Origin of the sequence: Streptomyces sp. NPDC093064 (assembly GCF_044754605.1) — a bacterium.
GTDB lineage: Bacteria > Actinomycetota > Actinomycetes > Streptomycetales > Streptomycetaceae > Streptomyces.
Genome location: NZ_JBIVPK010000006.1, coordinates 1 through 223,025, shown reverse-complemented (window position 1 = coordinate 223,025; position 223,025 = coordinate 1). Strand labels below are relative to the sequence as shown.

Below are 223,025 nucleotides of genomic sequence, written 5' to 3'. Positions count from 1 at the left end.
GCCGCCGTCCCGTGGACCTCGGAGGCGGTGTCCGCCCCGTCCGTCGTGCCGTCCGGACCGAACCGCGCCGGCTGGCGCAGGTACGGCGTGCGGCCCAGTACGGGGTGGTCGAACTCGCCGACGAGCCCCCGCCCGCGGATCTGCTCGCTGTTCACCGCATCGGTCAGGTCCCAGATCGGGGCGGCCGGGACTCCCGCGGCCTGCGCCGACTTCAGGGCCTGCTCCGTGGTCAGGCCGGCGGACCACCGCTCGGTGATCTCCCGCACCTGCTCGATGTGGTGCGCCCGGGCGGTGTCGTCGCGGAACCGCGGGTCCGACGGCATGTCGGGCCGTCCGACCAGCCGGGCGAACCGGGCGAACACCGCCTCGCCGGCGACCGCGATCGCCACCAGGCCGTCGGCGGTCCGATAGGTGTCGAACGGCGTGGAGACCGGATGCCGGTTGCCGACCCGGCCGGGCAGGTCTCCGGTCGCCGTGAGCAGGCTCATCGCGGTCACCTGGAGCGAGACCAGGGAGTCGAGCATGGCCACGTCGATGTACCGGCCCCGGCCGCTGCGCTCCCGGTCGAACAGCGCGGCGTTGACGGCCCACGAGGCGAACAGCCCGGCCACCAGGTCGCCGACCGACTCGCCGACCCTGGTGGGCGGCCCGTCGGGCGTGCCGGTGCCGGCCATCAGACCGGACATGGCCTGGACGATCAGGTCGTAGGCGGGGTGCTCCCGCATCGGGCCGCTCTGCCCGAAGCCCGAGATGCTCGCGTAGACCAGTCGCGGGTTGGCCGCGCGGAGGGTGGCGTGGTCGATGCCGAGCCGCCGGGCGACCCCGGGACGGTAGTTCTCGACGAAGACGTCGGCCCGCTCGGCCAGCCGCAGCAGCAGCGCGTGGTCGCCGGGGTCCTTCAGATCGAGGGCGATGCTGCGCTTGCCGCGGTTGAGCTGGGCGAAGTACACGCTCTCGCCCTCCCGGAACGGCCCGAGGTGCCGGGCGTCGTCACCGCCGGGCGGCTCGACCTTGACCACGTCGGCGCCGAGGTCCGCCAGCAGGGCCGTGCAGTACGGGCCGGCCAGCACCCGGCTCAGGTCGAGCACGCGCAGGCCGTGCAGAACAGTCATGGCTTCACGCCTTTCGGTCGGGGGCGGCCGGATCACACCGCGGCATGCGGAACGTAAGCCGGGGGCCTTCGGGGCGTCGATGTGCGGCTGCACGAAGATCCGTCGGATCGTCGTGCGCACGCACATTGGCGCGGCGGGCGGGCTTGCGTCGCAATGGAGCCGGGCCCGCACCCGAGCCGCACTCCGCCACTCCGGCACTTCGCCACCCGGCTCTCCGACACTTCGCCACCCGACTCTCCGACCGAGGAGCACTCCATGACGACGCCGTACCTGCTGCCCCCGATGTACGACGAGTTCCGCGCCGCGGCCCGTGCCGTCGCCGAGAAGGAACTGGGGCCCCGGGCCGCGGAGGTCGACGCGCGGGGCGGGTTCCCGCACGAGAACTACGACACGCTGGTGGCCGCCGGGCTGCACGCACCCGGCATCCCGGAGGAGTACGGCGGCGACGGTGTCGACGCCCTCGCCGCGGCCATCGCCGTCGAGGAGGTCGCCCGGGTGTGCGCCTCCTCGTCCACCATCCAGACGTCCAACAAGCTCGGCGTGGTCCCGCTGCTGCTGGCCGGCACGGAGGAGCAGCGCCGGCGCTACCTGCCCGAAGTGGCCTCCGGGGAGGCGCTGATGGCCTACGCCATCAGTGAGCGGGAGGCGGGCAGCGACGTCGCCGCGATGCGCTGCCGTGCGACGGCCGACGGGGACGGCTGGGTCCTGGACGGCGTGAAGACCTGGATCACCTCGGCCGGTGTGGCCAGGTACCTCATCGTCTTCGCGGTCACCGACCCCGACGCGGGCTCCCGCGGCATCTCGGCGTTCGTCGTCCACGCGGACGACGACGGCATCGACTACGGGGAGCCCGAACGGAAGATGGGGCTGAAGGGCTCCGTCACCCGAGAGGTGTACTTCGACGGCTGCCGGATCCCCGGCGACCGCCTGCTCGGCGAGCGCGGCAGAGGGCTCCGGCTGGCGCTGGCGACCCTGGACCACACCAGGGTCTCGGTCGGCGCCCAGGCGCTCGGCATCGCGCAGGGCGCCCTCGACCACGCGGTCGGCCATGTGCGGGAACGCCGGCAGTTCGGCAAGGCCGTCGCCGACTTCCAGGGCGTCCAGTTCATGCTCGCCGACATGGCGATGAAGGTGGAGTCGGCACGGCAGATGGTCTACGCCGCCGCGGCCCGCAGCTCGGCCGGCTCATCCGACCTCACGTACTTCGGCGCGGCCGCCAAGTGCCTCGCCTCCGACACGGCGATGGCCGTGACGACCGACGCGGTGCAACTGCTCGGCGGCTACGGCTACACCAAGGACTTCCCCGTCGAGCGCATGATGCGCGATGCGAAGATCACCCAGATCTACGAGGGGACCAACCAGATCCAGCGGATCGTGGTGGCCCGCAACCTGCCGTAGCCACCGACCCGCAGGACCAGCGGTCGGCTCATGTGCGGGTGAAGACGGGCTGGGCCAGGTCGGCCACGCGCGTCGGCAGGCCCAGCAGCGCGACCTCGCGGAACTGCCAGAGCAGCGCGCCGGTGGGCGGGTGGACCACCATCCCGCGGCGCAGCGGCAGTTGGAGGAGCGGTCGTCCGTCGTCGGCGGTGCGCCAGCGGGGGATGTCCGGGTCGGTGAGCCTGTGCAGGGGGATGGGGTGCAGGGAGTGGACCTCGCGCCGGTCGCGTGCCGGAGTCACCGGTGCTCGGGGGATCACGACGACCGGGGTGATGACGAAGCCCGAGTCGGTGACGAAGTCGTCGAGCAGCCCGGCCACGTCGCCGGGTTGCGCCGAGATCCCCGTCTCCTCGGCGAGTTCCCGCAGGGCTGCGGCCACCGGGGTCTCTCCGTCGTCCAACCGGCCTCCGGGCAGGGCCCACTGGCCGGCATTGCGGCCCCGGGGCGCCCTCTTGATCAGCAGGACGTGGGCCTGGCCACGGTGGCCGAAGACGGTGAGGCACACGCCGGCGCGCCGGGTGGCCTGCGGCGCGGTGGCCTCGCGTCGTTCGAACGCGGCCAGATTGGCCCGTATCCGGTCGGCGGCCTCGCCCAGGTGGGTGACCGGCGCGGTGGCCGCGGATCCGTCAGGCGTCGGCAGGTTCATGCGATCCTCCTGTAGGCGCGAGGAGTTCGCGCTCGATGAAGTCCAGCAGAACTCCGCGCATCCGCTCGGCGCTGACCTGCGGTGCCCCGGTGAGCACCTGGATGGCCAGGCCGTCGGTGAGCGCGGTGATGCCCAGGGCCAGTTGCTCGGCGTCGGCGTCGGCGCGGAACTGCCCCTGGCGCTGCCCTCGCCGGATGATCCGGACCACGGCCTCCCGCCAGCGGGCGTAGAAGTCGTTGTGGATCGGGCGCAGTTCGGGACGCAGTGCCGTCTCGGCCCAGAACTGCAGCCACACCAGCCACTCGTTGCGGACCCGGCCCGGTGCGGGCAGCTGCATGTCGATGAGCTTCAGCAGGCGTTCGTGGGCGCTGTCCACGGCCCTCAGCTCGACACTCTGCCGGTCGAAGGCGCTGTGGACGCAGTGCAGCAGCGCCGCGCTGAGCAGGTCCTGCTTGGTGGGGAAGTAGTAGTGCACGGCGCCACTGCTGGTCCCGCAGGCGCGGGCGATGTCCGCGATCCGGACGGCGTGGTACCCCTGTTCCGAGATGAGCTTCCAGGCCGCGTCCAGGAACTCGTTGCGCCGGCGCTCGTCGCCCGCCCGCTCGGCTTCGCCGGTCTCCCGCGCCGGTTCCGCGGTCTGTTGCCCGGCCGCCGGAGCCGGTCCCGTGCCCCTGCCGTGCACCAGCCAGTCGACGCTGACCCCGCCCGTCGCGGCGACGGCCGCCAACTCCTCCGGTGTGAAGCGGCGGTTGCCCCGGAGCGACTTGGAGAGCTTGGTCGGCTCCAGACCGATGCGCACCGCGAAATCCCGGTGCGTGTCCGCGACCGCCTCGATCACCTGACGCACGCGTTGCGCTGTTTCTCCCATGCCGCCGAACCCTAACCGCGTGATTGCTCAAATCGCAACACCCCAGGTATGTGCGGGTGCTGGCCCCGAGCTGCTCCAGTTGATGAAAACCGCAGGCAGTGCACCTATTGACAGTGCCTTTCGGTGCGTCTCAGAGTGAGGGGCAATCGCCAACCGGCGCATCAGTCAGTCGATGTCCCAACGCCAGGGTTCCGGCCGCGATCCGGACACCAGGCCCGGCACGAAAGAGAGCACTGTGGGGACGACACCACTGCGCCCTGATGTACACGACGGCAAAGTCGTGCTGATCACGGGCGGCGGCACCGGAATCGGCCGGGCCGTAGCCGCCGACTTCGCCGCCTGCGGGGCGCGCATCGTGATCTGCGGCCGCCGCAGCGGCCCGCTGGAGGACGTACGCGCCCGGATCGAGGCCGCCGGCGGCACCTGCCTGGCCGAGGCCTGGACATCACCATGATCATCGGCCTGGTCGTCTCGGCCGGCCTGTATCTGCTGGTCTGCCGATCGCTGGACGTGGAGGGCGAGCGCGCCGTCGTCGACCACGCCGACGACGGCCTGGACCCGGACGTCCCGCCGGGTACGTCGCTGACGGCACACACCGCGTGACCACGGCCGCCCCCGTCCCGTCCGGTACGCCCGTGCCGTTCGGAACCCCCACCGCGCAGGCGGAGCCCTTCCGGGTGCCCCTGCGCGACGGAGTCCGCCTCCACACCCAGGTGTACCTGCCGCCGTCCCCCGCCAGGGTGCCCGCGGTGCTGATCCGCACGCCGTACGACACGACACATCCGGACACGCTTCTGCCGGACATCGCGGCCCGGTTGACCGAAGCCGGAATGGCCGTGGTGACGCAGGACGTGCGGGGAAAGATCCGCTCCGAGGGCGTCCCCGTGCCCTTCACCGCGGAGACCTCCGACGCCTGGGACACACTGGAGTGGATCACCGGGCAGCCCTGGTCGGACGGCACGGTGGGCTGCTGGGGCAACTCCTACTACGGCTGCACCGCCTGGGCGGCCGCCACCTGCGGCCACCCGGCCGTGCGGGCGCTCGCGGCCCGGCTGACCACGACCGACATCGGCGGCGAACTGGCCCACCGCAGCGGAGTTTTCAGACTGGGACCGATGGCGGAGTGGCTGACCTCCACCTGGGCCGGCCGCGCCAACCTGGTGCCCCGCCTCGACTGGTCCGTCCGGCCGCTCGCGCGGCTGCTCGACCATCTGCCCACCGGGTCCTGGGAGTTGCCGCCGGCCGCAATGGGCCCTCACACCGCCCGCCGGCGGACGCTGGCGCCGGATGGCGTTCGGCGGCCGGGCTCCCGGGCACGGGCGGGTGCCGACGCTGCACTGGACGGGCTGGTACGACCCGTTCTCCACCGGGCAGTTGCGCGACTGGCGGCGGGCGCGGGACAGCGCCCCGGCCCGCTGCGCAGGGCACCGCAGTATCTGATCGCCACCGCCACCGACCACCACGACGACGTGCTCACCGCGCACGGACGGAGCCCGGACCACCTCACCGACCCCCTCGCCCGGGAGGCCATGCTGGACCGCACACTCGGCCCGGTGATCGACTTCTTCCGCCACCACCTCTGCGGCGGGGGAGGCCAGTTGGTGCCGCCACCCGTCCGCTGGCAGGGCGCGGGGACCCGGCTGCGGGCGGCCGCGAGCTGGCCACCGCCCGACGCGGAGGTCCTGCGGCTCCATCTCACCGGAGCCCGGGCCGCCGCGACGGCCGGCCCGGAAGGCGGAGCACTGTCCCCTCGGCCCGGCACCAGGCATGCCCCGGCGCTCTGGGACCACGACCCCGCCGACCTGGTGCCGGCCACCGACGGCGACTGGTGGCGACCGCTGCTCGCCCTGCCCGACGAACGCACCGTCGAACGGCGCCCGGACGTCCTGACCTTCACCGCGACCGCGGCTCACCGACCGCTTCAACTGGCGGGCCCCGCCCGCCTGGTGCTGCCCGTCACCTCCACCGCGGCCGTGAGCCACCTCGTCGTCAAACTCTGCGACGTGGCCCCCGACGGCACCAGCCGCCGGATTCTGGAGGCGCCTTACCGGATGGACACCGGAGGCCCCTCCTGGCACCGGGCACCGGTCCACCTCGGGGACACCGGACACCGCCTCGAAACGGGACACCGGCTCCGCGTCCAGGTGGCATCCAGCTGCTTCCCGCTCTACCTTCCGCACACCGCGGGCCCCGAGCACCCGTGGCGTGTGCGGCACGCCGCCGGCAGCAGCCAGCGGCTGCTGACCGGCGGACCGGACGGCGCCTGCCTGGAACTCACCGTGCTTCCGGGCACGCACACTCGGCCGTCATAGGGGGCCACCGGGCTCCGCCCCGTTCACCAGCGAAGGGACAGATGACTCGTGGACATTCAGGGTGCTGCGGACCTCCCGCAGCGGATCGGCGTCGTCGGCGCCGGACAGATGGGCTCGGGCATCGCCGAGGTCTGCGCACGGGCCGGCCTGGACGTCCTCGTCGCCGAGAGCGGACCCGACGCGCTCGCCGCCGGGCGGCGGCGCATCGAACAGTCACTGGCCCATGGCGTGCGCAGGGGAAAGATGTCGGAGACCGACCGCGAACAGGTCCTCGCCGGGATCCGACTGACCACCGATCTCGGGGACTTCGCGGACCGCGACCTGGTCGTCGAGGCCGTCGCCGAGACCCAGCGGGCCAAGGTCGACGTCTTCGCCGTCCTGGACAAGGTCGTCGCACGCGAGGACGCCGTCCTCGCCTCCAACACCTCGTCGATCCCGATCGTCCGACTCGGCATGGCCACCACCCGGCCCGAGCACGTCATCGGCATCCACTTCTTCAACCCGGTCCCGGTTCTGCCCCTGGTGGAGCTGGTGCCCTCCCTGGTGACGGGCGAGCGGACCCGGGCACGCGCGGAGCGCTTCGCCACCGCCGTGCTCGGCAAGCGGGTCATCCGCTCCACGGACCGTGCCGGGTTCGTGGTGAACGCGCTCCTCGTGCCATATCTGCTGTCCGCGATCAGGATGCTCGAATCCGGTGTCGCCTCCGCCACCGACATCGACCAGGGCATGGTCCTGGGCTGCGCGCACCCGATGGGCCCGCTGGCGCTCGCGGACCTGATCGGGCTCGACACCGCGCAGGCGATCGCCGAATCGCTGTACGCCGAGTTCAAGGAGCCGTTGTACTCTCCGCCCCCGCTGCTGCAGCGCATGGTGGAGGCCGGCCACCTCGGCAAGAAGACCGGCCGCGGCTTTCACTCCTACCCGGCCGCCTGAGCCCGGCGTCCGACCGGTGTGACGGCCGGACGCGCGAGCGCAAATTCGATGACGTCGAATTCGCCGGCCGGCTCCAACAACCGCCCCGGCAGAGGCGGTCAGGGTGCTCCTTCGGGGTGCACGGCCCGCACGGCCTCGACGACGGCGCCGCTGTGCACCAGGTCGACGGCCGCGCGGACCCGGGGGTACAGGACGACGTCCCGCGTGATGTGGTCGATGGCCCGCCCGTCGGCGGACCGGGTGGTGCGTACGAGATCGAGGACAGCCCGGCTCGCGCTGGACAGCACCGAGGCGTCGGCGCCCTGTTCGGCCAGGCGCAGTTCGAGTGCCTGCGCGGCCATCAGCAGCTCGATGCCGATGACGGCCTCGATGTTGGCGACCACCTGCCGGGCGTGCCGGCCGGCGTTGTTCGCCATCGAGACGTGGTCCTCCTGGTTCGCGCAGGTCGGGATCGAGTCGACGCTGTCGGGATGGGCCAGCGTCTTGCAGTCCGACACCAGCGCGGCCGCGAGGTACTGCGGCAGCATGTAGCCGCAGTCCATGCCCACCTTCTCGCTGGCGACGAGCATGTCCGGCAGCCCGCGGTTGAGGGAGCCGTCGTCGAGTCGGAACAGCCGGCGCTCGGCGATGCTGCCGATCTCGGTGACGGCGATGGCGAGGAAGTCCGCGGCGAAGGCGAGGTACTGGGCATGGAAGTTGCCGCCGGAGACCGCCTTGAGGCCACGGGTCGCCGGCAGGTCCGGGAACACGAGCGGGTTGTCGGTGGCCGCGTTGATCTCGGTCTCCACGATGCCGTGCACGAAACGCAGTGTGTCGCGGACCGGCCCGAGGACCTGCGGTGTGCAGCGCAGCGAGTACGCGTCCTGCGGAGGCCGCCGCACCGGGTCGCGGTCCACGTCGCCGTCGATCAGGCCGCTGTCGCCGAGCAACTGCCGGATGCGGGCCGCGGACTCGATCTGGCCGCGGTGCCCGCGGGCCTGGTGGATCTGCGGGAGGAACGCGTCCCCGAAGCCCATCAGCGCCTCGATGGACATCGCCGCGGTGATCTCGGCGGTGGCGAGCAGGTTCCGCGCGTCCGCGAGGGCGAGGGCCACCTGCGCCGTGGAGAACGAGGTGCCGTTGGTGAGGGCGAGGCCCTCCTTCGCGCGCAGCGCGATCCGCTCGATCCCGGCGTGGCGCATGGCCTCGAGACCGCTCACGATCTCGCCGTCCCGGAAGGCCTCGCCGCTGTCGAGTTCGACGTCCTCGCCGGCCGGACGCGACAGCACGATCGCCAGATGGGCCAACGGGATCAGGTCGCCGCTGGCGCCCAGGGAGCCGTATTCGGGGACCGCCGGGTGCACCCCGGCGGCGAGCATCCGCGCGAGGGCCTCGGGCAGCTCGGGCCGGACGGCCGAGTGGCCGCGGGTCAGGCTCGCGGCCCGGATCAGCATGGCGGCGCGCACCACCTCCTCATCCAGATAGCGGCCCACTCCGCTGGCGTTGGAGACGATCAGCCGGCGGGACAGCTCGGCGGCGTCCTCGGCGGTGGCGAAGGCCTGGCGTCCAGCCAGCGAACCGAAGCCGGTGTTGATGCTGTAGATCGGCTCCACCGGCTCGCCGGCCCGCATGCCCTCGACGATCGAGTCGACCCACTGCTCGCTCGCACGCATGGCTTTCACGGCGCTCTCGCCGACGACGACCCGACGACCACCGCGTGCGACGGCGAGGAGATCATCGAGGGAAACGGGCGCTTCGCCCAAGGTCACTGGCTCGGTCATGGGTTCCTCCTGCGCAGAGGCTACGTGTCGTCTCAGGGGCTGCAATCGGCTGTTCTCAGGGGGTGAGAACAGCGCCGGGCCGCGGCGACCACGGCGGCGTTGGCGTCCTCGTCGCCGACGGTGATCCGCACGCCCTCATCGGGGAACACGCGCACGCCGATGCGGGCGAGCGTGCACTGCCGCAGGAACTCCCGGCTCCCGTTCCCGAACGGCAGCCAGACGAAGTTGGTCCCGGACGCCGGCACCTCCAGGCCCGCCGCGCGCAGCTCCGCGACGAGCCGGTCTCGCGAGGCGGTGAGCCGCCGTACCCGACGCACTGTCAGCTCCGGCTCGTCCAGGGTCGCCAGCGCGGCGGCGAGCGCGGGCGCGCTCAGCGTGAACGGCAGCGCCACGCGCCGGGCGGCGTCGAGCACCGCGGGGTCGGCCACGCAGTAGCCGGCCCGCAGACCGGCGAGGGCATAAGCCTTGGAGAAGGTCCGCAGTACGGCGACGTTCGGATACGACCGCTGAAGCCGCACCCCGTCGTCGGTTCCGCCCGCCGGCACGAACTCGCGGTACGCCTCGTCCACGACGATCAGCACGTCCTTCGGAACGGCCGCGACGAAGGCGGCCAGGGCGCCCGGCGGCAGCACGGTCGAGGTCGGGTTGTTGGGATTGCACACGAGGACCACGCGCACGTCGGGCGTCAGCGCCGCCGCGACCGCGGACAGGTCGGGCGCCGCGTCGCGCAGCGGCACTTCCAGCGGGGTCGCGCCCGCGGCGGCGACCAGGATCGGGTAGGCCTCGTAGGAGCGCCACGCGTAGGCGACCCGGTCCCCGGGGCCGGCGAACGCGCGCACCAGCTGTTCCAGTACGGCGATGGAGCCGCCGCCGGCGAGTACCTGTTCCGGGCGGACCCCCAGGTGGCCGGCGAGGCGCGTCTCGAGTTCGGCGGGCCGCAGCGGCGGGTAGCGGTGGGCGGCACCGGCACTGGCCGCGATCGCGGCCCGCACCGCGGCCGACGGCGGAAACGGCGACTCGTTGGAACCCAGCCGGTGCGTCGGTTCGTCCCCGACCCGGCCACCGCCATAGACGGGCAGACGCAGAACTCCCGCACGGGGGCGCGGCGTCATACGGCCACCACCCCACCGGGGTGCAGGCCGCCACAGGCGAACGCCCCGTCGGGGGGCAGGCTGTGGCCGGCAGGCGCCTCGTCGGGTGCGGGTACCTCGCCGGGGAGCGGGCGGTCGCAGGCGCTTACCTCGTCGGGGAGCATGCCGTGACGGGAGGGCATCTCGTCGGGGAGCATGCCGTGGCGGGCGAGGGCCCCACCGGGGAGCATGCCGTCGGAGGTGCGTACCTCGTCGGGGAGCATGCCATGGCGGGCGGGTACCTCGTCGGGGTGCAGGCCGTGGCGGGCGGGCGCATCGTCGGGTGCGGGTACCTTGCCGGGGAGCGGGCCGTCGGAGGTGCGTACCTCGCCGGGGAGCAGGCCATGACGGGAGGGCATCTCGTCGGGGAGCAGGCCATGGCGGGCGAGCACCCCACCGGGAAGCAGGCCATGGCGGGCGGGCTCCTCGTCGGGTGCAGGTACCTCGTCGGGGAGCATGCCGTGGCGGGCGACGGCCCCACCGGGGAGCAGGCCGTCGCGGGCAGGCACCGCGACTGGTCGGCTGCGGGGGACGTCCGTTCCGGTCGTCGCGCCGGGGTCCGCGCACCGGGGGCGCGGACCCCGGCCGCGGCCGGACGGGTTCTGGCCGCGGCGGCGGGCACGCCGCTCCCCGGCGGCCCGGACCGTCCGCGCGCGTCCGTCGGACGCCTCCCGCAGCCGGACGGCGACTCCGCGTCCACTCCCGAGCGCGCTCACGCCAGGACCTTCGACAGGAAGGTACGGGTGCGCTCGTGGCGCGGATCGCCCAGCACCGCGGCGGGTGGACCGCTCTCCACGAGCACGCCGTCGGACATGAAGTGCGCGACGTCGGCGACCTCGCGCGCGAAGGCCATCTCATGGGTCACGACGATCATGGTCATGCCGCCCTCCGCCAGGCCGCGCATCACGTCCAGCACCTCGCCGACGAGCTCCGGGTCCAGCGCCGAGGTGGGCTCGTCGAACAGCATCAGCGCCGGACGCATGGCCAGGGCACGGGCTATCGCCACGCGCTGCTGCTGCCCGCCCGACAACTGGCCCGGATAGTGCCGCGCCTTGTCGGCCAGACCCACCCGTTCCAGCAGATGATGCGCCTCGTCCAGCACGTCCCGCCGGCGCGCGCCCTTGACGGTGACCGGGCCTTCCAGCACGTTCTCCAGCGCGGTGCGGTGCGGGAAGAGGTTGAACTGCTGGAACACCATGCCGATCCGCGCCCGGCGGCGCGCCACCTCACGATCGTTCAGTTCGTGCAGCCGATGACCGACGCGGCGGTATCCGACGAGGTCCCCGTCGACCCACATGCGCCCGGCGTCGAGCTTCTCCAGGTGGTTGATGCAGCGCAGGAACGTGCTCTTGCCCGAGCCGGAGGGACCGAGCAGGCAGGCGACCTCCCCTCGGGCGACCCGCATGCTCACCCCGCGCAGCACTTCGACATGACCGAACGACTTGTGCACGTCACTGGCTTCGAACATCGGCTCACTCATGACGCGCTCCGCAGTGACGTGGTGGCTTCGACGGGGGCGGCGGGCCGAGCGCGCAGCAGCCGCGACGGCCGGGTCCGGCGCGAGGCGGTGACCCGGAAGCCGCGCCCGAAGTGCCGTTCGACGTAGTACTGCGCGACGGAGAGCACCGCGGTGATCGTCAGGTACCACAACGCCGCGACGATCAGCAGGGGAATGGTCTGGAAGGTGCGGGAGTAGATCAGCGACGCGGAGGTGAGCAGTTCGGCGTAGCCGATCACCAGCACCAGCGAGGTGTACTTCAGCATGCCGATCGTCTCGTTGCCGGTCGGAGGGATGATCACCCGCATGGCCTGGGGCAGCACGACGCGGCGCATCACCTGGCCCCGGCTCATGCCGATCGCCTGCCCCGCCTCGGTCTGGCCGCGCGGCACGGCGAGGATGCCGGAGCGGACGATCTCGCTCATGTACGCGCCCTCGTTGAGGCCGAGGCCCAGGGTGGCCGCGAGGAACGGCGTGATCAGGCTGTTGGTGCCGGCCGAGGCCAGCTCCGGCCCGAACGGGATCCCGATCGAGATCCGGGGCAGCAGCGCGGAGAGGTAGAACCAGAACAGCAGTTGCACCAGCAGCGGTGTCCCGCGGAAGAACCACGAGTACAGCCAGGCCACCTTGGACAGGACGGGGTTGGGGGAGAGCCGCCCGATCGCGACCACGATCCCGATCACCAGCCCCATCACCATGGCGATGCCGGTGAGTTCGAGCGTGCGGGCGACGCCGGTGAGGATCGGCTCGGAGAACAGGTACTGCCACACCACCGGCCACTCGAGCCGCTCGTTCGTGACGAGCAGGTGCAGGGCCATCGCGGCGAGCACGGCGAGGGTCAGCAGGGCGAGCCAGCGCCCCGGATGGCGGGCCGGTACGACCGGGTCGCTCTCCTGCCCGGCCGGCTTGGCCTCGACGGTGGGGGCGGGGCTGCTCATGACGTCACCCCGTTGATGGGGAAGCTGTCCAGAGTGCCCGTCTCCTGGCCGTACTTGGCCAGGATCTTCCGGTAGGTGCCGTCCCGCGCCAGCCGCTCCAGTGCCTTGGCGAAGGCCTGCTCGAGTGCCGTGTCGCCCTTGCGGAAGACGATGCCGAAGCTGCCGCTCTCGTACGGCGGGAGCATCGTGAACGCGCTGGTCTGCCGGGCCACGTAGCCGCCCGCGGTCGAGTCGATCAGGGCCGCGTCGGCCCGTCCGCTCTGGAGGGCGAGCACCATCTGGTTCTGCCCGGGGAAGATGGAGATCTCCGGCGCGGGCCTGCCGTTCGCCCGGCACTTCTTGATCTGGTCCTGACCGTCCTGGACCTCGGTCGTCCCCTTGTCGATGGCCACCTTCAGACCGCACAGGTCGTCGAGGGCGGCCACCTTGTGGGGGTTGTCCTTGGGCAGCATGATGCCGCCGCCGGCCTTGAGGTAGTCGACGAAGTCGACCTGCTTCTGCCGCTCGACGGTGTCGGACATCGCCGACATCGCCAGGTCGTAGCGCTCGGCGGTCAGGCCGGGGATGATCGCGTCGAACGCGGTGTTGTGGAAGACCAGCTTGACGCCCAGCAACTTCTCGAATTCGTCCGCGAGTTCACGGTCGACGCCCTGCACCGTGGTGTTGTCGGCCGCGTAGGACTCGAACGGCGGGTATTCGATGTTGCTGGCGACGTCGAGGGTCGTCTTTCCGGCCGCCGCGTTCCGCATGAGCGCGTGCAGCGGCGCGTTCGTGGCGGCGGCGTGGTCCGGTGGTGCTTTCGTGGCGGAGCCGCAGGCGGCCAGCAGGCAGGCGCCGGCGGTGGCCAGGACGAGCGCGGTACAGGACGCGCCCCGACGGCGGGAAAGAGGCATGGACGGCTCCTGTCGAAGTCCTCGGCGCGCAGTCCCGTGCCGCGGTGAAGCGGCTGGGACGGCGCGGGCCCTGTCGGCCGGCCACCGGTTTGCGCTCCGATGCGCGGGGTGCGCGGGACGGCGGCTCGGTGCCTGGAAGCTAGGGCGGCGACCGGCAGGCGCCAACGAGCCGTTCTCAGCGGGCGAGAATCCGCCATCGGCCGAAACGGATGACCACGTGGGGGACGAGGGACTTTCGGGATCCTGGCAGGGACTGTTCGGCCTCAGCGGCACGGCGGCGCGTGCGGTGGACTGGAGGCGACAGGAAGGGCGCCGAGTGATGAGACGACGCAGCGTGGGCGAGCTGATGAGCCCCACCGCCGTGAGTGTGCGACCGGGTACGGCGTTCAAGGAGATCGCACGCGTTCTCGACGAGTACGACATCACCGCCGTCCCGGTGGTCGATGACGAGGACCGGCCGATCGGAGTGGTGTCCGAGGCGGACCTGCTCCGCAAGCAGACCCGCGGAGGCGTCGGGAGGAACGCGGGGGAGCTGATGACGAGCCCCGCCGTCGTCGCGGAGCCCGGCTGGCACGCCGTGCGTGCCGCGCGGACGATGGAGCGGCACAAGGTCAAGCGCCTGCCGGTGGTGGACGGCGACGGCCGGCTGATCGGCGTGGTCAGCCGCAGCGACCTGGTGCGGCTGTTCCTGCGCCGGGACCGCGAGATCCAGCAGGAGATCCTGGAGGACGTCATCGTACGGACGCTGGGCCTGCGGCCTTCGGCGCTCGCGGTCGAGGTCGCCGAGGGCCGGGTCGTACTCAGCGGCACGGTGGAGCACAGGAGTCTGATCCCGGTCACCGTGCGGCTGTGCGACAGCGTCGACGGCGTGGTGGAGGTGGTGAACCGGCTCGGCTTCGACCGGGACGACACCGTGGACCCTCCCGCCGTACGCGGCGGTTCGGCTCGTGCGGAGGCGCGCGTGCGCGCGGCGCCGGGCGGTGGGCACGGCCTGTCGTCGGTGCTGTCACCGCCCCGGCTCCGCTTCGGACGCCGCTGGTGAGCCGCCGGTAGTCACACGTCCAGGATCAGGCGTTCACCCAGGCACCGCGAAACGCAGATCATCATGGTCTCGCCCGCGGCGCGCTCCCCTTCGCCGAGCACTCGGTCACGGTGGTCCGGCTCGCCCCCGAGAACCGCCGTCTCGCAGGTCCCGCAGACGCCTTCCCGGCAGGAGCTGAGGGTCCGCACGCCCGCCTGCGACAGCGCGTCGAGGATCGACTGGCGGGCACCCACGGTGATCTCGCGGCCGTCGCGGGTTTGCACCGTGAACGGCCGGTCGCCCTCGCGGCGCGCGCCGCCGGGATCGGCGGTGAAGTGCTCCACGGTGAGCCGGGTCCCGGGTCGGGTCCTGGCGTAGTCCTCGACGGCAGTGAGCAGTCCGGGCGGACCGCACGCGTACACGCCGGCGTCCGCCGCTCCCAGTTTGTCGAGCTCCGCCGTGATGTCGGCGACGCCCGACGCGTCGTCGCGGTGGAGCCGCACCCTGTCCCCGTACCGGGCGAGCTCCGCGGTGAACGCCATGGAGGCGGCGGCCCGCCCCAGATACAGCAGCGTCCAGTCCTTGCCCGCCGCGTCGAGCGCGGCCGCCATCGGCAGCAGCGGCGTGATCCCGATTCCTCCCGCGACGAGCACGCAGCGGTCTGCTCCGAGGTCCAGCGGGAAGGTGTTGCGGGGGGTGCTCACCAGCAGGGTGTCCCCGGCACGGACACGGTCGTGCAGGTGGACCGAGCCGCCGCGCCCGCCGGGTTCGCGCAGCACCGCGATCCGCCAGCGTGCCTCGTCCGGAGCCGACGACAGGGAGTACTGCCGGATCAGATCGCGGGAGAGCACGACGTCGATATGGGCCCCCGGCGTCCACCGAGGCAGGGCCCGGCCGTCGCGCGCCCCCAGGACGAGGGAGACGACTCCCGCCGCTTCCGTCGTCACCTCCTCGACCGTGACGGTCACGAACTGCTGCGCCGACATGGCTCCTCCGTCTCCGACTCGGCCTGTGCGGGGCGCGTTTCGAGGCGCCCCGATCGCCGCATCGTGCGGAGCGCGGCCGGTACGCGGCAACGGCCTTTCTCAGCAGGCGATAACAGCCGTGTCCCGGACGCCCGCCGCCGAACTACCGTTCCTGCGCGGCGCCCGGCACGAGGCGGCGCGGCCCGGCGCCCGTCGCCCGGCACGCCCGCTCACACCTCCGGCCCGCAACTTGACCACCACCCGCGCCCACCCGAGGGGGCCTGATGACCAGCATCGCCGCCGACGGAGTCGTCGCATCCATCCCGGACGACCCCTACGACGACGCCAACCTGACCGACCCCTACCCGCTGTTCGACCGCATGCGCGAGGCGGGACCGGCGGTCTGGCTGGAGCGGTACGGCGTCCACGCCTTCACCCGCTTCGAGCAGTGCCGGCAGATCCTCGCCGACCACGAGACGTTCATCTCCGGCGCCGGGGTCGGTCCGCGCAACTATCACCAGGAGCCGCCGTGGCGCCCCGCGGGCATCCTCGACTCCGACCCGCCCGCGCACACCCCGCTGCGCACCACGATGGCCGGAGTGATCTCCCCCCGCAACATCCGGGTGCTGCGCGCCGCGTTCCAGGAGTTCGCCGTGCACCTCGTGGACCGGGTCCTGGAACAGCGCGAGTTCGACGCCATCACCGAACTGGCCGAGCTGTTCCCGATCGAGGTGTTCGGCAACGCGGTCGGCATACCCCGCGCAGGGCGAGCGGAGAACCTGTTGCCGCACGGTGCCATGAACTTCTCCGCGTTCGGCCCCGAAGACGCCCGCTACGCACGGTACTTCGCCGCCGGCGAGGGGACCGTCGAGTGGGTGATGAGCAACTGCGCCCGCGAGAACCTGACCCCGGACGGCCTCGGCGCCAAGATCTGGGAGTACGCCGACCAGGGCGTGATCACCCCGGACGAGGCGACCCGGCTGGTGCGCGCCCTGTTGTCGGCGGGCCTGGACACGACCGTACTGGCCATCGGCAACACCATGAAATGCCTGGCCACCCACCCCTCTGAGTGGGCGGCCCTGCACGAGAGCCCCGCGCTGGCCCGGTTCGCCGTCGACGAGGCGCTGCGCTTCGAGTCGCCCTTCCAGTCCTTCTTCCGCACCACCTCCCGCGAGGCGGCGTTCCACGGGGTGCCCCTTGCCGAGGACACGAAGATCGCGCTGTTCATGGGCGCGGCCAACCGCGATCCGCGCCGGTTCGGGGACGACGCGGGCGAGTACCGGATCGAGCGGGACGCCTCCGGGCACCTGGCGTTCGGCATCGGCATCCACCAGTGCGTGGGCCAGCCGATCTCCCGGCTGGAGATGGACGTCCTGTTCAGCGAACTGGCCCGGCGGGTGCGGACGGTGGAACTCGTGGGTGAGCCGGTGCCGTTCCTGCACAACACACTGCGGGGCTGGACGCACCTGCCGGTCCGGGTCACCCCGGCCTGAGGAGCCGCGGGGGACCGTCCGGCGGGTGCCCGCGGCCGGCGTTCACCCGATGGGCAGCGGCGCGGCCCGGTGCTCCAGCAGCTCGCCGAGTTGTCGGCCGGCCGCCCGCAGCCGGTTTTGGGCGTGCCGGCGCCACGCCGAGCCGCACCGGTTCTCGGGCCCGGCCACGGTCAGCGCGCACAGCACCTCGCCCCCCGCCACGACGGGCACCGCCACCGCCACCGCGCCCTCGCTCAACTCGCCCCTGGTGACCAGGAAACCGCTCTGGCGGACCCGGTCGATCTCGGTGGCCAGCTGGGCGCGTCCCAGGGTGCGGGCGGTGATGCCGCGCAGCGGCTGCTCCAGCACGTGGTCGATCACGGCACGCGGCGCATGGGCCAGCAGCAGGCGCTGGCCCGCTCCCGCGTAGAGCGGCAGCAACTGGTTGATCCGGAACGCCATCCGGATCGGGTGGGGCGACTGGGTCTGCCGCAGGCACATGGCCCGTGTGCCGACCCGCACGGTCAGCACGGCCGTCTCGCCCGTCGCGTCCGTCAGTTCCTGGAGCAGCCCGTGGCCCAGCTCGACCAGGCGGGTGTGGGTCAGGTGCTGACCGGAGATCTCCAGCAGCCGCCAGCCGGGAGCGTAGGTGCCCGCGCGCTCCTCCACCAGGTCCAGCTCGCGCAGGGTGCGCAGATACCGGTAGACGGTGCTCACCGGGATCCCGGCGTCGGCGGCGATCTTCTCGACCCGGGCCTCACCCGACTCGGCCACGCTGATCAGCACGTTGAGGCCGCGCTGGAACGAGACGCCCGGGGACACCCCGGACCGGCCCGCACCACCCGCGTCGCCCGCACCGCAAGGGACCACTCTTGTCATGAAGCCCTCCTCGGCCTGCCCATGGGGCGTCAGCGGTCGCCGTGCGGAGCGACGGGGGCGTCAGCGTAAACGATCGTCCCCGCCTCGCACGAGACCTCGACCGTGCCGTATCGCGGGCTCTCGCGCACACCTCGTTCTCGCCCCGTGAGAACGCCTCTCGCCGTGCCGCGAACCCCGTGCCCGCACTGCGCCGACCGCTCCCGCAGGGGCCGCGGCCGACGCTTCGGCGGCCACCCCGCCGGCCGGACCGCCGTGGACACCGGAGCCGTGGACACCGGAAGGTGAGCGTGCCGTTCGGGCGATCCCGTCCCGGTCAGCGAGCGAGGCCGCCCAACGCGGCCAGCAGCCGGTCGACGTCGTCGGCGCAGCTGTACGGCGCGAGCCCGACCCGTACGCCGCCCTCGTCGCCCAGACCGAGGAGGCTCACGGCCTCCACCGCGTAGAAGGAACCGGCGGGGGCGTCGACCGCGCACTCGGCCAGGTGCCGGGAGACGTCGGCCGGGCGCAGTCCCGCCACGGTGAACAGCAGGGTCGGGGTGCGCCGCGCGGCACGTGAGTGCACGGTGATCCCGCCGAGGCCCGCCAGCCCCTGCTCGATCCGCGTACGCAGGGCGTCCTCGTGGGACTCCAGCGCCGCGAAGGAGGCGACCAGCCGGTCCCGGCGGCTGCCCCGCGCGTCCGGAACCAGGTCCGCGAGGAAGTCCACCGCGGCGCGGGCGCCGGCCAGCAGCTCGTACGGCAGGGTGCCCAGCTCGAAACGCTCGGGGACGTCGTCGCTGGAGGGCAGCAGCTTGTCCGGGCGCAGGGTCCGGAGGAACTCGGGCCGGGCGGCCAGCACTCCCAGGTGCGGGCCGAGGAACTTGTACGGCGAGCACACCAGCGTGTCCGCGCCCAGCCGCGCCAGGTCCACGGTCGCGTGCGCGGCGTAGTGCACCGCGTCCACGTGCAGCAGCGCGCCGACGCCGTGCGCCAGCGCCGCGACGGCCGCGACGTCGGGACGGGTGCCGATCAGGTTGGACGCCGCGGTGACCGCGACCAGCCGGGTGCGCGGGGAGAGCACCGCCTGGACGTGCTCGGGACGCAGTTCCCCGGTGGCCGGGTCGAAGTCCGCCCAGCGCACGGTCGCGCCGGCCGCCCGGGCCGCCTGGACCCAGGGCCGGATGTTGGAGTCGTGGTCCAGACGGGTGACGACCACCTCGTCGCCCGGTCCCCAGGTCTTGGCGAGCGTCCGGGACAGGTCGTACGCCAACTGGGTGGCGCTGCGGCCGAACACGACGCCCCGCGGGTCGGCGCCGAGCAGGTCGGCCAGCGCGCCGCGGGCCTGGCTGACGAGGTCGTCCGCGTTGCGTTCGCCCTCGGTGGTCCGGCCCCGGTTGGCCAGCGGGCGGGCGAGTGCTTCCCCGATGGCGTCGATGACCGGCTGGGGTGTCTGGGTGCCGCCGGGTGAGTCGAAGCGTGCGGAGCCGGATTTCAGGGCGGGTATCCGCGCGCGGATCGCGGCGACGTCGAGGGCCATGTGAACTCCTGGTGGGCTCGGGTGACTTCGGGCGGGCGTCAGACGACGCGATCCTTGGGCCGGGGCCGCATGTACGTGGTGCGGCTGGGCCGCACCCCGAGCCGCACCTGCGACTGCAGCCACATGATCGCGGCTCCCGTGGGATCGACGACGGGGACGAAGACGCCGTCCCGGGCCAGCCGTTCCTGCAGTGCGGCGGCGACGCCCAGCATGCCGGTGCAGCCGAGCACGATGACGTCCGCCTCCCGGGCGGCCACGGCGGCCCGCGCCTGTCCGGTCAGGGCGTCCAGCAGGGCGTCCCCGGTGTCCAGGTCGAGCACCGGGATGTCCACCGCGCGGATGGACCCGACCCGCTGCGTCAGGCCGTAGCGGCGCACCAGGCCGTGCAGCATGGGCAGCACGTTCGGCAGGACGGTGATCACGCCCTTGCGCTCGCCGAGGGCCAGCGAGGTGAGGACGGCGGGCTCGACCGCGCGGCGTGCACGCCCGGGTCGCCGAAGCAGCTGACGAACACCGCGTCGGCCCCGTCCTCGGCGGCCTCACGCACGGCGTCGAGGATGCCGGGGCCTGCCAGCGCCTCGTCGTACTCGGACTCGATGGAGGCCGTTCCGCGTGCGATGCGCCGCACCTCGACCTCCGTGCCGGGCGCGATCCAGGCGCCCACCTCCTTGCGGACCTCCTCGGTGAAGGCGTCGGTGATGACGGGGAGTACGACCGTGAGCTTCACAGCACCTCCAGGGGCGGCAGGACGGCGTGCCGCTCAGCCTCCCGAGACACGGACGGCGGCGACAAGGTGCCACCTGCCCGGTCGAGTGCGCGGGACTGTGCAGGACGCACGGTCGCTGGGGCGCCGGATCCCATGGCCGGAAAGCGCGCTGTGCAGAGCGCACCGTCCGGCCACGTGGACGGTGCCACTTGCACGATGACCGGCCCCGGCGGGCCCCCTAGCCTCCTCCCAACCGCTTGCTCGTTCGCTCTCCCCCTTCCCAGCGGCCCCGCTCCTCCGCCCTCCTGGAGTCCCCATGGCGTCCTCCGCAGATCACGACGATCACGCGCTCGCCCGCGTTCCCCAGGCGTCCCGTTTCCACTGGTTCTCGGTGGCCACGCAGCGATTCGGCCAGCTCAGCACCCTCGCCAGCTTCCTCATCGGCGCCGCCCTGGGCTTCGGCATGACCTTCTGGAACGCCGTACTCGCCATCACCCTCGGCGCCGTGATCCTCGAGGTCCTGACCATCTTCACCGGCATCGCCGGCCAGCGTGAGGGACTGTCCACCTCGCTGCTGGCCCGGTGGACCGGCTTCGGCGCGACGGGCTCCTCGCTCATCGGGCTGGCCATCAGCGTCAGCGCCGTCGGCTGGTTCGGCATCCAGAACGCCGTCTCCGCCGACGGCCTGGTGAGACTCGTCGGCGGACTGCCCTCCTGGGCATGGGCCCTCATCGTGGGCCTGGTGATCACCGCCGTCGTCGTCCGCGGTGTCGGCTCGATGGCCTGGGCCGCCTACGTCACCGTCCCCGCGTTCCTGGTGATGTCCGGCTGGTCCATCGCGGTGGAGCTGTCCCGGCACGACCTGGGCGCGCTGACCTCCGCGCAGCCGGCCGGGCCGCCCCTGTCGCTGCTGCAGGGCACCACGCTCGTGGCGGGTGGCTTCATCGTGGGCGCGGTGATCACCCCGGACATGAGCCGGTTCAACCGCAGCTCCGGCGACGTCATCAAGCAGACCGTCGTCGGCATCACGCTGGGCGAGTACGTGATCGGCCTGATCGGCGTACTGCTCGCGCTCGCGCTGCGCACCAACGACGTGATAGCCATCGTGACCTCGACGTCCGGCTTCCTGGGCACCCTGATCATCGTCGCGGCCACCATCAAGGTGAACGACTGGAACCTGTACGCCGCCTCGCTCGGCGTGGTCAACTTCGCCGACCGCGCCTTCGGACGGCGCCTGAACCGCGCCGTCGTCACCGTGGTCGTCGGCGTCGCCGGCTCCGTGCTCGGCGCCGCCGGCGTACTCGACGGATTCACCGGCTTCCTGAACCTGCTGGGTGTGCTCTTCCCACCGGTCGCCGGGATCATGGTCGCCGAGTACTTCGTCGCCCGCACCTGGCGGCCCCTGCTGGACGAGACCCGCCCGGCCGGCACCCTGCCGGACAGCGCGCCCGCCTGGGTGCCCGCCGGACTCATCGCCTGGGTGGTGGCCGCGGTCGTGGGGAAGTACGTCGACTGGGGACTGCCCTCGATCAACTCGGTGGTCGTCGCCTTCGCCCTCTACCTCGGCGCCGCGCGGCTCGGCCTCGTCCGGGGCGTGGGGACCGCGCCCACGCACCAAGGCGGCCCGTCGGCCGCGCCCGCGGTCCAGGCCGCCCCGGCCACGGAACAGCCGTCCGCCTGACGACACAGGGCCCGGCGACGATCCGGGCCCGGCAGGCCGCGCGAAAGCCGACGGCAGGCCGTACGAAAGCGTCAGGCCACCAGACACAAGAAAGGACACCCCACATGCTCCGACTGGGCATCGACGTGGGCGGCACCAACACGGACGCCGTCCTCATCGACGGCGATCGGGTGCTGGGCGCCGTGAAGGCGTCCACGACGGCCGACGTCACCGGCGGCATCGTCGCCGCCATCGGCGACCTGCGGCAGGCGACGGGCTTCGACCCGGGAGCCGTCGACGCGGTGATGATCGGCACCACCCACTTCATCAACGCGCTGGTGGAGGGCGAGCGCCTGGCACCGGTGGCCGCCATCCGGTTCGGCCTTCCGGCCACCCGCGCCCTGCCGCCCCTCGTCGACTGGCCCGAGCGGCTGGTGACGGCGATCGGTGGACACAGCCACCTGTGCCAGGGCGGCCACGAGTACGACGGCAGCCCGATCGCGCCGTTCGACGAGGCCGAGTTCCGCGCCGTCCTGGACAAGGCCGTCGAGGCCGGAGCCACCTCCTTCGCCCTGTCGTCGGTGTTCTCACCGGTCAACGCCGAGTTCGAGACGCGCGCCGCGCAGATCATCGCCGAGCAGCTGCCCGGCGCTCCGGTCAGCCTCTCGCACGAGATCGGGCGCATGGGCCTGCTCGGCCGCGAGAACGCCACCGTCGTCAACGCCGCGCTGCGCGATCTCGCCGACCAGGTGGCGACCGGGCTGAGCCGCACCGTCGCCGACGCCGGCATCAGCGCTCCGGTGTTCCTCAGCCAGAACGACGGCACCCTCATGGACGTCGACTACGCCCGCCGCTATCCGGTGGCGACCTTCGCCTCAGGCCCCACCAACTCCATGCGCGGCGCCGCGTTCCTGTCCCGGCTGCCCTCCTGCGCCGTCGTCGACATCGGCGGCACCACCAGCGACGTCGGCGTGCTCCAGCACGGGTTCCCGCGCGAGGCGTCCACCGACGTGACCGTGGCGGGCGTGCAGACCAACTTCCGCATGCCGGACGTGCTGTCCATCGGCATCGGCGGCGGCAGCCACGTCGTGGACCGGGCCGACGCGGTGACCGTCGGCCCCGCCAGTGTCGGCTACCGGCTCACCGAGCAGGCTCTCGTCTTCGGCGGCACCCGCCTGACCGCCACCGACATCGCCGTGGCCGGCGGACGCGCCGAGGTCGGTGACGCCTCCCTGGTGGCCCATCTGGACCGGTCGCTGGTGGACGCCGCGCTGGCGGTGATCGACGACCGGCTCGCCGAGGTCGTCGACCGGATGCGGGCCTCCGCCGATCCGGTGCCCGTGGTCGCCGTCGGCGGCGGCAGCATCCTGGTGCCCGAAGACCTGGCGGGCGCCTCCCGGGTGGTCCGGCCGGACCACTTCGCCGTCGCCAACGCCATCGGCGCGGCGATCGCCCAGGTCGGCGGCGAGGTCGACCGCGTCTACTCCGTCGTACCGCAGCAGCGCGACGCGGTGCTCGACGAGGCCCGCCAGGAGGCCGTCGACCGCGCCGTCGCGGCGGGCGCCCGACCGGGATCCGTCGAGATCGTCGACATCGAGGAAGTACCACTGGCCTACCTGCCGGGCAACGCGACCCGCATCCGGGTCAAGGCCGTCGGAGAGCTGAGCCTGGGAGGCCACGATGCGTGAGATCACCGCCGACAACCTGTCCGATCTGGCCCGCGGCGCGGCCGTCCTCGGCACCGGCGGAGGAGGAGACCCGTTCGTCGGCCGGCTGCTCGCCCAGCAGGCGCTGAAGCGGCACGGACCGGTGACCCTGCTCGACGTCGACGAGATCGACGACGACGCCCTGGTGATCCCCACCGCCTTCATGGGCGCGCCCACCGTCATGCTGGAGAAGCTGCCCGCCGGGGACGAGATCCTCGGTGCGATGCGCGCCGTCGAGGAACTCCTCGGCCGGCCCGCGACCCACACGGTGTCCATCGAGGCCGGCGGACTGAACTCGATGACCCCGTTCGTGGCCGCGGCCGAGGCCGGCATACCGCTGATCGACGCCGACGGCATGGGCCGTGCCTTCCCCGAACTCCAGATGTTGCTGCCGACCCTCGGCGGGGTGCAGGCCTCCCCGATGGCCCTGTCCGACGAGCGCGGCAACGCGATCACCATGCGGACCAGCGACAACGCCTGGGCCGAACGGCTGGCCCGCGCCGCCACCGTCGAGATGGGATGCAGCGCGGCCGTCAGCCTCTACGTGCTCACCGGACGACAGGTGAAGGACCACATGGTGCCCGGCACCCTGACCCTGTGCGAGAAGGTCGGCCGGGCCATCCGGCAGGCCCGCGAGGGGCACGACGACCCGGTGGCGGCCGCCGCCACCGCCCTGGGCGGGCACCTGGTGTTCACCGGAAAGGTCACCGACGTCCGGCGTGGCACCAGCGGCGGCTTCGCCCGGGGCGCCGCACGGCTCGCCGGGCTCGCCGAGGACGGCGGGTCGACGATGGAGCTGTCCTTCCAGAACGAGAACCTGGTCGCCACCCGCGACGGCGACGTCGTGGTGAGCGTCCCCGACCTGATCTGCGTCCTGGACACCGACACGGGGGAGCCGGTGACCACCGAGACCCTCCGCTACGGGTTGCGGGTCAGCGTGCTCGGCGTGCCGTGCGACCCGCGCTGGCGCACTCCCGCGGGACTCGCGCTGGCAGGCCCCGCCTACTTCGGCTACGAGCACGCCTACGAGCCGCTGCCGGCCGCCGAAGTGTGATGATCGAGGCGTGACATACCGGGCTGTCGACTCCGCTGCCCCCGCCGCGACGCTGTCGGCGGGGCGAGTGGCCGCCCTGGCCGCCGGGGCCACCCTGCTCGGCTCCGGCGGCGGCGGCGAGGTGGCCATGGGCGCGCTGCTGCTGCGCCGGCGGCTGGCCGAGGCGCCGGTCGCGCTGGTGCCGGCGGCACAGCTGCCGCCGAGGACCCTGGTGGTGCACGTGGGGCTGGCAGGTGCGCCGGACGTGGTCGCCGAACGGCTCGTCAACCCCGACGACTTCGCCCCCGCCGTGCGTGCCGCGGCCGGCGAGGCGGGGGCGCCGGCCGGCGCGGTGGGCGTCATCGAGGTCGGCGGCGCGTTGGGGCGGGTGAGACCGGCCCGCGCGTCGTGGACGCCGGCGCGCCCGTGAATGTTCAGCGGCCGCGCCGGTGGAGCTCCAGGTCCGCCACCACGGGGCGGTGGTCGGACGCCTCCGTGGCGATCTCTCGGGCGCCGGTCACGGTGATGTCGGGGGAGACGGTCACGAAGTCGATGCGCTTTTCCGGACGGACGGCCGGGTACGTCCCGCCGCCGCCCGGGTCGGCGTCCCTGAGCCGCTGCCACAGCGGTGCCAACTCCGGAGCGTTCGCCTCGGTGTTGAAGTCCCCGACCAGGATCTTCGGGCCGCGGTCGGCGGCGAGTACGTCGAGCATGTCCGCGACCTGGGCCCTGCGGACGGACGGATCGGCCCGGTAGTCCAGGTGGGTGTCGTAGACGTGCACGTGCGATCCCCTGACGTTGAGCGTCACCTCGGCGAAGCCGGGCGCCGGGGCCGGCACCGGATCGGGCGTCTGGGTGGAGAGCCGGGTGATCTCGTGGTTCTCGGCCTCGAGCACCGGGTGGCGACTCAGCACGGCGACGCCGAACCGGCGGCGGTCCGCGCCCGGGGTGGCCGGGTCCATGTCGTAGATCGGTGCGAAGAACACCCGCATGCCCAGCTTCTCCGCCAGCGCCCGGGCCTCGTCGGCGAAGTCGCTGCGGGCGCCCCAGTGGACGTCGACCTCCTGGAGGCCGACCACGTCGGCGTGCAGATCACGTATCGCCCGTGCGGTGCGGTCGAGGTCGAAGACCTCGTCCTCGCCGGCCCCGGCGTGGATGTTGTAGGTCGCCACCCGCAGCGGCACCGCGGGTGCGCGGGACCCGGCGGTGCCGGCGTCCGCGGCCGTCGCCGGTGCCGCCATGGCGAGCGCGGCGGTGGCGGCGAGTACGGCGGCGAGGCCGCGCCGGACAGGACGTCGGAACCTGGGCTTCATGCCGTCGATCCCTTCACCGTCTTCTTGGAGAGTCACACAACAGCCGTTGTGATGAGTGCGGTTGACGATGCCGCCCACGTCGAGCCCGTCTCCGGCGTGTCCCTGACGGGGATTCAGCGCCGCGGCGGGCCGTGTTCCGTCGTGGCACAGCACGGAGAACTGAAGGGGTTCACGTCAGACGTCAGACGTCATATGATCCGCGTCGACGGCAGACGCCCTGCCGTTTCGAGCGATAGGACAGCGATGTCTCACTTCCGGCGAAGGCTCCGATGGGGAGCAGGTCTGGTGGGGCTCTCCACCGTCGTGGCACTGGCGGGCGGCGTGCCCGCGACCGCGGCCACCAAGCAGGCACCGGACTTCGATGCCACGCCCCCTCAGGCCGGCAAGCCCTTCTACGCGGAGCAGCAACTCGCGGCCAATGGCGAGGGCTTCCCGAACTACCGCATCCCGGCGCTGGCCGTCACCAACCGCGGTGACATCCTCGCCGCCTACGACGGCCGGCCCACCGCGATCGACGCCCCCGGCCCCAACTCCATCCTGCAGCGTCGCTCCACCGACGACGGCGCCACGTGGGGGGAGCAGACGATCGTCCACGGGGGCAAGCGGGTGGCGCCCATCGAGGGCTACTCAGACCCCAGTTACCTCGTCGACCGCTCCACCGGCGACATCTTCAACTTCCACGTGAAGTCGTTCGACCAGGGCTTCGGCGGGTCCCGGCCCGGCGTCGACCCCCAGGACCGCAACGTGCTCCACGCCGAGGTCAGCGTCTCCCACGACGACGGCCGCACCTGGCAGCACGAGGTCATCACCTCGGACGTCACCGCCGACCTCGGCTGGCGCTCCCGGTTCGCCGCGTCGGGCCAGGGCATCCAGCTGAAGTACGGCAAGTACGCCGGGCGGCTGCTCCAGCAGTACACGATCATCAACGGCGCCGGTGTCTTCCAGGCCGTGTCCGTGTACTCCGACGACCAAGGAAAGACCTGGAAGGCCGGCGAACCGGTCGGCTCGGGCATGGACGAGAACAAGACCGTGGAGCTCTCCGACGGCCGCGTCATGCTCAACTCCCGCGACTCCGGCCGCTCCGGCTACCGCAAGGTCGCGATCTCCGACGACGGCGGCGTCACCTACGGCAAGGTGACCGTCGACCGGGAGCTGCCCGACCCGGCGAACAACGCCTCCATCGTCCGCGCCTTCCCCAACGCGCCGCAGGGGTCGGACCGCGCCAAGGTGCTGCTGTTCTCCAACGCGGGCTCCAGCAGCCAACGGGCCAACGGCACCGTCCGGATGAGCTTCGACGACGGCGAGACGTGGCCGGTCGCCCGGGTCTTCCAGCCGGACGGCATGGCCTACTCGACCCTGGCGACCCTGCCCGACGGCAACGTCGGCCTGCTCTACGAGCCCGACGGCGGAAACGGCGGCATCCGCTTCGCCCGGTTCAACCTCGCCTGGCTCCAAGGCGTCGCCGCGCCGCTCACGGCCGAGAACCTCACGGTCGAACGCGGCGGCACAGCGGCCTTCGCGCTCACGGTGGCGAACCAGAGCGGGTCGGCCCTCCAGGTGAAGGACCTCACCCTCGGGGTGCCGGCGGGCTGGACGTACGAACTGACGCCGCCGGACCAGCTCCTCCCCGGCTCCTCCAAGACCGTCACCGTCGACCTGACCGTTCCCGAGGACGCGACCGGGGGCACCTACCCCGTGACCGCCACGCTCACGGACGCCAAGGGGCGCACCTCCCGGGGTTCCTTCACCGTCGCGGTGCCGAAGACGGCCGACGAGAACACACCGGGCCGCATCCAGGTGACCGGCGGCACGCTCACCAACCCGCGGAACGACGGCTACCAGGCCGGTGACAGGCTGGTCTTCACCTACACCGTCACCAACCTGTCCGACGCGGCCACCACGGTGGTGCCGAGCGGGAACCTCAAGGACCTCGACCCGGCGGCCGACTCACGCAACTGCCGGTGGCGCGGCCTCGCGGCGCACGCCTCCTACACGTGCGCCTTCCCGTACCACGTCGTCTCACAGGAGGACCTGGACGCCGGGCACTTCACACCGGTGACCGAGTGGACCTCGACCTCGGACGACACCGTCACCGTGGTCGGGCACACCGGCGAGCGCGTGGAACTGGGCTGACCCGCCCCCTCGTCGAACCGCCTCGCGGGAGAACTCCCGCGAGGCGGTGGGTCATTCCTGTCCGGGGACGGCCATCTCGCCCAGCAGCGACCAGTCGTCCTGCGCCAGGGTCGTGTTGACGATCCGCGGCGTCTCGGCGAGGTGGGGCGGCAGGGTCCGCTGCGCGGCCCTGAAGTGTTCCGACTGCACGTGGGCCGCCCCCGCCTCGTCGTCGCGGAAGGCCTCGACCAGGACGTACTCCGTCGGGTCCTCGACGCTGCGGGACCAGTCGAACCACAGGCAGCCCGGCTCGGCGCGGGTGGCCGCGGTGAACTCGGCGGCGATCTGCGACCACTGGTCGGCGTACTCGGGGCGGACACGGAACTTGGCGGTGATGAAGATCATCGGTCTCCCTCATTGGTTCTCTGCGCGCAGCCGCGCCGCCCGCTGCCCGGTCCCGCGCGCGAACGGCGCCACAGGGGTGCGGTGGATCGGCTGAACACGGCCGTAGCCGTGACAGGTCGGACACGGCAGGCTGTGAAGATCGTAGCCGACGGGGAACACACCGCCCGGGGGTGCGGCGGTGCGCCGCCGCAAGGGGGAGGGGACGGAACCGGATGGGGATCGCACTGCTGGTGGCGTTGGCCGCCGTCGTGGCCGCGGCCGTCGTCACGGGCCTGGTAGGGGCCGGGCGACGCGAGGCACAGGCGGAGAGGACCCGACTCGCCGAGGAGGCGCGGCGGCAGGCGCGCCGGTCGCTGGACGCGGTGTGGGCGATGGACGACCGGCAGTTCGAGGAGTACGTCGCCGAACTGTGCCGCCGGGACGGCTGCACCGACGTCCGGCGGGTCGGCGGCGCCGGCGATCTGGGCGCGGACGTGACCGGCCGGCTGCCCGACGGCCGCCGCCTCGTCGTCCAGTGCAAGCGGTACGCCAAGCACCGCACCGTCGGCAGCCGTGACCTCCAGACCTTCAACGGCACCGCACGAGCCGAGCACCGAGCCGACGTCCCGGTCTTCGTCGCCTCCTGCGTCTTCACCCGGCCGGCCCGCGAGTTCGCGGCCCGGCACCGACTGTGCCTCGTCGACGTCGATCTGCTCGGCTTCTGGAACGGCGGCACCGCGTTGACCTCGTTCCTGGACCTGGACATCGGCCGGTCCGGAACCAACCGCCGGCTGCGCCCGGACCACGACTGACGGGATCCGCGTGCGCCGTGCGTGGACGGGACACCGGCGGGATGCCCCGTCCGCGCGCGGCACACGGGGCATCCCCCGTCCGGTCAGGCGGCGGAGTCGGTGCCTTCTCCGCCCTCCCCGCGCGGGAGCCGGCGAAGCCGCAGCACGGCCACCGCCGCCGTACCGGCGCCGGCCAGGGCCACCACCAGCAGGAGAACCCGGTCCGAGACGGCCTCGCCGAGCCGCCTCGCGCCGCTCTCCCAGGCCGCCTCGGTGTCGATGTCGAGGAGGGAGGGCAGCGCCGAGGTGCCGTCGAAGAGCAGGAACACGACGCCCAGCAGGACGAAGAGGATCCCGCCGGCCAGCGAGGTGGTGTGCACGGTCAGCGGTCCCCACCGCAGCGCGCGCCCCCGCAGCCAGCGCCGGCGCCCGAGGTCCCAGCGGTCCCACAGCAACGCCAGGACGAACAGCGGAACGGCCATGCCCAGCGCGTAGACGGCCAGCAGGAGCCCGCCGTGCAGCGGGCTGCCGTCGAGCGCCGCGACGGTGAGGATGCCGCCGAGGATGGGACCGGCGCAGAAGCCCGCCAGCCCGTAGACGGCGCCCAGGGCGAAGACGGAGACGGCGGACCCGGTCCTGCGGGTGCCCGCCGCCTGCTGAAGCCGGTGGGAGCCGAAGCCGAGGCCCAGGATCTGCGCCAGTCCCAGTGCGATCATCGTCCAGCCGCCGAGCAGGACCAGCAGCTCGCGGTGCCCGTAGAACAGGCGGCTGGCGAAGGAGCCGGCCACGCCGAGCGGCACCAGCGTGGTGCACAGCCCTGTGTAGAAGACGGCGGTACGCAGCGACAGTCGGGTGCGGCCGGTGAAGGAGTAGGCGAAGAACGCCGGCAGCAGCAGCGCACTGCACGGGCTGAGCAGTGCCAGCAGGCCGCCGAGGAAGGCGGTCGCGGCGGTGATCCCGCTCATCGCCCGGCTTCCTTCGCGGCCTTCTCGACGGCGGCGGTGAACGTGCTCAGCGGCTGCGCGCCGAGGATGGGTGTGGAGTTGACGAGGAAGGCGGGCGTGCTGGACACCCCCAGCGCGTATCCCTCCTCCTGGTCCCTGCTCACCGACACCTCGGCGGCCTGGGACTTCAGGTCGGCCTCGAAGCGGTCGAGGTCGGCGACGCCCGCCTCGCGGGCCATCTCGCGAAGCCGGGAGGAGGAGAAGGCGCCCTTGTTACGCGGGCGCTCCTTGGCATAGGCGACGTCGTGGAACTGCCAGAACCGCCCCTGCTGTCCAGCGGCCCAGGAGGCGCGGGCGACGCGTTCCGATTCGGCGCCGAACACGGGGAAGTTCCGCCACTCGATGCGCAGCAGGCCCTTGTCCACGTACGACCGGACGAGTTCCGGCTTGGTCTCCCGCGCGAACTTGCCGCAGAAGGGGCACTGGAAGTCCTCGTAGGCGATCAGTACGACGGGTGCGTCGGCGCGGCCCAGGGCCAGCGGGTCCTTCTGGTCCCTGCGGGCCAGGGCGAGCAGCGACTTCTGCTGTTCGTCGGGGGTGGCTCCGGCTTCGGACGGCGAGACGGCGGCGGACGGCGAGACGGCGGCGGCCGGCCGGTCCCGGGACACGGAGTCCCCGGAACCGCCGCCGAGAGCGGCGGCCGCGGCGACGGCGGCCGCCGCACCGCCGCCCACGGCGATCCAGGTCAGACGGCGACGGTGGGCACGAGGGGAGGAAGGCATGGGGCACCTCCGAAAGTGAAGTGTGCGAAGAAGAGGGGCGTAAAGGGGAAGGACAGGGCTCAGGCGACGGGCCGCACGGGGCAGGCCGCCTCGGTGGCCAGGCGCCGCAGCGCGGCCTCGGCCAGCAGGACGAGGGCGAGCACCGCGACCGCGGGTTGCAGGGGCGCCCAGTAACTCAGCGCGCCGGAGGCCCCCAGCAGAAGCAGGGCCGCCTTGTTGCAGACGGGGCAGCCGACCGCGAGGAAGGACAGCACCGCACCGGCCGACCCGAGTGAACGCCCGGTCGCGTCGTCACGGCCCGCGACGGGCCCGGTGCGCACGTAGGTGGCGAGTACCACGGCCGACAGCACGGCGGTGAGGAGCAGCATCGGGTAGTTCCACCACACCGGCGGCACCGAGCGGGAGAACAGCGGGGTCGGGACGAGGGCGGTGGGCACGCCCAGGACGAGGACCGCCAACGGCGTGGCCGCCGCGACAGCGGCCCAGCGGCGTCGGGGCCAGCAGCGCAGGGCGGCCCACGCCGCACGGGGGGAGCGGGACATGGACAACGGATGACTCTCCGCTCGTACGGGGTGACAGGGACGCGCGGACACGGCGCGCGGGCCTACACCCGTCGTACGGAGAGTTCGGTGAGGTCGGGAGGAGACGGTTCCGGTCCGTGGCGCCGGACGTCCCGGTGCGCGGACGTCCACGCCGGTGCCGTGTCGTCGGCGTGCGACGGCAGGGCACGGGCGAGCAGCGCACCGAACCGCGGGTGCTGTTGCTCCGGCTGCGCCTTCTTCAGGCAAGGTCCGTTTCCCGCGGCGGCGGGCGCGCCGAGACCGGCGTCGTCCAGCGTCTCGGGACACGGTGCCACGTGCGGGCCGGCCGCGGTGGAGGAGGACGCCGCCCGGAACGCGGGCGGGGAGGCGGTCGTGGCGCAGAACAGCGCGGCCAGCAGGACGAGCAGCGCGAGGCCGGCGCCCATGGCACCGTGCCGCCTGCGACGCATCGCCGTTCCTCCACTTCGTCGGTCCCGACACCATAGCCCAGGTACCCCCGGGCGTATCGAAGCCGGGGCCGGGCGCGTCATCACAGCGGGACCAGGGCCCACCCCTCGTGCTGACGGAGCGCCAGGTGCCACACGGCGGCCGGTACGACGCCCACGCCGGCCACGAGGGTGTCGGCGGTCAGGCCGCGCCCCGAGAGGCTGTTGGCGCAGGCGAGGACCCGCGCCCCGGTCTCCAGCAGCCGGGTGACCTGTTCGCCCGCCTCGTCCCCCAGCACGAGGTCCAGTCCGGCGCCGTGGACGACGACCTCGACCTCGACGGGTCGATCCGCCGCCGCCACCAGGTTCGTCACCGCGCGCACCACGCGGTCCGGTTGAGGAGCCGCCACGACGACACGTACGGGAGCGGGGAAACCGGCCTCGGCGTTCTCGGCTTTCACGGGGTCACCCTCGCACACCGGACGGCGCCTCGACCGGGGGCCCGCGCGGCGCGGCCCGATCCCACCGGGAGCGGGAACCCGCGGCCCGTGCACAGGCCTGACCGCGGGCGGGCCGTGCCGCCGTCGTGCCCGCTGGTGTCAGCGGTCCTGGGACAGGCGCAGCAGGTCCGCGAAGACCCCGTTCGCCTGCACGAGTTCGTCGTACGCGCCCTGCTCGGTGATGCGGCCCTCCTCCATGACCACGACGTGGTCGGCGATCCTGGTGTTCTCCAGGCGGTGCGTGACGACGATGGTGATGCGTTCGCCGGCGATCGCCTTGATCTTCCCGAAGATGCCGTGCTCGCCCCGCGCGTCCATCTGCGAGGTCGGCTCGTCCAGGATCAGCAGCGGCGTCTGCCGGTACAGCGCCCGTCCGCAGACCAGGCGCTGCCACTGGCCGCCGGACAGTTCGGCACCGCCCCACAGCTCCTTGGCGAGGAGGGTGTCGAGCTGCTGGGGCAGCTTTTCGACCGCCTCCCGCATGCCGACGGCCTCGACCGCCTCCCAGACCGGTCCGTCGTCGTGGGTGCGGGGCTGGCCGAGGGTGTTGTTCTCGCGGGTGCGCAGGGGCCAGCAGGCGAAGTTCTGGGGGACGAGGGCGGTGCGCCGCCATACGGCGTCGGGGTCGGCGTCGGCGAGGTCGGTGCCGTCCCACAGGACGCGTCCCTTGTCCGCGAGGAGGATGCCGGTGATGAGCTTGGCCAGGGTGGACTTGCCGGAGCCGTTCTCGCCGACGACGGCGAGGATCTGGCCGCGGCGCAGGGTGAGCGACACACCGTTGACGGCCGGTTCGACCTTGTCCGGGTACCGGTAGACGACTTCGTCGAGCCGGATCTCGTCCACGCGTTCGGGGATGGCCAGTTCACCGCGTCTGGGGGCGCGTTCGCGGGCCACGTCGAGGAAGGACCGCATGTCGGCGAGGTAGAGCGAGGTGTGGAACATGGCGGCGCCGTTGACGACGAACTGCGAGAGCGCGGCCAGCGTGGTCTGCACGGCGACCACGGCGGTGGCGGCGACCGGGAGGGCGACACGGCCGGTGGTGGCCAGCCAGGCGAGGGTGGCCCAGGTGCCGAGCAGGAACACACCCCCCAGGGCGCTGGTCGCCGGCACGATGCGCAGCATGCGGGGCGCGGCGGTGAGGGTGCGCTGGTCGATACGGTCGGACAGGGCGCGGTACCAGTAGACCAGGTAGCCGGTCATGCCGTTGGCGCGGACCTCGTCCCCGAAGCGCGAGTAGGTGGCCCACCAGCGCGTCATGGAGCGCACGTTGCGGTCGCCGACGTTGAGGTAGTGGGTCTCGTAGTCGACGCGCGCCGACAGTACGGCGCCGACGCCGGCCGGGACGACGGCCAGCAGGAGCAGCGGCAGCATCAGCGGGTGCAGGGCGGTGATGACACCGCTCGCCGCGATCATGCGGATCAGGGCGGCCGTGAACCGCTGGCTGTCCTGCACCATGAACCGGGTCCGGGTGACACCGACCTCGGCGGCCTCTGCCGGTCGGCGAAGCCGTTCTCGCCGTACGCCGACGCCTCGACCCGGCACACGGCGGCGACGAGCGCGATGTCCGCCTCGGTCATCAGCAGCGGTGTGATCCGCCCGTCGGCGTAGGAGGACAGGGCGCTGCTGATCCGGCCGAGGCCCGCGGCGGCCATCACCACGATCAGCGCGGGCAGCGCGCCGTGCAGGCGTTCGGACACGGTGCCCGTGCCGAGGATGTGGGTCATGGCCCGCGCGGTGAACGCGAGGACGAGCCCGGCCGTGGCGCCCGTGAGGAGCTGGCAGGCCAGGAGGAGCACGACGCCGGTCCTGTCGACGGACCAGGCCATGCGCGCGGTGTGCCCGAGCACGGCGGGAAGCCGGCGGCACATGGCGCCGAAACCGGCCTCCGCCAGCGGATTCCTGCCGTGCTTGCCCTCGAAGGTGATCGTGGCCGGCGGTGGCGGGGGAGGCGTCTTCCCGTTCGCGGTCGAGGTGTCAGTCACCGTCACCTGCATCCCGTTCGCGGTCGAGGTGTCAGTCACCGTCACCTGCATCCCGTTCGCGGTCGAGGTGTCAGTCACCGTCACCTGCATCCCTCCTTGGGGCTCGCACCGCGCCTGGATGGCTCGGCAGTGCCCGGTACAACGAGGTGCCGGGAGATTCGAACACGCTCGATTCCGGACGCAGTGGACCCCTTGTGGAGCAAGGGCCCGCTCGCGCGGTCGCCGCACCTGAGCCGCCGCCGAGCGGTGGCAGGGTGGCCGAAACGCCGCTGCCCGAGTCGCCTGGGGCACGTGGGTTTTCCCAGGGCACGGCCCCGGCTCTCACCGCCGGCCGACCCGCACACCCACGGCTGAGCGCGTCCCCTGCCGAAGGACGTACCGACCCGTTACCTTTCTCCGCGCCGGCCGCCCCGCGCTGACCGAGGCGTGCCCGGGCCGGCCCCTGACATGCCGTCGACCAGCGCTGGAGAGAGCCATATGGGACGCAGCACTCGACCCCGGCCGCCCGCCCGACGCCGGCTGCCCGCCGCCGCGGCCGGTACGACGGCGGCCCTGGTCCTGGCCCTGATGCCCTCGGCGGCCTCGTGTGCCGAACCGGCGCGGCAGGCCGCGCCGCACACGCTGCCCGGCGGCTACAAGCACCTGGTGGTGATCTACGAGGAGAACCACTCCTTCGACAACCTCTACGGCACCTGGGGGCCGGTCGGCGGCCGGCAGGTCGAGGGCCTGGCCCAGGCGACCGCCCGGCAGCGCACACAACGCGCCCAGGACGGCACGCCGTATCGCTGCCTGCTCCAGAACGACGTGAACCTGACCAGCCCGCCCCTGCCGTCGACCTGCCGCGACGCCGCCCACGGGGTCGCGGCGAGCGCGTTCGCCAACGGGCCGTTCACCGTCGACGACCACATCGGGCCGCAGGACCGCACTTGCCCCGCGCCCGGAGTCCGCGCGGACGACGGGGTGGTCAAGGACTCCTCGGGTGCCCTGCCCGGCGGCTGCACCCGGGACCTGGTGCACCGCTTCTACCAGAACCGGTACGCCATCGACGGCGGTCGGCAGGACCGCTACGTCACCGCCTCCGACGCGGTCGGCCTCACGATGGGCCACTACGACACCACGTCACTGCCGATCCACCGCTACCTGCACGCCCCCGGCGCCCCGCGCTACGTCCTGACCGACCACTTCTTCCAGGGCGCGTTCGGCGGTTCCTTCCTCAACCACCAGTACCTGATCGCCGCGCGGGCGCCGCAGGACACCAGCGGCGGTGCGTCCGGCGCGAAGAACACGGTCCTCGACGCCGACGGCATGCCGACTTCTTACCCGCTGTACAAGGCGACCGGCCCGGTGACGGACGGCGCCCTGACCACCGCCTGCCCGGACGGCGACCCGGCCGACTACGCGCACGCCTGCGGCAACCTGGCCGTCAACACGGTGCAGCCGTCCAGCGCACCGCACGGCAGCGGCCCCCGGATCCCGCTGATCGACGACGCGAAGTACCCCAACATCGGCGACCGGCTCACCACCGCCGGCATCCCCTGGAACTGGTACTCCGGAGGCTGGAACGACGCGGAGGCCGGGCACCCCGGACCGCTCTTCCAGTACCACCACCAGCCGTTCGCCTACTTCGCCGACTACGCCCCCGGCACCCCGGGCCGCGGCCACCTGCGCGACGAGACGGAGTTCCTGCGCGCGGCCAGGACCGGCACGCTGCCGGCCGTCAGCTTCGTCAAGCCCTACGGCGCCGAGAACGAGCACCCCGGCTACGCCAGCGAGGCGGACGGCAGCGACCACCTCGTCGACCTGCTCAAGACGGTGACGGAGGGCCCGCAGGCCGGCAACACGCTCGTGGTCGTCACCTACGACGAGTTCGGCGGCCAGTGGGACCATCTGCCGCCCCCCGGACCGGGCTCGCCCACGCGCGGCGCCCATGACGCCTGGGGCCCGGGCACCCGCATCCCCGCACTGATCATCTCCCGCTCGCTGCCGCGCTCGGCGGTCGACCACACCGTCTACGACACCACCTCCATCATCGCCACCATCGAACGCAGCTACGGACTCAAGCCCGTCGCCACCCGCGACGCGGTCGTCAACGACCTGTCCCCGGCCGTGGCCGCAGGTGGCCGCGGAAACCCGTAGCCGCAGCCTGCCAGGCGGCGAGGAGTAGCTGGGTGCCGGTTTCGGCCAGCTGCGCCGGGCGGTTCGGTGTCCGAGCACCTTTGTGGGCTTCTCTGTGCCCGGCTGTGGGGCCTCTCCGTGACCGGCTGGGGGACTTCTCAGTGACCGGCGGCGGCCTGCCGGGTGCGGCACGACAAAAGGGTGTATCTGCGCGATGATCGGCATATGCCATGGACTCACCGAAAACGTGGTCCAACGGCCGATCCGGATCGCTCCGCGCACCGTGTCCCTGGTATGGGGACCGCTTCGACCACGGACGAGGAACTGCTCCGCACTCTGTACGCCGAGCATGCGGGCCCCCTGTTCCACTACGCGTTGCGACTGACCTCAGGAGACCGGCAGTGGGCCGAGGACGTCGTGCAGGAGACGCTGCTGCGCGCGTGGCAGCATCCCGCCGCGTTCGAACCGGCTCGCGGTCCGGCGCGCGCATGGCTGTGCACGGTCGCCCGGCACGTGGTCATCGACGGCCACCGCGCCCGCAAGGCCAGGCCGCCCGAGGTGGACGGCGAGGCCCTGGAGCAGGTCGCCGAGCAGACACGGGGCGAGGACCAGATCGAGCAGGCACTGCAGAGCTGGGCGGTGGCCGACGCCCTGCGGACGCTGTCCCCGGACCATCGCGCCGTACTGCTGGAGACGTACTACCGGGGGCGGACCATGGCGGAAGCCGCGGAGGTCCTGGGCATCCCGCTGGGCACCGTGAAGTCGCGAACCTACTACGCCCTGCACGCCCTCAGGCTCGCGCTCCGGGAACGGGGGATCGAGCCATGACGGCGGCGTGGAGGAGGTGTCGACCATGAGCGCGGACCATGACGCCCTCCGGCCGGCGCTGGGCGGATACGTCCTCGGCGCGCTGTCCCCGGCGGAGAGCGAGGAGGTGCGGGCCCACCTCGCGGTGTGCGACGACTGCCGGCACGAGCACGCGGAGCTGGCGGGACTGCCGGCCCTGCTCGCGACGGTCACCGAAGCCGAAGCCGGAGCTGCTGCCGCCGACGTCGAAGCCGGAGCCGCGGGTCGGGGGATGCCCGCCGTCAGCGGGGACCTCGCCGACCGGCTGGTGCGGCGGGCAGCCGAGACCGCGCCGGACGCCCCTCCGGCACGCTCCGACGTGCCTGCCGCCCCTCAGGCGGCCGAAGCGGGCCTGCTCGACCGGATGCTCCACCAGGCCGCGGCCAGGCGCCGCAGGACCTGGCGGCTCCAGTGGGCCGGAGCCGCCGCCTCCCTGGCGCTCATCGCGGCGTCGATCGGCGGCACATGGCTCGCGACCAGCGCATCCGTGGTCAGTGAGGCGACGCCGCCCGGACCGACCGTGCAGGCGCCGTCACGCACCTTCTCCGGACGCGATCCCGTCACCGGTGTCACCGCCTCGGTGAAGGTCTCGCCCTCGGCGTGGGGCAGTGTCCTCCAGGTCTCCGCCGGAGGGGCGCCCGCGGGCGTCATCTGCCGGTTGCAGGCGATCGGGCCCGGCGGGGCCAGGGCGGACGCCGCCACCTGGCGGGCGGGCCAGTACCCTCCCGGCACCACGATTCCAGGAGCGGTCCCGCTCTCACCGGGAGCCATCCAGCACTTCGAGATCGTCACGGGCGACGGTCAGAAACTGGTCACGATGCGAGCGTAGGCGCGCGAAAGCCCGCACCGCAGAAATATGGCAAAAGGTGCAATCAGTTCCGAACCGTGTGGTACCCGCTCTCCGTGCAACTGGATGAGGGGCCAACTCGGGTATCGCCGAAGCGATTCCACCCGATTCCCGGGCCACCCCTCGGATTCCGGCCTCCGCACCCCACAGAAGAGCCACAAGACCATGTTTGTGACCGATCCTGCCTGTCCGAGCCCACCACTGCTCTCGCACTGCCGTCACCAGGCCATGCTCACTCTCCCCGCCCAGGAGGCGCACGTCTCGGCCGCCCGCCACTTCGCGGCGGATCTGCTGGACTGCTGGCGCGTCCCCCAGTGCGAGCGGGACTCCGCCGTCCTCATCGTCGACGAACTCGCCGCGAACGCCGCCCAGTACGGCCGCGAGCACATGACGCTGCTGCTCCTCCTCGACCACGGCACCCTGCACATCGTCGTCAGCGACTCCGGAACCGCCGTGGAGCACCACCACCGCGAGACGGCCCCGGACGAACACGGCCGCGGCACCGGCATCGTCCGCTACCTCGCGGAGTCGACCGAGGTCCACCAGACACGCGGCGGCCGTGAGGTCCGCGCCTGCCTGCGATGCCGGGCGTGACGGAATCCCACGGTTCCGACCAGAGGGGCAACCAACGGGCCGCCGCGCTGTGTCCCGGGTCGCCCCGTCGCGAGCGATAGCGTTGCGCCCGGATGGCAATTCCCGCGGCGTATGGGGTGATTGATGAAGCAGCAGTTGAACCTGGTGACCTTGGGCGTGGAGGACTTGGCGGTCAGCCGCCGGTTCTACAGCGAAGGCCTGGGCTGGACGCCTCTGCTCGATCTGGACGAGATCGTCTTCTACCAGGTCGGCTGGGGGCTGGCCCTGGGGCTCTTCTCCCTGGCCGACCTGGGCGCCGACACCGGGCAGGCGGCAGTGGCCGGCACCCCCTTCACCCTCGCGCGGAACCTCGATTCGCCCACCGACGTGGACGCGGCCGTGGAGCGGGCCCGTGCGGCGGGGGCGACGGTCCTCAAGGAGCCGCAACGCGCGGCGTTCGGCGGCTACCACGCCTACTTCGCCGACCCCGACGGTCACCGCTGGGAGGTGTGCCACAACCCCGGCTGGTCGGTCGCGGACGACGGCACCGTGACACTGACGCCTGTCGAGGTGCCCGATGCAGAGGACTGACGCGGCCGGGTGCCGTTCGGCCCGGGAGGACGTCGGGAACCAGAGCGACGGCGACGGAGAATCCACCCGGCCGGGTCAACAAGTGGCACGTCTCTGTTGCGGGATGGGCCAGGCAGGTGTTCGGTGGGGCGTGGCCCCTTTCGTTTCGCCTTTCATTCCGCGTGCAGTCGATGGGCCCTGACCGTCGGATCCAGGAGATTCGCCGATGGACATACCCGAAGGTGCCCACCGCAGTCGTCGCCACTTCATCGGCGCCGCGGCGGCTGCCGTCGTCGCGGCCGAACTCGGCATGACCGCCCCCGCGCAGGGCCGGTCCGGGGAAGAAAAGCCGGAGGTTCCTCCCACGGTCAAGCCGGGAGCGAACAAGTCTTTCAGCTCGCTGAAACAGAAAGCCGCCGGTGTTCTGAACGTCGGATATGCCGAGGCCGGCCCCGCGAGTGGTCGCCCGGTCATTCTGCTGCACGGCTGGCCCTACGACATCCACAGCTACGTCGACGTGGCGCCTCTGCTGGCGGCGGAGGGATACAGGGTGATCGTCCCCTATCTCCGGGGCCACGGCACGACACGTTTCCTGTCGAGCAACACGCCCCGCAACGCCCAGCAGTCGGTGTTCGCTCTCGACATCCTTGCCCTGATGGATGCCCTCAAGATCGAGAAGGCGATCCTCGCCGGTTTCGACTGGGGCTCGCGGACGGCCGACATCATCGCCGCTCTCTGGCCGGAGCGCTGCACGGCCCTGGTCTCCGTGACCGGCTACCTGATCACCGACCCCCAGGCGAACAAGCAGCCGTCGCCGCCCGAGTCCGAGTGGGCATGGTGGTACCAGTACTACTTCGCGACGGAGAGGGGCGTGCTCGGCCTCACGAAGTACCGGCACGATTTGGGCAAACTCATCTGGAAGTTCAACTCCCCGACCTGGAAATTCGACGAGGCCACCTTCGATCGCACCGCAGCGGCCTTCCAGAATCCGGACTACGTCAGCATCGTGATCGACAACTACCGGTGGCGGCTGGGACTGGCCAAGGGAGAGTCGCAGTACGACGCCCTGGAAAAGCGGCTCGCCCAAGGACCCGTCATCAAGGTTCCCACGATCACCATCGACGGTGCGGACGATCCCTTCACACCCCCGGGAAACGGTTCGGCCTACCGCAAGAAGTTCTCCGGGAAGTACGCGCACAAAACCCTGAAGGCCGGCCACAACGTGCCGCAGGAAGCACCCCTCGATTTCACCAGGGCCGTCATCGAGGTCGACGGCTTCGCGCAGCCCCTCTCGAAATGAGTTCGAGCACTGTGCCGCCCTATGCCCGGCCGGAGTGGAGGGCGACCGCACGCAGGAGGGCGTCGCGGCACGCGAGGACGGCGGGGTGACGGCTGCGGCCGAGGCGCACGACGGTGGAGATGCGGCGCGCGCGCTGACCGCGGGGGAGCTGCCGCAGAGCGACCGTAGGGGAGTGCCCGTACCAGACCAGGTCCGGAAGGAAGGCGGCCGCGTGCTTCTGCTCGACGAGGCGTAGGTGGAGCAGCAGATCGGTGGTCTCGAACCGTACGTCGGGTTCGAAGCCGGCGTTGCGGCACAGGGTCATGGCCCAGTGCCGTGCGGCCGTGCCTTCGGGTTCCATCACCCAGGGGTGCCCATGGAGCGAGCGCAGCGCCGCCATCGGACTGTCGGTGTCCGGGCTGTCGGCCGGCTCGGGAAGCGCGAGGTGCAGAGGGTCGTCGAGCAGGTCCTCCTGTTCGAGTTCGGACGGCCGCGGATTGGGGTTGCCCGGGTATTCCTCGGCGAGGACCAGGTCGAAGTCTCGGGCCAGCAGGGCGGGTAGGGCCCTTTCGGGCTCCATGTGCGTGACGTGGACGCGCAGTTGCGGGTGGAGGTCGCGCAACAGGCCGAGCGCCGTGGGGATCAGAGCCAGGGCAGCCGTCTGGAACGATGCGATGCGCAGGGTTCCGGTCAGATCGGACAGCGAGGTGGCGATCTCCGCCTCGGCGCGCTCCAGGCGTTCGAGGACCGCTTCGGTATGGGCGACGAGGATCTCGGCCTGCGCGGTCAGCCGCACCCGCCGACCGGCCGGTTCCAGCAGGGGAACGCCGACTTCGGCCTCCAGCTGCGAGAGCTGCTGAGAGACGGAGGAGGGGGCGTAGGACAGGGCGGAGGCGACAGCGGCCAGCGTGCCGCGGTGCTTGAGTTCACGCAGCAGCCGCAGCCGGTGCAGATCGAACATCGCCGGGGCTCTCCTCGCCGTTGCGGAGCGATCCGCTGAATCATCGGTTTCTCCGACGACTATAGGTCGAAAACATTCGCTGGACCGATCATAGGAGGGCATCGGACCCTGAACGTGTGTCTGACAACGCCTCCCGCCGCCGTACGCCGCCGTGGTCCGTGCGACCCCGGGCCCGCACCTGGCGGTGTGGACCCGCACCCGCCGAGGTGCGGGACTTCCATACCGCGATGCCCGGCTACTCACCCACTCCACTGACCGAACTCCCCTCACTCGCATCCGAGTCGGGCGTCGGTCGGGTCTTCGTCAAGGACGAGTCGTGTCGTCTGGGGCTGCCCGCGTTCAAGGCGCTGGGCGCGACCTGGGCGGTCCACCGGACCCTTGCCGAGCGGGCCGCGAGCAGCGGGGAGGCGGGACCGGTCGTGCTGGTGACCGCCACCGACGGCAACCACGGCCGGGCGGTGGCCCGCACGGCACGCCTGCTCGGACAGCACGCCCACGTCTTCGTGCCGCGGGGAGTGCATCCGCAGGCCGTGGCGGCCATAACCGCCGAGAAGGCGGAGGTGACCGAGGTCCCGGGGTCCTACGACGAGGCCGTGCGCCGCGCCGCCGAGGCGGCCGCCGCGCCGGACGCGGTCCTGGTCCAGGACACCGCCTGGCCCGGCTACGAACGGATCCCCGGGTGGATCGTCGAGGGCTACTCGACCCTCTGCGCGGAGATCGACGAGCAACTGGCGGCCGAAGGGGCCGCCGACGGCCCCGACCTCGTCTCCATACCGGTCGGCGTGGGCTCCCTGGCCCAGGCCGTGGTCACCCACTACCGCAGCCGCCCCTCCGGGCGCGCTCCGGCGCTGCTGTCGGTGGAGCCGCAGGCAGCGGCCTGCGTGCTCGAAAGCCTCACCCGCGGCGAACCCGTCACCGTCACCGGCGGCGACACCACCATGGCGGGGCTGAACTGCGGCACCCCCTCCAGCATCGCCTGGCCCTACCTGCACGGTGGGCTGGACGCCGCTGTGGCCGTCCCCGACGCCGACAGCGCCCGCGCGGCCGTCCGCCTCGCGGCCCTCGGGGTCTCCTCGGGCCCCTGCGGGGCCGCCGCGCTCGCCGGTCTGAGCACGGTGCTGACCGGCGTGGGCGGCGAGGAGCGCCGTACGGCCCTGGGGCTCGACGCGACCTCGGTGGTCGTGCTGCTGAGCACCGAGGGCCGGGACGCCAACCCGCACTCCCTCGCCGACCACTGAATGCGCCCCACCGGAAGGACCCCCGTGTTACCCACCCCCGTCAGTCCGATCAGGAGGAGGCCGGCGTGCTGACCCACTTCGCAGCCGCGCTCGGTGTCCTCGGCCTGCTGACCGTCGTGCCCGGCCCGGACATGGCGGTGGTCACCCGACGCGCCCTGATGGCCGGGCCCGGGGACGCGCTGCGCACCGTGGGCGGGATCGTGACCGGGCTGCTGCTCTGGGGCGCGCTGAGCGTGGCCGGACTCGCGGCCGTGCTCGCCGCCTCACCCACGGCCTACCTGGTCGTCAAGCTCCTCGGCGCCGGGTACCTGGTCTTCCTGGGTGCGCAGGCGCTGTGGCAGAACCGCCGCAGTGCCTCGCGGACCGCCCTCCAGGGCACCGGCTCCCCCGCCGTCGGGAGCCCGTGGCGGACCGGCCTGGTCAGCAACGCCCTCAATCCGAAGGTCGCCGTCTTCTACTCCGGACTGCTCCCCACGCTGGCCCCGCCGCAGCTGCCCGCCGCCTGGGCCATGACGCTGCTGGTCCTCCTCCATGCCACCCTGAGCCTCACCTGGCTGGGCGGCTATGCTCTTCTGCTGTCCAGGGCCGGGCGCGTCCTCGAAAGGCCGGGGACCCGCCGCATGCTGGGGCGGACCACGGGCGTCGTACTGATCGGTCTCGGTCTCGTGGTCGCGACCACGGCCGGCTGACCCCGCGCCCCCGGCCCGAGGCGCAATCGAAAGTTAAACCCGCGGTCACCTGCGGTCGGTTCGCGCGACGTCGCGGTACCGGACAAAGGTAAGTGACCCAAACATGCACAAGAAGGGCGGCACCCCCGTGCCACACCTGTTGACCTCGCTCCTCACGCAGGTGGCGGTCGCCGTGATCGAGGCGCTCGTCATCCGTCTGCTCGTCCAGCTCTGGAACGCCTTCGCCCGCAGCGGCCGCCCGATGGCAGCCGCTGCTTGAGGAATCGCAGGCGTATCCCGAGTACCTGACCCGAGCACCCCGAGCACCTGATCGCGCACCCTGAGTACCTGACCTGAGCACCTGATCTCAGGCAGGACCTCAGTGGCACTCCCAGGCAGGACCCTCAGTGGCAGTCGAGCAGTCCCGCGGACTGCTTGGCGGCCAGGATCCGACGCACGCTGTCGTCGACCTTGGCTCGGAAGGACGCGTCCTGCCGCATCCGGGCCTCGATGGCCTGCGTCATCGCGGGCACGGTGCTCGGCCGCACCGTGAGGATCATGTTTCCGCCCGCCGCGATGAAGTTCACGGCCCGCTGGGCGGGGCTGAAGGACCGCACCGCGACCGCGTTCCCGATGTCGTCCGAGATCACCACGCCCTTGAAGCCGAGCTTGCCGCGCAGCAGCTCACCGATGACCGTCGGTGAGAAGGCCGCCAGGTGCTTGGGGTCGATCTTGGTGTAGGTGGCCGACGAGACCATCACGAAGGGGGAGCCGGCCCGTATCCCGGCCTGGAAGGGCTGAAGGCTGGAGCTGCTCGCGGTCGTCACCGAGTCCACCACGTTGGCCGTGGTGTCGGTGTTGCCGATCACCTGGCCCAGCCCGGGAAAGTGCTTGAGCGTGGTCATCACGCCCGACTGCGCGAAGCCCGCGGCGAAGGCGCCGGAGTGGGAGGTCACGGTCTCCGGGGTGTGGCCGTACTCCCGCTTGAAGGACCCGATGGGCATGTTGCGGGTGCCCAGGGCGGCCGGCACCACGTCGGCGATCGGCGCCAGGTTGAGGTCGACCCCGGCGGCCTTCATCTGCTTGGCCCATCCGGCGGCCTGGCTGCGCAGTGTCGCGGTCGGCCAGCTGCCCTGGGTCAGGCCGTTGGGTATGGCCGAGAAGCCGGGGCCGTTCAGTACCTGTACCTGGCCGCCCTCCTGGTCGGTGGAGACCAGCAGGCCGACGCGGCGGCCGCCGACCTGGTCCGCTTGGGCCCGGAAGCCGTCGACCGTCTTCCTGGTCGCCGCCGTGCCGGCGGTGCTGCGGCCGGTCAGCATGATGGCGCCCACGTGGTTGTCGCGCAGGGTGCGCAGCTGGGCCTGGTCGGGGTGGGCCGCGGAGATCCCGCCCATGAGGAGCTGCCCGACCCGCTGAGCGGTGGTCATTCCGGAGAAGTAGCGGTCGGTGCAGGTGGCGGCCTGTGTCGGCGAGGGCGTGCTCGCCGCGGCGGGGGGTGCGTCGCTGGTGGTGGGGGAGCGGGGTGAGTCGCCTATTCGCCCGGGCGTGACCGACGCACCGCAGCCGGTGGCGGCCAGCGCCAGGGTGACCAGCGGTGCCGCGCAGCGCAGGGCTGTGGAACGGCGGCTCCTGATCTGCCGGACACGTGATGTCATGGGTTCGTCTCCTGGCCTGTGCGGGTGCGGTGGCCTCCCCCCCAGCCGCCTGTCTCGCGGCTGTTTCCTCGTGGCGAGCCGCGCTCGCCACGACCATCTCACGGTACTTTATTGGGCATTTGTCCGCCCCTTCGGTGACTACACAGGGTGCCGAAGCCTCCAGTGACGGAAAGGGCCGGTGCCGGCAGCGGTTGTCGCTGCCGGCACCGGCCCTTTCGTGCGCGTGTGCGTGCGCTGGATCAGTACCGCGTGGGCGGGATCAGTACGCGGAGTTGACCCTGTCGATGGAACCGTACCGGTGGGCCGCGTAGTTGGCCGCCGCGGTGATGTTGGCCACCGGGTCGGTGAGGCTGTGGGCCGTGCCGGCGACGTGGTAGGCGTTGAACGTGGGGGAGATGACCTGGAGGAGACCCTTGGAGGGGGTGCCCTTGCGGGCGTTGATGTCCCAGTTGTTCTGGGCGTTGGGGTTGCCCCCGGACTCGCGCATGATGTTGCGGTGCAGGCCCTCGTAGCTACCGGGGATGCCCTTGGCCTTCATGATGGCCAGGGACTGCTTGATCCAGCCGTCGAGGTTGTTGCCGTAGCCGGTCTTGCCGCTGTAGGCGGTGTGGCTTTCGCTGGAGCGGGCCGCGGCCACGGAGCCGTGCACCTGGGTCGCTTCGGCTGCCTGTGCGGGCGACGGCATCAGGGTCAGGGCGGCGGCAGCGGCGCCGGTCGTGGCGATGCCAGTGAGGGTGAGGGTGCGCAGGCGGGCGAAGCGGTTGGTGCGAGTGGCCGTGGTCATACGGAAGTAACCCTCCAGTGGGGGACGTCGTCAGGGGTGCCACCGCAATCGATTGCGGCGGCGTGGGGGCGGAGCCCCGCGCTGCACTGGCCGCGGGTGGAGCCGGCGGAGTTCGCCGGGTCGTCCGTCCCGTGGCTCGGAGCAACGACAGCAATGTTTAGCCGTCGGCCGGACGGGGCGCAATGATGTGACGTACTACCCGACTACGTAGTAAATGCCCGAAATGTTCTACAGTGGGGCTTTCTTCGCTGCTTGGGGCGACATGCTCGCTACGACCGGGCTTAGGACGTGATCTGGCTCCTATGGGTGGCATCACATCCGCGGGCCTCTTGAGGCCGTTGTTCGGGCCCCAGTGGCGCAGAAAACAGGCCGGATGTCGGCGCTTCAGCGGAAGGGCATCCCTGCGGGAGCCGGCGCCCCGGAGGGAGGGGGTCCCCGCAAGGCAGGAAAAGGGCACCCTCGATCCAAAGGGTCCCTTTGAGGTTCTCAAAGTAGAAGTGTTAACGTTTTACCGTGAAGACAGCAGCCGCGTACCGCGCAGACGCCTCCTATGGCGTCTGCCGTGCCGTCATGGGCGTATCGCTCGTGGCGCGCCTGCATGTCGATCTCTGCCGCTGCGTGTCCGCGGCTTGTCGCGCCTGACCGCGAACTCATCGATGCAGCGGCGCTGTTGACGTCTCTTCTGCGCGCCGCTCCTGTAAGTCCCCGCTCGAACTCATCTTTCCGCGCGTCCCTACTGGAGTGTGTCCGTGTCCGCGAACACCGCTGATCCGAAGCCCGCGAACTCCGGCTTCCGGATACCCGTCCCCTTCTGGGCCCAAGTCCTGCTCGGTCTCGTCGTCGGCCTGGTCCTCGGCTTCGTCGCCCGCACCTACGACGTGTCCTGGCTCGCCACCACCCTCGACAAGGTGGGCGGCATCTTCGTGCAGCTTCTGAAGCTGGCCGTGGCACCGCTGGTCTTCTTCGCGATCATGGTGTCGATCACCAATCTGCGGAAGGTCAACAACGCGGCCCGCCTGGCCGGCCGCACCCTCCTCTGGTTCATGATCACCTCGTTGATCGCGGTCGTCATCGGCCTCGTCATCGGGCTGGTCTCCAACCCGGGTTCCGGCTCCGCCCTCACCCCGGCCGACGGTGGCAAGCCGGACCACGCCGGCAGCTGGCTCGACTTCCTCACCGGCATCATCCCGACCGACGTCATCACGCCGTTCACCGAGCTCAACGTGCTTCAGATCGTCTTCATGGCGGTCGTCGCCGGTATCGCGATCCTCAAGATCGGCCCTAAGGCCCAGCCGGTCCTCACGCTCTCCGAGTCCATCCTGGAGCTGCTCCAGAAGGCCCTGTGGTGGGTGATCCTGCTCGCCCCGATCGGCTCCGCGGGCCTCATCGGCCGCGCCATCGTGCAGTACGGCTGGAACCTGCTCGGCAACTACGCGACCTTCACCGCCGACATCTACATCGGCTGCGCCCTGGTCCTGTTCGGCGTCTACCCGCTGCTGCTCGCCGTCGTCGGGAAGCTGAACCCGATCCAGTTCTTCAAGGGCGCCTGGCCCGCCATCCAGTTGGCGTTCGTCTCGCGCTCCTCGGTCGGCACCATGCCGGTCACCCAGCAGTCGGCGATCCGCCTCGGCGTCCCGAAGGACTACGCCTCCTTCGCCGTGCCGTTCGGCGCGACGACCAAGATGGACGGCTGCGCGGCCATCTACCCGGCCATTTCCGCGATTTTCGTGGCCCAGATCTTCGATGTGCAGCTCGGCATCAAGGAGTACCTGCTCATCGCCTTCGTCTCGGTGATCGGCTCGGCGGCCACCGCCGGTCTGACGGGCGCGACCGTCATGCTGACGCTCACCCTGTCCACCCTCGGCCTGCCGATGGAGGGCGTGGGCCTGCTCCTCGCCATCGACCCGATCCTGGACATGATGCGCACGGCGACCAACGTCGCGGGGCAGGCGCTCGTCCCGGTGCTCGTCTCGGCCCGTGAGAAGATCCTGGACCACTCGAAGTACGACAACGCCTCGGCCTCCCCGGCCGACCACGCGGAGAGCCTCTACGACGACCCGAAGCAGGCCGAGAGCCTTTACGACGACCCGAAGCTGGCCGCCCCGGTGTCCGTCTGACGCCCCGCCTCATTCCGGGTTCACAACCTCCTCCGCCCTGACGGCTGTTGGCCGGCAGGGCGGAGGTGCGTTCCGAGGGCGGGAACCGCGCGTGACGACAGGCGCCGGGGAGTGGCGCAGTCGGCACGGATGTCGGCCGAATGTCCCCGGCGTCCGGCACGGCGGCTACTTCTTGTGGCAGCCCCACTTGCCGTGGACCTTCGTGTAGTGCTTACCCTTCGGGCACCTCTTGTGGCGCGGCGTCTTGGTGGGGTCCGATGCGGACGCGTGGTGGCTGTCGGACACCTTGGCGTTCGCCGGCACCGCGAAGGCGGTTCCTGTAGAGGCCACGGCTGCTCCGCTGGCGAGCATGCCTGCGGCGACGCTGGCGGTCAGAGCGCGTATGATCCTGCTTCGCATGATCGACTGCCTTTCTGTAGTCGGCGTCACTGCCTCTCAGATCGATTCTTGGCACCGCCCCCCGCAGCCCGCATGTCGATCACGTGCAGGCTCGCGCCCGCGATCGCAACTATCGGCCCGCACATCGGCCTTGGGGCGCCGCGAGAATGCGAACACACCGCGCGTGGCCGACTCCCGTAAAGTTCCCGGTCATGACCGAGCTGCGCGGCGCCTTTGTGGTCCTCCGCCCCACGGCCCGCGAGGACATCCCCGCCCTGGCCGAGATACGGGCCACACCGGAAGTACGTGCACGGTGGAGGGGCGGGGACGACCTCGCGGCGGACATCGCGGCCGATCTGGAGGACCCTCACACCCGGTGCCTGACCGTCGACTTCCGGGAGCGGCCCATCGGCGTGATCCAGTGGCATGCCGAGGAGGAGCCGGACTACCGGCACGCGGGCATCGACATCTTCCTCGATCCCGCGGTGCACGGCAGGGGCCTGGGCACCGACGCCGTACGGACCCTGGCCTGTCATCTCGTCGACACCCACGGCTACCACCGCCTGGTCATCGACCCGGCGGCCGACAACACGGCGGCGATCCGCTGCTACACCAAGGCCGGTTTCCGGCCCGTGGGCATCATGCGGCAGTACGAGCGCGGCACGGACGGCACCTGGCACGACGGCCTTCTGATGGACCTCCTGGCCGACGAACTGGTGCGCTGAAGCCCGTGACGCAGCGTGCCGGAGTCATGGTCTGACGCTCAGGCACCAACGGCGCTCGCCTTCGTGCCATGCGTCGGTGGGCGCGAGCCCGGCGGCGGTGGCGACGGCAGCGGATGCCCGATGGTCGGGGTGAATGTGGGCGACGACGGTCCGCACCGGCCGGCGGCCCAGCCAGTCGACGAGTGCCCGTGCGGCCTCGCCGGCGATGCCTCGTCCCTGCCACGGGGTCCCCACCACCCAGGCGATCTCGGCGACGGGCCCGTGGCCGGAGGGGCTGACCGTCGCCTGAACCGTGCCCGTCAGGCAGGACTCCTCCCGGAGCCGGATCACCCAGTTCAGCCAGGAGACGGCCGGATCGGGAGAGCCGGCCGTCATGCGCTCGTAGCGCGAGCGCAGGGCTCGCGGGGTGTCCGGCGTGCCGCCGATGAAGGCGTGCAGGGCCGGATCGGACAGCACCGCGGCCATCTCCTCGGCGTGCTCGACGTGCAGCGGCAGCAGGTCCAGCCGCCTGGTGCTGATGGGGTGGGCCGCGAGGGTGCTCATGCCCGCAACTCAACCATGCGGGCGTCGGCTGCGGCTGCCGGGGAGGCGGTCGGCGGGGACGCGTACCTTTCCGGGACGCGGTGTGCGGAGGGTCAGTGGGCGGGGCGGTCGGTGATCCAGCGGGCGGCGAGCAGGCCGGAGGCGGCGGTGAGGGCCGCGGCCGCGATGACGGTGGCGTTCAGGCCGAGGGCGTCGGAGAGGACACCGGCGACGAGGGCTCCGGCGGCGTAGCCGACGTCGCGCCAGAACCGGTAGGTACCCAGCGCGTTGGCCCGCCAGGTGGGGTGGGCGTGGTCGGAGACGGAGGCGATCAGGGCGGGGTAGACCATGGCGGTGCCGATGCCGAGGAAGACGGCGGAGACGATGCCGGCGAGCAGGGGGCGCGGGAGCAGGGCGAGGGCGAGGACGAAGCCGGCGGCCTGGACCAGCATGCCGGTGACGATGAGGGGTTTGCGGCCGACGCGGTCGGCGTAGTGGCCGGTGGCGATCTGCCCGAAGCCCCACAGCAGCGGATACAGGCCCTTGATCAGGCCGACGGCGGCGAGACCGAGGCCGTGGTCGGTGAACAGCAGGGGGAAGACGCCCCAGGTGAGGCCGTCGTTGAGATTGTTGATCAGGCCTGCCTGGCTGGCGCCGCGCAGGGAGCGGTGGCGCCAGGAGGTGCGGGCGAAAGCCTGTGCGAGGCCGGTGTTCCGCTCCGCGGGCACAAGCGCGGGGTGTTGGGAGAGTTCGAGGGCGACATGCGCGGCGGTGTCGCGGACGACGACGGACAGGGCCAGTCCGGCCACGACGAAGACGACGCCGATCAGCTCGGGCGCGGGGCGCAGGCCGTAGGACGTGGTGAGGTAGCCGGTGAGCAGGGCGGTGGCGCCCACGGCGGCGTACCCGGCGGCTTCGTTCAGACCGGTGGCGAGGCCCCGGCGGGCGGGGCCCACGAGGTCGATCTTCATGTTCACGGTCATCGACCAGGTCAGGCCCTGGTTGACGCCGAGCAGGACGTTCGCGGCGACGATCCAGCCCCACGAGGGTGCCCAGGCGAGGACGAAGGGCACGGGGATCCCGATGAGCCAGCCCGCCATCAGCAGTTGCTTGCGGCGGAAACGCGCGGTGAGCGCCCCGGCGGCGAGGTTCGTGAACGCCTTGGTCATGCCGAAGGCGACGATGAAGGAGAACACGGCCAGGTCGCTGGTGAGATGGAAGACCCCGGTGCCGATGAGCGGCACCGTCGTGCGCTCCAGCCCGACCAGGCCGCCCACACAGGTGTTGACGACGACGAGCAGGGTGAACTGAAGCCAGTTCTCCCGCAGGCCCAGCCGTACCGGCGCGGGGGCCGCCGAGGCCTCGACGGTGGGAGGGGTGGTCATCGGTCGCTCTCCTGTGTCTTGCGTGAGGTGCCCGCCGGTGGTGGCGCCGTGGTCGGCGGGCCCGCCGTCGAGGACGGCCAGGCCGGTGCGGCCGTCCAGGACGAGATACGAGGGGAGTGCATGTGGTGGCACGCACCGCCGCCACCTACGATATTCCATGGATTTATGGAAGAGTGTCGTCGGGGTCCTCGCTGAGGGGCACACATCCGTCTTCGGACGGTATAAAGCCTGATCGGAGGGGTGCCGTGGAGACGTGCGACCGTCCCGTCCGCCGCCACAAGGAGAAACATGACCGAGAACCATGCCCGGGGTCCGTCGACGGCCTGGACCCTGCCGACCTGATGGGCCGACCGCGCCCAGGCACTCGACGCCTGACCACGCCTGGGCGCCCGGCCCGCACCCCTTCCCACCGGGTGGCGGGAACTGTCCGCCATCGAAAGGAGACCCACCCGTGACGAGCACCGCAGCTTCGTCCACTCTTGCCGCCGGCCCCGACGTGCAGCGCCGCATCCTGAAAGTCCTCGTCGCCTCCCAGATCCTCAGCGGGGCGGGGCTCGCGGCGGGCATCACCGTCGGAGCCCTGCTGGCTCAGGACATGCTCGGCACCACGGGTCTGGCCGGACTGCCCAGCGCCCTGTTCACCGCGGGCAGCGCGCTCGCCGCGATAGGCGTCGGCCGTATATCCCAGGCCCGGGGTCGCCGCCCCGGCCTGGCCGCCGGATACCTCACCGGCGCGGTCGGCAGTGCCGGTGTCCTCGCCGCCGTGGGCCTCGGCAGCCCCGTCCTGCTGTTCATCGCGCTGTTCGTCTACGGTGCCGGGACCGCCACCAACCTCCAGGCCCGCTACGCCGGAGCCGACCTCGCCGCTCCCACCCACCGTGCCCGCGCCGTGTCCACCGTCCTGGTCGCCACCACCCTCGGCGGCGTCGTCGGCCCCAACCTCGCCGCCCCCACCGGCGACCTCGCCGCCGCCCTCGGCATCCCCCGTCTGGCCGGGCCCTTCCTTCTCGCCGGGGCCGCGTACGCGGCGGCCGCCGTCGTCCTGGCCCTCTGGCTGCGCCCCGACCCCCTCCTGCTGGCCCGCACCCTCGCCGAAGCGGAGCAGGCCCCCGCCGCGCGGCCGGCGCAGGCCGGCCCGGCCGCCGAGGAGGCGTCGGCGAAGCCGCGCGGCGGCGTCGTGCTCGGGGCCCTGGTCATGATCCTCACTCAACTCGTCATGGTCGCGGTGATGACCATGACCCCGGTCCACATGCACGACCACGGTCACGGCACCGCCGCCTCCGGCCTGGTCATCGCCATCCACGTCGGCGCGATGTACCTGCCCTCGCCGCTGACCGGCCGCCTCGTCGACCGCTACGGCCGCATCGCGCTCGCCGCCGCCTCCGGGGTCACCCTCCTCGTCGCGGGCCTGGTCGCCGCCGTCGTCCCCGGCGACTCCGTCGCCCTGCTGGCGCTCGCCCTGGCGCTGCTCGGTCTCGGCTGGAACTTCGGCCTGGTCTCGGGAACCGCGATCATCACCGACGCGGTGCCGCTGGCGACCCGCGCCAAGACCCAGGGCATGGTCGACGTCTCCATCGCCATCGCGGGCGCCACCGGAGGACTGGCCTCCGGCATCGTCGTCGACCTCGCCGGCTATCCCGTCCTCGCCCTGACCGGTGGTGTCCTCGCCCTGGCCGTCCTCCCGGCGATCGCCGTCACCGCCCACAGCCGGTGAACCGGTGAAGAGGACGGCACGGCCGCCCGTGCGGCGAACGCCACGACCCCCAGCTGTCCGGCGGCAGCTCGGGTACCATATTCCATAGAATTTTGGAGGAAAGGGAGCAGATCATGGCGGAGACGGCCACGAAGGCGCGGCTCTACGACGCGTTCGCGGCCAGCGGGAAGGCGCTGGCCAGCGGGAAGCGGCTGGAACTGCTCGACCTCCTCGCCCAGGGCGAGCGCACGGTCGACGCGCTCGCGAAGGCGGCGGGACTGAACCTGACGACCGCCTCCGCGCACCTCCAGACCCTCAAGCAGGCCGGGTTCGTCAGCACCCGGCGTGAGGGCGTACGCATCCACTACCGGCTCGCCGGCGACGATGTCGCCGAGTTGTTCGCCCTGCTGCGCAAGGTCGCCGAGACCCATCAGGCCGGCGTTCCGGCCGCCCGCGACGCCTACCTCGGCGACAGTGGCGGTCGCACGGTCACCCGGGACGAGCTGCGGACCCGCGCGGAATCCGGGCAGGTGGTGCTCCTGGATGTGCGCCCGGTCGAGGAGTACCGGGCCGGGCACATTCCCGGCGCCGTCTCCATCCCCGTCGAGGAACTGGCCGACCGCGTCGGTGAACTGCCCGAGGACGCCGAGGTCGTCGTCTACTGCCGCGGCGAATACTGCGTCCTCGCCCACGACGCGGTCCGCCTCCTCAGCGAGAACGGACGCCGAGCCATCCGCCTCAACGACGGCATGCTCGAATGGCGCCTGGCGGAGCTGCCCGTGGACGCGGGAGCCGGCGCATGACCCACCGTCCGCCGCCGCCCCCGGGCCTGACCGGCGGACCGGTCTACCTCGACTACAACGCCACCACACCCGTCGACCCGCGCGTCGTGGAAGCGATGCTGCCCCACCTGACCGGCCACTTCGGCAACCCCTCCAGCACCCACCCCTACGGCAGCGAACCCCGCCGCGCCCTCACGGCGGCGCGCACCCGGGTCGCCGAGCTGATCGGTGCCCGACCGGGCGAGATCGTCTTCACCGCCTCCGGCTCCGAGGCCGACCTGCTCGCCCTGCGCGGAGCCACCCTGGCCGCCACCCGGACCCGCCCCCACGTCATCACCCAGGCCACCGAACATCCGGCGATCCTCGCCACCTGCCAGGCCCTCGAACGCCTCCACGACGCACGGATCACGGTGCTGCCTGTCGACCGCGAGGGCGTTGTCGACCCGGCCGCGCTGACCGCCGCGCTCGACGAGGGCACCGTGCTGGTCTCGGTCATGGTCGCCAACAACGAGACCGGCGCCCTCCAGCCGGTGAGGGAACTGGCCGACGCCGCCCACCGGGCCGGAGCGCTGTTCCACTGCGACGCCGCTCAGGCCGCCGGGAAAATTCCGCTGGACGTACGGGAGTTGGGCGCCGACCTGCTCACGGTCGTCGGGCACAAGATGTACGCGCCCAAGGGTGCGGCCGCCCTGTTCGTGCGCGACGGCGTGCGACTGGAGCCGGTCGTCTACGGCGGAGGCCAGGAACGCGGGCTGCGCGCCGGCACCGAGAACGTCGCCCTCGCCGTAGCCCTGGGCGCGGCCGCGCAGCTCGCCGCCGACGACCTCGCCGACGGTGCGCACGAGCGGATCAGGGACCTCCGCGACGAACTGCACCAGCGACTCGTGGACGCCCTGCCCGGACGGGTCCGTCTCAACGGGCCCGTCGAACAGCGGCTGCCGAACACGCTGAACATCAGCATCGACGGCGTACCGGGACACCGCGTCCTGGACGGCGCACCCCGGATCGCCGCGTCCACCGGCTCGGCGTGCCACAGTGGCACCCACACCCCCTCGCCGGTCCTCACCGCCATGGGCACCGATCCCGTGCGGGCCCTGGAAGCCGTCCGGCTCTCCCTCGGCCGCTGGACCACCCGGGACGAGATCACGGCAGCCGCGACCGCGATCGCCGCCGCGGTCACCGACGCGACGAACGCCTCCGTGGCAGGCACCCGGTGACCGCCGCCGCCGGCGAGGCGGACATCACGGTCGACGGCACCGGACTCCTGTGCGTCACGCTCCTGCTCAGACTCCGCGCCGCCATCGACGGCGCCGCCCCCGGCACCCACGTACACGTCATCGCCACCGACCCCGCCGCCCCGCTCGACCTCCCCGCCTGGTGCCACATGACCGGCCACCACTACCTCGGCCCCGTCCCCCACACCACCGAACCCCCGGTCTACGCCCTCCGCCTGACCACCAACGCCCGCCCCACCCACCCCAACGCCCCCTGGCACACCACCGAACCGACCCCCTAACAGCGGGAGTTCATGTGAACCCGACCTGCGTCATGCTCGACATCGGCGGCGTGCTGGAGTTCACGCCCGCCACGGGATGGGTGCAACGGTGGGAAGAACGGCTGGAGTTGCCACTGGGTACGGTGACAGAGCGGATGCGCGACGTGTGGGCCGCCGGAAGCGTGGGGAGTGTCGGCGAACGAGAGGTGCGCGAGGAAGTGGCAGCGCGCTTGCGTCTCGACGCACCCCAGGTCGAAGCCTTCATGGCCGACCTCTGGCACGAGTACCTGGCGACACCGAACGAGGAACTCATCTCTTACGTGCGGGCGCTGCGTGGGCGATGCAGGCTCGGCATCCTGAGCAACAGTTTCGTCGGTGCCCGGGAGCGAGAGACGGAGATGTACCGCTTCGACGAACTGGTCGAGCAGATCGTCTACTCGCACGAGATCGGTGTCGGCAAACCCGACGCGCGGGCCTTTGAGGCTGCATGCGAGAGCCTGGATGTATCGCCGCGGAACTGTCTCTTCGTCGACGATGCGGCGGCCAACGTCGAGGCCGCCCGGGCGGCGGGCATGAAGGCGCATCTGTTCGAGGACAACGCCCGGACGATCGCACGCATCGCGGCTCATCTGGACGCCGGGCCCTCGGTTCCAGGGCGTTCCTCCCGCGGATGACGTCGGCCCGGCCGGCACTGCGAGGTTGCCGGCCGGGCCGACGTCGCCCATGCCGTCTCGAGGCGGTCACATCTGGACGCCCGGGCGGTGTTGGGGGCCGCGTGGGCCGTAGTCGATGTCCGCCATGCGGTGTCCGGACTCGATGGCGGTCGGCGGGGCGTCGTACTTGTCCATGACGGCTTCGATGAACAGCATGCTGTCGTGCGGTGCGGCCAGCGCCTCCTTCAGCTCGGCCGGGGTCCGTACGACGGCTGTCCGGGCGTTCGTCCCCGGATGGAGGACCTTCGGCAGGTCGGCGTACGCCCAGTTGGCGATGTCGTTGAAGCGCCCGTCCTTTCCGCAGATGGTGCGCTCGATGGTGTAACCGCCGTTGTTGATCAGGAAGATGACGGGCTTCAGGTCGTGCCTGAGCATGGTCGACACCTCCTGCGCCGTGAGCTGGAAGGATCCGTCGCCCACGAACAGCAGGTGGCGGCGCTCCGGTGCGGCCAGGAGTGTGCCCAGGACCGATCCCACGCTGTAACCGATCGAACCCCAGACGGCCTGGGTGACGATGGAGCACCGCGGCGGCAGGTCCAGGCCCCAGCAGCCGGCCTCGGAGGTGCCGTCCTCGGTGATGAGCACGTCGCCCTCGCGGACGAAGTCCTGGACGATGCTCCAGTACGCCGCCTGGGCCAGCGGATCGGATCCCGCCACAGCACTGGGTTCCCGCGGCGTGCCGGCCGGCCGTGCGTATCCGGATTCCTTGGCCGGGGCGCCGTCGGCGACCCGGCGGAGCAGCTCCTTCAGGTACACGCCCTGGTAGCTGTCCGGGCCGATGTCCACGCTGTCACCGCGGGCGTCGATCCGCCCCGTGGGAAGCGCGTCGCTGAAGCCGCCGCAGGTGGTGTCCACCCGCCGCACTCCGATCGCCAGCAGCCCGTCGCTGTTCTCCACCGCCTCGCGGATCTCGGGCTTGCTGCCCGAGCCCGCGTAAAGGCCTAGGAAATACGGGTTGTTCTCGTCGACGAGACCCTTGCAGGTGTTCATGGCCGCGACCGGGGCCTTCAGCTTGGCGGCCAGCTCCAGCAGTTCACCGGTCACCTGGAAGCGGTCGGCGTCGAGGTCGAGCAGGATCGCGGGCGAACGGGCGTTGGCGAGACGCGCGACGATCGCGTCGGCACACGCCGTCAGCCGCTCCGGGTCGCTCCTCGACATCGCGAGCACCAGCGGTTCCGCCGGAACCTCGACGTCCAGGTGCGCGATGTCGGAGGGCAGCTCCATGTAGACCGGGAGCTTGCGCTGCCAGGCGGTCAGGATGAGCCGGTCGATCTCCCGCACGGCGTTCTGCGGCGTCAGCCGGGCCTGTGCCGCGGTGACCTGCGCGTAACCGCGCATCACGTCGTCGTATTCGGGCTCCCCGGAGGTGTGGTGCATCCGCAGCCTGCGGTCCAGCGCCTTCAGCGGAACCGATCCGCAGACGCAGACGACGGGTACGTGCTCGCTGTAGGCGCCCGCGACACCGTTGATGGCGCTCCACGCCCCGACGCCGTGCGTCACGACGAGTCCGGAGATCCCGTTCATCCGCGCGTACCCGTCGGCGGCGTAGGCGGCGTTCAACTCGTTGCAGTTGCCGACCCACATGAAGTCGTGGCCGTCCTCCATCTGAAGGAGGAACTCGAGGTTGTAATCACCCGCGACACCGAACAGGTGCCCGATACCCACCTCCCGCAAGCGCCGCAGGAGGAAGTCACCGATGCTCGTCGTCGAAGGCGCGCTCCTGGATGATGCGGTCGTAGTCGTCATGGTGTCCGTCCCTGTCAGGCCGTTCGTCGGGAACCCCCGGCTCAAGTCGCCCCCACGGCAATGGCCCGCTCGGCCGCTTCGCGCAGCACCCGGGCGCTCTCCTCCAGGGCCCCTCGCTCCTCGGACGTCATGGCGGGCTCGTGCATCTGCTGCACGCCGCCCGCTCCGAGAACGCTGGACAGGGAGAGCGTGACCTTGTGAGCGGAGGAGTACGCGGCCACCGGCAGCACGGCGCGCTCGTTGCGCAGGACGGCCTCGACGAGCCGGGCGGAGACGGCGCCGATGCCGTACTGGCTCGCGCCGGTGCCCTCGATGATGGTGATGTTGGCGTACCGGATGTCGTTCTCGACCTCTTCGCGTATGTCCTCGACCGACCGGCCGTCCTGGGCGAGCAGTTCGGCGACGGGGATGCCGCCGACACCCGCCGAGGACCACAACAGCACCTCGGAGGTGCCGTGTTCGCCCACCACAAGGGCCTGCACGTCACGGGGCCGCACCCGCAGGCGGTCGGCGAGCTGCACACGGAACCGGAGACTGTCGATGAGGGTGCCGGTCGAGAACACCCGGTCGTGCCCGGCGAGATGACGGGTGAGGTCGGCCAGCGGGTCCGGTGGGTCGGTGACCACCATCAGCACCGCATCCGGCGCGACCGCGACCACCTGGGGGACGACGTCGGCGAAGACCCTGGCATTGGTCTCCAGCAGCCGCAGGCGCCCCTGCGGCTCGGACCGGTCGGTGGCGCCGCCGGCCTTCTCGTTGACCCCCGCGGTGATGGCGACGACGGCGGCCCCGGCCAGGTCACCGTAGCCGCCGGAGCGTACGTCGACCGTGGGGGACAGCGGAGCGGCGTAGCGCAGGTCGGCGGCCACGCCGTCGGCCCGGGCGGTGTCGCGGTCGATCAGCACGATCTCCCGGCAGGTTCCCCCGCGTTCGACCAGGGACAGCGCCGTGGCCGATCCGACCGCGCCGGCCCCCACGATGGCGGCCTTCATGCCCGCCCCTCAGCGGGTGCGGTGGACGAAGGAGTCAACTCCCTTGCGGTCACTATGGCTTCGCCGGTGTACACAAGGAAGGTCAGTGTCTCCTGGAAGTACAGCCGGATGCTGGTGTCGTCGTGCGACAGGTAACCGATGGACAGGTCCTGGCCGAGGCGCAGTTCGAAGTCCCCGCCCCGCGTCGACAGCAGGAAGGCCCCCTCGATGGCGGGCGCCCAGACGATGTCGCCGTCCAGCACCCGGGCGATGTGTTTGATGATCGGGTAGCCGTAGTCGGACGTCTCGCTGACCGCGGTGTACGCCGCGGCGCTCAGCGCCACTGCGTACGGGCCGCCGACACCGGCGAGCCGCAGCGCGGTCAGGGCCTTGCTGACGATGTCCGGGTACTGGCGCGCCTCGGCCGGCAGGGTCAGGGCGGAGTTGGACGAACTCTCCCGCAGACCGGCGATGTCCGCGGACGGGTAGCCCTCGAACACGGCGCGGTCCTCGGCGAAGGCGATCTGCCGGGCCGCGTCCTTGACCGGCTGCCAGTCCGCGTCCTTGGCGCCGCGCGCGACGTCGTCGACCTGCTGCCGGTCCACGGTGAACGGCACCCGCAGCTCGACCAGCGGCTGGAACCGCCGCACCCGCGCCTCGACCCCTTCGGCCGGCGCCGCCACGGTCCGCAGGTGCCCGGTCCCCACACCCGCCAGCTCCGGGCCGCACGGCTCGGGCACGTCGACGATGCGGCGGGCCGCGACGTGCCGCTTGAACGTACGCCGTGCCTCCTCCTCCAGATCGGCCCACGCGGCGGCGGAGATGGGTGCCAGTTCACGATGCAGATTGTCCATCGCGAGTGCTCGCCTCCTGTCACATCCTCAGATCGCCGATCCCCAGCGAGCCGTCCACGGCCGGCGGCTGGACCGCCGCCGGCACGGGCTCGGCCTCCTCGACACCGCCGCCCTCCTCGCCCTCCTCACCCTCGCGACCCTCGCGCGCGGCCGGCGCATCGGGGAGGTCGTCGAGGAAGTCACTGGTGGGCACGGAGAACAGCGACCCGGTCACCGCGGTGGAGAAGTCCAGGATCCGGTCGTGGGCGGCCGGCGGGTCGCCCAGGAACATGCGCTCCAGCATCCGCTCGATCACGGCCGGAGTACGGGCGTAACCGATGAAGTACGTACCGAACTCGCCCTGCCCCACGGTCCCGAAGGGCATGTTGTCGCGCAGGATCTCGTGCTTCGCCCCGTCCGGGTCCTCGATGGTGGTCAGCGCCACGTGCGAGTCGGCCGGCTTGATCGCGTCGTCCAGTTCGACGTCGGACAGCTTCCTGCGCCCGATCACCATCTCCTGCGCCTCCACCGGCAGGGCGTTCCACGCCTCCAGATCGTGCACGTACTTCTGCACGATCACGTAGCTGCCCCCGGCGAACTCCGGGTCCTCGTCGCCGATCAGGACCGCCGTGTTCGCCGCCCGGCCCGTCGGGTTCTCCGTGCCGTCCACGAAACCGAGCAGGTCACGCACGTCGAAGTACTTGAACCCATGCACCTCGTCACGCACGGTGACGACGCTGCGGATCCGTTCCATGATCTCGGCGGCCAACGCGAAGCAGAGGTCCGGGCGGGCCGCGCGGATGTGGAACAGCAGGTCGCCGGGGGTCGAGACCGCCCGGTGCCGGGCTCCGTCCAGCTCGCGGAAACGATGGAGCTCCGCCGGACGCGGGCCCGCGAACAGGCGGTCCCATGCCTCCGAACCGATGCCCACGACCACGCTCAGTTTCCCGTCCGGCGTCGCCCGGAAACCGACCGCCCGCTGGAGCCCGTTCAGTTCGGACAGCATGTCCCGTACGACCGGCTCGCCGCCCCGGTCGATGGTCACGACCAGGAAGATCGCCGCACCCGTCAGCGGGGACAGCACGGGTTGGGGCTCCGGGTCCTGGGAGTGTGCGCACATGCAGCGCGCCCCTTCCTGACGGTCACGGGCGGGCACCTGTTCACCGTATGGCGCAAGCCCGGCACCCGCCACCGCGCCCTCGGCGGGCCGCCGGCCGCATACGTACGAGCGGCGAGGCGAGCCTCTCCAGGGGACGCCCGACGACCGGTTTGACTTGCCGCGTGCTCGTGGGAGTCTGGAGAAACGGGAGCCGGCGGGGCGGACGGCCAGGTGAGGACCAGTGGGCGTTCCTTCTGTGAGAAGACATGCCATGAACGACACAGCCGACTTCACACGGTGGCTCAAGAGTCACATCGACGAGCTGAACCGTCTGGGGTCCTTCGCCCGCGCCGTCGCGAACGACCCCCACTGGCCCGCGGCGGCCACCGTCGAGACGTACCGGGAGTATCTGGAGAGCCGCGGGGCCGCTCCGGAGGTGATCGACACCTTGCGCCACGCCTGGAACGAGTTCCAGCGCCAGCCTCACTCCCACTGAGGGCACGGGCTTGCGCTCCTCAGACGTGCGCTCCTCAGACGTGCGCCACGGGTTCCGGGCGCTCGTGCTCGCAGGTGTCGTCGATGCCGTAGGTGTCCCAGGCGGGGAACGGGTCGACGGACGGCAGGCCTTCACCGTCGGCCATGAGGCAGTCGCCCAGCGCCGCGTGCAGCGCGTCCGCGCGAAGATGCGTGCCGATGAAGACCAGTTCCTGGCCTTCCGGGCTGTCGGTGTCGCGGGCGCCGGAAGGCTCGAAGCGTGCGACGGAGCCGGCCTGTGACCACAGGCCCGTCACCTGCCGGCGCCCAGCCAGCGTGAAGAACCCCTTGGAGCGCAGAACCTCGCCGAACGCGCCGCTGTCGAGCTTCTCGGTCACGAACGTCCACAGCCGGCCGGGGTGGAACGGCAGTTCGGCGCGGAAGACGGTCGAGGAGATCCCGTACTCCTCCGTCTCGGGGACGTGGTCGCCGTTGAGCTCCCGCACCCAGCCGGGGGCCTGTTGGGCGCGTTCCAGGTCGAACAGCCCGGTGCCCAGTACGTCTGCGGTCCGCACGCGGCCGTGGACGGCGGGGACGACGCGCGCCACGGGATTGAGGCGGGTGAGCGCCGCCCGCAGCCGGTCCGCCGACTCCTCGTCGACGAGGTCGAGTTTGTTGAGCACGATGACATCCGCGAACTCGACCTGGTCCATCAGCAGGTCGCTGACGGTGCGTTCGTCGTCCTCGTACTGGTCCAGGCCGCGCTCGACGAGTTCGTCGCCGCTGGTCAGCTCGGGCAGGAAGCCGGCGGCGTCGACGACCGTGACCATGGTGTCCAGGCGGGCGATCTCCGCCAGGGTGGCGCCGTCGTCGCGGGCGAAGGCGAACGTCGCCGCCACGGGCAGGGGTTCGGAGATGCCGGACGACTCGATGAGCAGGTAGTCGAAGCGCCCCTCGCGGGCCAGCCGGTCGACCTCCTCGAGCAGGTCGTCGCGCAGGGTGCAGCAGATGCAGCCGTTGGTCAACTCGACCAGGCGTTCCTCGGTGCGTGACAGGGCCGCCTCGCCGCCGCGCACCAGGGCGGCGTCGATGTTGACCTCGCTCATGTCGTTGACGATGACCGCGACGCGCAGTCCCTCGCGGTTGCCCAGGACATGGTTGAGGAGGGTTGTCTTGCCCGCGCCGAGGAAGCCGGACAGGACGGTGACGGGGAGTCGGTCGGAAGGCATGGACGATCAGCCCTCGGGGCGCAGCAGCCCGCGCTCGTAGGCCTTCACCAGCCGTTGGGGCACGAGGTGCGCGACGCCGTCGACGGTGATCGGGACGAGCGCCGGCGTGGCCGCCTTCCACTGGGCGCGGCGGTGGCGGGTGTTGCTGCGGGACATCTTCCGCTTGGGAACGGCCATGGAGTCCTCCTGGTTCGGTGGTCACCTTCGGTGAGCAACCAGGAGGCTACATGAAAACGAATCTCATTACTATTTCGCTGTGGGGTGCGATGCCCGAGGCCGGGTGCCCTCGGAAGGCCGCCCGGCCGCTTGAGGTCTGCCGGCTGCGTCAGTGGTCGTCCCAGTGCCCCTCATGGGCGGCGTGGCGATGGCCGTCGTGCACGTAGTCGACGTGGTCCTCGTGGGGCACGGCCGTATGCCCGCAGCCCTCGCCGTGCTGGTGGTCGTGGTGGGCGTGCGTGGTGTGGCCGGCGGTCACGCACTCGTCGACGTGGCCGTCGTGGGCCTTGTGGAGGTGTCCGTCGTGCACGTAGTCGACGTGGTCGCCGTGCGGGAAGGCGACGTGTCCGCAGCCCTCGCCGTGCGTGTGGGCGTGGCTGTCGTGGGTGCGGTGTTCGGCGGTGGTGCTCATGCGCTGCTCCTGGGGGGTGCCGTTCGGTGGCCGGCGGGTGGTGCTGTCGCGGGCCGTGCGTCGTGAAGTCTTGAAGTCAATATAGGGCGGTTCGTTCACATCTGAGCGGAATGTCACGGCGGCTGGGGTGTGCGGTCGGCCCGGTCGAGGGGCTGCGGCAGCTCTTGCCAGGTCAGCACTTCGGCGCCTTATTGCTGCTATCGTGCACTTGCAACCCATGCGCAATAACTCGAAGGATGATGTTGGACATGGCGGTCTACACGCTCCCGGAGCTCCCGTACGACTATTCGGCGCTCGCCCCGGTCATCAGCCCCGAGATCATCGAGCTGCACCACGACAAGCACCACGCGGCCTACGTCAAGGGCGCCAACGACACGCTGGAGCAGCTGGCCGAGGCGCGGGACAAGGAGTCGTGGGGCTCGGTCAACGGTCTGGAGAAGAATCTGGCCTTCCATCTCTCCGGGCACATCCTGCACAGCATCTACTGGCACAACATGACCGGCGACGGCGGTGGTGAGCCGCTGGAGAGGGACGGCGTGGGGGAACTGGCCGGCGCCATCACCGAGTCGTTCGGCTCCTTCGCCGGCTTCAAGGCGCAGCTGTCCAAGGCCGCGGCCACGACCCAGGGTTCGGGCTGGGGTGTGCTGGCGTACGAGCCGCTGAGCGGCCGTCTGATCGTGGAGCAGGTCTACGACCACCAGGGCAACGTCGGACAGGGCTCCACCCCGATCCTCGTGTTCGACGCCTGGGAGCACGCCTTCTACCTGCAGTACAAGAACCAGAAGGTGGACTTCATCGAGGCGATGTGGCGGGTCGTCAACTGGCAGGACGTGGCGAGGCGCTACGCGGCCGCCAAGGAGCGCGGCGACAGCCTGCTGCTCGCGCCGTGACGACCGCCGTGACGCCGTAGTCCCGCGGATGTCCTGCTTGTGATCGTCTTCTCACCCTTCACCGGCAGGCGCACAGCGAAGTGCTCCCCCTGGCCCGCTGCCCGGGGGAGCACTTCCGCGTCCCCTCAACCGTCGCGTGATCCTGTGGCCGCGCTCCGGATCGCGCTACGGGGATGGTCCCTCCCCTGAAGCAATCGCCGCAGAGTACGGAACACGGTGCTGTCAACGGGACTCGGAGAGCAGCGCGTTGAGTTCCGGGAAGGTGATGCCGCCGGACAGGGAGTCGTAGCCACCGGTGTCGAGGAGCTCCCGCGCGGCGCGGCGGGCCGCAGCGTACGCCGCCTGCGCCACCCCCGGGCCGAGGCTGACGCGGGCCACGCCGAGGGCGCCCAGCTCGGCGACGCTCGGGGCGCCGGGGCCGGCCATGACGTTCAACGGTACGGAGATGTCCTCGGCCAGCGCCGCGATCGTGGCGGTGTCGGTGACGCCGGGAACGAAGATGCCGTCCGCGCCGGCGTCCACGTACCGGCGCGCCCGGGCCAGGGTCTCCTCCAGTCGGGTGTCCGGGTCCCCGAGCCCCAACAGGTACGTGTCGACACGGGCGTTGAGGAAGAGCTCCACGCCCGCGCGGTCGGCGGTCCGTCGGGCGACGGCCAGCCGCGTCGCGAGTTCGTCCGGGGCTCGGGTGCCGTCCTCGATGTTGACGCCGACAGCACCCGCCGCGAGCACCCCGGTGATGGTCTCGGCGACCTCGGCCGCGTCCTGCCCGTACCCGCCCTCGATGTCGGCGGTGACCGGAACCGCGACCGCGGCGGCGACGCGGGAAATCAACCCCAGCGCTTGATCGCGGGCGAGGACGTCACCGTCCGGCGAGCCCAGCGACCAGGCGACGCCCGCACTCGTAGTCGCGATCGCGGAGGCCCCCGCGGACTCGATGACTCGGGCACTGGCGACGTCCCAGGCATTGGCGAGCGCGAGCGGCGCGCCGGGCGTGTGCAGAGAACGGAAGAGCTGGACTTTGGCCGACTGCGTGGTGGTCATGCACGGAGTCAAACACGCCGGCCGGCCGTTCTCCGGCAGGAAACCGACACCGACGTCGACAGCTCCACCGCTTCTCCGGCCTACGCCGCTCCTCCGGCCTGTGCCGCTTGTGCGCCAGGACGCTTGAAGACCTGCTGCTCGTGCCAGTCGAGGTACTGGGAAGCGATCGTGGGCCGGCCAGGCCGGGGTGCTGCGGCCTGCTGACCGTGGAGGACGTCCATGGCCCGCCCCGCCGCGCTGCGGGCGACGTACAACAGCCTCCCGAACGGCCAGAGCATCAGCAGGGGTTGGTGTGGGGCCCGGCGGTTGCCTATCTGCGCCTGCCGCAGTCCGGACAGGGCACTCAGCAGCTCAACGTGGGTCATCACCAGGCAATCCTGACACTCAGTGGAGTCCGCGAGGCCGATTCGCAGTTGGATACCGTCGGGGCATGACGACCGACTCGGCCGAAGAGATATCCGTATGCGCTGGACAGGGGCGGCCGGAGCAGCGGATCGGCAACCTGCTTGCTTGGTTGACCACGCCCGTTCTGGTGGTGGTCCCGGCGATGCTCGTGAGGGCCGGTCTGGTCGGCGACGGGCTGTGCCTGCTTGGGATGTTCTCGCTCCCGCTCGGTGCCATGGCGGTGTACGGCGTCAGTGGGGGCTGGCACGCACGACTGCACGCGGGCGGCCTGCTCTCCGCCCGCACGCTCACCGGCCGACGTACGGTCGATCTCACCCGGCTCAAGAAGGTCGGCCGCCTGGAGATCGCCGGACGCGGTACTACCGCTGACTGGCTCGTCCTCACGGACGTGCACGGCACCCGAATCATCGTCGACAAGCTCGCGGGTGGAAAAGGAACGCCTGATGTCGCAGCGCGCGAGGTTCTGAAGAAGCACTCGGGCCCACCCGTTCTCGTCTCCGGCCGGGCGGCCGAGCGGTTGCGTGTGGAAGTCGGGCGAGGGTGGGGCAACCGGCTGCAGCCCACAGGCTCCGCATCCCCCGCGCTCGCCGCGTTCCTCCCGCTGCTCCTGGCCCTGGTGGGCACGCCGGTAAGCCTTGGTCTGGTGCTTGTGAGCCTGGCGCTCGGCGGCGTTCTGTGACTGGTCCAGGTGGGCGAAGAGGGTCTTGATGTCCCGGGAGCGAGTTTGATGCGGCCGTTGGACTTGTGGTCGCATCCACCGGCCGCGGCTACGGAGTTCTCGCCAGGGCATGATGACCACCGTGAGTGAGGAACATGAGGAGGAACTTCATCGGGGACGGGCCCGGTACACGCTGACGGATTCGGAGCACGGCCGGGTCTGGGGTGTCTGCGCCGAGATGGAGGGACTGTTCGGGGAGCCCCGGCGCGGGATGTACGAACTCTTCGGCTGGGTTCCGGAAGGAGACGAGGTACGCGGCTGGGCCGGCAGCCGGGTATGGCTGGTGCCAGAGGACGAGGACCTCGAGCCCTGGCTTCTCGAAGACGTCGAGAGCCTCGGTCAACACCCCGGGGCGGACGGTCTCGTGCTCACCGGTCTCGATGACTACGAGGGTCCGCCCGTCGGGCACCGGGGTTCCGTCCGGCTGCACGACCAGCACCGGTGGCTTGGCACCTGCCGGGAGTTCGCCCGTGTCCTGCCGCCCGAACGGGTCGAACCCTCGCTCGTCCTGCGGGACCTCGTCCCGGGTGAGGCACTGCGGCGAGCACTGACGGCGGGGACCCGGCGGGTGTTGGACCTGGAGGAGGCCGCCCTGGAGATACGGGACGACAGGGGCGAGCCGCTCGCCCAGCGGCTGCTGCGGACCAAGGTCGACGCGTTCTACCCGTCCGCATCCGAGGCGGACTTGATCGACTTGGAGCTGGACGGCCGGTTCTTCACGCCCGTACCCGAACACGCCCGGCCGGTCTGGGTGCAATGGCTCGCCGGGCCGCCGGAGACACCCGGTGCGTGGACCGGCCTCGACACCCGGCGGCGCGTGGCCTGGCTGGACGTCGTCCAGGAGCGGGCCTGCCGACGCCCGCGCCGGGATCAGCCGGCCGGTCGCGCGTACGAGCTCGACGGCCGGCACATCACCGACGTTCCAGGGCTCTACCTGGCCCTGGGGGAGGCCGTGAACGGGTCGGGCGGCTACTTCGGCGGCTGCCTGGCCGCCCTCGACGACTGCCTGCGCGGCATGTTCGGCTACACCGCTCCGGGAACGCTGCTCTGGCGGGATGCGGGGATCGCGCGCGAGCACCTGTCCCGCGCCCTGACGCCGGACGGACAGCCGTACGACCTGTTCGCCGCAGTGCTCGACAGCCTGACCAGGGGCGGGATGCGCGTCGACTTGGTCTGATCGCCGATGGTGAGGGCGCGGGTCAGGTGCAGTGCAGCAGGGTCATGAAGCCGTAGTCCATGTGGAGTTGCTGGTGGCAGTGGAAGAGGGACAGGCCCGGCTGGTCGGCGGTGAAGTCGAAGTCGAGGGTCTGGTAGCCGCCGAGCATGACGACGTCCTTGTGCAGGCCGTGGGTCGGGGTGCCGGCGATGTGGGTGACTTCGAAGGTGTGGCGGTGCAGGTGGAGGGGGTGGATGTCGTCGGTGGCGTTGCGGAACCGCATCCGGTAGCGGCCGCCGCGGTCGATGTCCAGCACCGGCTTGTCGGTGTCCATGGAGAAGGGCACGCCGTCGAGGGTCCAGATGTTGAAGCCCTTGTCGGCGGCGTTGCGTTTCTCCACCAGCAGGTCGAAGGCGTGGTCGGGCCGCCGGGCGGTGGCACCCGCGCGGGCGAAGGCGCGGTAGTCCCAGGTGGGTTTGCGCGGTGCGGTCCATTGCGGGGAGCCGCCGCGGCCGGCGTACTCCACCACAGTGCCCATGCCGTTCTCCCGGTCGTCGTCGGCCAGATCCCCCAGGACCCACACACCGGGATGGTTCATCTCCACCAGGGCCGAGACACGTTCGGCGGTGCCGATCCACAGCACCGGCACGTCGGCGGGGCGGGGTACCGGGTTGCCGTCGAGAGCGACCACGTTGAAGGTGTGGCCGGGCAGGGCCAGGCTGCGGATCTCGGTGGCGCTGGCGTTGAGGACGTGGAACAGCACGCGCTGCCCGGACCTGACCTTGATCGGCGGGCCGTGGCCCAGTTTCCGGCCGTTGACACTGAACGCGGTGTAGCCGACCTCGTAGCCGTGCGGCATCCCCCGTGCCAGTGAGCCGGCCATCGCCTTCTCACCCCTGCGCTTCAGGTTCGGCACCTCGGAGCCGGCCAGGAAGTTCTGGGCCATGTCCCCGCCCTGGCTGAAGACGGGTCCGAACTCCTTCAGCACCAGGAAGACCTCCTGGTCGTAGGCGCCGGGGTGGGCCTTCGGCTCGATGTGGACCGGGCCTGCCTGACCGGTGTACGTACCCAGGTTCAGGTCGTCATGCGCTGCCACATGGGTGTGGTAGAAGCGGAAACCGGCCGGTCCGGGCGTGAACGACAGGCGCCGCATCCCGTGCGCGGGGAGGTACGGGGTGCCCTCCTCCGCCGCCCCGTCCACCTCGGCGGGAACCCGCTGGCCGTGCCAGTGGAGCAGTTCGGGAGTGCCGGTGTCGTTGTGGACGTCGACCACGACCGGGCGGCCTTCGGTGAACCGCAGCAGCGGGCCGGGGAACTGCCCGTTGTACGTCGTGGTGGACACGATCGTGTCCGGCGCGAGCTCGACGAGCCCGGTGGCGATCCGCACCGTGTAATCCGCCTTGCCCGGAGCAACGGGCCAGGCGGACGGCGCCGTGGAGGCGGAGGCCGGTTTTGCGGCGCCACCGGCCAGCAGAGCCAGGCCACCGAGCTTGAGGGCGTCGCGACGGGTGATCTGCACGGCCTGCTCCCTTCCTGGTCAGGACCCGAGTAAGCCCATAGCAGGTGTGGGGTTCGAATCCTCCCCGTTCATGGCCAGTGTCCGCCTTCGTGGAAGCGCCGAGCGAGATCGAGGATCCGGCCCCCCTCGCCCAGTCTCGCCTTCTATGTCGTACGAGCCCCCGCTCTCGGCCGGGGGTGGGGGACTGCCCGGAGTGTCACCGCACCGTCGGGCTTCGGCGTTCGACGAGGACGACGTCGCGCCAGCGGCCGTGGTGGCGGCCGATGCGCTCGCGGGTGCCGACGACTCTGAACCCGGCACGCAGGTGAAGGGCGAGGCTGGCCGTGTTCTCCGGGAAGATGCCCGACTGCACGGTCCAGATCCCGGCGGTCTCGGTGGAGGCGAGGAGGGCGTCGAGCAGCGCGGATCCGACGCCTCGGTGGCGCGCCGCGGGGTGGACGTAGACGGAGTGCTCGACCACGCCCGCGTACGCGCACCGGTCGGACACCGGCACGACCGCGGTCCAGCCCAGCACCCGGCCGTCCGCGTCCAGGGCCACCAGACGGTGGTCGGGCAGTTTCGCCGCGTCGAACGCCTCCCAGGTCGGCGCCTCGGTCTCGAAGGTCGCGTCGCCCTCCTCGATGCCCAGCCGGTGGATCGCCAGGACCTGTTCGGCGTGCTCCGGCCGCATCGGTGCGACGTGGACGGGCATGGGCGCGCCGGTCATGCCGCGGCCGCGATGCCGAGTTCGCCGAGCAGTTCACGCACCCGCTGCTCGATGGCGGCCCGGATCGGCCGGACCGCCTCGACACCCTGCCCGGCGGGATCGTCCAGTTGCCAGTCCAGGTACCGCTTGCCCGGGAAGACGGGGCAGGCGTCCCCGCAGCCCATCGTGATCACCACGTCCGAGGACCGCACGGCCTCGGTGGTGAGGACCTTCGGCTTCTGGGCGGAGATGTCGACGCCGACTTCCTTCATCGCCTCGACCACGGCCGGATTGACGGCGTCGGCGGGCGCGGAGCCGGCCGAGCGGACCTCGACCCGGTCGCCCGCGAGATGGGTGAGGAAGGCGGCGCCCATCTGGGAGCGGCCGGCGTTGTGGACGCAGACGAACAGCACCGAGGGACGCGGGGCGGGAGTGCTCATGGCCGGTGACTTTCTCGAGGGTGGGAACGGTCGGGAAGAGGTGCGCTCGATGGGGGAGTGGTCAGGAGGACGCGAGTCCGGGTTCGCCGTGCGGGACGGCGGCGTGGTCCGCGGCAGGTGCCCGGCGGCCGTACACCGCCGCCACGACGACGAGTCCGAGCCCGGCTCCGAGCAACTGGGCCGCGATGAACGGGGCGACGGAGGCGGGCGCGATCCCGGCGAAGGTGTCGGTGAAGGCCCGGCCCACGGTCACGGCCGGGTTCGCGAACGAGGTCGAGGAGGTGAACCAGTAGGCGGCTCCGATGTACGAGGCCACCGCGGCCGGAGCCAGTGCCGAGCGGCCGACGCGCTCCAGACCGAAGATCAGGGCGATCAGCCCGGCGGTCGCCACGACCTCGCCCAGCCACAGATGACCGGCGAACCGGTCGTGGGTGGAGAACTTCACCAGCGGCCTGGCGAACATCGCGTCGGCCAGCACCGCCCCGCCGATCGCGCCCACCACCTGGGCCGGGACGTACGCGGCGACATCCCGCAGAGCGAGGCCACCCGGCCTGCGGCGGCCCGTGAACCACGCCGCGATCGTGACCGCGGGGTTGAAGTGCGCGCCGGAGACCGGACCGAACAAGGCGATCAGTACGGCCAGGCCGAAGAAGGTGGCGAGGGAGTTGGCGAGCAACTGCACGCCCACGTCGGGGGAGAGGGCGGCGGCCTGGATGCCGGAGCCGACGACGACCGCGACGAGCAGCCCGGTGCCGATGGCCTCGGCGGCGACGCGCCGGCCGAGCAGCGCGCTCACGCGCCGGCCTCCGCGGTCCGGGGAGCGTTCAGGAAGGCGGCGAGCTGGTCCAGCGCGCCCGGCAGCACCCAGTAGTAGACCCAGGTCCCGCGGCGTTCGCAGTCGATGAGTCCGGCCTGGCGCAGCTGCTTGAGGTGGTGGGAGATCGTCGGCTGGGACAGCTCGAAGGCGGGCGTCATCTCGCACACGCACACCTCTCCGCCCTCGCGCGAGGCGATCATCGACAGCAACCGCAGCCGGACCGGGTCTCCGAGGGCCTTGAACACCTTCGCCAGCTCCGCGGCCCGCTCCTCGTCCAGTGGCGCGGCGGCCAGGCCCCGGCAGCAGCCGGCGTCCTGGCCGATCACCTCAAGCCCTTGTTTCGACATGCCTCTATGTTGACGTTTTTCGATTCAGGGCGCAACCTTGCATCAATAAACGTCAATGCAAGGCGCTCCGGGGCATCGTCATGCCCCGTCACCCGGGAGTGAAGTCATGAGCGAGCAGCCCGCCACCCTGCACGGAACCACCCCCCTGCACGAGCCCACCCACCTGCGCGAAACCGTCCGTCTGCGCTACGCCGCGGCGGCCGCGAAGGTCACCGAGGGCGCCACCGCCTGCTGCGGACCGCAGCCCGTCGAGGTCGACGAGAACTTCGGCGCCGCCCTCTACGCCGCCGACGAACGCGACGCCCTGCCTACCGAGGCCGTCGCCGCCTCCCTCGGCTGCGGCAACCCCACCGCCGTCGCCGAGTTGCGCGAGGGCGAGCGCGTTCTCGACCTCGGCTCCGGAGGCGGCATCGACGTCCTGCTCTCCGCCCGCCGAGTCGGCCCCACCGGCAAGGCGTACGGCCTCGACATGACCGAGGAGATGCTCGCCCTGGCCCTCGCCAACGCGGAGAGGGCCGGCGCGACCAACGTCGAGTTCCTCAAGGGCACCATCGAGGCGATCCCGCTGCCCGCGCACACCATCGACGTCGTGATCTCCAACTGCGTCATCAACCTGTCCGTCGACAAGCCGGCCGTCTTCGCCGAGACCTTCCGCGTCCTGAAGCGGGGCGGCCGCATCGGCGTCTTCGACGTCGTCGCCGACGACGCCCTCACACCCGAGCAGCGCGCCGAACGCGGCGACTACGCCGGCTGCATCGCCGGCGCACTGTCCTTCGCCGAATACCGAGCGGGCCTGGAGGCCGCCGGCTTCACCGGCATCGAGATCACCCCGACCCACCCGGTCGCGGACGGCATGCACTCCGCGACCATCCGCGCCACCAAGCCGACGCTGACCGACACCTCCGCCTGAGCGGCGCCCCGGGTCGACAGGTGACGACCGGGGTGGAGGCGACTCGGACCGGCACCGCGCCGCCCCGGGACCTCAGTGGGCCCGGCCCCGGATCGGATGATCCCGGGCCGGGCCCCATGGGGCCGCAGCTCAGTCGAACGCGGCGGCGAACATGCCGGGCTCGTAGGAACCGCCCTGCTGGTGCACGATCACGGCGAGCCGGTTGGCCGCGTTGATCAGGGCGACCAGGGAGACCAGCGCGGCGATCTGGTCGTCGTCGTAATGCTTGCGCACCTGGGCCCAGGTCTCGTCGGACGCGCCCTGGTGGGCGTCGGCGAGCCGGGTTCCCTCTTCGGCGAGCGCCAGGGCGGCCCGCTCGGCTTCGGTGAACACGGTGGACTCGCGCCAGGCGGCGACCAGGTGGAGCCGTACGGCGGTCTCACCGGCGGCCGCCGCCTCCTTGGTGTGCATGTCGATGCACCAACCGCAGCCGTTGATCTGGCTGGCGCGCAGCGCCACCAGCTCCTGTGTGGACCTCGGCAGCGGAGACTGCTGGACCACCAGGCCGGCGCCTGCGAACCGCTTGGCGAACTTGGCGCCGATCTCGTTCTCGAACAGGTTGAACCGAGCGTTCATGATGTCGTCCTCACTCGTCACTCATCACTCGTCGTGTTGCGCTGGACGAACACGAGATGCCGGCGACCCGCTCTTTGTGACGGAGCGTCGGTGTGACGTGTGCCACCACTCATGGGTGTCACAAAGCCGCGCGGGCCGGTGTCTTGTGCGCCTGGCGTCGTCGGAAGCGAACAGACGGGAGCAGCCGGTGAAGAGCGAGCGCAGCGATGCACGGCGCTGCGGCCGGCACAGGTCAAGGTGCGCGGGGTGCGATGAGTTCTGGACGTCGCGGGGGTCCAACGTTCATGACGACTCAGATCCTCCGGACTCCCGAAGCCGACCTCGCCTACGACGTCCACGGCCCGCTGCCGACCGCCGACGGACGCCCGCCGCTGGTCATGATCGGCCAGCCCATGGACGCCGGCGGCTTTCGTGCCCTGGCGTCGCACTTCCCCGACCGCACCGTGGTCACCTACGACCCGCGCGGTCTCGGCCGCAGCACCCGCAAGGACGGCCGGGTCGACCACGCGCCCGAGCATCAGGCCGCCGACGTGCACGCCGTGATCGAGGCGCTCGGAACGGGCCCGGTCGAGATGTTCGCGAGCAGCGGCGGCGCCGTGACCGCGCTCGCCCTCGTGGCGGCGTACCCCGACGACGTGACCACCCTGGTGGCGCACGAGCCGCCGCTCATCCCGGTGCTTCCCGACGCCGTGGCCGCCGAGCGCGCCCGGGCCGCCGTCCGGCAGGCGTACGAGGACAAGGGCTGGGGTGCCGGTATGGCGGCGTTCATCGCGATGACCTCGTGGCGGGGCGAGTTCACCGACGACTACTTCGCCCAACCCGCCCCGGATCCCGCCGCGTTCGGGATGCCGACCGAGGACGACGGCTCCCGTGACGACCCGCTGCTCTCCGACCGGTCGTGGGCGGTCAGCGGTTACCGACCCTGCATCGACGCCCTGAACTCGGCGCCGACGCGGGTCCTGATCGCCGTCGGTGAGGAGACCCTCGACACCTTCACCGGACGTACCTCGGAGGCGGCGGCCGAACTGCTCGGTCAGCAGGCGACGGTGTTCCCCAGCCACCACGGTGGCTTCCTCGGCGGCGAGTCCGGCTACGCCGGTAAGCCCGAGGACTTCGCGCGCAGGTTGCGCGAGGTCCTCGACGCCGCTCGCTGACGATCGTCCTCCCTGCGCCCCGGTGCGACCGCCAACGGGTCGGAGGGAGGCAACGGGTGTGGCCGGCGCGAAGAGTTCGGGGGTCGTTTCAGAACTTGCCCATCTGCTCCGCCGTTCGGTGCCCCAGCCGCCGGCCGAACTCCGCGCAGAAGCCGGCGGAGAGCGGCGGCCACCCCCAGAAGTCGAAGGCGAGGGCGCCCACCGCGAAATTGGACTCCCACCGCCACTCGGTGACCGGGACCGAAGTACCGCAGGCGGAGCAGGGGGCACTGCCCTCACCCGTGTCCTTCCAGGCGGCGATGCCGTCCCTGAACGGCCGCCAGACCTCCTCGTCCGCCTCGAACTCCTCGGGATAGCGGATGATCACGGTCTTGGTCTCGCACCGGGGGCAGACGGCGTACTCCGCGTCGTCCACCCCCTGACCCCCGCAGTGGTGGTCGCGTCCGACGATCACGGCCACCGGGCCCGGTGGCCAGTCCGGGTCCGAGGAGTCGGCGACGGCCCGCGCCCAGTTCGGGCCCGGCACATAGCCCTCATCCACGTTCAGGCTGTACACCCCGTCGCCGGACGTCTCACGCGTGATCAGACCCTCGGTGACCATCCAATCGACCATCCGATCCGCGAGCGGCCCGGCCTCCTCGCCGGTCACCTCGACATCGACGATCCGCTCGAAGAAATCCCCCATCGCCCCTCCACGCCTCTCGATCGTTGTCCGTCACTGTGCCACCACCCTCTGACAACGCCGCGGCACCGGCTCGGGCACCGAAACCACCCCCGAGCGACCGGGGGACGGCGCCAAGCCGGGTGGCGCGGTCGGCGACGTCGAGGAGCTGTCGCTCCTCGTGGTGGCGGGCGACGAGGTGGAGACCGACGGGCGCCCCCTGGGGCGTGATCCCTGCCGGAAGGCTGAGCGCCGGATGACCGCTGAGGTTGAACGCCCAGGTCAGGGCGACGCTCATCCGCGTTCCTGGCCCGTCGTGGCCGTGCGGGGGGTGGGGCGTGGTGGGTGTGAGGACGAGGTCGGCTCGCCGGAAGCAGTCGCGCAGTCGCTCCTCGTTGGTGGTGACGACCCTGCTGACATCCTCGGTCGAGGAAGGCGCCCCCGCGCGGAGGGCCGTCCAGGCGGGGGCGGGGTCGACGAGTTTCAGGTCGGAGTCTTCGGCCAGGGTGATCAGTCCGGCCTCGGCGAGGCTTTCCGCCGAGCGGCGGGCGACGGCGGCGACCGCCGGATCGGTGTCCGCGTATCCCAAAGTGGCCGACCAGACCGCTGGGAGCGGGTACGTGGAGCGGACGGCCGGCACCGGCGACTCGGTCATCGCGTCGAGATGGGCGAGGGCGTCGCGAGGGTCGCCCACCAGCACGCCGGGCGAGTTCAAACCCGCCCGATCACGGGCCGGGAGCAGGCCATTGGTGGGCTTGAAGCCGACGATGCCGCACCACGCGGCGGGAATGCGCACCGATCCGGCACCGTCGGATCCACTGGCGAGAGGGACGAGTCCGGCGGCGACCGCGGCCGCCGAACCCGCGGACGAGCCGCCGGGCGACCACCCCGGATCGAGCGGGTTGAGGGTGGGACCCCGGTCCGTGTGCCCGTAGGTCTGCCAGCCACGGCTGGTACGCGGCACCGAGGTCGCACCCACCGGCACGCATCCGGCGGCCACCAGCCGGGTGTTCTGGTAGGAGCCGGGGCCCTCGCTCGCCTTGACGCCGATCGGCACACCCGCGAGAGGCAGTACGGCGCCGCGGGCGAGCCGCGCGTCGACATCGGCCGCGTGAGCGAGCGCCTGCTCGGCCCAGACCTCGGTGAACGCCCTTATGTCATCGTCGACTTCGGTGATCCGGGCCAAGGCGGCCTCGACGACGTCGACGGCCGTCATGTCGCCGTGCCGCACATGACGGGCGATGTCCAGGGCGGACAGATCCGCGTACTCGCTGGTGCCGATCACCTGCGTCCTTTCTTGCTCAGGCTTGCTCAGAACCTCCACCGCGTATGGGTGTACACCCCGCCGTCCCGGCCGAAGCCGTACGCCGTGCCCGGAGCCACCGCGAACACCACTGCGTCGCCCTTCCGGAACGCGTCCCCGATCCCGTGGAAGGTGCCCTCGGGGGAGGTGATGTGCGGCCCGTACTTGGCCTCGTACGCGGCGATCACCTCCTCCAGCAGCGCCGGATCGGCAACCTGTTCCGCCGTGCCCTCGACCACGAGGTCGAGCCCTTCGGTGAGCGAGTTTCCCCCGGTCGTCAGAGCGCAGTGCGCGTCATGAGCGAGATTCCTCGCCTTCTGTTCCCCCGGGCCGGTGGAGAAGTACAGCACCCCGTCGTGCCAGGCGGCGATCACGGGAGTGACGTGCAGCCGGCCGTCGGGCCGCACCGTGGACACCCAGAAGATCTCGGCGGACTTCAGCAGCCGCTGGGCCTCGGCCCATTCGGTGGCGGTGACCTCCGTGGCGCCCGGGCGGGGATTGAGTGCGGAGCTGTAGCGGGCGTCGAACTCGGTCGTGGGTTGCTTTGAGGTTCCCTGTGTCGGCATGGCGGAACTCCTTTCCCTCACCCATAACGACCGGCGGCCCGCGCCGAAATCATCGCTCCTCGGCGTGCGGGTGCCGCGCGATCGGGTGAACGTGCGGGTGGCCGACATCCGCCGCTTCTACGACGCGGCGGTCGCGAAGGGAGCGGAGTTCCTCACCCCGCCCGTCGACCGTCGCGCCGAGTTGCGCTGCTACCTGCGCGATCCGGACGGCTACCTCATCGAGGTGGGCCAGGCGACGGGTCTGCTCAAGGGCGAGCGGGCGCGCACCGACGACTGACACGGGCGGTGGCCGGGTGGACCCGCCGACATGCGGTGCGCGGCTGCCACTGAGCCTCAGCCGGAGGCGGGGTGGGGTGTGGGGGACCACAGTTGCGGGTCCGTCACCCCGCCCGGGCACGCGAGCGGGTCGATCGGCCATCCGGCGCGCCGGGCACCGGCCTGGTACGCGCTCTCGTAGAAGGCGAGCACGGCGGCACGCGGGTCGGCCTCGGCGCGGACCTCGTCGTACGGCAGCACGGCCAGGTGGCTGTCGATGCGGGCGACCCAGTGCGCTGCCGCGGGCAGGAGCGGCTCCTCGGCCAGGTGTGCCGGCTCGGGAGCGGTGTACGAGTAGAAGGCGGGCGCGGGGAAGGCGTCGTCGCCGAACCAGAAGCCGAAGCTGATCACCTCCCGGGAGTACGCCTCCCGGGTGACCGGGTCCACCTGCTGGGGCTGTTCGATGCGACGGTCGGAGAACCGGGTGTGCGCGATGTCGAAGGTGTGCCAGAAGTGGTGCACCGGGCTCACCTTCCCCGAATACCCCGCGGCGAATTCCTCCAGCACCGACGCCACCTGGCTGAGGACCCGCCAGTAGCGGTTGGCCTGCGCGGGGTTGTACGTCGCGTGCTCGGCGTCCTCGGCGAACGGCCGGCCGGAGTCGGGCAGGTCGAAGGGCCTGGGCACGTCGAGCCGCACCCGGATGCCCAGTGCGGCCAGCGAGTCCATGACCGCGGCGTGGAAGGACTTCACGGACTGGCCGACGAGCGGGAAGGAGATCTCCCGGCCGTCCAGCGTCGAGACGACCAGCCGATGCCCTACGAAGTCGAAGTCCATGGTGAAGATCGGGTTGCCGTCGACCTGTCCCATCGGACGCGTCGTGGTACCGCGCCCCGTGAGGTGGAACGGGACGTTCCACCAGTGGTTGCGCCGGGTGCTGGCGGCGAGGCGGACCTTCCCGATGATCTGCGCGAAGCGATGGAGCGTCTCTTTGGTGTCGTGCCACTCGGCGAGTGGGATCGGCGGGAACAGCTCCATGGTCATCATCCTTCCCATGCGGCCGACGCTCCTGACGGCCGGACCGGGGCCTGGATGACCATGATGGCCGCGTGGGGCAGGTGTGGCATCTCGTGCGAGACGGCTCTCGACGTCGAACGTCATCGCTTGGCGGGCGCGAGATCGTCGAGGAAGTCCGAGAGCAGGGTGTGCAGAGTGTCGGGCTGCTCCAGGTGCAGGTCGTGACCGGTTCCGGGGATGCTGACGGCCCGGGTGACGGGGCCTTGACGGAGCATGCCGTCGACTTCGTGCGGCGGGATGATGCTGGACCGGGCCAGCACCGCCAGGGTCGGGCACACGATCTGCTCCCACTCGTCCCAGAAGGATCGCCGGGCGTTCTCCGCCAGCGAGTCGACCATCACGTCCCGGTCGAAACGCGGCCACCAGCCACCGTCGCGTTCCTCCAGACCGGCTGCCCAGCCTTCGCCGACCGGGCCGCCGCCGAGGAACCGGACAGCCGCCTCCCGGGAGGTGAACGGCAGCGGCCACGAGCCCAGCCACCCGCCGATCTCGGCGGGAGCGTTCGGGTTCCCGGAACCCGGCCCGGCCTCGACGAGTACGAGCGCGCGGACCCGGTCGGGATGTGCGGCGGCGGTGAGCATGGCCGTGTGCCCGCCCAGGGACTGGCCGGCCAGTACCGGCTGTCGCAACCCCAGCTGGTCGGCAACGGCGATGACATCGGCGACGTACGCGGCACGGGAGACCTCCCGCGGGTGGCGTTCGGCGGCGCCGTGCCCTCGCTGGTCGACCGCGACCACCTGGTACCGGGAGCTCAGGCGCCGGGCTGTCGCGTCCCACTCGCCCGAATGGCCGGCCAGACCGTGCAACAGCACGACGGGCGGGCCAAGCCCGCCCCAGTCCCTGCAGACGAGTCGCACACCGTCTCGCGTCACGATGCGCTCGGACCACGTCATGTCGATCTCCCGTCGATCGTCGATCGCCTCAGTGGGTGGAACGGCCATGCAGGACCAGGGCCCAGGCCAGGCAGCCGAACGCACCCGTGGAGGTCACGGCGCGGACGATGTTCCAGGCGACCCAACCGGACTCGAAGCGCTCCCGCACGGCGGCGAGGTCGCCGATGCGGTCCGGTTGGCCGGCGGCGGCCAACTCGTCATTGAGCGGGACGTTGACCGCAGCGGTGATGACGAACATCGCCAGATACAGCACCAGCGCGGCGATGACGAACACGAAGACCCTGCGATCGCCGCCGGACCACTGCGCGACGGCGGCGAGCGCCAGCGCCAGGATCGCCCCCAGGAAGCACGTCATGAACCAACCGTTGAGGATCGCCTTGTTGATCTGCTGCATCGCGGTGACGAACGTGCGGTCGTCACCGCGGCGCAGACCGGGCATGACGGCGTAGGCGAAGGCCGCGAACAGACCGGCCATCAGGCCTGTGGCCAGGGTGGCCGCCAGCAGGGAAGGGGTGGCGAGTGCTTTCACGTCGTTTCCTCGTGTAGGTGACGATGCCGACGCCGGGGTCGAAGCCGCGGCGCGCGGCCGGCAGGAACCCGGTGGGGGCGAACGGGCCGTAGAACAGCGACGCCTTGGTGAAGCGCCTGGTGCCGGGAGAAGCCGCCCGACCATTCGGGACAGCCGCGGCTGGGAGCCGTCGTGTGCGGCCTCCGCGTCAGGACTCGGTGCCGATCGCTCCGATCGGGATGCAGTTGGTGCGCGTGACGTGCGTCTTGCCGCAGAGGGTGGCGCCGCTCAGGTTCTTGCCCGGCGCGGGGGGTTGCGGCATTCCCGCTGCCCCGTCCGCTCCGGGAACGACCGCGTCATGCCCGCCACAACCCGCCAGTGCGCCGACGGCCACGACCGTTGCGCACGCCCACCGCTTGGACGCTCCGATCCGCAGGTTCCTGCTCACTCTTCCCCCGTTTCAGCACACCATCAGATCAATAGGCGGATCACTCTAGGGGGTGCTTCTGACACGCGTCAGCAGGTCACTTGTGTGGTGTGCTGGGCCGGAGCACATGCTCGCGATGACCACCAGGCACCGCCCCTCACACGAATCCGGTGATCCGCCATGGCCCCACAGGTCCGCCACCCAGTCTTCGCCCGCTTCTACGCCCGTGTCGCCGGCCCCGGCCTGGAGAGGGCCGGCATCACGCGGTACCGAAAGCGCCTGGTGGCCGGTCTGTCCGGCCGGGTCATCGAGATCGGCGCGGGCAATGGACTGAACTTCCCGCACTACCCAGCCGAGGTGAGACGCGTCCTGGCCGTCGAGCCGGAGCCCCGACTGCGTGCCCTGGCCGCGCAAGCGGCCCGCGCCGTGCCCGCGGAGGTGGAGGTCGTGGACGGCCGGGCCGAGCAACTGCCGGTGCCCGACGCCTCATTCGACGCGGCCGTCGTGTGCCTCACGCTGTGCTCGGTGGCAGACCCGGCGGCGGCTTTGACCGAGATCCACCGCGTCCTGCGGCCCGGAGGCCGCATGCGGTTCTTCGAGCACGTCCAGGCGGACACGCCGGGCATGCGCCGCGTCCAGCGTGCCGTGGACGCGACCTTCTGGCCACTGCTGTGCGGAGGCTGCCACACCGGCCGCGACACCCAGTCCGCCATCACCGCGGCCGGGTTCACTCTCACGGAGGCGGAGAGGTTCGCCTTCCCCGAAACCCGCCTCCCCCTGCCGGCCGCCACCCACATCCTCGGCACGGCCGAGCGCCCCCGCGAGGCCGAGCACTGAACGTGCGCTGCCGCTCATCCGGTGTCGGGCAGGCACTCGGGACAGCCTGCGGCATCGGCCTTCTCCCGGGCCCGTCGCGCGTTCCCTTCGCGGACCGAGGCCAGCCACCGCCACGGTTCGATCTCGTCCGGGGTCAGGCCTGGGCACGCCAGTTGATGGGAGATGCGGCAGGTGGTGCCGGGTGAGGGTTCCTCCAGGTCGCCGTTCCACGCGGTGCCGTCGTTGTCGACGTGCCGGCGGTGGCCGCCGGGAACCGGCGGCGTGGGACCCCGGGCCCGCTCGGGCCGGAAGACATCCCGACGGGGATGGACCAGCCATACGGGGGGCGTAGCCCGGCCGTGCACCGCGGGCACCCGGAGCCGGAGGCGGCGTGATTTCGTCAGCGTTCCGCCGGTTGGTGACCGGCCCGGTAGACGAACGCCGGCGGCAGATTGGGCCACACCACCGCGGTGCGCTCCACCGTGGCGAAATGGCTGCGTAGTTCCGAGGCGAAGCGGCGGGCGGGCGGGGTCCAGGCCGCGTGGCAGTAGGCGAAGGTGGTGAAGCGGCCGCGCGGCCTCAGCACCTGGGCGACGGCTTCGAGAGTGCGGTGTCGCTGCCGTTCCGGCATGACGGTCCACGGCAGTCCGGAGACCACCGCGTGCACCGGCTCCCGGGTCACGGTGGCGACCTCGGATGCCGCGCCCCGGACGACGGTGAGCCGGTCGTCCCGGTGAGCGGCTTCGAGGCGGGCGGCGAACCCGGGATTGATCTCGATGGCGACCAGGCGCGTGCCCGGCGCCATCAGACGCAGGATCGACCGGGTGATCGCGCCCGTGCCGGGGCCGAGTTCGACGACGAGGGAGGCGGTCTCCAGCCCGATCCCACGGGTCATGGCGCGGGCCAGCCCCGGTGAGCTGGCGGCGATCGCCCCCGTCGTCAGCGGGTGTTCGAGGAATTGCGTGGTGATCGACACGCCGCTCATGCTCGGTACCCGCGGCGTAGCCGTACGTCGTGTCCGAGGGCCGGGTGTGTAGTCCTCGGGGAGGATCCCACTGCCCTCCACGGGACGACGTGCCGGGCTGCGGGGGCGGCATAGCTTGAGGCGGTGCTTCGTCTCATGGAGAGCCTGTCGCGCTGGCGGCGGCGTCATCCCTGGCTGCCGGACGCGGTGTTGGTGGTCCTGGTGGGCGTACCGCCCGTGATCCGCGAACAGGCCGGCTGGCGGCCGGTGTGGGTGCAGGCGGTGGTCCACGCCGCACTCGTCCTGCCGCTGCTGTGGCGGCGCCGGCACCCCCACGCCGTCGCCGTGGTGGTCACGGCAGCGTTCTGGGCGCAGTATCTGGGCCAGGTGTGGGGGCAGGAAGTGGGCCGGGGCGCCCTCGCCATGGCGGCGCTGCTCTACACGCTCGTGGTCGGCGGTCTGCGCCGCCCCGCCGCCGCGGCGGCCGTGTGCGCGGCCGGGTGCGTGCTGCTGTGGGTTCCGGACTGGCTGCGGTCCTACGAACAGGGGGCTCAAGGGGGGCGCGGCGCCTGGTGGACGCCCGCCTCCGTGATGTTCTGGCTGGCCGGGTCGTGGGTGTGGGGCGAGTACGTCCGGGCCCGGCGCGCCCATCTCGCCGAGTTCGCGCGCCGCACCGAACTGGCGGAGTCCCAGCGTGCCGTTCTGGCCCGCGCCGCCGTCGCCGACGAACGCGCACGGATCGCTCGTGAGATCCACGACATCCTCGCCCACGGCGTGAGCGTCATGGTCGTCAACGCCGAGGGCGGCAGGCTGGCCGGACATGCCGACCCGGAGGCCGCGCACCGGGCGCTCGAGACGATCAGCGCCACCGGCCGCGACGCGCTTGTCGAACTGCGCCGCCTGCTGGACGTGCTGCGCCCTCAGGAGGACGAGGAGGACGAGGAGGACGGGCACCCGCGCACCGGGCCGGACGGGCCGCAGCCGGGCCTGGGCGAGCTGCGCTCCCTCGTCGCCCGCTTCCCCGGTGCGGCCACCCTCGAACTGCGTGGGGACCGGCGCGGCCTGCCCCCGGGCGCCGCTCTGCAGACCTACCGGATCGTGCAGGAGGCGCTGACCAACGTCGTCAAACACGCCGCACCGAACGCCGCGGTCCGGGTCCTGGTCGAGGTCGGCTCTCCGGGGCCGGAGCGCCGCATCCGCATCCGCGTCGACAACTCGCCGGGCGTGGGAACCGCACCCAAGGTCGCCCTGCCCTCGGCCGGGCGGGGCGTCGAGGGGATGAGGCAGCGCTCGGCCCTCTACGGCGGCACCGTCTGCGCCGGTCCCACCCCTGAGGGCGGCTACCGCGTGGACGCGACGCTGCGGCCGGGGCCGCCCGCACCTGCCGGGGCGGTGCGGTGAGCGGGGCCGCGGCGCCGCGCCCTCCGTACCGTGTGCTGCTCTGCGACGACCAGGAGCTGATCCGGATGGGGCTGCGCATGGTGATCGGCAGCCAGCCCGACCTCACCGTCGTCGGGGAGGCCGCGGACGGGCACGCCGCCGTCGCCCTCAGCGCCGAACTGGAACCCGACCTCGTCCTCATGGACGTACGCATGCCGGACCTGGACGGCCTGGCCGCCACCCGGCACATCTGCGCCCGGCCGTCCGCTCCGAAGGTCCTCGTGGTGACCACCTTCGACCTCGACGAGTACGCCTACGGAGCGCTGCGCGCGGGCGCCAGCGGGTTCGTGGTCAAGGACGCGCTGGGGGAGGAGATCCTGGTCACCGTGCGGGCCGTGCTGCGAGGCGAGGTGATGATGGCGCCCTCCGTCATCCGCCGCCTCGTGGAGCGCTTCGTCCTGCCCGAGGCCCGCCCCGCCGAGCGTGAGCGGCTGTCGCGGCTGACCGAGCGCGAGCGTGAGGTGCTGGCCCTGGTCGCCCGGGGACTGAGCAACGCGGACATCGCCGCGCGCCTCTTCCTCGGCGAGACCACCGTCAAGACCCACCTCGGCCGCCTGCTGTCCAAGCTGGGCCTGCGGGACCGCGTCCACGCGGTCGTCTTCGCCTACGAGAGCGGCCTGGTCCGGGTGGGCGCCTGACTCCCGGCCGCCTGCTCCGGGCCCCGGCCCGACGGGGCGGGGCGCACACTGGAGGCAGAAGGACGTGCGACGTGAGCCGAGCCGTGGAGGTCGCCATGAGCACCCTCGAAGAACACATCGACGTCGGAGTCCCCATCGACAGCGCCTGGGACAGCCTTCACCGGGTGGAGAAATATCCCCGCTTCATGGACGGCGTGCGGGACGCCCGTGCGGAGGCCGATGGCCGCGCCCAGTTGGACATCGAGGCGGGCGGAAAGTCCCGGCAGATGGAAGCCGAGGTCTCCGACCGCCCCGGGGACCGCGTGATGGAATGGCACACCACGGGAGCACCGGAACTGAAGTGCTCCCTCACCCTGCACCCCATCGACCAGGGAAACACCCGGGTCCAGGCACGACTGGAGTACGACCCCGACACCGTCCGGGAGGCATTCGGCGGCCCCAGGGGATTCGCCCAGGCCAACGCGATCGAACGGCTCGTCCGCGGCGATCTGGAACACTTCCGCGAGTACGCCGAACACAGTCGGTGAGTGACGGGAAGACCCAAGCAAGACCCGCGAGCGAGCCGGCCGTGCTCGTCAGGGCAGTAGGCGCTGTTCCTTGGCGACGGCCACGGCGCCGGCGCGGGTGTCGACGCCGAGCTTGTCGTAGATGCGCCCCAGGTGCGTCTTGACGGTGGCCTCGCTCAGGAAGAGGGCCTTGGCGATGTCCCGGTTGGTCAGCCCGCGGGCCAGCTGGCCGAGGATGTCGCGCTCGCGGTCGGTGAGTGTGGGGCGCGGGCTGCGCATGCGGGTCATGACCCGTTGGGCGACGGGAGCGGACAGGGCGGTGCGGCCGGCGGCGGCGCTGTGGATGGCCGTGAACAGCTCGTCGGGGCGCTCGGCCTTGAGCAGGTAGCCGGTGGCGCCCGCCTCGATGGCACGGGTGATGTCGGCGTCGGTGTCGTAGGTCGTCAGGACCAGCACATGGACCGAGCCGCCGGAGTCGGCGGTGATGCGACGCGTGGCCTCCACACCGTCCATCCCGTCGCCGAGTTGCAGGTCCATGAGGACCACGTCGGGGACGAGCTTCGAGGCGAGCGCGACGGCCTCCGCGCCGCTGTCCGCCTCGCCCACCACGTCGATTCCCGGGGCGCTGCCGAGCAGGGCGCGCAGCCCGGCGCGGACCACGGCGTGGTCGTCGCACAGAACGAGCCGTACGGTCGTCGGTTCGGCGCCTTCGGTGGGTTCGGTCCGGTTCATGGAGTGGGGACCTCCGCGGTAGTGGGACGGTGCGGGACGGCCGCGGAGACGACGGTGCCGTCACCGGGCGCGGACTCGATGGTGAGGGTGCCACCCAGCTGGCCGACCCTGGCCCGGATCGCGGGCAGGCCGTGCCCGCGGACCCCGACGGCGCGCTCCTGCAGCGCGGCGGTGTCGAAGCCGCGGCCGTTGTCGGCGATGTCCAGCCGGACCTGGTCCTCCAGGTGGGTGAGGGTGAGGGCGGCCCGGGTGGCACCGGAGTGCTCCCGGACGTTGGCGAGGGCGCCCTGGGCGATGCGCAGCAGCGCGGACTGCACCCGGTCCGGCAGCCCGGACGGTCCCGGCGTGCCGTCGACGAGGCAGGTCACGGTGAGTTCGGGCGTGGTCTCGCGGGTGGCCAGGACCCGCAGGGCCGACTCCAGGCCACCGCCCTCGGCGAGGTCGGCGGGTGCCAGGTCGTGCACGAATCGGCGGGCCTCGGCCAGGCTGCTCTCGGCGATCGACCCGGCGGTGCGCAGATGGGCGCGGGCCCGCTCCGGTTCGGTTTCCCACAGCCGGTCGGCGGCCTGGAGGAGCATCCGTTGGCTCGACAGGCTCTGGGCGAGCGTGTCGTGGATCTCCATGGCCAGCCGCTGGCGCTCGGCGAGAGTGCCCTCGCGGCGCTCGGTGGCGGCGAGTTCGCGGCGGGTGCGCACCAGGTCGCGGATCAGGGCGGCCTGCCGGCTCGCCTGCCGGTCCATGTAGGTGAAGACCGCGGTCGCCAGGGCGGCGACGGCCGGGGGACCGATCACCAGGTCCACGTCGAGACGGTCGGCCAGCCGCAGTTGCGCGACGACGACGAAGGCGGTGAAGAACGTCACCAGGGTGAACGCGGCGGGCGTCGGCAGGGTGCGCAGCGCGGTGTAGAACAGCGGCACCGCGCACCAGGCGAAGCTGGGCGCCAGGGCGACCAGCACGGCCCACACGGCGACGAGCGCGCCCAGCCACAGCAGCCCGGTGAGGGGAGGCCGCCCGCGCCCCGCGGAGGCCGAGCCCAGGGAGGAGGGCGAATCCGTCCCGGGGACGGCCGCCGTGCCCGCGCCGGCCGCGGCGACCGCCGTGCGGTGGCCGACGACGTACAGCAGGGCGAGGACCCCGGTCAGGGCCAGGACAGCCGGTACCTGGGGCTGGGCGTTGTGCCGCTGGACGTACCGGAACAGGGCGGAGCCGAGCAGCAGGAAGAACGCCAGATGGATGACGAACGCCAGCCTGCGGGACTCGCTGTCGGCGGTGCTCGGGCCGGCCGGGGAGGGCCGGTTCCTGGACGGCATGGGCTGTTCCTCCCCGGCCGGGACGTACGGACATGGCGGTGGCTCGGCGGCGCGCAGGCCTCGGCGCGGCCTTGGCGGAAGGGCCCCGAGCTCGGCAAACACTGCCATTGTCGCCCGGCCGGCACGGCAGGGGGTCAACCGATCGGATGACCCTGACGTCCACCGTTCCACGCGCCGGAAGCAGCCGGTACGTCGACGGTCGGGCGCGCTGAGCGGGTCGAGGGTTGAGGCACGGCGCAGCAAGCGCCGAGTTCTCCGACACCCGCTCAGGTACGGCCGATCCGGCGGTCCGGGTGCCGGGGAACGTGACACGACTGGAGAGGTACCCGTGATGCAGCACAAGGCCAAGAAGCTCTCCGCCCGCGCCAAGGCCATCACCTCCGTGGCGGCCGTGGCAGCGGTCGGTGCCGGTGTGGTCGGAGCGGTGTCCGCCTCCGCCGACACCCCGGCCACCGCTCCGGTCGCGGCCGTGGCCGCGGTGAAGAGCAAGGCCACGACCACCAGCACCCACCTGACGGCCGACGCCGCCGCCGACGCCGCGCTGGCGGCGCTGAAGGCCGCCCAGAAGGAGGGCCAGCGGGTGACCGTCGCGGTGGTGGACCGCAACGGCAACACGATCGTCACCCTGCGCGGCGACGGTGCCGGCCCCCAGTCCTACGACTCGGCGATCAAGAAGGCGTACACCGCCGTCTCCTGGAACGCGCCCACCTCCGAGCTGGTCAAGCGCCTGGACTCGGCACCGACCCTGAAGGACATCCCGGGCACGCTGTTCCTGGCGGGCGGCGCCCCGGTCGCGTACAACAACGGCCCGATCGCGGGCATCGGTGTCGCTGGCGCCCCCTCCGGCGACCTGGACGAGAAGTTCGCCCAGGCCGGTGTCGCGGCGATCAGCAACGCGGGCTGACCCCGTCCTGTAGCACCACCCGAGTGACCGGCGTCCCAAAGTGAGCGACGTCCCCGAACCGGCGGGCACTCGGTCACCGCGGCGCGCGGGGGCATTCGCCCCGCGCGCCGCGGGTTCCGGCTTCTCCCGCCCTCCCGGCCCCTCGCCGACCACCCTTTTCCGCTCTTCTGCTTTGCTTGTCGTCCTTGCCGCCGACGCCGTTGTCGTCCCGTTGTCCGTTGCCACCCTGTGGAGGAGTTCCGTCGTGGCCAAGAAGTCGCTTTCCCCGACCGACCGCGCCCTGCTGGACGCCGCACACCACGGCGACGTCGCCGCCGTCCGCGAGGCGCTCGCAGCCGGCGCCGACCGAGAGGCACATGACGAGCAGGGCCGTACGCCCCTGTTGCGAGCGGCCCTCGCCGACGAGGTGGAGGCGGCCCGGGTACTGGTCGACGCGGGCGCGGACGTGAACGCGCAGGACGACCGCCTGGACAGCGCCTGGCTGGTGACCGGCGTCACCGGAAGCGTGCCGATGATGCGCGCACTGCTGCCCGGTGGGCCCGATCTGAGGCTGACCAACCGGTTCGGCGGGGTGTCGGTGATCCCGGCGAGCGAGCGCGGTCATGTGGCCTACGTACGGGCCGTACTGGCCGAGACCGGCATCGACGTCGACCACGTCAACCGGCTCGGCTGGACGGCGCTGCTGGAGGCGGTGATCCTCGGTGACGGCGGGCGCACGCATCAGGAGATCGTGGAGGTGCTGCTCGGGGCGGGCGCCGACCCGCTGCTGCCGGACGCCGACGGGACGACGGCCCGCGCCCACGCCGAACGCCGCGGCTTCCGCGGGATCGCGGCCCTGCTGCGCGAGGCCGAAGCGCAGACGGACTCGGAACGCGGCACGGCCGAGCGGCGATGAGCGGGCACACTAGTGCCGCGACAGGCAACGTTCGCCCCGTCGCGACGCCCGGCACGCTCCCCCGAGCTCTTCGAGCAGGGGGCCCCACTCGCCGCACCGGCCGAAAGCCCAAGTACGTCCAGTACGAGGACTTCCGGCCGACACTCCCCCAAGCTCTTCGAGCAGGGGGGACCCCCAGAGCACGCACCGGACGCCGCTCCTTCACGGGCAAACGTCGCCTGCCGCGGCACTGGTCATCGCGCCCGCACCGCGGTCGTCGCGGTGCGGGCGCGGTGACCGGACGCGCGCCGGGCGTTGACACGCCGGCCGCGCCCTCCCATCCCGCTGTCAGGAGGCGGCCGTGCCCGGCCGGCCGACGCGGAAGTCGCGGTGCAGTTCGCGCAGGCGGTCGGTCAGGGCCGGGACGGGGCCCTGCACCGTCAGACCGGGTACGACGTCCTGGATCGGCAGGCAGCGCACCGGGGAGGGCGGCACGTCCAGTTCGGACAGCCAGTCGGTCAACTGGGCGGCCGAGTGGGCGTAGACGATCCGGCCGAGGCCGGCCCAGCCGTGGGCGGCCGCGCACATGGGGCAGTGCTCCCCGGAGGTGAAGACGGTGGCCTCCGCCCGCTGTCGCTCGGTGAGATGGGCGGTGGCCCAGCGGACCAGCTCGAACTCCGGGTGCCGGGTGTTGTCGTCCAGACTGTTCACCCGGTTGCGGTCCTCCGCCAGGACCTGCCCGTCGGCACCGACCAGGACCGAGCCGAACGGCTCGTCCCCGGCCCGCACCGCCTCGGCAGCCAGCTCGACCGCGCGCTCCAGATGCCGCAGCTCGGCGGCGTTCGGTTCGATGAGGGTCATGACTGCTCCCTCAGGCGGCGGTGGGGGCGCCGGGGACACGGCGCTCGCCGCCGTTGTGCTTCTGCCAGAGCTGGTAGACCTCGACCGCGGCATCGCGCGGCTCGTAACGCATCGGCAGCCGGCGCTCGTCCCAGTTCTTGGCGAACTCCTCGTAGAAGTTGTCCAGTTCGAAGTACTTGCGGTCGTCCACGTAGTGCGGCTCATAGGCGTCCCGGGTGGTGAGGAAGACCACTTCGTCCGGTGAGCAGTAGTACAGGGACCCCAGGCACATCGGGCACGGCTGGGCGAGCACGTAGATCGTGGCGCCGACGAGGTGCTCGGTGCCCAGCTTGGTGCACGCCTCGCGGATGGCGAGGATCTCGGCGTGCGCCGTGGGGTCGTTGGTCTGGGCGACCCGGTTCGGGCTCTCGGCCAGGATCTCGCCGTCCTTGACGATGACGGTCGCGAACGGGCGGCCGCCCTCGGCGACGTTGCGGCGGGCGATGTCGATGGTGCGCTGTGCGAAGTCCATGAGGGGTGTCCTTCCGTAAGAGGAGGAAGCCGGGGCGGCCGGGCGAGCCCGCACCGCCCCGGAGCCGGTCCGATCGGGGCGGATCAGAAGGGCTTGGTGGGCAGGTACTTGCCGTCCAGGGTGATCACCGCGCGCTCGCCGCCCTCGGGGTCGGCGACCTTCTTCACGTCCAGCTTGAAGTTGATCGCGGAGATGATGCCGTCACCGAACTGCTCGTGCACCAGGGCCTTGAGCGTGGTGCCGTACACCTGGAGCATCTCGTAGAAGCGGTAGATGGTCGGGTCGGTCGGGATGCCACCGGGGATCGACCCCCGGGTCGGGATCGTCTGGAGCAGCGCGACCGCGTCGGAGTCCAGGCCGAGCAGCTCGCCGACGGCCTGGGCGGCCGGCTCGGGCAGGGCGTGCTGGCCGAGCACGGCGGCGGTGGTGAAGGCCACCGACAGGCCGGCCGCGTCCGCGATCTGCTGCCAGGTGAGGTCCTTGCGGATCTTGGCCTCGACGGCGGTGATGGCGAGGGCCTGCCGGGCGGTGGGGCCGAACTGGGCGTGCGGCATGGGGGGTTCCTTTCAGGGTTCAGGATCGGGGTTCATGGGGGTGGGGGGACACCCGGTCCCCTGCGAGGTGGCAGGGCCGGGACGATGGGGGGCCGTGGGCCGTGGGGCCGGACCGTGGTCAGGCCGCGGACGCGGTCGCCCGCGCTTCGGCGCCGACGTTCTCGACGCCTCCGGTGGCGATGTCGTAGACCCAGCCGTGCAGGGTGAGGGCGCCTTCGGCCAGACCGCGGGCGACCGAGGGGTGGGTGACCAGGTTCGCCAGCTGGGCGAGCACGTTCTGGCGCACCAGAGCGGCGACGTCCCCGCAGGCGGCGGTACGGGCGCGGGAGGCGTCCGCGTGCCGCAGCCACTGGGCGACCGCCGGCACCCCGCGCAGGTCGTGGGCCTCGGCCAGGGCCGTCATGGCGCCGCAGCCGGAGTGCCCGCACACCACGATGTCGGACACGCCGAGGACCGCCACGGCGTACTCGATGGTCGCCGCCACAGCGTCGGGGCCCGGCGCGTGGGACGGGACGAGGTTGCCCGCGGTGCGGACGACGAACAGCTCGCCCGGTTCGCTGGCCGTGATCAGCTCCGGGACGACGCGGGCGTCGGAGCAGCCGATGAACAGCGTGTGCGGCGTGTGGTTCTCGGCGAGGTGGGCGAACAGGTCCGCCTTGGCGGGGTGGACGTCCCGCTGGAAACGCGTGACGCCCTGGGCGAGGTCGCGCATGAGTCACTCCCTTCGATGGGTTCCGGCCTGCCGGACTCGGTGAATCCACCATGCATGACCTGGGTCTATAGAGTCCAAGACGCAGTACCCATGTCTGCCATTGGTCGCATCTATAATCGTTCCCATGGCTCTGGAACTGCGTCATCTGCGCTACCTGCTCGCCGTGGCCGAGCACGGCAGCTTCACCCGCGCTGCCGAAGACCTGCGCATCTCCCAGCCCACGCTCTCCCAGCAGGTCCGGCAACTGGAGCGGACCGTGGGGGTGCCGCTCCTCGACCGCACCGGCCGCAGCGTGCGGCTCACCGACGCGGGCGAGACGTACGCGCGCCACGCCCGCCGCGCCCTGCGGGACCTGGAGGCCGCCCAGCGCGCCGTCCAGGACGTCCAGGACCTGACCCGCGGCCACCTGCGCCTGGCCGCGACGCCGACGTTCACCTCCTATCTGGTGGGGCCCCTGGTCGCCGAAATGCACGCCCGTCATCCCGGCATCACCCTGGACGTCAAGGAGATGACCCAGGACCGCATCGAGTCGGTCCTGCTCGCCGACGACCTCGACCTCGGCATCGCCTTCTCCGGCTCCCACCTTCCCGGCGTCGTGGCGCAGACCCTGTTCACCGAGACCCTGAGCCTCGTCACCGGCGCCCCCGACCCCGAGGCGGGCCCGTCCCGGCCGCTACCGGTGGACGAACTGAGCAATCGGCAACTCGCGCTGCTGAACGGCGACTTCGCCACCCGGAGCCATATCGACGCCCACTTCGCGACCCACAAGGTGCAGCCCCGCATCGCGGTGGAGGCCAACTCCGTCCAGGCCCTCGTCGAGATCGTGCGACGCACCCCGATCGCCACCGTGCTTCCCGACGCCATCACCCACGGCCACCCGTACCTGCGCCCCGTCCCCCTCGAACCGGCCCTGCCCGCACGCACCGTCACGCTGCTGCGGCGCGGCAGCAGCTACCAGAGCGCCGCCGCCCGCGCCTTCATCCGCCTCACCCAGGACTTCGTCCGGGCCCGCGGCTACACCGACGCCCCGGAGTGACGTCCGGGGCCGGCCGTCCCAAGGACGTACCTGCTGCTCCTGACGGCAGGGGGCCTCGGCCAGGCCTGGGTGCTGTGGAGGGTGCTACGGGGGAAACAAGTGAGGTGAGTCGAGGGGCGGTTGCACGCTACAGTCGAACCCCCCACCACGAGGGTGGGGGACCGCGACAGCGAAAGGAGGGACAAGCCCATGATCGCCATGATCACCGCGCTTGAGTCCTCCCGGGGTGACGGCCATCTCTGACCCCGGAGCGGACGGGCGCTTTCACCGGAGCGTGCTTTGACCGTGATTCAGAACGACCTGACCATGCGTCCGATCACCGGACGCGAAGAACTCGACCTCTTCCGCCGACTGCCCTACAGCCTCAACGAGGAACTGGCGGACGACCTCGCCGCCGGCCGCCGACGGCCGGAATGGATGTGGGTCGCCATGCACGGCGACCGCCTGCTGGCCAGAGCGGCCTGGTGGAGCCGGCCAGGCGGCGACGCACCACTCATCCTGGACGTCCTCGACCTCGACGACGACATCCCGGGCCCCGATCGTGTGGACACCGGGGTGCGACTGCTGCGCACCGCGATGGCGGCCACCCTCCCGAACGGGTCGCGTCCCCCCGGGTACAGCCGCTTCATCCCGCCGGACTGGCGTGAGAACGCGGTGACCAGGCAAGTCGTCGAGGAGCGCATGACGGTGCTGGAACGCACCGGCGCGCGGCTCTTCGTCGAACGCCTGCGTCTGGAATGGCGTCCCGAATCGCCCGTTCCCGAGCCCGGCGGGCGCCTCGCGTTCCGACCCGTCCACGACGCCGGGGAACTCGTCACCCTGATGACGTCGGTCCTGGACGGGACGCTGGACGCACACGGCAGGGACGACCTGACCCGGATGTCCACTCACGAAGCGGCCGTCAAGCACTACGAGAGCGAACTCGCCCGCTACACCAGCCCGCGGGACTGGTGGCGCGTCGCGACCCTGCCCCACGGAGAGCCGGTGGGATTCGTCATCCCGGCCCACAACGGCTACAACCCCATCATCGCCTACATCGCGGTCCTGCCCGCCCATCGCGGCAAGGGGTACATCGACGACATCCTCGCCGAGGGCACCCGTGTGCTCGCCGAGCAGGACGTCCCCCGCATCCGAGCGTCCACGGACCTCGGCAACACCCCCATGGCGCACGCCTTCCACCGCGGCGGCTACGTCAATTTCGAACGCGAGATCAACATGACCTGGAGCTGACCGAGGCGGGGGCACCTACGAGGGTGCCCCCACCCGACTCGTCCCGCTCGCTCAGCCGATGGTGACGACGTGCGCCCAACGCGGCGGGGTGTCCGGGACGTAGGCGGGACTCTCTTCGTCCACGGCGCGGGCGGGGCGGGGGAAGAGACCTACGACGGTGCGGCAGGGCGGCTGCTCGGAGGGCCACGGCGTCTGGCCGTCCGTCAGGGCGACGATCACGTCCGGGCGGGGCCGGGAGCGCAGCGCCCGGGCGAAACCCGAGCGCAGATCCGTTCCCCCGCCGCCGATCAGTTCCATGTTCTCGGCGCGGCAGAGCGGGACGGCGACCCCCGCCGCCGCGTCGCAGGAGATCACCGAGACCAGATCGCGGCGTCCGCCCACCGCCCGTGAGATCGCCGCCACCTCCAGCAGCGCGCTGCCCAACTCGGCGTCGCTCACCGACCCGGAGGTGTCGATCACGACGCAGACCCGGGGCGGCGTACGGCGCAGGCTCGGCAGCAGCACCCCGGGGACAGCGGCGGAGCGCCGGGACGGGCGCCGGTAGCTGTGGTTCTCGCCCACCCCCGGCGCACCCGCCGCCGAGCGGACCGCCGCCCCCAGCAACTGCCGCCACGGCTGCGGCGGATGGAACGCCTCGTCCGCCCACCGGCGCCACCCGTCCGGCGCGCTGCCGGGCCGGCCCTTGATCCCCTCCGCGACCCGGAAGCGGACCGCGTCCCGCTGCTGCCTGCTCAGTCCGTGCGCCCCGTCGGGTCCCAGCTCCCACGGCCTGTCCTGCCCGTCGGCGCCGCCGCCGCAGTCCAGCCAGGCGAGGTCCGCGGTGAGCCCTGACATCGACGCCGTCCGCAGGTACTCCTCCATCAGCAGTCCGTCGGGCAGCCGCAGCAGCGACGGCAGCACCGCACCGGTGGGCAGGGGCAGACCTTCACCGTAGATGTCGTCGTTGATCTCGAAGTCGGCGGCGATGTTCCGCCGTAGCCTTCCCCAGCCTTCGGCCGCGGGGACCCCCCTCCCGCTTCGCTCGCCCGGCCCGTGCTCCTCGTGCTCCCGCGCATACCGCTCGCCCCGCCCGTGGTGGTCCCGCAGCAGATGGGAGACCTCGTGCACCCAGACGCCCGCCAGCTCCTCCACCGGGGTGCGCGCCACGAAGCCGGGGGAGACGTAGCAGCGCCAGTGCGCGTCCACCGCCATCGTCGGCACCGCCCGGTCCTCCACCACGTGCAGGGCGAAGAGCGCGGCGGCCAGGTAGGGGCGGACTTTCACCGCGTGCAGCCGGGCGGCCAGCAACTTCTCCATGTCCAGCGGGAGTCCTGGCCGGCCGGCCCGACCGCCGGGGCCGGCCGGTGGCTCCGGCACGGTGGCGTGTACGGGGCGCGGCGGCGCGGGCCGGGACACCGGGCGCGGCAGTGGGCGCGGCGCCGGGCGCTTCGCGGCCCCCGTCATCGGCTCGCCCCCGCAGCACGCCCGGCGCCGGCCGACGCCGCGGCCCGTCCCACCGACCGGTCCGCCCGCCGGGCGAGACCGATCACCCCGGCCAGCCGCTCCACGGCCTCCGGTACCTCCCAGTCGTCGCGCCGCAGCGCGGCCAGCGCCGTCGCCGGGGCGACCAGCAGGTCCGGGGCGCCGGTCTCCAGCGCTCGTACCAGCACAGCCCAGCCCGCCTCCCACCGCTCCCGCTCCGGCCGCGCCCCGACGGCGGCCACCACCGCCTCCAGCGCCGCCTGACGCAGATCGCCCCGCACCGGCAGCTCGGCGGAGGGCGGATCAGCCAGCAGCGACTCCGGGTCCGGCAGGTCCATCCGGTCCAGATGGGCGAGGAGTTCGAGCCCGGGTCCGTCGCCCACCGCGCCCCGCACCAGCAGCGCCAGCACCTCCCGGGAGACGGAGGCCGCTGTACCGAAAGCCAGGAGGGTCAACGCGGCCTCCCAGCTCCGGGGCGAGGGCCAGGCACCGCCGCGCCGTGTCTCGGTGCTCGGCAGCCGGTGGATCAGCGTCGGCCGGGCTTCCAGGAAGCCGCAGACCGCATGCCGGGCGAAGGCCACCGCCTCCGGCAGCCGCTGCGGCACCAGCCGGGGCAGCTCTGCCCGGGGCCAGACGCCGCCCAGCCCGCGCACCACCACGTCCCGGTCGTGCACCCAGTGCAGATGCACGAACCGGTTGGCCAGCGGCGGGCTCAGCTCCCACCCGTCCGCCGCCGACGCGCGCGGATTGGCGGCGGCCACGATCCGTACGCCCGGCGGCAGTTGCAGCGCACCGACCCTCCGCTCCAGGACGACCCGGAGCAGTGCGGCCTGGACCGCCGGGGTGGCGGTGGAGAGTTCGTCCAGGAAGAGCAACCCCCGCCCGGCCCGTACGAGTTCTACGGCCCACTGCGGCGGTGCCATCGGCACCCCCTGCACCGCCGGATCGTCGCCCACGATGGGCAGCCCGGAGAAGTCGGACGGCTCGTGGACGCTGGCGATCACGGTGGTCAGCGGCAGGTCGAGGGAGGTGGCGAGTTGGGTCAGGGCCGCGGTCTTGCCGATGCCCGGTTCGCCCCAGAGCAGCACGGGCAGGTCGGCCGCGACGGCCAGGGTGAGCGCTTCGAGCTGCTCGTCGGGGCGCGGTTCGGTGGTGGTCGACCGCAGGAGAGCCAAGAGGTCATCGGCGAGGGTGAGTTGGGTGACGACTTCGGTAGTGCCGGCGAGGGCGGGTGCGGATATGGGCAGAAGCGTGCTGGACGTCATGGGCATCACCTGGGGTGGGATAGGGGAACGGGACGGCCCGTCCCCGGAGATGTCGTGGTGTCGTGGCGCGTGCGCGAGCAACGCGCTGTTGAGGAAAGGGGCTTCGCCGGTGCAGGCGGTGGGGCTGGTGCGGTGGGTCAGCGGGCCAGGCTTGTGCGGGGCCGGGCCCGGCTGGTCCGCTTGCGGCGCACGGCAGGAGGCGTACGACGGTCGAGCCGGGGGCGGTGGCCTGCCTCCGTGCGACCCGCGCCCGAGGCGTTCTCGTCCCCCATCGCGCCGGCACCGGGGTGCGCGGTGAAGAGCCCCGAGCGGAAGAGCCCGTGGTCGATGCGGCGGGCCGCGGCCGACTCCAGTTCCTCCCGGAGCGGCCCGTCGCGCAGGACCGCGGCGGGACCGAGCAGCCCCTCGACCACGGCCAGCGCTCCGGCGATGTCACCGTGGCCGAGCCGTTCCCGGACCGCCGGCAGTGCCTCCGGACTGCGGTGCACCGCGTCGATCGCCCGCAGGCACGGCAGCGCAGGCCCACCGAGCGCCACCAGCAGCTCCTCCCGGCGCAATTGGGCCGGGTCGTGGTCGATCGCCGTCAGCACCCCGTCCCGCAGTGCGATCCGGTGGACCTCACCGCGGCATTCCACCCGGTGCGGATCGGCGGGCTCGGGGCCAGGACCGGCCACCGGAGCCGAGCCGTACGCCGCCAGTGCCGCGGCGACGAGCGGATGCAGTCGCTCGGGCGCGACCAGCCCGGCGCGCAGCAGCTCCAGATCCGGAAGGACCCGGGCCGCCGCCTCCGGCAGCACCGGAAGCGCCGCGATCTCCTGCGCCGGCAGCGCCTCCCGCAGCGGCCGGAACGTCGGGGCATGGCTGTCGTCGGGGGCGGCGAGTTCGAGCACGGAGCGGCTGCGCGCACCGAGCCGCACGGTGAAGGCCCCGCGAGGACGCCTTTCGGCCCGCAACAGCAACTCCGCCTCGGCAGCCCAACTCGCCTCCGCCCACGGGGAATCATGGACGGTGGGCAGGTCGGGCGGCGCCATGGAGGATGCGCCGCACCGCCGTGCCAGTTCCCCGCTCCGCCCGGAGTCCCAGAGATGCCGGTGCAGGTCGAGCCGGAAACGCCGGTCGGGATGCGGGTGCGGGTGCGCAAGGTGCTGCCCGGGGGCTTCGTTCCCGGACCCCTCCCACAGGGCCAGGGACATCCACTGTCCGGCGTCCGCCCAGGCCGGCGGTGTCCGCACCACCAGTCGCAGTGGCGTGGGGCCGGAACTCCGGTAATGCGCGAGGGAGATGGTGAGGCCGGGCCGCAGCCGCCCGTCGGGGGCGATCCGGGGCATGTGCCAGCGGAGCAGATCAGGCGCCAGCCGACGCAGATCCGCGCGGAGACGGGTGACGAGATCGGTGCCGTGGCGGTCGCGCACGGCGCGCAGATCGAAATCGACGTCGACTCGGGCGGCGGCGCAGGCCCCCGCCCAGTCACCGACCGCACGCCGTGCGGTCGCGGTCTCGATCATGGACGATGGCACGGCGTACTCACGCACGCGCTGCCACATCAACAGGCGGCTCGGAATCTCGTTCGCGAGGTGATGTGCCATCAGCACTCACCTTGCGCGAACGATTCCCCCATTCCGTACGAGGAGAGGTTCATCACCCGAGCATCATAGGACACTGTTTCTCTCGGTGGCGGCGCCGTGGAACTCTAGGTTCGATAGGCCGTGGAGATCTGGCCGACCAGGACGGCGAAGGGCATGTCGAGGACGGCGTAGAGGGCGCCTGCCTCGGGGGAGGCGTTGTCGGCCAGGGCCTCGACCATGAGGGTGGCGTAGTCGCTGACGACGACGCCGGCCTGGTGCATACGCAGCAGGCCGGTCTCCCTCTTGGCCTGGCTGAAGGTGCCGGAGGCGTCCACGGCGACGTACGCGTCGTGCCCGGCCGCTGTCGCGGAGATCGCGGGCAGCGCCGCACACACCTCGAGCGACACCCCGGCGAAGATCAGCTTCTGCCGCCCGGTGGCCTCGATGGCGCCGCGCACGTGCTCGTCGTGCCAGGCGTTGACCGTGCTGCGGTCGATGATCTTCTGCCCGGCGGGCAGTGCCCGGACCAGTTCGGGGGTGGTCGGCCCCCACATGCTGTCGGCCGCGGTGGTGGTGACGACCAGCGGCATGTCCAGCACGGTCGCCGCCCGTGCCAGCGCCACCACGTTGTGCTTCAGCTCTCCGACGGGGATGTCCCGGACGCCCGACAGGAGACCCACCTGGTGGTCGACCAGGACCACGGCGGCGTTCTCTCGGGTGATCGGCTCCAGGAACGTGCTGTGCTCGCTCATCTTCCGCTCCTTCGGGGGTTGAGCCACAGCCTTTTGGTCACTAAATTGGATAGTCAATTTTCATGACCATCTGCCAGTGTATACCTCGCTGGTGCACAGCACGGCGGCGTACGGCCGCCGAGGCGGGAGAGACCTTGACCGGGCACCAGGTTGCGGAACCGGACCTCGGCGTGCTCGCCGCCCGGATCCTCTTCTCCGTGCAGCGCGAGCTGTTCGCCGCGCTCGCCGAGCAGGGCTTCGACGACATCCAGCCCCGCGCTGGCGCCGTCCTCGCGTACCTGCGCGCCGATGGCGTCCGCGCCAGCGAACTCGCCCGCGCCTCCGGACGGCACAAGCAGGTCATCGGCTCCCTCGTCGACGACCTGGAACGCCTGGGCTACGTCGAACGCAGACCCGACCCCGCGGACCGCCGGGCCAAGCTGATCTGCCCCACCGAACGCGGCCTGCTCCAGATGGAGGCCGCCGCCTCCATCATGCGCACGATCGAGGAACGCCACGCGAAGGCTCTGGGCAGACGGGAGTACGCCGCTTTCAAGGCGGCCCTCCAACGCGTGGCCGACGTGCAAGCCGAAGCCCAGCACGACGATCAGGCGCCGGGACGAAGTCAGGGCGACTGAGGCGGCCTGCGCCGTCCGAGGCCGCTGGGTGCCGAGGGCGAGGAGCAGCCGCAACGGGCTGTTGTGGGCGGAACTCGTCGTGGAGAGACACGACGCCCCCTAGAGGTCGAGGACGACTTCGTCGGCCGGTCGGCTGCAGCAGACGAGGACGGTGCCGGCTTCCGGGAGTTCGAGGGGTGGGGTGGTGTAGGTGACGTCGCCCGCCATGAGGTGGGTGACGCAGGTGTGGCAGACACCGGTGCGGCAGGACCAGCGGGTGGGGATGTCGCAGGCTTCGGCGAGGTCGAGCAGTGAGGCGTGGGCCGGTGACCACGGGGTGCTGATGCCGCTGCGGGCGAAGGTGATGAGGGGTCCGGTGCCCCTGGGGCCCGGCGGCTGGTGCGGCCGGACGGCGGCGGTCGGCGTGACGCCGGGGTTGATGGCGGGAAGGGCGCTGAACTGTTCCGTGTGGACCCGCTCGGCGCGCAGACCGTGATCGCGCAGGTAACCGCCGAGGTCCTCCATGAAGGCGGTGGGCCCGCAGAGGTAGGCGTCCGCCTCGGCGGGGATGCCCAGGGCCGTGAGCGCCGGGGCGGTCGGGCGGCCCCGGGTGATGTGGTGCTCGCCCGGGGGCGGGGCTTCGGAGGTGTAGTAGATGTGCTCGTGGGCGTCGGGGAGTTGTGCCAGGAGGGCGTGGGACTCGTCCGCGAACGCATGGTGGGCGCGGTCGTGCGCGGTGTGGATCCACCAGACGGGGCGCGGGTCTCGTGCGTCGGCCAGCCGGTGGAGCATGGCGAGCACGGGAGTGGCGCCGATCCCCGCGGAGATGAGGGCGATCGGGCGGGTTCCTGCTTCGAGTACGAACGTTCCTCGGGGGCTTGCGATGTCCACGAGGTCCCCGGGGCGCAGCGTGGCATGGATGTAGCCGCTGACCTTCCCACAGGATTCGTGCTTGACGCTGATGCGGTAGGTCTGGGCGGTTGACGCGGAGGACAGGGAGTAGCTGCGCACCGTGGGGACGGTGTCGCCGACGGCGAGCCGGATGGAGAGGTACTGGCCCGGGCGGGCCTCGGGCAGGGGCGTGCCGTCGGCGCTGTCGAGGTAGACCGACAAGACGTCGGGGGTCTCGGGGACGATGCGGGCGACGCGCATGGCCCTGAAGCCCGGCCACCCCGGCTCCTCCCTGGACTGCCGGGTGCTCGCGCGTTCGCCCGGCCATCCGGGTTCCTGTGTGGGCTGCTGGGCGGCGGCGAGTTCGCGGAAGGACTGCTGCCATCCGGGGCTGAGGGCGGGGATGTTCAGCGCTTTGCGCAGCTTCGCGGGGTCGCGGTCGGGGAGGTAGAGCAGCGCGTCGGTGTCGGCGACGCTGAGTTCCTCGGGCCCCTTGCGGGTGAGGGTGATCCCGTCGCCGGCCTGGACACACCCCTCGGTGAGCACGCGCAGGTAGAAGCCGGGGCGGTGGTGGGCGACCAGCAGGGACGCCATGGTGGGTTCGCCGAGGCGCATACCGACGCGGTAGCAGGTGACGCGGGGCTGGGTGACCTCGAATTCGGCCTCGCCGATGCGGTACCGGTCGCCGATGCGCACTTCGTCGTCGGGCAGTCCGTCGACGGTGAAGTTCTCCCCGAACATCCCGAAGACCAGGTCGTCGCGGCCGAGCTGCTTTCGCCAGTACCGGTAGGACTCAGACTGGTAGACGAGGACGGCGCGAATCTCGCCGCCGTGCCCGGCCAGATCTCCTTGGCCGTCTCCGTCGACGTTGAGCCGCCGGACCATGCGGGGACCCTGGACGGGGGTCTTCCAGGCTCCGGTGTGGACGGTCCTTCCCTGCCATGAGACGTCGGTGGGCATCCCCACGTTGACGGACAGCAGCGTCGCCATCGCGGACCTCCTGCGGGGTGGTCGGCCGGGGCAGCCGGAGCGGCCCCTCATGGCGCTGTGATCTGTGCGCTGGGATCGATCCTAGTTCTTGGGCCGGCAGGAGGCGCGTTCGTCCGCGGTGGACGGCAAGGGGCACAGCCAAAGACAAAGGCAAGGAGCACCCACTCCTTGCCACTTTCAACCTATAGCGCACCAGGGGCCTTGCGGCAAGACCCGGGTCGTGCCGCAGAATCTCCACTCGAAGCCGGAACCTGCGGAAACAGGTAATTCGCGAAGTATGTGCGCTTTGTCGGCGTACGGGTGTTGCGTGCCGCCGGACCGCGCGGGGCGGCCGACTGGCGGAATCCCATCTCCTTGAACGGGCGTATTGATGATTGACGTGATCGTGGTCGGCGGCGGACCCACCGGCTTGATGCTGGCCGGCGAGCTGCGACTGCACGGCGTGCACGTAGTCGTGCTGGAGAAGTTGACCGAGCCGACCGGGCAGTCCCGTGGGCGCGGCCTGCACACGCGCAGCGTCGAGATGATGGACCAGCGCGGTCTGCTGGACCGGTTCCTCGCGGTCAGTGAGAAGTTCCAGGTCGGCGGTTTCTTCGGCGGCATCCACAAGCCGTGGCCGGACCGGCTGGACACGGCACACCCGTACGGCCTCGCCATCCCGCAGCCGGTCACCGAGCGGCTGCTCAACGAGCACGCCCTCGAACTCGGTGCCGAGATCCGGCGCGGACGCGAAGTGGTCGGGCTGAGCCAGGACGAGGACGCGGTGACCGTCGAACTGGCCGATGGCACGCACCTGCGCTCGCGCTACCTCGTCGGCTGCGACGGCGGCCGCAGCACCGTGCGCAAACTGCTCGGTGTCGGATTCCCCGGCGAGCCCGCCACGGTCGAGACCCTGCTGGGCGACATGGAGGTGACCGAGGATCCGGCGACGGTCGCCGCCGTCGTCGCGGAGGTCCGCAGGACACAACTGCGGTTCGGTGCCATTCCCGACGTGGACGGGCACGCGGGGCTGTACCGCATCGGCGTGCCCGCGGACGGCGTGGCCGAGGACCGTGCGACCGCGCCGACCCTCGAGGAGTTCAAGAAGCGGCTACGGGCCGTCGCGGGCACCGACTTCGGGGCGCACTCGCCGCGCTGGCTGTCCCGGTTCGGCGACGCCACCCGGCAGGCCGAGCGCTACCGGGTGGGCCGGGTACTGCTGGCCGGCGACGCGGCGCACATCCATCCGCCGACCGGCGGGCAGGGGCTCAACCTCGGCGTGCAGGACGCGTTCAACCTGGGCTGGAAGCTGGCAGCCGAGGTCAACGGCTGGGCACCGGAGGGGCTGTTGGACAGCTACCACGCCGAACGGCACCCGGTGGGCGCCCGGGTGCTGGACAACACCCGCGCGCAGATGACGCTGCTGGGGACCGATCCGGGTGCGACCGCGCTGCGGGAGCTGTTCTCGAAGCTGATAGACTTCGAGGAGGTGAACCGGTACGTGACCGGGATCATCACCGCGGTCGAGGTCCGCTACGACTTCGGCGAGGGCCACGAACTGCTCGGCCGGCGGCTGCGGGACGTGCGGCTGAAGCGGGGGCGCCTCTACGAGTTGATGCACGGTGGACGCGGGTTGCTGCTCGACCCAACCGGCCGCCTATTGATGGACGGTTGGGCGGACCGGGTCGATCACGTCGTGGACGTCAGCGAGGAGTTGGACGCGCCCGCGGTACTGCTGCGGCCGGACGGCCATGTGGCGTGGGTCGGTGAGGATCAGCAGGATCTGCTCAGCCGGCTGCCCAAGTGGTTCGGGGCGGCCGCCAGTTGAGCGGCGCGCGCCGACACGATCGCACTGATCCTGGCGGCGGGGGGACGACGCCCGGGCCGTCGTCCCCCCTCCCCGCCCGATGCCACCTGGCCGGGCGTGGCCGTCGCGCCACCGGTCTTCAGCGCAGAGTGAGCGGGGTCTCGGACTCGACGCGGGACAGCTTCTCCGGGTTGCGGACGTAGTAGAGGCCGGTGATGCGGGCGTCCTCGACACGGGCCGCCATGATGCCGTCGATCTCGCCGTCCAGGCGCACGAAGAGCGCCGGGCCGCCGTTGACCAGCGTGGGGTCGATGGTGAGTTTGCCCCGGACCTTGCCGGCGCCGCCGACGAACATGCGGACCACCTTCTCGGCGCCGACGACCGGCCGCAGCGCGGCCTGCTTGACGCCGCCGCCGTCGCTCATCAGGACGACCTCGGGCGCGAGCACGTCGAGGAGGCCCTGCAGGTCCCCGGTCTCGAACGCGCGCTGGAACGACTCCAGGGCCGCACGGGTCTCGCTGGGGGAGACCACCTTGCGCGGGCGGCGGGCGTCGACGTGCCGGCGCGCGCGGTGCGCGATCTGGCGGACGGCCGCGGGGCTCTTGTCGACGGCCGCCGAGATCTCGTCGTAGCCGACCTCGAAGACCTCGCGCAGTACGAAGACGGCGCGCTCCGTCGGCGACAGCGTCTCGAGGACGAGCATCAGCGCCATCGACACGCTCTCGGCCAGCTCGACGTCCTGGGCCACGTCCGGCGCGGTGAGCAGCGGCTCGGGCAGCCAGGGACCGACGTACGCCTCCTTGCGGCGCTTCATCGCGCGCAGCCGGTTGAGCGACTGCCGGGTGGTGATCCGTACCAGGTAGGCACGTTGGTCGCGCACCTGCGCCAAGTCGACCTCGACCCACCGCAGCCAGGTCTCCTGGAGGACGTCCTCGGCGTCGGCAGCCGATCCGAGCATCTCGTAGGCGACGGTGAAGAGCAGGTTGCGGTGGGCGATGAACGCCTCGGTCGCCGGATCAGTGGTGCGGTCGTTCATGTCTCGACCCCTCTCCTTCGCGGACGGCCCTGTCGCCGAGGGCATTCAAGCGTGCATGCACAGCACGGTCCTTCTCGTCGGTGGCCGTTCGATCCGAGCGGCTTGTTCGGTGTCCACGCGTGCCTGTCTAGGCTGCCCGTGCGCCGGCGGCCGGTGTCTTGCCGCGCCGGGTCTCCAGCAGTTCCTGGCGCTTGGCACCTCCCGAGACGCGGTGCAGGCCGTACGAACCGGGCTTGCGTGCCTCGCCGGCCAGGTGCTTGACGATGCCCCTGCACACGAACTCCTTGACCTTCGCGCCGGCGCGACCGCCGATGTGGAACCACAACGCGACGTCGTACCGGTGGGCGAACTGGAAGATGCCGGCGCGTCGGCCCAGGCTGATGCACTGGCCGGCGAACACCTGGTTGAGGGCCGAGGGCCGCTCGCCCGTGATCCGGCTGAGCACCGTGTCGGCGGCCCGCGCGCCCAGAGGGATCGCGGCCTGGCAACTCATCCGCAACGGCAGGTCCGACGGTGCCGCCGAGTCCCCGGCCGCGACGACGCGCTCGTCGTCCACGCTCGTCAGCGTCTCGTCCGTGAGCAGGCGGCCCAGGGCGTCGGTGCTCAGCCCGCTGCGCGCGGCCAGGTCCGGCACGCCGAAGCCGGCGGTCCAGACGGTCACCCGGCTCGGCAGCTCGCGGCCGTCACCGAGCCGTACGGCATCGCGGGTCACCGCCGTCACCTCCGTGCCGGGGCCGTCGAGCACGGTCACCCCCAGCGCCGCCAGCCGCCCGGCCACCGAGCGTCGGCCCCGAGGGTGCAGGTACGGGCCGAGCACCCCACCGCAGACCAGGGTCACGGTGCGTCCGGCCTCCGCGAGCTCAGCGGCGGTCTCGATGCCGGTGGGACCCGCTCCGACGACCGTCACGGCGGCCGTCGCGGGAGCGGCGTCGACGATCGGCTGCAGCCGCTGTGCCTCCTCCAGGGTGGCGATCGGGTGGGCGAACTCGGCGGCGCCGGGCACGCGCGGGTCGGCGCTGCCACTGCCCACCGCGTAGACCAGGTAGTCGTAGCCGACCGTGCCGCCGGTGGCCAGTGTCACGCGGCGCGCGGGCGCGTCGATCCGTGTCGCGGAGTCGACCACCAGCCGGACGCCGTCGGCCAGGACGTCCCGGTAGTCGACGACGGCGTCGTCGGTCCCGCCCACCAGTTGGTGCAGGCGGATCCGGTGGACGAAAGCCGGGCGCGGGTTGATCAGCGTCACCGTCACGTCGTCGCGCCGCGTCAGGCGGTTGGCGGCCATGACGCCGGCGTATCCGCCACCGATCACGACGACGTCCGTGTTCTCCACCATGGTGTCTCCTCCGTTTTCAGGGGTTCGGCCTCAAGACACCGCGTGGTCGGCCGCTGTGACAGCGTGTGAGGCGGATCACTGTCGCGGACGTGGGTCCGCTCCGAAACACGCGAGGGAAGCCGCGGCCGGGCGGCCAAGGGCAGGCGTCGGGATCCGAGCCGCTCGGCACGGTGGCGAGCAGGTGTTACTCGGCTGAGGCGTCGCGCGTGCGCTGGTAGTGGCGCCGTGCCTTCATCCGGTTGCCGCAGACGGCCATCGAGCACCAGCGGGCCTTGTCGGTCTTGCTGCGGTCGACGAGGAAGCGCCGGCACTCGGGATTGGCGCACGGCCGCAGCCGGCCGGGGATCGTCCGCTGAACCGCGCTCCACGCCAGCACCGCTTCCACCGCCATGCGGCGCTCCGCAGGGGTGTCCAGCTCCCACGACACCCCCTCGGGCGACATGTGCGGGCGGGAGGTGACGTCTTTCAGGAGCGGGGTCAGCGATGTGGCGGGCCGGGTACCGCGCACCACTTCCTGTAGGGCATCCCGCGCCTCTACGAGGCTGCGCCGCTCGTCCTCGGTTCCGCTGCCGCCGTGGGCCCGCTGCCAGGACCCGGCCGCTTCCGGATCCGCCAGCTGGTCCTGGACGACACCGTTGACCACCGGCGTGCTGTTGAGGAGTTCCAGCAGCGCGTCCTGCCGCTCCCGCTCGGTCGCCATGGCGCCCCCTAACCGAATTGGCTCGCTTGACAGGTTACACGCCGCGCCACGTCGACCAGCCAGCGTCGGTAGACACTGTCTACGCCCACTGGTAGACAGTGTCCATGGGTGAGGAGAGCTCCCTTCGGGAGCGGTTGATCGATGCCGGGGTGGACCTTGTGCTGACCGAGGGGTCCGCATCCGTGGGCCTGCGGGAAACGGCCCGTCGAGCGGGGGTGTCGCACGGGGCGCCGCGCCGGTACTTCCCCACGCACCACGCGCTGCTGTCCGCCATCGCCCGTCGCGGTTTCGAGGACCTCGGCGCCCGGTTCGAGGCCGCGGTCGCCGGCGCGACCGCACCGCGCGCCCAGTTGGAGGCCATCGCGCGGGTGTACGTCGGGTACGCGCTGGAGCGCCGCGGCATGTTCGAGCTGATGTTCCGGCACGACCTGCTCGACAGCGGGCCGCAGGCACCGGACCAGTCGCAACTGCGCCGGACGGCCCTCCCGCTGTTCGGGCATATCACCCAACTCGTCGCCCGATGCCGATCGGAGCGGGATGCCGCGCAAGGCGGCGACGGGCCGGGCGAGGCCGCACCGCCGCCTGCCATGACCGCCGCCGCCCTGTGGTCGAACCTGCACGGAATAGCCCAGTTGTGGGCCTGGGGAAGCCTGCAACTGGCCCTCGACACCCTGCCGTTGGACGACGACCCCGATGACGGCCAGTGCGACCGGCTCATCGCGGCCGTTCTGGCCGCCCACCTCGGCCCGGTGGCCTCGTGACCGCGCCCGCCCAGCGGCAGCTCGCGCTTCTGGCCAGCGTGGCCGGTGCGGTGATCGTCGCGCTGGACGGCACCATCCTGCTCGTGGCGCAGCCCAGCCTCCGGCGCGATCTCGGCGCGAGCATGGCGCAGATCCAGTGGACGAGCACCGGCTATCTGGTCGCGGTGGCCGCGTTACTCGTGATCGCCGGGCGCCTCGGGGACCGGTACGGACATCCGCGCCTGCTGCTCGTCGGCGTCCTCGGTTTCGGGGCTGCCTCGGCCGGGATCGCGCTCGCGCCGACCGTCGGCTGGGTGGTGGTCCTGCGTGTGGTGCAGGGCGGGTTCGGAGCGCTCCTGCAACCCGCGACGCTCGCGCTGCTGCGGCTGACGCATCCCTCGGAACGGCTCGGCACGGCGATCGCCGTCCGCACCAGTGCGATCGCGGTCGCCGCGGGGTCCGGTCCGATCCTCGGCGGTGTTCTCGTGGTGCACGGGGGCTGGCGTGCCGTGTTCTGGGTCAACGTGCCCGTCGCGTGCGTCCTCGCCGCCCTCGTCCTCGCCGTGCGGACGCCGGCACCCGGACGTGTCGACTCCTCGCGGCTCAACCTCCCCGGTGCGGGCCTGCTCGCGATCGCGCTCGCGGTGCTCGTGCACGCTCTGGCCGGCGTACCCGCGCGGGGGTGGACCGCGGCGCCGACGCTGCTCGAACTCCTCGCGGTCGCAGGCGCCATGGCGCTGCTCGTCCGGCACGAGCGGCGGGCCGCACATCCGATCGTCCCGCCTGCCGTGGCGCGGTCCGCGCCCGTGACGGCCTCGATGGCCATCCTGCTGGTCACGTCCGCCGGCCTGTTCGGCGCACTGTTCAGAGCCACGTTCCAGCTCCAGGACACCCTTGGCCTCGACCCGCTCACCTGCGGTCTGCGCGTCCTTCCGCTGACCGTGTTCATGGTCCTCGGCTCACCCGTCGCGGGCGCCGCGCTGCGCCGGTACGGAGCGCGGCGCACCGCGATCGCGGGCACGGGCCTCGTCGTGGCCGGGATCGCCGGGCTGTCCCGGCTCGATGCGGCCGGTCCGTGGATCGTCATGGGCGCGGCCTTCGCCGTCATCGGTGCCGGTTTCGCCACGGTGATGGTCACCGCCACCGGGACCGTCGTCGGCGACGCGCCGCCGGGGTACGCGGGGGTTGTCGGTGGGCTCAAGCAGACCGCCATGAACATCGGACCGACCCTCGGCATCGCCGTCGCGGCCGGCGCGACCGGGTCCGCCGTTTCGACGACGAGCTCCGCCCTGCCGGCCCTGGCCGCACTCACTGCCCTCGGCCTGCTGCCGGCCTGGCGGCTCACAACCTAACCGGTGAAAGTGTCTTGACTGGTTAGGATGGAAAGTGCTCGACTGGATACATCACGACGGAAGCTCGAGAGATGGGTGAGAGGCATGGTCCACGCAGTCCACCACCGCACGGCCACCGTCAACGGTCTTGAGGTCTTCTACCGGGAGGCCGGCGATCCCCAGGCGCCCGTGGTCGTGCTCCTGCACGGCTTTCCGACCAGCTCGCACATGTTCCGCCACCTGATCCCGGCGCTCGCGGACCGGTACCGCGTGATCGCCCCCGACCACATCGGGTTCGGCCAGTCGGCGATGCCCTCCCCGCAGGACTTCCCGTACACCTTCGACGCCCTCACCGAGATCACCTCCGGACTGCTCCAGCGGCTGGGCGTCGACCGGTTCGCGATGTACGTGCAGGACTACGGCGCCCCCATCGGATGGCGTCTCGCCCTCCAGGCCCCGGACCGCGTCACCGCGATCATCACCCAGAACGGCAACGCCTACGAGGAGGGCTTCGTCAAGCCCTTCTGGGACGGCGTCTTCGCCTACGCCAAGGCACCCGGGCCGGCCACCGAAGCCCCCGTGCGGGGCGCCCTGACCCCCGATGTCACACGCTGGCAGTACGTCAACGGGGTCGCCGACCCCAGCCTGGTCAGCCCCGACAACTGGGTCCACGACCAGGCCCTGCTGGACCGGCCGGGCAACGACGAGATCCAGCTCCGGCTCTTCCGCGACTACCCCTCCAACGTGGACCTTTACCCCGAGGTCCACCGGTACTTCCGCGACTCCCGGGTCCCGCTGCTGGCGGTCTGGGGAGCCAACGACGAGATCTTCGGCCCCGACGGCGCCACGGCGTTCGGCCAGGACCTGCCCGATGCCGAGATCCACCTGATCGAGTCCGGGCACTTCGCCCTGGAAAGCCACCTCGGCACCATCGCCGAGCACATCCGCGACTTCCTCGCCCGCGTCCTCGCCTGACGCGGACTACCGCTGTTCGCGGGTGGTGGCGAAGCGTCTGCGGTAGTGGGTCGGCGTGGTGCCCAGATGGCGGGCGAAGGCGCGGCGGAGGGTCTCGTCCGTGCCGAGCCCGCTGTGCTGCGCGGCCGAGGTCACGCTGTGGCCTTCGAGCAGCAACTGCTGGGCGCGGTCGAGACGGACCCGCTCCACCCAGCGTGCGGGCGTGGTGCCCAGTTCGGCGCGGAACAGCCGGGCCAGATGCCGAGGGCTGACGGCGACGGACGCGGCCATGGCGGGCAGGCTGTGGTCGGCGGCCGGATCGGCGAGCACGGACGCGATCAGCGGGCGGAGCAGGTCACCGCGGGGAGGCGGGGTCGTGATGGCCGTGGAGAACTGCGACTGCCCGCCCGGACGCTGCATGAAGACGACCAGTTCACGCGCGACGTTCCTCGCCACGTCGGCGCCGTGGTCGTCCTCCACCAGGGCGAGCGTCAGGTCGATGCCCGCGCTGATGCCCGCGGAGGTGACGTACCGCCCGTCGCGGATGTGCATGGCGTCCGGCTCGACGTACACACGGGGGTAGCGGCGGGCGAACACGGCCGCGTGCCGCCAGTGCGTCGTCGCACGGCGGCCGTCCAGCAGGCCCAGTTCGGCCAGGACGAAGGCGCCGGTGCACACCGAGGCGACCCGTGGCGCCCGCGCGGTGACGGCGCGGGTCGCGGCCAGCAGCTCGTCCTCGATCGGCTGCTGGGCCAGCCGGTCGCCTCCGGCGACCACGACCGTGTCGACCGGGCCCGCGTCGGCCGCCCGGACCGTACCGGTCAGGGCCAGTCCGGCGGAGGTGGTGACCGTCCCGCCCCGCGGGGAGACCAGCACCAGCTCATAGCCGGGAGCGAGCCGACCCGCCTGATGCAGAACCTCCGACGGACCGCTGACATCGAGCATGGTCACCCCCTCGAAGACGACGAAGCCAACCCGATGCGTCATGTCCGAATCCGTGGTTCTCCTGGCAGCAAAGACATGGCCCAGCGTACGTCGTCCGGTGAACCCTGGAGGCGGATCACCGATCCAGGCAAGGCCAGGCGAGAAAGGCGGACGAACGATGAACGATGTGATCGCAGGAGTGCGGATCCCTGACACCACCCTGGTACGGGAGGCGACCGAACTGGTCAGCGACGTCGCCTCGCCGCTGCTCTTCCACCACTCCCGGCGGGTCTTCCTGTGGGGATCGCTGCGCGGCCGGGAGCAGGGGCTCGACTTCGACCCCGAACTGTTCTACGTGGGCGCGATGTTCCACGACCTCGGGCTCACGAAGCGTATGCGCCGCACCGACCAGCGCTTCGAGATCGACGGCGCCGACGAGGCCCGCCGCTTTCTGCACGCCCACGGCATCACCGGCGAGCCGGCCGACCGTGTCTGGACGAGCATCGCCCTGTACACCACCCCGGAGATCCCGCTGCACATGGCACCCGAGATCGCCCTGGTGACCCGCGGAGTCGAACTGGACGTGCTGGGGATCGGCTATCACGCGGTCTCCGACGAGGAGCGCGCTGCGGTCGTCGCCGCGCACCCGCGCCCGGATTTCAAGAACCGGATCCTCGCCGCGTTCACCGAAGGCATCGAGGAACGCCCCGATACGACCTTCGGGAACATCAAGGCCGACGTCCTGGCCCACTACGTCCCCGGCTTCCGGCGCACCGACTTCGTCGAAGTCATCAAGAACTCCGACTGGCCCGAATGACCGGCTTCACCCCCGCCGGATTCCCTCTTCGACGCTCCGGATTGAGACGGAGCTGACACCGTCCGCAATTCCATGTACGCGACACAACTCGATAGGGTGGCGTTAAAGGTTGCCTAAAGAAACCACCAAGTCGGACAGGGAGAACAACCGTGGGCGCTGCGCGCATGAGTGGTACGCCGTTGCCGGGAATCGGGGTCCGCTACGACCTCAGCACACGAGAACAGCGCCGTCTGTCCGTGGTCGCGCACCGGGACGGAACGCGGACCCTGAGCGCGTACCGCGAGGACGATCCCGACGCCTGCGCTCTGTCCGTGCGTCTGACCGCCGGGGAGGCGGCGGCCGTCATCGACGCGCTGATGCCGGCGCATCACAGCCCCAACCTGCTGTCGACGACCGAGTTGGGGCTGGTGGCGGAGCGCGTCGAACTGTCGGCGACCTCGTACTGGAACGGGCGGCTGCTGGGTGAGACCCGGATGCGTACCGAGACCGGTGTGTCGATCGTGGCGGTGCTGCGGCGGGCCGAGGCGATCCCGTCCCCCGGGCCGGACCTCCGGCTCGCGGGCGGGGACACGCTGATCGTGATCGGCACACGCGAGGGCGTCGACGGCGCCGCGACGATTCTCGGGCGGGAGTGATACGCATGCATTCGTCTGCGGTCTTCCTGATCGAGTTCGGCGCGATCATCCTTGGTCTGGGGTTGCTGGGCCGGTTCGCCGGGCGCTTCCAGTTCTCACCCATCCCCCTGTATCTGCTGGCCGGGCTCGCCTTCGGCCAGGGCGGACTGCTCCCGCTGGACACCAGTGAGGAGTTCGTCGCCATCGGCGCCGAGATCGGCGTCATTCTGCTGCTGCTCATGCTGGGGCTGGAGTACACCGCCAGTGACCTGGTCTCCAACCTCAAGACCCAGTACCCGGCCGGGCTCGTCGACGCCACGCTCAACGCCCTGCCCGGCGCCGCCATGGCGCTGCTGCTGGGCTGGGGGCCGGTGGCGGCGGTCGTCCTGGCGGGGGTGACCTGGATCTCCTCGTCCGGTGTGATCGCCAAGGTCCTGGGCGATCTGGGACGGCTGGGCAACCGGGAGACCCCGGTGATCCTCAGCATCCTGGTCCTCGAGGACCTGTCCATGGCCGTGTACCTGCCGATCATCACCGCCCTGCTGGCCGGCGCGGGCCTGGCGGCGGGCAGCGTCACGCTGGCCATCGCCCTCGGGGTCGCCGCTCTGGTGCTGCTGGTGGCGGTGCGGTACGGCCGGCACATATCGCGCTTCGTCTCCAACGACGACCCCGAGAAGCTGCTGCTGGTCGTGCTGGGCCTGACCCTGCTGGTCGCGGGGCTCGCACAGCAGCTGCAGGTCTCGGCGGCCGTGGGCGCGTTCCTGGTCGGCATCGCCCTGTCCGGCGAGGTGGCGGAGGGCGCGCACAATCTCCTGGCTCCGCTGCGTGACCTGTTCGCCGCGGTGTTCTTCGTGTTCTTCGGACTGCACACCGACCCGCAGAGCATTCCGCCGGTGCTGGTCCCGGCGCTGGCCCTGGCCGTCGTCACCGCGATGACCAAGATCGCCACCGGGTACTGGGCCGCCAAGCGGGCCGGTGTCTCCGTCAAGGGACGCTGGCGCGCGGGCGGCACGCTGGTCGCCCGGGGCGAGTTCTCCATCGTCATCGCCGGGCTCGCCGTCACCGCCGGGATCGAACCCGACCTGGGCCCGCTGGCCACGGCGTACGTGCTGATCCTCGTCATCCTCGGCCCGCTCACCGCCCGCTACACCGAACCGGTGGCCCGGCGCCTGACCGTCCTGTTCGGCAAGACCGCGCCGGCCGGCGGCGCACCGGCCGAGGGCTGGGCACCGGAATCCGGGCCGCAGGAGACGGCGGCCGGTCAGGAGGCGGCGACCGACCAGGGCACGGTCGGCCGGTCGTGATCGGGACGGTCTGCCGATCAGGGCACGGGCGGCCGGTCATGAGCGAGACGGTCCGCCGGTCATGAGTGACACAGCCGGCGGATCATGACTGAGGACGGCCGGTGGCACTGACGGAGCACCGCACGGTCCCGCTCCTCGCCGTCCCGGCCGTCCACCGCGGTGCGGCCGTCCGGCGAGTCGTCGCAGTCAGGGCCGGGGCGGGGGGACCCGCTGTCTGCGCGCGGTGCGCTGGGGGTCGCACAGTTCCGCGGCCATTCCGGCCAGGACCATGCCGGTGACGATCAGCAGTCCGTGGGCCAGCGTGATACCGGTGCCCAGCGCCACCAGGGCGAGGGCGAACAGCGGCCAGGCCCGGGTGCGCCGGTATTCGCGTGGCGGGCAGGGGCGTCCGGCCCGGAGGGCGCGGGCGAACCGGGGATCGTCCCGGTACACGCGAGCCGCGATCTCGCCGAGCAGCTTGTCATCGGTTCCGGGCATGACGCGCTCCTCTCGGCACGCGGCGGCGGGCAGGCGCCACAGCCGGCGGTCGGGCCGTGCGGACGGAAACCCGCGCGCGACCAGGCCGCCGGGGCACTGCCGCCATCGGTGCCGGGCTCCTCTCGTGACTCGACGGACTCGCGGCTTCTCTCCCCAGTCGGGGGCGCCGCGGCCCGCACCCGTGCCCGGGCAGGCGGCAACGTCAGGCCACACGCCGGTACGACCGTCGAAAGGGGGTTTGACTCCACCCTCACCCGGCGCCGAGGGCTGCCGCCATCGGGTCCAACACCCATTTACGGGCGGCTCGGACCCCCAGAGACGGCACCGAATGGGTGCCGGACCCGATGGACCCGGCCCGGCGGCCGCCCGCATCAGGCCCTGCATCACGCCCTGACCCACCGCCTGACCAGGGAAATGAACGCCGTCTCGTGCGCCTTGACCTCGGAGAGGTCCTTGAAGGTCACCAGGGCCCGGTCGCCGGAACGCCACCGCATCAGACCGCTGTCGTCGTCGAACGTGAACGAGGCGGCGTCGTCCTTCACCTTCGCGCCCCGATGGAAGACGAGTTGGACGTCCCTGGACCTCAACTGGAAAGTCACCCGGTCGACTCCGCCGTAACAGAAACTCGGAGCCTTCCACTTCACCTGCTCGGTGATCAGCGGATCCGCCCGCAGGATCGCGGCGCGCAGGTACTCGACCGCTTCCCTCTGCGGATGATCGACCGCCTCCATCAGCTGGTCGACCTCACCACTGCGGCCAGTCGTCATCCGGCGTACCCCTCCTGGCGGTCGGCCGCGGGGCACCCCCGCGCTTCACCAGAGTGGCATGCGGCGGTCGCTCGCAGGGCTGCCGCGGCTCAAGCCGCGGCCAGGGGCTCGGCGACACGCGCATCGCGGAGCACGCGGCAGACCTCGCCGACGACCCTGCCGTGCAGCGGCAGCGAGACGTGGCCGACGGCCCGCACGGGGACGTTGCGTATCCGCAGGTCGGGGTGGACCAGCCGGGCGTTGGCGGCGGGGACGATCAGTTCGTCGAGGTCACTGTGGAACGCCACGAAACGGGTCTCGCAGCCGGGAGCGGGCCCGGCGAGCTCCGTGAGCACGTCGCTGCCCGGCCGGAGCTGCCGGATCGCCCGAAGCGGCAGAGGCACCGCCGCGGCCAGCGTGCCGTGGTGCGGGGCGCCCAGGGTGACCAGGGTGTGCACGCGGGCGTCGCCGCCCAAGCGCTGCGCGTAGTAGCGGGCGACCATGCCGCCGAGACTGTGGCCGATCACGTGGACACGCTCATGCCCGCTGCCCTCGCAGATCCGCTCCACCTGCTCCGCCAGCAACCGCGCGGCGCTGCGGACGTCGTTGCTCAGCCAGTTGTAGTTCAGCACGGCGACCCGGCGAAAACCCGCCTGCCGCAGGCCGCGTCTCATCACGTGGAAGATCGCCCGGTTGCTGAACAGGCCGTGGACCAGCAGGACCGGGCTGTCGGCGGAGACGGCCGGAAGGGCCACAGCGCCGTCCGACGGCGCCGCCCGATGGGATCCGGGCCCGCGGCGCTCCCCGCCCTCGCCAAGGCCGGACGGGTACAGGGCCAGTGCCGCGACGATCGCGGCCACCTCCACGGCGGCGCCGAACACGGCTCCGGGCAGTGAACGGACCGGGAGCAGACTCCCTCGGGAACCCGGCGGCTCGGCCGGGCCAGGAGGAGTTACTCCCGTGCTGCGACATACGGAAAGATCCCGTCCGGAAAGAATCATGGCTCGACTCCTCACGCCGCCAGGGGCGCGCGCTGCTGGGAAACCACGCGGCGGAGCACGCCCCGCCGCACGGAGAAGGCTCCGGTCCGAGCCCGCGCCCGAGGGCTGCCGCCGAACGGAAACCGGCTGGTGATGCCCGTCCGCTCCAACGGATTGCGGGGACGTTATGCCGAAGTTTCCGCTGGTAGCAATGGTTTGGTGGCCGACCTCACACGCGGATCACGAGCGGCGACCGGACGATTTCGGCGAGACATCATTTTGGCGGGATCATGTCATGTCGCACATCCGCCAATGAATGCCGCTTGTCGAGAACATGACGATGATACTTAGTTGTTCGTCGGCGGATGCATCTCATCCGCTGTCGACCTTGAACCAGCGCACGGGTCGACCCCAGCTCATCAGCATGGGAGTCACACAATGCGCACTTCGAGGCATTCCAGACCAGCCGCACGGAGGATCTCTGCGCGGCTGGCCGCCTTCACCGCGGCGGCCGTCGCCGTCATGGCCGCGGGCTTACCCGTCGCCCAGGCCGCCACCGACGCCGCGCAAGCCACTCGGGGCGCCGCCGCCGCCGCGACACACCCCGGCGTGGAACAGGTCTGCAGCACGCCCGAGAAGGGCGATTTCGGCTGCATGGCGCTGCGCCGCACCGACATCAAGGCCGCCAAGGGCGTCCAGCCGATGGCCACTACCCCGAGCGGCTTCGGAGCGGCCGACCTGCAGAGCGCGTACAACCTGCCGGCCAACGGCGGAGCGGGCCAGACGATCGCCATCGTCGACGCCTACGACGACCCCACCGCCGAGGCCGACCTGGCCGTCTACCGCCAGCAGTACGGCCTGCCGCCCTGTACCACCGCCAACGGCTGCTTCAAGAAGATCGACCAGCGCGGTGGCACCAACTACCCGGCCCCGGACAGCGGTTGGGCAGGTGAGATATCGCTCGACCTCGACATGGTCTCCGCGGCCGCCCCCAACGCCAACATCCTGTTGGTCGAGGCCGACAGCGCCAGCTTCGCGAACATCGCCGCCGCCGTCGACCAGGCCGTCGCGCAGGGCGCCAAGTATGTGTCCAACTCCTACGGCACCGGCTACACCTCCACGCCGGGCAGCGGTGAGGACCCGTCCGAGACCACGGACTTGGACCCCCACTACAACCACCCGGGTGTAGCGATGGTCGCCTCCTCCGGCGACGACGACTACGGCGTCTCCTACCCGGCCGTCTCGCAGTTCGTGACCGCGGTCGGCGGCACCGCCCTGAAGCAGGACACCACCACCGCCCGCGGCTGGTCCGAGTCGGTGTGGCACAACAGCTACGGCGGCCCGGGCTCGGGCTGTTCGCTGTACGAGCCCAAGCCGGCCTTCCAGAAGGACACCGGCTGTGCCATGCGCACCGTCGCCGACGTCTCCGCGGTCGCCGACCCGGTCACCGGCGTCTCGGTGTACCAGACCTACGGCGGCTCCGGATGGGCCGTGTACGGCGGCACCAGCGCCTCCGCGCCGATCATCGCCGGCGTGTACGCCGTGGCCGGCACCCCCGCCGCGGGCAGCTACCCGAACTCGTACCCGTACGAGAACCCGTCCGCGCTCAACGACGTGACGGCGGGAGCCAACGGCAGCTGCAACCCGGCGTACCTGTGCACCGCCGGGCCCGGCTACGACGGGCCGACCGGCCTGGGAACGCCCAACGGCACCGCGGCCTTCCGCAGCGGCCCGCACGGCGAGGTCTCCGGCAGCGTCACCGACTCCTCCGGCAAGGCACTCGCGGGCGCTTCCGTCGTGGCCGGTGACTACCGGGCGACGACCGACGCCCAGGGCCACTACAGCCTGACCGTGCCGCCCGGCACCTACGACGTGACCGCGGCTGCCTACGGGTACAGGACCAAGACGACCACCGGGGTCACCGTCGTCGAGGACGGGACCGTCAAGGCCGACTTCGCGCTGGCCGCGGTGGCCCGGCAGACCGTCAGCGGCAAGGTGACCGACGGCTCCGGCCACGGCTGGCCGCTCTACGCGAAGATCGCCGTCGAAGGTATGCCCGGCGCCCCGGTCTTCACCGACCCGTACACCGGCGCGTACAGCGTCGACCTGCCGCAGGGGGAGAGCTACACCCTGCACTTCACCGCCGTGTACCCCGGCTACAAGGAGGTCACCAAGCAGGTGACCGTGGGTGACTCGGCACAGTCCCTGAACCTCGCGGTCCCGGTCGATGCCCAGGCGGCCACGGCCGCCGGATACGCCGTCAAGCTGACCGGCCCGACCGAGCCCTTCGACTCCACCACCGCGGCCCCGGACGGCTGGAGCGTGGTCAACGCCGACGGCACCACCGGCGGCTGGGACTTCGGCGACCCCGGCAAGCGCGGCAACCACACCGGTGGCTCCGGCGGCTTCGCCATGGCCGACAGCGACCACTACGGCAGCGGCAAGAAGCAGGACAGCTCGCTGATCTCCCCGGTCTTCGACCTGACCGGCAACTCCAGCCCCCAGCTCTCCTTCGACACCGACTACAAGAGCTACAGCGGCCAGACCGGCACCGTCGACGTCACCACCGACGGCGGCGCCACCTGGACCAACGTCTGGACCCGCACCACCACGCTCACCGGCCCGTCCCACGTCGAGGTCCCGCTGGCCGCCTACGCCGGCAAGTCCGGTGTGCAGTTGCGGTTCCACTTCACGGCCACCTGGGGCTACTGGTGGGCGCTCGACAACGTGTTCGTCGGCAAGCGTGCCTACGAGCCCGTCACCGGTGGTCTGGTCGCCGGTACCGTGACCGACGCCAACACCGGCGAGGGCATCGTCGGCGCCACCGTCGTCAACGCGGACGCCGCGCAGGACAAGGCCGTCACGGCGGCCACTCCGGACGACCCGACGCTCGGCGGCGGCTTCTACTGGATGTTCACCACCAAGACCGGCAGCCACGCCTTCACCGCCTCCAAGTCGCGCTACACCGACCTGGCCAAGACGGTGGACGTGGCAGCGGACAGCACCACCCGGGCGGCCTTCAACCTGAAGGCCGGCAAGCTGGTGGTCACCCCCGGTTCGGTCGACAAGACGCTCGACTGGGGCGCGAAGGCCACCCAGAACCTGACGGTGAAGAACACCGGCGGGGCGCCTGCCACCCTCGCCCTGGACGAGCAGCCCGGCGGCTTCACGATGAAGTCCACCGGCGGTGCGCCGCTCAACCTGGTGAAGGGCAGCTACTCACCGCTCTCCGCGGCCAAGACGGACGGCAGCGGGAAGAAGGAGCCCGCCGCAGTGGCAAACGCGGCCGGAGATGCCTGGCAGCCGGTGGCCAACCTGCCGACCACCGTGCAGGACAACGCGGTCGCCGCCGACGGCGGCAAGGTCTACTCCGCCTTCGGTTACACCGGCAGCGCGGACACCAACGCGCTGTACGCGTACGACCCCGTCAGCGGCTCCTGGTCCAAGCTGGCCTCCGCCACCGACACCCGTGAGGCCCCGGCCCGCGGCTTCATCGGCGGCAAGCTGTACGCGGTCGGCGGCTGGGGCGCCAGCGGCGACCCCGACGCCAAGCTGGAGGTCTACGACCCGGCCTCCAACACCTGGACCACCAAGGCGTCCTCGCCCAAGCCGTACGCGGGCTCGGGCAGCGCGGTGCTCGGCGGCAAGCTGTACGTCGTCGGCGGCTGCACCGCCAACGCCTGCGGCACCAAGGACGTCACGGTCTACGACCCGTCGTCCGACAGCTGGTCGCAGATCGCCTCGTACCCGGAGTCGATCTCCTGGGAGGCCTGCGGCGGCATCGCCGGCAAGCTCTACTGCGCGGGCGGCACCACCGACGCCGGCTCGGTGAAGCACGCCTACGTCTACGACCCGGGCGCCGACAGCTGGTCCGCCGTCGCCGACCTGCCGATCGACCTGTGGGGTTCGGCATCCAGCGTGGGCAACGGCCAACTGCTGGTCGCGGCCGGCGTCACCAGCAACAGCACCGCCATCACCAACCAGGGCTTCGCCTTCGACCCGGGCACCGGCGGCTGGACCGCCCTGCCCAACGCCAACAACTCCGTCTACCGCAGCGGCGGCGCCACCGGCTTCTACAAGGTCGGCGGCAACCCCGGCGGCAGCTTCACGCCGCCGGTGGCCACCGTGGAGGTGCTGCCCGGCTACGAGCAGGGCGGCGGCTCCACGGACGTCAGCTGGCTGTCCACCTCCCAGCAGAAGGTGACGCTCCAGCCCGGTGCGAGCACCACGATCACGGTCAGCCTGGACGCCTCGGTGGACGAGGTCACCCAGCCCGGCGCCTACACCGCCGCGCTGACCGTCCAGACCGACACCCCGTACGCCGGGGTCCCGGTCGACGTGAAGATGCGCGTCAGCCCGCCGAAGGACTGGGGCAAGTACACCGGCACCGTGCTGGGCGCCGACGGCAAGGGCGGCACCGCGCCGCTGGCCGGAGCGACCGTCCAGATCAACGCCGCGACGGTGAGCTACACCCTGCGGACAGGTAAGGACGGAACCTACGCCCTGTGGTTCGACAGCCGCCTCAACCCGGTCACCGTGATCGTGTCCAAGGACGGCTACCAGCCGGTGACCACCACTGTGAAGATCAAGAAGGGAGAGACGACGACGGGCGACTTCACGCTGAAGAAGTCCTCGTGACCTCATCCCCGTGAAACAGCCGCGGGCCGGCCCTTCGGGGCCGGCCCGTGCCGCACCCGGACCGCCCCGCGCGCCCGGGGCTCCAGCTGTGCGCCTCGCTGTGCGTAGTGCGAAAGAGTCCGTCGATCGCCCTGCGACCGGCACCGCGCGTGGGTGAGGATTGCGGCCATGGGATTGTCGACGGCGTTCACGGAACTGTTCGGTGTGGAGCATCCAATTGCCCTGGCGCCGATGGGCGGTTCGGCCGGAGGTGCCCTGGCGGCGGCGGTCTCGCGCGGCGGCGGGCTCGGGCTGCTGGGCAGCGGGAACGGGGACCGTGAGTGGCTGGCCCGCGAACTGCCCGTCCTGGCCGGCGCGTGCGACGGGAAACCCTGGGGCATCGGCTTTCAGACGTGGGCGATCGACGACGCCGCGATCGCGCGGGCACTGGAGCAGAGGCCGACGGCGGTGATGCTGTCGTTCGGCGACCCCGGTCCGTTCGCGGAGCGCGTCCGCAGCGCGGGTACGGCGCTGATCCTTCAGGTCACCGACCTGGAGGAGGCCCGCAGGGCGGTGGATCTGGGCGCGGACGTGATCGTGGCACAGGGCACCGAGGCCGGCGGACACGGCGCCCGGCACGGGCGGTCCACGCTGCCGTTCGTGCCCGTCGTGGCGGACCTGGCGGCGCCGGCACCGGTGCTGGCGGCCGGCGGGATCGCCGACGGGCGCGGCGTGGCGGCCGCCCTGGCGCTGGGGGCCGCCGGAGCACTGCTCGGCACCCGCTTCCAGGCCACCACCGAAGCCCTGGTCGCCCCCGCGACCGCCCGGGCGATCGTCGAGGGTCGTGGGGAGGACACCGAGCGCAGCAGGGTGCTGGACCTCGCCCGTGGTTCGCGGTGGCCGGCGCAGTACACCGCGCGCACCCTCGGCCACCCTTTCCTCGACGCATGGCGGGGCCGGGAGGACGAACTCGCGGCTGCCCCGCATGCCCGGCAGGCGTACCGGGAGGCCGTGACACGAGGCGAGGTCCCCCCACTGCCGCAGTGGGCCGGCGAGGGCATCGACCTCATCGACGACCTGCCGTCCGCGGCCGATCTGGTCGGCACCCTGGCCGCCCAGGCGGAGGAAGCGCTGGCCCGAGCCGGCAGGCGCTGACCGCGCGATCAGCGGGGAGCGGCGATCACGGCCGCTGCTCGGCACGTCGTGCGCCGACGGTTGACGGCCGAAGGGCCGAAGACCGCACGTGCGGTCTTCGGCCCTTCGGCGCAGCGGTCATACCGGCTGTGACGGCGGTGTCAGAGGGTGGCGGTCGGCCTCCGCGTCACAGCACGACTTCCGAGGAGGACTAGCGGCGGCCGGGGAAGTGGTTACGGTCGCCGTACCAGCCGTGGTAACGGTCGTTGTACCAGCCGTGGTGCCGGTCCCAGTGCCGGCGGTTGTTGTACCAGCCGTGGTGCCAGCCCCGGTAGCGGTAACGGTCGTCGAAGTGACCGCGGCGCCCGTCGTAGTCGTGGCCGAACCCGACGCCCTCCACGGGGCGGCTGTGCGAGAAGCTCCTTCCGTTGTCGCGGTCGTGGTCTCCGTCGGCCAGTGCCGGCAGAGCGGCCGCGCCGACGAGGGCGCCCGAAGCCACACAGGTGGCAAGCAGGCGGAGCGCCGTACGAGAAACAGACATGAATCCCCTCACGGTCATGCACGCCCGCCCTGGTCGGGCGGGGCGTGCGATCCGATTCCCGGCTCTGTGCCGAGGCGCCACACTGTGGCCCTCCACGACGACAGCAGATGACCAAAAGGATTCGTGTTACGAAACACGGATATATCCGTAACTCTCCCTTGTATGGACCATCGATCCGGGGAGAGCGCGGGCCGCCGACCCGGTCCCTGCCCCGAACCACCCCGCGATCAGGAGGAAAACGGCTGACGATTCGTGGCTCTCCCGGCGATCTCGCCGCCTCGACTCCCACGAATGGCCGAACGGCTTTCGTAACAGCGGGGGCGCCTCCTAACGGGGGACCCGTTTCGCACGGCGGCGATCCGGTCAGTCGGTGACGAGGTGCCGGCCGACGGGATCTGCCTGTCGGACGTGCACATGATCGACGGCAGCATCGACTGCCCCCTGGAGGAGGTCACCCCGGGCCATGAGTCGGCGGGCACCATCGCCGAGGTGGGCGCCCGTGTTCCGTACTGGCAGCCGGACCGGCGCGTGGTCATCGCACCGGGGAGGGCCTGCGGCTCCTGCCCGCACTACGGGGATGCCCAGGGCTGCCTGGCCCCCGGACGATGGGGCAGAACTGGGACGGGGCCTGGGCGGAGTGTGTCGCCACCTCGTTCCAGACGCTGGTGGAGGTGCCCCCGACGGCGTACCGATCGAGCGGCGCGACCTCGACGCCGGGCGCGTCGGCGCGACGGGCGAACCGTCCGGAGCGGGACGTGTGCTGTCGCGGCTGCCCGCACGATGGTCGGCCTCAGGACTGCTGGCGGGGCTGTGCGTGGCCGTCGTCGCCACCGGCGGGTTGTGGCTGCTCGGGGTACTGGGGCTGCCCGGTCTTCCGCTGGGGGGATTCGTGGCGTTCATGGCCGTGTACACCGGCCTGCTCGGGTACGCCATGACGCGCTGGGTGAGACCACCCCCGACACCCTGGAACTCCTGGCCGAGCACGCCGCCGAAGCGCTCGGCCCCGCCGTCCTCACCGCCCTCCCGGGGGACTGGTCGGCTGCTGGTCGAGGCCGATGTCGACATGGTCGCGTTCACCGGCAGTGCGGCAGCCGGGGCCGATGTGGCCGCGCGTGCCGCGGGGCGCCGGGTCAGTCTCGAACTCGGCGGCAACGCCCCCGCGCTCGTCCTGCCCGACGCGCCTGGCGACACCTGTGCACAACTGGCCCGCGCCTGCGTCTACAACGTCGGGCAGAGCTGCGCGGCCCCCGCCCGGGTCATCACCCTGCGCGAGAACTACGAGCGGGTGGTGGAGGAACTGACCGCCGCGGCACGGGAATGCCTCGCGGGACGGGACTTCGGTCCGCTCGACAACGCGGGTCAGGCGGCCCGTTACGACGGCATCGTCACGGCCAGCGCCGCGGGGCGGAACTTCGCTGCCGACATCGCCCCTCGGCCCGGTGAGGAGAGCGGCTTCTGGCGGCCGACCCGGATCCTGGCCGACCTGCCCGACGACGATCCTGCGGTGGTGGAGGAGGTCTTCGGCCCGCTGCTCACCGTGCAGCACGCCGAAGACCTGGACGCCGCCGTCGCGCTGGCCGACGGAGTCCCACAGGCGCTGGCGGCGAGCGTGTGGACCCGTGATCTGACCACGGGGCTGGAACTCGCCGGCCGGCTGAACGCGGGGGAGGCCTGGCTCAACTGCCATCTGGTGCAGACCGCGGAACTCCCGCACGGCGGCCGGGGCGCCTCGGGCCACGGCACGGACCTGAGCACCCTGGCCCTGCACGAGTATCAGCGCCCCAAGACCGTGACCGCACGCCTGCTCCGCGACATCTGACGGCGGCCACGCGCCGCAGGGCTCCCGAGAACCTTCGTGCCGGTCCCGTGTGCCGGTCAGACGCCGTGCGGACTCGCCGTGGTGGCCGAGGGGGTGGGGGAGGGGGGCTGGGGGTGCTTGCTGGCGTACTGGTCCGCGGTGACGCTCAGGGACTGCGCGATCTGCCGCAGGTACGCGATGAGCCGCTCGGTCTCCTCCTGGTCGCCGCCGGCCGCCTGCGTCTCCTGCTCCCACATCTTCTGGAGGATCGCCTCGGCCTGCGCCCTGGCGGCCCGCACCATGGTGCGCGCCTGTTCGCGGGCCGCGAAGACGGTCTGCTCGGCCGCCTGCTGGGCGCGGGCCTGCTGAAGTACGGCGTCCACGGTCGGCACCCCGGTGGGGGTGCTGCCGTCGCCGATGTTGTTCGCGCGGATCCAGTCCCGGTGGCGCTGCATGTCCGTGCGCAGCCGGTCGTTCTCCTCCGTCAGCGCTATCAGAGTCGACGCGCAGCGGCGCAGGGCTTCGTGCACCGACTCCTCGCTGTAGCCGCGACGGGTCAGGGGAGCCCGGGGGAAGGTCATCGACCGTAGTGTCTCGGGCGTCACCAGGTGCTCCTCCGGATGCGGTGCTCCTGTCTCGTTCACGTTTCTCCGATCAACGTGCTTCTTCGAAGTGCAGCAGGTCGTGCGGAATGCCCGCGTCCGCCAGATCGCGCACTGTCGCCGAGACCATGGCCGGCGAGCCGCAGACGTAGAAGGAGCATCCGCTCCACGCGGCGGCGCGCAGCACCGGGCCGGCGAGGCTGCGGTTGTCGACGGTGCCGGCGTCCGCGCCGACCAGGGGCGTGACGCGAAGCCATGGGTGTGCCTGCGCCAGATGCCTCAACGCGGGCAGGTCGTACAGTCCGTGGTTGTCGCGCGCTCCGACGAACAGGTCCACCCGGCGCGGGGGACCGTGCTGGGCTATCTCCTCGACCAGGGCGCGCAGCGGGGCCAGACCGGTGCCCCCGCCGATCAGCACCAGATCCCGGCCGCCGGACGGCTGGAGCGTGAGCCTGTTGCCGACCGGGGCGCCGAGGCGCAGCACGTCGCCCTGCCGCAGCCCGTACACCAAGGCCGGGCTGACCAGACCGCCGTCGATGGCTCGAACGTGCAGCTCGACGGTTCCGTCGGCGCGCGGTGAGTTGGCCGGGGTGAACGACCGCCAGGTGCTCGGCAGCGACGGGGTTTCCACCATCACGGACTGCCCGGCCAGGTACGCCATCGGGTGGTCCAGGCGCAGGGTGAGGACCGCGATGTCGAAGCCGCGCTGCTCGTGCCGTACCACCTCGGCGTTCCACCACGGCGGATTCACCGTGCCGTCGGCATCGGCGGCCTGCACCATGGTGCGGGCCACCAGGGCGTAGGCCTCGGTCCAGCCGCGTTGCAGCTGCGGGGTCCACGCCTCGCCCAGGAAGTACGCCAGCGTGGCCAGCAGCGCCTGCCCCACCGCCTCGTAGTGCTGCGCCACCACCTGGAACTTGCGGTGGTCCCGGCCCAGCTGCCGCAAGTACGGAACCAGCCGGTCCGGATCGTCGGCCTCCGCGACGATCCGGCCCAGGGCGGCGACGAGCCGATCGCGCTGTGCCCCCATGGCCACCGGGAACATCGGCCGGACCTCCGGCGCGATGATGAACAGGTAGGAGTAGAAGTACCGGGGCACTTCGTCCCCCGACTTGCCGACCAGGGCGAAGGAATCTCTCAGCGCCTGTGCATCGCTCACGTCCGCCCTCCGGTGGCTGACATCAGGGTTGACTTCCGGACAATGGGGCCGGCCGGCGGCTCGTTGCGAGGAGCCGCCGGCGGCGGCTCACTTCGAGGCGGCCGCGCCGGCGTCGAGCATGGTGTTGCTGATCAACCCGTAGACGGCCGCCCAGGACTCCTCGACGGCCGGCGTCCACGCATCGCCCGCGTAGTGGCTCAGGGTGGCGATCAGGCTGGCCCCCACGGCCGGGTAGTGCTCGGGCAGCACGCCGTATCCCGCGTGGCGGCGTCCCAGGTTCTCCAGCATGCCTATGAGGGTGTCGGTGTTCTCCAGGTTGGCGACCAGGGCACCCAGCGCGGCCCACAGGCGGTCGCGCTGCTCGTCGATGTGAGCCGCGAACAGGGGGCGCACATCGGGATGGTGGGCGAACAGGTGGTCGTAGAAGTACGCGGTCACCTGCGTGCCATGGGGCTGAACAGCCGCGAAGCTGCTCCGGATCAGTGAAAGGTCTGCAGTCATGGCGGCCGACTGTAGCCAGAGGCGCGTGGACCGAACAAGTGGAGGGCTTTCTGTAATGAGTTCGTCAAGTAGTTGTCCACAGGGGTACACAAGCGCGGCCCCCGGCGGGCGTCCCGGTTCGGGGGAGTGCCCGGCCGGCCCCTGGCCAGTGGCGTCACGTATGCCCTGCCCGCGACCCGGAAGCTGAAGTTCCCGTCTTCATAAGTTCGTTTCTGACATGCATTCACCTGGCCGATCCACCGTGTCCGTCGCCCTGCAGGCACGATGGAAGGAACTGCGTCAGATGCAGCCGGCAAGAAGTCGCGGACGGCTCATGGCCGTCGGCGCGACTGCCATGCTTCTCGTCACCAGTCTTGTGACATCCGCTCATGCGACCCCAGACTCGGGCAAGGGCCAGGACCCCAAGCCCTCCACCCCCGTCTCCCAGGTCGCGCCCGCCCTCACCCCGGCCGACGGGGAATACCTCGAAGGCACGAGGAAGGTCGCCGCGGAACCCGTCGCGGCCGGTGACAGCGTCACCGAACTCTCCGTGGACGACCAGCGGATCGACGCCACCAGGACGCTGGGCGTCTCCGAGCTGCGCTTCGACGTCGGGTCCAACTCGACCGAGGCCCGGTACCACAACTACGTGCTCGTCAACGGCTCCTACAAGGCCGAGATCGGCGACTTCGTCAACGAGCGGGCGACCCTCGAGGTGCCCAACGAGTACCTGGTCACCGGTGAGAACACCGTCGAGATCCACGCCGGTGCCATCGAGACCTCGTGCGGCATGAACTACGACGACTTCGTCCTCTCCGACGTCAGCCTGGAGCTGCTGGGCGAAGTCGCCGACGGCGAGGACAACCCGTACACCCTGTCCTTCGGCGACGGCAGCTGCGGCACCAACGAGACGCTGCTGAAGAAGGCGACCCTGAAGTTCTACGTCCACGGAAACCCCAAGGGCACCACGGGCCTGACCGCCGACCTGGACACCACCAAGTTGGCCAACGGCAAGCACACCATCGCCGCGAAGAACGCCTCCGGCGCCACGGTCAAGCACACCGTGACGGTGAACAACGCCCCGGCCGGCGCACCCACCCTGCTGCCCAAGGACGGCACTCTGGTACGGGGCGCCCAGACCGTCACCGCCACGTCACCGGCCTCCGGTGGGGCCGGCACAGCCTCCCTCACCGTCGACGGCAAGGAGCCCAAGGCCCGCGCCACGCTCGGCACCGGCGCCGCGACCTTCTCCTTCGACGTCGGCACCAACTCGATCGACGCCAAGTACCACAACTACCTGCTGGTCAACGGCAAGCGCATCGAGATCGGCGGCACCTACGTCAGCGAGCGCGTGAAGATCGCGGTCCCGGCCCGGTTCCTGAAGCCCGGCGACAACACGATCAAGGTCGTGACCGGTGTCTACGCCGACAGCTGCGGCGCCAACCGCGACGACTTCGTGATGTCCGACCTCGACCTCGAACTCGCGGGCGCCACCGTGACCGGCCGTGACATCGAGCAGACATACAACATGGGTGACGGCAGCTGCGGCAGCAGCCAGACCATGCTGCGCGACGTCGAACTGCACTACACGATCGACGCCTCGGCCGTGCACGTCGTCCCGACCCTCGGCTCGGGCACCGCTACCCTCGGCTTCAACGTGGGCAGCAACTCGATCGAGGCCCGCTACCAGAACTACCTGCTGGTCAACGGCCAGAAGGTGGTGCTCGACAGCGACTACGTCAGCGAGCGCGTCGACTTCACCTTCCCCAATGAGTACCTGGTGCCCGGCTGGAACACGATCGACTTCGTGACCGGCACGTACCAGACCTCGTGCGGTGCCAACCGGGACGACTTCACGATCAGCAACGTCGTCCTGACCGCGGCCAAGGGCAAGGCCGCCGGCCAGATGCTCAAGAGCTCCTACGGCATGGGCGACGGCAACTGCGGCAGCAACGTCAACCTGCTGACCGAGATCGACCTCGAGTTCCTGGTGGATGCGCCCGCCCAGGGCCTGCGCGCCGACCTCGACACCACCGCGCTCGCGGACGGCGAGCACAAGCTGGCCGCCGCGTCCACCACCGGAGAGGCCGCCACCCGCGCCCTGTTCACCGACAACTCCGGCCCGGCGGTCACGAGCAGCGTCCCGGCCGCGGGCCAGAAGATCAACGCAGCGGTCGTGCTGGACGTCAAGCTGGAGGACGCCTCCGCCGTGGTCTCCGGCCCGGACGTCAAGCTGGACGGCAAGCCGATCGCGCTCGGCGCCGAGGTCGGACCCGGCCTCAAGGCCGGTGCCCACACCCTCACGGTGACCGGCACCGACGGGCTCGGCAACACCGCCACCCGGGAGATCGCCTTCACGTCCGCGGGCATCCCGGACGCCCCGGCCGGGCTCTCCCCGGCGATGGGCGACACCGGCGTGCGGGGCTCCGCGACCCTCTCCGCCAAGGTCGGCGTGCCCGACGGCGGCAAGGTGGAGGCGACCTTCTCCGAGGCCGAGATCCTGACGCCCAACCAGGCGTACCAGGGCACCTCGCGGGAACTGCCCACCACCCTTCAGGTGAAGGGCGAGAAGCAGGTCAGGACCGACGGGCTCCTGCCCTTCGACGGCAGGACGCTCGACGCGCCGGCCGGCCCGGACATCACCTACCAGCGGTTCGACGTCCAGGTGAAGGGCCATGTGGACACCCCGGTGCTCCGCTGGGAGGGCGTCATCGACCCCGAGCGCCTCGCCGGACTGCGGGCCTGGAACACCAGGACCCAGGCGTGGGACCTGCTCACCAGCTCCCGTGGCGCGGCCAAGGGCACGACCCGGCTCGGCGCGGTCGTCGACGACCGGTACATCGACCACCAGCAGGTCCACGTCATGGTGACCGGTGAGGACCCGTTCGCCGACGACATCGAGCCCGGCGACCCCGACGCCTTCGCCGACCCGTCCACCTACGACTTCTCGATCGCCCACTTCACCGACACCCAGTACCTCTCCGAGGGCTCGGTGAAGCCGGAGACCGCCGAGGAGCGCAAGGTCTGGGAGTCCGGCTACGCCAAGATCGTCGACTGGATCAAGGCCAACCAGAAGCAGCGGAAGATCGCGTACGCGGCGCACACGGGCGACATCATCGAGGACAACATCCGCAAGCCCGCCACCGACGCCCAACAGCAGACCGTAGTCAAGGAGTTCGAGGTCACCTCCAAGCTCCAGCGTGGCCTGGACGAGGCCGGCATCCCCAACGGGGTGATCGCCGGCAACCACGACAACCAGTCGGGCACCGAGACCGGGCCGGAGTCGATCTACAACAAGTACTACGGTCCCGACCGCTACCACACGGCCGCCCAGGGCTGGCAGCACGCCGCATACGGCGGCCCGTGGAAGCCGGGCGACAACCAGAACCACTACGACCTGTTCTCGGCCGGCGGGCTGGACTTCGTGGTCGTGGGCCTGTCGTACGGGGTGACGCGGGAGGAGGCCGAGTGGGCCGACTCCGTCTTCAAGAAGTACCCGGACCGCAACGGCATCCTGCTCTCCCACGACTACCTGGTGCCCAGCGAGAACCCCGACGGCCGCGGCGCAGGATTCTCCGCCCCCGACGGCTCGATGCTCTACAAGACGGTGGTGGAGAAGAACCCCAACGTCTTCCTCATCCTCGCCGGACACGAACACGGCGTCGGCACCAACGTCAAGCCGAAGGTGGGCCAGGTCGGCAAGGGCGTCGTCGAACTGCTGGCCGACTACCAGTTCTACACGGTCCGCGCCGACCGCCTCGGCCTCACCGGCATCGGCGGCCACAAGCCGGACGACGAGCTCCAGTTCGGCGCGAGCTTCCTGCGGCTGCTCCAGTTCAACGTGGCGCGGTCCGAGATGACGGTCAACACGTACTCCCCGCTGCTGGACGACTTCGGCGCCACCGAGTTCGACCCGCGGCACCGGTACGACGGCAGGGAGGACAACATGATCCTCCCCGTCGACCTCACCACCCGCACGACCAGCTTCAAGACGGACTCGCTGGCGCTCTACAAGCCGAAGCAGATCATCGGCAGGAGCACCGTGGCGTCGGGTCAGGTCGCCTCGGTGAAGTGGGACGACCTCAAGGACAGCTCGGCCTATGCCTGGTTCGTGACGGCGCGCTCCTCCGGCGGCGGCGTGACCGCCTCCGAGCCGAGCGTCTTCGTCACCAGGGACAGCAACGGCCGTCCCGGCAAGCTGAGCGACAGCTCACCGCTGTCGGCCTGGTTCGACCGCCGGTGACGTACCACCGCCGGTGACGTCCGACCGTATGTGACACCCGGCCGCCCCGGACCCCGGTCCGGGGCGGCCCTCCTTCCGCATTGGAGACACCAGACCATGCGCCGGCTGTTCGCCCTCCCCCTGCTCCTTCTTTTCCTCCTCCTGGGAAGCACCCCGGCCTCGGCGCACGACGCCACCACCAAGGCCCACGCCCGGCTGACCGGCGACGGCACGGACGTCACGGCCGAACTCGAACTCGAATACGACCTCCTCATGAAGTCGGCCTGGCTCTACGCCGAGGCCTACGAGGCCAAGGAACGCACCGAGCAGCTCCACCAGCTCCGGATCAACCACGACGCGGTGACCGAGTACGTCACCGAGCGGTTCGCCGTGGCCTACGACGACAAGCCCTGCGCACCGTCCACGGCGGGCGACGGAGACATCCGCATGCGAGGCGGAAAGGCCTTCGCGGTGCTGACCCTCGTCTACGACTGCGCGGGCGGGAGCGGAGGCGAGCACGCCGTCTCCAGCGCGCTCTTCCCCGACCAGGAGACCTTCGTCCACAGCACGGAGACCCTGGTCACCTATGACCTCGACGGCACGGAGGGCTCGGCGGTCCTCTCCGCCGGCGACCCGACGCTGCGCACCGCCCAGCGGCAGGCAGCCCACCAGGTGGGGGAGTTCTTCCTGCTCGGCACCGAGCATCTGCTGTTCGGTCTCGACCACGTCCTCTTCCTGACCGCCCTGCTCATGGGCGCACGCCGGCTACGCGACGTCGTCGTCACCGCCACCGCCTTCACCGCCGCCCACAGCGTCACGTTCCTGCTGGCGACGCTCGGAGTGGTGGAGGTGCCCGGCGCCCTCGTCGAGCCGGTCATCGCGGCGACGATCATCGTCGTGGCGGCCGCCAACTTCCTCGGAAAGGGCGAGGACAGGTTCGGCAAGTGGCGGCTTCCGGTGGTCTTCGCCTTCGGTCTGATCCACGGGCTGGGCTTCGCCGGCGCGCTCGACATCCGCGAGCCGGGATCGTGGGGGCTGCTGCTGTCGCTGCTGAGCTTCAACCTCGGCATCGAGGCCGCCCAACTGGTCCTCATCGCCGTCCTCTTCCCCTTGCTGACCCTGGCCCGCCGGACGCCAGCGGCCCGCTGGGTGGCGGTCACGCTGACGACAGCCATCGTGACGATCAGCCTGTACTGGTTCCTGGACCGCGTCTGGGGCGTCGTCGGTCCGATGGGCTCCGCCTGAAGTCTTGGAGAACCCTTCGGGTCGGCCTGGTGAGCATCGTGGCAACTTCGGCTTACCTACCTGCACTTTTGTGGCGGGAGTCGGTCGCGAGGGCCGTAACGTGAGGCGTCCGTGATCGTCCAGCAGTGCTTCTTCGTAAGGAGGGTCGGGTGCCGATGCGTGACGCGCAGGGCACGTTGTCCATACCTGTACCGGAGGTTGCGGTCGGGACCGGCCGACCGCCACGGCCCACCCGGCCGCGCGGGCCCGCCACCTCGGTACGGACCGGCCCCCGCCTGTACGCCATCGACGCCATCCGCCTGCTCGCCGCCCTGATGGTCGCCGTGCACCACTACGCGGGCACGCGCCGGGTCAACCAGCCGGACAACGCGATATGGGACCGCCCGGTCTCCGAGATCATGCCGACGGTGTTCCACTTCGCGACGTACGGCTGGATCGGCGTCGAGATCTTCTTCGTGATCAGCGGCTTCGTGATCTGCATGTCGTGCTGGGGCCGCACCCCTCGACAGTTCTTCGTCTCGCGCGTGATCCGGCTCTACCCGGCGTACTGGTTCGCGATCGTGTTCACGACGGCCGTGCTGGCGGCCCTGCCGGGCGTCTGGGAACGCTTGCGGCCGCGCGACGTCCTGCTCAACCTCACGATGCTCCAGTCCGGTTCGGGCGTGCAGAACGTCGACGGCGTGTACTGGACCCTGTGGGCGGAACTCCGCTTCTACCTGCTCTTCCTGCTGGTGGTGGTCACCGGCCTGACCTATCGCAAGGTCGTCGTCTTCTGCTGTGTGTGGGGTGCCGCCGCGATGCTGGCCCCGGTGGCTTCGTTCCCACTCCTCGATCTGCTCGCCGGCCCCGACGCCGCCTGGTACTTCATCGCCGGCCTCGCGCTCTACCTCATGCACCGCTTCGGTCAGGACCTGCTCCTGTGGGGCATCCTCGCCATGTCGTGGCTCATGGGCCAGCGGGAGCTGGGGCAGCGCATCGACGAGGTCGAGCATGTCTCCAACTGGCGGGGCGCAGTGCTCCTCTACACCGTGTTCCTGCTCGTCATGATCGCCATCGCCCTCGGTCTGACCGACCGCATCCGCTGGAAGTGGCTGGTCACGGCCGGGAGCCTGACCTACCCGCTCTACCTGATGCACTACGCGGCCGGTACGACGCTGATCAACCGCCTGCGGGACACGATGGACGCCCGGCTGCTGGTCGCCTCGCTGCTCGCCTGCTTCCTGGTGCTGAGCTACCTGGTCCACTGCTGCGTGGAACGGCCCCTGGCAGGAGCGCTGAAGAGGGGCCTGGACACCTCGTTCGCCCGGATGCGGAATGCGGGACGCGCCGACCGGGAGTGACACCAGCGGAAGCCGGTCACGCTCGAAAGCCGGCGGGGGCTGGTACGGGGGACCGTGAGTGTCAGGTTCCAGACATGCCGGTTTCTGACAGTAAACAGCCGTTCAAAAACTGGTAGTTGACCTTACAGACTGGGCGGCGCCCGCGGATGCCCCACCGGGCACCCTCGAAAGGAGCCCCCGTGAAAAAGGCCCTCTCCGTGGCGGCGAGCATGGCAGTCGCCGCGACCTGTGCTTTTGGCATGGCGCTTCCCGCGCACGCCGCCGATACGACAGGGACCACGACCGTCGCGAGCCGGTCGCTGCAGTCGGCCGTCGACACCTCGGCCATGGCCCCGCAGACCAAGGCCCTTGTTGACCGGATTCTGGCCAAGCTGCCCGCCGACTGGGAGTCCCGCGTCGATGCGGCCCGTGCCAAGTACGGCCTGAACGAGTCGCAGTGGAGCGAGATCCGCGACAGTGCGATCAACCCCGGCGACTACCAGTGCCAGCGCACCGAACTGACGACGTACGCCAACACCCTCCTCAACGGCGTCCAGGACCCGTTCACCCTCTTGATTCTCCAGCTCTTCGGCGGCTTCGACTTCCCGACCTACGACGCGCTGGTCTTCGGGTCCGAGTCGAAGGCGAACACCTTCGGCGTCAACGGCGAGTACACCCAGAAGCTCACCGCCGAGATGAAGAACCTCAAGCGCTTCTGGGACATCGACTCGGCGGGCATCGAGCTGATTCCCATGCACGGGGCCGACGTCTACTCCAGCCCCGAGCGGCTCGCGCGCACGCTCTCCGTGCTGTACGGCGGGACGGCCGAGGACAACCTCGACCTGGCCGAGCTGTTCATCGAGCTCGTCGACTCGGAACCCGTACTCCAGGGCGGCGCGAACCCGATCTTCACGTTCAACGCCTTCGCCTACAGCGAGGTGGACGATCCGGATCCCCTCGGCATCTCCGACCGGATCATCATGGGTGACGGCATCATCCAGGGCATGACCGAGGTGGGCCTGGGCGACGTCGCGCCTCGGGCCATCGTGGGCCACGAGTTCGGCCACCACGTGCAGTACCAGAACAACCTCTTCGAGAGCGACCTGGCAGGCCCGGAGGCCACCCGCCGTACCGAGCTCATGGCCGACGCGTTCGGGACGTACTACCTGACCCACGCCCGCGGCGAGGCGCTGAACGCCGCCCGGCTCCTCAAGTCCGAGAAGTCGTTCTACCAGGTCGGCGACTGCAGCTTCAGCAGCTCGGGCCACCACGGCACGCCGAACCAGCGCCTTGCCTCGTCCAGTTGGGCGGCGGGCGTGGCCAACGACGCGGCGAACCAGGGGCACGTCCTGCCCGCGCTCAAGCTGGACGAGCTGTTCGAGGCCAAGCTCCCCGACCTGATCAAGGCGGACGCCCGCTGACGACCGCGGTCCCACGGAGGGGCGTTGACCGCCTGAGCGGCTGAAGACCCGCGCGGGGCGGGCCGGATCAGACACCGGCCCGCCCCGCGCGCCCATCGCACGGGTCCGACCGGGGCCGTGGTTCAGAGCCAGTCGCGGCGGCTGGCCTGGACACCGAGCTGGAACCGGGTCTTGGCGCCGAGCATCTCCTGGAGGCGGGCGATGCGCCGGGCGACGGTCCGCTCACTCACTCCCAGCTCACGGGCGATCGACTCGTCGGTCAGCCCGGTGCTGAGGTAACTCAGGAGCTGGCGGCTCTCGTTCATCGGGCTGGCCTCGCTCCCGACGACCTCACCGGCCGGCGGCAGCGGAACGGCCACCCGCCAGTACGACTCGAAGACGCCGATCAACCCGTCCAGCAGCCCCGACGGCTGGACGACGACGCTGTGGTGTCCGGTGCGGTCCGGCGCGGTGACGGACACCACGGCGAAGCGGTCGTCGCAGACGAGGAGGTTCAGCGCGACGTCGGGGAAGACCCGTGCCTGCTCCCCGTGGTCGACACACGTGTGCGCCACCTCCAGCGCCTTGGGGGCCTGGAGGATGTTGGCGCTGTACACCACGCGGTAGGCGATTCCGCGGCCCAGCGCGTTCAACGTTCCGGGCCCGACCTCCGGTACCCGATCGCCCCCGCCCACCGGCCCTATCGACAGTGCGCGCACCTCCGCCAACGCCTCGCTGTGGATCCGCTGTTGAACTGCCTCGGGTCTGCCGGAGGTGTCGACGACCTCGACATAGCTCGAACCCGCGGTGTGGTCGAGCCAGAACCGCGACAGCACCGTCGCGCTCTCGTAGGCGATCCGGGCCTCGCGCGCGCGTCGCTCGGCGACGGCCTCCAGCATCGCGCGAGGCGGCTGGGCGATCAGCCTGTCGTCCGCGCGCGACACCAGACCGATCTCGCCGAGTTCGGTCACCGCGTACTGGATGCTTTCGAGAGGCGACCCGACCAACGTCGGCCGCCCGGTGAGCTCGAGCAAGGTCTGCGGACCCTGTTGCACGAGCACGAGATAGACGGCCTCCGCCGTCGCGGAGAGCCCGAGAGCCTGCAACGGGCGCAGTTCGCGCATGTGTCCCCCCAACCCCGGCGGCGCTGAACGCACCACCGCCACTGACTCCATTCGTACGGTGACTGTCCGATTACAGAAGAGCGCCAGACTAGCAGCACGTGATCATGCGGATGCCGGTGTCCTGTCCGTCATTCCGACCCCGCACCGCCGCCGGTCGCGCCGGCCGAACGCGCTGACTCGAGCCTGGGGGCGGTAGGCATGGAGATGTCGTCTGTATGGTCGGGGGCATGGCCACCGATGACGATGCTCTTCTCGCGGAACAGATGGCCTATTACAGGGCCGGTGCGACCCAGTACGACAGGCCGTATGCGGAACGCGAGGAACTGCGGGAGTTGCTGTCCGCCGCCGATGGGCTCCCGATCGCCGGAGACGTGCTGGAACTGGCTTGCGGAACGGGCCAATGGACCTCGGTGCTCGCAGCGCGGGCGCTGTCGGTGACGGCTGTCGACGCGGCAGCCGAGGTATTGGACATCGCACGGACGCGAGCCACGTCCGACAACGTGCGGTTCGTTCGGGCCGATCTGTTCGAATGGCAGCCGCCGCGAGGCTACGACACGGTGTTCTTCGCCTTCTGGTTGTCCCATGTCCCGCCGGCGCGATTGCCCGACTTCTGGAACTTCGTCGCGGCGGCGCTCGCGCCGGGCGGCAGAGCGATCTTCATCGACGACGGCCCGGCCGGGGCTGCGGAGGAAGAGGTCCTCGCGGATCACCCGGCCCCGGCGGCGATGCGCCGGCTCGACGACGGCAGCCGGTACCGCATCGTGAAGGTGTTCCACGACGCCCGATCCCTCACGGACGACCTCACCGCGCTGGGATGGTCGGTTCGCATCCGGACCGTCGGCGCGAATTTCATCGGGATCGCGGAACCGCCGGCCGCCACGTCGTGATGCGACCGGGCTGATGGCCTTGCGGTGACGTGGGACTCGTGAACCAAGTCGCGTTCACCCACGCTGCGTTCTCTCGCTCGGTGCGCTGTTCACAGGGCAGACCGCCCCGATGATGTTACTCCCAAGTATTTGAGGACGTCGGCTGTGTCCGGATGCTCAGAGCCTCGATGGACCAGTCGAACAGCGGCGCCAGGCTCTCCGGGGGCGGCCAGCCGTTGACCACCGCGAGCAACTGGAGGTAGCGATCTCTGCGAGGGTCGTTGATGTTCTCCAGCCGAATCGCCAGTCGGCGGCGCAACTCGATGTCGTCCGGGTGGTCGAGTACGCGTGCGTAGTGGGCCATGAGTGCCGCGACGATCGGATCGGCCTGGGGCGAGGCCGGATCGATATGGGTGGCCAGGGCCGGGCCGACCAGGTCGCGGACGGTTGCGGCAATGTCGCGGCGTGGGCCCGTCGTATCGCCTCGGGCCTGCTCGGTTGCGTGGTCCTCGGCCATCCGCCGCACTCCGGTGCGGAAATCCGGATCCCGGGACAGCTCGGCCAGCTCCATCCACGCCTGGACCTGCTCGGCATCGGGGTCGATGGGCAACTCGGGGGTCATCGAGCGCATGACGCCCGCGAATGCGGGGGTGGCATCGAGACCGCCGAAGACGGCCTCGAGGAAGTCATCGATCAGACGCCGGCGCTCGTCCTCTGAATGCTGGGCCAGTTGGTGCATGAGTTCCGTCTCCTCGGGGGTGGACCCACGCTCGGCCACCGCTGTCAGCACCGCGCGCCGCAGGCTCAGTACACGGATCTGCACCGCCAGCGCTTCGGCGTGCGCCGCGGCGACCTCGCGAAGTGAGAGCTCCCGGTCCACGACCTTGCGGATCGTGGGAAGATCCAGTCCCAGCTCGCGCAGGGTCCGTACGAGGTCCAGGCGTGCCATGGCATCGGCGTCGTAGCGGCGGTAGCCGGCCGGGCTGCGGTCCGTCGGCGCCACGATTCCGCGATCGGAGTAGAACCGAATGGTTTTGACCGTGAGACCGGTCCGCCGAGCGAGCTCGCCGATCGTGTAGAGCGTGTCGCCGTTCATGCCTCCACCTTTGACTCTCCCCCTACGGGAGACTCAAGCCCTGTGACGGCACCACACGCAAGCAACCGTCCAAGGCCCGCACCGTGACCAAGAGGGTCCCCCGCGGGCCTTTCCTGGCACGCTCGGCCAACTGGCCCCGCAGGACGGGACCTTCAGCCCAACGATCGTAGCCATTCGGCATCCGGCGGTGCGCGGCGTCCGCGACGAGAGTGAGGAGCGTAAGGGCAAGGACCGGACACTCGCGAAGGGATCACTGCCATGGCCGTGGACGAGCACCCGCACCGGAGCCCGGGCATCCATCTGCCGGCCTTCCGCCGCAACCGGACCGCCTCCGCGTCCGCCGCGTCGGCACAGCTCGACACGCACACCGCCGCACAGGCGTACGCCCTCGCATCCCTGCGCATCGTGACCGGTTTCGTCTTCCTGTGGGCGTTCCTGGACAAGGTCTTCGGCCTCGGTTACGCGACCGCGTCCGGCAAGGGCTGGATCGACGGCGGATCGCCGACGAAGGGCTTCCTCAGCTCCGTCGCCGTCGGGCCGATGGAGTCGACGTTCCACTCGTGGGCCGGTCAGACGTGGGCGGACTGGCTGTTCATGCTGGGCCTGCTCGCCATCGGCGTGGCCGTCATGACCGGTGTGGCGCTGCGGCCGGCCGCCGTGGCGGGCACGGCGATGATGGCGCTGATGTGGATGGCCGAGTGGCCACCGGCCAAGCATCTGTCGAACGGAGACCCAAGCATGTCGACGAATCCGTTCGCCGACTACCACCTGATCTACGCCCTCGTCCTGGTCGCCGTGGCGGCAGCGGGCGCGGGCGCCACCTGGGGCCTGGGCCGTCCGTGGGCGCGGCTGCCGATCGTCCGCGACCACACCTGGCTGCGCTGAAGCACCCACAGCGCGACCGCACCAGAGCCCGACCGCCCCACTGCGCGACGGCCCGGCAACACGCGGGCCGTCGCGCCAACCCCCGCCACGGATCTTCGGCTCAGCTGAAGGACTACGGCCTCTGCCTGGCAGAACTCCCTGAACACGACACTGGAAGGTGGAGATCATGTCCCGCACCATCACGGTGGGTCTCGACGGCTCGCCCGAGAGCCGCGCCGCCGCCGAGTGGGCGACCCGCGAGGCGCAACTGCGCGGACTGCCGGTGAAGCTCCTCCAGGTGTGGGAGCCGGTACCGGAACCCATGGCCCTGGCGCAACTGCTGGGCGCCGACACTCACCAGCACTGGACCGAGAGGGTGCTGCGCGAGGCCGCCGAAGAACTCCGGTCGCGTCATCCCGACGTCGAGGTGACCACCGAACACGTCACAGGAAAGCCCGCCGAGGCCCTCGCCCGTGCGGCGCGGGACGCCGAACTGCTCGTCCTCGGCTCGCGCGGCCTGGGCGGGATCCGCGGCTTCCTGGTCGGCTCGGTCGGGCTCGCGGCGGTGGCGTCCACCGAGCGGCCCGTCGTCCTGGTCCGCGCCGACGAGCAGACCACCGGCGAGCAGGCCACCGGCGAGCCCGAGACGGACGAGGCCGGCACGCCGTCCACCGCGGCCGCCGTCCGCCCCGTCGTTCTCGGGCTCGACGTCGCCGGTCCCGACGAGGCGCTGCTCGCGTTCGCCTTCGACGCCGCCGCGCGCCGGAACGTGCCCCTGCGCGTCGTGCACGGCTGGAACCCGCCGCCCTACTACGCCTACGGCATGGGCCTGGAACCCGCGGTCGAGCGGGAGATGGCGAAGGCCGACGCCGCCGCCGTGACCGAGTTGCTGCGCCCCTGGCGGCAGAAGTTCCCCGGTGTGGAGGTCGTCGAGCAGCCCCACTTCGGCAGCCCCTCGCTCCTCCTGATCGAGGCATCCCGCGAGGCCTCATTGGTCGTCGTCGGCCGGCGTATCCGCCGGGCCACCTTCGGCGCCCGCCTCGGCTCCGTGATCCACGCGGTCCTGCACCATGCCGCCGCCCCCGTGGCCGTAGTCGCCCACGACTGACGCTCACCTCGACCGGCGTGGTCACACGCTTCCGGGTGCTTCCGGCACGCGGAGCACGCCCCGGGCGGCAATGGCCGCCCGGAGGCGCGCGGCCGTTTCGGCCGCCTCCTTCGGGGACACGGACAGGACCCCGTTCTCGGTCATCAGGGCGTGGAACTGCTGCTGCTCGTACGGGACGCCGGCCGGCAGGGCGGCGATGTGCCAGTGGAGGTGGGCGTTGCCCCGTTGACTGCCCAGGGAGTAGAGGTACGTCCGCTCGGACCGGCAGACGCTTTCGACGGCCAGGGCGACCTCGCGGACGACCCGCATGAGCCGAAGGTAGGCCGCTTCATCCAGGTCCTGGACGACGTGCTCGATGTGTGCCTTCGGCGCGACGAGCACCTTCCCCGGCACGGTGGGCCACCGGTCGAGAAACGCCACATGGTCCTGGTCCTCGAAGACCGTCTCGTGCCCGTAGTCCGGATCCCCGGCCAGGAACGAGCACACGAAGCACGGCCCGTTTCGCGTGCGGGCCGTGTAGGCCTCAAGGTCCATGGACTGCCGGTCGGTTGACACCTGCACCCCTCTCTGTCGCGATATTCGTTCGCGGTGGATCGCGGTCATGGCTAGCGTCTCGCGCGTGGACTTCACAGATCCCAAGGACGTGGTCCGGCGTGGGTACGACGCTGTGTCCCTGCGCTACGACGAGGTGTACGGCGCCGAGACGAAGTACGACTCACTGCTCGTCGACCTCTGCCGACGGGTGCCGGCCGGTGGGACGGTGCTGGACGTGGGCTGCGGAAGCGGGGTGCCGGTCGCACGCACACTGGCTGCCGCCGGCTGCCGGGTTACCGGAATCGACATCAGCGAGGTGCAGATCCGCCGGGCCCGGGAGCAGGTGCCCCAGGCGGAGTTCATCCGTGCCGATGCCACGGCTGCGTCCTTTGATGCCGCGTCCTTCGATGCCGTCGTCTCCTTCTTCGCCCTGATCCACGTTCCGCTGGCCGAGCAGCCGCCCCTGCTTCGGAATATCGCCGGGTGGCTGCGCCCGGGAGGTTGCTTCGTGGCCACCACGGGACACGACGAGTGGACCGGAACCGAGGAGAACTGGCTCAGGGGTGGTGCTCCGATGTGGTGGAGCCATGCGGATGCCGCCACCAACCGTGAGTGGATCACTCAGGCCGGTCTGGTGATCGAGCAGGAGGAGTTCATCCCGGAGGGCGGTGGGGGACACGCGTTGTTCTGGGCGCACCGCCCCGGCAGTTCAGGGTGGCCGAGGCCGGCTCGGTGAGTGGGTCTGAAGGTGCTCGTGCAGTGCGAGGAGCGATTCGGTGCATCGGTAGCCTGTGTCATCATGACGCGCGCGTGGATTCTGCCGATGTTGTTCGTGCTCTGCGGCTCGGTTCTTGCGACTGAGATGATCTTCCAGGGGCGTTTTGCCGCAGCCGCAGCACTCCTGGTGGTGTTCGTGCTGCTCGCAGGCTTGAACTCGCCTCTGGTCTTCCCACGTTCGATCGGTGCTCTGGAGGCACAGCACCGCAGCGCGGTCGACGGTCGGCCGATCGTCTTCTGGCGGTCGGGCTGTCAGTACTGTCTGCGACTGCGCATCCGGCTGGGCCGTAGCGCGCACCGGATGTATTGGGTCGACATCTGGCGTGACCCGGCTGGAGCGGCAGCGGTGCGAGCGGCCAACGACGGCAATGAGACCGTGCCGACCGTTGTCGTGGCGGGCCGGCCGTACACCAACCCCGATCCTGCATGGGTGCGCGAACAGCTTTCTGCTTCCGCGTGATCAGGCGCGGCAATCTCACGACACGATGGCGACCGGGCACCGGGCCTCGCGCAGCAGGGCCTGTACGGCGTCCGGGCCCATACCGGCGCCGCGTCCCACGACCATCAGTGCGGCGCCCTCGGCGTGGTGGACCAAGGCCTCGGTGGGACTGAGGAGCAGGACGTCCTCGAGTACCGGTACCCCCGGGTCCTTCACCCGCCACGGCCGCAGCGTGTCAGCCAGGAGCTGCACCTCGTGGTCCTCCCAGGTGGCGCGGTCCTCCTCGGGAACGGCGAAGGGCAACTCGGCGGCGCAGGAGGGTAGTTCCCAGGAGTGCACGGCGTGCAGCCGCACATCCCTCACCCGGGCGGCGTCGAATGCGAAGTCGACGGCCTGCTCCATCGGGTGACGGGCGTTCACTCCAAGGGCGACGTGCGAGGGGCGGCGCACCGGGACCGCGAGGGCGGTGAGGTCGTCCGGTACCAGCACCACCGGGCAGGCGGAGGCAGCAACAAGGGCGAGCTGTGCTGGGCCGGCGGTGTCGTCCTCCGCCGTGGACAGGCCCAGCACGAGCATCGCCGCGGTGCTCAGGTCGTCGGGCGGTGAGCCGGACACCACCTCGAGTGGCAGACCGCGCAGCGACGCCTCGCGCGTCGCCCAGTCGACGGCCGTACGACCGCGGCCCGTCCCGTTGGCGCAGGCGATGATGACACGGTTCACGACGAGCCGCCTCTCGGGCACAGGGGCAACTTGGCCTCACGCTTCCTATCGTGCCGCCCCCCTCAGGGCCGGCTTAGGGGCCGAATGGGCCTGGGGGAGTCCTTGCGGCCCATATCCACCGAGTGATCGTGGGAAGACACTGACAGTAACGAGCAGATCGAGCGCCGGAGGTGCGCACCATGCTGTCGCCTGTCATCGTCGGAGTGGACGGATCTGCCGAGAGTCTCGCCGCCGTCGAGTGGGCCGCCCGTGAGGCGGTGCGCCGCGACCGACCGCTGCGACTGGTGCATGCCAGGAACTGGACCCGTAGTCACACGGAGAGCGAATCCGCGAACGCCGCGCAGCGGCATGTGGCGCGTCGCACCTTGCGGCAGGCCGAGGAGCACATCCGTGGCTCGGTACCCGACGTGCGCCTCACCGACGAGCAGGTCGAGGGCCCGGCGACCGCGGCCTTGCTGAAGGCTACCGAGCAGGCCGAACTGCTGGTGCTGGGCTCACGAGGTCTCAGCGGCTTCACGGGAGTCCTCGTCGGCTCGGTCGCCCAAGGGGTGGTTGCCACGGCCCCGCGCCCCGTGGTGCTCGTACGGGCGGGGGAGGAGGCCGAGGACGAGCACTTCCCGGCCGACGACGGCAGCCCGTCCACCCGCACCGGCTTCCGCGACGTGGTGCTCGGCATCGACCTCGCCGATGCCTGCGACGATGTGATCGAGTTCGCGTTCGAGGCGGCCCGCCTGCGGCACGCCCGGCTGCGTGTCGTGTACGCCTGGCAGCCGCCTTCCGCGATCAGCCTCGGCCCTGGGGACATCGGTCTGATCAACGATCCCGCGCAGGCCGAGGAGTGGCGGAACTTCCTGTCCACCCTGCTGAGGGTGTGGCGTGACAAGTACCCCGGCACCGAGGTCCTGGAGACCGTTGTGGAGGGCAAGGCCTCCATCGTGCTGGTGCGGGCCGCTTCCGCGGCGAGCCTCCTCGTCGTCGGCCGCCGCCTGTCCGAGCGGCCGACAGTTCCGCGCATCGGCCCCGTCACCCATGCCGCCGTCCATCACGTCCGTTGCCCGCTGGCCGTCGTACCCCACGAGTGAGAACAGGCAGTAGCCGATCACGATCGGCGTCCTGCCGGCCACTCTGGAAGGCGCCCGCCCGGCCCTTCCCGGCGCGCTTTGGCGTCCCACCGTCACACTGTTACTGTGCGTACCCGTGATAGGAGCCAACAGCGCAGACGCCGCTGAGGAGTTGTACGACCGCATCGAATCCGCCGCAGCGGGGACGCCGTACCGGATGTGCCGTACGGAACGGGGATTCGACCTGACTGTGGACGTCGACGTCCCGCAGTGGCAGGCGCTGCTGACCCGCCGTCGGATCACCCAGGTGCACACCTACCGCGTCGCGCTGCGGCCGGAGAAGAAGGTCTTCACGCTGACGGATGTCGTCCGCACCGTCGAGTACGAGGCGGGCCTGGGCGGGGTGCGGCTGGGAAAGACGGTGTCCGTCGGTCGGAGCGTGTACGTCACCTCGCACCGGACCTTGGACGGCTCCGACCCCGACTCCCAGCAGTACACCTTCTCGTCCGCCGAGGGACACCGGCTGATCCGGGGTGCGGCCGGGAAGCTGGGCTGGCGGGAGGCGCAGCCCGCCAGCGTGAAGATCGCCGCAGGTGCCGCAATCCTCGGCGGACTCGGCGCCATCGCCGCGTTGATCGCCGTCGCCGTCGTCAAGTGGCTCTGACCGGCCGACGGGCCGCCAGGCCCCGCGGGCGACGCCACCGACCAGCCGGATAGCAAGACGCTTTCGACCAGCCGAGTAGCAAATGGCGGCCGCACACCTGCCGCCCCCGGAATCCCGGCTTTCCTCTGCAAGCCGGTCGTACCTCCTCCGGCACTCCGCCCTCGGGGCCCTGCCCTGCACCCTCGACACCCACGACCGGCGCCGTCACGACGTCGACGCGCTCCGTGACCACGGGTGGCCTCCAGAGGCCTTGCCGTCCCCTCGTCGTCTACAGTGCGGTAGACCGTCTACGAGAAAGGGCACCGGAGAACGGAGGAGCATGCGCCGCAAGATCCTGATCGTCGAAGACGACCACGCCCTGCGTGACGTCCTGCGCCGCAGCCTGTCCGACGAGGACTTCGACCCCGTCTGCGCCGCCGACGGCGCCATGGCCCTGCGTCTGGTCTCGGAGGACGTCTCCGCCGCCGTCCTCGACATCGGGCTGCCCGACGCGGACGGCCGGGACGTGTGCCAGGCGATGCGCGCCAACGGGTTCCGTGCCCCGATCGTCTTCCTCACCGCCCGGCACCAGCTCACCGACCGGCTGGCCGGGTTCTCCGCCGGAGGCGACGACTACCTGCCCAAACCGTTCCACCTCGCCGAGCTCGTCGCCCGGCTGCGAGCGGCGCTCAAGCGTGCCGGGCCGCCGCCCGCCGCCACGGCCGGAGAGCTGGTCCTGGACGCGGTCGAGCACAGCGTGACCGTGCACGGCGCCGACGTCGCCATGTCCCCGACCGAGTTCCGCCTGCTGGCCGCCCTGGCCGCCGCGGGCGGAAGCATCGTCCGCCGTCGTGACCTGGTCCGGGCGGCCTGGCCGGCGGGCGCACAGGTCAGCGACAACACCCTGGACCAGTACCTGACCCGGTTGCGGCGCAAGCTGCGGACGGCAGGCAGCGGCCTGACCATCGGAACGGCCCGCGGGATCGGACACCGGCTGTCATGACACGGCTGCTGCACCGTCTGGCTCCGCGCACGCTGCGCGGCCGGCTCTCGCTCGTGGCCCTGACCACCGCCGCGCTCCTGATGACCGTCCTGACCGTGGCCTTCAACGCGGCGACGAGCCGGCACCTGCAGCACCAAGTGGACGACGAGCTGCGGACCCGGGCCGCCGCCGTCGCCACGACCGTCGACACCAGCGGCCCCCGGGTACGCGTCGTGGAAACCGCCAACGACCAACTGCTCGACACGAACGTCTGGATCTACGCCGGAACACGGCTGCTCGAACAGCCGCCCGCGACCACGGCCCACAGCACCCTGACCAGAGCCGCCGTACACCTCGCCGCCGTGGGAAGGCGCGCCTGCGAGACCGTCGCCGCCGAGAACGTCCGGCTGTGCTCCCAGCCCGTACCCGGCCGCCACGCCGCCGCCATGGTGGTCACCGCGCTGAACCTCGCCCCCTACCGGAGTTCGGCCGACACCCTGCTGCTGGCGTCACTGACCCTGGACGCCCTCATGCTGGCGTGCACCTACGCGCTGACACGCCTGGCCGTCGGCAGAGCGCTGCGTCCGGTGCGCACGATGACCGACCAGGCCACCCAGTGGAGCGCCGTCGCCTCCGACGACCGCTTCGGCGTCATGGAACGGCCCGCCGAGCTCGCCCGGCTCGGTGCCTCGCTGGACGCGCTGCTGGACCGCATACGCGCGGTGCTGCGCCACGAGCGACAGCTCACCGCTGAGCTGTCCCACGAACTGCGCACCCCGCTGAGCCGCATCATCATCGAGCTCGACTGGTGGCGGTCCCGGCCACGCTCGGCCGCCGAGACCCGAGCCACCCATGAGGTGATAGACGAGGCTGCGCAGTCCATGCGCACCATCTGCGACACCCTGCTGAACGAGGCCCGCGAAAACGCCGTGCATCCCTCGGAGGTCCCCGGCACCGTGGAGGTCGTGCCCGTTCTGCGCGGCCTGATCCAGCACCTCGCAGCGCCGGCAGGCGTGAGGGCCACCGTCGAGGCGGCTGATCCGGACCTCAAGGCGGGGATCGCGCCCGCCCTGCTGGAGCGGATCGTCAGTCCGCTGCTGGCCAATGCCGCTCGGTACGCGCACGCCGGCGTAACCGTCGTCGTGCGCCGCGGACCCGCGGCCGTACGCATCGACGTCGTCGACGACGGCCCCGGCGTACCCGTGGCCTTCGCGGCCGAGCTCTTCCAGCCCGGACGGCGCGCCGACCGTGCCGACGGACACGACGGCGCGGGACTGGGACTGCCGCTGGCCCGGCGCCTCGCCCGTGCCGTCGGCGGTGAGGTGTCCCACGATCCCGAATACGCGCCCGGGGCGCGGTTCACCGTCAGCGTGCCGGCCGGCTGACCGCTTCCGCCTCGGTCGCCGAGGCGGTGGTCCTGCGCTCGCGCACCTGGGCGTAGGCCATCAGGCCGAACAGGATCGCCAGCAGCACCGCCGACGAACCCGCCGTGCCCAGGTCCAGGCCGCCCTTGGCGACCGGCTTGGTGAGGAAGTCCCCAGCGGTCGCGCCCAGCGGGCGGGTGAGGACGAACGCGATCCAGAACAGAAGCACGTTCGGCACCACGGGCACCTTCATCAGCGCCACCAGGACGGCCAGGGCACCGGTGACGAGCAGCGCGCCACCGGCGTAGCCGAGTCCGGAGCTGTCCGAGAGGAAGTCGCCCATCGAGGTGCCGAGCGTGTTGGAGACGAGGATCGCCGACCAGAACAACGCCTCACCGCGAAAGGTGACGATGTCGCGGATCTGGAACGTCATCCCGGACAGCTTCCAGACGGCGAAGATGACCAGCAGGATCGAGATGAGGATCGCGGCGCCCGCCGGGTATCCGAGCCCGAGACCCTGCGGCCCCCAGCCGAGCGACGTGGCACCGTCCGAAAGGTACTTCGCGCTGGCGTCGCGGTTCATGAAGTCGGACATCGTGGTGCCGGCCATGCTGGTCGACAGGATCACGGTCCAGTAGAAGAACGGGTTGTAGCGGCGTGATCCCAGCTGGACGACCAGGGTTACCACGAAGACCAGGAACAGGGCGATCGTGGTGAGGAAGTAGCCCAGCTTCAGGGTCTGCGCGAAGAGGTCCCCGGCCGTCTCTCCCAGGGTGGTCGCCGCGATCTTCATGATCCAGAACGCGAGGGTGACCTCGGGCAGTTTCTTCATCACCGACTTCGCCGTACCGGCCGCCGGGCGGTGCGTGCCCGCGACGTCGAGGTCGGTGAGGACTTCGGGTCGCTCCATGGTCCCACGCTCCTGTCGGTCCAACAGAGGGGCGCCCGTGCCGCAGGGACGAGCGCCTTGTCAGGGTGAGCCGACCGCGAGGAAACGACCGGCGCCCCCACAATGGCAGGAACATCCTGAAAACAACCTGAACACCCCGCTATGTCGCTTTCAGGCGGTCATCTGTCGCTCATTCCGCTCCGGCTCGATCACGTCCCCGCGCGTCGCCGACAGGTGGACCACCAGACCGAGGATGACCAACAGGAAGAGCGCACTGGTCACGACGGTGCCGAGTCCGAGACCGCCGTCCGCGCTCGGCTGGGAGAGGTAGTCGCCGATCGAGGCACCCAGCGGACGGGTCAGGATGTAAGCGATCCAGAAACTCCACACGGCGTTCAGGCCGAGCGCGAAGTGGGCCACGGCGACCGCGGCGATCGCGAGGGCGAACAGCGTGGCGGAGAGCCAGTAGCCGAGGTCCATCCGCTCCGAGACGAGGTCGCCGGCGGAGGTGCCGAGGGCGAAGGTGAAGAGCACGGCCAGCCAGTAGAAGGACTCACGGCTCAGGGTGTCGACGTGGTGGATGGACAGGGTCCGCTCACGTCGGTACCAGACGGCGAACACGACCGCGAGCGCGACGGCGAACACCGCGGTGCTCGTCTCGAGCGGCACTCCCATGTTGTCGGTGAGGTTGTCGCTTATCAGCGTGCCGACGACGCTGATCAGGGCCACGGCGAGCCAGTACACGCCCGCGCGGTAGGCGCGGGTGCGGAACTGCACCACCAGCACCACGGCCAGCAGGGCGCTCATCAGAACCGACACACCGGTCAGACCGAGGCCGGCCTTCTCGTTCAGCAGGTCCGCCGCGGTCTCGCCGACCGTCGTGCACAGCACCTTGATGATCCAGAAGTAGACGGTGACTTCGGGCACCTTGTTCCAGCGCATCCGGTGGCCGAGGCCGACCGCCGGTGCCGCAGTGGTTTCGGAGGCTTCGTAGGGCATGAGGCCAGACCGTGCCACCGAGTCCCTGAACGCTTCCTTTACGGGCCGTGCCGGGGCTTTCGGCCGTGGCCTTGTTCACAACCGGGGCGCGAGTGCCGAGGCGGTCGCGGTTGCCGAGGCCTCACCGCCGGCCAGGCACGGACTCGCTATTGAGCGTCCTCGTCGCCGGACCCCAACGATCCTGCCGTGTGGCCGAATCGGCGCAGGCAGCGGACCGCGAGGTCGGCGGGCGAGCCGGGTCCCTCGATTCCGGCCTCCGTGCCCGCCCATGTCTCCAGGGCGATCCGGATCGCGTCGGTGGCGGCGGCCGCGGTGAGCCGTACGTCCAAGTCCTCGGCATGCCCGCCCGAGAGCCGGGCGATCACCGGGACGAGCCGCTCCTCGGATTCCTGGTTGACCCGGTACCAGACCGCCCGCAGCGCGGGGTCCTCGGCCGCGGCCCGCAGGAGCCCGCGCGTGCGCAGCATCGACCGGGCGGCCTCCTCGTCCGGCGGGAGCAGCACCTGCTCGACGGCGGACTTCAGCGCCCGGGGGAGTGGCGTCCCCGGCTCCGTGGCCTCCAGGAGCGCCCGCCAGCGGTCGCCGCCGATCGCGAGCAGCGGGGTCACGGCGTCCTCCTTGGAGCGGAAATACCGGTAGAAGGTCCGCAGCGCGATCCCCGCGCGCCGAGCGATCTCCTCGGCAGTGGTGCCCTGCGGGCCTCGCGTGGCGAACAGCTCCATCGCCGCGTGCGCGATCTCGAGCTGCGTGGCGGCCTTGCGGCGCTCGGTCAAGGAGGGGGAGGCATGAGTGCTCACCGCACAAGGATACGGCCCACGGCATGTTTTTGGCATGTATTGACGTGGTGGCAAAACGTGCCACCCAGGCGTAACGTGTAGGTCGATCGAGGACGCCGAAGGCGAGAGAGAGCCGGCGTCACAGGGCCCTGGACGGACACCCGCGGGGCCGGTTTGGAGAACAGATGAACCGCTACGAAGGCCGTCGAGTCCTGATCACCGGTGGTGGCTCGGGCATCGGCCAGGCCACGGTGCTGCGCATCCTCGCGGAGGGCGGCTCCGTCGTGGCCGCGGACGTCAGCGAGCGGGGTCTGAAGGACACCGCCGAGAAGGCCGGCGCCCACGCGGACCGCCTCACGACGCTCGTCATCGACATATCCGACGAGGCCTCGGTGCGCGCCGGGGTCGCCGCCGCCGTCACCGCGCTCGGCGGTCTGGACGTGCTGGTCAACGCGGCCGGGATCCTGCGCTCCTCGCACACCCACGAGACGAGCCTCGAGGACTTCACCCGCATCCTCCAGGTCAACCTCGTCGGCACCTTCCTCATGATCCGCGAGTCCATCCCGGCGCTGCTGGAGGGCCGGGGTGCGGCGGTCGTCAACTTCAGTTCGACCTCCGCGATGTTCGCGCACCCCTACATGGCCGCGTATGCGGCGAGCAAGGGCGGCATCCAGTCCATGACGCACGCGCTGGCCAGCGAGTACGCGAAGCAGGGCATCCGCTTCACCGCCGTCCAGCCCGGTTCCATCTCCTCCGGCATGACCGACGGCAGCGGCGCCAGCAAGCAGAGCGCGGGACCGGGGCTGCCCGAGGATGCCGACATGAGCCTGTTCATGAAGCTTTCCCCTGCGCTCGGTCAAGGTTTCGCCGGTCCGGAGACGGTGGCGTCCGTGGTCGCGATGCTCGGTTCCGACGACGGCAGCTTCATCACCGGCGCCGAGGTCCGCATCGACGGCGGCACCCACTTCTGAGACAGGCCCGGCGGCGGCTCGGGCCGCGACTGAGGACGTACGGTCGCGGCACCCGAGGACGGCGCCGTCCGCCGCCGATCTCACGGAGGCCGCGGCGCCTTCCGCCGCGGCCCCTTTCACCGCCGCCCACACCGCATGGATGACAACGACGAAGGAGCGCACCATGAACGACCTGACCGGCAAGAGCGTGATCATCACCGGCGGAGCCCGCGGCCTCGGGGCCGAGGCGGCCCGTCAGGCGATCGCGGCCGGAGCCAATGTGGTGATCACCGATGTGCTGGACGACGAAGGCAAGGCGACCGCCGCGGAACTCGGCGCCAACGCCCGCTTCCTGCACCACGACGTCACCTCTGAGGAGGACTGGCAGCGGGTCGCCGACTTCACGGCCGCCGAGTTCGGCGGGATACACGGCCTCGTCAACAACGCCGGAATCTCGACCGGCCAGCTTCTCGAGGCCGAGTCCGTGGAGCACTTCCGCAAGGTGCTCGACATCAACCTCACCGGTGTCTTCATCGGCATGAAGACCGTGATCCCCGCGATGAAGGAGAGCGGTAGCGGCTCGATCGTCAACATCTCCTCCGCCGCGGGTCTGATGGGCCTCGCGCTGACAGCCGGTTACGGCGCCTCCAAGTGGGGCGTGCGGGGACTGACGAAGATCGGCGCGGTGGAACTCGGCACGGCCCGAATCCGGGTGAACTCGGTGCACCCCGGCATGACCTACACCCCGATGACCGCATCCGTCGGCATCGAGCTGGGTGAGGGCAAGTACCCGAACACGCCCATGGGCCGGGTCGGCGAGCCGTCCGAGATCGCGGGCGCCGTGGTGTTCCTCCTCTCGGACGCCGCGTCCTACGTCACGGGCGCGGAGCTGGCGGTGGACGGCGGCTGGACCACCGGACCGACCGTCAAGTACGTCATGGGGCAGTGAGGACCACTGCCGGCTGGACGTACCACTCCATGGTGCGGCCGCCGCCCGTAGCGCGGGAGCTCCGTCACCCCGGTTCGACGGGCAGCCACAGTTCGCAGGTCGCCATGCTGAAATCGTCCGCGCGCTCCAGGACCGTGACGATCGAGGGACCTGGCCGCAGACGCCACGGGTTGGACGGAAACCAGTCGGTCGCGGTCGCGGCCCAGGTCGTCTGGAGCGTCTGCGGATAGGGTCCGGAGCTGCGGAAGACCGCCCACATGCCGGCCGGTACCTCGATGGCGTCGAGATCGTCGGGGGCCGGCGTGTCCCGGGAGACGGCGACCCCGTGCAGGTAGGTCAGTTCGCTGCCCTCCGCGCTGTCGGGGGCGAGGTCGTCGCAGACTTGGAGCAGGCCCCCCGGTTCGGTCTCGCTGAGGGCCTTCAGCCGGAGATGCTCCTGCGGCGGCAGTGCGGTGATGTGCTGCTGGATGTGCGGGTTGACGCCCTGGTGGATGAGCGGAACGCGGGCGGCGTGTCCGACCAGCCGGAACGCGGGGTGGTCGACGAGTCGGGTGTCCATGGGGATGGTCCCTTCGACGGTCAGGCGGAACCTGAGTTGCGGTTGAGTGCGCAGGGGGCCTCCTTCGCGGCGCACGTCACGGGGGGCGGCGCCGTGGACCGCCCGGAACGCACGTCCGAACGCCTCGGTCGAGCCGTATCCGTGCCGGACGGCGATGCTCAGCAGATCGTCCTCGCCCCGGACGACGTCGGCGGCGGCGACGGTCATACGGCGCCGGCGCACGTACTCCGACAGCGGCATGCCGGCCAACGACGAGAACATCCGGCGCAGGTGGTACTCGGTCGTGCCGAGTGTCCTGGCCAGCCCGTCCACGTCGAGCTCCTCGGCGAGGTGCTCCTCCACAAGATCGACAAGCTGGTTCAGTGCCGAGATCACGAGGCCTCCTTTCGACGTCAACCCTGGCAGAGGCACTCCGGCCGCACCCGACCGCTGCGATCCGATCCGATCAGGCGCCCGGACGGGAGCGGAGCTGACGCACGCTCATGCCGCCGGGCGAGCGCGGCCGTCCCGGGCACGTCACAGTTTCGGGTCCTCGGACGTCACATGGGTGGGCTCCGGCCCGTCGGACAACCGAGGCACCTGTGGGGAGAGTGTGACCCGATGCACGAACACGATTGGCTGGCCGCGCGATTCGAGACCGACCGCCCCCGCCTGCGCGCGGTGGCGTACCGGATGCTCGGCTCGTCGGCCGAGGCGGACGACGCCGTCCAGGAGACCTGGCTCCGGGCCAGCCGTTCGGACGCCGCCACGGTGGAGAACATGAGCGGCTGGCTGACCACGATCGTGGCCCGCGTGTCGCTGAACATGCTCCAGTCCCGCAAGTCGCGCCGCGAGGAACTGGTGGACGCCCCCGACACCGGCGGCTCGCCGCGCCTGGACACGCCGGTCGACCCGGAACGGGAGGCGCTGCTCGCCGAGTCGGTCGGCACCGCCATGCTCCTCATCCTCGACACGCTCACGCCCGCCGAGCGGCTGGCGTTCGTGCTGCACGACATGTTCGCGGTGCCCTTCGAGGAGATCGCGCCGATCGTGGACCGTACTCCGGCCGCTGCCCGCCAACTGGCCAGCCGGGCCCGCCGCCGCTTCCAGCGGCAGGGCGTCGACCCGGACGCAACGGGCGCGGGCCCGAAGGCCGAGCCGGCACAGAACGGGAGCGCCGACACCCACCAGGCCGGCAAGGCCGATCTCATCCGCGCTTTCCTCACCGCTTCCCGCGAGGGCGACTTCGAGGCGCTGCTGGCCATGCTCGCCCCGGACATCGCGCTCCGCTCCGACCGGGCGGTCGTGCGGATGGGCGCGGCCACAGGGAGGCACGCGGCAGCGGAGATCCGCGGATCCGACGCCGTCGCCCGCGCCTTCGCCAAGCTCTCCTGGGACCCGGTGCCCGCCCTCGTCGACGGCTCCGCCGCACTGGCCTACGCCCCGGACGGCGTGCCGCGAGCCGTGTACTGCTTCGGCGTCGCCGACGGCCTGATCACCGGCATCGACGTGCGGGCCGACCTCACCGGCCTCGACATCGTCTTGTGCTGAACCGCCGCGGCACGTCTCCCGGCCGCGGGAAGGGGGCGGTCCACAGCGGCCCGCCCCCGAGGCGGGTCAGCCGCTCGGGTGCCGCCGCGGACAGGTGCCGGGCGGCCGTGCGGGAGTTCGCCGCCGACGGCGCCGTCCGGGCCATGGCGGACGGCCCGTCACATCCGGCAGCCGCGGCCTGTCATACGGACTGAGCCTGAATTCCTTCCCCTGCGAGTAGGAGACACCTCATGTCCACACCCAGCGCCGTGCCGGCGGCCGGGGACTCACGGCGGTGGATGGTCCTCGCCGTCATCTGCACCGCCTACCTCATGCTGACCCTCGACGCCACGGTGATGAACCTCGCGCTGCCGTCGGCGCAGACCTCGCTGCACTTCTCGGACGCGGACAAGCAGTGGGTCGTGACGGCGTACGCGCTGAGCTACGGCAGCCTGCTGCTGTTCAGCGGCCGACTGGCCGACCTCATCGGGCGCAAGGAGACGTTCATCGCCGGCCTGGCCGGCTTCGCGGCCGCCTCCGCGGTCGGCGGCGCCGCCAACAGCTTCGGCATGCTGGTGGCCGCCCGCGCCTGCCAGGGCATCTTCGCCGCGCTGCTGGCGCCCACCACCCTGTCGCTGCTGGCCACCACGTTCACCGACCCCAAGGAGCGCGGCAAGGCGTTCGGCGTCTTCAGCGCGGTCGCGGCCAGCGGCGGCGGCCTGGGCCTGCTCATCGGCGGCGCGCTGACCTCCGCCCTGAACTGGCGTTGGTGCATGTACGTCAACCTGGTCTTCGCCGCCTTCTCGCTGATCGTCGGCTCCTCGCTGCTCACCCGGCAGCCGCGCACGGGCGCCCGGATGGACGTCCCCGGCGTCGTCGTGGTGTCCGGCGGCATGCTCTGCCTGGTCTACGGGTTCTCCAACGCGGCGACGCACAGCTGGCACACCCCCTCGACCTGGGGCTTCCTCGTGGCCGGCGGTGTGCTGGTGGTCCTGTTCTCCTTCTGGCAGCGCCGCGCCCAGCATCCGCTGCTGCCCCCGCGGGTGGTGCTCGACCGCAACCGCGGCGGCTCCTACCTCGCCGCACTGGTCATCGGCGCCGGCATGTTCGGCGTGCTGCTGTTCCTCATCTACTACATGCAGACCGACCTGGGATACTCGGCGATCAAGTCGGGTCTCGCCCTGCTGCCGATGGTGGCCGTCACGGCCGTGGCGAGCACCGTGGGCAACATCCGGCTGATGCCGCTCTTCGGCCCGCGGCCGCTGGTCTCCGCGGGGATGTTGATCAACGCCGGCGGTATGGCCTGGCTGACCCGGATCGGGCCGGACTCCCACTACGCCTCGACGCTCCTCGGGCCGATCATGGTGATCGGGCTCGGCATGGGCATGATCTTCGCCGCCGTGCTGCGCACCGGCACCTCCGGGGTACTGCCGCAGGACGCGGGCATCGCCTCGGCCGCCATCAACACCGGCCAGCAACTCGGCGGCGCCATCGGCACCGCGCTGCTCAACACGATCGCGGCCGGCGCCACCACCGACTACCTGACCGGCCACGCCCAGGGGAAGCCGGGGCCGGCGCTGCTCCACCTGGCGACGATCCACGGCTACACCCGGGTGTTCTGGTGGTGCGCCGGCATCTTCGCCTTGGGCGCCGTCGTCAGCGGCGCGTTGCTGCGCAGCGGCCCGCTGCCGGTCCCCGGAGCGCCCAGTCCCAAGCCGACCACCGAGCCGGAGAAGGTGCGCTTCTGACGTTCCCCGGCGGGCACCCCTGACGCACGCCCCGACGCGCCTTCCGGGCGCGGCGCCGGCGGAACAACCGATGGGGAGGGCCGGGTTGCCCGGCCCTCCCCATCGGTGCCGATCTCTGAAGCAGGATTACGTCTCCCAGGAGACTTCACACTCCTGGTGCCGGTCGCACGGCGATTCCGTTCCGCTCGAGCAGCGCCGCCGTGACTCCGTCTCCGGGCACCAACTCCGCGGCGAACGACCCGCTGTAGACCGCACCGCGTCCGCACGAGGGACTGCGCGGCATCAACAGTGCCTCGGTGCAGCCTGCGTTCCGCGCCGCCACGAGGGCGCGTCGTGCTCCGTCGACGAATTCCGCCGTCACGTCTCGTCCGGTGTCGTCGACGACCCGAGCCGTCCCGTCGAGCACGTCGTGCCCGTCGCCGCCCACCAGTTCCGCAGGCCGCCGCGGGGTCACGAGCCCGCCCGCGACCTCCGGGCAGAAGGAGACGACTTCGCGGCCGGCCACTGCCTCCTCGACCTCCGAGGACATCTTGTGACGCCCGTCGAACCGGCACGGCACCCCGCGCAGACACGAGCTGACCAGGATTGCTTCCACGCCGCCAGGCTAACCGCGGCGGCAAGCTCGTGCGGTAGCGGCTGATGCGCCGGACCGTGCGGCTCTCGCCGGAGCCGCTCAATGGGCCCACATCCTTCGACCGGGCGCGCCCCACCTGCGCGGGTGGGGTGCGGCGGATGCCGAGGACGATAACCAACCGACTCAGCAGTCGCGGAACTCCGGTGACTGGTTGAGGATCTGCGCGGTCAGCGAGGTGAAGCGGGTGTGGGTCTCGCCGCCGCGCGCCTCGGGGTGGAAGGCCGCGACGCGGTGGCAGTTCTGGAAGGCGAGGGCGATGCCGAAGTGGCGTTCCAGGCTGCCGCGGATGGCGTCGCTGGACAGGGCGCGCAGCAGTTGGCCGCGTTCCTTCTCGGACGGCGGAGGGGTCTGGTTGTCGGCGAACTCCGCCGTGCCGGAGCGCAGTTCGGCGGACAGGCGGGCGATGAGGTCGTAGGCGTACGGCAGGGACGTGCGGACCGTTTCCACGAAGTCCTCCTCCCGTACCGCGCCGTTCTCGGCTTCGGCGATCAGCTGCGGGGAGACGTCAAGTGACATGAAAGGCCGTCCTGTTCGTGTGGGGTGGGGATCAGGCGAGGGCGGTCAGTGCCGCGGGGCCGTGCTGGAAGGCCGGGTCGACCTGGGTGGCGAGGTCCTGACCGGTGGCCTCGTTGGCCCAGGCGGTGGCGTTGCGCAGGTGGAACCGGACGGCGTGCCTCTGGAAGGCCGCCCAGTCCTTGGGGCGGGCGTCCACGGCCGCGCGCAACTGCTCCAGGGTGTGGGCGTTGTGCGGCTCCAGCTCGCCGTGGCCGCGGCCCTGTTCCTGGGCGCGTACGTAGGAGGACTGCTCGCAGTGGGCGAGTAGGTCGTCGCCGACGTGCTCCTTGAGGAAGAGCAGGTCGTCCTCGCCGGTCACCTTGTTGCCGACGACGGCGACCGGGATGTCGAACTCGGCCGCGTGGTCGCGGTACTGGCGGTAGACGGAGACACTCTTCCGGGTCGGCTCCACGACCAGGAAGGTCATGTCGAAGCGGGTGAACAGGCCGGAGGCGAAGGCGTCGGCGCCGGCGGTCATGTCGACGACGACGTACTCGCCGGGGCCGTCGACGAGGTGGTTGAGGTACAACTCGACCGCGCCGAGCTTGGAGTGGTAGCAGGCCACTCCGAGGTCGTTTTCGTCGAAGGCGCCGGTGACCATGAGCGGGACACCGTCGACCTCCTGGACGTGGTGGCTGTGGACCATGTCGTCGCCGAGCAGCCGCAGCAGCCGGGAGCCGCTTCCGGGTGGGGTCGTCTTGACCATGGCGTCGCGGGACGGGATCCGCGGGTTGCCGCCCCGCAGAAAGTCCTTGATCTCACCGGTGCGCGCGCTGAGCGGCGGCGCGGTGAGGGGCTCGTCCTCGTCGAGGCCGAGGGCGTACGCCAGGTGCTGGTTGATGTCGCCGTCGATTGCGACGACCGGGGCGCCCGAGCGCGCCAGGTGACGGGAGAAGAGGGCCGACAGGGTGGTCTTGCCGCTGCCGCCCTTGCCGACGAAGGCAACGCGCATGGCTAGCCACCCCTATTGAAAATGGATGTCATGAGCATAGATTGCTGGCGCGGCGAGGTGGTGTCAAATCACTCGCGCCCAACTCGATTGCTTGCCTGGGGGGTTGGGTCAACCGTGAACTCGAACGAGTGATCTCGCTGTGCCCTGTATGGAGGAGGCGCGAAGGCGAACGATGCGACATGCGGCCGTCGCACTGGCACCGACATCCGCCGCGGGGGCGATCAGTGCTCCTGGGCCGTCGGGCGCACCATGATCTCGTTGATCGCGGCGTGCGCGGGCTGAGTGATCATGAACGTGATGGCGCGGGCGATGTCCTCGGCACGCAGCCAGGCATCCTCCGGCAGGTCACGAGCGGCTGGGCGCCCGCCGCCGGTCGCCATCTCGGTCATGGTCAGGCCCGGTTCGACCAGCCCCACCCGTACGCCCCGTCCGGTCACTTCCTGGCGCATGGCCTCGCTGAACGCGCACACCGCGTGCTTCGTCGCCGAGTACACGGCGTTGTTCCTTCGTGCCACCCTGCCCGCGACCGAGCTGACGTTCACGAGATCGGCGGTCCCGCGCGGACCGTCCGCCGCCGCCCGCAGCAGATGCGGCAGCGCCGACCGTGACATCTGCAGAACGGCGTTGAGGTTGAGGTCGACCATCCGGTGCCACTTTGCCGGGTCACCCTCCTCGACGGGACCCATGGCCACGTAGCCGGCGTTGTTCACCAGCACGTCCAGGCGTGCGAAGCGACCGACGGCGTCTTCGACGGCCTGACGTGCCTGTGCCGGATCGCCCAGGTCGGCGGTGAGAACGGCGCACGAGCCGCCCTGGTCACGGATGCTTGTGGCCAGTTCCTCCAGCCTTCCCGTACGCCGGGCGACGACCGCCACAGCCGCGCCCTGTCGGGCCAGTTGCCAGGCGGTCGCCGCACCGATGCCGCTGGACGCACCGGTCACCAGAGCCGCGCATCCCGACAACGGCGCTTCGGCGTCGGCGCCCGGCAACGTGTCGCTCTGATCCGCAGCCCTCACAGGTCCGCCCTTAGGATCCCTCACGCTCATCACCGCCCTTCCCGGATCGCATCCACCGGCGCATGCCACCGTGGCCGGCGATGTGCTGCCTCCTCTCGCAGCTTGCATCAGGTGGTTCGAGACCGCCTCCCGCCGCAGAGGTCGGGTGAGGGCGATCGACGTCCTGGCTCCGGGTGCGGTCGGTTGTGGCTGGTCGGTCACTGAATGTAACCTTCGGTGCGCCCCTCGGACAGTGCCGCCTTGCGCAGGTGTTCGGCGAGCGCCGCGGCGGCCGACGACGAGGCGCGGTCCTTGACGCCCCAGGCCAGCAGATGGTGGCGGCGGGCCCAGGGATCCTGCAGTTCGCACACGGTGAGTGGCCGGCCGGGGTCGATGGCGCGGCGCGGTACGACGGCGAGCCCTACGCCTGCGGCAGCCAGCGCGACGAGGACGCCGAGGTCGGCGACGGTGGTGCGGTAGCGCGCCACCGGGGCGTTCGGTCCGAGGTGCTTCTCGATCCAGCGGCGCAGCGAGGAGCCGGCGTCGAGCCCGACGAGCGGGTGCTCGGCGACCTCGCTGTAGGTCAGCGAGGCCCGGCCGTCGATGATTCCTCCGGCCTGGCCGATCACCACGAGGGAGTCGTCGCCGAGCGGCTCCATGCGCAGGCCGCAGTCGCGTGCCTCGTCGTCGACGACGACCCCCAGGTCCGCCTCGCCGTCGGCGAGCATGCGCACGGTTTGCGGAGTGCGGCTCTCGCACACCGTGACGTCGACGTCCGGGTGCGCGCGGAGGAACGAGACCAGGGCCTGGGGAACGAGCCGATGCATCGCGGATCCGCCCGCCAACAGGGCCAGCGGAGCGGTCGGCGACCGGGTGTTGCTGGCGACGGCGCTTTCGAGCCGCGCGGTCTGGTCCAGGACGTCGCGTGCGTGGCGTGCCAGCGTCGTCCCCGCCGGCGTGGGCCGTACGCCCCGTCGCCCGCGGATCAGCAAGGCCACGCCGGCGTGGTGCTCCAGCGAGCGCACCCTGGTGCTGGCCGAAGGAAGGCTCAGGTGCATCCGTTCGGCGCCTGCCGTGATCGACCCCTCCGTCACGATGTGGAGAAAAAGCCGCAGGTCGTCCAGGTCATAGCGCACCGTCCCACCCTAAGGGTCAGCCTTAGGGTCAGCCTAAGGCCCAGGCTTAGGCCGGCTGCGCCGATTGCGCATTGTGGACGCACCGGTCGCGCGGCGATGCTCGGCGGGTGTCGGAGTTGTTTCCTGTCCTGCTTGCCGGTGTCGCCGCGGGAGTGCTGAACGCCATGGGTGGTGGGGGCACGTTCGTGGCGCTGCCCGCTCTGGTGGCGCTCGGCCTGCCGCCCGTGACGGCGAACGCGTTGTCGCGAGTCGCCCTCGTACCGGGTGCCGTGGCCAGTGCATGGGTCTACCAGGGCGAACTCACCCCGATAGGGGCGACGTCGGCCAAGGCGCTGACGGCGATCAGCGTGGCGGGCGGCGCGGTCGGTGCCGGTCTGCTGCTGGCACTGCCGGCCTCGTCGTTCGACGCCGCGGTGCCGTGGCTGCTCGCCCTGGCCACGGTCGTCCTCGCCTTTGGACGCCGCATCTCCCGGGTGGTGAGCATTGTGCGGGGAAGCTCGACCGGCATGAGTTCCCGAGCCGTCCTGATCGGACAGTTCCTCCTCTCCGTGTACGGCGGTTACTTCGGCGGTGCCGTAGGCATCATGATGCTGGCCCTGTGGAGCATCGGCCTCGGTCTCGACGCCGCGGACAGCAACCCGATGCGGATCGTGCAGCTCGCGGCCGTCTATCTCGGCGCGACGGTGCTGTTCCTCGTGGCCTCGGACGCACTGAGTGCTCCGCTTGTCCTCACCGTCACCGTGGCCGGGACGGTGGTCGGCGGCTTCGCCGGCGCCCACCTGGCCCGCCGTCTGCCCGCCCGGCTGCTGCGCGGCGTCATCCTCACCACCGCCGTCATCATGACCGTCCTGTATTTCCTGCGCGATTTCCTGCGCGGCTGACCACGTGGGGGAAGCTGCGATGACCATCCCCGATCGGGGGGAGCCGAGGCTGACCGACATGAGCGAAGGCGACACGGGAGCCACCGAGCCGTACACGGATGCGACGCGAGCGAGGCTGCTGATGGCCTACGACGCCTGCGCACTGGCCGACCTCGCGCGGGCCGCGGTTCCCATCGGCGCGCACGAGCTGAACACCGACGGGACCACCCGTTCGCCGGGTATCGTACTGGCCGACGCCGCCCGAGTGCTCGCGGCCGCGCGGCGGTTCTTCGAGACCGCCGCTGTGTTCGAGCGCATGGGTGGCGCCGACTGGCAGCTCATCGGCGACACCCTGGGTGTGTCTCCGCAAGCCGCCCGGGCCCGCTTCGCCATGGCCGAGACCGGCTTCCGGGAGGAACTGCTCCTCTCCGAGGGAACCGGTCCCGCCGAGGCCGGCGAGACGAACTGCCTGCGCGCCTACATGGCCAGGGAACCGCTGGAAACGGCCCTCGACCTCGACGACTGGGTCCTGCGCCATCAGGACGGCGACGACGATCTCGGTCCCGCACCGGTCTCCGGCGGCTTGACCCGGATCGATCCTCCACGCCACGCCGAGAACCGCTCCTGACCAGACGTTCCGGGGGCCGTCGAGAACGGCCCCCGGAACGTCGTCGGGTCTCAGGCGCCGATGTCGCGGCCGTCGGTGCGCCACACCGAGACCACGGCCGGGCGGACGATCTTGCCGGGGCCGTCGGGCCAGGTGCTGGCCGGCTTCTCCACGGATGCGCCGTCGATCTCGCCCGGGTGCTGCACGGCCACCAGCACGCGCCGGTCCTGGACGATCGGCCCGCAGGTCTCGGCGCCGGCGGGCACCGTCAGGAACTGCTTGAGCTCACCGCGCCGGTCGCCGCGCGTGGCGACGCCGAAGAGGCCGTCGTGGGAGCCGAGTTGGGCGCCGTCGGTGGCGATCCACAGGTTGCCGTGCGGGTCGAAGGCCACGTTGTCGGGGCAGGAGATGGGGCTGACCATGTCCTTGGGGAACCCGGCGAAGTAGGTGGCCGGGTCGGCGGGGTCGCCGGCGACGAGGAAGACCGACCAGGCGAACGTGGTGCTCTCGGGTCGGTCGCGGCCCTCGGTGAGTTCCAGGATGTGCCCGTGCTTGTTGGCGTTGCGCGGGTTGGCCTCGTCGGCGGGCGCCTCGCCGCTCTTGCCGCGGTTGGTGTTGTTGGTGAGGACGACGTAGACCTTGCCGGTGTGCGGGGAGGGCTCGATGTCCTCGGGGCGGTCCATCTTGGTGGCGCCGACCTTGTCGCCCGCCAGCCGCGTGAACACGAGCACCTCTTCGGCGGTCATGCCCTCGACGTGGGAGACGGCGCCGTGGGCGGTGGCGGTGGCGAGCGGAATCCACGTGCCGGAGCCGTCGAACTCGCCGTCGCTCGGCAGCTTGCCGCTGCCGTCGATCTCGGAGGCGGGGGAGTCGCCGGTGAGTTTGGCGACGTAGAGGGTGCCCTCGTCGAGCAGCGTCAGGTTGTGCTCGCGCGCCCCGCGGCTGTTCCCGTGCCGCATCTGCTTGCTGCCGACGAACTTGTAGAAGTAGTCGAACCGCTCGTCGTCGCCGGAGTAGACGACGGGCCGCCCGTCCGCGGTGAGCCGCACGGTGGCGGCCTCGTGCTTGAAGCGGCCGAGGGCGGTGCGCTTGCGGGGCGTGGAGGTGGGGTCGTACGGGTCGCACTCGACGACGTAGCCGAAGCGGTGGACCTCGTTGGGTTCCTGGGCGATGTCGAAGCGCTTGTCGAACCGTTCCCACTTCCGCTCGGTGGCACCGGTCCCGATGCCGTACCGCTTGTCGGTGGTCCGGCCGCCGTTGGCGAAGTACTGGTTGAAGTTCTCCTCGCCGTGGAGGGTGGTGCCCCACGGGGTGACGCCGCCGGAGCAGTTGTTGAGGGTGCCGAGGACCTTGCGGCCGCTCGGGTCCGCGGAGGTCTTCAGCAGGGCGGACCCGGCGGCCGGCCCGGTGAGGCGGAACTCGCTGGTGGCGGTCACACGGCGGTTGAGGGGGTGGCGGGGACGGCGGTGAGGCGCCCGGTGCGCTTGTCGTTCTGGACCACGACGGCGGCCAGACCGTGCGCGGCCCAGGCGACCTCGACCTGCTGTCGGGTGGGATTCGCGGGGTCGTACCCCCGGAACATGATCACCTCGTCGGTGTACTCGTGGTTGGCGACGAGGAGCTGGAGGTCGTGCTCGCCCTGGATCGGCAGGAGGGCGAGGAAGTCGTTGTTGTACCCGAACTGGCCGGCCTGGGCGGCGGCGGTCTGGTTCTCGGGGTCGAAGGCGGGCGCGCCGCGGAGGATGGGGTCGCCCCAGCGGATGACGACGTTCTGGTCGTAGCCGGCCGGGATGGTGACGGCGTCGGCGGTGTTGGGGGCGACGGGGGTGAAGCGGAGGCCGCGGGCGGCGTCACCGCTGCCCCCGGCGGAGCCCAGCCCCTTCGCCGGGGCCGCCTGGGCTTCGGGCGCCGCGGCCGTGAGGGCGGCCGTGCCGGTGGCGGCGGCCACGGTCACGACGGCGGCGGCGCGCAGCGCGGAACGGCGGCTGAGGGCACCGGCGATGACATCGCCGACGTACTCGCCCGAGCTGGTGTTGGGAACCTCGTGGAAACTCGCGTCGCCGCAGCGGTAGCGGCAGGTCAGGGCGGACCGTCCGCCGGGATGCGAACCGGACGGTGTTCCGATCAGCGGCAGCAGGTTGCGCACTTTACTCTCCCTATGCGAACTCTTGGTAGAGCGTGACGCTAGGAGCGCCGAGTGTGCGGTAGCCAGGCCGGTGAATGAACGACCGGTGAACGGGATACAGCCGTATGGGGGGTTGGGCGCGGCCTGCGGGGCGCCACGCGGGGCCCCCGGCCCTCACTGCGTCCCGGCGCGCGCCGTGAGCAGCGGCTGGAAGAAGCCCGTCTGATGCGGCATCCGCCACACCGGGTCCTCGAATCCCGCGTCGGCCACGAGGGAGGCCAGCCGGTCCTGGCCGAGGGCCCAGTAGACCGCCCGGCGGACCGTGACCCGCCATTGCCCGCCGTCCGGCAGGAGTTGGAAGTGCTCCAGGTCGTAATGCTCGCCGTCCTCGTGCCAGTGCCAGAGCTGGAAGCCGATGGTCGGTTCCGCGCCGTCCGGGGACCGGTGGACCTGCGGAGGTGTCGAAGCGGGGCGGGTGCGCAGCAGGTCGTCGTAGGGGCGCGTGCTGACCAGCAGCAGTCCGCCGGGACGCAGGACGCGGCGCATCTCCGCCAGGGCGGTGTGGACGTCCTGCTCCGTCAGGAGATGGGGCAGGGAGTTGTCGGCGCAGACGACGGCATCGAACCGGCCGTCGGGGAACGGCAGATGCCGCATGTCGGCGGCGGCCGTCGGCAGCGTCAGATTCCGGTGGGCGGCCTCACGCGCGGCGCGGGCGGCGGCGCGAGGGCTGAGGTCCGTCCCGGTGACGCGGTGCCCACGCAGTGCCAGGCCGATGGCCTGCGTGCCGATGCCGCAGGAGCAGTCGAGCACCGCCGCCCGCTCTTCGCCCATGAGGGCGTCCAGGGCCTGGCCCTGCCGGCGTATGCCGGCGTCCCAGTCCGCGTAGATCAGGTGGTAGTCGTCGGCCAGTTCGTCGTAGAAGCGCGTCACCGAGGTCTCGGGCATGGCCCGAGGCTAGTGCCGCGACAGGCAACGTTCGCCCCGTCGCGACGCCCGGCACGCTCCCCCGAGCTCTTCGAGCAGGGGGGACCCCCACTCGCCGCACCGGCCGAAAGCCCAAGTACGTCCAGTACGAGGACTTCCGGCCGACACTCCCCCAAGCTCTTCGAGCAGGGGGGACCCCAGAGCACGCACCGGACGCCGCTCCTTGACGGGCAAACGTCGCCTGCCGGGGCACTGGTCTCCCGGGCTCTCCGCGGACACTGGCCATCGGGTACGTCCACGCCCGCTCAACATCGCCCTCGACGATGGACAGTTGAGTTGACCGTGATGTGGTCAGCCGTTGGTCTCGGGGGCGAAGGGGCCGCCGGCGCCGAACGCGAGCCGTGCGAAGTTCTCGGCGATGCGGCGGTGACCCGCGGGGTCGGGGTGGACCTCGTCGGGCAGCGGGAGTTCGGCGTAGTCCGTCTCGCCGTACAGTTCGCGGCCGTCGAGGTGGTGCAGGTTCGGGTCGTCGGCCGCCCGTTGCCTGACGATCCGCTCGAGTTCGCGGCGGATGACGTTGAGCGTCAGCCGCCCGGCGGCGCGTTCGGCTGGATCGCCCGTGGCCTTGAACCGCAGGATCCCGCCCTGGAAGTCGGGAGCCAGGGGGCCGGGGGTGTCCTCCTGGACCGGGCAGAGGATGGAGGACACGACCAGCAACGGCGTCGTCGGATGCCCCTCGCGGATGGTGTCGAGGAAGCCGTGGACGGCGGGGGTGAAGGCGCGCAGGCGCATCGCGTCGGTGTTGACGACATTGATGCCGATCTTGACGCTGATCAGGTCCGCGGGAGTGTCCCGCATCGCGCGGGCCGTGAACGGGTCGAGCAGCGCGCTGCCGCCGAACCCCAGATTGACCAGCTCCACTCCGCCCCGGGCCGCGGCCAGGGCCGGCCAGATGGCGGTCGGGTGGGCGGCGTTCGAGCCGTGGCTGATGGAACTGCCGTGGTGCAGCCACACCCGGCGGCCGCTGTCCGGTGCCGGCTCGACCGGGGCGTCGGTGCGCAGGGCGATCAGCTCGGTGATCTCCGCGTGAGGCAGCCAGATCTCGACGTCCTTGTCCCGTGCGGGCAGATCGGTGAACCGGGCGGTGCCGGGAGGTCCTTCGAGCAGTTCGGCGGACTGGGTGGCCATGTCGATGGTGCGGACGTTGCCGCCGGTCACCGTGTCCTGGCCCGCGAGGCGGCCGTCGACCAGCAGGTCGTACACGCCGTCCGCCGGGGTCGGGAGGCCGCGGTAGGCCCTCTTGGTGGGCAGGGTCACCAGTTCGATGGTGGTCGCCCGGGTGCGGAAGGCCAGCCGTACGCCGGACGGCTGGGCCTCGGCCATGGCCAGTTGCTCGTCGGGGATCTGCCGACGCGCCCCAGCGGGTAGCCGGTGCGGCAACAGTCCGTGCGCCGTGCGCTCCACGTCGAGGGCGCCGCGCAGGAGGTCCGCGGTGACGGGTGTGGTGATCCAGTCGTGCTCGGTGTTCATCGTCTCAGCCTGTTGATCAAGAGTTACGGGTTGTTCGCAGGTGCCGGTGTGCGGAGTGGCCCACCGAGGGTACCCACGATCCGATAGACATTATGCATTTACCTAATACCTATAGGCAAAATCGAGATCGAGGCAGGCCAAGGCCGGATCCGGCGGGATGCTCAGGGGGTGGGGCTCACGAGGTCCTGGGTGCCGAGGACGGTGAGGAGGGCGAGGCGTTCGGCGTCCTCGGTGCCGGGCTCGGCCGTGTAGACCATGATCCGCAGGTCGCTGCCCGCCACGGTGAGGACGTCGCAGTCCAGCGTGACGGGCCCCACCCGCGGGTGGTCGATCGTCTTGCGCGAGGCCTCGTGGCGGCCGACGGCGCCCGCGTCCCACAGCTCGGCGAACCGCTCGCTGCCGCCGCGCAGTTCGGCGATCAACCGGTGCAGCCGCCGGTCGGCCGGGTAGCGTTCGGCGGCCGTGCGCAGGTCGGCGACGAGCGCGGCCTCGTGATCGCGCTGCGCCTGCGGTGCGCGCCGGGCCCTGGATCCCGGGCCGAGGAAGTGGCGCCATACGCCGTTTCGCTCGTTGCCGCGCCGGCCGGACGGGTCGCCCATCAGGGCCGCGTACGGCACGTTGGCCATGAGCAGGGTCCAGGACGCGTCGAAGACCGCCACGGGCGTCTCCGTCAGCCGGTCCAGCAGCCGCTGGACGCTCGCGGTGATGTACGCCGGCACCGTCTCGGGGCTCGGCGGCGCGAGCCCGGCCAGCCGGAACAGGTGTGCGCGCTCCTCCTCCGACAGCCGCAGCGCCCGGGCCAGGGCCTCGACGACCTGGGACGAGGGGTTGGTGGCACGGCCCTGTTCGAGCCGGGTGACGTAGTCGACGGAGATCCCGGCCAGCATCGCCAGCTCCTCGCGGCGCAGCCCCGCCGCGCGCCGCTGCCCGCCGGTCGGCAGCCCCGCCGCCTCGGGCGGGACCCGGTCGCGCCAGCGGCGCACCGCTTTGCCGAACTCCGCCGTCGCCATGCGACCAAGTGTGCCCCCGCCGGCCGCGGGTCTGCCTGGTACTGCTGGTCCCAGGAAGCCGGGACGCCTGGCTGCGCGGGCGGGCGGGGCGGATCGTGGAGGCATGACGACAACACTGATCACCGGAGCGAACAAGGGCCTCGGCTACGAGACCGCCCGCCGCCTGATGGCCGCGGGCCACACCGTCTACGTCGGCAGCAGGGACGCGGCCCGGGGCCGCCGTGCCGCCGAGCAGCTGGGCGACAGGGCCCGGGCCGTACAGCTCGACATCACCGACGACGCGTCCGTCGCCGCCGCGGTGAAGACGATCGAGGCCGACGGAGGCCTCGACGTGCTGGTCAACAACGCAGGCGTCGAGGCGCGTGGCGCGGACAACGGGGTGGTGGGCGCGGCGGACCTCACCGCCGACCTGATGCGAGAGGTCTTCGAGACCAATGTCTTCGGCACGGTACGCGTCACCCACGCGTTCCTGCCGTTGCTGCGGCGGTCCGCGTCGCCGGTCGTGGTCAACGTCAGCAGCGGCCTGGCCTCGTTCGCCCACGTGGCCGACCCTGGCCACCCCGCCGCTGCCTACCCGGGGGTGGCGTACCCGGCTTCGAAGACCGTGGTCAACATGATCACCGTGCAGTACGCGAAGGCGTTTCCGGCCATGCGGATCAACGCGGTGGAGCCCGGCTTCACCAAGACCGACCTGAACGGGAACACCGGGACCCAGACGGTCGAGGAGGGCGCCGAAATCATCGTCCGCATGGCACAACTGGACCCGGACGGTCCCACCGGCGGCTACTTCGACGTGACGGGACCGCTGCCCTGGTAACCGACGTCGCAGCACTCCGGTCGGGAAGCGGTTGACCGGGCGACCCGGCACCCCGCGGCGAGGAGCCGGGCGCCGGGCCGCCCATGTGATCAGCTCGTCCCTGCGAGGCCAGTTCGAGGTCGCCGTGCCGAGTGGCCGTGAGCGCACGGGCCCGGCTGTTCACGGCCGGGAGGGCGGCTCCTCGAACAGCACTCTCAGCGCGACCTTTCGGTAGTGCTGGATGTGCCGGAGCGAGAGGTCCGCGGCGCGTTCCGCGTCTCCGGCCGCGATCGCCTCGTACAGCCCTCGGTGGTCGTCCCACAGCGGGTGGGGATCGTCGATCTGCTGGAAGAGCCAGCGCAGTCGTCCTTCGAGCGAGCCGAGCGTGTTGCTGAGGAGGTCGTTGCCGGCGAGTTCCATGATCTGGTGGTGGAAGGCGGTGTTGGCGCGCGAGATGCGCTCGGGCGTGCCGGACATGGTGGCCCGCCGTGCCGCCTGCAACATCTTGGCCAGGTGCTGGAGTTGGTCCGCGGTCGCGCGCTCGGTGGCGCGGCGCGCCGCGAGGACCTCCAGGGCCTCGCGCATGTCGAAGAGGTTCTCGACGTCCTCGCGGGTCATGCCGCGCACGACGATGCGGCGGGGCGAGAGCGCCTGGAGGAACCCCTCGGACAGCAGGATGCGGATCGCCTCGCGCACCGGCACGCGTGACACCCCGAACTCCTCGGCCACCTCGCGCTCCATGAGGCGGTCTCCCGGCCTCAGGCGGCCCGTGATGATGCGGTCCCGCAGGCCTTCGCAGACCTGGTCGCGCAACCACATCGAACCGGTGGCCGAGCTGGCGGCGGGCTGCTGCGCCGCCGGGGCGGCGCCGGCCGCTGCGGTCTTCTTCGCGTTCACAAGCCCTCCGGGCGTGTTGAGGAAATTAAGGTATACCAAAACCCTTGACGGGGAGTTCTCCGCACCACCATTTTAGGTATACCAAGCCGACGAACGGCCTGGCTGTGACATTGCTGCAGCTGTCCTGGTCCCGCCTGGACCCCGTCCTGTCCTGGTGCCGGACCGTGCCCTTTTCACCTCCTTTCCCCTGCTGAATCGAGGGTTCACCATGAGTGCCTCAGCAAGACAGCCCACCTCAGGGCCTGCCCCGGGGAGCACCCGGGAGACGGACGTCGAGACCGCACCCGGCTCCACCTCTCCCACGGGCGTCCGGCCCAGTCGGGTGCGCTGGACCATGTTCGTGCTGCTCCTCGGTGTCGTCGCGCTCAACTACATCGACCGCAGCTCCGTCTCGGTGGCCCTGCCACTGATCACGAAGGATCTCGGCCTCTCCAAAGAGACCACCGGCTTCGTCCTGAGCGCGTTCTTCTGGACGTACGCGCTGATGCAACTGCCCAGCGGCTGGCTGATCGACCGCTTCGGCGCCCGGTTCATGGCATCCGGCGCCTGCGTCGGCTGGGGCGTCGTCCAAGCGCTCACCGCCGGCGCGACGAGTGCGGGGTCGCTGCTCGGGCTGCGACTGGCACTCGGCGCCGTCGAAGCCCCTGTGATGCCGGCCGGCGGCAAGCTCAACGCCCAGTGGCTGCCCGCCCGGGAGCGCGGCAGGGGCGCGGTGCTGCTGGACGGCGGCGCCCCGCTCGGCGCGGCGCTCGGCGGCGTCCTCATCTCCGGCCTGATCACCTGGACCGGCAGCTGGCGTGTCAGCTTCGTCATCGCCGGTGTGCTGACCTCCCTCGTCGGGCTCTACGCGGCCTGGTACATCCGCAACACCCCGCGCGAGCATCCCCGGGTCAACGAAGCCGAGGCCACGTACATCGAACAGGCCCACGCAGAGGAGGACGCGCAAGGGGAGAAGGGCGGCCGCGCCGGGCTGCTGCCCTACCTCAAGCACCGTTCCTTCTGGGCGATGTGCCTGGGCTGGATGGGCTTCAACGGCGTCTTCTACGGACTGCTCACCTGGGGCCCCCTCTATCTCTCCGAGGCCAAGGGCTTCGACATCAAGTCGATCGGCTGGTCCACCCTGGCCATCTTCGGCGCCGGCTTCGTCGGGGAACTCGTCGGCGGCTGGCTGTCCGACCGCTGGCAGGCCAGGGGCGCCTCGATCAACACGGTCATGCGCACCCTGCTGGGTGCTGCCGGTGGCGTCGTCGTCGCCGGACTGCTCGGCGTGGTGCTGGTGCCGGACGCCATGACGGCCGTCGCCCTGCTCTCCACCGTGCTGTTCTTCCTGCGCTGGGCGGGCCTGTACTGGTCGCTGCCGTCCACCCTCGCGGGCCGCGCCAACGCCGGCATCGTCGGTGGCGCCATGAACCTCTCCGGGAACATCGCCGGAATCGTCACACCGATCGTCGTGGGCTTCATCGTCGGCGGCACGGGCTCCTACACCTGGGCCCTTCTGTACTTCGTCGGCGCGGGTGTGCTCTTCACCGCGTCGTCCCTCGCCCTCGACTGCAGCAGGAGGCTCACGACCCGATGACGACGCCCCCGACGACCTCGACCATGGCGACGCCGCTGACGCGCGCGAAGCCCGACGGGCAGCCCCATCGGCTGGGCATGCTCACCCCGTCCTCCAACACCTGCCTGGAACCGGTGACATACCGGCTGCTGGGAACCACCGGCGCCGACGCCGGTGTGACGGCGCACTTCGCCCGCGTACCCGTCACCCGTATCGCGCTGGACGACGGCTGCGACGCCCAGTTCGACACCGCGCCGATGCTCGCGGCCGCCCGGCAACTCGCCGACGCCAAGGTCGATGTGATCGCCTGGAACGGCACCTCCGGCTCCTGGCTCGGCGTCGACCGCGACCGCGCACTGTGCGCCGCGATCACCGAGGCCACCGGCGTGCCCGCCACCACCTCCACCCTCGCGCTGCTCGACGCCTGCGCCGCGTACGGAGTGACCCGCCTGGGGCTCGCCCTGCCCTACACCCGCGACGTGGCCGAGCGGATCGCGGCGACGTACGCCAAGGAGGGCGTCGTCTGCACCCTGGCGGCCGAGCCGTTCGGGATCAGCGACAACGAGGCCTTCGCCCGTATCCCGCAGGGCGAGGTCGCCCGCCAGATCCGCGACGCGGCGCGCGGGGACGCCCATGCGGTCGCCGTCGTCTGCACCAACGTGCACGGCGCCGGGGTCGCCGAGCAACTCGAACAGGAGCTGAAAGTACCGGTGTTCGACAGCGTCACCGCGACGCTGTGGAAGTCGCTGGACCTGGCCGGCGCCGCCCCCGCGCTCCCCGGCCACGGCGACCTCCTGTGCACCGGCAGCCTGCGCGCCCGCTTCCAGGAGGTGCTGACGGACCTGCTCGCCGCGACCGGCGCCGACCGCACCACCTTCCGCGTCGACCTGCCCGAGCACGGTCTGCACGTGGACCTCACGGCGGGCGAGGCGTACCGCGAGGGTGTGCGGTCCATCCGCCGTGACGCCTCCCTCGACCAGCGGCGGCTCAACACCGTCGAGTGGCTGGAACGCAACCGGATCCCGCTCGTGCAGCCGCACTTCGAGGCGATCCCGCATCCGCCGCAGGCGCTGATCGACGTCTACGGAGTGCACGCCCAGATGCTCGGCCCCGTCGAACGCGACGGTGCCCTCGCGGGCTGGCTCTCCGTGCACAGCATGGAGGAGCGCGACTGGTCCGACGCCGACACCGCCGTGCTGTCCGCCGCCACGGCCCGTATCCACAGCGCCCTCGACCACCGACTCTGACCTCTTCGCACGAAAGGCAATGCGTACTGTGACGCAGGAAAGCACCGCCCAGGCCACGACGACCGGTCCCACGGCGACCAAGGACATCAAGATCGCCCTAGGTGTCGATGTGGACGCCGTCGCCGGCTGGCTCGGCTCCTACGGCGGTGAGGACTCCCCGAACGACATCCAGCGCGGCGTCTTCGCGGGCGAGGTCGGAACCCCGCGCCTGCTCAAGCTGTTCGAGCGGTACGGCATACGCACGAGCTGGTTCATCCCGGGCCACTCCATCGAGACCTTCCCCGAGCAGACCCGGATGGTCGTGGAGGCGGGCCATGAGATCGGCGCCCACGGCTACTCGCACGAGAACCCGATCGCGATGACCCCGCAGCAGGAGGAGGACGTGCTCGCCAAGTGCGTCGAGCTCATCGAGCAGTACACCGGACGCAAGCCGCGCGGCTATGTCGCACCCTGGTGGGAGATGTCGCCGTACACCGCGGAGCTCCTGCACAAGTACGGCTTCTCCTACGACCACTCGCAGAACTACCGCGACTTCACCCCCTTCTACGCCCGCGTGGGCGACCAGTGGACCAAGATCGACTACACCGCCGAGGCCAAGGACTGGATGAAGCCCCTGATCCACGGCCACGAGGTCGATCTCGTCGAGTTCTGCGGCAACTGGTACGTCGACGACCTGCCGCCGATGATGTTCAACAAGCACGCCCACAACAGCCACGGCTACGTCAGCCCGCGCGTCCTGGAACAGGACTGGAAGGACCAGTTCGACTGGGTTCACCGCGAGTTGGACTACGCGGTCCTGCCGATCACGCTGCACCCCGATGTGAGCGGTCGCCCCCAGGTGCTGCTCATGCTGGAACGCTTCATCGACTACGTCTCCGGGCACGACGGGGTCAGCTTCTGCACGCTGGAGGACGCGGCGGACGACTTCCGCCGCCGCTTCCCCTTCGAGGGGTCCGACCGGCCGGCCGACATGCGCTGAGCCCGCCCGCGGCGGACGGCGTCGGGGATCGCCCGGAAGCCCATCGTGTACAGGTCGCCGACCCGTACACGATGGCCCTGGGCGGTGGGGGTGGCCACCGTAGCGCCGCTCACGAGGGAGACGGATCCGGGGCGGTGCCGAGGGCCGCGGCCTGCAGGGCGGCCGCAAGGCGCACCACGGGCTCGGCCGGCGGCCCGGGGAGCCGGGCCAGGAGCAGGCGCCGCTGCTCCTGCGGCCCGCCGCGCACCGGCAGGATGCGCACGCCGGGCGGCGCCGCCGGAACCAGCGACGAGGGCACGGTGGTCAGTCCGCAGCCCGCGGCCACCAGATGCAGTCTCGCCAGCCAGTCCCGGGCCGTGTGCGCGATCTCGGGGCGCTCGTCCAGGCCCGGCCACACCCCCATCAGCCCGTCCGCGCCGGACGAGGAACCGGCGATCCACCGCTGTCCCCGCAGGTCCGCCACATCGACGAAATCCCCGCGGGCCAGCGGGTGCGCCGCCGGCACGGCCAGACACAGGGCCCGCTCCGTGAGCGTCTCCAGCGCCAGTGGGGGCGATTCGCCGTCCGGCGCGCGAAACGGCGGCGCCGACGACAGCAGGGCGAGATCGATGCTGCCCGCCCGCAGGGCCCGCGCCAGCGCCGGGGTGCCGCCTTCGCGGCTGATGACGTGCACGTTCGGATCGCTGCGCCGCAGCGCGGCGAGGGCGTACGGCACCACGGTCGTACCGGCGCTGGGCACCCAGCCGAGGCGGACGGTGCCGCCCGGTTCGGGCAGTCCGGACAGCTCGCGGGCGGTCGCGTCGATCTCGTCGAGCACGACCGTCGCACGGCGCATGACGACCCGGCCGGCCGCGGTCAGGCGCACGCCGTCACGTCGCCGTTCCAGCAACTCCGCGCCCGCGGTCCGCTCGATCGAGGCGATCTGCCGGGACACCGCCGACTGCGTGTACCCCAGTGCCGCCGCGGCCGCGGTGAAGGTTCCCTGCTCCACCACCGCGCGGAACACCCGCAGCGCGGTCAGCGACACATCCGTGAAGTCCATGACGTATACGCATACCATTCGTGCGCAACTTTCGTTGGACTCATGCAGGGGGTCTTCCTACCGTTGCGGTCATGACCCCACCCCGCATCGCCGTCGTCACCGGCGCCAACCAGGGCCTGGGCCGGGCTCTCGTCGAGGGCCTCGCGGCCCGTATGAAGGCCGACGAGCTGGTCCTGCTCACCGGACGCAGCGAACGGCGCGTCACCGACGCGGCCCGGGAAGTGGCGCGGCTGCCCGGCACCCGCGCCCAGGTCCGGGGCCGGGTCCTCGACGTCACCGACACCGACGAAATCGGCGGGCTCGCCGACGAACTGGGGGCCAGGTACGGAGGTGTCGACGTGATGATCTCCAACGCCGTCGCCCGCCTGCTGCCGCAGGAGTCGCAGGCCGAGCGGGCCGACGAGTTCATCGACGTGTCCAACACCGCCACCCATGCGATCCTGCGTTCCTTCGGCCCCGTACTGCGCCCCGGCGGTCGACTGCTCGTGGTGGCCAGCAGCCTGGGCACCCTCGGGCACCTCGACCCCCGACTGCACCGTCTCTTCGACGGTGCGAGCCTCGACCAGGTCGAGTACGCCGTGGAGTCCTGGCGCACCGCCCTCCACGACAACACCGCAGCGGAGGCGGGCTGGCCGCTCTGGTTGAACGTGCCGTCGAAGGTGGCCCAGGTCGCCGCCGTGCGCGCGGTCGCCGCCGCGCGCCGCGAGCGGGACCTCGCGACCGGGACTCTGATCGCCTCCGTGTGCCCCGGCATGGTCGACACCGCGACCTCCCGGCCCTGGTTCCGCGACCACGGCCAGGCCTCATCGCCCGCCGAGGCCGCCCAGCCGGTACTCGACCTCGTCCTCGCCGGGCACGTCGACCCCGCCCTGTACGGCGAGCTGATCCGCTTCGGCAGGGCCCTGGACTGGTACGGCGGCACACCCCCGGTGGAACAGGACCGCATGCTCAAACCCTGAGCCGAACCCAACTCGCCCTACTTCAACCGGAGTTCACTCATGACTGCCATCACCACGCCCTACGGCTTCTCCAGCACGGCCGCCGACGTCGCGCAGGGCATCGACCTCACCGGCCGGCGCGTCGTCGTCACCGGCGCCTCCTCCGGCCTCGGCGCGGAGACGGCCCGCGTTCTGGCCGGCACCGGAGCCGCCGTCACCCTGGCCGTTCGCGACGTGGTGGCGGGAGAGCGCGTCGCCAAGGACATCGCCGATACGACCGGGAACCAGGACCTGCACGTCGCCCGCCTCGACCTCGCCGATCCGGCGTCCATCGCCGCCTTCACCACGGCCTGGCAGGGCCCGCTGCACATCCTGGTCAACAACGCCGGCGTCATGGCCTGCCCCGAGCGGTACACCGAACAGGGCTGGGAGTGGCAGTTCGCCACCAACCACCTCGGCCACTTCGCGCTCGCCACCGGCCTGCACGACGCGCTCGCCGCGGACGGCGCTGCCCGCATCGTCTCCGTCAGCTCCAGCGGCCACCAGCTCTCCCCGATCGTGTGGGACGACGTCCACTTCGCCTTCCGCCGCTACGACGCCTGGCTCGCCTACGGCCAGTCCAAGACCGCCAACGTCCTGTTCGCGGTGGAGGCCACCCGCCGCTGGGCCGACGACAACATCATCGCCAACGCCGTGATGCCAGGCGCCATCTACACCAACCTCCAACGCCACACCGAGGGCGGCCGCGGCAGCGGCGGCGTTCCGGCGGAGCTCATCAAGACAGTCGGGCAGGGCGCCGCCACATCCGTCCTCGTAGCCACCTCGCCCCTGCTGGAGGGCATCGGCGGGCGTTACTTCGCCGACTGCGCCGAGGCGGAGGTCCTCGACCGCCGCGGCGCCCCCCTGCAGGGCGTGGCCCGCTACGCCGTCGACCCGGCGGGCGCCCGGCGCCTGTGGACGCTCTCGGAGGAGATGCTCGCGGACGCCGACTGAGAGGGGCGGAATATCCTGGTTCGTGCAGAGAGCGGCGGTGATCAGAAATGGCCCACCAACGCCGGGTTCCACGCCCACGCCTTCGTGACGCCACCCGGCTCGCGCTGGTCGGCGCCCTCGCGTCGGTCCTGACGCTGGGCGCCGGTCCCGCCCGGGCGGCCTCCGGGGGCCACGTTTCGACGATCGACGCGGCGACCCACCGGATGACCGTCACGGATCACGGCCGGACGGTGATGACCTTCAGCGTCGGCTTCGGAAAGCCCGGCTTCCGGACGCCGTCCGGAACGTTCCACGTGCTGGGCAAGGACGCCGTCGTCAAGATGACCTCGTGCAGCGCGCACATCACCTGCGATCCAGGCAACCCCGACCACTACGTCCTCACGGTCCACTGGGCCGTGCGCCTGACCAGCGCCGGAGTGTTCGTGCACGCGGCACCCTGGGACCACGCCGTCGGCCGGGCCGACACCTCCCACGGCTGCATCCACCTGAGCACGGCGGACGCCCGCCGCTTCTACGATTTCAGCCGGACCGGCGACACCGTGATCGTCGAGAACACCGGCAGCCACGCCGTCCACCAGAGCGGCCCGTAGCCCCGGCGCCTCGACTGCTCATGTCACGGCCTGCGCGGGGGTCGCATCAGACCCGGTCCAGGGGGCGGTGCGGACCGCTGGGCAGTTCCGCCTCGATCGTGTCTCCGGGACGCGTCACGCCGCCTTCCCGCACGATGGTCATGATGCCGGCTCTGCGCACGATGTTCCCTGCCTCGTCGCGGCCGACGACCTGCTTCAGCAACCCGTCCTGGAAGTTGTCGATCTGCAGACAGGGATTGCGCAGACCGGTGACCTCCAAAACCGCGGAGTCACCGACGCGCAGCAATGTGCCGACCGGCAGGCCGAGCAGATCGATGCCGCGCGTGGTGATGTTCTCGCCGAGTTCGCCGGGCGCCACCGTGAACCCTTCTTCACCGACCTCGTCGAAGAGCTCTTCATGGATGAGGTGGACCTGGCGCAGATTCGGCTGGGTGGGATCCTGCGCGACGCGCGACCGGTGCTTGACCGTCACACCGGCGTGCACGTCCCCCTCCACGCCGAGCCCGGCGAGCAGTGTGATGCTGTCCCGGTTCGGCTTGGTGAACGAGTACTCCCCGTTGCTGCTGACCGCCGTCACTCTCCCGCTCATGTTCTGAACCCCTCTTCGGTAACCAAGGTCAGCCACGAGCCTAGAGGTCTCTCACCGCTCGCCGTCCGGATGCCGTAGCCGTTCCTCAGCGCATCCGCCCCAGTACCGCCCGCACCCGCCGGGCGTCCCGGAGTCGCTGCTCGTACGTCGCGCCCAGCACGAGCAGTAGCAGCCCGGCGAACGCGGGAGGCAGCCAGCGGGGGAGTACGCCCGCCAACTGCACGAGGTAGGGGACGAGTTCGTGCAGCGCGTCCAGCACGAGCACGCTCCCGCCGAGGACGAGCGGTGCCTGGAGCCGGTGACGGGCACCCAGCAGGGTGAGGACGAGGGCCGCCGTGCCGAGCAGCAGGGGGCGAGGCCAGTCGGCGTCGGCCCACGCCGCGAGCAGGCTCGGCACGAGCGTCGCCGACAGCCCGGGTCCGTACGCCGTCCACGACGAGGCCCCGGGGTCCCGACGGCGCCGGACGAGGCCCACGACCAGCGCCGGGACGGTCACCGGCAGGGTGTACGCCTCCGGGGCGCTCACGGCCCACGACCCGAGCCGCACCCAGGTGGCCAGCACGAACAGCGCGGCGGCAACGTACCCCGCCTGACGGCGGTCGGCGCGCACGGCGGTGCCTGCGGCGATCACCCCGCACAGGGCCAGCACGAGGGCCAGCACGGGTGCGTCGGTGACGGCCAGCCCGATGGCCAGGAGCCCCGCGACGGCGCCCGTGGCCTCGACCGGCACCCCGGTCCGCGGGACCCTCGCCGCGAGCAGGGCCGCTGCGGCCGGGACGACCAGGACCAGCAGTGCCGTGTGAGCGGCAGGCCGGCCCGCGGCGGCACCCACCGCACAGGCGAGACCCGCCGCACCGGCCAGGGACGCGCTCGCGCAGACGGCGGTCAGACGCGGGTGTACGGCGGCGACGGCGAAGATCCCCGTCAGCGCGGCGAGCACGGCCAGGGTGGCTCCCTGGGAGGCGAGCGAGAGGAGTGCGAGGCCGGCCGCGGTGAGCAGGGAAAGGAGGAGGGCGCTGAGGGACGTCGGTGTCTGCCGCGTGTACGCCGCCACGGCCAGCGCCGCCACGACCGTCAGCCCCTGCGCGAACAGGCCGGCCATATAAGGGAGTTGCAGTGCGGCTGGGAGGACGAGCGCGGTCGCCCAGACCAGGACCACGGCACCGGCCGCGGCCGGGTCGCGCCGGGTCGTGGTGGCGCGGGCCGCCCCGGCCAGAACCGCCGCGACGACCGCGAGCACCAGCGGCGCGGCCACCGCGTCCGCCGGCCAGGGCGCCCAGACCGTCACCGCGGCACGCAGATCCGACGGCGCCCCCGACCAGACCCGTCCCGTCCATCCGACCGGACCCCACAGCGCCACGACGACCAGAGGCAGCGCCCACACCACCGCCAGGGTCTGGACGGCGGCCGACGCCCAGGCGGCACCGCGCCGAACGGCTTCCGGGAGCGGACCGCGGACGGCCGACAGCAGCCCGACCCCGCAGGCCAGATAGCCGGGCACCGTCCACGCCCCGGGCAGCGACGCGCGCGGGATGCCGCCGAGCGCCGCGACCAGGAGCAGCCCGCCGGTCACCGCGGCCCCGATGGCAAGGCCCCGCTGCGGAGCGCGCCATGCGGCGTACAGCGCGATCGCCGCCGCGAGGGCGAGGAGCGCCGCCGCACGGGCGGCGGCGCTCGGCCCGGAGGCATCCCAGGAGAGCACGCAGGCCGCCACCACGCCCCAACCGCCCATCCCGTACGAGCCGATGGCGGCGGAAACACGCAGGGACCTCGTGGACGTCCGGAACGCGACGACCGTGTCGAACGCGGCCGCCGGCAACAGCGCGGCCGTGATCGTGTACGGGCCCGCGTCGGCCGCCACCGCCCACAGCAGGAGCGGGAACTGGGCGGCGGCCAGCGCCGCGGGGAAGGGGACGCGCAGGGAACCGAGTCCCTTGCCGTACCCCCACCACGCCCCGGCCAGGAACGCCGCCGCGACGGCCGCGTACCCCGTGCCGTCGGTGGCCGTCAGCGCGACCTCGTGCAGCGCGTACGCGTCGAGCACCGTCAGCGCCAGACCGAGGCCCGCCAGCGCCTCCGCCGTCGAGCGCAGCCCGCGCTTCAACAGGAGCACGGGAGCGCCGAGCGCCGCCACGGTCACCGTGGCGAGCACCACAGACCGCCCGGCGATCCCCAGGTGTCCCCAGCTGACCAGGGTGAACGCGAACGCGGCGACGGTCAGCAGGACGCCGCCGAGGACGAGGAGCACGTTCTGCACCCGGGGCGCGGTGGTCTCGGCCCGCCGCGCCCCGGGAGAAGCGGGCGGGAAGGCCGGCTGGAGAAGACCGATCAGGTGGGCACGGCGGGCCAGCAACTGGGCCCGGCGGGCGTCGAGTTGCCACAACTCCGCGTCGAGGATCCGCAACTCCTCGGCCGGTGGCGGTAGGTGGGTCATGCCGTGGAGTGTGGCGCGCACCCTGCCGCGGAACATGGGCGCGCGTACTCAGGCCGGTACTCAGATCCCGCGCGGCGGAGGCTGTGATCACCACCCCTTCCCCGCTGCCGTACGACACGACCGTCACCGCACGACGGACGCGATACGCCCCGGCGGCCGGGGCCTGTCACCAGGACAGGTCGTCCAGTAGCGGCACAGGTGCCTCCCGCTGCTCGTCGGCCAGCGACTGCTCGGCCCAGATGACCTTGCCGCGGGGCGTGTGCCTCGTGCCCCAGCGCTGGGCGAACCGGGAGACCAGGAAGAGTCCGCGCCCGCCCTCGTCCGTCGTGGCCGCCCGGCGGAGGTGCGGGGAGGTGCTACTGCCGTCGGAGACCTCGCAGATCAGGGCTTGGTCGTGCAACAGCCGCACCCGGACCGGCTCGGCACCGTAGCGGATGGCGTTGGTGACCAGCTCGCTGACGATCAGCTCTGTGGTGAAGCTGACCTCGTCGAGCCCCCACTCCTCCAGTTGCCGGGTGCACGCCGCCCGGACGTGGGCCACGGCAGCGGGGTCGAGCGGTACCTCCCAGTCAGCGACCTGCGAGGGATCCAGCAGACGGGTACGGGCCACCAGCAACGCGATGTCATCGCTGGGGTGTGCCGGCAGCATGGTGGCGAACACCGCCTGGCAGGTTTCCTCCGGTGAGGTCGCCGCCGCCTCGGACAGGGCTGTGCGCAGAAGATCCAGACCGGTGCCGATATCGAGGTCGCGGCTCTCGACCAGTCCGTTGGTGTAGAGCACGAGTCGGCTTCCCTCGGCCAGTTCCAGTTCGGAGGTCTCGATGGGCAGATGGCCCACGCCCAGGGGCGGCGAAGCGGGCACCTCGGGGAAGACCACCGTGCCGTCGGGGTGGACGAGGGCAGGGCCGGGATGGCCGGCCCGAGCCACGGTGCAGTGGCCGGAGACCGGGTCGTAGACGGCGTACAGGCAGGTGGCTCCGGTGACGGATTCACCCTCGTCCTCGGCCGCCTGGGCGAGGTCGGTCCGGGTGACCAGATCATCCAGGTGTGCCAAGAGCTCGTCGGGAGGCAGGTCCAGGGCGGAGAAGTTGTGGACCGCGGTGCGCAGCCGTCCCATGGTGGCGGCGGCGTGCAGTCCGTGCCCGACGACGTCCCCGACCACCAGAGCCACCCGGGCTCCTGGCAGCGGGATGACGTCGAACCAGTCGCCGCGGACCCCAGCCTGCGCGGGCAGATAGCGATGCGCCACCTCCACCGCCTCCTGCTCGGGCAGATCGCGGGGCAGCAGGCTGCGCTGCAGGGTGACGGCCATGGTGTGCTCGCGGGTGTAGCGGCGGGCGTTGTCGATGCACACCGCCGCGCGGGCGACCAGCTCCTCGGCGACGGCCAGATCGTCCTCCTCGAACGGCTCGGGATGCTCTGAGCGGTAGAAGGTGGCCAGGCCCAGGGTGACGCCGCGGGCGTGAAGCGGGACGGTGACGAGACCGTGTGTCCCGCGGTCGAGCAAGCGCCGGAGCAGATCCGGCTCCTGCGTCCGCCACGTGGAGGAGTTGCGCAGGTCTGGCTCGAGGACCCCCTTCCCCGTCTCGAGGGCCCGGGCGTGTGGTGTGGACCCGGGACAGAGGATCAGCTCGCCCAGCGCGAAGACCGGCTCGTCCCGGTGCGCTCCGCCGACGGCCGTACGGCGCAGTTCGAGTTCGCCGCTCACCGGTTCGTCGCCTCGGAGGACGGGCTCTGCCAGATCGACGGTGACCGTGTCGGCGAAGCGCGGAGCCGCCAGCTCTGTCAGTTCCTCGGCGGTCCGCGTCACGTCCAGGGTGGTGCCGATCCGCACGCTGGCGTCGTACAGGAGCTTCAGGCGCTCCCGTGCCACCTCGGCCTTGCCGACGAGCGCGCGCAACTCGGTGGTGTCGCGAAGCGTCGCGACGCTGCCGGCCCGGCCTCCATAAGGTGCCGTGGGCCGAGCACTGACAGCCAGCAGGCGGTCCGCGGCCAGGTGGACCTCGTCGCTGACCAGGTGATCCGAGGCCAGCAGTTCGGCGGTCCCCGGGTCCAGGCCGAGCTCCGTGACGTGGCGCCCCTCCGCGTCGGCGGACAGCTCGAGCAGATGGCGGGCCTCGTCATTCGCCAGCAGAAGTCGCCCGTCGCCCCCGATGATGACGACGCCCTCCCGGATGGCGTGGAGAACCGCGTCGTGGTGCTCGTACATGCGCGTCATCTCGGCAGGGCCCAGGCCGTGAGTCTGCCGCCGCAGTCGCCTGCTCACCAGCGCCGCTCCGCCCGCGGACAGGGCCAGCACAGCACCCGCGGAGCTGAACAGGACGGGCAGCTGGCGCTCCACCACGGCATTCACGTTCTGGACCGTGATCGCGACCGACACCCCGCCGAGGAAGGAGCCATCGGTGTCGAAAACGGGGGCGTCCGAGAGGACGGAAGGACCCTGGGTCGCGGTGAAGCTCGCCGTTTGGCTCCTTCCGGCCAACTCCGCCTTCACAAAGCGTTCAGGGCCGATGATGTGCTTCCCGATGAGGCTCGGGTCGGGGTGGGTGTAGCGGATCCCTTTCGCGTTGTACACCACGACGGCGTCCACACCGGACCTCTTACGGACCTCTTCCGCACGTGGCTGCAGCACCGCGGTCGGATCATGACTCTTCAGCGCGGTCACCATTCCCGGGGAGTTCGCGAACGCCTCGGCGAGAGCGAGCGACCGGTGGCGGGCGTCGGCTGTGCTTTGACTTCGGGCCTGCAACACCAGCGTCACCAATGTCGCAGCGATCAGCAGCACTACGAGCGCCAGCTGCAGTACCAGGACCTGACCGGCGACACTGCGCCAACGCAGCAGGGAGCCGGGACGCCTTCCCGTCGACGGATGCGGGGCGTCGAGCCGGATCCGAGCATCTTTCTCGGCTCTATCCCCTGATCGACTGAAAAAACGAGTCATGTCAGCATTCTGTGCCTGTGTGTCTGGCGACCCGTGCGTCGATGGGAGGCCGCCAGGCTGCGGCTGTCCTTGCTCTCACAGCCTGGCGACCAGCTCGGTGGGTGGCAACGGGCGCGGGAAATCCGGCGTGCTGCCACGCTCCTGGCCCGTTGTCTGCCATCCGTTCCCGGTTACGCCGCCCGTCGGGCCGTCGCGCTCCTGGTGGTCAGGATGCGGTGGACCAGTCGGGCGCCGGCCCGCGCCGTACGGTTGTCGACGTCGAGGTCCGGGTTGAGCTCGGCCACGTCGCAGACGGCCAGCTTCCCGCTCGCCGCCACCGCGGCGCAGACGTGCTCGACGACCTCCATCCGCACCCCGTACGCGGCGGGGGCACTGACTCCCGGAGCCGCACCGGCGGGGAGCACGTCGAGGTCGATGCTGAGGTGCACGACGTCGCAGCTCGCGAGGAACTCCTCGATGAACGCGTCGACGCGCTGCAGGTCGGGCAGGCCGCACTCGGTGTCGAGCAGGTACCGCACCCCGAGCCTGTCCGCGGTGTGGAAGAGACGGGTGGTGTTGCTCGGCTGACTCACTCCGAGCACCCAGTAGTTCAGCCGCTGTCCGCGCTGCTCCTCGCCGTGTGCCATCTGGAGGAACGGTGTGCCGGAGCTGGGCCGGACGTCGTCGCGCAGATCGAAGTGCGCGTCGAGGTTCAGCACCCCGAGGCGAGCGCCCTCGTGCAGGGCGCGGGTCCCGGCCAGCCCCAGGTAGCTGCCGTAGGCGACCTCGTGGCCGCCGCCGAGCACCACCACGGGGTGGCCGTGGTCGACGAGCGAGGTGAGTACCCGGCCCAGGCGGTGCTGCCCGTTCTCCAGGTCCCCGTCGGCCACCTCGATGTCGCCGGCGTCCAGCGCCCGCACCGGCGTCGGCAGGGCCATGGACGCGAGGGCGCCGCGCAGCGCGCGCGGGCCGTCCGCCGCACCCTGACGGCCCTTGTTCCGCCGGACACCCTCGTCGCTGCGGAAGCCGACGAACGCGACGTCCCCCGGTTCGGCGTCATCGGGGTTGAGGCCGACCACGTGGTGCCAGCGCAGGTTGTCCGCCCCGGGCCCGTCGTCCCGGCCCGTCCAGGGCTCGGGCGCCACATCTGCCGTCACCGTCCCGGTGCCGGCAGGGAGCACAGTGTTGTCCGTGCTCATTCCGCGTCGCTCTCGGCCATCGGGATGCGCACTCCGCGCTCCTGCGCCACCGAGGTGGCGTACTCGTAGCCCGCGTCCACGTGGCGGATGACGCCCATGCCGGGGTCGTTGGTCAGCACGCGGGAGAGCTTCTCGGCGGCGAGTTCGGTGCCGTCGGCGATGCAGACCTGTCCGGCGTGGATCGAGCGACCCATGCCGACGCCGCCACCGTGGTGGATGGAGACCCAGGACGCGCCGGAGGAGGTGTTCACCAGGGCGTTGAGCAGCGGCCAGTCGGCGATGGCGTCGGATCCGTCGATCATCGACTCGGTCTCGCGGTACGGCGAGGCGACGGAGCCGGAGTCCAGGTGGTCACGGCCGATGGCGATCGGAGCGGACAGTTCGCCGGAGGCGACCATCTCGTTGAACTTCAGGCCGGCGCGGTGGCGCTCGCCGTAGCCGAGCCAGCAGATGCGGGCGGGCAGGCCCTCGAAGGCCACGCGCTCGCCGGCCATCTTGATCCAGCGGTGCAGGTGCTCGTTCTCCGGGAACAGCTCCATGATGGCCTTGTCCGTGGCCTCGATGTCCTTGGGGTCGCCGGACAGGGCGGCCCAGCGGAACGGGCCGAGGCCCTCCTCGAACAGCGGGCGGATGTGCGCCGGGACGAAGCCGGGGAAGTCGAACGCGCGCTGGTAGCCGGCCTTGCGGGCCTCGTCGCGGATGGAGTTGCCGTAGTCGAAGACCTCGGCACCCTTGTCGAGGAAGCCGACCATCGCCTCGACGTGCTGGGCCATGGACTTGCGGGAGCGCTCGGTGAAGTCGGCCGGGTCCTTGCGGGCCTGCTCGTGCCACTCCTCGACGCTCACGCCGATGGGGAGGTAGGACAGCGGGTCGTGTGCCGAGGTCTGGTCGGTCACGATGTCGATGGGCGCGCCCATCTCCAGCAGCTTCGGGAAGATCTCCGCGGCGTTGCCGGTGAGCCCGATGGACAGCGGCTTGCGGGCGTCCCGGGCCTCGATGGCGAGCCGGAGCGCGTGGTCCAGGTTGTCCGCCGCGACGTCGAGGTAGCGGTGGGCGATACGGCGCTCGATGCGGGTGGGGTCGACGTCGACGCAGATGGCGACGCCGTCGTTCATCGTCACGGCGAGCGGCTGGGCGCCGCCCATGCCGCCGACGCCGGCGGTGAGGGTGATGGTGCCGGCGAGCGTGCCGTTGAACTTCTTGCGGGCGACGGCACCGAAGGTCTCGTAGGTGCCCTGCAGGATGCCCTGGCTGCCGATGTAGATCCAGGAACCGGCGGTCATCTGGCCGTACATGGTCAGGCCCTGGGCCTCCAGGGACCGGAACTCCTCCCAGTTCGCCCAGTCGCCGACCAGGTTGGAGTTGGCGAGGAGCACACGCGGCGCCCACTCGTGGGTGCGCATGACGCCGACCGGCTTGCCGGACTGGACGAGGAGCGTCTCGTCGTTCTTGAGCGTCTTGAGGGTGCGCACGATGGCGTCGTAGGAGGCCCAGTTACGGGCGGCCTTGCCGGTGCCGCCGTAGACGACCAGTTCCTCCGGGTGCTCGGCAACCTCGGCGTCGAGGTTGTTCATGAGCATCCGCAGGGCGCCTTCCTGCTGCCAGCCGAGGCAGTTCAGTTCGGTGCCGCGGGGGGCGCGGATGCTGCGGACCTCTGGGGAATCGCCGGCCATGCTGTCTCCTGGGTGGGATGTCGAACCTTGTTCCGTGCCCCATGACACGTGAGGAGAACACCGGCGGCCAGGCACGTCGCCCGGATTTCTCGGATCCGAGAAACCAGCTCGGTGGACAGGGGCGGAGCGGCTCGGCGGACCGGGACGAAGGCGCTTCCCCTAGAATTTTTCCGACAGCCCGCCGGTCGGGCGTGGGGGGAGACCAAGGGTGACGAGGATGGTGAACGGCGTGGCCGTGGAGGGTGCGGACCTCGCCCGTCTGTACGAGGAACAGGCGTCGCGTTCGGCTCCCGCGTACCAGCGGGTGAAGGACCTCGTGACCGAGCAGATCACCAGCGGTCGCTGGCGCGAGGGCGACGCCTTGCCGTCGGAGAACCAGTTCGTCGAGTCACTCGGCCTGTCCCGCATGACGATCAACCGCGCGCTGCGCGAGCTGACCGCGCAGGGCCTGCTCCGGCGGGTCATGGGGGTGGGTACCTTCGTGGCCCTGAACAAGGGCAGTTCCGCCCTGGTCGAGGTGCACAACATCGCCGACGAGGTCCGCCGCCGTGGCCACCGCTACCACGCCAGGGTGCTGTCCTTGCGCGAGGAGGAAGCGGGGAAGATCAGCGCGCAGTTCGGCCTCGGCGCGCGGCGCACGGTCTTCCGGTCCCGAGTGGTGCACTTCGAGGGCGACGTGGCCATCCAGCTGGAGGACCGCTACGTCAACCCGGACTTCGCCCCTGGCTACCTGGAGCAGGACTTCACCCGGCGCACGCCGTTCACATTCCTCTCCGAGGTTGCGCCGCTGGGCAAGGGGGAGCACATCGTGGAGGCGGTCCTGCCGTCCGCGGAGGAGTGCGCGATCCTGGGCGTCGAGGAGTCGGAGCCGTGCTTGCTGATTCAGCGCCGCACCTGGTCGCAGGGCGCGCTCGTCAGCATCGCGCGGCTGCTGCATCCCGGTTCCCGGTATCGCCTCGAGGGCACGTTCGACACGCACTGACCGCCGAGCCGCGCACCGGTCATGCCGCGTCCTGGGAGCGCCGCTGCCCCGGGGACGGATCCTGCGCCCCGCTGCCGGCCGCCGGCCCCGAGGGAGCGCGGCCGGACACCGCGGCCGTCAGTCGTGCCGCCCCCTGCTGCAGGACGTGCCGCACATGGTCCGCGTCATGCCGGCTGTAGTGCCGGCTCCAGGTGCTGCTGAGCGCCGCCACGGGCCGCTCGTTGTGGTCGAACGCCGCCACCCCCACCGAGCGGAGCCCCTCCGAGACCAGCTCGATCTCCTCCGACCAGCCGCGCTCGCGGTCCCGTGCCAGCAGGCTCCGCAGCTCGGACAGTGAGCGCGGGCCCTTGCCCGTGCGGGTGACGAGGTTCCCCGGTCGCGGGAAGAGGGCGCGCAGTTGCGCTTCGCCGCAGTGGGCGAGGATCGAACGGCCGTTGGCCGTCAGGTGCGCCGGCAGCCGGACACCGATGTCGGTGACGAGGGCGACGTCGACGTCGCCGCCCTGACCCGCGGGCGGCCGCTCCTTGAGCAGGTAGACCGACTCCGCGCCGTAGAGGATGCCCAGGTGCACGGTCTGGCCCAGCCGATGGGCCAGGCTGCGCAGGATCGGGCGCGCGAGCCGCTCCAGTGGTTCGTGGCGCAGATAGGCGGAGCCGATCTCGAAGGAGGCGACGCCCAGACCGTACGCCTGCTCCTTCGGGACGTAGGTGACGAATCCGCGATCGACCAGCACCGAGAGGATGTGGTAGACGGACGAGCGCGGGATGCCCAGATCCCGGGCCAGCGCGCCGGCCTGCGCGGGGCCCGAACGGCTGGCGAGATGCAGCAGGATGTCCAGCGCCCGCCCGACGGCGGGCGAGGTGCTGCTCGATTTCGTCTCGATGATCTCGTGTCCGCTCACTGGTTCACCTATTGACGTGCCTGTCTATACAGGAATATACAAGGCCTTCGTTCGTTCTGTGGGCGCGGCGGCCGTCGCCGCTGGGGGGCACCCCTACCCACTTCTCACCCGTCCGGGACCTCCCGTCCCCAAGGAGCACTACGTTGACCAAGGACACGGCGACGACCTTGACCAGGGGACTCAAGTCCCGGCACATCCGCTTCCTGGCGCTGGGCTCAGCGATCGGGACAGGGCTCTTCTACGGATCATCCGAATCCATCAAGGCTGCCGGTCCCGCGGTCCTCCTGGCCTATCTGATCGGCGGAGCGGCCGTCTTCCTGGTCCTGCGGTCCCTCGGCGAGATGGCCGTGAGCGACCCGTGCGCGGGATCGTTCGGTGAGTACGCCACCAAGTATCTCGGCCCGCTGGCCGGGTTCGCGACCGGATGGACCTACGCCTTCGAGCTGGTCATCGTCTGTCTGGCCGATGTCACCGCGTTCGGCGTGTACATGGGCTTCTGGTTCCCCGGCGTACCGCGCTGGATCTGGGTGCTGGCGGTCGTGGGCGTCGTCGGCGTGATGAACCTGTTCAGCGTCAAGGTCTTCGGTGAGCTGGAGTTCTGGCTCTCCCTCGTGAAGATCGTCGCCATCATCGCGATGATCATCGCCGGTGTGGCGATCCTCGTCTTCGGCCTCCACACCGGCAGCGCCCACGTCGGGGTGTCGAACCTCTGGAACAACGGCGGGTTCTCCCCGCACGGAGCCCACGGCGTCATCATGTCCCTGGCCGTGGTGATGTTCGCCTTCGGCGGCACCGAGATCATCGGCGTCACCGCCGGAGAGGCCCAGGACCCGGAGAAGACGATCCCGAGCGCGGTCAACACGATCCCCCTGCGTATCGTGCTGTTCTACGTGCTGACCATCGCGGTGATCATGTCGCTCAATCCCTGGCAGAACGTCGACTCTGCGGGCAGCCCGTTCGTCCAGATCTTCGTCGGCCTCGGCATCAAGTCCGCGGCGACCGTGCTGAACCTGGTGGTCATCACCGCGGCCCTGTCCGCGATCAACAGCGACATCTTCGCCGCCGGCCGCATCATGTACGGCATGGCCGAGCGCGGCCAGGCTCCCGCGGTCCTGCGCCGGCTCTCCCGCAACGGTGCGCCGTGGATGACCGTGGTCATCATGATGGGCGCGCTGCTCCTCGGCGTCGTGCTGAACTACCTGATGCCGGAGAACGTCTTCGTCATCATCGCCTCGATCGCGACCTTCGCGACGGTCTGGGTCTGGATGATGATCCTGCTGGCGCAGGTCGCCGCCCGCCGCAAGATGTCTCCCGAGGAGCAGGCCGCCCTCAAGTACCCGGCTCCGTTCTGGCCCTACGGCCAGTTCATCGCGATCGCCTTCATGGTCGGCGTGCTCGGGCTCCTCGCCTTCTCGGACAGCACCCGTGTCGCGCTGATCGTCGGCGCCGTCTGGCTGGCACTCCTGTCGGGCGTGTACTTCCTGTGGGGCCGCCCGCGCGGTGGCCGTGCGGACCTCGCCGAGACTTCCGAGCAGGCGGCGGAGGAACCCGTCCCGGCAGCTCAGGGATAGTTGCAGAGGGGTAACCGCACACCACCCTCGAACACCGATGGGGTCCGTCCGGCAGGGCGGACCCCATCGGTGTTTTCGTACCGCCGGGAGCAATGTCTGGGATTCCAGACAATGAGTGCCGTCAGCGCCTCGCGAAGCTGCTCTGACATGGGACTTCATAGATTTATGACTGTTGTTGTGAATGTCGGCCCCCTTTCCGCCGACGACGTTGTTTTCGTCGCCCGTCACGGCGCGCCCGTGGTCCTCGCGGAGGAGGCCCTCAAGGAGATCGCTCGCAGTCGCGAAGTGATCGAGGGTCTGGCCGACGACGTAGTGCCGCACTACGGTGTCTCCACCGGTTTCGGCGCCCTGGCGACGCGCCACATCCCCACCGAGCTGCGCACCCAGCTCCAGCGCAGCCTGGTGCGTTCGCACGCCGCCGGCTCCGGCCCCGAGGTCGAGCGCGAGGTCATCCGCGCGCTGATGCTGCTGCGCCTGTCCACCCTCGCCACCGGCCGCACCGGCGTCCGCGTCGAGACCGCCCAGGCCTACGCCGACCTCCTCAACGCCGGGATCACCCCCGTCGTGCACGAGTACGGCTCCCTCGGCTGCTCCGGCGACCTGGCCCCGCTCGCGCACTGCGCGCTCGCGATCATGGGCGAGGGCAAGGTCCGCGACGCCCAGGGCGAGCTCAAGCCGGCCGCCGAGGCGCTCGCCGCTGCCGGCATCACCCCGGTCGTCCTGCAGGAGAAGGAGGGCCTGGCCCTCATCAACGGCACCGACGGCATGCTCGGCATGCTCGTCCTGGCCTGCCACGACCTGCGGATGCTGCTGCGCACCGCCGACATCTCCGCGGCCATGAGCGTCGAGGGCCAGCTGGGCACCGACGCCGTCTTCGCCGCCGACCTCCAGGCGCTGCGCCCGCACCCGGGCCAGGCCGACAGCGCCGCCAACCTGCGGGCGCTGCTCGCCGGTTCGGCGATCACGGCCAGCCACCGCGGTCCGGAGTGCACCCGCGTCCAGGACGCCTACTCGCTGCGCTGCTCCCCGCAGGTCCACGGTGCGGCCCGCGACACCCTCACGCACGCCGAACTGGTGGCCTCCCGCGAACTGGCCAGCGCGGTGGACAACCCGGTGGTCACGCTCGACGGACGGGTCGAGTCCAACGGCAACTTCCACGGCGCGCCCGTGGCCTGCGTCCTGGACTTCCTGGCCATCTCGGTCGCCGACATCGCCTCCGTCGCCGAGCGTCGTACGGACCGCTTCCTGGACGTGGCCCGCAACCACGGCCTGAACGCGTTCCTCGCCGACGACCCGGGCGTCGACTCCGGCCACATGATCGCCCAGTACACCCAGGCCGCGATCGTCTCGGAGCTCAAGCGCCTGGCCGGCCCGGCCTCCGTCGACTCCATCCCCTCCAGCGCCATGCAGGAGGACCACGTCTCGATGGGCTGGTCCGCCGCCCGCAAGCTGCGCCGCGCCATCGACGGGCTCACCCGCGTCCTCGCCGTGGAGCTCTACACCGCCGCCCGTGCCCTGGACATGCGCGCCCCGCTGACGCCGGCACCGGGCACCGCCGCGGTCCGTGACGGGCTGCGCGAGGTCGTCGAGGGCCCCGGCACGGACCGCTGGCTCGCCCCCGAGATCGAGGAGGCCGTCCAGTACGTGGCCTCCGGCCGGGCCCTGGCCGCGGCCGAGGCCGAGGTCGGCCGCCTCTGCTGACGGCCTCCCTCTCCGAGGCGGCCCGTATCCAGGAGCCGGCGGCCCCGGCGTGCCCTCGCGGCGCGCCGGGGCCGCGGCCGTCTCGCCGTGAGAGACCGAGAGAGACCGCGAGGGACATGGCAAGGCCGTACGAGCCCTCGCGGGCCTACCAGCTCGTACGAGTTCTCACGCCGAGGGAACCGGCTCCCCCGGGCGGCGGGGCGCGTCGGCGACTCCGCCGACGCGGCGGCTCAACTCACGGGCGGTCCGGGCCACCTCCGTGGCGAACCGTTGCCGGCGCTCCGGATCCACTTCCTCGGCCGGGAAAGTGACCGCCACGCCCGCGATCGGGTGGGCGCTGTGATCGAGAACGGGGGCGGCGACGGAGGAGAAACCGGTCGTCACCTCTCCGTCCTCCGTCGCGTATCCGCGGCGCCGTACTTCCACGAGGAGGTTGCGCAGAGCGGACAGCGAGGTGGGCCCGAGCCCGTTGCGCAGGACGAACGCCGAGGGATCGGGGAACAGAGCGCGTACCTGGGCCTGCGCCAGGCGTGCCAGCACGGCCCGGCCGCTGGCGGTGAGGTGCGCCGGCAGCCGGACGCCGACCTCGGTGACCAGCGGCGCGCGTCCCGGTGCCCGCTCCTCGATGACGTAGATCACCTCGCGGCCGTGCAGCACGGCCAGATGCGCGTTGTGCCCGGTACGGTCGACGAGCTGGGCCAGCGGGACCCGCGCCAGGCGCTGGAACGGTGCCTGGCGGCTGTACCCGGAGCCGAGCTCGAAGGCACTGACCCCCAGGCCGTAGCGACGCTCTTCGGGCAGGTGCACGACGAAGCCGTCGCGTGCCAGGGTGTCGAGCAGGTGATAGGTCGTCGACCGGGGCAGCCCCACATCGCGGCTGATGGCCGCGGCCGGCACCGGACCGGCCTGGGCCGCGAGGTAGCGGAGGACGGCGAGCACCTGTGCTGCGGCAGGGACCGTGGACATATCGCGAGCGTACGTCCGTCCGGAAACGCCGATTCCGATTCGCCCCGAGGCGTCTGGGATACGAGACGGATTGCGGCTCCCGGGCGTAGTAAGAGCGCCATGACCTGGGGCTTCATGGAACACATGGCACAGACTGCTGGACCGGCCGACGCCCCGTCGGCACCACAACGCGGCGCCCGGCCGGTGGCCGCCGCCGCGGCCCGCACCGACGAGGTGACATTCCCAGGCGTCTACAACAGCGTCAGGCAGCTGCGCGCCGACGCATGGAACTCATTGGCGGAACTGACGCGCCGGTTGAGGCTCGGCCCGAGCGCCGACACCCGCTCGGAGTCGTTGACCGACCAGTTGGAGGAACTGTTCCGGCTGCTGACGCCGATCGAGAACTGCTATGCCTTTCCCGGCAAGGCGGGCCTCGGCGAGCTGCGCCGGCTCCACGAGATCGGTGACCGGCGCCGGCTGGCGGAGCGCGCGGACGACCTGAACCTGGCCCTGGGCACGGACCCGTACCGCAATGCCTCGACGGCACCGGAGCACCGCGAGGAAGCGGCCGCCGAGGAGCCGCATCCGCCGCACGAGCCCGCGGCCAAGCCGTACTTCGAAGTGCTCGTCGTCGGAGATCTCGACGAGACGGAGGAGCAGGCGCTGCGGGAGGCCCTGCGCCACCTGCGCCGTGCCGAGGACGAGTTCGTCTACGACCTCGTCGTGGCCCCCAGCTTCGAGGACGCGGTGATCGCGGCGCTGGTGAACCCCAGTCTTCAGGCCGTCGTCATCCGCCGTCGATTCGCCAACCGCTCCCGGCACGACCTGCAGGTGGTGCGGCGGTTCTTCGAAGGAACCGCCGCCGAGGCCTTCCCGGAGGAGGACCGGTTCGAGCAGCGGGCCCAGGCGCTCGGCGCCCGGTTGCTGGGACTACGGCCGGAGCTGGACCTCTACCTGATGACGGAAGGGGCGGTGGAGAGGACCGCCGGCACGCTCAGCCGGGGCTTCGCGCGGGTCTTCCACGCCCGGGAAGGGCTCCTGGAACTTCACCTGTCGATCCTGCACGGCATCGGCGAACGCTACACGGCACCGTTCTTCACCGCTCTTCGAGCACACAGCCGGCGCCCGACCGGGGTCTTCCATGCTCTTCCCATCTCCCGCGGTACCTCCGTGGTCGGTTCCCACTGGATCCCTGAGATGGCCCGCTTCTACGGGCTGAACATCTTCCTCGCCGAGACGTCCGCCACCTCCGGCGGCCTGGACTCGCTGCTGGAGCCCACAGGCCCGCTGCGGGAGGCGCAGGACCTCGCGGCCCGGGCGTTCGGTGCCCGGCAGACGTACTTCGTCACCAACGGCACGTCCACTGCCAACAAGATCGTGGTGCAGGCCCTGGTCCGGCCTGGCGACATCGTGCTGGTGGACCGCAACTGCCACAAGTCCCACCACTACGGGCTGATGCTCGCCGGCGCCCACGTCGTCTACCTCGACGCCTATCCGATGGACCAGTACGGCATGTACGGCGCCGTGCCCGTCGAGGAGATCAAGCGGAAGCTGCTCATGCTGCGGCGCGAGGGTCTGCTGGACCGCGTCAAGCTTCTCCTGCTCACCAACTGCACCTTCGACGGGATCGTCTACAACCCCTCCCGCGTGATGGAGGAGTGCGTGGCGCTCAAGCCGGACCTCGCCTTCCTCTGGGACGAGGCCTGGTTCGCGTTCGCCCGCTTCCACCCCGTCTACCGCCGCCGCACCGCCATGGCAGCCGCCCGCGAGCTGACCGACCGCTACCGCGACGCGGACTACGCCGAGCGGTACGCCGAGCACCGGGAGAGCCTCGGTGAGGACCCGGACGACGAGACCCTGCTGGGCACCCGTCTGATGCCGGACCCGGAGGCCGTCCGCGTCCGGGTGTACGCCACCCAGTCGACGCACAAGACCCTGACGTCACTGCGCCAGGGCTCGATGATCCACATCTTCGACCAGGACTTCCGGCACAAGGCGGCCGAGACGTTCCACGAGGCGTACATGACGCACACCTCGACGTCGCCGAACTACCAGATCCTCGCCTCGCTCGACCTCGGCCGCAGACAGGCCGAGCTGGAGGGCTTCGAACTGGTGCAGAAGCAGCTCGAGCAGGCGGGCGTACTGAGGGACGCGATCGACCAGCACCCGGTGCTGAGCCGCTATCTGCACTTCCTCACCACGCCCGAGCTCATACCCGCCCAGTACCGTTCCTCGGGTGTGGACCAGCCCCTGCGGACCGGGCTGGCGAAGATGGCGGCCGCCTGGGAGGACGACGAGTTCGTCCTCGATCCGACCCGGGCGACCCTGCACATCGGCCGCACGGGCATCGACGGGGACACCTTCAAGCACGAACATCTCATGGACCGCTACGGCGTCCAGGTCAACAAGACCACGCGCAACACGCTGCTGTTCATGACCACCATCGGAACCACGCGCAGCGCGGTCGCCTACCTCATCGAGGTGCTCGTCAAGATCGTCGAGGAACTGGAGGAGACCATCGCGGAGATGAGCCCCCGCGAACGCGCCCTGCACCATCGGCGAAGCGCCGTTCTCAGCGACGGGTCCGCCGTCCTGCCGGACTTCAGCGCGTTCCATGCCGCGTTCCGTCCGGGCGTTCACACACCGGAGGGGGACCTGCGCAAGGCGTTCTTCCTGGCGTACGACGACGACAAGTGCGAGTACGTGATGGCGGACGAAGTCGCCGAGGCCGTGGCGGCCGGGCGGGAGGTCGTCTCGGCCACCTTCGTCACGCCGTACCCTCCGGGCTTCCCCGTGCTCGTCCCGGGCCAGCTGATCAACGAGACTGTGCTGCGGTACATGGGAGCTCTCGACACTCGCGAGATACACGGATACCGGCCCGACACCGGTTACCGGGTCTTCACCGAGTCCGCGTTGAAGGAGATGACGGCATGACGGGCAGCCAGGTGCTGCGGGCGCACGACCGGCCGGTGACGCGCTGGAAGAACGGCGGCGGTCTGACCCGGGAGGTCGCCGCGGACGGCTCAAGCGCGGGTCTGGAGGACTTCGTCTGGCGGGTGAGCCTCGCCGACGTCGCTCGCGGCGGTCCGTTCTCCTCCTTCGCGGGCGTGGACAGGATCATCACCGTCGTGGACGGGGCGGGGATGGAGCTGAACGTCGACGGTGCCTCGCACACCATCGCCGACGCGTACGAGCCCTTCTCCTTTCCCGGTGACGTGGTCACCGACTGCCGGCTGCTCTCCGGCCCCATCGTCGATCTCAACGTGATGACGCGGCGCTCCCACGCGACGGCGCACGTCCGCATGGCCCGTGAGGGGTTCTCCGTCGTCCCGCGGACCGGGGTCCTGGTCCTCGTGATCGCCTTGGCGGGCACGGTGGCCGTCGAGGAGTCCGGCGTCACCCTCGACCGGTTCGATGCGGTCCTGTTCCCGGACCCCGACGCCGGCGTCCTTCGTATCGACGGGGTGGCGGCGGTCGTCACCGTCACCACCACTTCCGGCTCGCCCGGGACATGACCGGGGCGGCACGCGGGGCCGGCCCGGCAGGCTTCTCAGTGTCTTCTCAGCAAGCGTCACCGAGGCTGGAGGTGTCCTGAGGAGGACCGGGTCCGACACCGGGCAAGCGAGTCCTTCTCGCATCGAAGAGGGGGAGCCCATGGTTTCCCGCACCGAAGCCCCACCCGTCTCTCCTCGTTGGGGCCGTGCGGCCCCGGCGACCGGGGGCACCGGTGACCGGCTGAACCGCTTCTTCGACGACGCCTGCGACCGCACTCCGTCAGCGCCGGCCCTCGCATGCGGATCGCGGCTCCTGACCTACGCCGATCTCGACGCGCGGGCCAACCGGGTAGCCCGGCATCTGCACCGGGCCGGCATCGGTCCGGGCAGCCGCGCGGCCCTGCTGCTGCCCCGGTCCGTGGACATGTACGTGAACCTGCTGGGCGTGTGCAAGGCGGGCGCGGCGTTCGTGCCGATCGACCCGGCCGCGCCGCCGGACCGGGTCGCCTTCATCCTGGGCGACGCGGGCGCGGCCGTGGTGCTGACCACGTCGGCGCTCGCGTCCGGTGCCGCCTGGGCGGAGCGGTGCCGGACGTGCCCGGTGATCGAGGTCGACACGTGTGCCGCGGATCTCGCCGCCCTGCCGCCCGAGCGGCCCGACGTCGTGGCCGGGGGCGATGACGATCCGCTGGCGTACGTGATGTACACCTCGGGGTCCAGTGGCAGGCCGAAGGGCGTGGAGATCGCGCAGTCGAGCATCTGCAACTTTCTGCGCGTGGTGGCACCGATCTACGGCATCCGGCCGCACGATCGCGTGTACCAGGGCATGACCCTCTCGTTCGACTTCTCCATCGAGGAGATCTGGCCCACCTGGGCGGCCGGCGCCACACTCGTCGCCGGACCGGTCGGCCCCGGACAGTTGGGCGACGATCTCGCCGACTTCCTTCAGGAGCACCAGGTCACCGCTCTGTACTGCGTCCCGACACTGCTGGCGACGATGTCCCGTGACCTCCCGCGGCTCCGCGAGGTCGTCGTCGGCGGCGAGGCGTGCCCCGCCTCACTCGTCGAGCGGTGGAGCAGGCCGGGACGGCGCATCCTCAACACCTACGGGCCGACCGAGGCAACCGTCACCGCCACCTGGCAGGAACTCCGGCCGGGGCGTCCGGTGACCATCGGCCGCCCGCTGCCGACCTGCTCGGCCGTCCTCCTGGACGAGCAACTGCGGCCCGTGCCGCACGGCGCCGTCGGTGAGATCTGCCTGGGCGGTCCGGGCCTCGCACGCGGCTACACGGGACGGCCCGACCTGACCGCGGAGCGCTTCGTCCAGCACCCCTTGGCGCCCGGCTCGGGCCGCCTGTACCGCACCGGAGACCTCGGCAGGATGACCGACGACAGGGAGATCGAGTACCTCGGCCGGGCCGACGCCGAGGTGAAGATCCGCGGCTACCGGGTGTCCCTGGAGGAGATCGACAACGTGCTGCTGGAGGACCCCGGCGTGGCCCAGGCGGCCACCACCCCCGTGTCGCCGCGCGACGGATCCGACGGTGACCGTGTTCTCGCCGCCTACGTCGTGCCCGCCGGGGACGGCGCGGTCCCCGACGACGATCTCGCCGCCCGGCTGCACCGGCGTCTGCGCCGGTCGCTGCCCGCCTACATGGTGCCCGCGACGCTGGACTTCCTCGATCGGCTGCCCGTCATGCCCAGCGGCAAGACGGACCGTACGAAACTGCCCGCGCCCACCGGCCGCCGGCTCGCCGGCACCGGCCCTGTGGCGCCGGTCCGCGACCGGCTCGAGGCCAGGGTGCGCGACGCCTGGGCACGGACGCTCGGCATGGACCCCGGCGAACTCTCCGCGGAGGCCGACTTCTTCACCGACCTCGGTGGTCACTCGCTGCTCGCCGCCCGCGCGGTGTCGCTGCTGCGCGACCCGGAAGGCGGACCCGGCCCCACCCTGCGTGACCTGTACGAGAACCCGACCGTGACCAGCTTCGCGGCACGACTGCGCTCCACGGCCGAGGCCTCTCGCGCGCCGCGGCAGCCCCGCCCCGCACCCCTGCGGCACGGCCGCGCCCGCATCGCGCGGGCCGGACTCCTCCAGGCAACGGCCTTCTACGTCCTGCTCTTCCTGCTGACCGGTCCGGTGGCCGCGTCCTTCGCGCTGAGCCACGGACAGGTGTCGGGCAGCGCGGCCGTCGGGCCGGCCGTCTCGGTACTGGCCGGCTGGTTCGCCGTACGCTGGCTGGTTCCCGTCCTTCTCGCGCGGCCGCTGGCGGCGGGTATCCGGCCGGGCCGGTACCCCCTCTGGGGGGCGACGTACCTGCGGCTGTGGCTGTTGGACGTGCTGCTGCTGGGGATCAGTCCGCTGCGGATGCTCAGCGGATCCCCGCTCATGGGCCCCTACCTGCGGCTCCTCGGTGCCCGCGTCGGCCCCCGCACCACCATCGCCACCGGCTTCGTCGGCCTGCCCACGCTGCTGGGCATCGACCGGGACGCCACGATCGGCTACGGCGCCACGCTGCGCCCCTGGCAGGTCGCCGACGGATGGGTCACCATCGCCCCGATCACCGTCGGCGAGAGGGCGTACGTCGGCGCCAACGCGGTCCTCGAACCAGGCGCCTACCTGGGCCCCGGGTCCGCGCTCGGTGAGCAGTCCGTGTCGGGCCCGGGCAAGGCCGTCCCGGCCGGAGCGCGCCGCGCCGGATCGCCCGCACGCCCGGTCGAGGCACTCGCCCCGCTCGTCGAGACGATGCTGCGCGACCGGACCGAGGCGGATCGCTGGCGGCCCCGCCAACTGGCCGCCGTCGTGCTCGGTCTGGTCCTGCTGGAGTCCGTCGTGGTCGCCGCGGCCGTGCCGAGTGCCGCCCTGCTCTGGTGGGCCTGGTCGAGCGGTGGCACGCTCGCCGGTCTCGCTGCGATCATGCTGTCCGGCCCGGTCTTCGTGGCCACGGTGTGCCTGGTCGTCGCCGCCGGGAAGCGGGCGGTCCTGCCGAGGACACCCCCCGGAATCCATCCGGCGCGCTCGGCGCTGGGCGTGCGCAAGTGGATCGCCGACAAGTTGCTGGAGCAGAGCCTCACCCTCACCAACTCGCTCTACGCCACCCTCTACACCGTCCCGTGGCTGCGGCTGCTCGGCGCCCGTGTCGGCCGGCGCGCCGAGATCTCCACCGCGGCGCACATCGATCCCGACCTGCTCACCCTCCGCGACGGCAGCTTCGTCGCCGACATGGCCGGCGTCGGCGTCGCCGCCTTCGCGGCCGGGCGCATGGCCTTCGAACCCACCGACATCGGCGAACGCGCCTTCGTGGGCAACGCGGCGCTCGTCCCGGCCGGGACACGGCTCGGCCCGGGCTCGCTCGTCGGCGTGGGCACGGTGCCGCCCCCGGAGCGCGTGCCCGCCGGCAGCACCTGGCTGGGTTCACCGGCCCTGCGGCTGCCGGTGCGCCAGGACAGCGGGTCCTATCCGGAGGAGAAGACGTTCCGGCCCACCCGCAAAGCCGTACTCGGCCGCCTGGCCATCGAGTTCTTCCGCGCCACCCTGCCCATGTCGGTGCTCGCGACCGCGGCCTTCCTGTACCTGCTCGCCCTGTCGGGCACCGCCCGCCACACCGGGGCGTGGGTGCCGCCGCTCGTGTCGCCGCTGTTCGCCGCCGGCGCGGTGCTGGCCGTCATCGGCTGCTGCGTGCTGGCGAAGTGGGTCGTCGCCGGACGGTACCGGCCACGTGTGGAACCCCTGTGGAGCCTGTTCGTGCGCCGTACGGAGTTCGTCACCGGCCTCTTCGAAGCGGCGGCGGTACCCGCGGGCGTGGGCGCCCTGGTGGGGACGCCCTTCCTGCCGCCGGTGCTGCGCCGGCTCGGTGCCCGCATCGGACGTCGCACCTGGATCGGCACCACGTACCTCACCGAGTTCGACCTCGTCGAGGTGGGCGACGACGCCTCGATCGGCATGTTCGTCTCCCTCCAGACCCACCTGTTCGAGGACCGTGTGATGAAGATGTCCACGGTGACCGTCGGCCCCGCCGCGAGCGTCGGAACCCGGACCGTCGTGCTCTACGACACGCAGGTGGGCGCCGGTGTCCGGCTCGGCGCGCTGTCCCTGGTGATGAAGGGTGAACGTCTGACGCCGGGCACGAGCTGGCATGGGCTCCCTGCCGAAGGAGACGACAGCGCACCCGCGGCGGCCGGGCCGACGACGTACCCTCGGTGAGGCAGCCATGACACACCTGAGGCATTCCGGGGCCGCCGCCGGGCGCCGCCCCCTCGCTCTCGTCTACCGCGGCCCGGCCTCGTCGCCCGGCTGCCCCGAGGCGGTCGCCGGACTGCTCTCCTCCGGGCCGTGGAACCTGGACGTCCGCTTCACCGGCCCGGACGAGGCGCTTCCGCTCTCGGCCGAACTTCTCTCCCACGCCCTGCTGTACGCCCAGCCCGGTGGCGGCACGCTCGACTCCGCCTACCGGCGACTGCGCCGGCGCCGCCGGGCGATCCGCGACTTCGTCCGCGACGGGGGGCGCTACCTCGGGTTCTGCCTCGGCGGCTACCTCGCCGGGGCCACACCGGGCTTCGGCCTGCTCCCCGGTGACACCGACCAGTACATCTCCTCCCCAGGGGCCACCATCCACGAGGAGAGCGACACACTGGTCAGGGTGACCTGGCGAGGCCGGCCCCGCACGGTGTTCTTCCAGGACGGCCCCCTCTTCGTCCTCGACGAGAACGCCGACGCCACGGTCCTCGCCACCTACGACAACGGCGCCCCCGCCGCCCTCGTGACCCGCTTCGGCCACGGGCGGGTCGCGGTCACCGGTCCCCACCCCGAGGCCACGACCGACTGGTACACCGACCACGGCCTGCCGGTGCACCACACCCTGGACCTGGCCATGGACCTGGTGGAATCGGTGATGGAGAGATGACCCCACCGCCGTGCCGCACACGATCCCGCGCTCCCTCCCGGGAAACAGCCCCTCCGGTCCGGAGCTATCGTTGATTTCGAGAGGCTGCCATGCGGACGCTGATCATCGAGGACGAGCACGCACTCGCCGAGGCGATCGCCGACGGACTTGCCACCGAGGGCTTCGTCTCGGACCTGGCACACGACGGCCCGGACGGGCTGTGGCGGGCCCTCCATGAGCCGTACGACGTCATCGTGCTCGACATCATGCTGCCAGGCCTGTCCGGGTACGAGGTCCTCAAACGCCTGCGGGCGGCCAGAGCCTGGACACCGGTGCTCATGCTCACCGCGAAGGACGGGGAGTACGACGAGGCCGACGCCCTCGACCTCGGCGCCGACGACTACCTGAGCAAGCCCTTCTCCTACGTCGTGCTCGTCGCCCACCTCCGGGCCCTTCTGCGGCGAGGAGCACCCGCACGCCCCGCCATCCTCACCGCCGGAGACCTCGCACTCGACCCCGCGCGCCGCAGCTGCCGCCGTGGACACCACGAAATCGACCTGACCACACGGGAGTTCACCCTCCTGGAATACCTGCTCAGGCACCCCGACGAGGTGATCAGCAAGACGGACATCCTCACCCATGTATGGGACGAGCACTTCGACGGCGACACCAACATCGTCGAGGTCTACGTCGGCTACCTCCGCCGCAAGATCGACGCCCCCTTCGGCCGCCGGACCATCGAGACCGTCCGCGGTGCCGGCTACCGGCTGCGCGGCGGTGCGGGGTGACCGATGACCGCGACCATCCCGAACTGGTGGGCCCGCCGATCACTGCGGCTGCGCCTGACCGCCGCCGCGGCCGCGGTCATCGCCGCCGGGCTGGCCGGAGCCGCCGTGCTGCTCGTCGCCTGGCTGCACGCCAGCCTGATCAGCGGACTCGACCAGGCCGCGCTGCAACGAGCCCAGGTCGTGGCGGCGGACGAGGACAGCGACCAGATCACGGCGGAAGTGCCCACCACCGACCACGGGGGAGTCGCCGTACAGGTGATCGCGGGGAACGGGAAAGTGGTGTCCAGCTCCCACAACCTGCGTGGCCGGCCACGCGCTTTCACCTTCCCGGCGAGCCGGAGCGACACCCCGCACGCCCACACCGTCGACGACATTCCCATAGGGGCGGGCGGGACATGGCGCGCCGTTGGCATCCCCGCGGGCACCGACCGTGACCCGGTGACCGTCTACGTGGCCGTACCCACCGAGAGCGTCGACCACGGACTGGCCCAGCTCACCGTCGGTCTGGCCACCGGAGTTCCGGCGGTCGTCGCCGCCCTCACCGGAGTCGTGTGGCTGCTCACCGGGCGCGCGCTGCGCCCCGTGGACGGCATGCGCGCCCAGACCGCGGAGATCACCGCCTCCGACCTGAGCCGCCGCCTCGACGTACCGCCCGCCGACGACGCGCTCGGCCGGCTGGCCACGACCTTCAACGACCTGCTGGCCCGTCTGGACACATCGACCCGGCGGCAGCGGCGGTTCGTCGCGGACGCGGCCCACGAACTGCGCAACCCTCTGAGCACTCTGCACACCCGCCTGTCCGTCGCCGCCCACCACCCCGGCCTGGCCGACGGGCAGTCCCTCGCCACCGGACTCCTGCCGCAGACCGAACGGCTGACCCGGCTCGTCGACGACCTGCTCCAGCTCGCGCGGCTCGACGCCCGCCCGCGGCTGCGGGCCCGCCCCGTCGACCTGGATGAGATCGTCTTCACCGAGGTGCGCGAAGCCCGTCGGCGCACCGGGCTCGTCATCGACCAGCACGCCGTCGGCGCGGCACGGGTGGCGGGCGACGAGGACGCCCTCGCCCGTGTCGTACGCAACCTGCTGGACAACGCGCTGCGCCATGCCGGCACCCGGATCGACGTCAGCCTCCGCACACTCGGCGACACCGCACAGCTGACCGTCGCCGACGACGGGCCCGGCATCCCCGAGGCCGACCGTGAGCGCGTCTTCGGGCGTTTCACCCGGCTCGACGACGCCCGTGCCCGGGACACCGGCGGCAGCGGCCTCGGCCTGGCCATCGTCCGCGACACCGTCACGGCCCACCACGGCAGCACCCGCATCGAAGACAACCGTCCCGGCGCCCGGCTGGTCGTCCTGCTGCCGACGGCGGGACAGGGTCGGTGAAGAAAGCCGAAAAGCGGTCCCTCAGGCCGTAGTGGCACGCAGCGAGAGGAACTGGAGCACACCGAAACCGGCGACGGTCATGGCCTGCATGGGGATCCAGACGGCACCCGCGGTCGTGGGCGAGAACCAGGCGAGCATCGCGACGATGCTGAGCACGGCCCACAGCACATTGGCGTCGATGACCGCCTTGACCGCGAGGGCCGACGGCCGCTTCCGCGTGGCGAGGTAGCCGACCCCCGCGGCGTACAGCACCAGGAAGATGCCTAGCTCGAACAGCAGACCCGATCCGATGCCGAGCAGGTTGCCGACCGGCTTCGAGTCGATCACGTAGACCAGTCCGTTGACGCCGGTGACGACGGCGTCGAGGGCGAGGAAGCGGCGCAGCATGGTCTGCGGGCGGTCGGTGCGGGAGAGGGTGCCGAGCAGGGTGGTGGCGGACATGCCGATCAGCCTCCGTCGAGGTCGAAAACGCTGGTCACGGGGGCCGTGGCCGGTGCGGAACGGGCCGCCCCGGCCCCGGTGACTCCCACCTTGACCGGTTCCGCACGGAAGATCGATTACCGCTGAGGTAATGAGACAGGCCGGCTGGTGGCAGGCCCTGGCGGACGAGACCCTCGTCCGCCACCCTGATGTCTGCGTCCGTCGTCCGATCCGACGGCCTCAGCCGCCCGCATCGAACCCGAGTTCCACACAAGGGCGTTGAGGGCATGGCCGTGGCCGACGGTACGGAAGCGTCGGATTCCGGCGGGCGGTTCAGCGCCTCGCCGTGAGGGACTGCCGGGCGACGGGGAAGTCGAAGTAGGTGTCCGGGTAGGGCTCGGGCTTGTAGGTGTAGTGCCAGCACTCCTCGGCGAGGTTCACGAACCCCAGGTTCTCCAGCGTGCTCTTCAAGAGCATCCGGTTGGCCTGCTGTTGCCCCTGGATCCTGGGGTCGAGTGTGTGGGCGAGGGTGTCGAAGCAGTCGAAGCCGGTGCCCATGTCGAGGGAGTTGTCGGGGAAGCGTTCGGCCTGGGGTGCGTAGCAGGGGACCAGCGGCTTGCTGGGGACGTAGGGGTGGGTCGGGCCGGCCGGGAGCCTGACGATGGTCAGGTCCATCGTCGAGCCGCGGCTGTGGCCGGACTTCGCGGCGATGTAGCCGTCCTCGAACAGCCGGGTCTTGTCGACCTGAGGGTAGAACTCGCCCTTCATGGCCTGGTCGTCGAGGTCCTGGGCCCAGCGGACGAAGTGGTCGACGGCGCGCTGGGGCCGGTAGCAGTCGTACACCTTGAGGCTGTAGCCCTTGCGCAGCAACTGTTGCTGGGCCGTGTGAAGGGCCTGGGCGGCGGGGCGGGTGAGGATGCAGAGCGGCTGCCGGTAGCCGTCGACGCGCTGCCCGACGAAGTTGTGGGGGGTGAAGTAGCGGATCTCCTGGATGATCGTCGGATCCACGGTGCTCAGCGCGACGAAGTCCGTGGGCGCCTTGGGCTCGGGAGCCGCCCGGGCGGTGGCAGGGGCGGCGGTCACGGTGAGCAGGGCGGCAGCGGCGGCGATCAGAGTACGTGCGGTGCGCATCAGGCGTGTCATGCCCCCTTCATCTACCAGGGGCGGGGGTCATGGGGGAAGCGATCGCACACGAGGTTCCCCCGGAAGCCTGCCCGGAGGATGCGCCGTCCGGCGCCGGCGATGCGGTGGAGCGCCGTGTCGGTGGTCGTGTCAGGGGTCGTGTCAGGGGCGTGACAGGTGGGTGTCAGGCCCGGCGGGGACGGTGAGGGCATGAACAATTCGGCGATCGCGGTTTCAGGGCTGCGGAAGGCTTATGGCGACAAAGTCGTGCTGGACGGCATCGACTTCGACGTCGCCGCAGGATCGGTGTTTTCCCTGCTCGGCCCGAACGGGGCGGGCAAGACGACGACGGTGAACGTCCTGGCGACGTTGATGCAAGCCGACGCCGGGACGGTACGCGTCGCCGGGCACGACGTGGTGACCGCGACCAAGGAGGTGCGCGCGGTCATCGGCGTGACCGGTCAGTTCGCCGCGGTGGACGAACTGCTGTCGGGCCGCGAGAACCTTCAGATGATGGCGGACCTGAAGCGGGTGCGCTCCGGTGACCGCGTGGTCGCGGGGCTGCTGGAACGGTTCGATCTGATGGAGTCGGCGGACAAGCCGGCATCGACCTACTCCGGCGGTATGCAGCGGAAGCTGGACCTGGCGATGACGCTGGTCGGCAACCCGCGGATCATCTTCCTGGACGAGCCGACGACGGGTCTCGACCCACGCAGCCGGCGCACGATGTGGGGGATCGTCCGCGAGTTGGTGGCCGCCGGCACCACCATCTTCCTCACCACCCAGTACCTGGAGGAAGCAGACCAGCTCGCCGACCGGATCGCGGTGCTCGACCAGGGCCACCTCGTCGCCCAGGGCACCCCCGAGGAGCTCAAGCGCCAGGCCCCCGGCAGCCACGTCCGGCTCCGGTTCACCGACCTCTACGAACTCGGCGCGGCGGCACGGGTCCTGACCGGCTCCACACGGGACGACCAGGAACTGACCCTGCGCGTTCCCAGCGACGGCGGGTCGAGGTCGCTGCGGGCCCTGCTGGACAAGCTCGACGAACACACCATCAACGCAGCGGAGTTCTCGGTGCACACGCCGGACCTCGACGACGTATTCCTCGCCCTGACCGGGCGCACGAGCACGAGCACGGAGGCGATCGCGAAATGAACAGTGTCTCGACGTCGTTCGGCGACGCGGCGATCATGCTGCGCCGCAACTTCAAGCACACGGCCCGGAATCCGGTCACGGTGTTCCAGGCGGTCCTGTTTCCCATCGTGATGATGCTCATGTTCGTCTACGTGTTCGGTGGCGCCTTCAAGGTCGAGGGGAAATACGTCGATTACGCGGTGCCGGGCCTGATGGTGATGGCCATCACCTACGGGTTGGGGCCGACCGCGGCGGCCGTGAACGGCGACATGACGAAGGGCATCATCAACCGGTTCAAGGCCATGGACGTCTCCCACGGCGCCGTGCTGGCCGGTCATGTCGTCTCCACGACGGTGCGCAGTCTGATCGCCGACGCGGCCATCATCGGCGTCGGCTTCGCGATGGGATTCCGTCCCCATGCGAGCTTCCTCCAGTGGCTCGCCGCGATCGGCATCATGCTGCTGCTCGCCTTCGCGACCAGTTGGCTCACGGTCGCCATGGGCCTGGGCGCGAAGACCGCGGAGTCGGCGGGCCTGGCCACCGTACCGCTGATCATGCTGCCGTTCCTGAGCAGCGCGTTCGTGCCCGCCGACACGATGGGGACCGGCGTGCGGCAGTTCGCGGAGTACCAGCCCTTCACTCCGATCATCGAGACGCTGCGCGGGCTGCTGGCGGGCAACCCGTCGAGCGGCGACGCGATCGCGGCCCTCGCCTGGTGCGTCGGGCTCGCTGTCCTCGGATACGTGTGGGCGGTCTCCGCGTTCAGGAAGCGAGCGTGACCTCGACCAGCTGAGACCAGCCGGTCCGCGTCCCCTCCCGAGCCGCCTCGGCGAACTTCGCGTCACCGAGGCGGTTCCGCGCGGCCTGCTCGATCCGGGCGGTGTCCGGCTGAGAGCGGTCCTCGAGCCCGCGCACGCCGAGGCTCGCCCCGAGCAGTCGCGCGGCCTGCTCGTGCTCACCGCGGCGCAGGGCCAGGTCCGCGACCCCGACGAGCACCTGCGCGAGCAGCGGCGCGTACCCCGCCTCGGCCGCCGCCGCGCAGGCCGCCGCGCGGTGCGCGCGGGCCTCGCCGAGGTCGTCGGCGAGGTAGCCGAGCAGATCGTGCGTCCCCGCGCGGATGTTCGCCCTCTCCGCTTCGTCGCCCAGCATGGCCGTCGCGACGCCGAGTTGCCCGCGCGCCTGCGCGGCGTCGCCGCCCCACCGGGCGAGTGCCGCCTTCGCGAGGGCCAGCTCGGCCAGCGCGTCCGGCCAGGTGACCCGCTCCGCGCACCGCTCGGCCTCGGCGATGGCGGCCGCACTGGCGGCCTCGTCGCCCAGCAGCCAGTACAGCTGCGCCTGCCGCGACCGCATGCGGATGACGTCCTCGACGGCGCCGACCTCGGTGACGACCGCGATCGCCTGCTCGTAGTGCTCGCACGCACCGGCGAACCCGCCGCGCACGGCCGCCCGCTCGGCCAGTTCGGTCAGGGCGAGCGAGATCCCGAACCGCTCGCCGAGCGCCTGGAACTCGGCGAGCGCCGTCTCCAGGTACGCGTCCGCGTTTCGCGTGTCCTGGCCGAGCACGATCCGCATCTTGCCCAGGTGCCACTGGGCCAGTGCACGCACCCAGGGGTCCTCGTCGTCCAGCAGCTGTTCGAACGCGGACAGGGACGCGTCGGGCTCCCGCAGCAAGCGCTCCAACGCTTCGACGAGCCCCACGTGCGGATGGCGGCGCCCGCCGATCCGGCTGAGCCGGTACGCCTCGTGGATCCACTCCGCCGCCTGGCGCTCGTCGTTGCGCCCGGAGCTCACGAACAGCACGATCAGCGCGTACACCGTGGTCCGCACCTCGTCGGACACCTCACCGGGCGTCCTGGCGGCCGCGGTGATCAGCTCGATGCCCTCGGTCCTGTGCCCGCCGAGCCACCAGTACCAGCCGGCGCCGGCCGCCAGCCGCATCGCCGCCTGCGCCTCGCCCGCCGCGAGCGCGCCGCGCATCGCGGCACCGATGTTGTCGTGCTCGGCCCCGAGCGTGGCGAGCCACTCCAGTTGCTCGGCGCGGCGCAGGTGCGGCTCCGCGGTCTCGGTGAGTTCGGTGAAGTAGGCCAGGTGTGCGTGGCGCGCCCGGTCCGATTCCCCCGAGTCCGCGAGACGGTGCCCGGCGTACTCCTTGATCGTGCCCAGCATGCGGTAGCGCGGGGCGCTGTCGCCCTCGGTGAGCAGAAGCGACTTCTCGGTCAGCGCGGTGAGCAGATCGAGCACCTGCTCCCGCTCGACCGCGTCGCCCGCGCAGACCCGTTCGGCCGCCTCCAGACTCGCCCCGCCGGCGAACACCGAGAGCCTGCGCAGGACCATCCGCTCGGGCTCGGTGAGCAGCTCCCAGCTCCAGTCGACCACCGCGCGCAGCGTCTTGTGCCGCGGCAACGCGGTGCGGCTGCCGCTGGTCAGCAGGCGGAACCGGTCGTCGAGCCGGTTGGCCAACTGGCCGATGGACATGGTGCGCAACCGGGCCGCGGCCAGTTCGATCGCCAGTGGCATCCCGTCCAGCGCCCGGCAGACACGCACCGCAGTCGCCAGCGTGGGGGCGTCGACCGCGAGATTCCGGCGCACCGCCCCGGCGCGGTCCCGCAGCAGCTGCACGGCGGGCGAGGACTCGATGCGACCCGGATCCGCGTCCCCCTCCGGCAGGGCCAGCGGCTCGACCAGCCACAGCGCCTCCCCGGTGATGCCGAGCGGTTCCCGGCTCGTCGCCAGGATCCGCAGCCGGCGGCACTCGCCGAGCACCCGGTGGGCGAACACCGCCGCCGACTCGATCACGTGCTCGCAGTTGTCCAGGATCAGCAGCGCCTCCCGCTCGCGGACCGCGGCGATGAGCCGGTCCGTCAGCTCCGTGTTCGGAGCCCCGCCGAGCAGGGCGTCCCGCAGGCCGAGCCCGGCGAGCGCCGACTGCGCCACGTCACCGTCCGCCCCGACGGCGGCCAGCTCCACCAGCCAGGCCCCGTCCGGCAGGTCGCCGAGCAGCGTGCGCGCGGTCTCCGTGGCCAGCCTCGTCTTCCCCGAGCCACCCGGCCCGATCACGGTGGTGAGCCGGTGCCCGGCTATCAGCTCACGGACCGCCGCGACATCGGCGCCCCTCCCGACGAAGGTGGTCAGCTCGGCGCGCAGGTTGGTCTTGCCGCTCGGCTCTCTATGCCCCAACTCGCCCCGCAACAGCGCGACATGCAACGCGGACAGCTCCGGCGAGGGGTCGACGCCCAGCGTGTCGGCCAAGGCCTCCCTCGTGCGCTGGTACACCAGCAGCGCCTCGCTGACGCGACCGGCCGCGACGAGGGCGCGCATCAGCGCGGCGACGAGCCGTTCCCGCACCGGGTGCGCGGCCACCAGATCGGTCAGCTCCGTGACCATCTCCGCACCGCGCCCGAGGGTGACCTCCGCGTCGACCCGCTCCTCGGTGGCGGTCAGGCGCAACGCGTCGAGCCGTACGACCGCGGTGTCGAACGCGGCGCTGTCCTGAAGACCGACGTCCTGCAGGGCCGCACCGCGCCACAACTCGAGGGCCTCGCGCAGCGGCCGCACCCGCAGGGAGGCGTCCTCGGCGCGTGCCTGGCCCGCGCCGACGAGGCGTTCGAACCGTACGGCGTCGACGGCGTCGGGCTCCACCGTCAAACGGTAGCCATCCGTCAGCCCCTCGACCACCCCGCCCGGCAGCACCTTCCGCAGCCGGGAAACCAAGCGCTGCAAGGCGTTCGTCGCATCGGCGGGCGGGTGTTCACCCCAGATCCAGTCGATGAGCGACGACTTCGGGACCACGTGACCCGGCTTGAGCGCGAGGGCGACCAGCAGTCCGCGCAACCGAGCGCCCGGCACGTCGACCAAGAGGCCGCCGTCCGTGCGAACCTCCAATGGACCCAGCATCCCGATCTGCACCCGCTGATTTTGCCATGGGCGTTCGGCGGGCATCTCCGAGCCGCCAACGCCTCACAGACGGACGGCCGAGCACCGGATTCGAGTCCGGACGGAGGGGGCTATGCGGTTCCTTTGGGATCAACGGATCGTTGGCCGCTGTGTGTCGTTGACAGATGCCCAACGGGTCCGTATCGAGCCGTTGCTGCCGGACCGGGCGACTCGGTGGGGTGGGCCGTGGCGTGATCACTGTCGGGTGATCGACACTTCGCGGAACAGGCTGAAGCCGCTTCTACCAGTGGTGCCAGACTTCTTTCGGTACGATGTCCCACGAGGTGCCCGCGATTCCACCGGTGTTGAAGAACAGGGCCCAGGTGACGACGCCATCGCCAGCCCGTTGCGTGCCCAGCTCGATCTCGAAGCTGTCGACGAACATGTCTCCCCCAGGGCTGAACCTGATCCCCACGTCGTGCTCGATGGCGTACGCCTCCATCTCTCGCGAGAGCTCAGACGGCACACGGCCGATCAAGCGGATCCCCTCGTAGGTGACTTGCGGGCCGCGCAGCCCGTCGACGAGGACGCAGGTCAACCCCACGCCTTCGACGAAGTAGCACTTCACAGCCGGCCGCTTCCACCCGTCCGCTTCGGCCCGGTGGAACTGGACGCGCCACTGGGAACGGCCCCGGTTCCAGCGTTCGATCTCATGCTCCTCGGCAGTGAAGCCGAGTTCCGCCATGGTGGTAGCCGCATCGTGCCGGTCCATACCGAAGCACAGGGGCCCGATCGTCTGACGGGGGACGAACCCCCACTGCTCGCGGTCAGAATCCGTGAGTGCCGCCCAGTAGTCCGTGTTCATGGCCCGATGATCGTCCACACAGATCCGCTCAGCACAATCCGATCGGGAAGATCCGAAGGAAGCGCGCTAGGCCTTCCGGGCCAGCCCGGCGGCGATGAGGCGCTCCCAGACGGTGAGTTCCCGTTCGCCGTTGCGGCTCCACGGGCCTTCAGTCACGTCGGGACGCCACAGGGGTGCGGGGACGATCCCGGGGTCCAGGATCTCCAGGCCGTCCAGCAGGGATTCGATCTCCTCGTCGGTGCGCCACCGGCCGCGGCCGAAGGTCTGCTGGAGGACTCCCTCGGCCTCCGCTGTCTCCGGGTTGTTACCGGAACGGAAGTGGCTGACGAAGAAGTAGCTCCCCGAGGGCACCTGGTCGCGCCAGTAGCGGACGATTCCGGCCGGGTCCTCCTCGTCGTTGACGTGGTGGAGGATGGCGCTGAACACGACGGCGACTGGGCGATCGAAGTCGATCAGCTCCAGGGTGTGCGGGTGGGTACGGACGTCCTCGGGGTTCCGTACGTCGACCGGGACGACGCGGGTCCGGTCGTTCTCCTCCAGCAGCGCCCGACCGTGGACCAGCACTTGGGGGTCGGTGTCGACGTACACGACCCGGGACTCCGGAGCGTGGCGTTGTGCGACCTGGTGGACGTTGTCGGCGGTCGGAAGACCACTGCCCAGGTCGATGAACTGCCGTACGTCGGTGGTCGTCACGATCTCCCCGACCGCCCGGGTCAGAGCCGCGCGGTTGGCGAAGGCGATGGCCACCGAACCAGGAAGGTCGCGTTTGAACACGTCACCGATCTCCCGGTCCACGGCGTAGTTGTCCTTGCCGCCGAGCAGGTAGTCGTAGACGCGAGCGATGCTGGGCTTGGTGGAGTCGATGGAGGAGCCTTCATCCGTCATGGCGACCATCCTGCCCGCGACGCCGCCTGCTGACCATCACTTTCGGTCGGCCCACAGCCAATCGGCTCGACCTCAGTGCGGCAAACGTCCGGTCCTCGTCATACGACAGCGCCACTATCGCATCGCCAACAGCTGAGAGGGCTGTCAGTGGGCGCGGGCACACTGACGGCATGAGCGCCTCTTCGTTCACCTCAGCCGATGCGTCCGATGTCTATGCCTGGGTGGAGTCGATGGGCGGCCCATTGATCGTCATCCCCGTCTCCGCGCCGGCTGCATGGCACGGGTGCACGGAGACCGGGGCCGTCGTGGGGGACTCCACCGCTCCAGATGACTACGACCGCGCCTGCGCGGTGAACGAGTTGGCCGGCGTGATCGCCGTCGGCGACAGCGGCGCGCAGGCACTGGTACTGGCTGACGAACCGGCCACCAGCTGTTATCTGCCCGAGTATCGGACCTTCCTGCGCTGGCTCGCCGCCGGCTCCGAGACTGGGCTGAAGGCCGCAGCCGAGGCTGTCCTTGCGGACCCCACCACCGCGTGGGAGGAGTGCGGCACATGGTTGTCGGACGGCCCGGCCGTGCTCATGGACTCAGTCGAGGCGGGTGCCGAATTGAGCGTCGAGTATCCCGGTGGAGGGATGCCCTCGCAGGCCCCGGTCCCGCTGCCCGCCGGTCGTTGGAAGGTCCGTGCCGTCCACACCGAGGCGGATGAGGCGAACTGGGTCGGCTTGGTCCAGCTCCTCCCCATGGATGCGTGAACGGGTAGCGGCTCCAAACGAATGCGGTCACGTGCCCGCGCACGAGGTTGTGCAGATGGGCAATGCCGATCTGACAGGAGAGGCTTCGGCCACCACTTCGAGAAGGACCGTCATCCGCCGTGGCAGTGAGCGAGCGTGTAGCTGCCGCGGGGCATTGATCCGGACCGCACGCCGGCGTGGACACGGCGGCAGCTGATAGACGGCATACGGTGGCGCACCCGGACCGGCGCTCCCTGGCGTGATGTGCCCGAGCGGTACGGCCCGTGGGACCAGGTTTACGACCTGTTCCGGCGCTGGCAGCGTAATGGCACCTGGGCCCGGATCGTCACTCAGCTCCAGGCCCAGGCGGACGCGAAGAGGCTGATCACCTGGGACGTGGGCGTCGACTCCACTGTCTGCCGGACCCACCAGCACGCGGCCGGGGCGGCGAAAGGGGGACCTGCAAAGGAGTTGCCCAGGTCCGGGTGCAGCCAGCGCTTCAACTGGCGAGTGGGGTGCCCAACCCTCGTCTCGCGGCCATCGACCCACCTGGTAGCGCCATGTACCTCGGAGACTGTCGGTGCGTGGCGCTACGCTCCGGCAGCGACCGGCTGCTCCGTTGCAGGCGCGCAGACACGGAAGTGAGACCGATGAGACCGCTGGACTTGCTGGTCAGGGAGCATGTGGCCCCAGTGATGAGAGCAGCTGGTTTCAAGCGGTCCGGCCGCACCTTCCGTCTCGTCGCGGACAGTGGTGATCAAGCTGTTCTCGGGTTCTCACGTCATTACGTCGACCCGGACGCCGCTGTGTTCGGCGTGGGATACGGCATCGTGCCCGCTCCGTACTGGGAGTGGATCAACCGGCAGCACTGGGCCAGCGGCCAGGTGGGGGCTCCCCGCGCCTTCCAGTCGGCGGTTGTGGCCGGCGACGTGATTCCACCACCACGGGCGGCGCATCTGCCCGACTGCGAGGGGCGGCTTCGCTCGCGCTGGGCTCTGCGCGAGGACAACCGACACATCTGCGGTGAGGCACTGGCAAGTGCGTTGCGCGACGAAGCGATCCCACAGATGGTTCACCTCCTCGACCGAACCAATCTCCTGCAAGAGTGCCGCCATCGCACCATGCCGGTCGTGCGACTCGTGCCGCTGACCAGATTGGAGATCTTGCTGTGCGTCGATGACGCACCATGTCGCGAGATAGAAGCGCTGCTGGCAGACGTGCAGCCAGCAGGGCCCGGGGACGATTTCGCTGCCTGGGTGCGTCGGAGACTGGCGACACGCGGCTTGGCCAAGTAAGAGGTCGCGCGGATAGGTGCGGTTGGGGATACCGGCAACAGAACGGGCACATGTCCCGGTGATCATGGAGTTGCGACGCCGTGGACGGCTCCATCACCAAGACTCCCGGAGGCGGCGAGGTGGCCGGGCGTTCCCCGGTCGACCGCGGCAAACAGGCCTGAAACGCTCGGGCATGACGGACGGATACGGCATTCCCCTGGGCCGCGTCCTGGCCGGCGCCAACCGCCACGACTCCCCACTGCTCGCCCCGACCCTGGACCGCCTGAACGACCTGGGTCCACTGCCCGGCGACATCACCGTCCACCTGGACGCCGGCTACGACTCCGACAAGACCCGTACCCTGCTCGACGAACGCGGCCTCCACGGCCGCATCGCGCATGGGGGAGCTCCACTGGAGCCGCGCAGCCACCGTTCAGCGTGAGAAGGGGTATGCGACCACCACCACAGAATGTGCCGGGCCGCGGTGTGGACGAGCGTGATTTTGACGCCTTCTACACCGCGAGCGTCGGCCGACTCGTCGGCCAGTTGTACGCGATGACAGGTGACCTGGCTGAGTCTCAGGACGTGGTGCAGGAGGCCTTCGCCCGGGCCTGGGAACGCTGGTCCGAGTTGGACCTGAACGGTGCCCCCGAAGCGTGGGTGCGCACGGTGGCCTGGCGGCTTGCGGTCAGTCGGTGGCGGCGGGCGCGCACCGCGCTGGCCTTCGCCCGGCGGCAGGGTCCGCCCGCCGCCGTACCGCCGCCGGAACCGCACCATGTGCTGCTGGTCCAGGCACTGCGGCGGATCCCCGAGGCACAGCGGCGGGCCGTGGTGCTGCATCATCTGTGTGACCTGACGGTGGAGCAGGTGGCTGCCGAGACCGGTTGCCCCGTCGGCACGGTCAAGGCGCACCTGCACCGCGGACGGGCCGCGCTGGCACGTCTGCTGGCCGATACAGACCTCGATCTGCGGACGACCCGGCTGCCGGAGGTGAGGCATGGCTGACGGGACAGAACTGGAGCGGTGTCTGGAGCGGAACCTGGCCGGGCTCGCCGAGTCGGGCCGGCAGCAGGTGATGCCGCTTGCCGCGCACCGGGTGCGGGCCCGTGGTGAGCAGCGCATGCGCCGCCGACGGGCGGCCGTGGCGTTCGGCGGCGCGCTGCTGGCCGCCGCTCTGGTGGTGGGCGGTCTGTCGCTGTTCCGAGCCGCCCGGGTGCCGGAGCCGGCCGCGATCGTGCCAGCGCCGGCCGTTTCAGGCTTCGTGCCGCCGTCGCCCGCACAGGGCGAGGAGTATGCCAGTGAACTGGGCTACGTGTACGGCGCGGTGGCGCAGGGCGACATGGTGCGGGTCACCGTCGAGCAGCTCCGTACCGTCCGGGGGAGCGCGGTGCCCACGGGTGTGGTGCACACGCTGACCCTGCCGCGGTGGACGCTGGTGGAAGCACGGCGGCTCTCCGGCGGGTCCCCTGCGGATATGCAGCTGGAGCAGTTGGTGAGCCGGCTGGCTGCCGGGCCGCGGTGGATGTTCGCGATCGACTACGACAGCGAGGGCCGGGTGGAGTCCTTGCGGGAGACCGACTGAGGCCGCCGCCGCATTCACGGCATCGAGGTGCAACCCAGAGGCGGGCCAGGGCGTAGAGCTCATGTATCCCGACTGCATCTGATCCGATGGGACGTTGCCGTGCTCACTTCTCGCTGCCGAACCGGCGCCCTTCCTCTGACCGTTCTTGCCTTGACCGCTCTTGCCCTGACCGCATGCACCGGCAAGGGAGGCGAAGGGCAGGCGGACGCCCTTGCCCCGGCAACACCGGTGACGGCTTCAGCGTCTGCGTCCGGACAGGCCGCCGTGCCGACCCCGCCCACTGCGACGGTCCCGGCTACTACGACGACCCCGCCCACAGCGACGCACCCGGCTACTACGACGACCCCGCCCACTGCGACGACCGTGCCCGCCGCGCCCGGCGAGGGCACCACCCCGGACGGCACGACGCGCTGGGCCGGTACCAAGCAGTTCATGCAGATACGCGAGGGCTGGATCAGCGGCGGACGGACCTACCTGTCAGTGCGGACGGCCCGGAAGGTGGCCGCCACGGGCCCGCACGAGGCGTGGTTGATCATCCCCGGTGAAGGGCCCTACACCACGGTGCTCATGGCCACAGACGCCCGGGTGCTGCTGTCGGTCCCGCTGGGCGACAACTCCGCCCCCGACCCCTACTCCCAGGCCGAGTTCGTCAACCGGCTGATGGCCGAACCGAGTTCCTTCCGCTCGAGGCTGGGGTACGACCTCAGCTTCGACGGGAAGGGCCGGGTGACCAGGTTGCAGTCGCTGTACACCTCCTAAAAGGTGGCGCGGATGATGCACCCCAGCAGCGTCGTGGTGGGCCCGGGTGGTGGAGTCCATGCTGACCAGGGACAAGTCCACCTCACCCCGCTTCGCGGCTTCCGCGATCAGGCCCTCCAGCAGGGCTTGGAAAACGCCAGCGTCCCTTCACGGCCGGAAGCGGTTGTGAACAGTCGACCAGGCACCGAACTCGTGGGGCACCTCCCGCTACTGCCCGCCCGTCCGGAACCGCCAGATCACCCCCTCGAATTGCTGCCGCAGCCGTTCGGGGTACGGGTCGTATCCACCGATCGGCGGATACGGCCTGATGAACTACCACTCCCTGTCCGTCAGTTGTACTTGCGTCACGCAAGACGATCCACCCGAGCAGGTCCCTCCAGGACAGCGGGGCTGTTCAGGCGGCTGGCGTCTTTTCCGTTGCTTCAACGGCCCTCGTCTGCCCACGGTTTGGGTGACTTTGTGCCCGGCGGACGGCGAGTGGGGCCGCCAGGCCTGTCAGGACGAACAGGGCTCCGACGACATACCATCCGGGGCGGCCCCAGGTGATGCAGAGGGCGATGAGCAGTCCCGGCCCGACAGCCTCGGCCAGTCCGGCACCCAGGCCGAACACGCCCAGGTACTGGCCGGTGGCGTGTGGTGGGGCGAGGGCGAAAGACACTTCGAAGCCGGCGGCGGAGTGCCACAGTTCGCCGACCGTGTGGATCACCACTGCGATGATGAGCAGAGTAGCGGCGGCCCACGCCGGGATTCCCGCGGACAGCGAGATGATCGAGCATGAGATGAGAAAGGCGATGCCTGCACGGCGGTAGGCGTTTCCGCCGGATGTGGGGGAGTCGACGTTGCGGCTGGCTCGTACCTGGAATGCGACAACGATGACGGTGCCGGTGAGCGTGGTGCCCGAGATGAGCCAGTGCGGTGCGGTGGTGGCGCCGACCAGCCAGAGCGGGATGGCCACGGTGAGCACCTTGAACTGGATGGCCATGATGCCGTCGAGGGCGGTCAACAGCAGGTAAGGGCGATCCCGGAGGGCGATCCAGCGTAGGCCGCCGGGGGTGGGGACAGTCGCGATCGGCGGGAGGAAGACCAGGAGCGCCGCCGAGACCGCGAAGGCGACCGCGTTGCCGACGACCATGAGCTGATAGGCGTTAAGGGTGCCCGCTTGGACAACCCATCCCGCGCCCACGGCACCGAGGGAGATCCCGACGTTGGTCACCGCGCGGAGGTATGCCCGGAACTCCTGCGGCCGATCTCCTCCGTAGTGCCTGATGAGAGGGCTGCGGGCGGCTATTCCGGCTGCCTTCGCCCCGGCGGCGGCGCAGACCGCGAGGACGAACGGCCAGAAGCTGTCCACCAGTACGAAGCCTGCTGTGGCCAGCGCCTGGATCATAAGGGTGGCCGCGTAGACGCCGCGTGCTCCGTGCCTGTCCGCCAGATGACCGACCGCGACGCCCAGGGCCAGCGCGACGAGACCGGCGATGCCGAGCCCGACCCCCACCTCGTCTGCCGGAAGGTGAACCGCCCGCGTGAAGTACAGCACCCCGGCGGTCAGATAGAGGCCGCTGCCGACGGTGTAGACGAAGTTCGAGGCCGCGAGGACACGCTGCGGTCCGCTATCCGGCATCAGGCGGGGCATGACAAAGCTCCACGTCACAGGCAGGAGGTAAGGACCCGACCAGCTTGTTGCAACTTACTCGCAATAGCAAGAGGTGTGCTTTTGCTGGGTGGTTCCAGGGATCGCCGACGATGTGTCCGCGAGCCGCGCGTCCACCTGCGACATGTCCTCCAGTAGAACGGAGCGGTCGGCGCTCTCACTCTGGTGCCAACAGTCCCACCTGCGACCAGCGCTACGCGTAGGCGCGCCGCCTCAACATGCGCCGCCGCCCGTCGATGAGCAAGGCGGAACTCAAGTACAAGCTCGGGCACTGACACCGACGGGCAATCCCCGGTCTCACTCGAAGGTCCGAGCGGCTTGGCGCCAGCACGCACGTGGTCAGAGGGGCTGGAGCCTAGTGTGCAGGAGGCAGAACTCGTTGCCCTCCGGGTCGGCCAGGACGTGCCAGTTCTCGGCGCCGGTCTGGCCGACGTCGACGGGCCTGGCGCCGAGAGCGAGCAGCCGCTCCAGCTCGGCGTCCTGGTCGCGGTCGGTGGGGTTGACGTCGATGTGGAGTGGGAGCTTCCCGGTTCGAGGGTTGCTGCTGGGGCTGAGGACGAGGGTGGGCTGCGGGCCACCGAAGCCGGTGTCGGGCGGCCCGATCTCGATGCTTCCGTCGTCTTCCCGGCCGAGTTCCACGTACCCGAGGACCTCGCTCCAGAATGCGGCCAGCCGGTCGGGGTCGGCGGCGTCGATGACCAACTCACTGATGCGGCATGCCATGCCCGTCAGTGTATGTAGAGGGCGACGCGCCACGCGATCGCGTTTTCAGGCTGGACGAGTTCACCTACGACGCCGAGCGATAAGCGAGTCCTCCTCGCCCCGTGACAGGCAACTGCGCGATCAGACGGTGGCTTTGACCGCGACCTGGTGAGCAGCTTGTCGCGCAAGGATGGCCACTCATCCGCGAGCACGCTGTAGTAGGGCGAGTCACGGCGGGTGCCGTCCTGGCGCACCTTGTGGCTGCGCAGCGTCCCTTCGTACACCAGCGCCAGCCGCGTCAGGGCCTGCTGGGGCCGCACGTTGAGGTTGTCGGTGCGCAAGGCGATTCTGGCCAGCCCCAGATCGTCGAAGGCATGCCCGAACGACAGAAGCTTGGATTCGGCGTTGTAGGGGCCGCCCCAGCAAGAACGATCAAACCAGGTCGCACCAGGCAGCCGCGGCGCTCCGGCCGGGGACGCGGCGAAGGAGTTTTCGTGAGGTTGGGATGGCAGTTGTCGGCCGTCGCGGCGGTGCCCTGCATCGGTGGTCAGGCGGTTGCCGTGGTGGAGGGGAACTGGTTCCTCGGACTGGTCGCGGGAAGCCGCTGTGGCCGCGGCGTTCTGCGCTGTGGCCGGCGCGGGCATCGTCGGCTACGGGGAGGCCACCGCCGAGACGCAGTGGCTGCCGACATCCGCCAGTGAGTCACCGCACAGGCCACAGCCCATCGATAGCCGGTCGGGTCGGGAGGTTGTGAGGAGCCCCTCCTCGCGCTTATTGTCGTATTGACGATAAGTGGGGGAAGGGGCTTCTGTATGACCACGACGACGGTGTGCAAGCGTGCCGCGACCGGAGCGCTGATCGGGCTCGCCCTCGGGGACGCCCTCGGCTTCCCGACCGAGTTCAACGACGTGCCCTCGATCCTCGCCAAGTGCGGTCCCTGGCGGGAGATGGAGCTGCCGAAGCGCGCGTTCGTCTCCGACGACACACAGATGACCCTCGCCCTCGGACACGCGCTCAGGACCGCCATGGACCGCGGCATGCTCACCCCGACGCGACTGGAGCGGCCGCTGCGCGAGGAGTTCGTCGACTGGTACCAGTCGCCGGAGAACAACCGGGCCCCGGGCAGGACCTGCATGACCGCCTGCCATCGGCTGAAGGTGGACGGACGGGCCTGGCAGGAGGCCAGCCAGATCGGTTCCAAGGGCTGTGGCGCCAACATGCGCGTGGCCCCCATGGGGCTCGCGCCCGCACTCAGCGACGAACAGCGCGCCGGTGCCGCCCAGTTGCAGTCCGCGCTCACCCACGGCCACCCGACGGCCCTGGCGGCCTCGGACCTCACCGCCCGCGCAGTGCACCTGCTCGCCCAGGGCGCCGACCCCGTGGGACTCGTCGGCCGACTGCGGTCGTACGCCTACGACAACCGCACCCGCTACCACCACACCTGGCTCGGTGACCTGTGGACCCGCTCACAGGACCCGACCCCCGAGCACTTCATCGCGCGCGGCTGGGACGAGTGTCTGGAGGTCCTCGACCGGCTCCAGGAGGCCGTGCGCACCGTCTCACCGGAGACCGACCCGTGCCTGGCCACCGGTGCGGGCTGGATCGCCGAAGAGGCCTTCGCCACCGGCCTGTTGTGCTTCCTGATCTTCCCCGACGAGCCTGTCACCGCCCTGCGCCGAGCCGCCTGCTCCTCCGGCGACTCGGACTCGATCGCCTGCCTCACCGGCGCCTTCGCGGGCGCCTGGCTGGGCGCGGACGCCTGGCCCGCTCAGTGGGCCGACCGGATCGAGTACCGGGCCGAGCTGCTGGCCCTGGGAGAACTCTGGGACGCCTAGGGAGGGTCGTCAGGAAGTCGCGCAGCAAGACAGCCGGGCGAGCCGTCGCCCGATCCATGGCGGCCAGGAAGGTACGCACAGCATCGAGATCCCCACCAGTCAGGCTATTCGTACAACGAATGGTTGTGGCCTCCCCGCCGATCGGTTGTTTGATCCCGCCGTCCGCTACTCGCTTTGATGCCGATGGTCAGCGTGTGGTTGTTCAGATCGGCGAGAGGCGCTTCGGGCATGGCAGGTAGGCGGGGGCTGGGGCGGCGGTTCGGGTGGTTGTGGGCGGCGTACGCGGTCAGCTCGTACGGCACCGGGCTCGGGTTCGGTGCGTTTCCCATGATCGCGGTCCTCGTGCTGCACTCCGGTCCGACCCAGGTGGCGGCGCTGTCTGCCGCGGGGCGGGCCGTGGGAGCCGTACTGGCGGTGCCGCTCGGTCCGTGGGTGGAGTTCCGCCGTAAGCGGCCCGTCATGATCGCGATGGACCTGATCCGGTTCGCGGCTCTGATGAGCGTCCCTGCGGCGTTCGCGCTCGGTCGGCTCAGCTTCGCCCAGCTCCTCGTCGTTTCCGTCGTCGTCGGCGCGGCCAACATCGCCTTCACCGCGGCCAGCGGTGCGTATCTGAAGGCGCTCCTGCCGCCGCAGGACCTGCTCGTCGCGAACAGCCGGTTCGAGTCCACGACGTGGACGGCGACCATGGTCGGACCACCGCTCGGCGGAGCCGCGATCGGGCTGTTCGGTCCGGTGACGACCGTGATGACCGATGCGGTCAGCTACCTGCTCTCGGCGCTCGGCATCCGCGCCATCGGAGGGACGGAACCGCGCCCCGCGCGGACCGTCGCACCGCGGCTGCGAGCCGGCGATCTGCTCGAAGGATGGCGTCACATCCTTGCCCACCCCGCACTGCGCCCGCTGTTCTTCAACACGATCGCGGTCAACGGCCTGATCATGGCCTCCGAACCGCTGCTCGCCGTACTTCTCCTGGGCCGCCTCGGGTTCACACCCTGGCAGTACGGTCTGGTGTTCGCGGTCCCTTGCGTCGGTGGCCTCGTCGGCTCACGCCTGGCGCGCCGACTCGTGGCGCGGTCCGGGCAGCGCAGGGTGATGCTGACCTTCGGGGTACTGCGTGCGTGCTGGCCTGTCGGATTGACCTTCGTCCAACCCGGCGTCTCCGGGATGGTGCTCGTCATGGCCGTTCAACTCGGACTTGTGACCTGCTGCGGGGTGTTCAACCCGGTGCTGGCCACCCACCGGCTCCACCACACCGACCCGGACCGGGTCGCCCGCACCCTGGCCGCGTGGTCGGTCAGCAGCAGCGCCGCCATTGCGGTCCTGACCGCCGTGTGGGGTCTGCTTGCCGCCGTCACCAGCCCCCGCATCGCGATCGCCGCCGCCGGAGTGCTCCTCCTGACGACTCCGCTGTTGCTTCCGCACCGCGAGAACGCACCCCAGAACACAGGGAAACAGGCTACGAGCCTCACATGACAGGCCGCTGGGCCGGCCCCTGTCAGGCTCGTTGCAGCTGATCAAGGCCATGATGGACCCCGGGATGCCCGGCATCCCCGACCTGTCCACCGCCGTGGTCGACGTCCGGGACGTCGCCGACCTGCATCTACGTGCCATCACCGCGCCCGAGGCCGCCGGACAGCGGTTCATCGCCGCGGCCGGCGACCGTGCCCTTCGCCCACATCGCCGCCACGTTGCGCTCACGCCTGGGCGAGAAGGCGAGCCGGGTACCCGAGCGGCGCCTGCCCAGCCTCGTGGTGCGAGCGGGCGGCTTCGTCGTCCCGGCGCTGCGCGAGATGAGCGGCAACCTCGGCGTCGTACGCCACATCGATGCCGGCCGGGCCCGCCACCGGCTGGACTGGGCTCCGCGCTCCACCGAGGACGCCGTCACCGTCGGCGGACAGAGCCTGCTCGACCTCGGCCTGCTCACCACCCGTCGCCGACCAAGCGTCAAAAGGCTCTGGGTAACCGGAGCAGAGACGCTCAGGCGGCGACTTGGAGCCGGAAATGGAGGTCGGTGGCGTTGGCGTGGGCAGGCTTGCCGTGCGGATCGGTGACCGCGGTCACGGTCAGGCCGGCGGTCGTAGCCAGTTCCTCGAACTCATCGCGGGAATACCAGTGCAAGACCCAGGGGCGCTCCACAACGCTGCTGTCGGAGCCGTGGTGGCGTTCGTAGAGCAGAAGCGTCGTCTGCGTCCGAGCTGTCTCATCGCGTTGCTCGGCGACGACGGACACCCGAAGCTCGGCGCCGTCGGGTGCGACGGCCGTGCGCACGCGGCCGATCTGGTCGGCCGGGGTCGGTACGGGGGTGAACAGGGGCACCAGCGCGGCGCCGTCGTCCGCCAGGTGAGCGTGGATACCGCGCAGGGCGGCCAGAGCGGTGGTGTCGTCCGGGAGCAGGGTGAAGGTCGGCCCGGCGAGGAAGATCGCCCGATAGCGGCGGGGCAGGTTCAAGGCCTCCATGCGCTGGTGAAACACGGTGGCGGGGAGGCCTTGCTCATCCGCCCGGCGCCGGAGGCGCTCCAGCATGTCCGCGGAGGAGTCGACGCCCTCGACCTCCAGGCCGCGTCGGCGCAGTTCCAGTAGGGGATCGCCGTCCCCGCATCCCAACTCCAATGCGGGCACGCCGACATGCCGAATGAAGGCGGCGTACGGCTCAGGGTCCTGGGAGACGGACTTCAGCGGTCGGTAGAGCTCCGCGACGATGCCGGAGTAGAAGTCAGCTGGATCCACGCCCGCCACCCTACGCACACCCATCCCGCGGGCTCACTCGAAAATGGGGCATCCCTCGTTCAAGTCCGCGTCGGAACCGACTGCCGGAAGGTGCCCTGCGCTCGTGCCGCGGGGCATACATGGGCGACGGCGTCTTGTCAGTGGTCTGGTGCATGATCGGCAGATCAGTCCTTCTACAGGGATGGGGGCGCTATGCCGATCACAAATCAGCAAGTGGCGGGACACGCGTTTCTGAGGCAGCTGTACTCGGACCCGTACTTCCCTGATCACGTTGTTGACAAGGGCAGGCGCAGCGGGCGGCACCGGCGCCGAGCTGGCGCCGAACAGCTCGGGCCTGCGTGTCTTCAACGCCTCCGCAGCCTCGGTGATGGCCTGCTCGTCGGCGTCGGCGTTGACGACCAGGAGCAGTTCGGCGTCCTTCAGGTCAGCGCCGGTCGCGCCGAGCCCGACGAGGACAGCACGGCGTGCCGCGGCCCGCTCACGGGCCACAGCCTGCGCCTCACGCTGGACCGCGGCGGCCTCCTTGTCGGCGGCGGCCTGCTCACGCCGCTCCAGGTCGGACAGGGCCGCAGTCTGGGCGTCGCGCTGCTGCTGCACGAACGCGGTTAGGTCGTCGGCCTTGGTGAACCCCAGCTGCTCGATGAGATCGCGGACCGCGGCCCGTCCGCCCTGCTGCTTCTCGCGGGCCAACAGTCGGGTCAACGCCTCCTGGTCCAGCGTCGGCGGCGCAGCCAGGTTCGGGGCGGGCGGGAGCTGCTGGTTGGACGGGTCGGTGGGGTCCGCGCCCACGATGGGGAAGATGGGCCGGCCGTCTCGCCGGTAGCCGACGGGCGCACGGGGGTCGGGCAGCAGCCTGTCCATGCGGATCCAGTCCTTTGCAGCAGCGCCCCCGTGCCGTCGATCAGTGTAGCCACAGCCGCAGCCACCCACCCCGTGTGCTGCTCGCGGATTACGGGGTTTGCTGCACCGGGTCCCGCTCGGGGTCGGCCGCCGAGTCCCAAGAAGTCCGGTCCGGCCTTCATCAGAGGCCTCTCTCCGAGGGACACAGCTCCTATGAGTCGGAGCCGCCCTACGCCAGCCGGTGTGCCGATGCCGTCTGTCAGGAGGCAGATACGCTGTGGGCCGCTGCGGCTTCCCCACCCTCACCCGCTTTCGCGCGGGTGTTGCCCTGGCCTGCGGCGGTCGTCTCATGGCATAAGGATGAAACACAGATGTTGATAGCGGGCCGGTACCGGCTGCACGACCCGATCGGGCGGGGTGCGATGGGGGAGGTCTGGCGGGGAAGCGACGAAACTCTCGGCAGACCGGTGGCCGTCAAGCTCCTGCTCGCCCAGGAATCCGACCCCACGGCCGCCTCCCGCTTCCGCCTGGAAGCGCAGACCGCCGGCCGCCTCAACCACCCCCACGTCGTCAGCGTGCTGGACTTCGGCGAGCAGGAGGGCCGCCTGTTCCTGGTGATGGAGCTGGTCGACGGCGACAGCCTCGCCGGCCTGCTGTCCACCACCGCGCCCCTGCCCGCCGAGCGCGTCGCCCGCATCGCCGCCCAGGCCGCGGCCGGACTCGCCGCCGCCCATCAACAGAGCATCGTGCACCGCGACATCAAGCCCGCGAACCTGCTCCTGGACGCCGACGGCACCGTCAAGATCGGCGACTTCGGCATCGCCCGTTTCCTCGACGACCCGGCCGCCGCCCTCACCGCCACCGGGCAGATCATCGGCACCAGCCTCTACCTCGCCCCCGAACGTGCCCTGGGCAAGCCCGCAGTTCCCGCCTCCGACATGTACTCTCTGGGCTGCGTGCTCTACCAGCTCCTCACCGGACGCACGCCGTTCCAGGCCGACACCGCCATTGCCATGCTCCACCAGCACCTTGACGCCTCGCCCGTACCCCCCCGTGAGCTTGGCATCGTGCTCCCGCCCGCCTTCGAGAACTACCTGCTCGGCCTCCTCACCAAGCAGCTCGAGGACCGGCCCACCGCCCAGCAGATGGCCGACTGGTTCGCTACTGGCGCCTGGCAGGGCCACCCCGAGCCATTGCCCTCCCCCCTCCCGACTCCGGTCGCCTCCTTCGTCCAGGACCCTCCGCTCCCCGAACCCGGCCCAGCGACCACATACGTACTCCCATCCGCCACCGTGCCCGCGGGCGGGCGCGGCCGCCGGGACCGCCAGCAGTGGGCCGGCGAGGTCCGCCGCGTCGTCGGCCGTCGGCCCAGGCTGCTGGGTACCCTCGCCGCCGCTCTGGTCTTCCTGGCCGCGATGCTGCTCGGCGTGACCTTGTTCTCACCGGAGCGGAGCTCGGCGGACATCCCTCAGGCCGACCCGACGACCCGTACGACAAGCCCCGCGCCGGCGCCGCCACATTCCTCCCCGGAGCCGAGCACGGCCCCAGCCACCTCCCTCACGCCCGAGCCGCCTCCCTCCACCGACGAGGACCAGGACGAGGACGACTGAGCGAGCTGACGGTGCGACACCTGCGCTCTGCTCAACGAACGCGGGTCCACGGCCGCATCGCGCACAACGCCTGGGCGGCATCCTTGGCGAGTGACCTGACCTCCTAATGAGGTTGTCAAGCCGCAGAGGTGACGGGGACGGCGGGGTCGTAGCACCGTCCGTCACGGATCAGGGCCCACAGGACGTTCACGCGTCGCCGGGCCAGGGCGAGGACGGCCTGGGTGTGCCGCTTGCCCTCGGCGCGCTTGCGTTCATAGAACCGGCGAGAGGCGTCGCAGGTGCGGATGCTGATGAGCGCGGAGGTGTAGAAGACGCGCTGCAGTCCGCGGTCGTAGCGGCGGGGCCGGTGCAGATTGCCGCTGACGCGGCCGGAGTCGCGGGGCACGGGAGCGACGCCGGCGAGGCTGGCCAGCCGGTCGGGGGTGCCGAAGCGGCGAAGGTCGCCGGCGGTGGCGGCCAGGAACTCCGCGCCCAGCAGCGGCCCGATGCCGGGCATGCTGCCGATGACCTTGGCGAGGTCGTGGGCGCGGAACCGGGCCTCGATGTGCTTGTCGATCTGGGCGATCTCCTTGCTCAGCTCCAGGACCTCCTTGGCCAGGGTGCGGACCACTTGGGCGGTGATCTGTTCCCCGGGCAGGGCGTTGTGCTGACGCTCGGCCGCGTCCAGGGCGGCGACGGCCAGGGCTTCGGCGCCGCGGACCTTGCGGTTGCGCAGCCAGGTCTCCAGACGCCTGCGGCCGAGTCGGCGCAGGGCGGCCGGGGTCTGGTAGCCGCTCAGCAGGGTCAGTGGGCCGAGGTTGCCCAGCTCCAGCTCTCGTTCCAACGCGGGGAAGATGCTGGAGAGTTGGCCGCGCAGACGGTTGATCTTCCGGGTGCGGTCGGCAACGAGGTCGGCCCGCCGGTTGGTGAGGACGCGCAGCTCGACGACCTGCTCGTCCTCTGGTCGCAGGATGGTCAGGTCGCGGCGCATCCGGGCCTGGTCGGCGATGACGGTGGCGTCCTTGGCATCGGTCTTGCCGGTGCCCCGGTAGCCGGCGGAGGCCCGGTTGACCGCGAGGCCGGGTATGTAGACGAGCTGCTGGCCGTGGTTGAGCAGGGTATTGACCCACAGGGCGGCCATGCCGTCGGCGACGTCGACCGCCCAGACGACGTCCTCGTCCAGGGCCAGGACGTCGGCGAGCAGGGCCAGCAGTTCCGGCTCGTCGTTCAGCACCCGCCGGGACAGCAGTCGGTTGCCTTCGCTGTCCAGCACCACGGCGTGGTGGTGGGTCTTGCCGATGTCCGTCCCCGCCCAGATTCGGGCCATGGGTTCCTCCGGTCGTTCGATGTACACGTGCGTGCCGACAACGACCGCGCCGACGTGGTCCTACACAGCGATGCACCCGCAGGGGCCCGCAGCTCCTAATTAGTGGCCGGGTCGTCGTGAGACGCCGGGCGGCCAGGTCAGGTGAACCATCGCGGGCAACCCTATGAGAGCCATACCCGGTGTCTCTGGGCCTCTGGACCTTACGACTGGCCCGTCCAACCCGTTCAAGAAGGTAGGACCCTATGAGGGCCGGGCCCCCTTCCCTGCACAGCCCGGTGGGCGGCGGGGTGCGGTTCGGGGAATTACGGTCTTGGCCAGGTCTCCGGGAGATTGTGTCCTCCGTCCGCCACGAGCAGCGACCCCGTGACAAACGAGGCCGACTCGTGCGCCAGGAACAGCACGCAGGCTGCGATTTCCTCCGGGGTGCCGCTCCGGCCGATCGGGCCCGCCGCGGCGGCCGCCGCTTCGAATTCCAGTTGGGAACCGGTCGCTACGTAGCCGGGTGCCACGACGTTCACCGTGATTCCGTCTCGAATGACCTCAAGGGCCAGTGCCCTGGACAGTCCGACCAGGCCCGCTTTCGAGGCGGTGTAGGTGGCCTGGCCGGGCATCGCGTTGACCGTGCCGGTGGTGGAGCCGACCGAGACGATGCGTCCGTAGCCGACCGCTCCCATTACTGGCACTGCGGCTCGGCACATCAAGAAGGCGGTCGTCAGGTTGCGGGTCAGCGCCGCGTTCCAGTCGGCCAGGGACAGCGTGGCGATGTCGTCGTCGGCGTCCCAGCCCGAGGCCACGGATGTCATGCCGGCGTTGTTCACCAGTACGTCGATGCGGCCCCACCGGTCCAATGCGGCCCGTACCAGGGCGTCTGCGGCGCCGTCGACGGTCAGGTCGGCGACGACGCCGACGGCATCCGCGCCCAGTTCCGCCGCCCGCTCGTGCACCCGCTCGGAAGTGGCACCCAGTACAACCCGGGCCCCCTGCGATACAAGCGCCCTGGCAACCGCGGCACCGATTCCGTCCGGGGCACCGGCGCCCGTGACGATTGCTACCCGATCTTGGAAGCGCGTCATGAGGGGTCATGCTACAGACGGACGAGTCGACGCGTTTGCCCAGTGCACGGTGCAGTGTTCGACGGGACGGGGCCGCCACCTGCAGGAGTACTGGAGTCGACTGTCAAAACTGGGGAAGCTCGCATGCTTGCAGGCCGTTAACTCCGGGCCGGCGCGGGGTCCTGGCCCTCGGCTGGCTCGCACCGGTCAGAAAGGAAGTGGAGGAAACACCCCTGGCTGTGCTGGTGCTGCTGCTCGCCATGCTCACGGCCTGGCAGATGTCCGCCGGTGCGGACGTCGTCTCCGCTCGCGACTGGCTCCTTCTGGCCATCGGACTGCCACTCGCCTGGGTGCTGTACTCCTTCGGTGCATTCGCCTGGGGCGGCTTCACCGTCGCGCGCCTGTACTTCTGGGCCACGGGCAGGCTGCCCCGGCAGCTCATGGCGTTCTTGGAGGACGCCCACGCGTGCGGGGTGCTGCGTCAGTCGGGTGGTGTGTACCGCCTCCGGCACATCGAGCTGCGGGACCGGCTGGCGCAGGGCGCGAGTGGCGGCGCGGACACGAGCAGGCGCAGTCATGGGTGCTTCGGCGCGCCAGGCGGCGTGCCGGCCACACTGATCGGGATGGCCACCGTGCTGGCAGTGCTGACGGTCGCCTCCGGAGCGTTGATCGCGGAACCGCTGCCGGCACCGTTCCGCTCGCTGCCCGATGCCTGCGGGCTGCCTGCGCAGCAGGACCTCGACCGGCTGATGACGGATCCCGCGAAACTCGCCGACGCAAACGGCCAGGAGTGCAGCGTGGGCGAGCAGGCGCCGTTCTCCCGGAACACCCGGGTCAGTATTGTCGCCCAACTGGAGACAGGGGAGGGGGCGCGGTCTGTCCGGGTTCATCCGGTGAGGCCGAGGGCGGTCAGGGGTCTGCGGTAGTCGCGGGCGGTGTGGCGTAGGGCGGCGGCGATGTTGGTGTGGCCGTCCTGGCGGTGGACGCCTATGGCGAGGTTGCGCAGGCCGGCCATGATGCGTGGGA

208 protein-coding genes and 9 pseudogenes (1 of these 217 running past the window's edge) are annotated in these 223,025 nt (G+C 71.2%); 104 read left to right on the top strand and 113 right to left on the bottom strand.

Annotated features, from left to right (window positions below; translation table 11 throughout):
• On the bottom strand, window positions 1-1,112 hold the 5' portion of the coding sequence (locus ACIQFZ_RS10625; RefSeq protein WP_383058358.1) for a CaiB/BaiF CoA transferase family protein. 82 nt of this gene lie to the left of the window's left edge; 1,112 of the gene's 1,194 nt are visible here — the first part of the coding sequence; it begins with the start codon at window positions 1,110-1,112; its stop codon lies off the left edge, out of view.
• A gap of 255 nt (window positions 1,113-1,367) precedes the next feature.
• On the opposite strand from ACIQFZ_RS10625, the gene ACIQFZ_RS10620 reads away from it, so the two are divergent.
• On the top strand, window positions 1,368-2,510 hold the full coding sequence (locus tag ACIQFZ_RS10620) for an acyl-CoA dehydrogenase family protein (protein WP_402691060.1): 1,143 nt from the start codon (window positions 1,368-1,370) through the stop codon (window positions 2,508-2,510).
• Between the two features lie 28 nt (window positions 2,511-2,538).
• Here the strand turns inward: ACIQFZ_RS10620 and ACIQFZ_RS10615 are convergent, their stop codons facing one another.
• Complete coding sequence (locus tag ACIQFZ_RS10615) at window positions 2,539-3,195, bottom strand: CoA pyrophosphatase (RefSeq protein ID WP_365775082.1); 657 nt, start codon at window positions 3,193-3,195, stop codon at window positions 2,539-2,541.
• On the bottom strand, window positions 3,176-4,063 hold the full coding sequence (locus ACIQFZ_RS10610; RefSeq protein ID WP_402691059.1) for a TetR family transcriptional regulator C-terminal domain-containing protein: 888 nt from the start codon (window positions 4,061-4,063) through the stop codon (window positions 3,176-3,178). The genes ACIQFZ_RS10615 and ACIQFZ_RS10610 overlap by 20 nt, the downstream gene beginning before the upstream one ends.
• 235 nt (window positions 4,064-4,298) lie before the next feature.
• Between ACIQFZ_RS10610 and ACIQFZ_RS10605 the strand changes: the two genes are divergently transcribed.
• The 4 genes from ACIQFZ_RS10605 to ACIQFZ_RS10590 all read left to right on the top strand — a co-directional run bounded on the left by ACIQFZ_RS10605 (window position 4,299) and on the right by ACIQFZ_RS10590 (window position 7,308).
• Complete coding sequence (locus ACIQFZ_RS10605; RefSeq protein ID WP_383058355.1) at window positions 4,299-4,517, top strand: SDR family NAD(P)-dependent oxidoreductase; 219 nt, start codon at window positions 4,299-4,301, stop codon at window positions 4,515-4,517.
• Entirely contained in the window at window positions 4,514-4,666 is a 153-nt protein-coding gene (locus tag ACIQFZ_RS10600) for a hypothetical protein (RefSeq protein WP_383058354.1), read from the top strand. Before ACIQFZ_RS10605 ends, ACIQFZ_RS10600 begins: the two co-directional genes overlap by 4 nt.
• Before the next feature lie 32 nt (window positions 4,667-4,698).
• The gene (locus ACIQFZ_RS10595) at window positions 4,699-6,375 is read left to right on the top strand and encodes a CocE/NonD family hydrolase (RefSeq protein WP_402691058.1); all 1,677 of its coding nucleotides are present in this window, start codon (window positions 4,699-4,701) and stop codon (window positions 6,373-6,375) included.
• Window positions 6,376-6,483: 108 nt separating this feature from the next.
• Window positions 6,484-7,308, top strand: coding sequence for a 3-hydroxybutyryl-CoA dehydrogenase (locus ACIQFZ_RS10590; protein ID WP_383058402.1), 825 nt, complete (start codon window positions 6,484-6,486; stop codon window positions 7,306-7,308).
• 98 nt (window positions 7,309-7,406) lie between these two features.
• Here ACIQFZ_RS10590 and hutH (ACIQFZ_RS10585) read toward each other — a convergent pair whose 3' ends face one another.
• From hutH (ACIQFZ_RS10585) to ACIQFZ_RS10560, 6 genes are read right to left on the bottom strand one after another with little or no spacing between them, the layout of a single operon-like run.
• Window positions 7,407-9,068: a histidine ammonia-lyase gene (hutH, locus tag ACIQFZ_RS10585; RefSeq protein ID WP_402691057.1), complete on the bottom strand. Its 1,662-nt coding sequence runs from the start codon at window positions 9,066-9,068 to the stop codon at window positions 7,407-7,409.
• 32 nt (window positions 9,069-9,100) lie between these two features.
• The gene (locus tag ACIQFZ_RS10580) at window positions 9,101-10,180 is read right to left on the bottom strand and encodes a histidinol-phosphate transaminase (RefSeq protein WP_383058348.1); all 1,080 of its coding nucleotides are present in this window, start codon (window positions 10,178-10,180) and stop codon (window positions 9,101-9,103) included.
• A complete protein-coding gene (locus tag ACIQFZ_RS10575) occupies window positions 10,177-10,914 on the bottom strand; it encodes a hypothetical protein (protein WP_402691056.1) in 738 nt (245 codons plus the stop codon). Before ACIQFZ_RS10575 ends, ACIQFZ_RS10580 begins: the two co-directional genes overlap by 4 nt.
• The gene (locus ACIQFZ_RS10570; protein WP_383058400.1) at window positions 10,911-11,666 is read right to left on the bottom strand and encodes an amino acid ABC transporter ATP-binding protein; all 756 of its coding nucleotides are present in this window, start codon (window positions 11,664-11,666) and stop codon (window positions 10,911-10,913) included. Before ACIQFZ_RS10570 ends, ACIQFZ_RS10575 begins: the two co-directional genes overlap by 4 nt.
• A gap of 8 nt (window positions 11,667-11,674) precedes the next feature.
• Entirely contained in the window at window positions 11,675-12,634 is a 960-nt protein-coding gene (locus tag ACIQFZ_RS10565; RefSeq protein ID WP_376651470.1) for an amino acid ABC transporter permease, read from the bottom strand.
• Window positions 12,631-13,527, bottom strand: a complete 897-nt coding sequence (locus tag ACIQFZ_RS10560) for an ABC transporter substrate-binding protein (RefSeq protein WP_365418633.1) — start codon at window positions 13,525-13,527, stop codon at window positions 12,631-12,633. The genes ACIQFZ_RS10565 and ACIQFZ_RS10560 overlap by 4 nt, the downstream gene beginning before the upstream one ends.
• Before the next feature lie 319 nt (window positions 13,528-13,846).
• Here ACIQFZ_RS10560 and ACIQFZ_RS10555 point away from each other — a divergent pair, with 319 nt between their 5' ends.
• Window positions 13,847-14,569: a CBS domain-containing protein gene (locus ACIQFZ_RS10555; protein ID WP_365418636.1), complete on the top strand. Its 723-nt coding sequence runs from the start codon at window positions 13,847-13,849 to the stop codon at window positions 14,567-14,569.
• Between the two features lie 11 nt (window positions 14,570-14,580).
• Here ACIQFZ_RS10555 and ACIQFZ_RS10550 read toward each other — a convergent pair whose 3' ends face one another.
• Window positions 14,581-15,534, bottom strand: a complete 954-nt coding sequence (locus ACIQFZ_RS10550) for a PDR/VanB family oxidoreductase (RefSeq protein ID WP_402691055.1) — start codon at window positions 15,532-15,534, stop codon at window positions 14,581-14,583.
• Between the two features lie 263 nt (window positions 15,535-15,797).
• Here ACIQFZ_RS10550 and ACIQFZ_RS10545 point away from each other — a divergent pair, with 263 nt between their 5' ends.
• The gene (locus ACIQFZ_RS10545; RefSeq protein ID WP_402691054.1) at window positions 15,798-17,006 is read left to right on the top strand and encodes a cytochrome P450; all 1,209 of its coding nucleotides are present in this window, start codon (window positions 15,798-15,800) and stop codon (window positions 17,004-17,006) included.
• Between the two features lie 42 nt (window positions 17,007-17,048).
• On the opposite strand, the gene ACIQFZ_RS10540 is transcribed toward ACIQFZ_RS10545, so the two are convergent.
• The 3 genes and pseudogenes from ACIQFZ_RS10540 to ACIQFZ_RS10530 form a co-directional block, all read right to left on the bottom strand.
• Entirely contained in the window at window positions 17,049-17,864 is an 816-nt protein-coding gene (locus ACIQFZ_RS10540) for an IclR family transcriptional regulator C-terminal domain-containing protein (protein ID WP_365418644.1), read from the bottom strand.
• 313 nt (window positions 17,865-18,177) lie between these two features.
• Window positions 18,178-19,380: a cysteine desulfurase-like protein gene (locus ACIQFZ_RS10535; RefSeq protein ID WP_365775095.1), complete on the bottom strand. Its 1,203-nt coding sequence runs from the start codon at window positions 19,378-19,380 to the stop codon at window positions 18,178-18,180.
• Window positions 19,381-19,418: 38 nt separating this feature from the next.
• Window positions 19,419-20,044 (bottom strand): annotated as a pseudogene (locus ACIQFZ_RS10530) (aspartate/glutamate racemase family protein).
• 358 nt (window positions 20,045-20,402) lie between these two features.
• On the opposite strand from ACIQFZ_RS10530, the gene ACIQFZ_RS10525 reads away from it, so the two are divergent.
• From ACIQFZ_RS10525 to ACIQFZ_RS10510, 4 genes are all read left to right on the top strand, one after another.
• Window positions 20,403-21,767: a purine-cytosine permease family protein gene (locus ACIQFZ_RS10525; protein WP_402691053.1), complete on the top strand. Its 1,365-nt coding sequence runs from the start codon at window positions 20,403-20,405 to the stop codon at window positions 21,765-21,767.
• 104 nt (window positions 21,768-21,871) lie between these two features.
• Entirely contained in the window at window positions 21,872-23,434 is a 1,563-nt protein-coding gene (locus tag ACIQFZ_RS10520; RefSeq protein WP_365775098.1) for a hydantoinase/oxoprolinase family protein, read from the top strand.
• A complete protein-coding gene (locus ACIQFZ_RS10515; RefSeq protein ID WP_383058338.1) occupies window positions 23,427-24,506 on the top strand; it encodes a DUF917 domain-containing protein in 1,080 nt (359 codons plus the stop codon). Before ACIQFZ_RS10520 ends, ACIQFZ_RS10515 begins: the two co-directional genes overlap by 8 nt.
• 10 nt (window positions 24,507-24,516) lie before the next feature.
• Window positions 24,517-24,915 carry a DUF917 family protein gene (locus ACIQFZ_RS10510; RefSeq protein WP_402691052.1) on the top strand — a complete coding sequence of 133 codons (399 nt, stop codon included), beginning with the start codon at window positions 24,517-24,519 and terminating at the stop codon, window positions 24,913-24,915.
• Window positions 24,916-24,919: 4 nt separating this feature from the next.
• On the opposite strand, the gene ACIQFZ_RS10505 is transcribed toward ACIQFZ_RS10510, so the two are convergent.
• A complete protein-coding gene (locus ACIQFZ_RS10505; RefSeq protein WP_383058335.1) occupies window positions 24,920-25,798 on the bottom strand; it encodes an endonuclease/exonuclease/phosphatase family protein in 879 nt (292 codons plus the stop codon).
• Window positions 25,799-26,083: 285 nt separating this feature from the next.
• Between ACIQFZ_RS10505 and ACIQFZ_RS10500 the strand changes: the two genes are divergently transcribed.
• Complete coding sequence (locus ACIQFZ_RS10500) at window positions 26,084-27,931, top strand: exo-alpha-sialidase (RefSeq protein ID WP_365418656.1); 1,848 nt, start codon at window positions 26,084-26,086, stop codon at window positions 27,929-27,931.
• Between the two features lie 51 nt (window positions 27,932-27,982).
• On the opposite strand, the gene ACIQFZ_RS10495 is transcribed toward ACIQFZ_RS10500, so the two are convergent.
• Complete coding sequence (locus tag ACIQFZ_RS10495; protein ID WP_402691051.1) at window positions 27,983-28,315, bottom strand: putative quinol monooxygenase; 333 nt, start codon at window positions 28,313-28,315, stop codon at window positions 27,983-27,985.
• Window positions 28,316-28,527: 212 nt separating this feature from the next.
• Between ACIQFZ_RS10495 and ACIQFZ_RS10490 the strand changes: the two genes are divergently transcribed.
• On the top strand, window positions 28,528-29,106 hold the full coding sequence (locus ACIQFZ_RS10490) for a restriction endonuclease (protein WP_402691050.1): 579 nt from the start codon (window positions 28,528-28,530) through the stop codon (window positions 29,104-29,106).
• A gap of 83 nt (window positions 29,107-29,189) precedes the next feature.
• On the opposite strand, the gene ACIQFZ_RS10485 is transcribed toward ACIQFZ_RS10490, so the two are convergent.
• The 6 genes and pseudogenes from ACIQFZ_RS10485 to ACIQFZ_RS10460 all read right to left on the bottom strand — a co-directional run bounded on the left by ACIQFZ_RS10485 (window position 29,190) and on the right by ACIQFZ_RS10460 (window position 34,272).
• Entirely contained in the window at window positions 29,190-30,050 is an 861-nt protein-coding gene (locus tag ACIQFZ_RS10485; protein ID WP_383058332.1) for a cytochrome c biogenesis CcdA family protein, read from the bottom strand.
• Window positions 30,047-30,811, bottom strand: coding sequence for a DsbA family protein (locus ACIQFZ_RS10480; RefSeq protein WP_365418666.1), 765 nt, complete (start codon window positions 30,809-30,811; stop codon window positions 30,047-30,049). The genes ACIQFZ_RS10485 and ACIQFZ_RS10480 overlap by 4 nt, the downstream gene beginning before the upstream one ends.
• 59 nt (window positions 30,812-30,870) lie before the next feature.
• Window positions 30,871-31,353, bottom strand: coding sequence for a hypothetical protein (locus ACIQFZ_RS10475; RefSeq protein ID WP_365418669.1), 483 nt, complete (start codon window positions 31,351-31,353; stop codon window positions 30,871-30,873).
• Window positions 31,354-31,415: 62 nt separating this feature from the next.
• The gene (locus ACIQFZ_RS10470; RefSeq protein WP_376651479.1) at window positions 31,416-31,802 is read right to left on the bottom strand and encodes a hypothetical protein; all 387 of its coding nucleotides are present in this window, start codon (window positions 31,800-31,802) and stop codon (window positions 31,416-31,418) included.
• 80 nt (window positions 31,803-31,882) lie between these two features.
• On the bottom strand, window positions 31,883-32,239 hold the full coding sequence (locus ACIQFZ_RS10465; protein ID WP_365775109.1) for a DsrE family protein: 357 nt from the start codon (window positions 32,237-32,239) through the stop codon (window positions 31,883-31,885).
• A 138-nt stretch (window positions 32,240-32,377) separates the two neighbouring features.
• Window positions 32,378-34,272, bottom strand: a pseudogene (locus tag ACIQFZ_RS10460) (ATP-binding cassette domain-containing protein).
• Window positions 34,273-34,737: 465 nt separating this feature from the next.
• On the opposite strand from ACIQFZ_RS10460, the gene ACIQFZ_RS10455 reads away from it, so the two are divergent.
• The 6 genes from ACIQFZ_RS10455 to ACIQFZ_RS10430 all read left to right on the top strand — a co-directional run bounded on the left by ACIQFZ_RS10455 (window position 34,738) and on the right by ACIQFZ_RS10430 (window position 40,511).
• The gene (locus ACIQFZ_RS10455) at window positions 34,738-36,396 is read left to right on the top strand and encodes an alkaline phosphatase family protein (RefSeq protein WP_402691049.1); all 1,659 of its coding nucleotides are present in this window, start codon (window positions 34,738-34,740) and stop codon (window positions 36,394-36,396) included.
• 273 nt (window positions 36,397-36,669) lie between these two features.
• Window positions 36,670-37,203, top strand: a complete 534-nt coding sequence (locus ACIQFZ_RS10450; RefSeq protein WP_365418681.1) for a sigma-70 family RNA polymerase sigma factor — start codon at window positions 36,670-36,672, stop codon at window positions 37,201-37,203.
• A gap of 25 nt (window positions 37,204-37,228) precedes the next feature.
• Entirely contained in the window at window positions 37,229-38,050 is an 822-nt protein-coding gene (locus ACIQFZ_RS10445) for a zf-HC2 domain-containing protein (RefSeq protein WP_402691048.1), read from the top strand.
• A gap of 246 nt (window positions 38,051-38,296) precedes the next feature.
• Window positions 38,297-38,662, top strand: coding sequence for an ATP-binding protein (locus ACIQFZ_RS10440; RefSeq protein ID WP_365418687.1), 366 nt, complete (start codon window positions 38,297-38,299; stop codon window positions 38,660-38,662).
• Window positions 38,663-38,785: 123 nt separating this feature from the next.
• Complete coding sequence (locus ACIQFZ_RS10435) at window positions 38,786-39,232, top strand: VOC family protein (RefSeq protein ID WP_365418690.1); 447 nt, start codon at window positions 38,786-38,788, stop codon at window positions 39,230-39,232.
• Between the two features lie 205 nt (window positions 39,233-39,437).
• Window positions 39,438-40,511: an alpha/beta fold hydrolase gene (locus tag ACIQFZ_RS10430; RefSeq protein WP_402691047.1), complete on the top strand. Its 1,074-nt coding sequence runs from the start codon at window positions 39,438-39,440 to the stop codon at window positions 40,509-40,511.
• Between the two features lie 19 nt (window positions 40,512-40,530).
• Here ACIQFZ_RS10430 and ACIQFZ_RS10425 read toward each other — a convergent pair whose 3' ends face one another.
• Window positions 40,531-41,451: a LysR substrate-binding domain-containing protein gene (locus tag ACIQFZ_RS10425; protein ID WP_376651482.1), complete on the bottom strand. Its 921-nt coding sequence runs from the start codon at window positions 41,449-41,451 to the stop codon at window positions 40,531-40,533.
• Window positions 41,452-41,567: 116 nt separating this feature from the next.
• Between ACIQFZ_RS10425 and ACIQFZ_RS10420 the strand changes: the two genes are divergently transcribed.
• The 3 genes from ACIQFZ_RS10420 (at window position 41,568) to ACIQFZ_RS10410 (ending at window position 43,637) form a co-directional block, all read left to right on the top strand.
• Complete coding sequence (locus ACIQFZ_RS10420) at window positions 41,568-42,689, top strand: diaminopropionate ammonia-lyase (protein WP_402691046.1); 1,122 nt, start codon at window positions 41,568-41,570, stop codon at window positions 42,687-42,689.
• A gap of 65 nt (window positions 42,690-42,754) precedes the next feature.
• Entirely contained in the window at window positions 42,755-43,378 is a 624-nt protein-coding gene (locus tag ACIQFZ_RS10415; protein WP_376651484.1) for a LysE family translocator, read from the top strand.
• 103 nt (window positions 43,379-43,481) lie between these two features.
• A complete protein-coding gene (locus tag ACIQFZ_RS10410) occupies window positions 43,482-43,637 on the top strand; it encodes a hypothetical protein (protein ID WP_361419721.1) in 156 nt (51 codons plus the stop codon).
• Between the two features lie 124 nt (window positions 43,638-43,761).
• On the opposite strand, the gene ACIQFZ_RS10405 is transcribed toward ACIQFZ_RS10410, so the two are convergent.
• Both ACIQFZ_RS10405 and ACIQFZ_RS10400 read right to left on the bottom strand, forming a co-directional pair.
• Window positions 43,762-45,012: a glycoside hydrolase family 3 N-terminal domain-containing protein gene (locus tag ACIQFZ_RS10405; RefSeq protein ID WP_402691045.1), complete on the bottom strand. Its 1,251-nt coding sequence runs from the start codon at window positions 45,010-45,012 to the stop codon at window positions 43,762-43,764.
• A gap of 259 nt (window positions 45,013-45,271) precedes the next feature.
• Window positions 45,272-45,796, bottom strand: a complete 525-nt coding sequence (locus tag ACIQFZ_RS10400) for a transglycosylase SLT domain-containing protein (protein WP_365436848.1) — start codon at window positions 45,794-45,796, stop codon at window positions 45,272-45,274.
• Window positions 45,797-46,545: 749 nt separating this feature from the next.
• Here ACIQFZ_RS10400 and ACIQFZ_RS10395 point away from each other — a divergent pair.
• Window positions 46,546-47,913, top strand: coding sequence for a dicarboxylate/amino acid:cation symporter (locus ACIQFZ_RS10395; RefSeq protein ID WP_376651486.1), 1,368 nt, complete (start codon window positions 46,546-46,548; stop codon window positions 47,911-47,913).
• Between the two features lie 165 nt (window positions 47,914-48,078).
• Here ACIQFZ_RS10395 and ACIQFZ_RS10390 read toward each other — a convergent pair whose 3' ends face one another.
• Window positions 48,079-48,312: a hypothetical protein gene (locus ACIQFZ_RS10390; RefSeq protein WP_365432862.1), complete on the bottom strand. Its 234-nt coding sequence runs from the start codon at window positions 48,310-48,312 to the stop codon at window positions 48,079-48,081.
• A gap of 191 nt (window positions 48,313-48,503) precedes the next feature.
• Between ACIQFZ_RS10390 and ACIQFZ_RS10385 the strand changes: the two genes are divergently transcribed.
• The gene (locus ACIQFZ_RS10385) at window positions 48,504-49,016 is read left to right on the top strand and encodes a GNAT family N-acetyltransferase (RefSeq protein ID WP_402691044.1); all 513 of its coding nucleotides are present in this window, start codon (window positions 48,504-48,506) and stop codon (window positions 49,014-49,016) included.
• A 24-nt stretch (window positions 49,017-49,040) separates the two neighbouring features.
• Here the strand turns inward: ACIQFZ_RS10385 and ACIQFZ_RS10380 are convergent, their stop codons facing one another.
• Together ACIQFZ_RS10380 and ACIQFZ_RS10375 are read right to left on the bottom strand one after the other, a co-directional pair.
• Window positions 49,041-49,559: a GNAT family N-acetyltransferase gene (locus ACIQFZ_RS10380; RefSeq protein WP_402691043.1), complete on the bottom strand. Its 519-nt coding sequence runs from the start codon at window positions 49,557-49,559 to the stop codon at window positions 49,041-49,043.
• 92 nt (window positions 49,560-49,651) lie between these two features.
• Window positions 49,652-51,055 carry an MFS transporter gene (locus ACIQFZ_RS10375; RefSeq protein ID WP_402691042.1) on the bottom strand — a complete coding sequence of 468 codons (1,404 nt, stop codon included), beginning with the start codon at window positions 51,053-51,055 and terminating at the stop codon, window positions 49,652-49,654.
• A 319-nt stretch (window positions 51,056-51,374) separates the two neighbouring features.
• Here ACIQFZ_RS10375 and ACIQFZ_RS10370 point away from each other — a divergent pair, with 319 nt between their 5' ends.
• From ACIQFZ_RS10370 to ACIQFZ_RS10350, 5 genes are all read left to right on the top strand, one after another.
• Window positions 51,375-52,637 carry an MFS transporter gene (locus tag ACIQFZ_RS10370; protein ID WP_402691041.1) on the top strand — a complete coding sequence of 421 codons (1,263 nt, stop codon included), beginning with the start codon at window positions 51,375-51,377 and terminating at the stop codon, window positions 52,635-52,637.
• 113 nt (window positions 52,638-52,750) lie between these two features.
• Window positions 52,751-53,419, top strand: a complete 669-nt coding sequence (locus ACIQFZ_RS10365; protein WP_365432847.1) for a metalloregulator ArsR/SmtB family transcription factor — start codon at window positions 52,751-52,753, stop codon at window positions 53,417-53,419.
• The gene (locus ACIQFZ_RS10360) at window positions 53,416-54,615 is read left to right on the top strand and encodes a cysteine desulfurase family protein (protein ID WP_402691040.1); all 1,200 of its coding nucleotides are present in this window, start codon (window positions 53,416-53,418) and stop codon (window positions 54,613-54,615) included. Before ACIQFZ_RS10365 ends, ACIQFZ_RS10360 begins: the two co-directional genes overlap by 4 nt.
• Window positions 54,612-54,914: a sulfurtransferase TusA family protein gene (locus ACIQFZ_RS10355; RefSeq protein ID WP_383063453.1), complete on the top strand. Its 303-nt coding sequence runs from the start codon at window positions 54,612-54,614 to the stop codon at window positions 54,912-54,914. The genes ACIQFZ_RS10360 and ACIQFZ_RS10355 overlap by 4 nt, the downstream gene beginning before the upstream one ends.
• Before the next feature lie 32 nt (window positions 54,915-54,946).
• Complete coding sequence (locus ACIQFZ_RS10350; protein WP_383063456.1) at window positions 54,947-55,567, top strand: HAD-IA family hydrolase; 621 nt, start codon at window positions 54,947-54,949, stop codon at window positions 55,565-55,567.
• Between the two features lie 66 nt (window positions 55,568-55,633).
• Here ACIQFZ_RS10350 and ACIQFZ_RS10345 read toward each other — a convergent pair whose 3' ends face one another.
• Genes ACIQFZ_RS10345 through ACIQFZ_RS10330 form a run of 4 tightly spaced genes read right to left on the bottom strand, consistent with a single transcriptional unit; the run spans window position 55,634 to window position 60,276 of the window.
• A complete protein-coding gene (locus ACIQFZ_RS10345; RefSeq protein ID WP_402691039.1) occupies window positions 55,634-57,352 on the bottom strand; it encodes an alpha-keto acid decarboxylase family protein in 1,719 nt (572 codons plus the stop codon).
• Window positions 57,353-57,393: 41 nt separating this feature from the next.
• The gene (locus ACIQFZ_RS10340) at window positions 57,394-58,344 is read right to left on the bottom strand and encodes a lactate/malate family dehydrogenase (RefSeq protein ID WP_365431661.1); all 951 of its coding nucleotides are present in this window, start codon (window positions 58,342-58,344) and stop codon (window positions 57,394-57,396) included.
• Window positions 58,341-59,177: a family 1 encapsulin nanocompartment shell protein gene (locus tag ACIQFZ_RS10335; RefSeq protein ID WP_383061178.1), complete on the bottom strand. Its 837-nt coding sequence runs from the start codon at window positions 59,175-59,177 to the stop codon at window positions 58,341-58,343. Before ACIQFZ_RS10335 ends, ACIQFZ_RS10340 begins: the two co-directional genes overlap by 4 nt.
• 19 nt (window positions 59,178-59,196) lie before the next feature.
• Window positions 59,197-60,276: a Dyp-type peroxidase gene (locus tag ACIQFZ_RS10330; protein WP_365431667.1), complete on the bottom strand. Its 1,080-nt coding sequence runs from the start codon at window positions 60,274-60,276 to the stop codon at window positions 59,197-59,199.
• A 250-nt stretch (window positions 60,277-60,526) separates the two neighbouring features.
• Here ACIQFZ_RS10330 and ACIQFZ_RS10325 point away from each other — a divergent pair, with 250 nt between their 5' ends.
• On the top strand, window positions 60,527-60,751 hold the full coding sequence (locus tag ACIQFZ_RS10325) for a YozE family protein (protein WP_376651492.1): 225 nt from the start codon (window positions 60,527-60,529) through the stop codon (window positions 60,749-60,751).
• A 34-nt stretch (window positions 60,752-60,785) separates the two neighbouring features.
• On the opposite strand, the gene ACIQFZ_RS10320 is transcribed toward ACIQFZ_RS10325, so the two are convergent.
• The 3 genes from ACIQFZ_RS10320 to ACIQFZ_RS10310 form a co-directional block, all read right to left on the bottom strand.
• The gene (locus ACIQFZ_RS10320) at window positions 60,786-61,958 is read right to left on the bottom strand and encodes a GTP-binding protein (protein WP_402691038.1); all 1,173 of its coding nucleotides are present in this window, start codon (window positions 61,956-61,958) and stop codon (window positions 60,786-60,788) included.
• A gap of 6 nt (window positions 61,959-61,964) precedes the next feature.
• Window positions 61,965-62,135 (bottom strand): 50S ribosomal protein L32, encoded by a 171-nt coding sequence (gene rpmF, locus ACIQFZ_RS10315; RefSeq protein ID WP_141367375.1) that lies wholly within the window; start codon window positions 62,133-62,135, stop codon window positions 61,965-61,967.
• A 148-nt stretch (window positions 62,136-62,283) separates the two neighbouring features.
• Window positions 62,284-62,586: a hypothetical protein gene (locus tag ACIQFZ_RS10310; protein WP_383061174.1), complete on the bottom strand. Its 303-nt coding sequence runs from the start codon at window positions 62,584-62,586 to the stop codon at window positions 62,284-62,286.
• 248 nt (window positions 62,587-62,834) lie between these two features.
• On the opposite strand from ACIQFZ_RS10310, the gene ACIQFZ_RS10305 reads away from it, so the two are divergent.
• Window positions 62,835-63,476: a superoxide dismutase gene (locus ACIQFZ_RS10305; RefSeq protein ID WP_383061173.1), complete on the top strand. Its 642-nt coding sequence runs from the start codon at window positions 62,835-62,837 to the stop codon at window positions 63,474-63,476.
• A 222-nt stretch (window positions 63,477-63,698) separates the two neighbouring features.
• Here the strand turns inward: ACIQFZ_RS10305 and ACIQFZ_RS10300 are convergent, their stop codons facing one another.
• The 3 genes and pseudogenes from ACIQFZ_RS10300 to ACIQFZ_RS10290 all read right to left on the bottom strand — a co-directional run.
• A complete protein-coding gene (locus ACIQFZ_RS10300; RefSeq protein WP_383061171.1) occupies window positions 63,699-64,517 on the bottom strand; it encodes an isocitrate lyase/phosphoenolpyruvate mutase family protein in 819 nt (272 codons plus the stop codon).
• An 80-nt stretch (window positions 64,518-64,597) separates the two neighbouring features.
• Window positions 64,598-64,771, bottom strand: a pseudogene (locus ACIQFZ_RS10295) (restriction endonuclease); the annotation flags it as partial.
• Window positions 64,772-64,882, bottom strand: a pseudogene (locus ACIQFZ_RS10290) (restriction endonuclease); the annotation flags it as partial.
• 65 nt (window positions 64,883-64,947) lie between these two features.
• Here ACIQFZ_RS10290 and ACIQFZ_RS10285 point away from each other — a divergent pair.
• Both ACIQFZ_RS10285 and ACIQFZ_RS10280 read left to right on the top strand, forming a co-directional pair.
• Complete coding sequence (locus tag ACIQFZ_RS10285) at window positions 64,948-65,601, top strand: hypothetical protein (protein ID WP_402691037.1); 654 nt, start codon at window positions 64,948-64,950, stop codon at window positions 65,599-65,601.
• 112 nt (window positions 65,602-65,713) lie between these two features.
• Window positions 65,714-66,817 (top strand): barstar family protein, encoded by a 1,104-nt coding sequence (locus ACIQFZ_RS10280; protein ID WP_402691087.1) that lies wholly within the window; start codon window positions 65,714-65,716, stop codon window positions 66,815-66,817.
• 22 nt (window positions 66,818-66,839) lie between these two features.
• Here ACIQFZ_RS10280 and ACIQFZ_RS10275 read toward each other — a convergent pair whose 3' ends face one another.
• The 5 genes from ACIQFZ_RS10275 to ACIQFZ_RS10255 all read right to left on the bottom strand — a co-directional run bounded on the left by ACIQFZ_RS10275 (window position 66,840) and on the right by ACIQFZ_RS10255 (window position 70,604).
• A complete protein-coding gene (locus ACIQFZ_RS10275; protein WP_402691036.1) occupies window positions 66,840-68,315 on the bottom strand; it encodes a multicopper oxidase family protein in 1,476 nt (491 codons plus the stop codon).
• A 196-nt stretch (window positions 68,316-68,511) separates the two neighbouring features.
• Window positions 68,512-69,021 carry a GNAT family N-acetyltransferase gene (locus ACIQFZ_RS10270; RefSeq protein WP_402691035.1) on the bottom strand — a complete coding sequence of 170 codons (510 nt, stop codon included), beginning with the start codon at window positions 69,019-69,021 and terminating at the stop codon, window positions 68,512-68,514.
• Complete coding sequence (locus ACIQFZ_RS10265; protein ID WP_402691034.1) at window positions 69,018-69,440, bottom strand: arsenate reductase ArsC; 423 nt, start codon at window positions 69,438-69,440, stop codon at window positions 69,018-69,020. Before ACIQFZ_RS10265 ends, ACIQFZ_RS10270 begins: the two co-directional genes overlap by 4 nt.
• Before the next feature lie 61 nt (window positions 69,441-69,501).
• The gene (locus ACIQFZ_RS10260; RefSeq protein WP_383061162.1) at window positions 69,502-70,236 is read right to left on the bottom strand and encodes an aquaporin; all 735 of its coding nucleotides are present in this window, start codon (window positions 70,234-70,236) and stop codon (window positions 69,502-69,504) included.
• Window positions 70,233-70,604: a metalloregulator ArsR/SmtB family transcription factor gene (locus ACIQFZ_RS10255; protein WP_365429967.1), complete on the bottom strand. Its 372-nt coding sequence runs from the start codon at window positions 70,602-70,604 to the stop codon at window positions 70,233-70,235. Before ACIQFZ_RS10255 ends, ACIQFZ_RS10260 begins: the two co-directional genes overlap by 4 nt.
• 106 nt (window positions 70,605-70,710) lie before the next feature.
• Here ACIQFZ_RS10255 and arsM point away from each other — a divergent pair, with 106 nt between their 5' ends.
• Window positions 70,711-71,514 (top strand): arsenite methyltransferase, encoded by an 804-nt coding sequence (arsM, locus tag ACIQFZ_RS10250; protein ID WP_402691033.1) that lies wholly within the window; start codon window positions 70,711-70,713, stop codon window positions 71,512-71,514.
• A gap of 129 nt (window positions 71,515-71,643) precedes the next feature.
• Here arsM and ACIQFZ_RS10245 read toward each other — a convergent pair whose 3' ends face one another.
• Window positions 71,644-72,129 (bottom strand): carboxymuconolactone decarboxylase family protein, encoded by a 486-nt coding sequence (locus ACIQFZ_RS10245; protein ID WP_383061158.1) that lies wholly within the window; start codon window positions 72,127-72,129, stop codon window positions 71,644-71,646.
• Between the two features lie 284 nt (window positions 72,130-72,413).
• Between ACIQFZ_RS10245 and ACIQFZ_RS10240 the strand changes: the two genes are divergently transcribed.
• Window positions 72,414-73,283, top strand: a complete 870-nt coding sequence (locus ACIQFZ_RS10240; RefSeq protein ID WP_402691032.1) for an alpha/beta fold hydrolase — start codon at window positions 72,414-72,416, stop codon at window positions 73,281-73,283.
• A gap of 88 nt (window positions 73,284-73,371) precedes the next feature.
• On the opposite strand, the gene ACIQFZ_RS10235 is transcribed toward ACIQFZ_RS10240, so the two are convergent.
• From ACIQFZ_RS10235 to ACIQFZ_RS10225, 3 genes are read right to left on the bottom strand one after another with little or no spacing between them, the layout of a single operon-like run.
• Complete coding sequence (locus tag ACIQFZ_RS10235) at window positions 73,372-73,884, bottom strand: hypothetical protein (RefSeq protein WP_402691031.1); 513 nt, start codon at window positions 73,882-73,884, stop codon at window positions 73,372-73,374.
• Window positions 73,856-75,229, bottom strand: a complete 1,374-nt coding sequence (locus tag ACIQFZ_RS10230) for an amidase (protein ID WP_402691030.1) — start codon at window positions 75,227-75,229, stop codon at window positions 73,856-73,858. The genes ACIQFZ_RS10235 and ACIQFZ_RS10230 overlap by 29 nt, the downstream gene beginning before the upstream one ends.
• A 26-nt stretch (window positions 75,230-75,255) precedes the next feature.
• Window positions 75,256-75,813, bottom strand: coding sequence for a pyridoxamine 5'-phosphate oxidase family protein (locus ACIQFZ_RS10225; protein WP_376606932.1), 558 nt, complete (start codon window positions 75,811-75,813; stop codon window positions 75,256-75,258).
• Between the two features lie 88 nt (window positions 75,814-75,901).
• Here ACIQFZ_RS10225 and ACIQFZ_RS10220 point away from each other — a divergent pair.
• Window positions 75,902-76,090, top strand: a pseudogene (locus ACIQFZ_RS10220) (VOC family protein); the annotation flags it as partial.
• A 56-nt stretch (window positions 76,091-76,146) separates the two neighbouring features.
• On the opposite strand, the gene ACIQFZ_RS10215 reads toward ACIQFZ_RS10220, so the two are convergent.
• The 3 genes from ACIQFZ_RS10215 to ACIQFZ_RS10205 all read right to left on the bottom strand — a co-directional run bounded on the left by ACIQFZ_RS10215 (window position 76,147) and on the right by ACIQFZ_RS10205 (window position 78,513).
• Window positions 76,147-77,106, bottom strand: coding sequence for a DUF5996 family protein (locus tag ACIQFZ_RS10215; protein WP_383061181.1), 960 nt, complete (start codon window positions 77,104-77,106; stop codon window positions 76,147-76,149).
• A 119-nt stretch (window positions 77,107-77,225) separates the two neighbouring features.
• The gene (locus ACIQFZ_RS10210) at window positions 77,226-78,038 is read right to left on the bottom strand and encodes an alpha/beta fold hydrolase (protein WP_402691029.1); all 813 of its coding nucleotides are present in this window, start codon (window positions 78,036-78,038) and stop codon (window positions 77,226-77,228) included.
• A 28-nt stretch (window positions 78,039-78,066) separates the two neighbouring features.
• Complete coding sequence (locus ACIQFZ_RS10205; protein WP_376651540.1) at window positions 78,067-78,513, bottom strand: DUF1772 domain-containing protein; 447 nt, start codon at window positions 78,511-78,513, stop codon at window positions 78,067-78,069.
• 640 nt (window positions 78,514-79,153) lie between these two features.
• Here ACIQFZ_RS10205 and ACIQFZ_RS10200 point away from each other — a divergent pair.
• Window positions 79,154-79,810, top strand: a complete 657-nt coding sequence (locus tag ACIQFZ_RS10200; RefSeq protein WP_402691028.1) for a class I SAM-dependent methyltransferase — start codon at window positions 79,154-79,156, stop codon at window positions 79,808-79,810.
• Window positions 79,811-79,824: 14 nt separating this feature from the next.
• Here ACIQFZ_RS10200 and ACIQFZ_RS10195 read toward each other — a convergent pair whose 3' ends face one another.
• On the bottom strand, window positions 79,825-80,154 hold the full coding sequence (locus ACIQFZ_RS10195; RefSeq protein WP_365432413.1) for a DUF6083 domain-containing protein: 330 nt from the start codon (window positions 80,152-80,154) through the stop codon (window positions 79,825-79,827).
• A 35-nt stretch (window positions 80,155-80,189) separates the two neighbouring features.
• Window positions 80,190-80,774: a class I SAM-dependent methyltransferase gene (locus ACIQFZ_RS10190; protein WP_402691027.1), complete on the bottom strand. Its 585-nt coding sequence runs from the start codon at window positions 80,772-80,774 to the stop codon at window positions 80,190-80,192.
• Between the two features lie 135 nt (window positions 80,775-80,909).
• Between ACIQFZ_RS10190 and ACIQFZ_RS10185 the strand changes: the two genes are divergently transcribed.
• The 3 genes from ACIQFZ_RS10185 to ACIQFZ_RS10175 all read left to right on the top strand — a co-directional run bounded on the left by ACIQFZ_RS10185 (window position 80,910) and on the right by ACIQFZ_RS10175 (window position 83,358).
• The gene (locus ACIQFZ_RS10185) at window positions 80,910-82,154 is read left to right on the top strand and encodes a sensor histidine kinase (protein ID WP_402691026.1); all 1,245 of its coding nucleotides are present in this window, start codon (window positions 80,910-80,912) and stop codon (window positions 82,152-82,154) included.
• Window positions 82,151-82,831: a response regulator transcription factor gene (locus tag ACIQFZ_RS10180; protein ID WP_365432422.1), complete on the top strand. Its 681-nt coding sequence runs from the start codon at window positions 82,151-82,153 to the stop codon at window positions 82,829-82,831. The genes ACIQFZ_RS10185 and ACIQFZ_RS10180 overlap by 4 nt, the downstream gene beginning before the upstream one ends.
• 71 nt (window positions 82,832-82,902) lie before the next feature.
• Window positions 82,903-83,358: an SRPBCC family protein gene (locus ACIQFZ_RS10175; protein ID WP_365432425.1), complete on the top strand. Its 456-nt coding sequence runs from the start codon at window positions 82,903-82,905 to the stop codon at window positions 83,356-83,358.
• Window positions 83,359-83,406: 48 nt separating this feature from the next.
• Here ACIQFZ_RS10175 and ACIQFZ_RS10170 read toward each other — a convergent pair whose 3' ends face one another.
• Both ACIQFZ_RS10170 and ACIQFZ_RS10165 read right to left on the bottom strand, forming a co-directional pair.
• Window positions 83,407-84,069, bottom strand: a complete 663-nt coding sequence (locus tag ACIQFZ_RS10170; RefSeq protein ID WP_383061146.1) for a response regulator — start codon at window positions 84,067-84,069, stop codon at window positions 83,407-83,409.
• Window positions 84,066-85,379 carry a sensor histidine kinase gene (locus ACIQFZ_RS10165; protein ID WP_383061145.1) on the bottom strand — a complete coding sequence of 438 codons (1,314 nt, stop codon included), beginning with the start codon at window positions 85,377-85,379 and terminating at the stop codon, window positions 84,066-84,068. The genes ACIQFZ_RS10170 and ACIQFZ_RS10165 overlap by 4 nt, the downstream gene beginning before the upstream one ends.
• 331 nt (window positions 85,380-85,710) lie before the next feature.
• Here ACIQFZ_RS10165 and ACIQFZ_RS10160 point away from each other — a divergent pair, with 331 nt between their 5' ends.
• Both ACIQFZ_RS10160 and ACIQFZ_RS10155 read left to right on the top strand, forming a co-directional pair.
• Complete coding sequence (locus ACIQFZ_RS10160) at window positions 85,711-86,283, top strand: heme-binding protein (protein WP_402691086.1); 573 nt, start codon at window positions 85,711-85,713, stop codon at window positions 86,281-86,283.
• A gap of 244 nt (window positions 86,284-86,527) precedes the next feature.
• The gene (locus tag ACIQFZ_RS10155; protein WP_402691025.1) at window positions 86,528-87,178 is read left to right on the top strand and encodes an ankyrin repeat domain-containing protein; all 651 of its coding nucleotides are present in this window, start codon (window positions 86,528-86,530) and stop codon (window positions 87,176-87,178) included.
• Between the two features lie 327 nt (window positions 87,179-87,505).
• On the opposite strand, the gene ACIQFZ_RS10150 is transcribed toward ACIQFZ_RS10155, so the two are convergent.
• From ACIQFZ_RS10150 to ACIQFZ_RS10135, 4 genes are all read right to left on the bottom strand, one after another.
• Entirely contained in the window at window positions 87,506-88,018 is a 513-nt protein-coding gene (locus ACIQFZ_RS10150; RefSeq protein ID WP_402691024.1) for a nucleoside deaminase, read from the bottom strand.
• A gap of 10 nt (window positions 88,019-88,028) precedes the next feature.
• The gene (locus ACIQFZ_RS10145) at window positions 88,029-88,529 is read right to left on the bottom strand and encodes a nucleoside deaminase (RefSeq protein ID WP_365422987.1); all 501 of its coding nucleotides are present in this window, start codon (window positions 88,527-88,529) and stop codon (window positions 88,029-88,031) included.
• A gap of 83 nt (window positions 88,530-88,612) precedes the next feature.
• Window positions 88,613-89,083, bottom strand: a complete 471-nt coding sequence (gene cynS / locus ACIQFZ_RS10140; RefSeq protein WP_383058412.1) for a cyanase — start codon at window positions 89,081-89,083, stop codon at window positions 88,613-88,615.
• 118 nt (window positions 89,084-89,201) lie between these two features.
• Window positions 89,202-89,795, bottom strand: coding sequence for a carbonic anhydrase (locus ACIQFZ_RS10135; protein ID WP_383058413.1), 594 nt, complete (start codon window positions 89,793-89,795; stop codon window positions 89,202-89,204).
• A gap of 124 nt (window positions 89,796-89,919) precedes the next feature.
• Between ACIQFZ_RS10135 and cynR the strand changes: the two genes are divergently transcribed.
• Window positions 89,920-90,831 (top strand): transcriptional regulator CynR, encoded by a 912-nt coding sequence (gene cynR / locus ACIQFZ_RS10130; RefSeq protein WP_402691023.1) that lies wholly within the window; start codon window positions 89,920-89,922, stop codon window positions 90,829-90,831.
• A gap of 306 nt (window positions 90,832-91,137) precedes the next feature.
• Entirely contained in the window at window positions 91,138-92,061 is a 924-nt protein-coding gene (locus ACIQFZ_RS10125; RefSeq protein ID WP_402691085.1) for a GNAT family N-acetyltransferase, read from the top strand.
• A gap of 51 nt (window positions 92,062-92,112) precedes the next feature.
• Here ACIQFZ_RS10125 and ACIQFZ_RS10120 read toward each other — a convergent pair whose 3' ends face one another.
• From ACIQFZ_RS10120 to ACIQFZ_RS10105, 4 genes are all read right to left on the bottom strand, one after another.
• On the bottom strand, window positions 92,113-93,357 hold the full coding sequence (locus tag ACIQFZ_RS10120; RefSeq protein ID WP_383058416.1) for a DUF2201 family putative metallopeptidase: 1,245 nt from the start codon (window positions 93,355-93,357) through the stop codon (window positions 92,113-92,115).
• Window positions 93,358-93,500: 143 nt separating this feature from the next.
• Complete coding sequence (locus ACIQFZ_RS10115) at window positions 93,501-94,787, bottom strand: AAA family ATPase (protein ID WP_383058418.1); 1,287 nt, start codon at window positions 94,785-94,787, stop codon at window positions 93,501-93,503.
• Window positions 94,788-94,924: 137 nt separating this feature from the next.
• Window positions 94,925-96,373 (bottom strand): hypothetical protein, encoded by a 1,449-nt coding sequence (locus tag ACIQFZ_RS10110; protein WP_402691022.1) that lies wholly within the window; start codon window positions 96,371-96,373, stop codon window positions 94,925-94,927.
• Window positions 96,374-96,477: 104 nt separating this feature from the next.
• Window positions 96,478-97,104 carry an isochorismatase family protein gene (locus ACIQFZ_RS10105; protein WP_402691021.1) on the bottom strand — a complete coding sequence of 209 codons (627 nt, stop codon included), beginning with the start codon at window positions 97,102-97,104 and terminating at the stop codon, window positions 96,478-96,480.
• A 134-nt stretch (window positions 97,105-97,238) separates the two neighbouring features.
• Between ACIQFZ_RS10105 and ACIQFZ_RS10100 the strand changes: the two genes are divergently transcribed.
• Window positions 97,239-97,721, top strand: a complete 483-nt coding sequence (locus ACIQFZ_RS10100; protein WP_402691020.1) for a MarR family winged helix-turn-helix transcriptional regulator — start codon at window positions 97,239-97,241, stop codon at window positions 97,719-97,721.
• 99 nt (window positions 97,722-97,820) lie between these two features.
• Here ACIQFZ_RS10100 and ACIQFZ_RS10095 read toward each other — a convergent pair whose 3' ends face one another.
• Window positions 97,821-99,581, bottom strand: coding sequence for an MOSC domain-containing protein (locus tag ACIQFZ_RS10095; protein WP_402691019.1), 1,761 nt, complete (start codon window positions 99,579-99,581; stop codon window positions 97,821-97,823).
• Window positions 99,582-99,951: 370 nt separating this feature from the next.
• Here ACIQFZ_RS10095 and rox point away from each other — a divergent pair, with 370 nt between their 5' ends.
• The gene (gene rox / locus ACIQFZ_RS10090; protein WP_402691018.1) at window positions 99,952-101,388 is read left to right on the top strand and encodes a rifampin monooxygenase; all 1,437 of its coding nucleotides are present in this window, start codon (window positions 99,952-99,954) and stop codon (window positions 101,386-101,388) included.
• Between the two features lie 118 nt (window positions 101,389-101,506).
• On the opposite strand, the gene ACIQFZ_RS10085 is transcribed toward rox, so the two are convergent.
• The 3 genes from ACIQFZ_RS10085 to ACIQFZ_RS10075 form a co-directional block, all read right to left on the bottom strand.
• Complete coding sequence (locus tag ACIQFZ_RS10085; protein WP_365422955.1) at window positions 101,507-102,403, bottom strand: RNA polymerase sigma-70 factor; 897 nt, start codon at window positions 102,401-102,403, stop codon at window positions 101,507-101,509.
• Window positions 102,404-102,530: 127 nt separating this feature from the next.
• Window positions 102,531-103,736 (bottom strand): NAD(P)/FAD-dependent oxidoreductase, encoded by a 1,206-nt coding sequence (locus ACIQFZ_RS10080; RefSeq protein WP_402691017.1) that lies wholly within the window; start codon window positions 103,734-103,736, stop codon window positions 102,531-102,533.
• Between the two features lie 184 nt (window positions 103,737-103,920).
• Window positions 103,921-104,436: a CGNR zinc finger domain-containing protein gene (locus ACIQFZ_RS10075; RefSeq protein WP_365422949.1), complete on the bottom strand. Its 516-nt coding sequence runs from the start codon at window positions 104,434-104,436 to the stop codon at window positions 103,921-103,923.
• Between the two features lie 104 nt (window positions 104,437-104,540).
• Here ACIQFZ_RS10075 and ACIQFZ_RS10070 point away from each other — a divergent pair, with 104 nt between their 5' ends.
• The 3 genes from ACIQFZ_RS10070 to ACIQFZ_RS10060 all read left to right on the top strand — a co-directional run bounded on the left by ACIQFZ_RS10070 (window position 104,541) and on the right by ACIQFZ_RS10060 (window position 107,482).
• Complete coding sequence (locus ACIQFZ_RS10070; protein WP_402691016.1) at window positions 104,541-105,197, top strand: TetR/AcrR family transcriptional regulator; 657 nt, start codon at window positions 104,541-104,543, stop codon at window positions 105,195-105,197.
• Window positions 105,194-106,528, top strand: a complete 1,335-nt coding sequence (locus ACIQFZ_RS10065; protein ID WP_402691015.1) for an MFS transporter — start codon at window positions 105,194-105,196, stop codon at window positions 106,526-106,528. Before ACIQFZ_RS10070 ends, ACIQFZ_RS10065 begins: the two co-directional genes overlap by 4 nt.
• Window positions 106,529-106,612: 84 nt before the next feature.
• A complete protein-coding gene (locus ACIQFZ_RS10060) occupies window positions 106,613-107,482 on the top strand; it encodes an alpha/beta fold hydrolase (protein WP_402691014.1) in 870 nt (289 codons plus the stop codon).
• 6 nt (window positions 107,483-107,488) lie between these two features.
• On the opposite strand, the gene ACIQFZ_RS10055 is transcribed toward ACIQFZ_RS10060, so the two are convergent.
• On the bottom strand, window positions 107,489-108,448 hold the full coding sequence (locus tag ACIQFZ_RS10055; RefSeq protein WP_365774915.1) for a GlxA family transcriptional regulator: 960 nt from the start codon (window positions 108,446-108,448) through the stop codon (window positions 107,489-107,491).
• A gap of 115 nt (window positions 108,449-108,563) precedes the next feature.
• Here ACIQFZ_RS10055 and ACIQFZ_RS10050 point away from each other — a divergent pair, with 115 nt between their 5' ends.
• The 3 genes from ACIQFZ_RS10050 (at window position 108,564) to ACIQFZ_RS10040 (ending at window position 111,120) form a co-directional block, all read left to right on the top strand.
• Window positions 108,564-109,202, top strand: a complete 639-nt coding sequence (locus ACIQFZ_RS10050) for an HD domain-containing protein (RefSeq protein ID WP_402691013.1) — start codon at window positions 108,564-108,566, stop codon at window positions 109,200-109,202.
• Between the two features lie 164 nt (window positions 109,203-109,366).
• Window positions 109,367-109,837, top strand: coding sequence for a TrkA C-terminal domain-containing protein (locus tag ACIQFZ_RS10045; protein ID WP_365429582.1), 471 nt, complete (start codon window positions 109,367-109,369; stop codon window positions 109,835-109,837).
• 5 nt (window positions 109,838-109,842) lie between these two features.
• On the top strand, window positions 109,843-111,120 hold the full coding sequence (locus tag ACIQFZ_RS10040; RefSeq protein ID WP_402691012.1) for a cation:proton antiporter: 1,278 nt from the start codon (window positions 109,843-109,845) through the stop codon (window positions 111,118-111,120).
• Between the two features lie 186 nt (window positions 111,121-111,306).
• Here the strand turns inward: ACIQFZ_RS10040 and ACIQFZ_RS10035 are convergent, their stop codons facing one another.
• The 3 genes from ACIQFZ_RS10035 to ACIQFZ_RS10025 all read right to left on the bottom strand — a co-directional run bounded on the left by ACIQFZ_RS10035 (window position 111,307) and on the right by ACIQFZ_RS10025 (window position 113,224).
• Window positions 111,307-111,597, bottom strand: a complete 291-nt coding sequence (locus ACIQFZ_RS10035) for a DUF3040 domain-containing protein (RefSeq protein ID WP_383058433.1) — start codon at window positions 111,595-111,597, stop codon at window positions 111,307-111,309.
• Window positions 111,598-111,980: 383 nt separating this feature from the next.
• Entirely contained in the window at window positions 111,981-112,364 is a 384-nt protein-coding gene (locus ACIQFZ_RS10030) for a DUF1801 domain-containing protein (RefSeq protein WP_402691011.1), read from the bottom strand.
• Between the two features lie 89 nt (window positions 112,365-112,453).
• The gene (locus ACIQFZ_RS10025) at window positions 112,454-113,224 is read right to left on the bottom strand and encodes an esterase/lipase family protein (protein ID WP_383058437.1); all 771 of its coding nucleotides are present in this window, start codon (window positions 113,222-113,224) and stop codon (window positions 112,454-112,456) included.
• Between the two features lie 537 nt (window positions 113,225-113,761).
• Between ACIQFZ_RS10025 and ACIQFZ_RS10020 the strand changes: the two genes are divergently transcribed.
• Window positions 113,762-117,961, top strand: a complete 4,200-nt coding sequence (locus ACIQFZ_RS10020; protein WP_402691010.1) for a carboxypeptidase regulatory-like domain-containing protein — start codon at window positions 113,762-113,764, stop codon at window positions 117,959-117,961.
• Between the two features lie 168 nt (window positions 117,962-118,129).
• Entirely contained in the window at window positions 118,130-119,095 is a 966-nt protein-coding gene (locus ACIQFZ_RS10015) for an NAD(P)H-dependent flavin oxidoreductase (protein ID WP_402691009.1), read from the top strand.
• Between the two features lie 190 nt (window positions 119,096-119,285).
• Here ACIQFZ_RS10015 and ACIQFZ_RS10010 read toward each other — a convergent pair whose 3' ends face one another.
• Window positions 119,286-119,615 carry a hypothetical protein gene (locus ACIQFZ_RS10010; RefSeq protein WP_402691008.1) on the bottom strand — a complete coding sequence of 110 codons (330 nt, stop codon included), beginning with the start codon at window positions 119,613-119,615 and terminating at the stop codon, window positions 119,286-119,288.
• 378 nt (window positions 119,616-119,993) lie between these two features.
• Between ACIQFZ_RS10010 and ACIQFZ_RS10005 the strand changes: the two are divergent.
• Together ACIQFZ_RS10005 and ACIQFZ_RS10000 are read left to right on the top strand one after the other, a co-directional pair.
• Window positions 119,994-120,206 (top strand): annotated as a pseudogene (locus tag ACIQFZ_RS10005) (alcohol dehydrogenase catalytic domain-containing protein); the annotation flags it as partial.
• 166 nt (window positions 120,207-120,372) lie between these two features.
• Entirely contained in the window at window positions 120,373-121,434 is a 1,062-nt protein-coding gene (locus tag ACIQFZ_RS10000; RefSeq protein WP_402691007.1) for an aldehyde dehydrogenase family protein, read from the top strand.
• A gap of 56 nt (window positions 121,435-121,490) precedes the next feature.
• Here the strand turns inward: ACIQFZ_RS10000 and ACIQFZ_RS09995 are convergent, their stop codons facing one another.
• The 3 genes from ACIQFZ_RS09995 to ACIQFZ_RS09985 all read right to left on the bottom strand — a co-directional run bounded on the left by ACIQFZ_RS09995 (window position 121,491) and on the right by ACIQFZ_RS09985 (window position 123,675).
• Window positions 121,491-122,018 (bottom strand): DivIVA domain-containing protein, encoded by a 528-nt coding sequence (locus tag ACIQFZ_RS09995; RefSeq protein ID WP_402691006.1) that lies wholly within the window; start codon window positions 122,016-122,018, stop codon window positions 121,491-121,493.
• Window positions 122,019-122,067: 49 nt separating this feature from the next.
• On the bottom strand, window positions 122,068-123,174 hold the full coding sequence (locus ACIQFZ_RS09990) for a globin domain-containing protein (protein ID WP_402691005.1): 1,107 nt from the start codon (window positions 123,172-123,174) through the stop codon (window positions 122,068-122,070).
• A gap of 87 nt (window positions 123,175-123,261) precedes the next feature.
• Window positions 123,262-123,675 (bottom strand): globin family protein, encoded by a 414-nt coding sequence (locus tag ACIQFZ_RS09985; RefSeq protein ID WP_365431098.1) that lies wholly within the window; start codon window positions 123,673-123,675, stop codon window positions 123,262-123,264.
• A gap of 355 nt (window positions 123,676-124,030) precedes the next feature.
• Between ACIQFZ_RS09985 and ACIQFZ_RS09980 the strand changes: the two genes are divergently transcribed.
• The 4 genes from ACIQFZ_RS09980 (at window position 124,031) to ACIQFZ_RS09965 (ending at window position 131,861) form a co-directional block, all read left to right on the top strand.
• Window positions 124,031-127,897 carry a metallophosphoesterase gene (locus ACIQFZ_RS09980; protein WP_402691004.1) on the top strand — a complete coding sequence of 1,289 codons (3,867 nt, stop codon included), beginning with the start codon at window positions 124,031-124,033 and terminating at the stop codon, window positions 127,895-127,897.
• A 96-nt stretch (window positions 127,898-127,993) separates the two neighbouring features.
• Window positions 127,994-129,121: a HupE/UreJ family protein gene (locus ACIQFZ_RS09975; protein WP_402691003.1), complete on the top strand. Its 1,128-nt coding sequence runs from the start codon at window positions 127,994-127,996 to the stop codon at window positions 129,119-129,121.
• Window positions 129,122-129,276: 155 nt separating this feature from the next.
• A complete protein-coding gene (locus ACIQFZ_RS09970) occupies window positions 129,277-130,461 on the top strand; it encodes an acyltransferase family protein (protein ID WP_383058452.1) in 1,185 nt (394 codons plus the stop codon).
• A gap of 179 nt (window positions 130,462-130,640) precedes the next feature.
• Window positions 130,641-131,861: a hypothetical protein gene (locus ACIQFZ_RS09965; protein WP_402691002.1), complete on the top strand. Its 1,221-nt coding sequence runs from the start codon at window positions 130,641-130,643 to the stop codon at window positions 131,859-131,861.
• 122 nt (window positions 131,862-131,983) lie between these two features.
• Here the strand turns inward: ACIQFZ_RS09965 and ACIQFZ_RS09960 are convergent, their stop codons facing one another.
• Complete coding sequence (locus ACIQFZ_RS09960; RefSeq protein WP_402691001.1) at window positions 131,984-132,964, bottom strand: LuxR C-terminal-related transcriptional regulator; 981 nt, start codon at window positions 132,962-132,964, stop codon at window positions 131,984-131,986.
• Window positions 132,965-133,191: 227 nt separating this feature from the next.
• Here ACIQFZ_RS09960 and ACIQFZ_RS09955 point away from each other — a divergent pair, with 227 nt between their 5' ends.
• Complete coding sequence (locus ACIQFZ_RS09955; protein WP_383058456.1) at window positions 133,192-133,851, top strand: class I SAM-dependent methyltransferase; 660 nt, start codon at window positions 133,192-133,194, stop codon at window positions 133,849-133,851.
• Between the two features lie 115 nt (window positions 133,852-133,966).
• Here ACIQFZ_RS09955 and ACIQFZ_RS09950 read toward each other — a convergent pair whose 3' ends face one another.
• On the bottom strand, window positions 133,967-134,926 hold the full coding sequence (locus ACIQFZ_RS09950; RefSeq protein WP_365424804.1) for a MerR family transcriptional regulator: 960 nt from the start codon (window positions 134,924-134,926) through the stop codon (window positions 133,967-133,969).
• A gap of 258 nt (window positions 134,927-135,184) precedes the next feature.
• Here ACIQFZ_RS09950 and ACIQFZ_RS09945 point away from each other — a divergent pair, with 258 nt between their 5' ends.
• Both ACIQFZ_RS09945 and ACIQFZ_RS09940 read left to right on the top strand, forming a co-directional pair.
• Window positions 135,185-135,811 (top strand): hypothetical protein, encoded by a 627-nt coding sequence (locus ACIQFZ_RS09945; protein WP_402691000.1) that lies wholly within the window; start codon window positions 135,185-135,187, stop codon window positions 135,809-135,811.
• A 166-nt stretch (window positions 135,812-135,977) separates the two neighbouring features.
• On the top strand, window positions 135,978-136,898 hold the full coding sequence (locus ACIQFZ_RS09940) for a universal stress protein (protein WP_383058457.1): 921 nt from the start codon (window positions 135,978-135,980) through the stop codon (window positions 136,896-136,898).
• 21 nt (window positions 136,899-136,919) lie between these two features.
• Here ACIQFZ_RS09940 and ACIQFZ_RS09935 read toward each other — a convergent pair whose 3' ends face one another.
• Complete coding sequence (locus ACIQFZ_RS09935) at window positions 136,920-137,453, bottom strand: HIT family protein (RefSeq protein WP_383058458.1); 534 nt, start codon at window positions 137,451-137,453, stop codon at window positions 136,920-136,922.
• Window positions 137,454-137,517: 64 nt separating this feature from the next.
• Between ACIQFZ_RS09935 and ACIQFZ_RS09930 the strand changes: the two genes are divergently transcribed.
• A complete protein-coding gene (locus tag ACIQFZ_RS09930; protein ID WP_383058459.1) occupies window positions 137,518-138,168 on the top strand; it encodes a class I SAM-dependent methyltransferase in 651 nt (216 codons plus the stop codon).
• Window positions 138,169-138,231: 63 nt separating this feature from the next.
• On the top strand, window positions 138,232-138,669 hold the full coding sequence (locus ACIQFZ_RS09925) for a glutaredoxin domain-containing protein (protein ID WP_383058460.1): 438 nt from the start codon (window positions 138,232-138,234) through the stop codon (window positions 138,667-138,669).
• A 15-nt stretch (window positions 138,670-138,684) separates the two neighbouring features.
• Here the strand turns inward: ACIQFZ_RS09925 and ACIQFZ_RS09920 are convergent, their stop codons facing one another.
• The gene (locus tag ACIQFZ_RS09920) at window positions 138,685-139,368 is read right to left on the bottom strand and encodes a universal stress protein (RefSeq protein ID WP_383058461.1); all 684 of its coding nucleotides are present in this window, start codon (window positions 139,366-139,368) and stop codon (window positions 138,685-138,687) included.
• A gap of 179 nt (window positions 139,369-139,547) precedes the next feature.
• Between ACIQFZ_RS09920 and ACIQFZ_RS09915 the strand changes: the two genes are divergently transcribed.
• From ACIQFZ_RS09915 to ACIQFZ_RS09900, 4 genes are all read left to right on the top strand, one after another.
• Window positions 139,548-140,450 (top strand): universal stress protein, encoded by a 903-nt coding sequence (locus tag ACIQFZ_RS09915; RefSeq protein ID WP_383058462.1) that lies wholly within the window; start codon window positions 139,548-139,550, stop codon window positions 140,448-140,450.
• Between the two features lie 115 nt (window positions 140,451-140,565).
• Window positions 140,566-141,093: a hypothetical protein gene (locus ACIQFZ_RS09910; RefSeq protein ID WP_402690999.1), complete on the top strand. Its 528-nt coding sequence runs from the start codon at window positions 140,566-140,568 to the stop codon at window positions 141,091-141,093.
• A gap of 319 nt (window positions 141,094-141,412) precedes the next feature.
• Window positions 141,413-142,075: a response regulator transcription factor gene (locus ACIQFZ_RS09905; RefSeq protein ID WP_365424818.1), complete on the top strand. Its 663-nt coding sequence runs from the start codon at window positions 141,413-141,415 to the stop codon at window positions 142,073-142,075.
• Entirely contained in the window at window positions 142,072-143,439 is a 1,368-nt protein-coding gene (locus tag ACIQFZ_RS09900; protein ID WP_365424820.1) for a HAMP domain-containing sensor histidine kinase, read from the top strand. Before ACIQFZ_RS09905 ends, ACIQFZ_RS09900 begins: the two co-directional genes overlap by 4 nt.
• Here ACIQFZ_RS09900 and ACIQFZ_RS09895 read toward each other — a convergent pair.
• The 3 genes from ACIQFZ_RS09895 to ACIQFZ_RS09885 form a co-directional block, all read right to left on the bottom strand.
• Entirely contained in the window at window positions 143,420-144,328 is a 909-nt protein-coding gene (locus ACIQFZ_RS09895) for a hypothetical protein (RefSeq protein ID WP_365774905.1), read from the bottom strand. The genes ACIQFZ_RS09900 and ACIQFZ_RS09895 overlap by 20 nt on opposite strands.
• A gap of 150 nt (window positions 144,329-144,478) precedes the next feature.
• Window positions 144,479-145,306, bottom strand: a complete 828-nt coding sequence (locus ACIQFZ_RS09890) for a hypothetical protein (RefSeq protein WP_402690998.1) — start codon at window positions 145,304-145,306, stop codon at window positions 144,479-144,481.
• A 146-nt stretch (window positions 145,307-145,452) separates the two neighbouring features.
• Complete coding sequence (locus tag ACIQFZ_RS09885; RefSeq protein ID WP_402690997.1) at window positions 145,453-146,139, bottom strand: TetR family transcriptional regulator; 687 nt, start codon at window positions 146,137-146,139, stop codon at window positions 145,453-145,455.
• Window positions 146,140-146,267: 128 nt separating this feature from the next.
• On the opposite strand from ACIQFZ_RS09885, the gene ACIQFZ_RS09880 reads away from it, so the two are divergent.
• Together ACIQFZ_RS09880 and ACIQFZ_RS09875 are read left to right on the top strand one after the other, a co-directional pair.
• Window positions 146,268-147,053, top strand: coding sequence for an SDR family NAD(P)-dependent oxidoreductase (locus ACIQFZ_RS09880; protein WP_402690996.1), 786 nt, complete (start codon window positions 146,268-146,270; stop codon window positions 147,051-147,053).
• 163 nt (window positions 147,054-147,216) lie between these two features.
• Window positions 147,217-147,981 (top strand): glucose 1-dehydrogenase, encoded by a 765-nt coding sequence (locus ACIQFZ_RS09875; RefSeq protein ID WP_383058468.1) that lies wholly within the window; start codon window positions 147,217-147,219, stop codon window positions 147,979-147,981.
• Between the two features lie 64 nt (window positions 147,982-148,045).
• Here ACIQFZ_RS09875 and ACIQFZ_RS09870 read toward each other — a convergent pair whose 3' ends face one another.
• Complete coding sequence (locus ACIQFZ_RS09870) at window positions 148,046-148,915, bottom strand: GyrI-like domain-containing protein (protein ID WP_402690995.1); 870 nt, start codon at window positions 148,913-148,915, stop codon at window positions 148,046-148,048.
• 225 nt (window positions 148,916-149,140) lie between these two features.
• Between ACIQFZ_RS09870 and ACIQFZ_RS09865 the strand changes: the two genes are divergently transcribed.
• Both ACIQFZ_RS09865 and ACIQFZ_RS09860 read left to right on the top strand, forming a co-directional pair.
• The gene (locus ACIQFZ_RS09865; RefSeq protein ID WP_402690994.1) at window positions 149,141-150,070 is read left to right on the top strand and encodes a sigma-70 family RNA polymerase sigma factor; all 930 of its coding nucleotides are present in this window, start codon (window positions 149,141-149,143) and stop codon (window positions 150,068-150,070) included.
• A 230-nt stretch (window positions 150,071-150,300) separates the two neighbouring features.
• On the top strand, window positions 150,301-151,797 hold the full coding sequence (locus tag ACIQFZ_RS09860; protein WP_402690993.1) for an MFS transporter: 1,497 nt from the start codon (window positions 150,301-150,303) through the stop codon (window positions 151,795-151,797).
• A gap of 145 nt (window positions 151,798-151,942) precedes the next feature.
• Here ACIQFZ_RS09860 and ACIQFZ_RS09855 read toward each other — a convergent pair whose 3' ends face one another.
• The 5 genes from ACIQFZ_RS09855 to ACIQFZ_RS09835 all read right to left on the bottom strand — a co-directional run bounded on the left by ACIQFZ_RS09855 (window position 151,943) and on the right by ACIQFZ_RS09835 (window position 156,069).
• Window positions 151,943-152,392: a DUF523 domain-containing protein gene (locus ACIQFZ_RS09855; RefSeq protein ID WP_402690992.1), complete on the bottom strand. Its 450-nt coding sequence runs from the start codon at window positions 152,390-152,392 to the stop codon at window positions 151,943-151,945.
• A gap of 162 nt (window positions 152,393-152,554) precedes the next feature.
• Entirely contained in the window at window positions 152,555-152,947 is a 393-nt protein-coding gene (locus ACIQFZ_RS09850) for an SCO5389 family protein (RefSeq protein ID WP_383058472.1), read from the bottom strand.
• Between the two features lie 31 nt (window positions 152,948-152,978).
• Complete coding sequence (locus ACIQFZ_RS09845; RefSeq protein ID WP_402690991.1) at window positions 152,979-153,938, bottom strand: ATP-binding protein; 960 nt, start codon at window positions 153,936-153,938, stop codon at window positions 152,979-152,981.
• 221 nt (window positions 153,939-154,159) lie between these two features.
• Entirely contained in the window at window positions 154,160-154,954 is a 795-nt protein-coding gene (locus ACIQFZ_RS09840) for an SDR family oxidoreductase (RefSeq protein WP_402690990.1), read from the bottom strand.
• A gap of 197 nt (window positions 154,955-155,151) precedes the next feature.
• Complete coding sequence (locus tag ACIQFZ_RS09835) at window positions 155,152-156,069, bottom strand: LysR family transcriptional regulator (protein ID WP_402690989.1); 918 nt, start codon at window positions 156,067-156,069, stop codon at window positions 155,152-155,154.
• A 107-nt stretch (window positions 156,070-156,176) separates the two neighbouring features.
• Between ACIQFZ_RS09835 and ACIQFZ_RS09830 the strand changes: the two genes are divergently transcribed.
• A complete protein-coding gene (locus ACIQFZ_RS09830; protein ID WP_365430168.1) occupies window positions 156,177-156,950 on the top strand; it encodes a sulfite exporter TauE/SafE family protein in 774 nt (257 codons plus the stop codon).
• Between the two features lie 58 nt (window positions 156,951-157,008).
• A complete protein-coding gene (locus ACIQFZ_RS09825) occupies window positions 157,009-157,557 on the top strand; it encodes a hypothetical protein (protein WP_402690988.1) in 549 nt (182 codons plus the stop codon).
• Between the two features lie 50 nt (window positions 157,558-157,607).
• Here the strand turns inward: ACIQFZ_RS09825 and ACIQFZ_RS09820 are convergent.
• From ACIQFZ_RS09820 to ACIQFZ_RS09805, 4 genes and pseudogenes are all read right to left on the bottom strand, one after another.
• Window positions 157,608-159,682, bottom strand: a pseudogene (locus ACIQFZ_RS09820) (PhoX family protein).
• 153 nt (window positions 159,683-159,835) lie between these two features.
• On the bottom strand, window positions 159,836-160,606 hold the full coding sequence (locus ACIQFZ_RS09815) for a class I SAM-dependent methyltransferase (RefSeq protein ID WP_402690987.1): 771 nt from the start codon (window positions 160,604-160,606) through the stop codon (window positions 159,836-159,838).
• Between the two features lie 330 nt (window positions 160,607-160,936).
• Window positions 160,937-162,115 carry a GDSL-type esterase/lipase family protein gene (locus ACIQFZ_RS09810; protein WP_365427506.1) on the bottom strand — a complete coding sequence of 393 codons (1,179 nt, stop codon included), beginning with the start codon at window positions 162,113-162,115 and terminating at the stop codon, window positions 160,937-160,939.
• A gap of 161 nt (window positions 162,116-162,276) precedes the next feature.
• Window positions 162,277-163,125, bottom strand: a complete 849-nt coding sequence (locus tag ACIQFZ_RS09805; RefSeq protein ID WP_402690986.1) for a helix-turn-helix transcriptional regulator — start codon at window positions 163,123-163,125, stop codon at window positions 162,277-162,279.
• 103 nt (window positions 163,126-163,228) lie between these two features.
• Here ACIQFZ_RS09805 and ACIQFZ_RS09800 point away from each other — a divergent pair, with 103 nt between their 5' ends.
• Entirely contained in the window at window positions 163,229-163,942 is a 714-nt protein-coding gene (locus ACIQFZ_RS09800) for an SDR family NAD(P)-dependent oxidoreductase (protein WP_365427512.1), read from the top strand.
• 159 nt (window positions 163,943-164,101) lie between these two features.
• Here ACIQFZ_RS09800 and ACIQFZ_RS09795 read toward each other — a convergent pair whose 3' ends face one another.
• Window positions 164,102-164,818: a GntR family transcriptional regulator gene (locus ACIQFZ_RS09795; protein WP_365427515.1), complete on the bottom strand. Its 717-nt coding sequence runs from the start codon at window positions 164,816-164,818 to the stop codon at window positions 164,102-164,104.
• Window positions 164,819-165,152: 334 nt separating this feature from the next.
• Here ACIQFZ_RS09795 and ACIQFZ_RS09790 point away from each other — a divergent pair, with 334 nt between their 5' ends.
• The 3 genes from ACIQFZ_RS09790 to ACIQFZ_RS09780 are packed head-to-tail and all read left to right on the top strand — an operon-like array spanning window position 165,153 to window position 168,599.
• Entirely contained in the window at window positions 165,153-166,394 is a 1,242-nt protein-coding gene (locus ACIQFZ_RS09790; RefSeq protein WP_402690985.1) for an MFS transporter, read from the top strand.
• A complete protein-coding gene (locus tag ACIQFZ_RS09785) occupies window positions 166,391-167,620 on the top strand; it encodes an aspartate/glutamate racemase family protein (RefSeq protein ID WP_383058480.1) in 1,230 nt (409 codons plus the stop codon). Before ACIQFZ_RS09790 ends, ACIQFZ_RS09785 begins: the two co-directional genes overlap by 4 nt.
• Window positions 167,621-167,648: 28 nt before the next feature.
• Window positions 167,649-168,599 (top strand): polysaccharide deacetylase, encoded by a 951-nt coding sequence (locus ACIQFZ_RS09780; protein WP_365427524.1) that lies wholly within the window; start codon window positions 167,649-167,651, stop codon window positions 168,597-168,599.
• Window positions 168,600-168,708: 109 nt separating this feature from the next.
• Here the strand turns inward: ACIQFZ_RS09780 and ACIQFZ_RS09775 are convergent, their stop codons facing one another.
• Complete coding sequence (locus ACIQFZ_RS09775; RefSeq protein WP_402690984.1) at window positions 168,709-169,641, bottom strand: LysR family transcriptional regulator; 933 nt, start codon at window positions 169,639-169,641, stop codon at window positions 168,709-168,711.
• 71 nt (window positions 169,642-169,712) lie between these two features.
• On the opposite strand from ACIQFZ_RS09775, the gene ACIQFZ_RS09770 reads away from it, so the two are divergent.
• Genes ACIQFZ_RS09770 through ACIQFZ_RS09760 form a run of 3 tightly spaced genes read left to right on the top strand, consistent with a single transcriptional unit; the run spans window position 169,713 to window position 172,162 of the window.
• Window positions 169,713-170,600 carry an SDR family NAD(P)-dependent oxidoreductase gene (locus tag ACIQFZ_RS09770; RefSeq protein ID WP_402690983.1) on the top strand — a complete coding sequence of 296 codons (888 nt, stop codon included), beginning with the start codon at window positions 169,713-169,715 and terminating at the stop codon, window positions 170,598-170,600.
• A gap of 39 nt (window positions 170,601-170,639) precedes the next feature.
• Window positions 170,640-171,572, top strand: coding sequence for an SDR family NAD(P)-dependent oxidoreductase (locus ACIQFZ_RS09765; RefSeq protein WP_402690982.1), 933 nt, complete (start codon window positions 170,640-170,642; stop codon window positions 171,570-171,572).
• Window positions 171,573-171,619: 47 nt separating this feature from the next.
• Complete coding sequence (locus ACIQFZ_RS09760) at window positions 171,620-172,162, top strand: L,D-transpeptidase (protein ID WP_376651528.1); 543 nt, start codon at window positions 171,620-171,622, stop codon at window positions 172,160-172,162.
• A 46-nt stretch (window positions 172,163-172,208) separates the two neighbouring features.
• Here ACIQFZ_RS09760 and ACIQFZ_RS09755 read toward each other — a convergent pair whose 3' ends face one another.
• The 5 genes from ACIQFZ_RS09755 to hutU all read right to left on the bottom strand — a co-directional run bounded on the left by ACIQFZ_RS09755 (window position 172,209) and on the right by hutU (window position 180,977).
• Window positions 172,209-172,751, bottom strand: coding sequence for an MOSC domain-containing protein (locus ACIQFZ_RS09755; protein WP_365427537.1), 543 nt, complete (start codon window positions 172,749-172,751; stop codon window positions 172,209-172,211).
• Window positions 172,752-172,836: 85 nt separating this feature from the next.
• On the bottom strand, window positions 172,837-175,185 hold the full coding sequence (locus tag ACIQFZ_RS09750; protein WP_402690981.1) for an SCO7613 C-terminal domain-containing membrane protein: 2,349 nt from the start codon (window positions 175,183-175,185) through the stop codon (window positions 172,837-172,839).
• A gap of 166 nt (window positions 175,186-175,351) precedes the next feature.
• The gene (locus tag ACIQFZ_RS09745) at window positions 175,352-178,126 is read right to left on the bottom strand and encodes a SpoIIE family protein phosphatase (protein ID WP_402690980.1); all 2,775 of its coding nucleotides are present in this window, start codon (window positions 178,124-178,126) and stop codon (window positions 175,352-175,354) included.
• 170 nt (window positions 178,127-178,296) lie between these two features.
• The gene (hutG, locus tag ACIQFZ_RS09740) at window positions 178,297-179,304 is read right to left on the bottom strand and encodes a formimidoylglutamase (RefSeq protein ID WP_383058487.1); all 1,008 of its coding nucleotides are present in this window, start codon (window positions 179,302-179,304) and stop codon (window positions 178,297-178,299) included.
• Window positions 179,301-180,977 carry a urocanate hydratase gene (gene hutU / locus ACIQFZ_RS09735; protein WP_402690979.1) on the bottom strand — a complete coding sequence of 559 codons (1,677 nt, stop codon included), beginning with the start codon at window positions 180,975-180,977 and terminating at the stop codon, window positions 179,301-179,303. The genes hutG and hutU overlap by 4 nt, the downstream gene beginning before the upstream one ends.
• A gap of 217 nt (window positions 180,978-181,194) precedes the next feature.
• On the opposite strand from hutU, the gene hutC reads away from it, so the two are divergent.
• Window positions 181,195-181,959, top strand: coding sequence for a histidine utilization repressor (gene hutC / locus ACIQFZ_RS09730; RefSeq protein WP_402691084.1), 765 nt, complete (start codon window positions 181,195-181,197; stop codon window positions 181,957-181,959).
• A gap of 19 nt (window positions 181,960-181,978) precedes the next feature.
• Here the strand turns inward: hutC and ACIQFZ_RS09725 are convergent, their stop codons facing one another.
• Window positions 181,979-182,860, bottom strand: a complete 882-nt coding sequence (locus ACIQFZ_RS09725) for an IclR family transcriptional regulator (protein ID WP_365428917.1) — start codon at window positions 182,858-182,860, stop codon at window positions 181,979-181,981.
• Window positions 182,861-183,003: 143 nt separating this feature from the next.
• Here ACIQFZ_RS09725 and ACIQFZ_RS09720 point away from each other — a divergent pair, with 143 nt between their 5' ends.
• Together ACIQFZ_RS09720 and hutH (ACIQFZ_RS09715) are read left to right on the top strand one after the other, a co-directional pair.
• Window positions 183,004-184,431 carry an amino acid permease gene (locus ACIQFZ_RS09720; protein ID WP_402690978.1) on the top strand — a complete coding sequence of 476 codons (1,428 nt, stop codon included), beginning with the start codon at window positions 183,004-183,006 and terminating at the stop codon, window positions 184,429-184,431.
• Between the two features lie 147 nt (window positions 184,432-184,578).
• Window positions 184,579-186,132 carry a histidine ammonia-lyase gene (gene hutH / locus ACIQFZ_RS09715; protein ID WP_365428911.1) on the top strand — a complete coding sequence of 518 codons (1,554 nt, stop codon included), beginning with the start codon at window positions 184,579-184,581 and terminating at the stop codon, window positions 186,130-186,132.
• 165 nt (window positions 186,133-186,297) lie between these two features.
• Here hutH (ACIQFZ_RS09715) and ACIQFZ_RS09710 read toward each other — a convergent pair whose 3' ends face one another.
• Window positions 186,298-187,098: an IclR family transcriptional regulator gene (locus tag ACIQFZ_RS09710; protein WP_365420315.1), complete on the bottom strand. Its 801-nt coding sequence runs from the start codon at window positions 187,096-187,098 to the stop codon at window positions 186,298-186,300.
• Between the two features lie 123 nt (window positions 187,099-187,221).
• Here ACIQFZ_RS09710 and ACIQFZ_RS09705 point away from each other — a divergent pair, with 123 nt between their 5' ends.
• From ACIQFZ_RS09705 to ACIQFZ_RS09680, 6 genes are all read left to right on the top strand, one after another.
• Complete coding sequence (locus ACIQFZ_RS09705) at window positions 187,222-190,011, top strand: aminotransferase class I/II-fold pyridoxal phosphate-dependent enzyme (protein ID WP_402690977.1); 2,790 nt, start codon at window positions 187,222-187,224, stop codon at window positions 190,009-190,011.
• A complete protein-coding gene (locus ACIQFZ_RS09700) occupies window positions 190,008-190,592 on the top strand; it encodes a HutD family protein (protein ID WP_365420321.1) in 585 nt (194 codons plus the stop codon). Before ACIQFZ_RS09705 ends, ACIQFZ_RS09700 begins: the two co-directional genes overlap by 4 nt.
• A gap of 139 nt (window positions 190,593-190,731) precedes the next feature.
• Entirely contained in the window at window positions 190,732-194,775 is a 4,044-nt protein-coding gene (locus tag ACIQFZ_RS09695; protein WP_402690976.1) for a Pls/PosA family non-ribosomal peptide synthetase, read from the top strand.
• A 7-nt stretch (window positions 194,776-194,782) separates the two neighbouring features.
• Window positions 194,783-195,475 (top strand): BPL-N domain-containing protein, encoded by a 693-nt coding sequence (locus ACIQFZ_RS09690; RefSeq protein ID WP_365420327.1) that lies wholly within the window; start codon window positions 194,783-194,785, stop codon window positions 195,473-195,475.
• Window positions 195,476-195,564: 89 nt separating this feature from the next.
• Window positions 195,565-196,242 (top strand): response regulator transcription factor, encoded by a 678-nt coding sequence (locus tag ACIQFZ_RS09685; RefSeq protein WP_365420330.1) that lies wholly within the window; start codon window positions 195,565-195,567, stop codon window positions 196,240-196,242.
• Between the two features lie 3 nt (window positions 196,243-196,245).
• The gene (locus ACIQFZ_RS09680) at window positions 196,246-197,628 is read left to right on the top strand and encodes an ATP-binding protein (RefSeq protein ID WP_365420333.1); all 1,383 of its coding nucleotides are present in this window, start codon (window positions 196,246-196,248) and stop codon (window positions 197,626-197,628) included.
• A 21-nt stretch (window positions 197,629-197,649) separates the two neighbouring features.
• On the opposite strand, the gene ACIQFZ_RS09675 is transcribed toward ACIQFZ_RS09680, so the two are convergent.
• Window positions 197,650-198,069, bottom strand: coding sequence for a hypothetical protein (locus tag ACIQFZ_RS09675; protein WP_365420334.1), 420 nt, complete (start codon window positions 198,067-198,069; stop codon window positions 197,650-197,652).
• A 312-nt stretch (window positions 198,070-198,381) separates the two neighbouring features.
• Window positions 198,382-199,191: a M15 family metallopeptidase gene (locus ACIQFZ_RS09670; RefSeq protein ID WP_402690975.1), complete on the bottom strand. Its 810-nt coding sequence runs from the start codon at window positions 199,189-199,191 to the stop codon at window positions 198,382-198,384.
• A gap of 189 nt (window positions 199,192-199,380) precedes the next feature.
• Between ACIQFZ_RS09670 and ACIQFZ_RS09665 the strand changes: the two genes are divergently transcribed.
• A complete protein-coding gene (locus tag ACIQFZ_RS09665; protein WP_365420340.1) occupies window positions 199,381-200,325 on the top strand; it encodes an ATP-binding cassette domain-containing protein in 945 nt (314 codons plus the stop codon).
• On the top strand, window positions 200,322-201,083 hold the full coding sequence (locus tag ACIQFZ_RS09660) for an ABC transporter permease (RefSeq protein WP_402690974.1): 762 nt from the start codon (window positions 200,322-200,324) through the stop codon (window positions 201,081-201,083). The genes ACIQFZ_RS09665 and ACIQFZ_RS09660 overlap by 4 nt, the downstream gene beginning before the upstream one ends.
• Here the strand turns inward: ACIQFZ_RS09660 and ACIQFZ_RS09655 are convergent.
• The 3 genes from ACIQFZ_RS09655 to ACIQFZ_RS09645 form a co-directional block, all read right to left on the bottom strand.
• Window positions 201,067-204,210 carry a BTAD domain-containing putative transcriptional regulator gene (locus ACIQFZ_RS09655; RefSeq protein ID WP_402690973.1) on the bottom strand — a complete coding sequence of 1,048 codons (3,144 nt, stop codon included), beginning with the start codon at window positions 204,208-204,210 and terminating at the stop codon, window positions 201,067-201,069. The genes ACIQFZ_RS09660 and ACIQFZ_RS09655 overlap by 17 nt on opposite strands.
• 268 nt (window positions 204,211-204,478) lie before the next feature.
• Window positions 204,479-205,042 carry a hypothetical protein gene (locus ACIQFZ_RS09650; RefSeq protein WP_365420348.1) on the bottom strand — a complete coding sequence of 188 codons (564 nt, stop codon included), beginning with the start codon at window positions 205,040-205,042 and terminating at the stop codon, window positions 204,479-204,481.
• Between the two features lie 66 nt (window positions 205,043-205,108).
• On the bottom strand, window positions 205,109-205,927 hold the full coding sequence (locus ACIQFZ_RS09645; RefSeq protein ID WP_365420350.1) for an SAM-dependent methyltransferase: 819 nt from the start codon (window positions 205,925-205,927) through the stop codon (window positions 205,109-205,111).
• 170 nt (window positions 205,928-206,097) lie between these two features.
• Here ACIQFZ_RS09645 and ACIQFZ_RS09640 point away from each other — a divergent pair, with 170 nt between their 5' ends.
• The 7 genes and pseudogenes from ACIQFZ_RS09640 to ACIQFZ_RS09610 all read left to right on the top strand — a co-directional run bounded on the left by ACIQFZ_RS09640 (window position 206,098) and on the right by ACIQFZ_RS09610 (window position 210,276).
• A complete protein-coding gene (locus ACIQFZ_RS09640; protein WP_383059578.1) occupies window positions 206,098-206,682 on the top strand; it encodes an Imm21 family immunity protein in 585 nt (194 codons plus the stop codon).
• 141 nt (window positions 206,683-206,823) lie between these two features.
• Window positions 206,824-207,306 (top strand): transposase, encoded by a 483-nt coding sequence (locus ACIQFZ_RS09635; protein WP_402691083.1) that lies wholly within the window; start codon window positions 206,824-206,826, stop codon window positions 207,304-207,306.
• A gap of 5 nt (window positions 207,307-207,311) precedes the next feature.
• Window positions 207,312-207,956, top strand: coding sequence for a DUF4304 domain-containing protein (locus ACIQFZ_RS09630; RefSeq protein ID WP_402690972.1), 645 nt, complete (start codon window positions 207,312-207,314; stop codon window positions 207,954-207,956).
• Between the two features lie 77 nt (window positions 207,957-208,033).
• Window positions 208,034-208,353: pseudogene (locus tag ACIQFZ_RS09625) on the top strand (transposase); the annotation flags it as partial.
• 32 nt (window positions 208,354-208,385) lie between these two features.
• Entirely contained in the window at window positions 208,386-208,940 is a 555-nt protein-coding gene (locus ACIQFZ_RS09620) for a SigE family RNA polymerase sigma factor (protein WP_365420358.1), read from the top strand.
• Entirely contained in the window at window positions 208,933-209,517 is a 585-nt protein-coding gene (locus ACIQFZ_RS09615; protein ID WP_402690971.1) for a hypothetical protein, read from the top strand. Before ACIQFZ_RS09620 ends, ACIQFZ_RS09615 begins: the two co-directional genes overlap by 8 nt.
• A 363-nt stretch (window positions 209,518-209,880) precedes the next feature.
• Window positions 209,881-210,276 carry a hypothetical protein gene (locus tag ACIQFZ_RS09610; protein ID WP_402690970.1) on the top strand — a complete coding sequence of 132 codons (396 nt, stop codon included), beginning with the start codon at window positions 209,881-209,883 and terminating at the stop codon, window positions 210,274-210,276.
• On the opposite strand, the pseudogene ACIQFZ_RS09605 reads toward ACIQFZ_RS09610, so the two are convergent.
• The 4 genes and pseudogenes from ACIQFZ_RS09605 to ACIQFZ_RS09590 form a co-directional block, all read right to left on the bottom strand.
• A pseudogene (locus tag ACIQFZ_RS09605) lies at window positions 210,262-210,585 on the bottom strand (transposase); the annotation flags it as partial. The gene ACIQFZ_RS09610 and the pseudogene ACIQFZ_RS09605 sit on opposite strands and share 15 nt — an antisense overlap.
• 85 nt (window positions 210,586-210,670) lie before the next feature.
• Complete coding sequence (locus ACIQFZ_RS09600) at window positions 210,671-211,909, bottom strand: MFS transporter (protein ID WP_402690969.1); 1,239 nt, start codon at window positions 211,907-211,909, stop codon at window positions 210,671-210,673.
• A gap of 357 nt (window positions 211,910-212,266) precedes the next feature.
• The gene (locus tag ACIQFZ_RS09595) at window positions 212,267-212,650 is read right to left on the bottom strand and encodes a VOC family protein (RefSeq protein WP_402690968.1); all 384 of its coding nucleotides are present in this window, start codon (window positions 212,648-212,650) and stop codon (window positions 212,267-212,269) included.
• 5 nt (window positions 212,651-212,655) lie between these two features.
• Window positions 212,656-213,273, bottom strand: coding sequence for a GNAT family N-acetyltransferase (locus tag ACIQFZ_RS09590; RefSeq protein WP_402690967.1), 618 nt, complete (start codon window positions 213,271-213,273; stop codon window positions 212,656-212,658).
• Window positions 213,274-213,441: 168 nt separating this feature from the next.
• On the opposite strand from ACIQFZ_RS09590, the gene ACIQFZ_RS09585 reads away from it, so the two are divergent.
• Together ACIQFZ_RS09585 and ACIQFZ_RS09580 are read left to right on the top strand one after the other, a co-directional pair.
• On the top strand, window positions 213,442-214,464 hold the full coding sequence (locus ACIQFZ_RS09585) for an ADP-ribosylglycohydrolase family protein (RefSeq protein ID WP_376654393.1): 1,023 nt from the start codon (window positions 213,442-213,444) through the stop codon (window positions 214,462-214,464).
• Window positions 214,465-214,692: 228 nt separating this feature from the next.
• The gene (locus ACIQFZ_RS09580; protein ID WP_402690966.1) at window positions 214,693-215,937 is read left to right on the top strand and encodes an MFS transporter; all 1,245 of its coding nucleotides are present in this window, start codon (window positions 214,693-214,695) and stop codon (window positions 215,935-215,937) included.
• 127 nt (window positions 215,938-216,064) lie between these two features.
• Here the strand turns inward: ACIQFZ_RS09580 and ACIQFZ_RS09575 are convergent, their stop codons facing one another.
• From ACIQFZ_RS09575 to ACIQFZ_RS09565, 3 genes are all read right to left on the bottom strand, one after another.
• Window positions 216,065-216,265 (bottom strand): hypothetical protein, encoded by a 201-nt coding sequence (locus ACIQFZ_RS09575; protein WP_365429380.1) that lies wholly within the window; start codon window positions 216,263-216,265, stop codon window positions 216,065-216,067.
• 176 nt (window positions 216,266-216,441) lie between these two features.
• Window positions 216,442-217,191 carry a class I SAM-dependent methyltransferase gene (locus ACIQFZ_RS09570; protein WP_402690965.1) on the bottom strand — a complete coding sequence of 250 codons (750 nt, stop codon included), beginning with the start codon at window positions 217,189-217,191 and terminating at the stop codon, window positions 216,442-216,444.
• 33 nt (window positions 217,192-217,224) lie between these two features.
• The gene (locus tag ACIQFZ_RS09565) at window positions 217,225-218,052 is read right to left on the bottom strand and encodes a hypothetical protein (RefSeq protein WP_402690964.1); all 828 of its coding nucleotides are present in this window, start codon (window positions 218,050-218,052) and stop codon (window positions 217,225-217,227) included.
• Window positions 218,053-218,402: 350 nt separating this feature from the next.
• Between ACIQFZ_RS09565 and ACIQFZ_RS09560 the strand changes: the two genes are divergently transcribed.
• Window positions 218,403-219,641, top strand: coding sequence for a serine/threonine-protein kinase (locus tag ACIQFZ_RS09560; RefSeq protein ID WP_402690963.1), 1,239 nt, complete (start codon window positions 218,403-218,405; stop codon window positions 219,639-219,641).
• A 115-nt stretch (window positions 219,642-219,756) separates the two neighbouring features.
• Here ACIQFZ_RS09560 and ACIQFZ_RS09555 read toward each other — a convergent pair whose 3' ends face one another.
• Entirely contained in the window at window positions 219,757-220,947 is a 1,191-nt protein-coding gene (locus ACIQFZ_RS09555) for an IS110 family transposase (RefSeq protein ID WP_402690962.1), read from the bottom strand.
• A 302-nt stretch (window positions 220,948-221,249) separates the two neighbouring features.
• The gene (locus tag ACIQFZ_RS09550) at window positions 221,250-222,020 is read right to left on the bottom strand and encodes an SDR family NAD(P)-dependent oxidoreductase (RefSeq protein WP_402690961.1); all 771 of its coding nucleotides are present in this window, start codon (window positions 222,018-222,020) and stop codon (window positions 221,250-221,252) included.
• A 197-nt stretch (window positions 222,021-222,217) separates the two neighbouring features.
• Between ACIQFZ_RS09550 and ACIQFZ_RS09545 the strand changes: the two genes are divergently transcribed.
• Complete coding sequence (locus ACIQFZ_RS09545) at window positions 222,218-222,925, top strand: hypothetical protein (protein WP_402690960.1); 708 nt, start codon at window positions 222,218-222,220, stop codon at window positions 222,923-222,925.
• The last annotated feature ends 100 nt before the right edge of the window (window positions 222,926-223,025 follow it).

Coding starts and splice junctions, on each gene's coding strand:
- ACIQFZ_RS10620 (WP_402691060.1), top strand. CDS start 1,368: ATGACGACGCCGTACCTGCTGCCCCCGATGTACGACGAGTTCCGCGCC.
- ACIQFZ_RS10615 (WP_365775082.1), bottom strand. CDS start 3,195: ATGAACCTGCCGACGCCTGACGGATCCGCGGCCACCGCGCCGGTCACC.
- ACIQFZ_RS10610 (WP_402691059.1), bottom strand. CDS start 4,063: ATGGGAGAAACAGCGCAACGCGTGCGTCAGGTGATCGAGGCGGTCGCG.
- ACIQFZ_RS10600 (WP_383058354.1), top strand. CDS start 4,514: ATGATCATCGGCCTGGTCGTCTCGGCCGGCCTGTATCTGCTGGTCTGC.
- ACIQFZ_RS10590 (WP_383058402.1), top strand. CDS start 6,484: ATGGGCTCGGGCATCGCCGAGGTCTGCGCACGGGCCGGCCTGGACGTC.
- hutH (WP_402691057.1), bottom strand. CDS start 9,068: ATGACCGAGCCAGTGACCTTGGGCGAAGCGCCCGTTTCCCTCGATGAT.
- ACIQFZ_RS10580 (WP_383058348.1), bottom strand. CDS start 10,180: ATGACGCCGCGCCCCCGTGCGGGAGTTCTGCGTCTGCCCGTCTATGGC.
- ACIQFZ_RS10570 (WP_383058400.1), bottom strand. CDS start 11,666: ATGTTCGAAGCCAGTGACGTGCACAAGTCGTTCGGTCATGTCGAAGTG.
- ACIQFZ_RS10565 (WP_376651470.1), bottom strand. CDS start 12,634: ATGAGCAGCCCCGCCCCCACCGTCGAGGCCAAGCCGGCCGGGCAGGAG.
- ACIQFZ_RS10560 (WP_365418633.1), bottom strand. CDS start 13,527: ATGCCTCTTTCCCGCCGTCGGGGCGCGTCCTGTACCGCGCTCGTCCTG.
- ACIQFZ_RS10555 (WP_365418636.1), top strand. CDS start 13,847: ATGAGACGACGCAGCGTGGGCGAGCTGATGAGCCCCACCGCCGTGAGT.
- ACIQFZ_RS10550 (WP_402691055.1), bottom strand. CDS start 15,534: ATGTCGGCGCAGCAGTTCGTGACCGTCACGGTCGAGGAGGTGACGACG.
- ACIQFZ_RS10545 (WP_402691054.1), top strand. CDS start 15,798: ATGACCAGCATCGCCGCCGACGGAGTCGTCGCATCCATCCCGGACGAC.
- ACIQFZ_RS10540 (WP_365418644.1), bottom strand. CDS start 17,864: ATGACAAGAGTGGTCCCTTGCGGTGCGGGCGACGCGGGTGGTGCGGGC.
- ACIQFZ_RS10535 (WP_365775095.1), bottom strand. CDS start 19,380: ATGGCCCTCGACGTCGCCGCGATCCGCGCGCGGATACCCGCCCTGAAA.
- ACIQFZ_RS10525 (WP_402691053.1), top strand. CDS start 20,403: ATGGCGTCCTCCGCAGATCACGACGATCACGCGCTCGCCCGCGTTCCC.
- ACIQFZ_RS10520 (WP_365775098.1), top strand. CDS start 21,872: ATGCTCCGACTGGGCATCGACGTGGGCGGCACCAACACGGACGCCGTC.
- ACIQFZ_RS10515 (WP_383058338.1), top strand. CDS start 23,427: ATGCGTGAGATCACCGCCGACAACCTGTCCGATCTGGCCCGCGGCGCG.
- ACIQFZ_RS10505 (WP_383058335.1), bottom strand. CDS start 25,798: ATGAAGCCCAGGTTCCGACGTCCTGTCCGGCGCGGCCTCGCCGCCGTA.
- ACIQFZ_RS10495 (WP_402691051.1), bottom strand. CDS start 28,315: ATGATCTTCATCACCGCCAAGTTCCGTGTCCGCCCCGAGTACGCCGAC.
- ACIQFZ_RS10490 (WP_402691050.1), top strand. CDS start 28,528: ATGGGGATCGCACTGCTGGTGGCGTTGGCCGCCGTCGTGGCCGCGGCC.
- ACIQFZ_RS10485 (WP_383058332.1), bottom strand. CDS start 30,050: ATGAGCGGGATCACCGCCGCGACCGCCTTCCTCGGCGGCCTGCTGGCA.
- ACIQFZ_RS10480 (WP_365418666.1), bottom strand. CDS start 30,811: ATGCCTTCCTCCCCTCGTGCCCACCGTCGCCGTCTGACCTGGATCGCC.
- ACIQFZ_RS10475 (WP_365418669.1), bottom strand. CDS start 31,353: ATGTCCCGCTCCCCCCGTGCGGCGTGGGCCGCCCTGCGCTGCTGGCCC.
- ACIQFZ_RS10470 (WP_376651479.1), bottom strand. CDS start 31,802: ATGCGTCGCAGGCGGCACGGTGCCATGGGCGCCGGCCTCGCGCTGCTC.
- ACIQFZ_RS10455 (WP_402691049.1), top strand. CDS start 34,738: ATGGGACGCAGCACTCGACCCCGGCCGCCCGCCCGACGCCGGCTGCCC.
- ACIQFZ_RS10450 (WP_365418681.1), top strand. CDS start 36,670: ATGGGGACCGCTTCGACCACGGACGAGGAACTGCTCCGCACTCTGTAC.
- ACIQFZ_RS10445 (WP_402691048.1), top strand. CDS start 37,229: ATGAGCGCGGACCATGACGCCCTCCGGCCGGCGCTGGGCGGATACGTC.
- ACIQFZ_RS10440 (WP_365418687.1), top strand. CDS start 38,297: ATGCTCACTCTCCCCGCCCAGGAGGCGCACGTCTCGGCCGCCCGCCAC.
- ACIQFZ_RS10435 (WP_365418690.1), top strand. CDS start 38,786: ATGAAGCAGCAGTTGAACCTGGTGACCTTGGGCGTGGAGGACTTGGCG.
- ACIQFZ_RS10430 (WP_402691047.1), top strand. CDS start 39,438: ATGGACATACCCGAAGGTGCCCACCGCAGTCGTCGCCACTTCATCGGC.
- ACIQFZ_RS10425 (WP_376651482.1), bottom strand. CDS start 41,451: ATGTTCGATCTGCACCGGCTGCGGCTGCTGCGTGAACTCAAGCACCGC.
- ACIQFZ_RS10410 (WP_361419721.1), top strand. CDS start 43,482: ATGCACAAGAAGGGCGGCACCCCCGTGCCACACCTGTTGACCTCGCTC.
- ACIQFZ_RS10405 (WP_402691045.1), bottom strand. CDS start 45,012: ATGACATCACGTGTCCGGCAGATCAGGAGCCGCCGTTCCACAGCCCTG.
- ACIQFZ_RS10400 (WP_365436848.1), bottom strand. CDS start 45,796: ATGACCACGGCCACTCGCACCAACCGCTTCGCCCGCCTGCGCACCCTC.
- ACIQFZ_RS10390 (WP_365432862.1), bottom strand. CDS start 48,312: ATGCGAAGCAGGATCATACGCGCTCTGACCGCCAGCGTCGCCGCAGGC.
- ACIQFZ_RS10385 (WP_402691044.1), top strand. CDS start 48,504: ATGACCGAGCTGCGCGGCGCCTTTGTGGTCCTCCGCCCCACGGCCCGC.
- ACIQFZ_RS10380 (WP_402691043.1), bottom strand. CDS start 49,559: ATGAGCACCCTCGCGGCCCACCCCATCAGCACCAGGCGGCTGGACCTG.
- ACIQFZ_RS10365 (WP_365432847.1), top strand. CDS start 52,751: ATGGCGGAGACGGCCACGAAGGCGCGGCTCTACGACGCGTTCGCGGCC.
- ACIQFZ_RS10360 (WP_402691040.1), top strand. CDS start 53,416: ATGACCCACCGTCCGCCGCCGCCCCCGGGCCTGACCGGCGGACCGGTC.
- ACIQFZ_RS10350 (WP_383063456.1), top strand. CDS start 54,947: ATGCTCGACATCGGCGGCGTGCTGGAGTTCACGCCCGCCACGGGATGG.
- ACIQFZ_RS10345 (WP_402691039.1), bottom strand. CDS start 57,352: ATGACGACTACGACCGCATCATCCAGGAGCGCGCCTTCGACGACGAGC.
- ACIQFZ_RS10340 (WP_365431661.1), bottom strand. CDS start 58,344: ATGAAGGCCGCCATCGTGGGGGCCGGCGCGGTCGGATCGGCCACGGCG.
- ACIQFZ_RS10335 (WP_383061178.1), bottom strand. CDS start 59,177: ATGGACAATCTGCATCGTGAACTGGCACCCATCTCCGCCGCCGCGTGG.
- ACIQFZ_RS10330 (WP_365431667.1), bottom strand. CDS start 60,276: ATGTGCGCACACTCCCAGGACCCGGAGCCCCAACCCGTGCTGTCCCCG.
- ACIQFZ_RS10325 (WP_376651492.1), top strand. CDS start 60,527: ATGAACGACACAGCCGACTTCACACGGTGGCTCAAGAGTCACATCGAC.
- ACIQFZ_RS10320 (WP_402691038.1), bottom strand. CDS start 61,958: ATGCCTTCCGACCGACTCCCCGTCACCGTCCTGTCCGGCTTCCTCGGC.
- rpmF (WP_141367375.1), bottom strand. CDS start 62,135: ATGGCCGTTCCCAAGCGGAAGATGTCCCGCAGCAACACCCGCCACCGC.
- ACIQFZ_RS10310 (WP_383061174.1), bottom strand. CDS start 62,586: ATGAGCACCACCGCCGAACACCGCACCCACGACAGCCACGCCCACACG.
- ACIQFZ_RS10305 (WP_383061173.1), top strand. CDS start 62,835: ATGGCGGTCTACACGCTCCCGGAGCTCCCGTACGACTATTCGGCGCTC.
- ACIQFZ_RS10300 (WP_383061171.1), bottom strand. CDS start 64,517: ATGACCACCACGCAGTCGGCCAAAGTCCAGCTCTTCCGTTCTCTGCAC.
- ACIQFZ_RS10285 (WP_402691037.1), top strand. CDS start 64,948: ATGACGACCGACTCGGCCGAAGAGATATCCGTATGCGCTGGACAGGGG.
- ACIQFZ_RS10280 (WP_402691087.1), top strand. CDS start 65,714: ATGACCACCGTGAGTGAGGAACATGAGGAGGAACTTCATCGGGGACGG.
- ACIQFZ_RS10270 (WP_402691035.1), bottom strand. CDS start 69,021: ATGACCGGCGCGCCCATGCCCGTCCACGTCGCACCGATGCGGCCGGAG.
- ACIQFZ_RS10265 (WP_402691034.1), bottom strand. CDS start 69,440: ATGAGCACTCCCGCCCCGCGTCCCTCGGTGCTGTTCGTCTGCGTCCAC.
- ACIQFZ_RS10255 (WP_365429967.1), bottom strand. CDS start 70,604: ATGTCGAAACAAGGGCTTGAGGTGATCGGCCAGGACGCCGGCTGCTGC.
- arsM (WP_402691033.1), top strand. CDS start 70,711: ATGAGCGAGCAGCCCGCCACCCTGCACGGAACCACCCCCCTGCACGAG.
- ACIQFZ_RS10245 (WP_383061158.1), bottom strand. CDS start 72,129: ATGAACGCTCGGTTCAACCTGTTCGAGAACGAGATCGGCGCCAAGTTC.
- ACIQFZ_RS10240 (WP_402691032.1), top strand. CDS start 72,414: ATGACGACTCAGATCCTCCGGACTCCCGAAGCCGACCTCGCCTACGAC.
- ACIQFZ_RS10235 (WP_402691031.1), bottom strand. CDS start 73,884: ATGGTCACCGAGGGTCTGATCACGCGTGAGACGTCCGGCGACGGGGTG.
- ACIQFZ_RS10225 (WP_376606932.1), bottom strand. CDS start 75,813: ATGCCGACACAGGGAACCTCAAAGCAACCCACGACCGAGTTCGACGCC.
- ACIQFZ_RS10215 (WP_383061181.1), bottom strand. CDS start 77,106: ATGGAGCTGTTCCCGCCGATCCCACTCGCCGAGTGGCACGACACCAAA.
- ACIQFZ_RS10210 (WP_402691029.1), bottom strand. CDS start 78,038: ATGACGTGGTCCGAGCGCATCGTGACGCGAGACGGTGTGCGACTCGTC.
- ACIQFZ_RS10205 (WP_376651540.1), bottom strand. CDS start 78,513: ATGGCCGGTCTGTTCGCGGCCTTCGCCTACGCCGTCATGCCCGGTCTG.
- ACIQFZ_RS10200 (WP_402691028.1), top strand. CDS start 79,154: ATGGCCCCACAGGTCCGCCACCCAGTCTTCGCCCGCTTCTACGCCCGT.
- ACIQFZ_RS10190 (WP_402691027.1), bottom strand. CDS start 80,774: ATGAGCGGCGTGTCGATCACCACGCAATTCCTCGAACACCCGCTGACG.
- ACIQFZ_RS10185 (WP_402691026.1), top strand. CDS start 80,910: ATGGAGAGCCTGTCGCGCTGGCGGCGGCGTCATCCCTGGCTGCCGGAC.
- ACIQFZ_RS10170 (WP_383061146.1), bottom strand. CDS start 84,069: ATGAACCGGACCGAACCCACCGAAGGCGCCGAACCGACGACCGTACGG.
- ACIQFZ_RS10165 (WP_383061145.1), bottom strand. CDS start 85,379: ATGCCGTCCAGGAACCGGCCCTCCCCGGCCGGCCCGAGCACCGCCGAC.
- ACIQFZ_RS10160 (WP_402691086.1), top strand. CDS start 85,711: ATGCAGCACAAGGCCAAGAAGCTCTCCGCCCGCGCCAAGGCCATCACC.
- ACIQFZ_RS10150 (WP_402691024.1), bottom strand. CDS start 88,018: ATGACCCTCATCGAACCGAACGCCGCCGAGCTGCGGCATCTGGAGCGC.
- ACIQFZ_RS10145 (WP_365422987.1), bottom strand. CDS start 88,529: ATGGACTTCGCACAGCGCACCATCGACATCGCCCGCCGCAACGTCGCC.
- cynS (WP_383058412.1), bottom strand. CDS start 89,083: ATGCCGCACGCCCAGTTCGGCCCCACCGCCCGGCAGGCCCTCGCCATC.
- ACIQFZ_RS10135 (WP_383058413.1), bottom strand. CDS start 89,795: ATGCGCGACCTCGCCCAGGGCGTCACGCGTTTCCAGCGGGACGTCCAC.
- cynR (WP_402691023.1), top strand. CDS start 89,920: ATGGCTCTGGAACTGCGTCATCTGCGCTACCTGCTCGCCGTGGCCGAG.
- ACIQFZ_RS10125 (WP_402691085.1), top strand. CDS start 91,138: ATGCGTCCGATCACCGGACGCGAAGAACTCGACCTCTTCCGCCGACTG.
- ACIQFZ_RS10120 (WP_383058416.1), bottom strand. CDS start 93,357: ATGGAGAAGTTGCTGGCCGCCCGGCTGCACGCGGTGAAAGTCCGCCCC.
- ACIQFZ_RS10115 (WP_383058418.1), bottom strand. CDS start 94,787: ATGACGTCCAGCACGCTTCTGCCCATATCCGCACCCGCCCTCGCCGGC.
- ACIQFZ_RS10110 (WP_402691022.1), bottom strand. CDS start 96,373: ATGGCACATCACCTCGCGAACGAGATTCCGAGCCGCCTGTTGATGTGG.
- ACIQFZ_RS10105 (WP_402691021.1), bottom strand. CDS start 97,104: ATGAGCGAGCACAGCACGTTCCTGGAGCCGATCACCCGAGAGAACGCC.
- ACIQFZ_RS10095 (WP_402691019.1), bottom strand. CDS start 99,581: ATGGCGACGCTGCTGTCCGTCAACGTGGGGATGCCCACCGACGTCTCA.
- rox (WP_402691018.1), top strand. CDS start 99,952: ATGATTGACGTGATCGTGGTCGGCGGCGGACCCACCGGCTTGATGCTG.
- ACIQFZ_RS10085 (WP_365422955.1), bottom strand. CDS start 102,403: ATGAACGACCGCACCACTGATCCGGCGACCGAGGCGTTCATCGCCCAC.
- ACIQFZ_RS10080 (WP_402691017.1), bottom strand. CDS start 103,736: ATGGTGGAGAACACGGACGTCGTCGTGATCGGTGGCGGATACGCCGGC.
- ACIQFZ_RS10075 (WP_365422949.1), bottom strand. CDS start 104,436: ATGGCGACCGAGCGGGAGCGGCAGGACGCGCTGCTGGAACTCCTCAAC.
- ACIQFZ_RS10070 (WP_402691016.1), top strand. CDS start 104,541: ATGGGTGAGGAGAGCTCCCTTCGGGAGCGGTTGATCGATGCCGGGGTG.
- ACIQFZ_RS10060 (WP_402691014.1), top strand. CDS start 106,613: ATGGTCCACGCAGTCCACCACCGCACGGCCACCGTCAACGGTCTTGAG.
- ACIQFZ_RS10055 (WP_365774915.1), bottom strand. CDS start 108,448: ATGACGCATCGGGTTGGCTTCGTCGTCTTCGAGGGGGTGACCATGCTC.
- ACIQFZ_RS10050 (WP_402691013.1), top strand. CDS start 108,564: ATGAACGATGTGATCGCAGGAGTGCGGATCCCTGACACCACCCTGGTA.
- ACIQFZ_RS10045 (WP_365429582.1), top strand. CDS start 109,367: ATGAGTGGTACGCCGTTGCCGGGAATCGGGGTCCGCTACGACCTCAGC.
- ACIQFZ_RS10040 (WP_402691012.1), top strand. CDS start 109,843: ATGCATTCGTCTGCGGTCTTCCTGATCGAGTTCGGCGCGATCATCCTT.
- ACIQFZ_RS10035 (WP_383058433.1), bottom strand. CDS start 111,597: ATGCCCGGAACCGATGACAAGCTGCTCGGCGAGATCGCGGCTCGCGTG.
- ACIQFZ_RS10030 (WP_402691011.1), bottom strand. CDS start 112,364: ATGACGACTGGCCGCAGTGGTGAGGTCGACCAGCTGATGGAGGCGGTC.
- ACIQFZ_RS10020 (WP_402691010.1), top strand. CDS start 113,762: ATGCGCACTTCGAGGCATTCCAGACCAGCCGCACGGAGGATCTCTGCG.
- ACIQFZ_RS10015 (WP_402691009.1), top strand. CDS start 118,130: ATGGGATTGTCGACGGCGTTCACGGAACTGTTCGGTGTGGAGCATCCA.
- ACIQFZ_RS10010 (WP_402691008.1), bottom strand. CDS start 119,615: ATGTCTGTTTCTCGTACGGCGCTCCGCCTGCTTGCCACCTGTGTGGCT.
- ACIQFZ_RS09985 (WP_365431098.1), bottom strand. CDS start 123,675: ATGACTGCAGACCTTTCACTGATCCGGAGCAGCTTCGCGGCTGTTCAG.
- ACIQFZ_RS09975 (WP_402691003.1), top strand. CDS start 127,994: ATGCGCCGGCTGTTCGCCCTCCCCCTGCTCCTTCTTTTCCTCCTCCTG.
- ACIQFZ_RS09970 (WP_383058452.1), top strand. CDS start 129,277: ATGCGTGACGCGCAGGGCACGTTGTCCATACCTGTACCGGAGGTTGCG.
- ACIQFZ_RS09960 (WP_402691001.1), bottom strand. CDS start 132,964: ATGCGCGAACTGCGCCCGTTGCAGGCTCTCGGGCTCTCCGCGACGGCG.
- ACIQFZ_RS09955 (WP_383058456.1), top strand. CDS start 133,192: ATGGCCACCGATGACGATGCTCTTCTCGCGGAACAGATGGCCTATTAC.
- ACIQFZ_RS09950 (WP_365424804.1), bottom strand. CDS start 134,926: ATGAACGGCGACACGCTCTACACGATCGGCGAGCTCGCTCGGCGGACC.
- ACIQFZ_RS09945 (WP_402691000.1), top strand. CDS start 135,185: ATGGCCGTGGACGAGCACCCGCACCGGAGCCCGGGCATCCATCTGCCG.
- ACIQFZ_RS09940 (WP_383058457.1), top strand. CDS start 135,978: ATGTCCCGCACCATCACGGTGGGTCTCGACGGCTCGCCCGAGAGCCGC.
- ACIQFZ_RS09925 (WP_383058460.1), top strand. CDS start 138,232: ATGACGCGCGCGTGGATTCTGCCGATGTTGTTCGTGCTCTGCGGCTCG.
- ACIQFZ_RS09915 (WP_383058462.1), top strand. CDS start 139,548: ATGCTGTCGCCTGTCATCGTCGGAGTGGACGGATCTGCCGAGAGTCTC.
- ACIQFZ_RS09905 (WP_365424818.1), top strand. CDS start 141,413: ATGCGCCGCAAGATCCTGATCGTCGAAGACGACCACGCCCTGCGTGAC.
- ACIQFZ_RS09900 (WP_365424820.1), top strand. CDS start 142,072: ATGACACGGCTGCTGCACCGTCTGGCTCCGCGCACGCTGCGCGGCCGG.
- ACIQFZ_RS09895 (WP_365774905.1), bottom strand. CDS start 144,328: ATGGAGCGACCCGAAGTCCTCACCGACCTCGACGTCGCGGGCACGCAC.
- ACIQFZ_RS09890 (WP_402690998.1), bottom strand. CDS start 145,306: ATGCCCTACGAAGCCTCCGAAACCACTGCGGCACCGGCGGTCGGCCTC.
- ACIQFZ_RS09885 (WP_402690997.1), bottom strand. CDS start 146,139: ATGCCAAAAACATGCCGTGGGCCGTATCCTTGTGCGGTGAGCACTCAT.
- ACIQFZ_RS09880 (WP_402690996.1), top strand. CDS start 146,268: ATGAACCGCTACGAAGGCCGTCGAGTCCTGATCACCGGTGGTGGCTCG.
- ACIQFZ_RS09875 (WP_383058468.1), top strand. CDS start 147,217: ATGAACGACCTGACCGGCAAGAGCGTGATCATCACCGGCGGAGCCCGC.
- ACIQFZ_RS09865 (WP_402690994.1), top strand. CDS start 149,141: ATGCACGAACACGATTGGCTGGCCGCGCGATTCGAGACCGACCGCCCC.
- ACIQFZ_RS09860 (WP_402690993.1), top strand. CDS start 150,301: ATGTCCACACCCAGCGCCGTGCCGGCGGCCGGGGACTCACGGCGGTGG.
- ACIQFZ_RS09850 (WP_383058472.1), bottom strand. CDS start 152,947: ATGTCACTTGACGTCTCCCCGCAGCTGATCGCCGAAGCCGAGAACGGC.
- ACIQFZ_RS09845 (WP_402690991.1), bottom strand. CDS start 153,938: ATGCGCGTTGCCTTCGTCGGCAAGGGCGGCAGCGGCAAGACCACCCTG.
- ACIQFZ_RS09825 (WP_402690988.1), top strand. CDS start 157,009: ATGAGCGAAGGCGACACGGGAGCCACCGAGCCGTACACGGATGCGACG.
- ACIQFZ_RS09815 (WP_402690987.1), bottom strand. CDS start 160,606: ATGCCCGAGACCTCGGTGACGCGCTTCTACGACGAACTGGCCGACGAC.
- ACIQFZ_RS09810 (WP_365427506.1), bottom strand. CDS start 162,115: ATGAACACCGAGCACGACTGGATCACCACACCCGTCACCGCGGACCTC.
- ACIQFZ_RS09805 (WP_402690986.1), bottom strand. CDS start 163,125: ATGGCGACGGCGGAGTTCGGCAAAGCGGTGCGCCGCTGGCGCGACCGG.
- ACIQFZ_RS09800 (WP_365427512.1), top strand. CDS start 163,229: ATGACGACAACACTGATCACCGGAGCGAACAAGGGCCTCGGCTACGAG.
- ACIQFZ_RS09790 (WP_402690985.1), top strand. CDS start 165,153: ATGTTCGTGCTGCTCCTCGGTGTCGTCGCGCTCAACTACATCGACCGC.
- ACIQFZ_RS09785 (WP_383058480.1), top strand. CDS start 166,391: ATGACGACGCCCCCGACGACCTCGACCATGGCGACGCCGCTGACGCGC.
- ACIQFZ_RS09775 (WP_402690984.1), bottom strand. CDS start 169,641: ATGGACTTCACGGATGTGTCGCTGACCGCGCTGCGGGTGTTCCGCGCG.
- ACIQFZ_RS09770 (WP_402690983.1), top strand. CDS start 169,713: ATGACCCCACCCCGCATCGCCGTCGTCACCGGCGCCAACCAGGGCCTG.
- ACIQFZ_RS09765 (WP_402690982.1), top strand. CDS start 170,640: ATGACTGCCATCACCACGCCCTACGGCTTCTCCAGCACGGCCGCCGAC.
- ACIQFZ_RS09760 (WP_376651528.1), top strand. CDS start 171,620: ATGGCCCACCAACGCCGGGTTCCACGCCCACGCCTTCGTGACGCCACC.
- ACIQFZ_RS09755 (WP_365427537.1), bottom strand. CDS start 172,751: ATGAGCGGGAGAGTGACGGCGGTCAGCAGCAACGGGGAGTACTCGTTC.
- ACIQFZ_RS09750 (WP_402690981.1), bottom strand. CDS start 175,185: ATGACCCACCTACCGCCACCGGCCGAGGAGTTGCGGATCCTCGACGCG.
- ACIQFZ_RS09745 (WP_402690980.1), bottom strand. CDS start 178,126: ATGACTCGTTTTTTCAGTCGATCAGGGGATAGAGCCGAGAAAGATGCT.
- hutG (WP_383058487.1), bottom strand. CDS start 179,304: ATGAGCACGGACAACACTGTGCTCCCTGCCGGCACCGGGACGGTGACG.
- hutU (WP_402690979.1), bottom strand. CDS start 180,977: ATGGCCGGCGATTCCCCAGAGGTCCGCAGCATCCGCGCCCCCCGCGGC.
- hutC (WP_402691084.1), top strand. CDS start 181,195: ATGGTGAACGGCGTGGCCGTGGAGGGTGCGGACCTCGCCCGTCTGTAC.
- hutH (WP_365428911.1), top strand. CDS start 184,579: ATGGGACTTCATAGATTTATGACTGTTGTTGTGAATGTCGGCCCCCTT.
- ACIQFZ_RS09710 (WP_365420315.1), bottom strand. CDS start 187,098: ATGTCCACGGTCCCTGCCGCAGCACAGGTGCTCGCCGTCCTCCGCTAC.
- ACIQFZ_RS09705 (WP_402690977.1), top strand. CDS start 187,222: ATGGCACAGACTGCTGGACCGGCCGACGCCCCGTCGGCACCACAACGC.
- ACIQFZ_RS09700 (WP_365420321.1), top strand. CDS start 190,008: ATGACGGGCAGCCAGGTGCTGCGGGCGCACGACCGGCCGGTGACGCGC.
- ACIQFZ_RS09695 (WP_402690976.1), top strand. CDS start 190,732: ATGGTTTCCCGCACCGAAGCCCCACCCGTCTCTCCTCGTTGGGGCCGT.
- ACIQFZ_RS09690 (WP_365420327.1), top strand. CDS start 194,783: ATGACACACCTGAGGCATTCCGGGGCCGCCGCCGGGCGCCGCCCCCTC.
- ACIQFZ_RS09685 (WP_365420330.1), top strand. CDS start 195,565: ATGCGGACGCTGATCATCGAGGACGAGCACGCACTCGCCGAGGCGATC.
- ACIQFZ_RS09680 (WP_365420333.1), top strand. CDS start 196,246: ATGACCGCGACCATCCCGAACTGGTGGGCCCGCCGATCACTGCGGCTG.
- ACIQFZ_RS09675 (WP_365420334.1), bottom strand. CDS start 198,069: ATGTCCGCCACCACCCTGCTCGGCACCCTCTCCCGCACCGACCGCCCG.
- ACIQFZ_RS09670 (WP_402690975.1), bottom strand. CDS start 199,191: ATGACACGCCTGATGCGCACCGCACGTACTCTGATCGCCGCCGCTGCC.
- ACIQFZ_RS09665 (WP_365420340.1), top strand. CDS start 199,381: ATGAACAATTCGGCGATCGCGGTTTCAGGGCTGCGGAAGGCTTATGGC.
- ACIQFZ_RS09660 (WP_402690974.1), top strand. CDS start 200,322: ATGAACAGTGTCTCGACGTCGTTCGGCGACGCGGCGATCATGCTGCGC.
- ACIQFZ_RS09650 (WP_365420348.1), bottom strand. CDS start 205,042: ATGAACACGGACTACTGGGCGGCACTCACGGATTCTGACCGCGAGCAG.
- ACIQFZ_RS09645 (WP_365420350.1), bottom strand. CDS start 205,927: ATGACGGATGAAGGCTCCTCCATCGACTCCACCAAGCCCAGCATCGCT.
- ACIQFZ_RS09640 (WP_383059578.1), top strand. CDS start 206,098: ATGAGCGCCTCTTCGTTCACCTCAGCCGATGCGTCCGATGTCTATGCC.
- ACIQFZ_RS09630 (WP_402690972.1), top strand. CDS start 207,312: ATGAGACCGCTGGACTTGCTGGTCAGGGAGCATGTGGCCCCAGTGATG.
- ACIQFZ_RS09620 (WP_365420358.1), top strand. CDS start 208,386: ATGCGACCACCACCACAGAATGTGCCGGGCCGCGGTGTGGACGAGCGT.
- ACIQFZ_RS09615 (WP_402690971.1), top strand. CDS start 208,933: ATGGCTGACGGGACAGAACTGGAGCGGTGTCTGGAGCGGAACCTGGCC.
- ACIQFZ_RS09600 (WP_402690969.1), bottom strand. CDS start 211,909: ATGCCCCGCCTGATGCCGGATAGCGGACCGCAGCGTGTCCTCGCGGCC.
- ACIQFZ_RS09595 (WP_402690968.1), bottom strand. CDS start 212,650: ATGGCATGCCGCATCAGTGAGTTGGTCATCGACGCCGCCGACCCCGAC.
- ACIQFZ_RS09590 (WP_402690967.1), bottom strand. CDS start 213,273: ATGCCCGCGCCGGCCACAGCGCAGAACGCCGCGGCCACAGCGGCTTCC.
- ACIQFZ_RS09585 (WP_376654393.1), top strand. CDS start 213,442: ATGACCACGACGACGGTGTGCAAGCGTGCCGCGACCGGAGCGCTGATC.
- ACIQFZ_RS09580 (WP_402690966.1), top strand. CDS start 214,693: ATGGCAGGTAGGCGGGGGCTGGGGCGGCGGTTCGGGTGGTTGTGGGCG.
- ACIQFZ_RS09565 (WP_402690964.1), bottom strand. CDS start 218,052: ATGGACAGGCTGCTGCCCGACCCCCGTGCGCCCGTCGGCTACCGGCGA.
- ACIQFZ_RS09560 (WP_402690963.1), top strand. CDS start 218,403: ATGTTGATAGCGGGCCGGTACCGGCTGCACGACCCGATCGGGCGGGGT.
- ACIQFZ_RS09555 (WP_402690962.1), bottom strand. CDS start 220,947: ATGGCCCGAATCTGGGCGGGGACGGACATCGGCAAGACCCACCACCAC.
- ACIQFZ_RS09550 (WP_402690961.1), bottom strand. CDS start 222,020: ATGACGCGCTTCCAAGATCGGGTAGCAATCGTCACGGGCGCCGGTGCC.